General features: G+C 71.1%; 198 protein-coding genes, 2 tRNA genes and 1 pseudogene (2 of these 201 running past the window's edge). 117 read left to right on the top strand and 84 right to left on the bottom strand.

Translation table 11 applies throughout. The features are described from left to right. The 9 genes from K244_RS0117515 to K244_RS0117480 form a co-directional block, all read left to right on the top strand. Positions 1-185: the 3' end of an MFS transporter gene (locus K244_RS0117515; protein ID WP_024816579.1), read on the top strand. Its footprint begins 1,141 nt before the window's first position; only the last 185 of its 1,326 coding nucleotides appear in the window; its start codon lies beyond the left edge, outside the window; its stop codon occupies positions 183-185. 190 nt (positions 186-375) lie between these two features. After that, entirely contained in the window at positions 376-933 is a 558-nt protein-coding gene (locus tag K244_RS0117510; RefSeq protein WP_051460159.1) for an MOSC domain-containing protein, read from the top strand. Further along, positions 930-1,874 (top strand): PDR/VanB family oxidoreductase, encoded by a 945-nt coding sequence (locus K244_RS0117505; protein WP_020187591.1) that lies wholly within the window; start codon positions 930-932, stop codon positions 1,872-1,874. Before K244_RS0117510 ends, K244_RS0117505 begins: the two co-directional genes overlap by 4 nt. A 186-nt stretch (positions 1,875-2,060) precedes the next feature. After that, on the top strand, positions 2,061-2,555 hold the full coding sequence (locus tag K244_RS0117500; protein ID WP_245259826.1) for a 2,4'-dihydroxyacetophenone dioxygenase family protein: 495 nt from the start codon (positions 2,061-2,063) through the stop codon (positions 2,553-2,555). Continuing rightward, a complete protein-coding gene (locus tag K244_RS0117495) occupies positions 2,533-3,276 on the top strand; it encodes an SDR family NAD(P)-dependent oxidoreductase (protein ID WP_245259788.1) in 744 nt (247 codons plus the stop codon). The genes K244_RS0117500 and K244_RS0117495 overlap by 23 nt, the downstream gene beginning before the upstream one ends. A 41-nt stretch (positions 3,277-3,317) precedes the next feature. Then, positions 3,318-3,737 (top strand): MFS transporter, encoded by a 420-nt coding sequence (locus K244_RS24410; RefSeq protein WP_081761498.1) that lies wholly within the window; start codon positions 3,318-3,320, stop codon positions 3,735-3,737. Continuing rightward, the gene (locus K244_RS22180) at positions 3,638-4,648 is read left to right on the top strand and encodes an MFS transporter (RefSeq protein WP_346430355.1); all 1,011 of its coding nucleotides are present in this window, start codon (positions 3,638-3,640) and stop codon (positions 4,646-4,648) included. Before K244_RS24410 ends, K244_RS22180 begins: the two co-directional genes overlap by 100 nt. After that, on the top strand, positions 4,645-5,385 hold the full coding sequence (locus tag K244_RS0117485) for an SDR family oxidoreductase (RefSeq protein ID WP_020187586.1): 741 nt from the start codon (positions 4,645-4,647) through the stop codon (positions 5,383-5,385). The genes K244_RS22180 and K244_RS0117485 overlap by 4 nt, the downstream gene beginning before the upstream one ends. An 11-nt stretch (positions 5,386-5,396) precedes the next feature. Beyond that, the gene (locus K244_RS0117480; protein WP_020187585.1) at positions 5,397-6,185 is read left to right on the top strand and encodes an IclR family transcriptional regulator; all 789 of its coding nucleotides are present in this window, start codon (positions 5,397-5,399) and stop codon (positions 6,183-6,185) included. Positions 6,186-6,206: 21 nt separating this feature from the next. Here K244_RS0117480 and K244_RS22820 read toward each other — a convergent pair whose 3' ends face one another. Continuing rightward, positions 6,207-6,758, bottom strand: a complete 552-nt coding sequence (locus K244_RS22820; RefSeq protein WP_020187584.1) for a PepSY domain-containing protein — start codon at positions 6,756-6,758, stop codon at positions 6,207-6,209. A 174-nt stretch (positions 6,759-6,932) separates the two neighbouring features. Between K244_RS22820 and K244_RS0117470 the strand changes: the two genes are divergently transcribed. The 11 genes from K244_RS0117470 to K244_RS0117420 all read left to right on the top strand — a co-directional run bounded on the left by K244_RS0117470 (position 6,933) and on the right by K244_RS0117420 (position 15,896). Beyond that, positions 6,933-7,670, top strand: a complete 738-nt coding sequence (locus tag K244_RS0117470; protein WP_020187583.1) for a Crp/Fnr family transcriptional regulator — start codon at positions 6,933-6,935, stop codon at positions 7,668-7,670. Further along, positions 7,670-7,918 (top strand): hypothetical protein, encoded by a 249-nt coding sequence (locus K244_RS0117465; protein ID WP_020187582.1) that lies wholly within the window; start codon positions 7,670-7,672, stop codon positions 7,916-7,918. Before K244_RS0117470 ends, K244_RS0117465 begins: the two co-directional genes overlap by 1 nt. Before the next feature lie 117 nt (positions 7,919-8,035). Further along, positions 8,036-8,581: a ferritin-like domain-containing protein gene (locus K244_RS0117460; protein WP_020187581.1), complete on the top strand. Its 546-nt coding sequence runs from the start codon at positions 8,036-8,038 to the stop codon at positions 8,579-8,581. Between the two features lie 75 nt (positions 8,582-8,656). Beyond that, positions 8,657-9,571: a manganese catalase family protein gene (locus K244_RS0117455; RefSeq protein WP_020187580.1), complete on the top strand. Its 915-nt coding sequence runs from the start codon at positions 8,657-8,659 to the stop codon at positions 9,569-9,571. Between the two features lie 71 nt (positions 9,572-9,642). Then, positions 9,643-10,749 (top strand): glycosyltransferase family 4 protein, encoded by a 1,107-nt coding sequence (locus K244_RS0117450; protein WP_020187579.1) that lies wholly within the window; start codon positions 9,643-9,645, stop codon positions 10,747-10,749. A gap of 38 nt (positions 10,750-10,787) precedes the next feature. Next, complete coding sequence (locus K244_RS0117445) at positions 10,788-11,699, top strand: glycosyltransferase family A protein (RefSeq protein WP_020187578.1); 912 nt, start codon at positions 10,788-10,790, stop codon at positions 11,697-11,699. Next, entirely contained in the window at positions 11,696-12,727 is a 1,032-nt protein-coding gene (locus K244_RS0117440; protein ID WP_020187577.1) for a glycosyltransferase, read from the top strand. The genes K244_RS0117445 and K244_RS0117440 overlap by 4 nt, the downstream gene beginning before the upstream one ends. Continuing rightward, the gene (locus K244_RS0117435; RefSeq protein ID WP_020187576.1) at positions 12,724-13,830 is read left to right on the top strand and encodes an acyl-CoA dehydrogenase family protein; all 1,107 of its coding nucleotides are present in this window, start codon (positions 12,724-12,726) and stop codon (positions 13,828-13,830) included. Before K244_RS0117440 ends, K244_RS0117435 begins: the two co-directional genes overlap by 4 nt. Beyond that, positions 13,827-14,519, top strand: a complete 693-nt coding sequence (locus tag K244_RS22170) for a PIG-L family deacetylase (protein ID WP_197027183.1) — start codon at positions 13,827-13,829, stop codon at positions 14,517-14,519. Before K244_RS0117435 ends, K244_RS22170 begins: the two co-directional genes overlap by 4 nt. Further along, positions 14,509-15,093 carry an SAM-dependent methyltransferase gene (locus tag K244_RS0117425; RefSeq protein WP_020187574.1) on the top strand — a complete coding sequence of 195 codons (585 nt, stop codon included), beginning with the start codon at positions 14,509-14,511 and terminating at the stop codon, positions 15,091-15,093. Before K244_RS22170 ends, K244_RS0117425 begins: the two co-directional genes overlap by 11 nt. Beyond that, a complete protein-coding gene (locus tag K244_RS0117420) occupies positions 15,090-15,896 on the top strand; it encodes a glycosyltransferase (protein WP_020187573.1) in 807 nt (268 codons plus the stop codon). The genes K244_RS0117425 and K244_RS0117420 overlap by 4 nt, the downstream gene beginning before the upstream one ends. Positions 15,897-15,918: 22 nt before the next feature. Here the strand turns inward: K244_RS0117420 and K244_RS0117415 are convergent, their stop codons facing one another. Both K244_RS0117415 and K244_RS0117410 read right to left on the bottom strand, forming a co-directional pair. Beyond that, the gene (locus K244_RS0117415) at positions 15,919-16,566 is read right to left on the bottom strand and encodes an alpha/beta hydrolase (protein WP_020187572.1); all 648 of its coding nucleotides are present in this window, start codon (positions 16,564-16,566) and stop codon (positions 15,919-15,921) included. Between the two features lie 225 nt (positions 16,567-16,791). Beyond that, positions 16,792-17,721, bottom strand: a complete 930-nt coding sequence (locus tag K244_RS0117410; RefSeq protein ID WP_020187571.1) for a ring-cleaving dioxygenase — start codon at positions 17,719-17,721, stop codon at positions 16,792-16,794. A 103-nt stretch (positions 17,722-17,824) separates the two neighbouring features. Here K244_RS0117410 and K244_RS0117405 point away from each other — a divergent pair, with 103 nt between their 5' ends. Further along, positions 17,825-18,748 (top strand): LysR family transcriptional regulator, encoded by a 924-nt coding sequence (locus tag K244_RS0117405; protein ID WP_020187570.1) that lies wholly within the window; start codon positions 17,825-17,827, stop codon positions 18,746-18,748. A gap of 23 nt (positions 18,749-18,771) precedes the next feature. On the opposite strand, the gene K244_RS0117400 is transcribed toward K244_RS0117405, so the two are convergent. Then, positions 18,772-19,767, bottom strand: a complete 996-nt coding sequence (locus K244_RS0117400) for a cation diffusion facilitator family transporter (protein ID WP_020187569.1) — start codon at positions 19,765-19,767, stop codon at positions 18,772-18,774. A 217-nt stretch (positions 19,768-19,984) separates the two neighbouring features. Here K244_RS0117400 and K244_RS0117395 point away from each other — a divergent pair, with 217 nt between their 5' ends. Both K244_RS0117395 and putA read left to right on the top strand, forming a co-directional pair. Beyond that, positions 19,985-20,914 (top strand): dihydrodipicolinate synthase family protein, encoded by a 930-nt coding sequence (locus K244_RS0117395; protein WP_020187568.1) that lies wholly within the window; start codon positions 19,985-19,987, stop codon positions 20,912-20,914. Between the two features lie 73 nt (positions 20,915-20,987). Further along, positions 20,988-24,665, top strand: coding sequence for a bifunctional proline dehydrogenase/L-glutamate gamma-semialdehyde dehydrogenase PutA (putA, locus tag K244_RS0117390; RefSeq protein ID WP_024816577.1), 3,678 nt, complete (start codon positions 20,988-20,990; stop codon positions 24,663-24,665). 161 nt (positions 24,666-24,826) lie between these two features. Here putA and hydA read toward each other — a convergent pair whose 3' ends face one another. Then, a complete protein-coding gene (gene hydA, locus K244_RS0117385; protein ID WP_020187566.1) occupies positions 24,827-26,236 on the bottom strand; it encodes a dihydropyrimidinase in 1,410 nt (469 codons plus the stop codon). Between the two features lie 280 nt (positions 26,237-26,516). Here hydA and K244_RS0117380 point away from each other — a divergent pair, with 280 nt between their 5' ends. Continuing rightward, the gene (locus K244_RS0117380) at positions 26,517-28,379 is read left to right on the top strand and encodes a DEAD/DEAH box helicase (protein WP_020187565.1); all 1,863 of its coding nucleotides are present in this window, start codon (positions 26,517-26,519) and stop codon (positions 28,377-28,379) included. Positions 28,380-28,454: 75 nt separating this feature from the next. On the opposite strand, the gene K244_RS0117375 is transcribed toward K244_RS0117380, so the two are convergent. Further along, positions 28,455-28,940 carry a MarR family transcriptional regulator gene (locus K244_RS0117375; RefSeq protein WP_051460034.1) on the bottom strand — a complete coding sequence of 162 codons (486 nt, stop codon included), beginning with the start codon at positions 28,938-28,940 and terminating at the stop codon, positions 28,455-28,457. Positions 28,941-29,083: 143 nt separating this feature from the next. On the opposite strand from K244_RS0117375, the gene K244_RS0117370 reads away from it, so the two are divergent. The 10 genes from K244_RS0117370 (at position 29,084) to K244_RS0117325 (ending at position 40,466) form a co-directional block, all read left to right on the top strand. Next, on the top strand, positions 29,084-30,370 hold the full coding sequence (locus K244_RS0117370) for an amidohydrolase/deacetylase family metallohydrolase (RefSeq protein ID WP_020187563.1): 1,287 nt from the start codon (positions 29,084-29,086) through the stop codon (positions 30,368-30,370). Further along, positions 30,367-31,224 (top strand): alpha/beta hydrolase, encoded by an 858-nt coding sequence (locus tag K244_RS0117365; protein WP_020187562.1) that lies wholly within the window; start codon positions 30,367-30,369, stop codon positions 31,222-31,224. The genes K244_RS0117370 and K244_RS0117365 overlap by 4 nt, the downstream gene beginning before the upstream one ends. Positions 31,225-31,292: 68 nt before the next feature. Beyond that, on the top strand, positions 31,293-33,593 hold the full coding sequence (locus K244_RS0117360) for a xanthine dehydrogenase family protein molybdopterin-binding subunit (RefSeq protein WP_081761574.1): 2,301 nt from the start codon (positions 31,293-31,295) through the stop codon (positions 33,591-33,593). Next, the gene (locus K244_RS0117355) at positions 33,590-34,468 is read left to right on the top strand and encodes an FAD binding domain-containing protein (RefSeq protein ID WP_020187560.1); all 879 of its coding nucleotides are present in this window, start codon (positions 33,590-33,592) and stop codon (positions 34,466-34,468) included. The genes K244_RS0117360 and K244_RS0117355 overlap by 4 nt, the downstream gene beginning before the upstream one ends. Next, on the top strand, positions 34,465-35,688 hold the full coding sequence (locus K244_RS0117350; RefSeq protein ID WP_020187559.1) for a 2Fe-2S iron-sulfur cluster-binding protein: 1,224 nt from the start codon (positions 34,465-34,467) through the stop codon (positions 35,686-35,688). The genes K244_RS0117355 and K244_RS0117350 overlap by 4 nt, the downstream gene beginning before the upstream one ends. A 63-nt stretch (positions 35,689-35,751) precedes the next feature. Continuing rightward, complete coding sequence (locus tag K244_RS0117345; protein ID WP_245259825.1) at positions 35,752-36,858, top strand: ABC transporter substrate-binding protein; 1,107 nt, start codon at positions 35,752-35,754, stop codon at positions 36,856-36,858. 209 nt (positions 36,859-37,067) lie between these two features. Next, positions 37,068-37,940, top strand: a complete 873-nt coding sequence (locus K244_RS0117340) for a branched-chain amino acid ABC transporter permease (RefSeq protein ID WP_020187557.1) — start codon at positions 37,068-37,070, stop codon at positions 37,938-37,940. After that, the gene (locus K244_RS0117335; protein ID WP_020187556.1) at positions 37,937-38,965 is read left to right on the top strand and encodes a branched-chain amino acid ABC transporter permease; all 1,029 of its coding nucleotides are present in this window, start codon (positions 37,937-37,939) and stop codon (positions 38,963-38,965) included. Before K244_RS0117340 ends, K244_RS0117335 begins: the two co-directional genes overlap by 4 nt. Continuing rightward, positions 38,962-39,762 carry an ABC transporter ATP-binding protein gene (locus tag K244_RS0117330; RefSeq protein WP_020187555.1) on the top strand — a complete coding sequence of 267 codons (801 nt, stop codon included), beginning with the start codon at positions 38,962-38,964 and terminating at the stop codon, positions 39,760-39,762. The genes K244_RS0117335 and K244_RS0117330 overlap by 4 nt, the downstream gene beginning before the upstream one ends. After that, a complete protein-coding gene (locus tag K244_RS0117325; RefSeq protein WP_020187554.1) occupies positions 39,762-40,466 on the top strand; it encodes an ABC transporter ATP-binding protein in 705 nt (234 codons plus the stop codon). Before K244_RS0117330 ends, K244_RS0117325 begins: the two co-directional genes overlap by 1 nt. 204 nt (positions 40,467-40,670) lie before the next feature. On the opposite strand, the gene K244_RS0117320 is transcribed toward K244_RS0117325, so the two are convergent. Beyond that, positions 40,671-41,123, bottom strand: coding sequence for a GtrA family protein (locus K244_RS0117320; protein ID WP_020187553.1), 453 nt, complete (start codon positions 41,121-41,123; stop codon positions 40,671-40,673). 7 nt (positions 41,124-41,130) lie between these two features. Next, positions 41,131-42,621 (bottom strand): UbiA family prenyltransferase, encoded by a 1,491-nt coding sequence (locus K244_RS0117315; RefSeq protein ID WP_020187552.1) that lies wholly within the window; start codon positions 42,619-42,621, stop codon positions 41,131-41,133. Positions 42,622-42,832: 211 nt separating this feature from the next. Here K244_RS0117315 and mprF point away from each other — a divergent pair, with 211 nt between their 5' ends. The 5 genes from mprF (at position 42,833) to K244_RS0117290 (ending at position 50,771) form a co-directional block, all read left to right on the top strand. Continuing rightward, positions 42,833-45,493, top strand: a complete 2,661-nt coding sequence (gene mprF, locus K244_RS0117310; RefSeq protein WP_020187551.1) for a bifunctional lysylphosphatidylglycerol flippase/synthetase MprF — start codon at positions 42,833-42,835, stop codon at positions 45,491-45,493. Then, positions 45,490-46,893, top strand: coding sequence for an AcvB/VirJ family lysyl-phosphatidylglycerol hydrolase (locus K244_RS22165; protein WP_020187550.1), 1,404 nt, complete (start codon positions 45,490-45,492; stop codon positions 46,891-46,893). The genes mprF and K244_RS22165 overlap by 4 nt, the downstream gene beginning before the upstream one ends. 163 nt (positions 46,894-47,056) lie before the next feature. After that, positions 47,057-48,142, top strand: a complete 1,086-nt coding sequence (locus K244_RS0117300; protein WP_020187549.1) for an alpha/beta hydrolase — start codon at positions 47,057-47,059, stop codon at positions 48,140-48,142. A gap of 225 nt (positions 48,143-48,367) precedes the next feature. Beyond that, the gene (gene sfnG / locus K244_RS0117295; protein WP_020187548.1) at positions 48,368-49,489 is read left to right on the top strand and encodes a dimethylsulfone monooxygenase SfnG; all 1,122 of its coding nucleotides are present in this window, start codon (positions 48,368-48,370) and stop codon (positions 49,487-49,489) included. Between the two features lie 13 nt (positions 49,490-49,502). After that, entirely contained in the window at positions 49,503-50,771 is a 1,269-nt protein-coding gene (locus tag K244_RS0117290; protein WP_020187547.1) for an SfnB family sulfur acquisition oxidoreductase, read from the top strand. A 452-nt stretch (positions 50,772-51,223) separates the two neighbouring features. Here K244_RS0117290 and K244_RS0117285 read toward each other — a convergent pair whose 3' ends face one another. Further along, entirely contained in the window at positions 51,224-53,698 is a 2,475-nt protein-coding gene (locus K244_RS0117285) for a DNA translocase FtsK (RefSeq protein ID WP_020187546.1), read from the bottom strand. Between the two features lie 307 nt (positions 53,699-54,005). Between K244_RS0117285 and K244_RS0117280 the strand changes: the two genes are divergently transcribed. Then, positions 54,006-54,671 carry a response regulator transcription factor gene (locus tag K244_RS0117280; RefSeq protein WP_020187545.1) on the top strand — a complete coding sequence of 222 codons (666 nt, stop codon included), beginning with the start codon at positions 54,006-54,008 and terminating at the stop codon, positions 54,669-54,671. Here the strand turns inward: K244_RS0117280 and K244_RS0117275 are convergent. The 6 genes from K244_RS0117275 to K244_RS0117250 all read right to left on the bottom strand — a co-directional run bounded on the left by K244_RS0117275 (position 54,629) and on the right by K244_RS0117250 (position 61,464). Further along, positions 54,629-57,304, bottom strand: coding sequence for an HWE histidine kinase domain-containing protein (locus tag K244_RS0117275; RefSeq protein ID WP_197027182.1), 2,676 nt, complete (start codon positions 57,302-57,304; stop codon positions 54,629-54,631). The genes K244_RS0117280 and K244_RS0117275 overlap by 43 nt on opposite strands. A 108-nt stretch (positions 57,305-57,412) precedes the next feature. Then, positions 57,413-58,162, bottom strand: a complete 750-nt coding sequence (locus K244_RS0117270; RefSeq protein WP_020187543.1) for an FAD-binding oxidoreductase — start codon at positions 58,160-58,162, stop codon at positions 57,413-57,415. After that, on the bottom strand, positions 58,159-58,767 hold the full coding sequence (locus K244_RS0117265) for a sulfite oxidase-like oxidoreductase (protein WP_020187542.1): 609 nt from the start codon (positions 58,765-58,767) through the stop codon (positions 58,159-58,161). Before K244_RS0117265 ends, K244_RS0117270 begins: the two co-directional genes overlap by 4 nt. Positions 58,768-58,835: 68 nt before the next feature. Continuing rightward, positions 58,836-59,474 carry a response regulator transcription factor gene (locus tag K244_RS0117260; RefSeq protein WP_020187541.1) on the bottom strand — a complete coding sequence of 213 codons (639 nt, stop codon included), beginning with the start codon at positions 59,472-59,474 and terminating at the stop codon, positions 58,836-58,838. Then, complete coding sequence (locus K244_RS0117255) at positions 59,471-60,919, bottom strand: ATP-binding protein (protein ID WP_020187540.1); 1,449 nt, start codon at positions 60,917-60,919, stop codon at positions 59,471-59,473. The genes K244_RS0117260 and K244_RS0117255 overlap by 4 nt, the downstream gene beginning before the upstream one ends. Beyond that, on the bottom strand, positions 60,916-61,464 hold the full coding sequence (locus tag K244_RS0117250; protein ID WP_245259787.1) for a hypothetical protein: 549 nt from the start codon (positions 61,462-61,464) through the stop codon (positions 60,916-60,918). The genes K244_RS0117255 and K244_RS0117250 overlap by 4 nt, the downstream gene beginning before the upstream one ends. Before the next feature lie 422 nt (positions 61,465-61,886). Here K244_RS0117250 and K244_RS0117245 point away from each other — a divergent pair, with 422 nt between their 5' ends. The 13 genes from K244_RS0117245 (at position 61,887) to K244_RS0117185 (ending at position 74,271) form a co-directional block, all read left to right on the top strand. Continuing rightward, positions 61,887-63,779, top strand: a complete 1,893-nt coding sequence (locus K244_RS0117245) for a methanol/ethanol family PQQ-dependent dehydrogenase (RefSeq protein ID WP_020187538.1) — start codon at positions 61,887-61,889, stop codon at positions 63,777-63,779. Positions 63,780-63,939: 160 nt separating this feature from the next. Then, positions 63,940-64,785, top strand: a complete 846-nt coding sequence (moxJ, locus tag K244_RS0117240) for a methanol oxidation system protein MoxJ (protein WP_020187537.1) — start codon at positions 63,940-63,942, stop codon at positions 64,783-64,785. Positions 64,786-64,827: 42 nt separating this feature from the next. Beyond that, complete coding sequence (gene moxG / locus K244_RS0117235; protein WP_020187536.1) at positions 64,828-65,406, top strand: cytochrome c(L), periplasmic; 579 nt, start codon at positions 64,828-64,830, stop codon at positions 65,404-65,406. A gap of 109 nt (positions 65,407-65,515) precedes the next feature. Continuing rightward, complete coding sequence (locus K244_RS0117230) at positions 65,516-65,821, top strand: methanol dehydrogenase [cytochrome c] subunit (RefSeq protein ID WP_020187535.1); 306 nt, start codon at positions 65,516-65,518, stop codon at positions 65,819-65,821. Positions 65,822-66,029: 208 nt separating this feature from the next. After that, complete coding sequence (locus K244_RS0117225; RefSeq protein ID WP_020187534.1) at positions 66,030-67,085, top strand: MoxR family ATPase; 1,056 nt, start codon at positions 66,030-66,032, stop codon at positions 67,083-67,085. Next, positions 67,082-67,960: a DUF58 domain-containing protein gene (locus K244_RS0117220; RefSeq protein WP_051460033.1), complete on the top strand. Its 879-nt coding sequence runs from the start codon at positions 67,082-67,084 to the stop codon at positions 67,958-67,960. Before K244_RS0117225 ends, K244_RS0117220 begins: the two co-directional genes overlap by 4 nt. Before the next feature lie 176 nt (positions 67,961-68,136). Next, the gene (locus K244_RS0117215) at positions 68,137-69,045 is read left to right on the top strand and encodes a hypothetical protein (protein ID WP_020187532.1); all 909 of its coding nucleotides are present in this window, start codon (positions 68,137-68,139) and stop codon (positions 69,043-69,045) included. Then, positions 69,042-70,229: a vWA domain-containing protein gene (locus K244_RS0117210; protein ID WP_020187531.1), complete on the top strand. Its 1,188-nt coding sequence runs from the start codon at positions 69,042-69,044 to the stop codon at positions 70,227-70,229. Before K244_RS0117215 ends, K244_RS0117210 begins: the two co-directional genes overlap by 4 nt. Continuing rightward, positions 70,226-70,786, top strand: a complete 561-nt coding sequence (locus tag K244_RS0117205) for a hypothetical protein (RefSeq protein WP_020187530.1) — start codon at positions 70,226-70,228, stop codon at positions 70,784-70,786. Before K244_RS0117210 ends, K244_RS0117205 begins: the two co-directional genes overlap by 4 nt. Then, positions 70,783-71,763, top strand: a complete 981-nt coding sequence (locus K244_RS0117200; RefSeq protein ID WP_020187529.1) for a vWA domain-containing protein — start codon at positions 70,783-70,785, stop codon at positions 71,761-71,763. The genes K244_RS0117205 and K244_RS0117200 overlap by 4 nt, the downstream gene beginning before the upstream one ends. Beyond that, on the top strand, positions 71,763-72,296 hold the full coding sequence (locus K244_RS0117195) for an SRPBCC family protein (RefSeq protein WP_020187528.1): 534 nt from the start codon (positions 71,763-71,765) through the stop codon (positions 72,294-72,296). The genes K244_RS0117200 and K244_RS0117195 overlap by 1 nt, the downstream gene beginning before the upstream one ends. Beyond that, positions 72,293-73,258 (top strand): beta-propeller fold lactonase family protein, encoded by a 966-nt coding sequence (locus tag K244_RS0117190; RefSeq protein WP_020187527.1) that lies wholly within the window; start codon positions 72,293-72,295, stop codon positions 73,256-73,258. The genes K244_RS0117195 and K244_RS0117190 overlap by 4 nt, the downstream gene beginning before the upstream one ends. Then, positions 73,255-74,271 (top strand): TraB/GumN family protein, encoded by a 1,017-nt coding sequence (locus K244_RS0117185; protein WP_020187526.1) that lies wholly within the window; start codon positions 73,255-73,257, stop codon positions 74,269-74,271. Before K244_RS0117190 ends, K244_RS0117185 begins: the two co-directional genes overlap by 4 nt. On the opposite strand, the gene K244_RS24350 is transcribed toward K244_RS0117185, so the two are convergent. From K244_RS24350 to K244_RS0117170, 3 genes are all read right to left on the bottom strand, one after another. Continuing rightward, positions 74,255-74,836, bottom strand: a complete 582-nt coding sequence (locus tag K244_RS24350; RefSeq protein ID WP_020187525.1) for a TetR/AcrR family transcriptional regulator — start codon at positions 74,834-74,836, stop codon at positions 74,255-74,257. The genes K244_RS0117185 and K244_RS24350 overlap by 17 nt on opposite strands. After that, positions 74,833-78,216 (bottom strand): acyl-[ACP]--phospholipid O-acyltransferase, encoded by a 3,384-nt coding sequence (locus K244_RS0117175; RefSeq protein WP_020187524.1) that lies wholly within the window; start codon positions 78,214-78,216, stop codon positions 74,833-74,835. Before K244_RS0117175 ends, K244_RS24350 begins: the two co-directional genes overlap by 4 nt. Before the next feature lie 266 nt (positions 78,217-78,482). After that, entirely contained in the window at positions 78,483-79,625 is a 1,143-nt protein-coding gene (locus K244_RS0117170) for a putative zinc-binding peptidase (protein WP_020187523.1), read from the bottom strand. A 203-nt stretch (positions 79,626-79,828) separates the two neighbouring features. Between K244_RS0117170 and K244_RS0117165 the strand changes: the two genes are divergently transcribed. The 4 genes from K244_RS0117165 (at position 79,829) to K244_RS0117150 (ending at position 87,155) form a co-directional block, all read left to right on the top strand. Next, on the top strand, positions 79,829-83,146 hold the full coding sequence (locus K244_RS0117165) for a transglutaminase family protein (RefSeq protein ID WP_020187522.1): 3,318 nt from the start codon (positions 79,829-79,831) through the stop codon (positions 83,144-83,146). A gap of 96 nt (positions 83,147-83,242) precedes the next feature. After that, on the top strand, positions 83,243-85,690 hold the full coding sequence (locus tag K244_RS0117160) for a circularly permuted type 2 ATP-grasp protein (RefSeq protein ID WP_051460156.1): 2,448 nt from the start codon (positions 83,243-83,245) through the stop codon (positions 85,688-85,690). Next, entirely contained in the window at positions 85,687-86,565 is an 879-nt protein-coding gene (locus K244_RS0117155; RefSeq protein ID WP_020187520.1) for a transglutaminase family protein, read from the top strand. The genes K244_RS0117160 and K244_RS0117155 overlap by 4 nt, the downstream gene beginning before the upstream one ends. Then, the gene (locus K244_RS0117150; protein WP_020187519.1) at positions 86,562-87,155 is read left to right on the top strand and encodes a cytochrome b; all 594 of its coding nucleotides are present in this window, start codon (positions 86,562-86,564) and stop codon (positions 87,153-87,155) included. The genes K244_RS0117155 and K244_RS0117150 overlap by 4 nt, the downstream gene beginning before the upstream one ends. Before the next feature lie 32 nt (positions 87,156-87,187). Here K244_RS0117150 and K244_RS0117145 read toward each other — a convergent pair. Continuing rightward, positions 87,188-87,264, bottom strand: a tRNA-Arg gene (locus tag K244_RS0117145). A gap of 154 nt (positions 87,265-87,418) precedes the next feature. Here K244_RS0117145 and K244_RS0117140 point away from each other — a divergent pair. From K244_RS0117140 to K244_RS0117130, 3 genes are read left to right on the top strand one after another with little or no spacing between them, the layout of a single operon-like run. Next, positions 87,419-88,306 carry a cation diffusion facilitator family transporter gene (locus K244_RS0117140; RefSeq protein WP_020187518.1) on the top strand — a complete coding sequence of 296 codons (888 nt, stop codon included), beginning with the start codon at positions 87,419-87,421 and terminating at the stop codon, positions 88,304-88,306. Between the two features lie 46 nt (positions 88,307-88,352). Beyond that, a complete protein-coding gene (locus K244_RS0117135) occupies positions 88,353-89,198 on the top strand; it encodes a thermonuclease family protein (RefSeq protein ID WP_020187517.1) in 846 nt (281 codons plus the stop codon). 17 nt (positions 89,199-89,215) lie between these two features. Continuing rightward, the gene (locus K244_RS0117130; protein ID WP_020187516.1) at positions 89,216-90,703 is read left to right on the top strand and encodes a M48 family metalloprotease; all 1,488 of its coding nucleotides are present in this window, start codon (positions 89,216-89,218) and stop codon (positions 90,701-90,703) included. 18 nt (positions 90,704-90,721) lie between these two features. Here the strand turns inward: K244_RS0117130 and K244_RS0117125 are convergent, their stop codons facing one another. Then, the gene (locus tag K244_RS0117125; RefSeq protein ID WP_020187515.1) at positions 90,722-91,000 is read right to left on the bottom strand and encodes a BolA family protein; all 279 of its coding nucleotides are present in this window, start codon (positions 90,998-91,000) and stop codon (positions 90,722-90,724) included. A gap of 141 nt (positions 91,001-91,141) precedes the next feature. On the opposite strand from K244_RS0117125, the gene K244_RS0117120 reads away from it, so the two are divergent. The 5 genes from K244_RS0117120 (at position 91,142) to K244_RS0117100 (ending at position 96,171) form a co-directional block, all read left to right on the top strand. Further along, positions 91,142-91,783, top strand: coding sequence for a DnaJ domain-containing protein (locus K244_RS0117120; protein WP_020187514.1), 642 nt, complete (start codon positions 91,142-91,144; stop codon positions 91,781-91,783). Between the two features lie 88 nt (positions 91,784-91,871). Next, complete coding sequence (gene cobS, locus K244_RS0117115; RefSeq protein ID WP_020187513.1) at positions 91,872-92,867, top strand: cobaltochelatase subunit CobS; 996 nt, start codon at positions 91,872-91,874, stop codon at positions 92,865-92,867. A gap of 26 nt (positions 92,868-92,893) precedes the next feature. Further along, the gene (locus K244_RS0117110) at positions 92,894-93,283 is read left to right on the top strand and encodes a hypothetical protein (protein ID WP_020187512.1); all 390 of its coding nucleotides are present in this window, start codon (positions 92,894-92,896) and stop codon (positions 93,281-93,283) included. A gap of 12 nt (positions 93,284-93,295) precedes the next feature. After that, positions 93,296-95,185, top strand: coding sequence for a cobaltochelatase subunit CobT (cobT, locus tag K244_RS0117105; protein ID WP_020187511.1), 1,890 nt, complete (start codon positions 93,296-93,298; stop codon positions 95,183-95,185). Then, positions 95,182-96,171 (top strand): esterase-like activity of phytase family protein, encoded by a 990-nt coding sequence (locus K244_RS0117100; RefSeq protein ID WP_020187510.1) that lies wholly within the window; start codon positions 95,182-95,184, stop codon positions 96,169-96,171. Before cobT ends, K244_RS0117100 begins: the two co-directional genes overlap by 4 nt. 130 nt (positions 96,172-96,301) lie before the next feature. On the opposite strand, the gene K244_RS0117095 is transcribed toward K244_RS0117100, so the two are convergent. From K244_RS0117095 to K244_RS0117080, 4 genes are all read right to left on the bottom strand, one after another. Beyond that, positions 96,302-96,378: transfer RNA gene (locus K244_RS0117095), tRNA-Arg, on the bottom strand. Positions 96,379-96,475: 97 nt separating this feature from the next. Then, positions 96,476-97,933: a HAMP domain-containing sensor histidine kinase gene (locus K244_RS0117090; protein ID WP_020187509.1), complete on the bottom strand. Its 1,458-nt coding sequence runs from the start codon at positions 97,931-97,933 to the stop codon at positions 96,476-96,478. Positions 97,934-97,956: 23 nt separating this feature from the next. Beyond that, the gene (locus tag K244_RS0117085) at positions 97,957-99,381 is read right to left on the bottom strand and encodes an FAD-dependent oxidoreductase (protein ID WP_020187508.1); all 1,425 of its coding nucleotides are present in this window, start codon (positions 99,379-99,381) and stop codon (positions 97,957-97,959) included. After that, complete coding sequence (locus tag K244_RS0117080; RefSeq protein ID WP_020187507.1) at positions 99,378-100,178, bottom strand: VTT domain-containing protein; 801 nt, start codon at positions 100,176-100,178, stop codon at positions 99,378-99,380. Before K244_RS0117080 ends, K244_RS0117085 begins: the two co-directional genes overlap by 4 nt. A gap of 277 nt (positions 100,179-100,455) precedes the next feature. Here K244_RS0117080 and rpmH point away from each other — a divergent pair, with 277 nt between their 5' ends. The 4 genes from rpmH to yihA are packed head-to-tail and all read left to right on the top strand — an operon-like array spanning position 100,456 to position 103,574. Then, a complete protein-coding gene (gene rpmH / locus K244_RS0117075; RefSeq protein WP_020187506.1) occupies positions 100,456-100,590 on the top strand; it encodes a 50S ribosomal protein L34 in 135 nt (44 codons plus the stop codon). Positions 100,591-100,630: 40 nt separating this feature from the next. Beyond that, positions 100,631-101,035, top strand: a complete 405-nt coding sequence (gene rnpA / locus K244_RS0117070) for a ribonuclease P protein component (protein ID WP_020187505.1) — start codon at positions 100,631-100,633, stop codon at positions 101,033-101,035. Between the two features lie 20 nt (positions 101,036-101,055). Further along, positions 101,056-102,900 (top strand): membrane protein insertase YidC, encoded by a 1,845-nt coding sequence (gene yidC, locus K244_RS0117065; RefSeq protein ID WP_020187504.1) that lies wholly within the window; start codon positions 101,056-101,058, stop codon positions 102,898-102,900. 26 nt (positions 102,901-102,926) lie between these two features. Then, complete coding sequence (gene yihA / locus K244_RS0117060) at positions 102,927-103,574, top strand: ribosome biogenesis GTP-binding protein YihA/YsxC (RefSeq protein ID WP_020187503.1); 648 nt, start codon at positions 102,927-102,929, stop codon at positions 103,572-103,574. A 6-nt stretch (positions 103,575-103,580) separates the two neighbouring features. Here the strand turns inward: yihA and K244_RS0117055 are convergent, their stop codons facing one another. From K244_RS0117055 to K244_RS22815, 5 genes are all read right to left on the bottom strand, one after another. Beyond that, entirely contained in the window at positions 103,581-104,633 is a 1,053-nt protein-coding gene (locus K244_RS0117055; RefSeq protein WP_020187502.1) for a histidine kinase dimerization/phosphoacceptor domain -containing protein, read from the bottom strand. Next, positions 104,630-105,058 carry a response regulator gene (locus K244_RS0117050; protein WP_020187501.1) on the bottom strand — a complete coding sequence of 143 codons (429 nt, stop codon included), beginning with the start codon at positions 105,056-105,058 and terminating at the stop codon, positions 104,630-104,632. Before K244_RS0117050 ends, K244_RS0117055 begins: the two co-directional genes overlap by 4 nt. Then, complete coding sequence (locus tag K244_RS0117045; RefSeq protein ID WP_036306978.1) at positions 105,055-106,557, bottom strand: CHASE3 domain-containing protein; 1,503 nt, start codon at positions 106,555-106,557, stop codon at positions 105,055-105,057. Before K244_RS0117045 ends, K244_RS0117050 begins: the two co-directional genes overlap by 4 nt. Positions 106,558-106,714: 157 nt before the next feature. After that, positions 106,715-107,407: a lytic transglycosylase domain-containing protein gene (locus tag K244_RS0117040; protein ID WP_155931786.1), complete on the bottom strand. Its 693-nt coding sequence runs from the start codon at positions 107,405-107,407 to the stop codon at positions 106,715-106,717. A gap of 54 nt (positions 107,408-107,461) precedes the next feature. Next, on the bottom strand, positions 107,462-108,574 hold the full coding sequence (locus tag K244_RS22815; protein WP_020187498.1) for a calcium-binding protein: 1,113 nt from the start codon (positions 108,572-108,574) through the stop codon (positions 107,462-107,464). Positions 108,575-108,790: 216 nt separating this feature from the next. Between K244_RS22815 and K244_RS0117030 the strand changes: the two genes are divergently transcribed. Further along, positions 108,791-110,071, top strand: coding sequence for a glycosyltransferase family 39 protein (locus K244_RS0117030; RefSeq protein ID WP_020187497.1), 1,281 nt, complete (start codon positions 108,791-108,793; stop codon positions 110,069-110,071). 797 nt (positions 110,072-110,868) lie between these two features. Here K244_RS0117030 and K244_RS0117025 read toward each other — a convergent pair. The 7 genes from K244_RS0117025 to K244_RS0116990 form a co-directional block, all read right to left on the bottom strand. After that, positions 110,869-111,981: an asparaginase gene (locus K244_RS0117025; protein ID WP_020187496.1), complete on the bottom strand. Its 1,113-nt coding sequence runs from the start codon at positions 111,979-111,981 to the stop codon at positions 110,869-110,871. Between the two features lie 108 nt (positions 111,982-112,089). Then, positions 112,090-112,311, bottom strand: a complete 222-nt coding sequence (locus K244_RS0117020) for a type II toxin-antitoxin system HicB family antitoxin (RefSeq protein ID WP_020187495.1) — start codon at positions 112,309-112,311, stop codon at positions 112,090-112,092. Positions 112,312-112,564: 253 nt separating this feature from the next. Beyond that, positions 112,565-115,585, bottom strand: coding sequence for a DNA polymerase I (gene polA / locus K244_RS0117010; protein WP_020187493.1), 3,021 nt, complete (start codon positions 115,583-115,585; stop codon positions 112,565-112,567). 201 nt (positions 115,586-115,786) lie between these two features. Then, on the bottom strand, positions 115,787-116,197 hold the full coding sequence (locus K244_RS0117005) for a cytochrome c (protein ID WP_020187492.1): 411 nt from the start codon (positions 116,195-116,197) through the stop codon (positions 115,787-115,789). A 150-nt stretch (positions 116,198-116,347) separates the two neighbouring features. Beyond that, on the bottom strand, positions 116,348-117,400 hold the full coding sequence (locus tag K244_RS0117000) for an acyltransferase family protein (RefSeq protein ID WP_020187491.1): 1,053 nt from the start codon (positions 117,398-117,400) through the stop codon (positions 116,348-116,350). A gap of 131 nt (positions 117,401-117,531) precedes the next feature. Continuing rightward, complete coding sequence (locus K244_RS0116995; RefSeq protein WP_020187490.1) at positions 117,532-120,744, bottom strand: multidrug efflux RND transporter permease subunit; 3,213 nt, start codon at positions 120,742-120,744, stop codon at positions 117,532-117,534. Between the two features lie 11 nt (positions 120,745-120,755). Beyond that, positions 120,756-121,964 carry an efflux RND transporter periplasmic adaptor subunit gene (locus tag K244_RS0116990; RefSeq protein ID WP_020187489.1) on the bottom strand — a complete coding sequence of 403 codons (1,209 nt, stop codon included), beginning with the start codon at positions 121,962-121,964 and terminating at the stop codon, positions 120,756-120,758. Between the two features lie 268 nt (positions 121,965-122,232). Between K244_RS0116990 and cysG the strand changes: the two genes are divergently transcribed. The 5 genes from cysG to K244_RS0116965 all read left to right on the top strand — a co-directional run bounded on the left by cysG (position 122,233) and on the right by K244_RS0116965 (position 127,133). Continuing rightward, the gene (cysG, locus tag K244_RS0116985) at positions 122,233-123,651 is read left to right on the top strand and encodes a siroheme synthase CysG (protein ID WP_020187488.1); all 1,419 of its coding nucleotides are present in this window, start codon (positions 122,233-122,235) and stop codon (positions 123,649-123,651) included. 16 nt (positions 123,652-123,667) lie between these two features. After that, complete coding sequence (locus K244_RS0116980) at positions 123,668-124,003, top strand: DUF2849 domain-containing protein (protein WP_020187487.1); 336 nt, start codon at positions 123,668-123,670, stop codon at positions 124,001-124,003. A 12-nt stretch (positions 124,004-124,015) separates the two neighbouring features. Next, positions 124,016-125,677: a nitrite/sulfite reductase gene (locus K244_RS0116975; protein ID WP_020187486.1), complete on the top strand. Its 1,662-nt coding sequence runs from the start codon at positions 124,016-124,018 to the stop codon at positions 125,675-125,677. Beyond that, the gene (locus K244_RS0116970) at positions 125,664-126,440 is read left to right on the top strand and encodes a phosphoadenylyl-sulfate reductase (RefSeq protein WP_020187485.1); all 777 of its coding nucleotides are present in this window, start codon (positions 125,664-125,666) and stop codon (positions 126,438-126,440) included. Before K244_RS0116975 ends, K244_RS0116970 begins: the two co-directional genes overlap by 14 nt. Before the next feature lie 156 nt (positions 126,441-126,596). After that, complete coding sequence (locus K244_RS0116965) at positions 126,597-127,133, top strand: DUF934 domain-containing protein (RefSeq protein ID WP_020187484.1); 537 nt, start codon at positions 126,597-126,599, stop codon at positions 127,131-127,133. 127 nt (positions 127,134-127,260) lie between these two features. On the opposite strand, the gene K244_RS0116960 is transcribed toward K244_RS0116965, so the two are convergent. Together K244_RS0116960 and K244_RS0116955 are read right to left on the bottom strand one after the other, a co-directional pair. Further along, a complete protein-coding gene (locus K244_RS0116960) occupies positions 127,261-128,334 on the bottom strand; it encodes a dipeptidase (protein WP_020187483.1) in 1,074 nt (357 codons plus the stop codon). Positions 128,335-128,600: 266 nt separating this feature from the next. Further along, complete coding sequence (locus K244_RS0116955) at positions 128,601-129,602, bottom strand: adenosine kinase (protein WP_020187482.1); 1,002 nt, start codon at positions 129,600-129,602, stop codon at positions 128,601-128,603. Between the two features lie 114 nt (positions 129,603-129,716). Here K244_RS0116955 and trpS point away from each other — a divergent pair, with 114 nt between their 5' ends. The 3 genes from trpS to K244_RS0116940 all read left to right on the top strand — a co-directional run bounded on the left by trpS (position 129,717) and on the right by K244_RS0116940 (position 131,966). Next, a complete protein-coding gene (trpS, locus tag K244_RS0116950; RefSeq protein WP_020187481.1) occupies positions 129,717-130,754 on the top strand; it encodes a tryptophan--tRNA ligase in 1,038 nt (345 codons plus the stop codon). A 40-nt stretch (positions 130,755-130,794) separates the two neighbouring features. After that, positions 130,795-131,289: a universal stress protein gene (locus K244_RS0116945; protein ID WP_020187480.1), complete on the top strand. Its 495-nt coding sequence runs from the start codon at positions 130,795-130,797 to the stop codon at positions 131,287-131,289. Between the two features lie 110 nt (positions 131,290-131,399). Then, positions 131,400-131,966, top strand: coding sequence for a NifU family protein (locus K244_RS0116940; protein ID WP_024816572.1), 567 nt, complete (start codon positions 131,400-131,402; stop codon positions 131,964-131,966). 15 nt (positions 131,967-131,981) lie between these two features. Here K244_RS0116940 and K244_RS0116935 read toward each other — a convergent pair whose 3' ends face one another. From K244_RS0116935 to K244_RS0116920, 4 genes are all read right to left on the bottom strand, one after another. Next, complete coding sequence (locus tag K244_RS0116935) at positions 131,982-132,176, bottom strand: Flp family type IVb pilin (protein ID WP_020187478.1); 195 nt, start codon at positions 132,174-132,176, stop codon at positions 131,982-131,984. A 51-nt stretch (positions 132,177-132,227) separates the two neighbouring features. Further along, the gene (locus K244_RS0116930) at positions 132,228-132,644 is read right to left on the bottom strand and encodes a (deoxy)nucleoside triphosphate pyrophosphohydrolase (RefSeq protein ID WP_036306969.1); all 417 of its coding nucleotides are present in this window, start codon (positions 132,642-132,644) and stop codon (positions 132,228-132,230) included. Positions 132,645-132,687: 43 nt separating this feature from the next. Then, positions 132,688-133,920: a bifunctional glutamate N-acetyltransferase/amino-acid acetyltransferase ArgJ gene (gene argJ / locus K244_RS0116925; protein ID WP_020187476.1), complete on the bottom strand. Its 1,233-nt coding sequence runs from the start codon at positions 133,918-133,920 to the stop codon at positions 132,688-132,690. A gap of 109 nt (positions 133,921-134,029) precedes the next feature. Further along, entirely contained in the window at positions 134,030-134,962 is a 933-nt protein-coding gene (locus tag K244_RS0116920; RefSeq protein ID WP_020187475.1) for a peptidylprolyl isomerase, read from the bottom strand. 231 nt (positions 134,963-135,193) lie between these two features. On the opposite strand from K244_RS0116920, the gene secA reads away from it, so the two are divergent. Beyond that, entirely contained in the window at positions 135,194-137,914 is a 2,721-nt protein-coding gene (gene secA, locus K244_RS0116915) for a preprotein translocase subunit SecA (RefSeq protein ID WP_020187474.1), read from the top strand. 241 nt (positions 137,915-138,155) lie between these two features. On the opposite strand, the gene K244_RS0116910 is transcribed toward secA, so the two are convergent. From K244_RS0116910 to K244_RS22810, 5 genes are all read right to left on the bottom strand, one after another. Continuing rightward, positions 138,156-140,372: a 3-hydroxyacyl-CoA dehydrogenase NAD-binding domain-containing protein gene (locus tag K244_RS0116910; protein WP_020187473.1), complete on the bottom strand. Its 2,217-nt coding sequence runs from the start codon at positions 140,370-140,372 to the stop codon at positions 138,156-138,158. Between the two features lie 119 nt (positions 140,373-140,491). Then, the gene (locus K244_RS0116905; protein WP_020187472.1) at positions 140,492-141,700 is read right to left on the bottom strand and encodes an acetyl-CoA C-acetyltransferase; all 1,209 of its coding nucleotides are present in this window, start codon (positions 141,698-141,700) and stop codon (positions 140,492-140,494) included. A gap of 123 nt (positions 141,701-141,823) precedes the next feature. After that, positions 141,824-143,623 (bottom strand): acyl-CoA dehydrogenase C-terminal domain-containing protein, encoded by a 1,800-nt coding sequence (locus tag K244_RS0116900; RefSeq protein ID WP_020187471.1) that lies wholly within the window; start codon positions 143,621-143,623, stop codon positions 141,824-141,826. A gap of 152 nt (positions 143,624-143,775) precedes the next feature. Continuing rightward, a complete protein-coding gene (locus K244_RS0116895) occupies positions 143,776-144,147 on the bottom strand; it encodes a response regulator (RefSeq protein ID WP_020187470.1) in 372 nt (123 codons plus the stop codon). A gap of 34 nt (positions 144,148-144,181) precedes the next feature. Further along, positions 144,182-146,125 (bottom strand): HWE histidine kinase domain-containing protein, encoded by a 1,944-nt coding sequence (locus tag K244_RS22810; protein ID WP_020187469.1) that lies wholly within the window; start codon positions 146,123-146,125, stop codon positions 144,182-144,184. Between the two features lie 199 nt (positions 146,126-146,324). Here K244_RS22810 and K244_RS0116885 point away from each other — a divergent pair, with 199 nt between their 5' ends. Further along, on the top strand, positions 146,325-148,853 hold the full coding sequence (locus tag K244_RS0116885; protein WP_020187468.1) for a DUF3772 domain-containing protein: 2,529 nt from the start codon (positions 146,325-146,327) through the stop codon (positions 148,851-148,853). A gap of 48 nt (positions 148,854-148,901) precedes the next feature. Further along, the gene (locus tag K244_RS22145; protein WP_020187467.1) at positions 148,902-149,516 is read left to right on the top strand and encodes a CAP domain-containing protein; all 615 of its coding nucleotides are present in this window, start codon (positions 148,902-148,904) and stop codon (positions 149,514-149,516) included. A 29-nt stretch (positions 149,517-149,545) separates the two neighbouring features. Here K244_RS22145 and K244_RS0116875 read toward each other — a convergent pair whose 3' ends face one another. The 3 genes from K244_RS0116875 to K244_RS0116865 all read right to left on the bottom strand — a co-directional run bounded on the left by K244_RS0116875 (position 149,546) and on the right by K244_RS0116865 (position 152,375). Beyond that, positions 149,546-150,430, bottom strand: coding sequence for a methyltransferase domain-containing protein (locus K244_RS0116875; RefSeq protein ID WP_020187466.1), 885 nt, complete (start codon positions 150,428-150,430; stop codon positions 149,546-149,548). A 203-nt stretch (positions 150,431-150,633) separates the two neighbouring features. Continuing rightward, positions 150,634-150,978 (bottom strand): DUF559 domain-containing protein, encoded by a 345-nt coding sequence (locus tag K244_RS0116870; RefSeq protein WP_020187465.1) that lies wholly within the window; start codon positions 150,976-150,978, stop codon positions 150,634-150,636. Positions 150,979-151,145: 167 nt separating this feature from the next. Next, positions 151,146-152,375, bottom strand: a complete 1,230-nt coding sequence (locus K244_RS0116865; protein WP_020187464.1) for a cyclopropane-fatty-acyl-phospholipid synthase family protein — start codon at positions 152,373-152,375, stop codon at positions 151,146-151,148. A 317-nt stretch (positions 152,376-152,692) separates the two neighbouring features. On the opposite strand from K244_RS0116865, the gene K244_RS0116860 reads away from it, so the two are divergent. From K244_RS0116860 to K244_RS0116840, 5 genes are all read left to right on the top strand, one after another. After that, positions 152,693-153,472 carry a ComF family protein gene (locus K244_RS0116860; RefSeq protein ID WP_020187463.1) on the top strand — a complete coding sequence of 260 codons (780 nt, stop codon included), beginning with the start codon at positions 152,693-152,695 and terminating at the stop codon, positions 153,470-153,472. A gap of 52 nt (positions 153,473-153,524) precedes the next feature. Beyond that, positions 153,525-153,782 (top strand): glutaredoxin 3, encoded by a 258-nt coding sequence (gene grxC / locus K244_RS0116855; RefSeq protein WP_020187462.1) that lies wholly within the window; start codon positions 153,525-153,527, stop codon positions 153,780-153,782. Positions 153,783-153,787: 5 nt separating this feature from the next. After that, entirely contained in the window at positions 153,788-154,666 is an 879-nt protein-coding gene (locus K244_RS0116850) for a carbon-nitrogen hydrolase family protein (protein WP_024816571.1), read from the top strand. 40 nt (positions 154,667-154,706) lie between these two features. Next, positions 154,707-155,162 carry a DUF1178 family protein gene (locus K244_RS0116845; protein WP_020187460.1) on the top strand — a complete coding sequence of 152 codons (456 nt, stop codon included), beginning with the start codon at positions 154,707-154,709 and terminating at the stop codon, positions 155,160-155,162. A 228-nt stretch (positions 155,163-155,390) separates the two neighbouring features. Then, on the top strand, positions 155,391-155,594 hold the full coding sequence (locus K244_RS0116840) for a hypothetical protein (protein ID WP_020187459.1): 204 nt from the start codon (positions 155,391-155,393) through the stop codon (positions 155,592-155,594). Here the strand turns inward: K244_RS0116840 and K244_RS0116835 are convergent. From K244_RS0116835 to K244_RS0116810, 6 genes are all read right to left on the bottom strand, one after another. Then, complete coding sequence (locus K244_RS0116835; RefSeq protein WP_020187458.1) at positions 155,591-156,340, bottom strand: rhomboid family intramembrane serine protease; 750 nt, start codon at positions 156,338-156,340, stop codon at positions 155,591-155,593. The genes K244_RS0116840 and K244_RS0116835 overlap by 4 nt on opposite strands. 118 nt (positions 156,341-156,458) lie before the next feature. After that, complete coding sequence (locus K244_RS0116830) at positions 156,459-157,022, bottom strand: cob(I)yrinic acid a,c-diamide adenosyltransferase (protein WP_020187457.1); 564 nt, start codon at positions 157,020-157,022, stop codon at positions 156,459-156,461. A gap of 7 nt (positions 157,023-157,029) precedes the next feature. Continuing rightward, positions 157,030-157,224, bottom strand: a complete 195-nt coding sequence (locus K244_RS0116825) for a twin transmembrane helix small protein (RefSeq protein ID WP_020187456.1) — start codon at positions 157,222-157,224, stop codon at positions 157,030-157,032. 9 nt (positions 157,225-157,233) lie between these two features. Next, on the bottom strand, positions 157,234-157,731 hold the full coding sequence (locus tag K244_RS0116820; protein ID WP_024816570.1) for a TspO/MBR family protein: 498 nt from the start codon (positions 157,729-157,731) through the stop codon (positions 157,234-157,236). Positions 157,732-157,785: 54 nt separating this feature from the next. Then, positions 157,786-159,051 (bottom strand): peptide antibiotic transporter SbmA, encoded by a 1,266-nt coding sequence (sbmA, locus tag K244_RS0116815; RefSeq protein ID WP_020187454.1) that lies wholly within the window; start codon positions 159,049-159,051, stop codon positions 157,786-157,788. Positions 159,052-159,176: 125 nt separating this feature from the next. Then, the gene (locus tag K244_RS0116810) at positions 159,177-160,034 is read right to left on the bottom strand and encodes a PfkB family carbohydrate kinase (protein WP_020187453.1); all 858 of its coding nucleotides are present in this window, start codon (positions 160,032-160,034) and stop codon (positions 159,177-159,179) included. Between the two features lie 224 nt (positions 160,035-160,258). On the opposite strand from K244_RS0116810, the gene K244_RS0116805 reads away from it, so the two are divergent. The 3 genes from K244_RS0116805 to K244_RS0116795 all read left to right on the top strand — a co-directional run bounded on the left by K244_RS0116805 (position 160,259) and on the right by K244_RS0116795 (position 163,404). Continuing rightward, a complete protein-coding gene (locus K244_RS0116805; protein ID WP_020187452.1) occupies positions 160,259-160,957 on the top strand; it encodes a GntR family transcriptional regulator in 699 nt (232 codons plus the stop codon). Between the two features lie 66 nt (positions 160,958-161,023). Beyond that, a complete protein-coding gene (locus K244_RS0116800) occupies positions 161,024-162,022 on the top strand; it encodes a tripartite tricarboxylate transporter substrate binding protein (protein ID WP_020187451.1) in 999 nt (332 codons plus the stop codon). Between the two features lie 368 nt (positions 162,023-162,390). Next, positions 162,391-163,404: an LLM class flavin-dependent oxidoreductase gene (locus K244_RS0116795; RefSeq protein WP_024816566.1), complete on the top strand. Its 1,014-nt coding sequence runs from the start codon at positions 162,391-162,393 to the stop codon at positions 163,402-163,404. Between the two features lie 11 nt (positions 163,405-163,415). Here the strand turns inward: K244_RS0116795 and K244_RS0116790 are convergent, their stop codons facing one another. Next, the gene (locus tag K244_RS0116790) at positions 163,416-164,936 is read right to left on the bottom strand and encodes a HAMP domain-containing sensor histidine kinase (RefSeq protein WP_020187449.1); all 1,521 of its coding nucleotides are present in this window, start codon (positions 164,934-164,936) and stop codon (positions 163,416-163,418) included. 101 nt (positions 164,937-165,037) lie between these two features. Here K244_RS0116790 and K244_RS0116785 point away from each other — a divergent pair, with 101 nt between their 5' ends. From K244_RS0116785 to K244_RS0116765, 5 genes are all read left to right on the top strand, one after another. Continuing rightward, complete coding sequence (locus K244_RS0116785) at positions 165,038-165,673, top strand: uracil-DNA glycosylase family protein (RefSeq protein WP_020187448.1); 636 nt, start codon at positions 165,038-165,040, stop codon at positions 165,671-165,673. An 81-nt stretch (positions 165,674-165,754) separates the two neighbouring features. Then, on the top strand, positions 165,755-166,267 hold the full coding sequence (locus tag K244_RS22805) for an EF-hand domain-containing protein (protein ID WP_020187447.1): 513 nt from the start codon (positions 165,755-165,757) through the stop codon (positions 166,265-166,267). A gap of 44 nt (positions 166,268-166,311) precedes the next feature. Then, a complete protein-coding gene (locus tag K244_RS0116775) occupies positions 166,312-166,929 on the top strand; it encodes a sigma-70 family RNA polymerase sigma factor (RefSeq protein ID WP_051460152.1) in 618 nt (205 codons plus the stop codon). Position 166,930: 1 nt separating this feature from the next. Then, a complete protein-coding gene (locus K244_RS22135; RefSeq protein WP_020187445.1) occupies positions 166,931-167,347 on the top strand; it encodes a hypothetical protein in 417 nt (138 codons plus the stop codon). Then, positions 167,347-167,769, top strand: a complete 423-nt coding sequence (locus tag K244_RS0116765; protein WP_020187444.1) for a periplasmic heavy metal sensor — start codon at positions 167,347-167,349, stop codon at positions 167,767-167,769. The genes K244_RS22135 and K244_RS0116765 overlap by 1 nt, the downstream gene beginning before the upstream one ends. A 15-nt stretch (positions 167,770-167,784) precedes the next feature. Here the strand turns inward: K244_RS0116765 and fae are convergent, their stop codons facing one another. Next, positions 167,785-168,324, bottom strand: coding sequence for a formaldehyde-activating enzyme (fae, locus tag K244_RS0116760; protein WP_020187443.1), 540 nt, complete (start codon positions 168,322-168,324; stop codon positions 167,785-167,787). Between the two features lie 25 nt (positions 168,325-168,349). Further along, the gene (locus tag K244_RS0116755) at positions 168,350-169,015 is read right to left on the bottom strand and encodes a carbonic anhydrase (RefSeq protein ID WP_020187442.1); all 666 of its coding nucleotides are present in this window, start codon (positions 169,013-169,015) and stop codon (positions 168,350-168,352) included. A gap of 198 nt (positions 169,016-169,213) precedes the next feature. On the opposite strand from K244_RS0116755, the gene K244_RS0116750 reads away from it, so the two are divergent. After that, the gene (locus K244_RS0116750) at positions 169,214-170,095 is read left to right on the top strand and encodes a RibD family protein (RefSeq protein ID WP_020187441.1); all 882 of its coding nucleotides are present in this window, start codon (positions 169,214-169,216) and stop codon (positions 170,093-170,095) included. After that, on the top strand, positions 170,037-170,588 hold the full coding sequence (locus K244_RS0116745) for a cytochrome b (RefSeq protein WP_036305826.1): 552 nt from the start codon (positions 170,037-170,039) through the stop codon (positions 170,586-170,588). The genes K244_RS0116750 and K244_RS0116745 overlap by 59 nt, the downstream gene beginning before the upstream one ends. A 163-nt stretch (positions 170,589-170,751) precedes the next feature. Here the strand turns inward: K244_RS0116745 and K244_RS0116740 are convergent, their stop codons facing one another. After that, positions 170,752-171,177 carry an OsmC family protein gene (locus K244_RS0116740; protein WP_020187439.1) on the bottom strand — a complete coding sequence of 142 codons (426 nt, stop codon included), beginning with the start codon at positions 171,175-171,177 and terminating at the stop codon, positions 170,752-170,754. Between the two features lie 122 nt (positions 171,178-171,299). After that, positions 171,300-172,190, bottom strand: coding sequence for a YihY/virulence factor BrkB family protein (locus tag K244_RS0116735; RefSeq protein ID WP_245259786.1), 891 nt, complete (start codon positions 172,188-172,190; stop codon positions 171,300-171,302). Positions 172,191-172,375: 185 nt separating this feature from the next. On the opposite strand from K244_RS0116735, the gene K244_RS0116730 reads away from it, so the two are divergent. Together K244_RS0116730 and K244_RS0116725 are read left to right on the top strand one after the other, a co-directional pair. Then, positions 172,376-173,335 (top strand): EamA family transporter, encoded by a 960-nt coding sequence (locus K244_RS0116730; protein WP_020187437.1) that lies wholly within the window; start codon positions 172,376-172,378, stop codon positions 173,333-173,335. A 38-nt stretch (positions 173,336-173,373) separates the two neighbouring features. After that, on the top strand, positions 173,374-175,056 hold the full coding sequence (locus K244_RS0116725; protein WP_020187436.1) for an acyl-CoA dehydrogenase family protein: 1,683 nt from the start codon (positions 173,374-173,376) through the stop codon (positions 175,054-175,056). An 863-nt stretch (positions 175,057-175,919) separates the two neighbouring features. Here the strand turns inward: K244_RS0116725 and upp are convergent. The 4 genes from upp to K244_RS0116705 are packed head-to-tail and all read right to left on the bottom strand — an operon-like array spanning position 175,920 to position 179,110. Continuing rightward, positions 175,920-176,549 (bottom strand): uracil phosphoribosyltransferase, encoded by a 630-nt coding sequence (upp, locus tag K244_RS0116720; RefSeq protein ID WP_020187435.1) that lies wholly within the window; start codon positions 176,547-176,549, stop codon positions 175,920-175,922. Positions 176,550-176,581: 32 nt separating this feature from the next. Next, positions 176,582-177,904: a thymidine phosphorylase gene (deoA, locus tag K244_RS0116715; protein WP_020187434.1), complete on the bottom strand. Its 1,323-nt coding sequence runs from the start codon at positions 177,902-177,904 to the stop codon at positions 176,582-176,584. Beyond that, a complete protein-coding gene (locus tag K244_RS0116710) occupies positions 177,894-178,697 on the bottom strand; it encodes a purine-nucleoside phosphorylase (protein WP_020187433.1) in 804 nt (267 codons plus the stop codon). The genes deoA and K244_RS0116710 overlap by 11 nt, the downstream gene beginning before the upstream one ends. Continuing rightward, positions 178,694-179,110, bottom strand: coding sequence for a cytidine deaminase (locus K244_RS0116705; protein WP_020187432.1), 417 nt, complete (start codon positions 179,108-179,110; stop codon positions 178,694-178,696). The genes K244_RS0116710 and K244_RS0116705 overlap by 4 nt, the downstream gene beginning before the upstream one ends. A gap of 153 nt (positions 179,111-179,263) precedes the next feature. Here K244_RS0116705 and K244_RS0116700 point away from each other — a divergent pair, with 153 nt between their 5' ends. From K244_RS0116700 to pgm, 3 genes are all read left to right on the top strand, one after another. Next, on the top strand, positions 179,264-180,109 hold the full coding sequence (locus K244_RS0116700; RefSeq protein ID WP_020187431.1) for a DUF1194 domain-containing protein: 846 nt from the start codon (positions 179,264-179,266) through the stop codon (positions 180,107-180,109). 126 nt (positions 180,110-180,235) lie between these two features. Continuing rightward, complete coding sequence (locus K244_RS0116695; RefSeq protein ID WP_020187430.1) at positions 180,236-180,739, top strand: TIGR02281 family clan AA aspartic protease; 504 nt, start codon at positions 180,236-180,238, stop codon at positions 180,737-180,739. A 140-nt stretch (positions 180,740-180,879) separates the two neighbouring features. Further along, positions 180,880-182,526: a phosphoglucomutase (alpha-D-glucose-1,6-bisphosphate-dependent) gene (gene pgm, locus K244_RS0116690; RefSeq protein ID WP_020187429.1), complete on the top strand. Its 1,647-nt coding sequence runs from the start codon at positions 180,880-180,882 to the stop codon at positions 182,524-182,526. Between the two features lie 344 nt (positions 182,527-182,870). Here the strand turns inward: pgm and K244_RS0116685 are convergent, their stop codons facing one another. Together K244_RS0116685 and K244_RS0116680 are read right to left on the bottom strand one after the other, a co-directional pair. Continuing rightward, on the bottom strand, positions 182,871-183,857 hold the full coding sequence (locus tag K244_RS0116685) for an NADPH:quinone oxidoreductase family protein (RefSeq protein WP_020187428.1): 987 nt from the start codon (positions 183,855-183,857) through the stop codon (positions 182,871-182,873). 45 nt (positions 183,858-183,902) lie between these two features. Then, the gene (locus K244_RS0116680) at positions 183,903-184,451 is read right to left on the bottom strand and encodes a sigma-70 family RNA polymerase sigma factor (RefSeq protein ID WP_020187427.1); all 549 of its coding nucleotides are present in this window, start codon (positions 184,449-184,451) and stop codon (positions 183,903-183,905) included. 287 nt (positions 184,452-184,738) lie between these two features. Between K244_RS0116680 and K244_RS0116675 the strand changes: the two genes are divergently transcribed. Next, positions 184,739-185,272, top strand: a complete 534-nt coding sequence (locus K244_RS0116675; RefSeq protein WP_020187426.1) for an invasion associated locus B family protein — start codon at positions 184,739-184,741, stop codon at positions 185,270-185,272. Between the two features lie 54 nt (positions 185,273-185,326). Further along, positions 185,327-187,801, top strand: coding sequence for an ATP-dependent helicase HrpB (gene hrpB / locus K244_RS0116670; RefSeq protein ID WP_020187425.1), 2,475 nt, complete (start codon positions 185,327-185,329; stop codon positions 187,799-187,801). A gap of 215 nt (positions 187,802-188,016) precedes the next feature. Here the strand turns inward: hrpB and aroB are convergent, their stop codons facing one another. Then, positions 188,017-189,150, bottom strand: a complete 1,134-nt coding sequence (gene aroB / locus K244_RS0116665; protein WP_020187424.1) for a 3-dehydroquinate synthase — start codon at positions 189,148-189,150, stop codon at positions 188,017-188,019. Then, complete coding sequence (locus K244_RS0116660) at positions 189,150-189,785, bottom strand: shikimate kinase (RefSeq protein ID WP_245259785.1); 636 nt, start codon at positions 189,783-189,785, stop codon at positions 189,150-189,152. Before K244_RS0116660 ends, aroB begins: the two co-directional genes overlap by 1 nt. 156 nt (positions 189,786-189,941) lie before the next feature. Here K244_RS0116660 and K244_RS0116655 point away from each other — a divergent pair, with 156 nt between their 5' ends. From K244_RS0116655 to K244_RS0116640, 4 genes are all read left to right on the top strand, one after another. Next, positions 189,942-190,160, top strand: a complete 219-nt coding sequence (locus K244_RS0116655; RefSeq protein ID WP_024816563.1) for a hypothetical protein — start codon at positions 189,942-189,944, stop codon at positions 190,158-190,160. Continuing rightward, positions 190,157-191,095, top strand: coding sequence for a site-specific tyrosine recombinase XerD (locus K244_RS0116650; RefSeq protein WP_020187421.1), 939 nt, complete (start codon positions 190,157-190,159; stop codon positions 191,093-191,095). The genes K244_RS0116655 and K244_RS0116650 overlap by 4 nt, the downstream gene beginning before the upstream one ends. Positions 191,096-191,198: 103 nt before the next feature. Beyond that, positions 191,199-192,152, top strand: coding sequence for an acetyl-CoA carboxylase carboxyltransferase subunit alpha (locus K244_RS0116645; protein WP_020187420.1), 954 nt, complete (start codon positions 191,199-191,201; stop codon positions 192,150-192,152). Between the two features lie 117 nt (positions 192,153-192,269). Continuing rightward, positions 192,270-193,814 carry a hypothetical protein gene (locus K244_RS0116640; protein WP_024816562.1) on the top strand — a complete coding sequence of 515 codons (1,545 nt, stop codon included), beginning with the start codon at positions 192,270-192,272 and terminating at the stop codon, positions 193,812-193,814. 133 nt (positions 193,815-193,947) lie between these two features. Here the strand turns inward: K244_RS0116640 and K244_RS0116635 are convergent, their stop codons facing one another. The 5 genes from K244_RS0116635 to dnaN form a co-directional block, all read right to left on the bottom strand. Further along, complete coding sequence (locus K244_RS0116635) at positions 193,948-195,705, bottom strand: metallophosphoesterase (protein WP_020187419.1); 1,758 nt, start codon at positions 195,703-195,705, stop codon at positions 193,948-193,950. Between the two features lie 54 nt (positions 195,706-195,759). Beyond that, a complete protein-coding gene (gene gyrB, locus K244_RS0116630; RefSeq protein WP_020187418.1) occupies positions 195,760-198,189 on the bottom strand; it encodes a DNA topoisomerase (ATP-hydrolyzing) subunit B in 2,430 nt (809 codons plus the stop codon). 248 nt (positions 198,190-198,437) lie between these two features. Beyond that, complete coding sequence (locus tag K244_RS0116625; protein ID WP_020187417.1) at positions 198,438-199,052, bottom strand: LysE family translocator; 615 nt, start codon at positions 199,050-199,052, stop codon at positions 198,438-198,440. A gap of 54 nt (positions 199,053-199,106) precedes the next feature. Beyond that, complete coding sequence (gene recF / locus K244_RS0116620; protein WP_024816561.1) at positions 199,107-200,252, bottom strand: DNA replication/repair protein RecF; 1,146 nt, start codon at positions 200,250-200,252, stop codon at positions 199,107-199,109. A 170-nt stretch (positions 200,253-200,422) separates the two neighbouring features. Further along, positions 200,423-201,541, bottom strand: coding sequence for a DNA polymerase III subunit beta (gene dnaN, locus K244_RS0116615; protein ID WP_020187414.1), 1,119 nt, complete (start codon positions 201,539-201,541; stop codon positions 200,423-200,425). Between the two features lie 273 nt (positions 201,542-201,814). Here dnaN and K244_RS0116610 point away from each other — a divergent pair, with 273 nt between their 5' ends. Continuing rightward, positions 201,815-202,609: a mechanosensitive ion channel domain-containing protein gene (locus K244_RS0116610; protein ID WP_020187413.1), complete on the top strand. Its 795-nt coding sequence runs from the start codon at positions 201,815-201,817 to the stop codon at positions 202,607-202,609. Positions 202,610-202,621: 12 nt separating this feature from the next. Here K244_RS0116610 and ftsY read toward each other — a convergent pair. Together ftsY and mtaB are read right to left on the bottom strand one after the other, a co-directional pair. Then, a pseudogene (gene ftsY, locus K244_RS0116605) lies at positions 202,622-203,572 on the bottom strand (signal recognition particle-docking protein FtsY); the annotation flags it as partial. A gap of 167 nt (positions 203,573-203,739) precedes the next feature. Continuing rightward, positions 203,740-204,963: a tRNA (N(6)-L-threonylcarbamoyladenosine(37)-C(2))-methylthiotransferase MtaB gene (gene mtaB / locus K244_RS0116600; protein WP_020187411.1), complete on the bottom strand. Its 1,224-nt coding sequence runs from the start codon at positions 204,961-204,963 to the stop codon at positions 203,740-203,742. Positions 204,964-205,131: 168 nt separating this feature from the next. On the opposite strand from mtaB, the gene K244_RS0116595 reads away from it, so the two are divergent. Both K244_RS0116595 and K244_RS0116590 read left to right on the top strand, forming a co-directional pair. After that, the gene (locus tag K244_RS0116595; protein WP_020187410.1) at positions 205,132-205,992 is read left to right on the top strand and encodes a hypothetical protein; all 861 of its coding nucleotides are present in this window, start codon (positions 205,132-205,134) and stop codon (positions 205,990-205,992) included. 107 nt (positions 205,993-206,099) lie between these two features. After that, positions 206,100-207,359 (top strand): MFS transporter, encoded by a 1,260-nt coding sequence (locus tag K244_RS0116590; RefSeq protein ID WP_020187409.1) that lies wholly within the window; start codon positions 206,100-206,102, stop codon positions 207,357-207,359. A gap of 45 nt (positions 207,360-207,404) precedes the next feature. On the opposite strand, the gene K244_RS0116585 is transcribed toward K244_RS0116590, so the two are convergent. The 4 genes from K244_RS0116585 to ilvD all read right to left on the bottom strand — a co-directional run bounded on the left by K244_RS0116585 (position 207,405) and on the right by ilvD (position 214,510). After that, on the bottom strand, positions 207,405-210,533 hold the full coding sequence (locus tag K244_RS0116585; RefSeq protein ID WP_020187408.1) for an efflux RND transporter permease subunit: 3,129 nt from the start codon (positions 210,531-210,533) through the stop codon (positions 207,405-207,407). A gap of 2 nt (positions 210,534-210,535) precedes the next feature. After that, positions 210,536-211,837: an efflux RND transporter periplasmic adaptor subunit gene (locus tag K244_RS0116580; RefSeq protein ID WP_020187407.1), complete on the bottom strand. Its 1,302-nt coding sequence runs from the start codon at positions 211,835-211,837 to the stop codon at positions 210,536-210,538. Further along, positions 211,834-212,481, bottom strand: coding sequence for a TetR/AcrR family transcriptional regulator (locus tag K244_RS0116575; protein ID WP_020187406.1), 648 nt, complete (start codon positions 212,479-212,481; stop codon positions 211,834-211,836). The genes K244_RS0116580 and K244_RS0116575 overlap by 4 nt, the downstream gene beginning before the upstream one ends. Positions 212,482-212,662: 181 nt before the next feature. Next, complete coding sequence (gene ilvD, locus K244_RS0116570) at positions 212,663-214,510, bottom strand: dihydroxy-acid dehydratase (RefSeq protein WP_020187405.1); 1,848 nt, start codon at positions 214,508-214,510, stop codon at positions 212,663-212,665. A gap of 176 nt (positions 214,511-214,686) precedes the next feature. On the opposite strand from ilvD, the gene K244_RS0116565 reads away from it, so the two are divergent. From K244_RS0116565 to K244_RS0116540, 6 genes are all read left to right on the top strand, one after another. Continuing rightward, positions 214,687-215,589: a LysR family transcriptional regulator gene (locus K244_RS0116565; protein WP_020187404.1), complete on the top strand. Its 903-nt coding sequence runs from the start codon at positions 214,687-214,689 to the stop codon at positions 215,587-215,589. Positions 215,590-215,737: 148 nt separating this feature from the next. Then, positions 215,738-216,487: an allophanate hydrolase subunit 1 gene (locus tag K244_RS0116560; protein WP_020187403.1), complete on the top strand. Its 750-nt coding sequence runs from the start codon at positions 215,738-215,740 to the stop codon at positions 216,485-216,487. Next, a complete protein-coding gene (locus K244_RS0116555) occupies positions 216,484-217,491 on the top strand; it encodes a biotin-dependent carboxyltransferase family protein (RefSeq protein ID WP_020187402.1) in 1,008 nt (335 codons plus the stop codon). Before K244_RS0116560 ends, K244_RS0116555 begins: the two co-directional genes overlap by 4 nt. 16 nt (positions 217,492-217,507) lie before the next feature. Then, positions 217,508-218,329, top strand: a complete 822-nt coding sequence (locus K244_RS0116550; protein ID WP_020187401.1) for a putative hydro-lyase — start codon at positions 217,508-217,510, stop codon at positions 218,327-218,329. A gap of 52 nt (positions 218,330-218,381) precedes the next feature. Continuing rightward, positions 218,382-219,665: an MFS transporter gene (locus tag K244_RS0116545; RefSeq protein WP_020187400.1), complete on the top strand. Its 1,284-nt coding sequence runs from the start codon at positions 218,382-218,384 to the stop codon at positions 219,663-219,665. A gap of 16 nt (positions 219,666-219,681) precedes the next feature. Continuing rightward, entirely contained in the window at positions 219,682-220,446 is a 765-nt protein-coding gene (locus K244_RS0116540; RefSeq protein WP_020187399.1) for a 5-oxoprolinase subunit PxpA, read from the top strand. A 37-nt stretch (positions 220,447-220,483) separates the two neighbouring features. Here the strand turns inward: K244_RS0116540 and K244_RS0116535 are convergent, their stop codons facing one another. Then, positions 220,484-221,194 (bottom strand): tetratricopeptide repeat protein, encoded by a 711-nt coding sequence (locus K244_RS0116535; RefSeq protein ID WP_020187398.1) that lies wholly within the window; start codon positions 221,192-221,194, stop codon positions 220,484-220,486. A gap of 127 nt (positions 221,195-221,321) precedes the next feature. On the opposite strand from K244_RS0116535, the gene ggt reads away from it, so the two are divergent. Next, positions 221,322-223,070 (top strand): gamma-glutamyltransferase, encoded by a 1,749-nt coding sequence (gene ggt, locus K244_RS0116530; protein WP_020187397.1) that lies wholly within the window; start codon positions 221,322-221,324, stop codon positions 223,068-223,070. Between the two features lie 184 nt (positions 223,071-223,254). Here ggt and K244_RS0116525 read toward each other — a convergent pair whose 3' ends face one another. The 3 genes from K244_RS0116525 to lysA all read right to left on the bottom strand — a co-directional run. After that, positions 223,255-223,608, bottom strand: coding sequence for a cupin domain-containing protein (locus K244_RS0116525; protein WP_020187396.1), 354 nt, complete (start codon positions 223,606-223,608; stop codon positions 223,255-223,257). A gap of 70 nt (positions 223,609-223,678) precedes the next feature. Then, positions 223,679-226,411, bottom strand: a complete 2,733-nt coding sequence (locus K244_RS0116520; RefSeq protein ID WP_020187395.1) for a TIGR02302 family protein — start codon at positions 226,409-226,411, stop codon at positions 223,679-223,681. Between the two features lie 120 nt (positions 226,412-226,531). Further along, positions 226,532-226,684: the end of a diaminopimelate decarboxylase gene (gene lysA / locus K244_RS0116515; protein ID WP_020187394.1), read on the bottom strand. The gene runs 1,119 nt beyond the window's last position; the window shows 153 of its 1,272 coding nt (coding positions 1,120-1,272); its start codon lies off the right edge, out of view; its stop codon occupies positions 226,532-226,534.

Here is a 226,684-nt window from a genome sequence, read left to right as displayed (position 1 = left end):
GCGCATCGCTCGGCTTCCAGGTCGGCGCGGCGTTGAGCGGCGGCTTCACGCCGATGATCGCGGCCGCGCTCCTCGCCTGGAGCGGCGCGACCTGGCCGATCTCCGTCTACCTGATCGTGCTCGCGCTGATCACGTTGACGGCCACGCTGCGCGCGCCAGAAACCGCGGGCGCGAAGATCGACTGACGCCACGATCGAAGCGCGGCCGCCGCGATGGCGCGCGGCCGCGCTTCGACGCTAAGCGGCTCCCGCACGTCCGCGGAAGCGGGGCGCCCGAGGCCAAGGACCGCACGACGGTCTCCGGAGGAAATCTATCATGAACGACAGTCACCACAGCGCGCCGCCGGACGCAGGCTTTGCGGAGCCCGGACCGGCGATGGTCGAGGCCTTCGCGCATGCGGCCGGATCGATCGCCCGCCACGTGCCCGGAGGCGCGGTCGGCTTCAAGGGTGTGCTGCTGCACATCCACGTCGCGCCGGCCGCGAGCTTCGAGATGGAGGAGCTTGCGGAGGCCCAATGCGTGGCCGGCCGCGGGATCGTCGGCGACCGCTACTACGAGGGCTCCGGCACCTATTCGCCCAAGCCCGACACCCGCGAGGTGACGCTGATCGAGCAGGAGGCGCTCGACGCGCTGGCGCGCAACGACCCGCCGCTTCAGGCCGGGCCGATCGCTCTCGCGCCCGGTGACCACCGCCGCAACCTCACGGTCCGCGGCGTGCCGCTCAATCACCTCGTCGGCCGTCGGTTCCGGGTGGGCGACGTGATCCTGCGCGGGGGCCGGCTGAACTTTCCCTGCAAGTATCTCGAGGAGCTGCTGGGGCTGCCGGTCTATCTCCCGCTCTACAACCGCTCCGGCCTGAACTGCGGGATCGAGCGCGGCGGCGTGATCCGTCCCGGCGACGCGATCGAGCTGCTGGACGACGACGGCGCATGACAGCCCGCGTCGTCATGAAGCTCCGGGTCGAGGCCGCGCGGCTCGCGACCCCGGGGGTCCTGCATCTCACGCTCGTCCATGCGAGCCGCCCCGAGCTGCCGGCCTGGGAGCCGGGCGCGCACGTCGACCTCCGGCTCCCCGACGGCAGGATCCGGCAGTACTCGCTCTGCGGCGACCCACAGGATCGGCGGACGTACCAGATCGCGATCAAGCGCGAGGACGCCGGTCGGGGAGCCTCCCGATGGGCCCATGACGCGCTGGTCGAGGGCGCGGTCGCGCATGTCTCCGCCCCTCGCAACAACTTCCCGATCCGCGAGGCCGCGCGTCATGTGTTCGTGCTCGGCGGCATCGGCGTGACGCCGGGGCTTCCCATGGCCCGTAGCCTTGCGGCCGAAGGCGCGGACGTCGCCGTGCATTTCTGCGCGCGAAGCGCGGCCGACGCGCCGCTGCTTGCGGAGCTGTCGGCGGCCTGCGGCGACCGCCTGTCGACATGGTTCTCGGCCGAGGGCCGGCGTTTCGATCCGCGCGCGATCGGCCCCTATTCCGAGGGCGCCTGCCTCTACGTCTGCGGCCCGCAGCGGCTGCTCGACGCCGTGCGCGACGCCGCGGACGCGCTCGGCTGGCCCGAGACCTCCATCCGCGCCGAGGCCTTCCAGGCGACGCTCGACGAGAACTTCAAGCCGGAGCCGTTCGAGGCGAAACTCGCCTCGACGGGCGCGACGCTGCACGTCCCGGCCGACCGCTCCCTGCTCGAGGTCCTGCGCGACCACGGCGTGACGATGCCGTCCTCGTGCGAGCTCGGCGTCTGCGGGTCCTGCGTCTGCGGCTATCGGGACGGGGTGGTGATCCACCGCGACGCGGTGATCTCCGTCGCGGACCGCCAGGACAGGATCGCGCCCTGCGTGTCGCGCGCGCGCGTCTCGGTCACGCTCGACCTCTAGGGTCCGGACGCCGCAAGCGGCGGTCCGGCGACGGCGCTCAGAAACGAAGCAATTGACAACCGGTGCGGGCGCGCAAAGTATTCACATAATGGACTATTTGTCCACATTGTGAACAATGAGCCGCGCATGACCAACCTCAACGCCGCCGCCGCGTCGCAGCCGATCGATCCGGAGACGCTGCGGCGGATGCCGTTCCAGAAGCCGCAGCCGCTCGGCATGATCCCGGACCTCGTGGTGCCGAGCGCCATTCCGGACGACGAGCGCATCTGGGTGCCGCAGGGCGTGAACGTCTGGTTCCGCCCGCTCTGCCTCAACCGCTCGCAGGGCTACTGGGTCAATCTCCTCCGCGTCCGCAAGTCGGGCGTGCTCAGCCGCCACCGCCATCCCGGTCCCGTCCACGGCTTCGTGCTGAAAGGCCGCTGGCGCTACCTCGAGCACGACTGGGAGGCGACCGAGGGCGGCTACGTGTTCGAGCCGCCGGGAGAGACCCACACTCTGGTGGTCGACGAAGGCGTCGAGGAGATGATCACCCTGTTCCAGGTGACCGGCTCGATGAACTACGTCGATCCCTGGGGCGCGACCACCGGCTACGAGGACGTCTTCACCAAGATCGATCTGTGCCGGAAGCACTACGGTGAGGTCGGGCTCGGCGCGGACTATGTCGACCAGTTCATCCGGTGAGATGACCTCCCGCGCGGCCTACGACTTCGCCGGCCGCGTCGCGGTCGTCACCGGCGGCGCGCAGGGCATCGGGGCGGCGATCGCCGAGACGTTCCGGGCCGCCGGCGCGACGACGGTCGTCTGGGACCGGACGCCCACGCCTGACGGCGTCGCCGTCGACGTGACCGACGCCGCGGCCGTCGCGCAGGCGGCGGACGAGACGCTCTCGCGGTGCGGGCGGATCGACGTCCTCGTGAACAACGCAGGCTACGCCGGCGTGACGGTTCCGCTGGTCGACTATCCCCTCGAGGAGTGGCGGCGGATCCTGGACGTCAACCTGCACGGCGCGTTCCACGCCTGCCGCGCGGTGGTCCCTGGCATTGTCGAGGCCGGCTATGGGCGCATCGTCGCGATCGGCTCGCTCGCCGGCAAGGAGGGCACGCCGAACGCTTCGGCCTACAGCGCGGCGAAGGCGGGCGTGCTCGCGCTCGTCAAGTCGCTCGGCAAGGAGCTTGCGGGCTCGGGCGTCCTCGTCAACGCGATCGCGCCCGCCGCGGTAAGGACGCCGCTGCTCGACCAGATGAGCCCGGCGCACGTCGAGACGATGATCGGCAAGAGCCCGCTGAAGCGGCTCGGGGAACCGGAGGAGGTCGCGGCGCTCGCGCTCTGGCTCGCCTCGGACAGCTGCAGCTTCAACACCGGAGCGGTGTTCGACCTCTCCGGCGGACGAGCGACCTACTGACGTCCCGTCTTCAATCAACAAGAACCTGAGGAAACGCCGACATGACCGAGGCCACGATCTCGTCCGGGGGCAAAGCGTCGCCCGCCGGAAAAACCGCCCGGCTCGTTCGCATCCAGTGGATCGCCGTGGCGTTCCTGACGGTCGCGGGCGTCATCAACTACCTCGACCGCAGCTCGCTCTCGATCGCGAACACCGCGATCCGCGAGGAGATGGGCCTGACGCCGACCGAGATGGGGCTGCTGCTGTCGGCCTTTTCGCTGTCCTACGCCTTCGCGCAATTGCCGATCGGCGCGCTGCTCGACCGCTTCGGATCGGCATCATGCTGGGGGCCGGCATGTTCTTCTGGTCGCTGGCGCAGATCGTGTGCGGCCTCGTCGGCAGCTTCCACCAGTTCCTCGTCGCCCGCGCCGTCCTCGGCGTCGGCGAGGCGCCGCAGTTCCCGGCGGGCGCGAAGGTGGTGAGCGAGTGGTTCAACGTGCGCGACCGCGGCACGCCGACTGGAATCTTCGTCGGCGCCTCCACCATCGGGCCCTGCATCGCGCCGCCGGTGCTCACCGCGATGATGCTCGCCTTCGGCTGGCGCTGGATGTTCATCATCACCGGCCTCGTGGGCGTCGTCGTCGCCGTCGGCTGGTATCTGCTCTACCGCAACCGAGCCGAGGTGGAGCTCACCCGGGAAGAGACCGCGCATCTCGAAGAGGGCGTGGACATGGGCGGCGTCAACCGCTCGCTCACGTTCCGGGAATGGCGCGGCCTGTTCGGACACGCCGCCACCTGGGGCATGATCTTCGGGTTCATGGGCGTGATCTACATGGTCTGGCTCTACCTCACCTGGCTGCCGAGCTACCTCGAGCACGAGCGCGGCCTGTCGGTGGCGCGCACCGGCTGGGTGGTGGCGATCCCCTACCTGTTCGGCACGGTCGGCATGCTCTGCGCCGGCCAGATCGCCGACCGGCTCTACCGCGCCGGCGCGGGCCTGATCGCGAGCCGCAAGTGGCCGGTCTGCGTCGGCCTGCTCGGCGGCGCCGCCTTCACCGTGCCCGCGGCCTTCACGCCGAGCGTCGCCATGGCGGTCGTGTTCCTGTGCTTCGCGATGTTCTTCATCAACATGGCGAGCGCGGCCTGCTGGATGATGGTGAGCGTGATCTCGCCCCAGCGGCAGGTGGCGTCGCTCGGGAGCATCCAGAACTTCGGCGGTTACTTCGCCGGCTCGTTCGCGCCTGTGATCACCGGCTGGATCGTCCAGACCACCGACAGCTACGTCAACGCCCTGCTGGCGAGCGCCGTCGTCGCGGGCGTCGCGGCCGTGGCCTACCTCGTGTTGGTGCGGAAGCCCCTGCCCGGCGTCGCTGCCGCGGAGGCGTCGGCATGACCGCGCCGCGGAGCGCCTGGGCGCCGGACCTGTTCGCCGGCAAGGTCGCCGTCGTCACCGGCGGAACGTCCGGGATCGGCCTCGGCGTGGCGGAGGCGCTGGCCGCGCTCGGCGCGAGCGTCCGCGTCGTCGGCTTCGGCGCGAGCGCTGTCGCGGCGAGCCCCGGCCTCGACCTGACCGCGCAGGAGCTCGACGTCACCGACGCCGCGGGCGTGGCGGCCTTCGTGGACGGGCTCGACCGGCTCGATGTGCTGGTCAACTGCGCCGGCGTGATCCGCCGCGCGGCCGAGCACGATCCGGAGGTGTTCGAGCAGGTGATCGCGATCAACCTGACGGGGACGATGCGGTTCTGCGCGCTGGCCCGGCCCCGGCTCGCGGCGAGCAGGGGGTCGATCGTCAACATGGCCTCGATGCTGAGCTTCTTCGGGGCGGGGCTCGCCCCCGCCTACAGCGCCAGCAAGGGCGGCGTGATGCAGCTGACCAAGTCGCTGGCGATCGCCTACGCCCCCGAGGGGATCCGCGTGAATGCGGTCGCGCCCGGCTGGATCGCGACGCCGCTGACGCAGGCGTTGCAGGACGACACGGCCCGCGCCGGCGCGATCCTCTCCCGGACGCCGCTCGGCCGCTGGGGCGCCCCCGCCGACGTGGCGGAAGGCGTCGTGTTCCTCGCAAGTCCCGCCGCGGCCTTCGTCACCGGCGTCATTCTGCCGGTGGATGGCGGCTACCTCACCGCTTAAGAGACGAGGCCATGGAGACCGCGCCGCAGACGCCCGCCCCGCACGACCGGACCGACGTGCCCGGCGCCGCCGCGTTCGGTAAGTTCATGCGGGCGGTGCAGGCGATCGCGGACGCGCCGGGCGAGCTGACCGTGGCCTCGCTCGCCAGACAGACAGGCTTTCCCCGTCCGACCGCGCACCGCATCGTCGCCGCGCTGGTGGCGGAGGGGCTTGCGATCGAGGAGCCCCGCACCGGCCGCCTCGCTTTGGGGCCCCGACTGATCAGCCTGGCGTTCCGAAGCTGGGACCGCTCGGACCTGCGCCGGGCCGCCCAGGAGCATCTGGTCGCCTTGCGCGACGCTCTGGACGAGACCGTGCACCTTGCGATCCCGAGCGGCTCCGAGATGGTCTACATCGAAAAGCTCGAGTCCCGCCGCAACGTGCGGATGGCGTCTCGGATCGGAACGCGCGTCGCGCTGCATTCGAGTTCGGTCGGCAAGGCCTGGCTTGCGGCCCTGTCCCCCGAGGATTGCGCGACGGCGCGCCTGACGCTGACGGCGCGCACCGCCCACACCTTCACGGAGCGCGCCGCCCTGATGGCGGACGTCGAGGCGACGCGGGCGCGCGGCTATGCGCTGGACCTGCAGGAGAACGAACTCGACATCTGCTGCTACGGCGCCGCGATCGCCGGACGCGACGGCAGACCGGCGGGCTGCGTCAGCGTCAGCCTGCCGCGGTACCGCTTCGAAGAGCAGCCCCCGCAGCCGATCGTCGCCGCGCTCCTCGACTGCGTCCGGAACATCGCGGACGAGATCGCCTGAAGCCTCGCGCCGTGCGCGTCCTCAGTCCGCGGCGACCTTTCCGTCGGGGGTGACGGTGAAGGCCTTGGTCTCGCCGTCCTTCACGACGCTGACCTCGTAGGCGAGGCCGTCGCCCTCGGTCTGCACCTCGGCGCCCACGACCGCGCCGCCGTCCGCCTGGCCTTCCGTCGCCGTGACGGCCTGGACCATCGAAAACGTCAGGCCGGCCAGCGCCGCGGGATCGATCGACGAGACGTAGCTTTCGATCGTCTGCTCGGAGACATTGATTACAGAGCCGTTGTTGGCGTCCACGCGGTACTTCACGACCGTCTTGTCCGGCCGCATGACCGTCACTTCGAGAGCGCCGCCGCCCGCCGCGAAGGGCGTGAAGACGGCGCTGATCGCCTTGCCGCGCCCCTCCCGCTCCGCAATCCCGATGGCGTGCGGAAGCTTGAAGCGCACGTCCACGTTTCCGGACGCCGCGCCCTGGACGCGGCTCGGGCCTGGGCTCTGCGCCAGCCCCGGAGCCGGGGCGAGAACCACGCTCGCGCAGATCGCGACGCAACGAAGGTAGCGCTGGGGATTGGTCATCATGCTCTGGGGTCGTGGGTGTCTTCGCCCCAGCAACCCGCCAGCGGGCGGGGTCGTTCCATGCCGCAACCGCGACGGCGGCCTGTGGGACGTTCGTTCCGCCAACGGCTACCGACGCGTTGGCGGTGCCCTATGTCGCGGCGACGTGTGACGACCGCCGCGTTCAGGAGGCACTGCATGTCCGCCGCTATCCTCGGCAAGCTCGAGGCGCTACATCCCCTTCCCGACGACGACAGAGCGCTGCTGCACGCCGTGGTGGGGCGTGGGCGGCCGCTGAAGGCCGGCGACGACATCGTCCGCGAGGGCGAGCGGACCGACGTCGTGCACGTCATCCTTGAGGGTCACGGCTACCGCTACAAGACCCTGGCGGACGGGAAGCGGCAGATCCTCGGCTATCTCGTGCCGGGCGACTTCTGCGACCTCTACGGCTTCCTGCTCGATCGGATGGACCATGGCATGGCGGCGCGGACCGCCTGCCGGATCGCGGAGCTGAGCGAGGAGCACATCCTCATGCTGACCTCGCGGCCGGCGCTCGCGCGCGCGCTGTGGTGGTCGGAGCTCGTGAACGCCTCGATCCTGCGCGAGTGGCTCGTCAACATGGGCCGCCGCACCCCGAGCGTCCGCGTGGCGCACATTCTGTGCGAGCTGCTCGTCCGGCTGCAGGTGGTGGGCGAAGCCACGAGCGACAGCTTCCGGCTGGAGCTGTCGCAGGCGGAGCTCGGGGACACGGTCGGCCTCACCACCGTGTCGGTCAACCGCGCGCTCCAGAAGCTGCGCAGCTCGGGTCTGATCCAGCAGACCAACCGCGAGATCGCGATCCCGGACGTCGGGGCGCTCAAGTCCTTCGCCGACTTTGATCCCTCTTATCTCCACTTCCGTAAAGACCGTGACGAGTCATCCGAAGGGCGCGCTTGATGGAGTTCCAAGAGATTAGGGTTGCGACGGACTCCGCCGACGAAGAGGGACGGCTCGTGCTGCATGAGGGTCGGCTCGTCGCCGTCATCGTCAGGCTCGACGATCCGAGCCACGGACCCGCCAAGGGCCAGTGGAGCCTCGAGGCCGGCTTCAACGGCGTGGAGAGCACGAAGCCTCCGTTGTTCGCCAACTTGCAGGCGGCCGAACGTTGGATCGAGCTGCAGATCGCTGATCGTATACGCGTATAACGGAATCTGGTCCCAGGATCGGTTTATTCCGCCCCTCTCCAGCCGGGGCGCGATTCCGGCGGAACGAGGGTCCACCTGAGACGTCTTCCGAGTCCACGACAGACACGGGAGCCTCATTTGGCCAAGGAAAAGACCCTCGCGGACGCCTTTCACGAGACGCTCAAGGATGTGTACTACGCCGAGAAGCAGTCCGTCCGCGCGCTCAAGAAATCCGCCAAGGCCGCGCAGTCTTCGGAGCTGAAGACCGCTTTCGAAAACCATCTCGAGGAAAGCCAGGAGCAGGTCGAACGCCTGACTCAGGTGTTCGAGATCATCGGAAAGCCGGCCCGCGCGAAGACCTGCGAAGCGATGTCCGGAATCACCTCCGAAATGGAGGAAGATCTCGAGGACTTCGGCGGCACCGAAGCCTCGGACGATGTCCTGATCGGCTGCGCGCAGGCGGTGGAGCATTACGAGATCGCACGCTACGGCCTGCTGAAGACCTGGGCCGGCAAGCTCGGCTACGACGAAGCCGTGCCGCTGCTCGAGCAGACGCTCGCGGAAGAAAAGAAGGCGGACGAACTGCTGTCCAAGATCGCGCTCGGCCTCGATGTCACGGGCGAGACCACGGACAAGCCGACCGGCGCCAAGGCTTCGACGAAGGCGCCCTCCAAGGCCGCCTGATCGCCTCTGTCAATTTTATTTTCCCTCGCCGCCGATCCGGCGGCGAGGCGCCCGTACATATTCGAAAGTCCCAACATGTTCATGCGAATCGACAAGCTTCAGGCTGAACTTCCGAAGCCGAAAAGGGCCGATCCCAACGCTGCAGCGGCGTTGCAGGAGCTGCTCGGCGGCAAGTTTGGTGAAATGTCCACTCTGAATAACTATATGTATCAGAGCTTTAATTTTCGTAACAAATCGAAGGTGATGCCGTTCTACAGCCTCGTGGCCAGCATTACGGCCGAAGAGCTTGGTCACGTCGAGCTGGTCGCGAACGGAATCACGATGCTCGCGAACGGCCCTTCGCCGGAGAAGGAGCATAAGGGAGATATCTCGCAGGCGCCGTTCGAGGACATGAAGGACATCCGCTCGGCGGCCTCCTTCCTGCACGCGGGCGGCGGCGCCATGCCGGTCGATTCCAACGGACTGCCGTGGAACGGCACGTTCGTGTTCTCGACCGGAAATCTCGTGCTCGATCTGCTGCACAACTTCTTCCTCGAGTGCGGCGCGCGGATGCACAAGCTTCGCGTCTACGAGACCCTGTCGGATCCGACCGGCCGTGAGGTCTGCGGTTATCTGCTGGTGCGCGGCTCCGTCCATGCGCATGCCTACGCTCTCGCGCTGAAGAAGCTCACGGGCGTCGAGATGGAGAAGATGCTGCCGACGCCGAACATCGACCTGTCCAAGATCCCCGAGGCGCAGAAGTACCTCGACGAGGGCAGTCACCGGCGCCTCTACACTTGGGGCGAGGAGACCTACCGCGAGATGGAAGCGGTCTGGGGCGGCGGCGAGAAGGCTCTCCCGGGCGACCCGCCCGGCGATCTGGAAGTCGTTTCGGGCCATCCCGACGGCGGCAAGATCGACGAACTGAAGGGGGCGTCCTCCGCCTTCACGACGGACTACGACCCGTCCGAGATTTTCGAGATCGCGTCGAAGCTGCACGCGAAGCTCTGACATCTCGGCTCATGGGAGGGCGCCCGTTCCGGGGCGCCCTTTCGTCTTTCCTCAAGAGCCAGGACCCCAGTTTGCGCATCGCCATCATCGCCCACTTGAAGCATCCGATCAGCGAGCCCTTCGCAGGCGGATTGGAGACGCACACCCATCTCCTGGCGAGAGGGCTTCGCGAGCGCGATCATGATGTGACGGTGTTCGCCTCGACGCGCTCGGACAAGGCGCTCGGGCTTGAGGCGATCTGCGACGAGACCGCGCTCGAGGAAGTCGGCGTCGCGGAAGCGACCGACGTCGCCTTCTTCCGCGAGCACCACGCCTATCTGAGGCTGATGACGGACCTCGCCTCGCGGGACTTCGACGTCATCCACAACAACGCCCTGCACTACCTGCCGGTCGCGATGGCCGACACCGTCGCGACGCCGATGGTGACGACGTTGCACACGCCGCCGTTCTGTTGGCTCGAAAGCGGCGTTCGGCTCTGCCGGTCGCAGCGCGCGACCTTCGTCGCGGTGTCGGAGGCGCTGCGCCAGCTGTGGAATCCGATCGCGCCGATCGAAGGCGTTGTGCTGAACGGCATCGACCTCGACCGGTTCGCCTTCCAGGCGGAGCCCGACCCCGAGCCCTATCTGGTCTGGTCCGGACGGATCGTCCCGGAAAAGGGGCTTCATTTCGCCATGGACGCGGCCCGCATTGCGGGCGCGCAGCTGCGGATCGCCGGGCCGATCTCAAATCCTGATTATTTCGCCGCCGAGATCGTCCCTCGGCTCGGTCCCAACGCCATCCATCTCGGGCATCTCGAGCACGGCCGGCTCGCCGCGGTGATCGGCGGGGCGCGCGCGCTGCTGTTCACACCCTGCTGGGAGGAGCCCTACGGTCTTGTCGCCGCCGAGTCGCTCGCCTGCGGGACGCCGGTCGCGGCCTTCGCACGCGGCGCGATCGCCGAGATCGTCGACCAGACGTGTGGCGTGCTGGCGCGTCCGGACGACGCCGAGAGCCTTGCGGCGGCCGCGATTGCGGCCCAGCGGCTCGACCGACGCGCCTGCCGCGACCGCGCCGAACAGCATTGCGACGTGGATGTGATGATCGACAGTTATGAGGACCTGTACCGTCGGCTCGCCACTCAGGGCGGCGCTGAGCTCAGGGGCCCGATCGCCCAGTCCGATCTGGCCCTCGCGGTATGAGCGCGCGCGGGCCTGAGCCTCGGCGAGTCGTCGTCTGCGTGCCGGCCCGTGATGAGGCGGAACGCCTGCCACGGCTGATCGCGGCGCTCGCCTCGCAGGACTGGCCGTCTCCGCTGCCCGTGGTCGTCGCGCTCAACAACACGACCGACGCCTCGCGCGAGGTCCTGGACGGGCTGTCCTCGCGGCGCCACGACCAACTGGTTCTTCACATCGACGAAGCTGTTTTCCCTCCCGAACTCGCCCATGCGGGATCCGCCCGCCGCCGGGCGATGGACCTCGCGCTCGAGTTGCTTGACGGCGACGGCGGCGGGGTCCTGCTCACCACCGACGCCGACGCGTGTCCGCCGCCGCACTGGGTCTCCGCGAACGTGGCGGCGATCGATCGCGGCGCCGACCTCGTGGGCGGCGCGCTTGTGCTCGACGAGGCCGAGCCTGCGCCGGCGCTCGTGCGCGCGCGCTGGGCGGCGCTCGCCGCTTATTGGGCGGAGGTTCGACGGATCGAGGACGAACTCGACCCGCGGCCGTGGGACCTGCCCCCGCGGCATGGCGACAACACCGGCGGGAGCCTCGCGGTCACGGCCGCCGCCTATCGCGCGGCGGGCGGCGTGCCGCTGCGCCCAACCGGCGAGGACTGTGCCTTCGTGATGGCGGCGCAGGCGGCGGGAGCCCGGTTGTCGCACCCGCTGGACGTCTGGGTGCGGGTCTCGCCGCGGACCGCGGGCCGCGCGAGCGGCGGCATGGCCGCGGCGATGGCGCGGCTTGGCGACCCGACGTCCGACGCCCTGCTGCTGCCCTCCTTCGAACTCTGGCGCGAGCGCGCGCTGTGGCGCCGCGATCTGCGCAGCCGCGCCGGCGGCGACGCGCTGATCGCGAGCCTCGAGCCCGAGCTCCCTCCCATGCCGTGCGACTTCCGACTGGACGCGCCGGCGGCGACGGAGGTCGCGGCGTGAGCCGAGCTCCGATCGGCTATTACGTTCATCACCAGGGCGAAGGCCACCGGCGCCGCGCGGCCGCCATCGCCGCCTTGGCGCCCGGTCGCTTCACGCTCATCGGCACGGGGGTCGCCGGCATGCACGGCCCGTTCGAAACGCTCGACATCCCCGACGACCGCCCGCAGGCTGACGGCTTCGATGGCCGCGACGACGCCGCCGAGCGCCCGGAGGCGCTGCATTACGCGCCCTATAATCATGATGGAGTCCGCGCGCGGGCGCTCGCGATCGCAGGCTGGATCGCGGAACGGCGCCCCGCGCTTCTCGTGGTCGACGTCTCCGTGGAGGTCGCCATGCTCGCCCGCCTGTGCGCCACGCCCACCGTCTACGTCCGGCTGGCCGGCGACCGGTCCGATCCCGCCCATCTCGACGCCTTCCGCGGCGCGCAGGCTCTGCTCGCGCCGTTCGACGAACGGCTGGAGGACCCGCGCACGCCCGACTGGGTGCGCGCCAAGACGCGTTACGTCAGCGGGCTGGCCGTCGCCCCGAAGCCGGCGGCGCCGGACGACAACGTCGTCATGGTCGCGTTCGGGCGGGGGGGATCGCGCGTCACCGGCGCCGACCTCGCCGCGGCGGCCGGCGCGACTCCGGGGCGGGAGTGGCGCGTCATCGGCCCGGGCGAGCCCCCGACGCCGTGCCCCGACAACCTCAACGTCCTCGGCTGGACCGACGATCCGGAGCGTGCGATCGCCGCCGCGGGCGTCGTGGTCGGCGGCGCCGGCGACGGCGTCCTGGGCGCGGTCGCGGCCGCCGGCCGTCCCTTCGTCTGCGTGCCCGAAGACCGGGCCTATGGCGAGCAGGCGGCCAAGGCCGCGGCGCTCGAGGCCCTGGGCGCTGCGGTCGTCCGGCCGCGCTGGCCGAACGCCGCGGACTGGCCAGCGACCCTCGACGCGGCCGGGCGGCTGGACACCCGGCGGATCGCCGGCCTGCACGACCCCGCGGGCCTCGCGAAAGCGGCGGCCTTCATCCTGGATCAGGCGACCTCATGACCAACCTTCCCGCCACCGCGTTACGCTTCGCCCTGCTCGACGGGGCGCTCGCCGAACTCGGCGCGGCCTACGACGCGAAGGGCGTCTATCCGGCCGAGAGCGCCGCGCTCCTGGTTCGGTCCCGGATGCACCAGACCTTCGCGCCGCCGGCCGCCGGCGGCGAGGTCTTCCGATCGCCGCAGGAGGAGAACCGGGCGCTGTTCGATTGCCTCAGGATGGTGGGGCGCGCGGACCTCAGCCTCGGCCGCATCTTCGAGGGCCACGTCAACGCGTTGAAGCTGTTCGCCTGGTACGGCTCGGACCGTCAGCACAAGCGCTTGGCCCGGGATCTCGCCGCCGGCCGGCTGTTCGGCGTCTGGGCGACCGAGCCGACCCCCGGCGTCGCCCTCGCCAGGGACCCGTTCGGCTGGCGGCTCGACGGCGCCAAGCGGTTCGCGACCGGCGCCGGCAGCCTCGACTACGCCATCGTCACCGCTCGGCCGGACGACGGGCCGCGCCGGCTGGTCGTCGTCGCGGCGAACATCGCCGACCGCACGGATTTGTCCGCCTGGACCATGCGCGGCATGCGCGCCACCGCGAGCGGCTCCTACGACGTCACCGGGGTGCGCCCCGCCGACGACGACCTGCTGGGCGATCCCGGCGTCTACGACATCGAACCGCGCTTCACGGCCGGGGCGTGGCGGTTTCTCGCCGTGCAGCTCGGCGGCGTGGAAGCGCTGCTGGCCGAGACCCGCGCGGCGCTGTCCGAAGCCGCCCGCGCGGACCCGCTGCAGCGCGCGAAGTTCGGCGAGGCCGTGGCCGCGACCCGCGGGGCGGGCCTCTGGGTGCGCGAGGCGGCGGACCGCGCCGCCGCCGACCATCCCGACGCCAAGCCCTTCGTGCAGATGACCCGCGGCGTGGTCGAGCGCGCGGCGCTCGACGTGATGGAGCTCTCCGCGCGCCTCGTCGGCACGCGCAGCGCGGTCGAGGGCACGCGGATCGACAAGATCATCCGCGATCTCAGCCTCTACCTCCGCCAGGCCGGCCCGGACCACGCCCGCGACGAGGCCGCCAAGGCATGGCTCGACCACGACGTCTGGGGCGAGGGCGACGAGCTGTGGTGACCGCGCCTCGGTCCGCCGCCCGGCTCAACCAAAGCGCCTGGGCCAGGGCCCGCTGGCTGGTGCTCGCGCCGCACGCCGACGACGAGACCATCGGCGCCGGCGCGCTGATCCGCGAGGCGGCGGCCGACGACCGGCTCGCCGGCGTCGCGTTTCTCACCGACGGCGCGGCCTCCCACGGCGACCGCGGCCCGCGCGATCTGGCCGCCATCAGGCGCGCCGAGGCGCGCCGCGCGCTCCGGCGGCTGACGCCCTTCGCGCCGCCGCCGACCTTTCTCGACTGGCCCGACGCCGCGCCGCCCGAGGCGGGCGACCCGCGCTGGGCGCGCGCGCTCGCCACGCTCGCCGCGCTCTGCCGCAGGGGTCAGGTCGACGCCGTCGCCGTCACCAGCGGGCGCGATCCCCATTGCGATCACAAGGCCGCCTGCGCGCTGGCCTATGCCCTGGCCGCCGCCGCCCCCCGGCCGTTCCGCGTGTTCGAATACGTCGTCTGGGCGGAGGAAGCGATGCCGGCGAGCTACCGCGCGTTCCGCACCGAGCCCGCGCCGGCCGGCCCGCGCGGCCTCGCGCTCGCCGCCCACCGCAGCCAGATGACCCCGCTCCACGGCGACGGCTTCCGCGTGCCCGAGCGTCTGCGCCGCATGGCCCCCGCCGACGTGCTGTACCTCCGGAGCTTCCGCCATGCGTCCTGACCAGTCCCTGCCGCCGGACTATTTCGAGGGCATGTTCAAGGCCGACCCCGACCCCTGGCGCTTCGAGACCAGCGCCTACGAACAGGCGAAGTACGACCGCACGATCGCGGCGCTCGCCGGCCGCCGCTACGACCGCGCGCTCGAGGTCGGCTGCGCCAACGGCGTGCTGACCCGCCGGGTGGCGGACCACGCCGGCGACCTCGTCGCGCTGGACGTCAGCGACAGCGCGCTGGCCAGAGCCCGCGCGCGCTGCGCGGGCCTCGAAACCGTGAGCTTCAGCCGCGCGTCTTTCCCCGCGGAGGCGCCCGCGGGGGCGTTCGACCTGATCCTGCTGTCCGAGGTCGTCTACTACTGGAGCGACGCGGACATCGTCTTGGCCGGCCAGCGGATCGACGCGGCCCTCGCCCCCGGCGGCGACGTGCTGCTGGTGCACTGGATCGGCGAGACCGACTACCCGCAGACCGGCGACGAGGCGGTGGCGAAGCTCGCCGACGCGATCTCGGCGCCGTTCCAGGCGGCCCGGAGCGAGCGGACCGACCGCTACCGCCTCGACCTCTGGCGGCGGGCGCCGTGAGCGACCTCAGCGTCCTGACGCTCGCGCGCAACCGCACGGCTCACCTGCTCAACCTGCTGGAAGGGCTTCGGCGCTCGGATCGCCTCCCGCGCGAACTGGTCGTCGTCGACATGAACGACAGCGCCCTCGCCTTGCCGCCTGCGCCGTTCCCGGTCAGCGTGGCGCGCCTGCCCGACAGGACCCTACCGCTCGCCGCGGCGCGCAACCGCGCGGCGCGGCTGGCGACCGGCGGCCGCCTGCTGTTCCTCGACGCCGACTGCATCCCCTCCGCCGGACTCATCGACGCGATCGAGACCGCGCTCGACGAGGCCGACGCGCTGATCTGCCCCGAGGCGCTCTACCTCGGCCCCGACGACGCCCGCGGCCCCTGGACGGAGGACGCGCTCCGCGCCGCCGGTCGCCCCCATCCGGTGCGCCCCTTCCCCGCGGAGGGACTGCGGCCGGAGCCGAACCCCGGCCTGTTCTGGTCGCTCGCCTTCGGCGTCCGCCGCGCGACCTTCGAGGCGCTCGGCGGCTTCGACGAGACCTTCGTCGGCTACGGCGGCGAGGACACCGACTTCGGCCTCACGGCGCAGGCGACGGGGACGCCGCTGCTGTTTCTCGGCGGCGCGCCGGCATTCCACCAGCACCACCCCGTGAGCGACCCGCCGATCGAGCACCTCGCCGACATCGTCCGCAACGCGGAGCTGTTCCACGCGAAATGGAGGCGCTGGCCGATGGAGGGCTGGCTCGCCGCCTTCGAGGCGATGGGCCTCGTCGCACGCCAGGGCGACAGGATCGTCGCGCGGCCGTCCGCCGGCTGAGTCGGGGCGGACGGCCCTCCGTTCAGGACGCCGCCTCGACCCGCCCCTCGGCGGCGAGGCGCGCGTACCAGCGGGTCGCCGCCTCGAGGTCCATCCGGGTGAGCCCATGGCTCGCCGGCAAGGTCTCGAGCGTCACCGCCGCGCCCGCCGCGCGCAGCTGCCGTTCCAGCAGGGCCGCGTGCGCGCCCGAGGCGATGGGGTCGAGCGCGCCCGACAGCATCAGGACGGGAGCCGCGTCAAGCTCCGCGGCGGGCGGCGTCGTCAGCGGCGGCATGGCCCGCAGCAGCGCGGCGCCCGCGAGCGTGCCGGGATGCAGCAGCATCAGGGCCGCGGCGATGTTGGCGCCGTTGGAGTAGCCGAGCGCGACCGGAGCGGCGATCCCGTAGGCCGTGCGCGCCTCGGCGACGAAGCGGGCGAGGTCGCCCGCCCGGCGGTGAACGTCGTCCTCGTCGAACACGCCTTCGGCCAGCCTGCGGAAGAACCGCGGCGCGCCGCGCTCCAGCACCTGTCCACGAGGCGACAGCAGCGCCGCGCCCGGCGCGATCGCCTCCCCGAAGGGCAAGAGATCGGTCTCGTCGCCGCCGGTGCCGTGCAGCAGCAGCAGCGGGGGAAGCGCGGGCCGCGTCGCGGGCCGGTGGACATGCACGAACGAGAGGTCCTGCGCGCTCATGGGCGTCACTCCTTCGGTTCGGGGAATTTGACGTTTCAGGCTGCGTCCTCCCTTGCAGGGAGGGCCGGCGTTCGGTGGCTTTAGATCGAGCCCCCGACCGTCCCATGGCCGGCGGGGGGAGCACGCCGTGGCGGCGGAGCTTGATTCTGGGCCACCCCCACCCCTAACCCCTCCCCGCAAGGGGGAGGGGGACCAAGGGGCGCGTCGAGCTTAAAGGCCGCCCTCTCACGCGAGCGCGGGGAGCCGTTCTTCGATCTTCGGCCGCAGCGCCTCGAGGAAGGGCGGCAGCTTCAGCGCCTGGCCGAGCGTCTCCGCCGGCTCGTCGATCGCGAAGCCCGGCGCGTCGGTGGCGATCTCGAACAGCACGCCGCCCGGCTCCCGGAAGTAGATCGAGCGGAAGTAGTTGCGGTCCTTCTGCTCGGTCACGCCGAGGCCATGCTCGGTCACCAGCTTGCGGGCCATCTCGGCCTGCGCCACGTCGTCCGCCGCCCGGAAGGCGACATGGTGGACGCCGCCGCGACCGGGGCGGCCGGGCAGGAAGTCGCCCGCCGCGTGCAGGTCGACGAAGCGGCCGTAGCCCTCGCCGCCGGCGTCGAAGCGGGTGACGCTTCCCTCGCGCCCGACCTCCGTCTGGCCGAACACGTTGGTCAGGATCGCGGCCGTGGGCGCGGCGTCCCGAAGCAGCAGCGTCACGCCGTGGAAGCCGCGGATGGCGTGCCCGGCCGGGATCTTCGCCCCGCCCCAGCCCGGCTCGTTTTCGGCGCCTTCGACGCCGACGAGGGCAAGCGAGAGCCCGTCGTGATCCTTGAACGCCAGGGTGGTTTCGCCGAAGCGGACCACCGGCGCCTCATGGGAGACGGCGGCCTCGACGAAGCGCTGGGTCCAGAAGCCGATCGAGGCGCGCGGCACGCGGAAGGCGGTGCGCGAGGTCTCGCCGACGCCCACCCGGCCGACGGCCGCATGCTCCCACGGGAAGAAGGTGAGGATCGAGCCCGGACGACCGGCGTCGTCGCCGTAGTACAGGTGATAGGCGCCGGGATCGTCGAAGTTGACGGTCTTCTTGACGAGGCGAAGGCCGAGCACGTCCGTGTAGAACCGGACGTTGCGGGCGGCGGGACCGCTCACGGCGGTCACATGGTGCAGGGCGGAGGTCATCGGGTGAGCCTTTCGGGTCCGGCGGTTTGCGTTGGAACGAAAGTACGCACTTCTGTTAGGATCTAAATAGAAACAATCGAAACTGACTGTTTCCAGGTTGATCATGACGACCCTGCCGGATTTCGAAGCCTGGGCGATCTTCGCCCGCGTCGCGGCCCGCGGCTCCTTCGCCCGCGCGGCCGAGGAGCTGGCGCTCTCCAAGGCCACGGTGTCGAAGGCCGTGGCGCGGCTGGAGGCGCGGCTCGCCACGCCCCTGCTCCACCGCACCACGCGCCGGCTGTCGCTGACGGAGGCCGGGCGGGCCGCCGCCGACAGCGCCGAGCGCATCCTGAAGGCGGGCGAGGCCGCGGAGGCCGAGGCGGTCGCCGGCTCCGCCACGCCGCGCGGGCGGGTGCGGCTCGCGGTCCCGATGTCGTTCGGGATCGCCCATGTCGCGCCGCTGCTGCCGGCGTTCCTCGCGGCGCACCCCCAGGTCTCCGTCGACCTTCACCTCGCCGACGCTCAGGTGGACCTGATCGGCGAGGGCTTCGACGTGGCGCTCCGGATCGCCGCGCTGGCGGATTCCCGGCTCAGGGCCCGGCGGCTGTGCGAGGTGCGACGGCTCGTCGTCGGCGCGCCGGCCTACTTCGCGCGGGCGGGGCGCCCGGAGCATCCGCGCGACCTCGAGGCCCACGCCTGCCTCGGCTACGCCTACCTGCCGGGGTGGGACCGCTGGCGGTTCGTCGACGCCTCCGGCGCGGAGGAGGCGGTAAATGTCTCCGGCCCCCTGCGCGCCAACAACGCCGACGCCCTGACCGCGAGCCTGCGCGCCGGCCTCGGCCTCGCGGTGCAGCCGGAGTTCATCGTCTACGACGACCTGGCGTCCGGCCGGCTGGAGGCCGCGCTGCCCGGCTGGTCGCCGCCGCCGATCGCCCTCCATGTGGTGACGCCGCCGGGCGCGTTCCGGCCGGCGCGGGTGACGGCCCTGATCGAGTTTCTGAGCCGCCGGCTGACGGCCGCGCCATGGGCGCAGGCGGTCGCCGCATGACGATCGGCTGAACGCCCCAAGGCTCACACCGCGTGATCAGGCGCGAAGGCGCAGCGGCCCTGTTCGAGCTCGATCTGGATCGTGGGATGGGCGATCTGGAAGCGTTCGCGCAACTCGGCGGCGATCGTCCGCATCGGCGCGTCGCCGGGGTGCCCGCCGGGCATGACGAGGTGCGCCGTCAGCGCCGTCTCGGTCGTGCTCATGGCCCAGATGTGGAGGTCGTGCACCTCCACGACGCCCGGCCGGGCGGCGAGGAAGACGCGCACCTGCTCGGGGTCGACGTGCGGGGGCGCGGCGTCGAGCGACATGGTGACGCTGTCGCGCAGCAGGCCCCAGGTCCCGATCAGGATCACGACGGCGACCCCGAGGCTGACCATGGGGTCGATCCGCTCCCAGCCGGTGGCCAGCACCGCGAGGCCCGCGACGATGACGGCCGCGGAGACCGCGGCGTCGGCCACCATGTGGAGGTAGGCGCCCTTGATGTTGATGTCGCCCTTGCGGCCCGACAGGAACAGCAGCGCCGTGCCGCCGTTCACGGCGACGCCGATCGCGGCGACGATGGTCACGGTGAGGCCCGCGACCGGCCGGGGCTCGGCGAAGCGGTCGGCCGCCTCCCACACGATGAAGCCGACGGCGAACAGCAGGAACAGCGCGTTGAACAGCGCGGCGAGGATCGAGCTCGCCCGGAGCCCGTAGCTGAAGCGCGCGGACGGCGGCCTCTGCGAGAGCACGGACGCGATCCAGGCGACGATCAGCCCCGCGACGTCGAACAGGTTGTGCGCGGCGTCCGCGACCAGCGCGAGCGAGCCGCTGGCGTAGCCGTAGAACGCCTCCACCGCGACGAAGGCGGTGTTGAGCCCGATCCCGAGCGCGAAGGCGCGGCCGAAGGAGGCCGGAGCATGGGTGTGGCCGCCGGGACCATGGGCGTGGCCGGCGTGGGAGTCGGACCGCTCCTGGTGACCGCCGTCATGAGACGCGTGGTCGTGGGCGGCGTGGTCGTGGGAGTGAGGATCGGTCATGGCTCTGAGCTCTGCGGCGCCCGGATGCCGGCGCGATGTCAGGCCCTCGCTTAGCGCCTGACGCCGACGTAACGCTAGAACGGCCGATGTCGGCCCGCGTCGCCGAACGGGGCGGCGCTCCGGGCGTCGGAGCGTGGCGCGGACGGCCGCGGCTTCCCGCCCCGCCGCGTCCGGGGTATCTCCCACCCTCCGCACGCATCCGCAGACAGGTCTCCCCATGCGCCTCACGTCCTCCGCCGCCGGCCTCTTCCCGATCGCGCCGACGCCCTTCACGGCCGACGGAGCGATCGACCACGGCTCGGTGGAGACGCTGATCGCGGCCTACCTCGCAGCGGGGGCGACCGGCGTCACGGTGCTCGGCATCATGGGCGAAGCGCCGAAGCTCGAGCCGGACGAGGCGCTCGACCTCACCAGCCGGTTCATCGACGGCATGCCGGGCCTGCCCGTGATCGTCGGGGTGTCGGCCCCCGGCTTCGCCGCCATGCGCTCGCTCGCCCGCGCGGTGATGGACCGCGGCGCGGCCGGCGTGATGATCGCGCCGCCGCCGTCGCTCCGCACCGACGACCAGATCGTCGGCTACTACGCCCAGGCGGTGGAGGCGGTCGGCGCCGACGTCCCCTTCGTCATCCAGGACTATCCCCTGACCCTGACGGTGCAGATGACGCCGATGGTCATCCGCCGCATCGTCGAGGACAATCCCTCCTGCGTGATGCTGAAGCACGAGGACTGGCCGGGCCTCGAGAAGATCTCGACCCTGCGCGGCTTCCAGGCCGAGGGCTCGATGCGGCCGATCTCGATCCTCACCGGCAACGGCGGCCTGTTCCTCGATTTCGAGATGGAGCGCGGCGCCGACGGCGCGATGACCGGCTACGCCTTCCCCGAGATGCTGGCCGACGTCGTGCGCCTGCAAGGCGAGGGACGCCGGGACGCGGCGCACGACCTGTTCGACGCCCACCTGCCGCTGCTGCGCTACGAGCAGCAGCAGGGCGTGGGCCTGGCCGTGCGGAAGTACGTGATGATGCGGCGCGGCTTCATCGCCTCCGACGCCCAGCGCAAGCCGGGCGCGGCGCTCTCCGCCAAGGCGAAGGCGGAGGTGGACTATCTCCTGGCCCGCCTCGCCGCGAAGGACCCGCGCGCCGCGGTCTGAGCCCAGCGCGGCTGGACCCGGCGCCGTGGCGGCCTACCATGGCGGGGGACGATCCCCTCCGCCGGAGGCCGCCATGGCCGGGACCATCACGACCGAGACGCCGGCCGGCGCGGAAGGCGACGCGCGGCCCTTCGCGGCGTTCACCTCAGGACCGTGGCCGTTAACCCCGCTGCGCGCCGCGGTTAACCGGAATGTTAACCTTCCAGAAACCCGCTGTTTACCCGCGTTGCTCGCCGCGGCCGCATCGCCCGCGCCGCAGGCGGCCGCCGCGCAGCGCCTCGCGCGGACGCTGGTGGAGGCGCTGCGGGCCAAGGGGCCCGGCGGCGGCGTGGCCGGTCTCGTGCAGGAGTACGACCTGTCGAGCCCCGAAGGCGTCGCCCTGATGTGCCTCGCCGAGGCGCTGCTGCGCACTCCCGACGCCGCAACCCGCGACGCGCTGATCCGCGACAAGATCGCTCCGGGCGACTGGCGCGCCCACCTCGGCCACAGCCCCTCGCTGTTCGTGAACGCGGCGACCTGGGGGCTGGTGGTCACCGGTGGGCTCGCGGCGCCTTCGACCGCGGAGGGTCTGGGCTCCGCGCTGACGCGGCTCGTCGCGCGCGGCGGAGAGCCCCTGATCCGGAAGGGCGTCGACCTCGCGATGCGGATGATGGGCGAGCGCTACGTCACCGGCGAGACCATCGAGCGGGCGCTCTCCAACAGCCGCCGCATGGAGGCTAACGGATTCCGCTACTCCTTCGACATGTTGGGCGAGGCGGCGATGACGGCGGCGGACGCCGACCGCTACTTCGCGGACTATCGCGGCGCGATCGACGCGATCGGCGCCGCCGCCAAGGGGCGCGGCGTCTACGACGGCCCCGGCGTGTCGATCAAGCTCTCCGCGCTGCACCCGCGCTACGCCCGCAGCCAGCGGGACCGCGTGCTGTCGGAACTTCTCCCGCGCGTTCAGGAGCTTGCGGTCCGCGCCCGCGGCTTCGACGTCGGCCTCAACATCGACGCCGAGGAGGCGGACCGGCTCGACCTGTCGCTCGACGTGCTGGAGGCGCTCGCCCGAGACCCCGCGCTTCAGGGCTGGGACGGTCTCGGCTTCGTCGTCCAGGCCTACCAGAAGCGCGCGCCGTTCGTGCTCGACCTCATCATCGATCTCGCCCGCCGCACGGGGCGGCGGTTGATGGTGCGGCTAGTGAAGGGCGCCTACTGGGACAGCGAGATCAAGCGCGCCCAGGTCGACGGCCTCGACGACTTTCCCGTCTTCACCCGCAAGGTTCACACCGACGTCTCCTACCTCGCCTGCGCCGCCAAGTTGCTCGAGGCGAGGGACGCGGTGTTCCCGCAGTTCGCCACCCACAACGCCCAGACGGTCGCCGCCATCCACGCCATGGCCGGGCCGAAGTTCCGCGTCGGCGACTACGAGTTCCAGTGCCTGCACGGCATGGGCGAGCCGCTCTACGAGGAGGTGGTGGGCCCCGACAAGCTCGGCCGCCCCTGCCGGATCTACGCCCCCGTCGGCGCCCACGAGACGCTGCTCGCCTATCTCGTCCGCCGCCTGCTGGAGAACGGCGCGAACTCCTCCTTCGTGCATCAGGTGGCCGATCCGGAGACGCCCGTCGATGCGCTGATCGCCGATCCGGTCGCGGAGGCGCAGCGCCTCTCGCCGCTCGGCGCGCCGCATCCGGCGATCCGACGGCCCCGGGCGCTCACTCCCGACCGCCTGAACAGCGCCGGGCTGGATCTGGCGGACGAACGCGTCCTGGCCGAGCTCTCGAACTCCCTCAGCGCCGGCGCCGGCCATCGCTGGCGCACGGCGCCGCTGCTTGCAGGCGGCGAGGCCGAGGGAATCGGCGTTCCCGTGACCAACCCGGCCGACCGGCGCGACGTCGTCGGCCATGTGGTCGAGGCCGGCCCGGACGTCGTCGCCGAAGCCCTCGCCCAGGCGGAGGGCGGCGCCGCCGCGTGGGACGAGACTCCCGGCTCGGAGCGCGCGGCGCGTCTCGTCCGCGCGGCGGAGATGCTGGAAAGCCGGCGCGACGCGCTGATCGGCCTGCTCATCCGCGAGGCCGGGAAGACGGCGGCGAACGCGGTCTCGGAGATCCGCGAGGCGGCGGACTTCCTGCGCTACTACGCAGGGCAGGCGGAGGCGTTCGATCCGGCGACCCATGTCCCGCTTGGCCCTGTCGCCTGCATCAGCCCGTGGAACTTTCCTCTCGCGATTTTCCTCGGGCAGGTCGCTGCCGCCCTCGCCGCCGGAAACGTGGTGCTGGCGAAGCCGGCCGAAGAGACGCCGCTGGTGGCCGCCGAGGCGGTTCGCATCCTGCGGCAGGCGGGCGTCCCCGCCGCCGCGGTGCAGCTTCTGCCGGGCCGGGGCGAGGTCGGCGCGGCGCTCGTCGGCGACCCGCGGGTGCGCGGCGTGCTGTTCACCGGCTCGACCGCGGTCGCGACATCGATCGCCAAGACGCTGGCCGAGCGGCTCAACCCGGACGGATCGCCGGTCCCCTTGGTCGCCGAGACCGGTGGCCAGAACGCGCTGGTCGCGGATTCCTCCGCCCTGCTGGAGCAGCTCACCGCCGACGTGCTCGCCTCCGCCTTCGACAGCGCCGGCCAGCGCTGCTCGGCGCTGCGCCTGCTGTGCCTGCAGGAGGAGATCGCCGACCGCGCGCTCGCCATGCTGAAGGGCGCCATGGCGGAGCTGCGGGTCGGTCCGCCCGACCGGCTCGCGACCGACGTCGGACCGGTGATCTCGGCGGAGGCGCGGGAGCGGATCGAGGCCCATGTGGCGGAGATGCGCGCGGCGGGGCGGCCGGTCCACCGGCTCGCGTTGCCGGAGGTCTGCGCCCCCGGAGACTTCGTCGCGCCGACGCTGATCGAAATCGAAAACGTCGGAGAGTTGACGAATGAGGTGTTCGGCCCCGTCCTGCACGTCATCCGCTTCGCGCCGGGCGACCTCAAGCGAACGATCGAGGCCGTGAACGCCACCGGCTACGCGCTCACCTTCGGCGTCCACACGCGGATCGACGAACGGGCGGCGGACGCGGCGGCCTTGAGCGCCGCCGGCAACGTCTACGTCAACCGCAACATCATCGGCGCCGTCGTCGGGGTGCAGCCCTTCGGCGGACACGGGCTTTCGGGCACGGGGCCGAAAGCCGGCGGCCCCCTCATCCTGCGGCGCCTTCTTGCGGCCTGCCCCGCGGAAACGAGCCTGCCGCAGGGCGCGCCGGACCCCGCCGCCGTCGCCTATGCAACGTGGCTGCGCGCCTCGGGCTGGGATGACGCCGCGGCCGAGGTGGAGGACGCGATCGCACGGAGCCCCCGCGGGGTGGAGATCGAGCTTCCCGGTCCGGTCGGCGAGCGGAACGTCTACAGCTTGAAGGGCCGCGGCGGTGTGATCTGCGCCGGGCTCCACCCGAGCGCCGAGCTCGTCCAGATCGGCGTGGCGCTGGCCGCCGGCGCCCGCGCGGTCTTGCGGGAGTCACTTCCGTCTGGTTTGCCCGGCACGCTCGGGGCGCGCATCGTGGGCGGAGCCAGTCTCGACGCCGTCTTCGCCGCCCTGTTCGACGGCGGCCCGGACGAGCTTGCGGAGCTGAACCGGTCGCTCTCGCAGCGTCCGGGTCCGATCGTCCAGGTCCACGTTCCCCGGCTCGACTCGACCACCGGCCGCCGGGCCTACCCCATCGAATTTCTCGTCGCCGAGCGCAGCCTCAGCGTCAACACCGCGGCGGCCGGCGGCAACGCCAGCCTGATGGCGCTGGAGTGAGCAACACTCGCTCGTGTCCCGGTCTCGAGCCGGGACCCAGAGCCGCCGAGTCGGAAGGAAAAGACGCGACGCGGCCGGCACCTGTCTGGACACGTCGGGGGTCTGGGTCTGGGTCCGGCTCAAGGCCGGGACATGCTGTCGGCGTTTCCGAGTTTAACCCCTCACTTCACGCGCGGCGTCGCATAGGCCGAGCGCTCGCGGGCCACGTGACGGCCATGCGCCTTCGCGCCAACCAGCTCGCCGTCCTTCACCACAGGGCGTCCGCGGACGATGGTCGTCACCGGCCAGCCCTTCACGGCGATCCCCTCGTAGGGCGTGTAGTCCGAGCCGTGGTGCAGCACGCTCTGGCGGATCGTGACCTCGCGCTTCGGGTCCCAGATCGCGATGTCGGCGTCCATGCCGATCGCGATCGAACCCTTCGTCGTTAGGCCGTACATGCGAGCGTGGTTCGTGGCCGACAGCGCCACAAACTGCTGCAGCGTGATGCGCCCCTTGCCCACACCCTCCGAGAACAGGATCGGCAGCCGGGTCTCGACGCCCGGAATGCCGTTCGGCACCCAGCGGAAGCTGGTGCGGCCCTTCGGGTTCAGCTTGCCGGCGGGGTCGTCGTAGCGGAAGGGGCAGTGGTCGGAGGAGAACACGTCGAACACGCCCTGCTGCAGCCCCTCCCAGCACGCCTGCTGGTGCGCCTCGTCGCGCGGCGGCGGGCTGCAGACGTATTTCGCGCCCTCCATGTTGAGCCCGTCCATGTCCTTCTCGGTCAGCACCAAGTACTGCGGGCAGGTCTCGCCATAGACCTTCAGCCCGCGCCGGCGGGCCCGCGAAATCTCCTCCATCGCCTCGCGGTTCGAGACGTGGACGATGACGACCGGAACGTCCACGATCTCGGCCAGGCTGATCGCGCGATGGGTCGCTTCGCGCTCCACAGGGATCGGCCGCGAGGGGCCGTGGAAGAACGGCGCGGTCTTGCCCGCCCGCTCCAGCCGGTCGGCGAGGAAGCGGATCGCGTCGTAGTTCTCGGCGTGGACCATGACGAGCGCGCCGGTCTCGCGCGCGGTCGCCATCACCTCCAGCATCTCGCGGTCGTTCAGGGCGAGGCCCTCGTAGGTCATGAAAACCTTGAACGAGGTGTAGCCGTCCGCGATCAGCGCCGGCAGGTCCTGGCCCAGGGTCTGCGCGTTCGGTTCCGAGACGATCAGGTGGAAGCTGACGTCGACGTAGGACTGGCCTTCCGCCTTCGCGTGGTAGGCGGCGAGCGTGGTCCGCAGCGGCGTGCCGCGCTCCTGCAGCACGAAGGGCATCACCGCGGTGTTGCCGCCGAAGGCCGCGGATCGGGTCGCGCTCTCGAAGTCGTCGGCCATCACGATGCCCTCGCCACTCGGCTGGGCGATGTGGACGTGGCTGTCGATGCCGCCCGGCAGCACGAGCTTGTTCGAAGCGTCGATCACATCCTTCGCCTCGCCGAGCGCGAGCCCGAGCGCGACAATCGTTCCGTCGCGCACGCCGACGTCGGCGCGGAACGTGTCCGCCGCCGTCGCGACCACGCCGCCCTTGATGATGAGATCGAGCATGGACTCTCCTGTTTCGGCTTCGAACGTTGCGGTTCGGACCGACGCCCAAAGGTCGTGCTAAGCGGACGCAAGCTTCGTGCTCGGATCGGTCCGAGGCCCTGCGTCCGCCGAGCGTGGCGACGCCATTGCCCGGCGAGGATCTGACCTGCGGCGGGGGCCATGGCGTTTCAAGTAAAAAAAGGCTATGAGGGTTCCAATCCCATCATCGTCCACGGACGCTGCGGGCCGTGACGTGCGGCCCCTTCCGCCGCGCGCCCATCGAAAGCGATCCCCCTTGACCATGCCGTTCGCCGCCTCCCCGCTCGCGCAGGCTCTTGCCGAGCGCGGCTATGTCGACCTCACCCCCGTGCAGCACGCGGTGCTGGCCGACGCGGTGCGCGGTCGCGATCTTCTGGTTTCGGCGCAGACGGGTTCGGGCAAGACGGTGGCCTACGGCCTCGCGCTGGGCGACACGCTGCTGGATGACGCGGGCGCCATCAGCGCCGCGGGCGCGCCGGTCGCCCTGGTCGTCGCCCCCACCCGCGAACTCGCCCTGCAGGTCGAGCGCGAGCTGCGCTGGCTCTACGCCAAGACCGGCGCCCGCGTCGTCGCCTGCGTCGGCGGCATGGACCCGCGCGCCGAGCGCAAGCGTCTCGAGATGGGCTGCCACATCGTCGTCGGCACTCCCGGCCGCCTGCTCGACCACATCCAGCGCCGCGCGCTGGTGCTCGACGGTCTGAAGGCGGTCGTGCTCGACGAGGCCGACGAGATGCTCGACCTCGGCTTCCGCGAGGACCTCGAGGCGATCCTCGAGTCGGCGCCGGCCGACCGCCGCACGCTGCTGTTCTCGGCGACGATCCCCTCCGACATCGTGGCGATCGCCCGCCGCTTCCAGCGCGACGCCGCCCGGGTCGAGACCGCGGGTCCCGAACGCGGCCACGCCGACATCGAGCACCGCGCCGTGCGCGTGCTGCCGCGCGAGATCGGCGCTGCCGTCGTCAACCTGCTGCGCCAGGCCGACGCGCCCGCCGCGATCGTGTTCTGCGCCACCCGCGAGGCGGTGCGCCGCCTGCACGCCACGCTGTCCGAGCGGGGCTTCCCCGCCGTGCTGATGTCGGGCGAGCTCAGCCAGAACGAGCGCAACCGCGCCCTGCAGGAGCTGCGCGACGGCCGCGCCCGCGTCTGCGTCGCGACCGACGTCGCCGCCCGCGGCATCGACCTGCCCAGCATCACGCTCGTGATCCACGCCGACCTGCCGCACGACGCCGAAGTGTTCCAGCACCGCTCCGGCCGCACCGGCCGCGCGGGCCGCAAGGGCGTCAGCGTCCTGCTGGTGCCGCCGTCGCGCCGCCGCAAGGCCGAGACCATGATGGTCGACGCCGGCGTGGTCCCGACCTGGAGCGCGGCGCCCACCGCCGAGGAGATTCACGCCCTCGACCAGAAGCGCCTGCTCGCCGACCCGGCGCTGACCGAGCAGCCGACCCCCGAGGACATCGCCCTCGCGCACATGCTGATGGCGCACAAGTCGCAGGAGGAGATCGCAGTGGCGCTCGCCCGCCTGCACCGCGCCCGCCTGCCCGCCCCCGAGGACGTCACCGATCCCGGCGAGCGCCAGGCGCCGCGCGAGCGCGTGCGCGACAACGGCCGGCCGGCCTACGATCCCGTGCGCTCCGACCGCGAGCCGGCGGCCGAGCGTCGCGGCCCGTTCGGCGAAGGCGTGTGGTTCCGGCTCGCGGTCGGCCGTCGCCAGAACGCCGATCCGAAGTGGCTGCTGCCGCTGATCTGCCGCCGCGGCGGCGTGACCCGCGAGGACATCGGGGCGATCCGCATCTTCGACGCCGAGACCAAGGTCGAGATCGCGGTCGGCGCCGCCGAGAGCTTCGCGGCCTCGGCCCTTGGGGCCGAGAAGAACGACGTGGCGATCACGCGCGCTCAGCTGTCAGGCCCCCGCCCCGACGTCGAGACCCCGCGCGAGCCGCGCCCGGCGAAGCCCTACGGGCATGCGCCGAAGCACGCCGCGCCGCGCCCCCGCGGCGCCTCCGACCATCCGCGCGGGCCCTCCGACCACCGTCGCGCCGAGGCGCCGACCGGCGCCGGCAAGCCGCAGAAGCGCTTCGCGAAGGGCAACCGCGCCGGCGCGCCGGGCGGCCACGGCCTGCGCTGAACGCAGTCAAGACGAGAGGCGGCGCGCCAAGCGCCGCCCGCCGGCGCCCTGATTTAGATCAATGCGCGCTCAAAATCAGAGCACGACAGCGTCGCGACGCCCGCCATGCGCGTCGACGATGCGCTTGAGGTAGCCGACGAAGGCGTCCCGCTCGTCGGCGTCCAGCGCGGCCACCGTCTCCTCGTGCGCGCGCCTCGCGGCGTCCTCCATCTCCGCCAGCAGCCGCTCCCCCTCCGGCGTCATCCGGCAGACCTGCGCGCGCCGGTCCGAGGACGACGTCACGCGCTGTACGAGCCCTCGCGCCTCCAAGCGTTTCAACGCTCCGGTGGTCGTGGTGCGGTCGAGCGCGACGGCGCGCGCGAGCGTCGTCTGGTCCGCGGTGTCGCAGTCCGCCAGCGCGCACAGCAGGCTGTACTGCAGCGGCGTCAGCCGCGACGCGGCGCAACGCTCGCTGAACAGGCTCACGTGAATCTGATGCAGCCGACGCGCCAGGAAGCCCGGACGCTCCATCAGCGGCCAATTTTCATTGGACGTATTTGATTCCACGTCGTTTTCCGTCATTCCGCCCTCGACTTGCGGCTTCAGGCCGCCGGACCGTCTCCGCGGACGTCCCTGCATCTGGCATGCCGCGTGCATGAGATTGCGAAGCATACTTCGCTTTTTCAGGCGCGCCATCGCCGGCGCGAGCGTTCGAGGAGGACACCATGGTCGAACCGACGGGATACGATCTGCTGCTGAAGGGCGGCCGGGTCATCTGCCCGGCGACCGGCGTCGACGGGATCCGCGACGTGGGCGTCCGCGGCGGCCGCATCGCGGCGGTGGCGGACGCCATCCTGCCGACGAGCGCCGCGCAGACCGTCGACGTCTCCGGCAAGCTCGTGCTCCCGGGCCTGATCGACACCCACGGCCACATCTACCAGTACGTCACCGGCCGCTTCGGCCTCGACCCTGACATGGTCGGCGTGCGCTCAGGCGTCACGACCGTCGTCGACCAGGGCGGCCCGTCCTGCATGACGCTGCCGGGCTTCCGCCACTTCATCGCGGAGCGCTCAGAGACCAACGTGCTCTGCTTCCTGTCCGCCTATCTCGTCGGCGGCCTCGAAGGCCACTTCTATCCCAACCTCTACAGCCCCGACGGCGTCGACATCGACGCGACGGTGCGCTCGGCGGTCGCCAACCGGGACCTGGTGCGCGGCATCAAGGGCCACGCCGAGATCGGCGGCTTCGCCCGCTGGGGCATCAAGGTCATGGAGATGGCGGCCGAGATCGCCCGCCGCGCCGAGGTTCCGCTCTACGTGCACTTCGGCCAGCTCTGGGGCCTGCCGGAAAGCGGCGCCAACGGCGAGGACGCCGACACCATCCTCGAGCGCGTCATTCCGCTGCTGAAGGAAGGCGACGTGCTCGCCCATCCCTTCACCCGCCACCCCGGCGGCTTCGTGAACGCGGAAGGCGAACTGCACCACGTGCTGCAGGCGGCGATCGACCGCGGGCTGACGGTCGACGTCGGCCACGGCAGCCACTTCTCCTACCGCCTCGCCAAGATGGCGCTCGCCGCCGGCGTCGTGCCGCACACGCTCGGCGCCGACATGCACGGCTACAACACGCAGGTGCCCGAGATTCCCGCCCCCGCCGGCACGCCGGAGGAGCACGCGGACGACGAGAACCATCCGTTCAAGGGCCAGGCGCGCTTCAGCCTCACTCAGGCGATGAGCTCGATGATGACGCTCGGCCTGCCGCTCGATTACGTGGTGAAGATGGTCACGACCCATCCCGCGAAGATGCTCGGGATGGAGGACAGCCTCGGTTCGCTCGCCGTCGGGCGCGTCGCCGACGTGTCGGTGCTGGACGACGTCCGCGGCCGGTTCGTGCTGCGCGACAACGAGGATTACCGCGTCATCGCCGAGCGCCTGCTGCAGCCGGCCTTCTGCCTCCGCGCCGGCAAGCGTTTCGACGCCGACAGCCCGATCCTCCCGCAGGCGATCGCGGCGTGATCGCCGCCCCGGCTCCCGCGCCGCAGGAGGTCTGGGACACGCTGTCCCAGGACCAGCGCGACGCCGCCTACAACAACAACGCGGCCGTGCCGACCAGCGCGGCCTGGGTCGCGGCGCGCGACGTCGCGGCGCCGGCGTTCCGGGCGGCGCATGCGGCCAAGCTCGACGTGGCCTACGGCCCGAAGCCCCGCCAGGCCTTCGACCTCTACCCCGCGGCCGACCCCGACGCCCCCTGCCTCGTCTTCATCCACGGCGGCTACTGGCAGAAGAACTCGCGCGAGGTCTTCGCGCATTACGCCCAGGGCGCGCTCGACGCCGGCTGGGCGGTCGCGATGCCGAGCCACACGCTGGCGCCCGACGCGAGCCTCACCGAGATCGTCGCCGAGCTCGGCGCCGCGCTCGACTGGCTCGCCCGCGACGGCCGCACCCACGGGGTCGGCGGCCGCATCGTGCTCTCCGGCTGGTCGGCGGGCGGGCACCTCGTCGCCATGCTGCTCGGTCATTCCGCGGTCGCCGCCGGCCTCGCCATCTCCGGCGTCTACGAACTGGCGCCGATCCGCGACACCTTCCTCAACGCCGCGCTGAAGCTCACCGACGACGAGATCGCGACGCTGTCGCCGCTCCGCCTGCCGGTGACGCGAAAGCCGCTCGCGATCGCTTACGGCACGGCCGAGGTGCCGGCGCTGATCCATGACTCGCTGGCGCTGCACGCCAAGCGGGCCGAGGCCGACGCGCCGGGCGCGCTGATCCCGATCGAGGGCGCCGACCACTTCTCCATCCTCGACGGCCTGCTGAGCGCCGACGGCGTTCTGGTGAAGGCCGCGCAGGACGTGTTCGCCGAGGCCACGCCGTGAGCGGCGGCCGCGCGCCTCTGGCCGAAGGCGTCGGCGCGCGGCTGCCGCGCAAGGAAGACGACCGCCTGATGCGCGGGCGCGGCGAATATGTCGGCGACATCCGCATGGCCGGGATGCAGGACGTCGCCTTCGTCCGCAGCCCGCTGGCGCACGCCCGCATCCGCGCGATCCACGTGCCGGAGGACTGCCGCGGCCGGGTGTTCACCGCGGCCGACCTCGACGGCGTGAAGCCGATCCGCGCCGTGTCGGGACTGCCCGGCTTCAAGGTCTCCGAGCAGCCGCCGCTCGCCGTCGATAAGGTCCGGCAGGTCGGCGAGCTGCTCGCGATCTGCGTCGCGCCCACGCGCGCCGAGGCCGAGGATCTCGCCGCGCGGGTCACGCTCGATCTCGAGGAGCTGCCGGCGCTGCACGACATGCTGGCCGCTCGCGAGCCCGGCGCCGCGCTCGTCCACGAGCACTGGGGCGACAACGTCTACCTCGAGACCAACGTGAACATCGGGATCGAGGCCGCGTTCGACGCGCCGATCAAGGTCTCGCGCACGATCTCGACCGGCCGCCAGTGCATGGCGCCGATCGAAGGCCGCGGCGCCGTGGTCCACCTCGACCACAGGCTCGACCAGCTCGTGGTCCATACCGCAAGCCAGATGCCGCACATCGTGCGCACCGGCCTGTCGGAATGCCTGGGGCTCGAGCAGGGCCGCGTCCGCATCGTCTCGCCCGACGTCGGCGGCGGCTTCGGCTACAAGGCGATCCTGCTCGCGGAAGAGGTCTGCCTCGGCTGGCTAGCGCTGCGCTGCGGCCATCCCGTGCGCTGGCTGGAGGACCGCCGCGAGCATCTGACGGCCAACGCGAACTGCCGCGAGCATCACTACGAAATCACGGTCTACGCCGAGCGCGACGGGACCATCTGCGGCGTCGACTGCGAAGCGACGGTCGATAGCGGCGCCTACTCCGCCTATCCCTTCTCTGCCTGTCTTGAGGCCGCGCAGGTCGCGAGCATCCTGCCCGGCCCCTACGACTTCCCGGCCTACCGCTGCCGCACCTGGTCGGTCGCCACCAACAAATGCCCGATCCTGCCCTACCGCGGGGTGGCGCGCACCGGCGTCTGCTTCGCGCTGGAGCTCGCGCTCGACGCCGTCGCGGCCGAAACGGGGCTCGCGCCCGAGGTCGTGCGACTGAAGAACCTCGTGCGGCCCGAGCGGATGCCGTTCGACAACATCACCAACAAGCACTTCGACAGCGGCGACTATCCCGAGGCCTTGACCCGCGCGGTGGCGGCGATCGACGCCGTCGGCGTGCGCGCGCGGCAGGCCGCGGGCGAGGCGGACGGCCGGCGCATCGGCCTCGGGCTCTCGATCTACTGCGAGCAGGCCGCCCACGGCACCTCGGTCTACTCCGGCTGGGGCATTCCGATGGTTCCGGGCCACGAGCAGGCCGGCGCCCGCCTGACGCCCGACGGCGGGCTGGAGCTGCGGATCGGCGCGCACTCGCACGGCCAGGGGCTCGAGACCACGCTCGCGCAGGTGGCGCACGAGGTGCTGGGCGTGCCGGTCGCGCGCACCCGGCTCGTTCACGGCGACACCGCGCTGACGCCCTACTCCACCGGCAGCTGGGGCTCCCGGGTCATGGTGATGGCCGGCGGCGCGGTCGCGACCGCCTGCGCGGAGCTCGCCGAGCGCGCCCGCCTGATCGGCGCCCACCTGCTGCAGGCCGACCCTGCGGACGTGCGCTTCGAGGCCGGCCGCGTCGTCGGGCCCGCGGGCGACGTGGGCCTGCCCGAGATCGCCCGGGTCTGGTACCTGCGGCCGCAGGACCTGCCCTCCGACGTGAACCCCGGAGGCCTCGAGGTCACCGCCGGCTACAAGCCGCAGCGCGACAGCGGCACCTTCAGCTACGCGGCGCACGCCGTCGTGCTCGCGGTCGACCCCATGCTCGGCGAGGTCGAGATCCTCGACTACGTCATCGTCGAGGACGGCGGCGTGCTCGTGAATCCGATGGTCGTGGACGGCCAGATCTTCGGCGGCCTCGCGCAGGGGATCGGCACCGCGCTGCTGGAGGAGATGCCGTTCGACGAGGCGGGGCAGCCGCTCGCCTCAACGCTCGCGGACTATCTGCTGCCGGGCGCGTGCGAGGTTCCGGCCCCGCGCGTGGACCACATGGAGACCCCCTCCCCCTACACCCGCTTCGGCGTAAAGGGCATCGGCGAAGGCGGGGCGATCGCCCCGCCGGCCGCGATCGTCAACGCCATCAACGACGCGCTCCGTCCTCTGAACGCCCGGGTTCTGCGTTCGCCCGCCACGCCGCGGCGCATCGTCGAGGCGGTGCTCGCCGCCCGCGGCGCGCCCGCAATGACGAGGGACGCGGCATGAAGCCCGCCCGCTTCGCCCTCGAGCGGCCGCGCGATCTCGCCGCAGCGCTCGCTCTGCTCGCTCAGGCTAAGGGCGCCGCCAAGGTGATGGCCGGCGGCCAGTCGCTCGGTCCCATGCTGAACCTGCGGCTCGCGGAACCTGAGCTGATCGTCGACGTCTCGGGCGTGGCGGAGCTGCGCCACGCCGGCCGCGACGGCGACGCCATCGTCTACGGCGCCTGCGTCACCCACGCCGACATCGAGGACGGCCGCGCGCCGGACGTCGGGCCGAACGTCATGGCGCGCGTCGCCTCCGGCATCGCCTACCGCGCCGTGCGGAACCGCGGCACCCTCGGCGGGAGCCTCGCCCACGCCGACCCCGCCGCCGACTGGCTGTCGTCGCTCTCCGCGCTCGGCGCGGAGGTGGAGATCGCAGGCCCCGCCGGCCGCCGCCGGCTGGCGCTGCCGGCGTTCGTGACCGGCGCGCTGTCGACCGCGCTCGAAGCCGACGAGATTCTTATCGCCGTGCGCGTGCCCGTCATGAACCCGTCGTCGCGGTTCGGATACGTGAAGCACTGCCGCAAGGTCGGCGAGTTCGCTCACGCGATCGGCGCTGTGCTGATCGACCCTGAGACCGCAACAGGACGCGCCGTCTTCGGCGCCGTCGAGGCGCCCCCCGTCGTCGTCGACGACGCGCGCGTCCTGTTCGGCGGCCGCATCCGCCCCGGCTTCGCCGACGATTTCGACGTCCCCGCCGCCGATGGCGTGCTGGCCCGCGCCGGGATGGCCGACGCCGTCGACCGCCACATCCACGTTGAAGTGCTGCGCCGCGCCGCGCTTCAGGCCCACGCGCTCTTGGCCTCGCCCCTCCGTCCCGACGTCAGGAGCGCCGCGTGAACGCGCCCGTCCGCCCGCCGCGCGTCAACGTCGCGCTCGCCGTCAACGGCCGCGCGGTCGCGGTCGAGGTCGAGCCGCGCACGCATCTGGCCGACGCGCTGCGCGAGGAGCTCAACCTTGCCGGGACCCACCTCGGCTGCGAGCACGGCGTCTGCGGCGCCTGCACGGTGCTGCTCGACGGCGAGCCCGCACGGGCCTGCCTGAGCTTCGCCGCCGCCTGCGCGGGCGCCGAGGTCACCACCATCGAGGGCCTCGACGACGATGAGATCGCGACGGAGCTGCGCGCCGCCTTCAACCGCGAGCACGCCCTGCAGTGCGGCTTCTGCACGCCGGGAATGATCGTCGCCGCGCGGGACCTCGTGCTGCGCCTGCCCGAGCCGGACGAGCGACGCATCCGGCTGGGCCTCGCCGGAAATCTCTGCCGCTGCACCGGCTACGTCGGCATCGTGCGGGCCGTCCAGAGCGTCATTTCCGACCGCCGCGCCAAGGGCTTGGGCCCAACCACCGGCGAGCGCGGGCTCGGTCCCGTCGGGGCCCGGACGGGATCGTCGGGCGCGAGCGCCCAGCGCGCTACGGCGGCCGAAACGACGGCCGCCGTGACGCCGGCGTCCGCCGGAATCCCCGCAGACTTCCGGCCCGCGCACAGCTTCGACCAGAGCTTCGAGGTCGGTTTTCCGCCCGAGCAGGTGTTCGCCTTCTTCGGGCGCGTCCAGGAGGTCGCGGCCTGCCTGCCGGGCGCCGTGGTGACCGCCGTGCCCTCGCCGGAACGGGTCGAGGGCGGCATGCGGGTCAAGCTCGGGCCGATCTCCGCCACCTTCCGGGGCGCGGCCGACGTGCGCCGCGACGAGGCCGCGCGCGAGGGCCGGATCAGAGGCGCGGGCGCCGACGGCCGCTCCGGCGCGCAGGGCGAAGTGCGCTACCGGGTTAACGACGGGGCAACGCCGGGTTCATCGCAGGTGAACCTGACCGTCGGCTACGCGCTCAAGGGCCCGCTCGCGCAGTTCGGCCGCCCCGGCCTCGTGCGCGACGTCGCCGCCCGCCTCGTCGCCGAGTTCGCGGCGAACCTCGAAGCCCGGCTCGCCGGGCGCGCCCCCGCGGCCGACGCCAAGGCGCCCGGCCTCAATCCCCTGCGGCTCGCCTTCGACCTCGCCCGAGGCCGGATCGCCGCATGGTTCCGCCGCGTGGCCCGCAAGGGCGACGAATCCACCCCCCGTTCCTGACAGGAGACGGCGATGTCGACGACCACACGCCTTGCCTCGCTTGCCGCATTGACCCTCGCGCTGATGGCGGGCCCGGCCTTCGCCGCCGACACCATCAAGATCGGCGTCAACGAGCCGCTGACGGGCGCCTTCGCCGCCTCCGGCACCTACGTCGTCAACGGCGCCAAGATCGCGGCGGACGAGATCAACGCCAAGGGCGGCGTGCTCGGCAAGAAGATCGAGCTCGTGATCGAGGACAACAAGTCGAACCCGACCGAAGCGGCCGCGGTCGCGGAGAAGCTCATCACCAGCGACAAGACGCCGGTGCTGATGGGCGCCTGGGGCTCCAGCCTGACGCTCGCCGTCATGCCGAAGCTCGAGGAGTACGAGGTGCCGATGCTGGTGGAGACCTCCTCCTCCGGCAAGATCACCACGTCGGGCAACCCCTTCGTGTTCCGCATCTCGCCGCCGTCGGCGCTCGAGGCCGCGTCCTTCGCGCCGATGGTCAAGAAGATCGGGCTGAAGAAGGTCGACTTCCTCGTCATCAACAACGACTGGGGCCGCGGCGCGGCCGGCGACTTCTCGAAGATGCTGAAGGCGGAAGGCGTCGAGGTCGGGCTGACGGAGACCATGGACCAGGCGGCGCAGGACATGAGCGCCCAGCTCTCCAAGCTGAAGAGCTCCGACGCCGACACCATCATGATGACGACCTCGGTCGACCAGCTGACGCTGCTGTTCAAGCAGATGGCGGCGCTCGGCATCAAGAAGCGCGTCATCACCACCGGCGGCTCGCAGAACCCCGACCAGATCATCGCGCAGGCGGGCGCGGCGGCGGAGGGCACCATGCACCTCACCACCTTCCTGCCCTGGGCGCCCGAGAAGACCCCGGACCCGGCGGCGACGAAATACTTCCTCGGCGAATGGAAGGCCCGCGGACATCAGTTCGCCGGCGCGACCGAGAGCTTCCGCGGCTACGACGGCATCCGCTCCATCGCCGCCGCCATCGAGAAGGCCGGTTCGGCCGAGCCCGCCGCGATCACCAAGGCCTTCTGGGACGTGAAGATGACCGGCCTCAACGGCCCGATCGCCTTCGCCAAGTCCGGCCCCGAGGGCAAGGAGAGCGGCCAGAGCAAGCCCACCGTCTACCTCATCAAGATCGCCGACGGCGCGGTCAGCGAAGTCACGCTGTAGCTGGAAGCCCCGGCCGGGCGCCCCCTCACCCGGAGGACTGACGCCCCCGACCCTTCCCGCCGGGGAGAGGTGAAGGCCCGCGCCCGGCTCCAAGCGCCTGAACGGCGTCGCAGCGCACCTCTCCCCGTCCGGGGAGAGGTCGACGCGAAGCGCCGGGTGAGGGGCCTCGCCCCCCGCATGCCCCAAAGCCTCCCGACCGGAGACGCCCCGTGGACCAACTGCTGCAACACCTCGTCAACGCGCTCGTGCTCGGCGGCACCTACGCGCTGCTGGGGATCGGCCTCACGCTGATCTTCGGCATCATGAACGTGGTGAACTTCACCCACGGCGCGCTCTACACCGTCGGCGCCTACGCCATGTACATCGCGGCCGTCGGCCTCGGGATGAACTTCTTCGTGGCGCTGCCGGTCGCTGTGGTCGCCGGCCTCGCGCTCGGCGCGCTGATCGAGTTCACGCTGCTGCGGCCGCTCCGGGGCGCGGACATCGACACCACCATGCTGGTCATGATCGGCGCGGGCATCGTGCTGCAGTCCGGCGCGCTCTGGACCTTCGGCGGCGTCGCCAAGGCGGTGCCCTCGCCGTTCCCCGACGCGCCGCTGCAGATCCTCGGCGCCTCGGTGTCGTGGCTGCGCATCTTCGTCTTCCTGGCCGCGCTGACGCTGATCGTCTCGGCCTACGCGCTGATCAACGGCACCCGGCTCGGCCGCGCCATGCGCGCTACCTTCCAGGACCACGACACCGCGGCGCTGATGGGCGTCAACGTCTCGCTGATCTACACCGCGACCTTCGCGCTGGGCTCGAGCCTCGCCGCCGCCGCCGGCGCTCTGCTGGGGCCGGTCTACGTGGTGTTCCCGCAGATGGGCGACCTCGCGGCCGTGAAGGCCTTCGCCATCGTCATCCTCGGCGGCCTCGGCTCGATCACGGGCGCCACCATCGGCGGCTTCGCGCTGGCGCTCGCGGAGGAGTTCGGCGCCGGCTACGTCTCCTCCGGCTACCGCGACGCGATGGGCTTCCTGATCATCATCGCGGTGCTGCTGGTGAAGCCGACCGGCCTGTTCGCCCGCGCGGAGCGCATCGGATGACCCGGATTCTCCCGCTCGCCCTGCTCGTCGTCCTCGCCCTGCTGCCGCTCGGGCTCAAGGACCCCTATCTCCTCAACGCGCTGATCACGACCGGCATCTTCACCATCGGCGCCATGAGCCTGAACCTGCTGCTCGGCTACACCGGCCAGCTCAGCCTCGGCCACATCGCCTTCTTCGGCATCGGCGCCTACGTCAGCGCGCTGACCTCGCTCGGCTTCGACGTCGGCCTGCCCTTCGGCCTGCGCGTCACCCACGAGGGCTGGCCGCCGGCGGCCGGCTTCCTGCTCGCCGTGCTGATCGCCGGGCTCTGCGGCTACGTCGTGGGCCGGCTCTCGTTCCGGGTGCGCGGGGCCTACTTCGTGATCGTGACGATCTCGTTCGCGGAGGTCGTCCGGCTGGTCGCGCTGAACTGGATCGAGCTGACGCAAGGCCCGCTTGCGCTGACCTCAATCCCGTTCATGACGCTGGGCCTCCCCGGCCTCGGCGAGATGACCTTCAGGACGAAGATCCAGAACTACTACCTGGTGCTTGGCGTCGCGACGCTGAGCTACCTGCTGATCGCGCGCCTCGTCGGCTCCCGCTTCGGCCGCGCCATGCGCGGGCTGAAGGAGAACGAGCCGCTGGCGCTCTCCGTCGGTGTCGACGCCACCCGCACGCTCACCATCGCCGCCACCGTCTCCGCCGCGATGGCGGGCGCCGCCGGCAGCCTCTACGCCCACTACATCCGCATCATCGACCCCGACGTGTTCCTGTTCTCCTACACGGTGACCATGGTCATCATGGTGGTGGCGGGCGGCAAGGGCACGCTGATCGGCCCCGTGATCGGCGGCCTGATCTTCGGCCTGCTGCCGGTGGCGCTCAGGCCCGTGATGGCGCCCGAGGCGCAGTGGATCGTCTACGGCGCGACGCTGATCGTCATCCTGTTCGTCATGCCGCGCGGCATCGCCCCGGCGCTCGCCGCGCTGGCGCTTCCGAAGCGCGCGCCCGCGGCGCCCAAGCCCGAAACCGCGAGGGCCTCGTCATGAGCGCAGGCCCCATCCTCCGGATCGACCATGTCGGCGTGCGCTTCGGCGGCCTCGTCGCCATCGCCGACCTGCACTTCGACGTGGCCGAGGGCGAGATCGTCAGCCTGATCGGGCCGAACGGCGCGGGCAAGACCACGGCGTTCAATGTCATGACGGGCTTCCTCAAGCCCTCGCAGGGGCGGGTGCTGTTCAAGGGCGAGGACCTGTCGCGGCTGAAGCCCCACGAGATTTCGCGCGCCGGCCTCGCCCGGACGTTCCAGCGCACCAGCGTGTTCGCCGCCGACACCGTGTTCGACAACGTGCTGATCGGCCTGCACCGCCACGCCGAGCCTCCGCTGCTCGACCGCGTCGCGCCGGCGCGGCGCCGCGCCGACGAGGCCCGCCTGCGGGTCCGGGCGCGCGAGATCCTTGATCTGGTGGGCCTGGCCTCCCGCGCGGACGAGCTCGCCGGCTCGCTCGCCTATGGCGAACAGCGGCTCGTGGGCGTCGCGCTCGCGCTCGCGACCGAGCCGACCATGCTGCTGCTGGACGAGCCGGTCTCCGGCATGAACGCCTCGGAGACGCAGGTCTTCGTGCGCCTCATCCGCCGCATCCGCGACGAGGGCGTCACCATCCTGCTGGTGGAGCACGACATGCCGATGGTCATGGAGGTCTCCGACCGCATCGTCTGCCTGAACTACGGGCGGCTGATCGCCGAAGGCGGGCCTGCTGCGATCCGCGCCGACCCGGCGGTGATCGAGGCCTATCTCGGCAAGGGCGGCGCGGCCCGGGAACTGGCGGGGGAGGCGCAGGGCTGATGCTCGAGATTGAGGACCTCGTCTGCGGCTACGGCCAGGTCTCCGCGCTGAAGGGCGTGTCCTTCACCGTGGGCCAGGGCCAGCTGGTCGCGCTTGTCGGCGCGAACGGCGCCGGCAAGTCCACCACGCTGCGCGCGATCTCGGGGCTCGTCCCGGCGCGCGCGGGCGCGATCCGCCTCGACGGCGAGGACGTGACCAGGGCCGACCCGCGCGCGATGCTGCGGCTCGGGGTGTCGCACTGCCCGGAGGGGCGGCGGGTGTTCGCGCACATGACGGTCGCGGACAACCTCGCGATGGGGGCCTACCTCCGCCGCGACGCGGCCGGCGTGCGCGCCGACCTCGACCGCATCTACGGCGACTTTCCGCGCCTACACGATCGGCGCGCGCAGATGGCGGGCACGCTGTCGGGCGGCGAGCAGCAGATGCTCGCCATTGGCCGCGCGCTGATGGCGAAGCCGCGCTTGGTGCTGTTCGACGAGCCCTCGCTCGGGCTCGCGCCCAACATCGTGGAGCAGATGTTCTCGATCATCGGCGCGGTGCGGAACGCCGGCGTGACGGTGCTGCTCGTCGAGCAGAACGCCTTCGCGGCGCTTGAGCTCTGCGACCACGCCTACCTGCTGGAGGCCGGCCGCATCGCCATGTCCGGCAAAGGCGCCGACCTCATCGCCGACCCGCATGTGCGGGCGGCCTATCTCGGCGGGTGACGCTTTCGAGCGCGAGCCGTTCAGGCGCGCGGGCGCCTCTGTCCCCCTCCCCCTTGCGGGGAGGGGTTAGGGGTGGCGCAGACCACAACGCGCCGGCTGACGCGCGTGAGGCGCCTCGAACGCGATGGCGCCTTCGGCGATCCACCCGGGACCACCCCCACCCCCGCCCCCCCCCGCAAGGGGGAGGGGGGAAGGCCCAAGCCCTCACCCGATGCCGCGGAACGTCAGCAGGCGGTGGCCGACGTAGCTGGTCGCGGCGCCGATGCCGATGGCGGCGGCGTGGGCGATGGGCTCGACCCAAAGCGTCCAGCCGACCGCGGGCGCCAGCCAGTGCACGAAGGCGAGCGCCAGCAGCCACACCTCGACCGCGCCGACGGCGTTGACGAGGATGAACTTCCAGAGCTGGGAGCGGGCGTCGCCGCCGTGGGCCTCGAACACGAACAGGCGGTAGAGGAAGAAGCCGACCACCATGCCGACGCCGTAGGCGACGAGCACCGCGGCGGAGAACGGCATGATCTCGTTCAGCGGGAAACGGGCCGCCCAGTTCACGAAGGCCGCGAAGCCGCCCGCGAGCAGGAAGCGGCCGATGCGGCGGAGCTCCGCGGGGCTCATGCGGGCGCGGAGGGCGGGAGGAAGCGCGGCGACGAGGCTGTCCATGGCGCCCTCACCACAGCCGGCCGTGGGGCGCGACCGCGGCGACGAAGGCGAGCGCCATGATGGCCCCGAGCGCTATGCTCGCCTTGTCCCTGACCGCGAAGGCGACGGGGTCGTCGTGCAGTTCGTCGCGGCCGGACAGCACCCAGATCCGCCCGAGCCACAGGAACAGCACGCTTGGGAACACCCAGAGCGCCGCCGGGGTCTTGTACATGCCGGCCGGGAACGCCTCGTTGAAGATGTAGAGCACCATGACGAGCACCGCGGACATGCCGGTGGCGGTGCCCATGGCGATCAGGAAGGGCACGTCGGCGGCGACGTAACCGCGACCGCTCGCCTTGGCCGCGCCCGCCTGCGCCACGCGCGCCATCTCGGTGTGGCGCTTGGCGAAGGACAGCGAGGCGAAGATGAACATCGAGAACACCAGGAGCCACGGCGACGGCGGCACCGCGACCAGCGCGACGCCGATGACGAGCCGCAGCGTGAACAGCGCGGCCAGGGTGAACACGTCCACCACCGCGAGCCGCTTCAGCCGGAACGAGTAGGCGAGCGTCACCACGAGGTAGGCCGCGAGGCTCGCAAACACGGCGCCGCCCATCAACGCGCCGCCGACGAGCGCCGCGACGATCGCGAGCGGCGCCGCGACGAGGCCCGCCGCGATCGGCAGGCGGCCGCTGGCGAAGGCGCGGTTTTTCTTCGACCAGTGCTTGCGGTCGTCCTCGATGTCCCAGAGGTCGTTCAGCAGGTAGGTGCCGGAGGCGAGCACGCCGAGCAGCACGAAGCCGATCAGCGCCTCGCTCCAGGCGACCAGGTCGAGCGCCTTGCCGCCGAGCACCAGCGGCACGAAGACGAGCGCGTTCTTGGCCCATTGATGGACCCGGGCGGCCTTGAGCACGGTCCTGGCTCCGAGCTTGGGGCGGGGCAGCACGGCGAGCGGCGGGCGGATCGCCTCGGCGGCCTTCCGCACGCCGGGCTTCGCCTCGACGATGACGCTCTCGGCGGCGGCGCGCCAGACCGCGAGATCCGCGCGGTGGTCGCCGGCGTAGGCGAAGCCGCCGGGGAAGCGGCTCGCGAGCACGCGCGCCTTGGCCTCGCCCTTGAGGTTGGTGGCGCCGTCGCTCGCGATCACGCCGTCGACGAAGCGGAAGCGGCGGGCGAGCTTGGCCGCCACCATGGCGTCGGAGGCGGTGGCGAGATGGATCTGGCGGCCGCGGGCGTGCTCGGCCTCGATGAAGGCGAGCAGCTCCTCGTTCAGCGGCAGGCCGTCGACGTCGAGGTCGACGCGTTCGGCGAGCCGCCGCTTGAGCACCGCGCGGCCCTGCGCGAGCCACAGCACGAGAAAGACGATGCGGAGCGGATTGCCGCGCAGATAGGCGAGCGCCGACTCCGCCAGCAGGTCGCCGCGCACCAGCGTGCCGTCGACGTCCACGGCGAGCGGCGGCAGATCGCCGGCCGGAGCCCGTCTTGCGCCATCGGACCGAGGCATGCTGGCGAGCGTCATGCGCATCCTCCGCGTTGCGGCTCCGGCGCCACGGCGGCCGGAGATTTTGCACGGCTTTCGCCGCCCCTCGGCGGCATCCGCAATCTCTCGTATCGCAATCGGGTTAAGAACCGCCCTATGTCCGCCGTGTTCGAGGGCTTGTCTCCCGCGCGTTTCCGAACGCGTCCGACTTGCGTCTCGCGGCGCCCAATGACATCTGCTCACGGCTGATATGTCCCGACCCAACGAGACGGCCCCCGCTCCCGAGACGCCCCCGCTCGGCTTCCCCAAGCTGCGCGCCTGGGCGGCCACCGTGCCGTGGCGCACGGTCGGCGCGATCGCCTCGGTCGTGCTGTTCAGCATCGTGCTCTATGTCCTGCACGGCCTCGTGGAGGAGGTGAAGCTTGACGACGTGCGCGCGGCCATCGCCGCGAAGCCCTGGAGCACGCTTGGGATCGCCCTCGCGGCCACCGCGGCGAGCTATGTCGCGCTCACCGGCTACGACTGGTTCGGCATCGTCCACATCAAGCGGCGGGACGTCGGCTACCCCGTGGCGGCGCTCGCCTCCTTCACCGGCTACGCGCTGAGCTACACCATCGGCTTCCAGATCGTGGTCGCGGGCGCCGTGCGCTACCGGATCTACGCCGGGGCGGGGCTCGGGGCGGCGGAGGTCGCGGCGATCACCGCGATCTCGGCGCTGACGCTCTGGCTCGGGATCTTCTTCACGCTCGCGCTCGGCCTCGTCACCGAGGCGCAGGACGTCGCCCGGCTCGACGGCATGTCGCCCAGCCTGAATATGGCGATCGGGATCGCGATCATCCTCGCGCTCGTCGCCTATCTCATCTGGATCGGCCGCCGCGAGCGCGCCGTCACCGTCGAGGGCTACCGCCTCGCGCTGCCGGGCGTGAAGTCGACCGCGGCGCAGATCGTGATCGGCCTCGTCGACCTGCTCGGCGCCGCCTTCGCCCTCTGGGTGCTGCTGCCGGCCGACGCGGTCATCGCCTTCCCCACCTTCGCCGCCCTGTTCGTGGTGGCGATGACGCTCGGCATGCTGAGCCATGCGCCCGGCGGCGCCGGCGTCATCGAGGCGACCGTGCTGCTGGCGCTGCCCAACCTGCCGGCCGACGCCGTGCTGGCGAGCCTGCTGCTCTGGCGCGTCGTCTACTACCTCATCCCCTTCACCATCGCGCTCTGCCTGCTCGGCGCCTCGGAGCTCGCCCGCCGCAAGGGCCATTTCCAGCGCGCGGGCGCCATGCTCGCGGTGGTCATGCGGCCGGTTGCGCCGATCGTGCTGGGCGCCGCGGTGTTCCTCGGCGGCATCGTCCTGCTGGTCTCCGGCGCGCTGCCGGCCGAGACCGACCGCCTCCACCTGATCCGCGGGATCGTGCCCCTGCCCTTCGTCGAGGGCTCGCATCTGCTCGCGAGCGTGGTCGGCGTGGTGCTGCTCGTGGTGGCGCGCGGGCTGCTGCGACGGCTCGACAGCGCCTACCGCGTCGCGCAGGTGCTGCTCTCGGCGGGCCTCGTGTTCTCCCTGATCAAGGGCGTGGACGTGGAGGAGGCGCTGGTGCTCGGCGGCGTGCTGGCGCTGCTCACCGTCAACCGCCGCGCCTTCTACCGCCGCGCCTCGCTCTGGAGCCAGGATCTCGCCCCCGCATGGCTCGCGGCGGTCGCGATCGTGCTGGCGGGCTCGATCTGGCTCGGCTTCTTCGCCTACCGCAACGTCGAGTACTCGAACGACCTCTGGTGGGATTTCGCCTACCGCGGCGACGCCCCGCGCTTCCTCCGGGCCTCGCTCGCCGCCTGCGTGGCGGCGCTCGCGATCGGCCTGCACGCGCTGCTCCATCGCCAATCGACGCCGAAGGCGGGCGCGGGCGAACCGGCGGAGCGCCTCGCGGCGATCGTCGCGACGAGCGCCCGCGCCGACGCCAACCTCGCCTTCCTCGGCGACAAGCGGTTCCTGTTCTCCGACACCGGCGACGCCTTCATCATGTACCAGGTGCAGGGCCGGAGCTGGGTCGCCATGGGCGATCCGGTCGGCCCCGCCGAGCGCGTTTCGGAGCTGGTCTGGGCGTTCCGGGAGCTCGCGGACCAGCACAGCGGCTGGCCGGTGTTCTACCAGGCGAGCGTGGCGCGCCTGCCGAGCTACCTCGATCTCGGCCTCTCCCTGCTGAAGCTCGGCGAGGAGGCGCGGGTCGATCTCGCCGCCTTCACGCTCGAAGGCAAGGCGGGCTACGAATGGCGCTACGTCGACCGCAAGGCGACCAAGGACGGCATCGACGTCGTGATCGTCCCGCGGGACGAGGCGCGCGCGCTCTACCCCGAGTTCAAGGCGGTGTCGGACGCCTGGATGACCTCGAAGAAGGCGGGCGAAAAGGGCTTTTCGCTCGGCTTCTGGTCGGAGGACTACCTCAGCCACTTCGACATGGCGGTGGTGCGCCACGAGGGCCGGATCGTGGCCTTCGCCAACATGTGGTACGGCGCGAACAAGGAGGAGGCGACCGTCGACCTGATGCGCTACGCCCCCGACGCGCCGAAGGGCGTGATGGACGCGCTGTTCGTGCGGCTGATGCTGCGCGCCAAGGCCGACGGCTACCGCTGGTTCAACCTCGGCATGGCGCCGCTGTCCGGACTGACGGACCACCCGCTCGGACCGACCTGGAACCGCGTCGGCGCCTTCCTGTTCCGCTACGGCGACAACTTCTACAATTTCGAGGGCCTAAGGACCTACAAGTCCAAGTTCAACCCGGTGTGGGAGCCGCGCTACCTTGCCTGCCCCGGCGGCTGGGTGTTGCCCCAGATTCTGATCGACGTCACCGCCCTGATCGGAGGCGCGCCCAAGCGCGCCGCCGCGACGACCGCCCCGCGGCCCGCAGCCAAGGAAACCGCGGCGTGACGCGTCTCGCGACCCTCCTCGCCCTCGCGCTGGCCTGCCTCGCCGTCGTCGGCCCCGCCCGCGCCGACGATCTCCGGCGCGCGACGGTGAAGAACGAGACGCTCGACGCCATTCCGGTCGTCGGCCCCGCCGACGAGCCCTCGGCGATCGTGGTGATGATCTCCGACCTCGACGGCTGGACGCCGAAGCTCCAGTCGGACGCCGACGCGCTCGCGACCCAGGGCGCGCTCGTCGTCGGCGTCGACCTGAAGCGCTACCTCGCCGGCCTCGCCAAGGAGACCGACGACTGCTTCTACATGCCGGGCGACATCGAGGAGTACACCCGCCTCGCCGGCAAGGAGCTCGGGATCAAGACCTACCGCTTCCCCGTCCTGCTGGGGTCCGGCCGCGGCGCGGATATTGTCTACGCCATGCTGGTCCAGGCCCCGCCCAACATGTTCGCCGGCGGCGTCTCGATCGGATTCTCGGGCTCCGCGCCGCTGACCAAGCCGCTCTGCGACGGGCCGAAGACCGAAACGCTTGCGAACGGCGAGTTCATGATCGGCGAGCCGGACTCGACGGACGGCCTGCAGGGCGAGTGGCGGGTGCTCACCGCAGGACCGGCGCCCCAGAAGATCAAGGATTTCGTCGAGCCGTTGCCGAACGGCGACGTGGTGGAGGCGCCCGCCGGCTCCGACCTGACCCAGGCGGCGTTCGACGCGGCGCTCGACATCGGCGGCGGCGACCCCGACGCCGTCAACGCGCTGCCGCTGGTGCTTTATCCGCCGACCCAGCCGACCGTGAAGGGCCTCGTGGTGATTTACGCCGGCGACGGCGGCTGGCGGGACCTCGACAAGACCATCGCCGGCTTCTTCCAGAACGAGGGCTACGGGGTCGTCGGCGTCGACACCCTGCGCTACTTCTGGAACGAGAAGACCCCGCGCGAGCTTGGCGACGACCTCGAGGCGATCCTCGGGCGCTACGCCCCGGAGTGGAAGGCGAAGAACGTCCTCCTCGCGGGCTACTCCTTCGGCGCCGACGTGCTGCCCTTCGCCTGGCAGAGACTGTCCAAGCAGGTGCGCGACAGCGTTCGCCTGATCGCGCTGCTCGGCCTCTCCAAGACGGCGGACTTCGAGGTCAGCGTCTCCGGCTGGCTCGGCGTCGGGACCGGCGCCCACGACGTGGTGAAGGCCTCGGCCGGCCTTCCAATGGACCGCGTCCTCTGCGTCTACGGCAAGGAGGAGCTCGAGGAGGCCGACAACGACGTCGCCTGCGCGACCGACGTGTTCCCGAAGGCCTCGCGCATCGAGGAGCCCGGCGGCCACCACTTCGACGAGAACTACGACGTGCTCGCCAAGCGCCTCGACGCCGAATTCGCCAAGCGCGTCGCCGCCCAACCCGCCGCCGCGCCGGGGCGGTAGACATCAGTCCGGAACGGACCTTACGACAACCGTTCCAGGCCGCACGCTTAATCGTGTCTTTTCATCGAAGGCCAAGCGCGTAAGCTCTGCCCGCACGACCGCGGCCCTCAGACGCGTCGAGAAGGCGTCGCCGCCGTCGCAAGACATGCGAGGAGAGAACGCCATGTCGATTTTCGAAAGCGGACAGTCGCTCGATGGGCCGAGCGTCGGAGAGAAGGTCGCGCGTTTCCTCGGCTCGGTGCGCGGCGATCCCGTCGCGCGCGCCGACCTCGACATGAGCCGCGTGCTGGAGGAGCTTCGCGCGCTGGCGCCGGAGCCGATCGAAGACCTGACGCCCGAAGCCGCGCGTCGGCAGCCGACGCCGTCGGACGCCGTCAAGGCGCTGATCGAAAAGACCGGGCTCGAAACCGCGCACGACGGCGTCGTCTCCAGCGACGTGCGCTACCCCGGCGCCGAGGGCGACCTGCCGGCCCGGATCTACCGGACCTTCGGCGACGGGACGCCCCGCCCGATCGTGCTGTATTTCCACGGCGGCGGCTGGGTGTTCGCCGACCTCGACGCCTACGACGCGACGCCGCGCGCGATCGCGGCGCGCACCGGCGCGGTCGTGGTCTCCGCGCACTACCGCCTCGCGCCGGAGCACAAATTCCCCGCCGCCCACGACGACGCGATCGAAGCCTATCGCTGGGTGATCGAGGAGGCGGAGGCGCTCGGCGGCGACCCGTCGCGGATCGCCGTCATGGGCGAGAGCGCCGGCGGCAACCTCGCGATCAACGTCGCGATCGCCGCCCGCGACCAGGGGCTGCCGCTCCCGACGCACCAGGTGCTGATCACCCCCGTCGCGGGCGTCGACATGGAGACGCCGTCCTACCAGATCAACGAGCACGCGCGCCCGCTCAACAAGGCGATGATGGGCTGGTGCGTCGGCCACGCCCTGGCGGACGCGCTGGCGCAGGAGGATCCGCGGCTCGACCTCGTCGGCCGGGCGGACCTCCGCGGACTGCCGCCGACGACGCTGATCACCGCCGAGATCGACCCGCTGCGCTGGGAGGGGCAGGCGCTGGCGGAGAAGCTTCGCGCCGCCGGGGTCGCCGTCAACGCCGTCGATTTCGAGGGCGTCACCCACGAGTTCTTCGGCATGAGCGAGGTGGTGCGCGACGCCCGCCTCGCCCAGGAAGCCGTCGCCCGCGACCTCGTCGCCGCGTTTGCGCCGGACGAGCGCGGGGCCCGCGTAGGTCGAGCGCTGTAGCCCCCGTCAGTCTCTCCGACCTTCGTCGAACGGCGCGTCGCCCAGGCGGGAGACGCGCCGTTTGCGTTCAGGCTTTTGCGGGGACCGGCGCGCGGATTGGAACGGCGGCTTCCATCGCGCTTCCGCAGCGCGCACTGATCGCCGGTTGACATTCTTCGGCTCCTAAATTCTATTCAAATAGTAGATTGACTTAGGTAACGATGATCCCGCCGTGAAGGAGCCCTCATGTCCGCATCCGACGACCGCAACGCCGAGCCGTTGAAATTCGCCTACTGGGTCCCGAACGTCTCAGGCGGCCTGGTGATTTCAGACATCGAGCAGCGCACGAGCTGGGACATCGGCTACAACCGCAAGCTCGCGCTGATCGCGGAAGCCGCCGGCTTCGAGTACGGCCTGACGCAGATCCGCTTCACCGCGGGCTACGGCGCGGAAAACCAGCACGAGTCGGTCGCCTTCAGCCACGCGCTGCTGGCCGCGACGGAGAAGCTCAAGATCATCGCCGCCCTGCTGCCGGGCCCGTGGAACCCGACGCTGGCCGCCAAGCAGATCGCGACCATCAACAACCTCACCGGGGGCCGGATCGCGATCAACCTCGTCTCCGGCTGGTTCAGCGGCGAGTTCCGGGCGATCGGCGAGCCCTGGCTTGACCACGACGAGCGGTACCGCCGCTCCGAGGAGTTCATTCGCGCCTTGCGCGGCATCTGGACCGAGGACAGCTTCACCTTCGCCGGCGACTTCTACCGCTACCGCGACTACTCGCTGAAGCCGAAGCCGATCGACCCGCAGCCGGAGATCTTCCAGGGCGGCTCGTCCCGCGCCGCGCGCGACATGGCGGCCCGGGTGTCGGACTGGTACTTCACCAACGGAAACACGCCGGAGAACGTCGCGAGGCAGGTCGAGGACGTGCAGGCCAAGGCCGCGGCGCTCGGCCGGCGGGTGAAGATCGGCGTCAACGCCTTCGCGGTCGCCCGCGCGACCGAGGCCGAGGCCCGCGCGGTGGTCGACGAGATCGTCGCCAAGGCCAATCCCGACGCCGTCAACGCCTTCGGCCACGAGGTGAAGAACGCCGGCAAGGCCTCGCCCGAGGGCGAAGGCAACTGGGCCAAGTCCACCTTCGAGGACCTCGTCCAGTACAACGACGGCTTCAAGTCGAACCTGATCGGCACGCCGCGCCAGATCGCCGAGCGCATCCTCGACCTCAAGGACGCGGGCGTGGACCTGGTGCTGCTCGGCTTCCTGCACTTCCAGGAGGAGGTGGAGTTCTTCGGGCGCGAGGTGATCCCACTCGTGCGCGAACTCGAGGCGAAACGCGCGCCCGGGCGCCAGCCTGTGTCCGCGGCCGCCTGAAAGGAGACGCGTTATGAACGCCCAGACCCCCGTCCGCCTCGCCGCCGTGGGCGAGGCGCTCTCCGAGCCCGCCGGCGCGGCCGCCCTGCCCCGCCCGACCCGGCCGGCCCACGTCATCCGCAGCGACGCGGAGGCGCTCGACGTTGCAGGCCATCTCGCCGAGGAGTTCGCCAAGGGCGCCTCCGAGCGCGATCGGACGCGGCGGCTTCCCGTGGCGGAGCTCGACCTGTTCTCCCAGAGCGGTTTGTGGTCGATCAACGTGCCGAAGGACTACGGCGGGCCGGAGGTCTCCTACGTCACCCTCGCCGAGGTGATCGCGCGGATCTCGACGGCCGACCCCTCGCTCGGACAGATCCCGCAGAACCACCTCGGCGTGGTCGCCGCGATCCGCACCGTCTCCGACCACCGGCAGAAGCAGCTGCTGTTCGGCGAGGTGCTGCGCGGCGCCCGCTTCGGCAACGCCTTCTCGGAGTTCGGCTCCAAGCGCGCGGCGGAGTTCGAGACACGCTTCTCCGACGAAGGCGACCACGTGGTGGTGACCGGCCGCAAGTTCTACGCGACCGGCGCCCTGCTCGCCCATCTCGTGCCGATCGTCGCGCTCGACGACGAGGGCCGCGCGTTCTACGCCATCGCCGCGCGCGACGCGCTTGGCCTCACAGTGATCGACGACTGGTCCGGCTTCGGCCAGCGCACGACTGCGAGCGGCACTGTGATCCTCGACCATGTGCGGGTGCCCAAGACGCACCTCGTGCCCGGTTATCTCGGCTACGCCCGGCCCACGGCGGACGGCGCGGTCTTCCAGATCATCCAGGCTGCGGTCGACGCCGGCATCGCTCGCGCCGCGCTCGCCGACGCGATCGCCTTCCTGCGCACGCGCTCGCGGCCCTGGGTCGACAGCGGCTTGGACCGCGCGTCCAACGACCCCTACGTGGTCCATGAGATTGGCGACCTCAGCCTGCGCCTGCACGCGGCCGAGGCGCTGCTGGAGAAGGCCGGCCTCGCCGTCGACCGCGCGGTGGCGGACGCGACGGCGGAGACCGTCGCCGAGGCGCAGATCGCGGTGGCGGAGGCGAAGGTGCTCACCACCGAGGCGGCGCTCGCGACATCCTCGAAGCTGTTCGAGCTCGCCGGCGCGCGCTCGACGCTCGGCGAGCACAACCTCGACCGCCACTGGCGCAACGCCCGCACGCACACGCTGCATGACCCGGTGCGCTGGAAGTACAAGATCCTCGGCGACTACGCCCTGAACGGCGTCAAGCCGCCGCTGCACGCCTGGAGCTGAGGCGCAAAACGCTTCCGGATAGACCGCGGGCCTCCCTCCCCGCGCCGCAGCCGTGGGGAGGGTGGCCTCGGCGCGAGCCGAGGTCGGGTGGGGTCTTGGCATAGGGCGCGACGGCGTGGAGCTTGGTTCTGAGCCCCACCCCACCCGGCCGGCCTCCGGCCGTCCACCCTCCCCTGTCCCAGGGGAGGGATCCCCGCGCTTCAATTTCAGCGGCGCAGAATGAGGCGCAGGCGATCCCTCCTCGCGCCGGAGGCGTGGGGAGGGTGGCCTCGGCGATAGCCGAGGTCGGGTGGGGCCTTGGGCGTGGGGCGCGACGACCGGGAGCTTCATCCCGAGGCCCACCCCACCCGGCCGGCCTGCGGCCGTCCACCCTCCCCTGTCCAGGGGAGGGATCCCCGCGTCCCACATGGCGGCGGCGCGGCTTATGGCTGTGGCGGGCCGGCGCCGGCTCCTCACTGACCCCGGAAGATCTCGCGCTTGCCGGCGTGGTTGGCCGGGCCGACGATGCCCTCGTTCTCCATCCGCTCCATGATCGAGGCGGCGCGGTTGTAGCCGATCTGCAGGCGGCGCTGGATGTAGCTGGTCGAGGCCTTGCGGTCGCGCAGCACGACGGCCACCGCCTGCTCGTAGGCGTCGCCGCCCTCTTCGCCGAACTCGCCCGCGTCGAACACCGCGACGTCCTCGGAGACGCCCTCGCCGTCCTCGGCGCCCGCCTCCTCCTCGTCGTCCGCGGTGACGGCGTCGAGATATTCCGGCCGGCCCTGCAGCTTGAGATGGTCGACGACCTTCTCGACCTCGGCGTCGGAGACGAAGGGGCCGTGGACGCGCAGGATGCGGCCGCCGCCGGCCATGTGCAGCATGTCGCCCTGGCCGAGCAGCTGCTCCGCGCCCATCTCGCCGAGGATCGTGCGGCTGTCGATCTTCGACGTCACCTGGAACGAGATCCGGGTCGGGAAGTTCGCCTTGATCGTGCCGGTGATCACGTCGACCGAGGGCCGCTGCGTCGCCATCACGATGTGGATGCCGGCCGCGCGCGCCATTTGCGCGAGACGCTGAATCGCGCCTTCGATCTCCTTGCCGGCCACCATCATCAGGTCGGCCATCTCGTCGACGATGACGACGATGTAGGGCAGCTGCGTGAGGTCCATGACCTCGTCTTCGTAGGTCGGCTGGCCGGTCTCGCGGTCGAAGCCGGTCTGCACCGTGCGCACCACCGTCTCGCCCTTCGCCGTCGCCTCCGCCGCGCGGGCGTTGAAGCCGTCGATGTTGCGGACGCCGAGCTTCGACATCTTGCGGTAGCGGTCCTCCATCTCCCGAACCGCCCACTTCAGCGCGATCACCGCCTTCTTCGGGTCGGTCACGACGGGCGTCAGCAGGTGCGGGATGCCCTCGTAGACCGAGAGCTCCAGCATTTTCGGGTCCACCATGATCAGCCGGCACTTCTCCGGCGGATGCATGTAGAGCAGGCTCAGGATCATCGTGTTGATGGCGACCGACTTGCCCGAGCCGGTGGTGCCGGCGACGAGCAGGTGGGGCATCTTGGCGAGGTCGGCGATGACGGGCTCGCCGCCGATGGTCTTCCCCAGGCACATGGCGAGCTTCTGCTTGGTCTCGCCGAAGTCCGGCGTCTCCAGCAGCTCGCGCAGGTAGACGGTCTCGCGCTTGGCGTTCGGCAGCTCGATGCCGATGACGTTGCGGCCCTCGACCACCGCGACGCGGGCGGACACAGCGCTCATGGAGCGGGCGATGTCGGAGGCGAGCGCGATGACGCGGCTCGACTTCACGCCGGGCGCCGGCTCGAACTCGTAGAGCGTGACCACCGGCCCGGGGTTGGCGTCGATGATCTCGCCGCGCACGCCGAAGTCCTGCAGCGTCTGCTGCAGCTTCAGCGAGTTCTTGTTCAGGAACTCCTCGGAGTGCTCGAAGCAGGGCTCGCTCGCGGCGGCTTCCGCCAACAGCTCGAGCGGCGGCAGCTCGTAGACGTCGGAGGCCGGCGACGGCGTGGCCGCGCGACGCGGCGCGGGCGGTGCGGCGATCGGCGCCATCGGAGCGACCATTGGCTGCGGCGCCGGGACGGGCGCCTTGGCGCGCACGGGCGCCTCGGCGACAGGCGCCGCAGGGGCGGGGGTCGCGGGGGCGGGCGTCGCGACCCGGGCCGCCGGCGCGACGGCCTCCGCCGCGGCCGGGATCGCAGCCGGCTCAGGCGCGCTTGCGGCCGGTTCGGGCGCGGGCGCAGCGGGCGCCACCGGCGCCCAGGCGAAGGACGCGGAGTAGCTGACCGGCGCGAAGGAGCCGAAGGGGCTTCCGAGCGAACCGGTGATGAAGGCGGCGGGCGCCTCCGCGACCGGCTCCGGCGCGGCGTCGTCCGCCGGGGCCGCAGGCCGCGCGTTGTCCTGCTCGCCCGGCGTCTCGGGCGCGTCGTCGTCGAGGCGGATCACCTCGGCGAGGCGGCGCAGGCGCGCGGGCTGCAGCGGCCGCGCGGGCGGAGCGCCGACGTCGGTGAAGGCCATGGCGGCGATCGCGTCGGCCGCGGCTTCCGGATCGATCGTGGCGGCGTCGGACGGCGCGTTCGCGCTCTGCGTCGGCCCGCGGAGGATGCTGTCGGGCGTGCGGGTGAAGCGCGCGTTCGGGCCGATCGCGAACGGCCGCAGCCAGCTCGGCACGGCGGAGGGCGCCGGCGCGAGCCCCTCGACGATGAACTCGATCCGCGGCGTCTGCAGGGCCTGCTCGAGACCGGCGAGCAGGCTCGGGTCGACCGAGACGGAGCTGTCCAAGGTCTCGTCGCGGGCGGCGCGCCGTTCGCGTAGGACGCGGTCGGGCGTGCGGCTGGTGCGGACCTCGCCGGGCGCGGCGCCGCGGCGCGGGTCCGCAGGCTGGCGACGGCCGTCGGCGTCGAAGGAAGCGGGCGGTCGGCCGGAAGAGCGCATGAGTCGCTGACCCCGTCTTGAAGGGCGCTGGCGCGCCGGATTTCGCTGTGCCTCCAGTTAGGAAGGCCAGGGTTAACGAAGGGTGGAGCGAACGACGTATCCCGCCCGCCGTCGCCCGCGATCCACAGCCGCAGGGGGCGGTCTCCCGCACGAGGCCGAAAGCCGCATCGCCTTGGCGCTACAGCATAGGTAGCGCTTCACCTCGTCGAAGCGGACAGGCATCGTGTCGCGAGACATGCATTTCCGCAGGCAGATGAAACTTATCATAATAAAAAAATCAGAAGATCTTGCGCATAGGCTGTCGGATGTGGCGGAGGCGGAAGGCTATACCTTCGAACTTGTCCCGGACGCGCCCGAGGAAGGCGCGCCGAACGTCGCCGTCGGCCGCGACGTCGCGGTGATCGCGGCGGCGACGGCGGGTCCGGCCGTCGCCGACGAGGTGGCGATGCTGCGGGCGCGGCACCCCAAGCTCTACGTCATCGTCGCCGCCGCGGCCGACGATCTCGAGGACCGGCTGGCCTGCTACGAGGCGGGCGCCGACGATTGCCTGGCGCCGCCGTTCGCGCCGCGCGAATTTGCCGCGAAGCTCGCGGCGCTCCGCCGCCGCCGGGCGGCCGGCGACCCGATTCCGCTACTGGCCGGTTGCGTCGCGCGGCTCGACGTCGGCGCTCTCCTGTTGCGTGCGGAGGGCCGCAGCCGCAGCGTCACCAAGCGCGAGGCGGACCTGCTCGTGCTGCTGGCCCGATCCGCGGGCACGCCGGTCGCGCGCGAGGACGTGCTGCGCAAAGCCTGGGGGGCTGCGGCGCGGATGACCCCGAACTCGGTGGACGTCTACGTCGGCTACGCCCGGCGCAAGCTCGAGCTGCTCGGCGCCGACGTCACCATCGAGACCGTGCGCGGCGTCGGCTTCCGCCTCGCAGCGCGCACGGCTCACGCGACGGGAAGCGTCTCGCGGAGCGACCGCTCCTCATAGGGCTTCGGGATGATCGCCACGTCCGCGAACCGGTCGGGAATGACGACGCCTTCGCCGTAGCCGGTCGCGAAGATGAACGGCATGCCGAGCTGCTTCAGGTGGTCGGCCAGCTCGAAGCTGGTCTCGCCGAACAGGTTCACGTCGAGGATCGCCGCGTCGAAGGCCATCAGCGACAGCGAGCGTCGCGCGTCGAGCACGCTCGCCGCGACCTCGACCGTCGCGCCAGCGCCCTCCAGCGTGGTCTGCGCGTCGAGCGCGATCATCATGCTGTCTTCGACCAGCAGGAGCCGCTTGCCCCGGAGGTTTGCGGCCGCCCGCACGGGCGGCGGGGCCTCCTCGCGCCAGCCGATCTCGGTCGCGTGGCCCGGCGGCAGCCGGAAGGTGGCCCGCAGGCCCTCGGCGTTGAGCGCGAGGTGCGCCTCGCCCTTCAGCTCGAACGGAATCGTCTGCTCGATCACCGTGGAGCCGAAGCCGCGGCGCGTGGGCTTCTCGACCCGCGGCCCGTCCCGCTCCGTCCAGCTCAGCTCGAGCGCGCCCGAAGGCGGCATGGACCATGCAATGGCGATGCGGCCCGCCGGCATGCTCAGCGCGCCGTACTTCGCCGCGTTGGTCATCAGCTCGTGGACAACGAGCGCGAGCGCCTGGTACGCGCGCGCATCGAGCTTCACCTCGGGGCCGCTCAGGATCACCCGCTCGCGCACGTTGGAGGTCCAGGCCAGCGCCTCGGCCTCCAGCAATTGCCGCAGCGGCGCGGAGCGCCAGCCGGACTGGATGAGCTGGTCGTGCGCGTAGCTGAGCGCGCGCACCCGTCGCTCGATGTCGATCGTGAAGCTCTCGACCGAGGTCGCGCTCGACCGGCTCTGGCGCACGAGCGAGCTGATCACCGCCAGGATGTTCTTCACGCGGTGGTTCAGCTCGGCGATCAGGAACGCCTGCTTCTCCTGCGCCGCCACCCGCTCGCGGTGGATCATGTCGGCGCGCCGCAGGATCACCTCCAGCAGCGAGATCCGCAGAGCGTCCGCGATCTGCCGTTCGCCCCGCAGCCACGGCGCGGAGCGACCGCGCACCAGCTCGCTCCAGGCCTCGAAGCTCTTGCGCGGGCTGATGCGGCCGCCCGCGGCGTTGGGCTCGACCGGCTTGTTCGGATTTCCGCCCCAGGTCACGGTCCGCACCAGCTCACGCCGGAACAGCAGCACGAAATCGGCCGGCAGCCGGGAGAACGGGATCGCGAGCACGCCGGCGGCCGTCTCGGCGTGCTTGTGGGCGTTCGGCAGAAAGTCGGCCAGATGGTCGGTCACGAAGGCCGAGCCGTCGCCGCGGGCCGCGAGGAAGCGGATGATCTCGACGAGGCCCTCCTCCGGCGGCACGTCGCCGACCGTCTGGAGCTTGCCGTCGGACCACACCGCGAGGCCGTCGCAGGGGATCATGGCGCGCAGCTGGTCGCTGAACTTCGCCAGGTTGTCGAAGATGGTGTCTTCCGGCGCCATGGTCGCGAGCAGCTTGTCGAGCTGCTCGCGCGAGCGGGCCATGTAGCGGAGGGTCTCCTCCTGCTCGCGGGCCTCGAGCTGGATCGACAGCACCTGCCCGAACAGCTCGATCGCGGCGCAGACCGACCCGCTGAGGCGCCGCGGCGCGTCGTGGTGGCAGGCGATCAGGCCCCAGAGCTCGTCCCCGCGCATGATCGACACCGTCAGGGTGCCGAGCGTGCCCATGTTGCGCAGGTACTCGATGTGGACCGGCGAGACGCTCCGCAACGTCGTGAGGCCGAGGTCCACGGGCCGGCCGTCCGGCCGGAGCGCCGGCACGAGCGGGGTCGGGACATAGTCGATGTCGGGAATGAGCCGCAGGAACTGGCGCTTGTAGAGCGCGCGCGCCTGGGCGGGGATGTCGGATTCGGGGTAGCGCAGGCCGAGATAGGGCGAGAGATCGCCGCGCAGCGCCTCGGCCGCCACCTCGCCGGAGCCGTCCTCCAGGAACTTGTAGACCATCACCCGGTCGTAGCCCGTCACGCTGCGGACCTGCTGTGCGGCGAGGGCGAGAAACCGTGGAATGCTCGGCGAACGCTTCAGGCTGCCGATCATCGCGCGCACGAGCGTGCTCGGATCGACGGCGCCGGTGTCGGCGTCGTCGCTGGAGGTGATCTCGATGAAGGCGAGGTTGTCGTGCGCGTGGACGGCGACGTCGCAGCGGCCGAGCGCCGCTATGCCGGTCTCGCGCGGCGGCAGCCGCTCGGGCGTGCCGGAGATCATCGCGACCTGAAGCGCGTTGCGGGCGTCATGGATCAGCTGCGCGGGGAGGACGGCGGCCAGAGGCTGACCGATCAGCTCTCCGGTCCCGCTCCGCCCCAGCGCGGCCGGCGTGTTGGCCGAGACATGGCTCACGATCCACGCCGGAAGCGCGCAGGCGACCAGAATCCCATGCGGCTGAATCGATCCCGGAATGTGGATCGGTTCGCTTGAGCAGGTCGACAGATCGACGGAGCTGGGGTCGACGGCGTTCAGGATCGCCGCCTGCGAAGCAAGAGAGCCACGCGTTGCTCTTTCCGGGCGCTCGACGCGCCTTCTGATTGCGGGATGTCGCGGAGGCGCGAAGGCTCGAAGCTCGCCGCCCGTGTTAGGACGACAATCTGCCACCGTGAGCGCCAAGGCCCTATGTCAAATGACATGGACTGTTCGGAACCGTTTTCCCCCTGCCCCGCCCCGATTTCTGTCAGGTCCTGAGGTCGTCCGCAACGGTCGAGATCATCCGCCGTAACGCTCCGTTCGGATGGACGCCGACGACGCGCCTCCCGAGAGCGTCGCCTCCGCCGCGGCGTTCACGAACGCGTTCGAGCCGCAGACGAACACATGCCGGGCCGGCCCCGCCCATCCCGCGGTCGCCGCCCGCACGGACGCCGCGCCCACCCGCCCGGCGCGATCGAACGGCCCGTGGGCGGCTTCGCGCGACAGGAGAAAAAGGATCCCAAGCGAGGGATCGGCGGCGGCCAGCGCGAGCAACTCCTCGCGGTAGGGCGCGTCGGCAGCGGTGCGGGCGCCGAGCAGCAGCGCCGTGGGCGTGCGGTCGTCGCGCGCGGCGCGGTGGCGGACCATGGACATCAGCGGCGCGACGCCGGAGCCCGCGCCGAGCAGCAGCAGCGGTCCGCCGTCCTCGACCGACCAGACGAAATGGCCGCCGATCGGCCCGCGCAGATCGATCGCGTCGCCGACCTCCGCCACCTCGTGGAAGAAGGGCGAGACCTCGCCGTCGTCGAGCTTCTCGATCGCGAGCTCGAGCCGGTCCGGCGTCTCCGGCGCGGAGGCGATGGAATAGCTGCGCCGGGCCTGGTAGCCGTCGGGCGCGGTCAGGCGCAGATCGACGTGCTGGCCTGCGCGGAACCGCAGCGGCGGATCGAGGCCCAGCACGATGCGCTTCACCCGCGGCGTCAGCGGCGCGGCCTCGACGATGACGGCGGAGCGCCAGCCGGAGATCCGAGGCGCGTCGGCGAGGCTCACGCGTCGTCGTCGTAGCGCTGCTCACGCCACGGGTCGCCGTACATGTGGTAGCCGCGGAGCTCCCAGAAGCCGGCCTCGTCGCGCTCGGTGAACTGAAGCCCGCTCAACCACTTGGCCGACTTCCAGAAATAGAGGTGCGGCACCAGCAGCCGCGCCGGGCCGCCGTGGTCCGGCGTGAGCGGCGCGCCGTCGTAGGCGGTCGCGATCATCGCCTTGCCGCCGACGAGGTCCGCGGTCGGAACGTTGGTGGTGTAGTCATCGAACCCGTGGGCGAGGGTGAAGCCGGTCGGCGGCGCGAGGCCCGCGGCCGCGAGGACGTCGTCGACCAGCACGCCCTCCCAGGCGGTGTCGAGCTTCGACCAGGTCGTGACGCAGTGGATGTCGCGGACGTAGGACGTCCGGGGAAGCGCGGAGAACTCCTCCCAGCTCCACCTGGCGACCGGCCGCGGACCGACCTTCAGCGTGAACGACCAGTCCGCCAGCGCGATCTTCGGCGTCGGCCCGGCCGAGAGCACGGGAAAGTCCGTGGTCAGCGCCTGCCCCGGCGGGGTGCGCGCCGCATGATCGTCCGGCGTTCTCCGCCCCGTGAAGCCGCGCGTCGCCATGAGGTCCGCTCCCGCTGTTGCGGCCTCATTCTGGTCCGCGCGCCCAGCGCGGCGCAAGACGCGGGGCGTCAGCGCGCCTCGAACCCGGCCCCGCTCAGCACCGCCTTGCGGACGAGGTCCTGCAGAGTGGTGACCTTCAGCTTTTCCTTGAGGCTGGAGCAGGTGTTGGCGACCGTCTTGTAGCTGACGCCGAGCGCGTCCGCGATCTGGGCGTAGGACTTGCCCTCGCCGAGCAACGCCAGCGTCTGAAGCTCGCGCGCCGTGAGGTCGCTGCGCTCCGCGCGCGCGCGCGATCCCAAAAGAGCGACCTGCACCGCCATGTCGTGGGCGATGTAGGGCTGGCCACGGCGGACCTTCTCGATCGCCTCGAGGAAGGTCCGCGGGCCGGTGTCCTTGGCGAGGAAGCCGGTCGCGCCGGCCTTCAGCGCGCGGCTCGCGATCACGGGATCGCCATGCATGGAGAACACCAGGATCGGCGTGTGGTCGTCGTGGACCCTGAGGCGCTTGATCAACGACAGGCCCGCGAGGCCGGCGCCCCGGATGGCGAGGTCGAGGATGATGAGTTCGGGCTTAGCGCGGCGGTAGAGCTGAAACCCGGCGAGCGCGGTCCCGGCTTCCAGCACCTCGCCGAACCCCGCGTCGAGCAGCACGCGCCGGCAGCCCTCCAGCACGATCGGATGATCGTCGATGACAAGGGCGGAACTCATGACGGGCATCCTTGCGGGCGGGGAGAAGCGACGGGAACGAGCGGCAGCGCGACCTCGAGCGCCGCGCCGCCGAACCGGGAGTGCAGGCGGAAGCGGCCACCGAGCGCCTGGACGCGCTCGCCGAGGCCGACCAGACCGAAGCCTTCGCGCGCGCCGTCGGCGACGCCGGCACCGTCGTCGCGGACCGAGATCAGCACAGCGGGCTCGCCGTCGGCGTCAGGTCCCTCGCTCAGCCGCACGTCGACCCGCGAGCAGGCGGCGTGACGCAGCGCGTTGGTCACGCCCTCCTGGACGCAGCGGTAGACGGTGAGGTCGACCACCTCGCCGTAGCCGGCTTTCAGACCTTCGGCGTCGAGCGCGAAGGCGCGATCGGGGTGCAGCCGCTCGAAATCGGCGATCAGCCCGCGGACGACGTCGGCCAGCGGAGCCTCCCCGAGAGCGATCGGGCGCAGGCTCCGCAGCAGCCGCACGTTCGCCCCCGAAAGCCGCTCGGACAGCTCGATCACGGTCGCGATCCGCTCGCCCGCCTCCGGCTTGAGGGCGCCCGCCGCCACCCCCGGCGCGACCGCGCGCTCGAGCGAGGCGAGGTTGGCGCGCAGGCCGAACAGGCCGGGGCCGAGCTCGTCGTGCAGCTCCTTGGCGATCCGCCGGCGCTCGTCATCCTGCAGCGTGATCATGCGCCAGGACAGCCGCGCGTTGGTGGCGCGTTCGGCGCCCAACGCCTCGGCGAGCCGGTTGAAGCGCTCGGTCAGCGCCGCGAGCTCCCGGCTCGCCGGCGTCGGCAGCGGGCGGTCGAGCCTGCGCCGCTCAAGATCCGACAGCCCCTGGGCCAGCGCGCCGAGCGGCGCGAGCACGCGGGCGAGGGCGGCGGCGAACACCGCGAGGCCGAGCGCGTTGAGCGTGACGAACAGGGCGGCGAGCGACAGCAGGTCCTCCCAGACCTCGGCGATCTCGTCCGCCGCCTCGCCGTGGATGACGACCTCGCCCTCGCGCTCGCCGTCGATCAGCACGGGCACGACGCGCCGTTCCGGCGGCGGGGCGATCAGCGCCGCGAACCACGCCGGCGGCTCCTCGCCCTCGCCATGCGCGCTCTGGGCCGGACGGGTCGCGACCTCGCGGCCGGCCTCGTCGTAGACCACGATGCGCACGTGTCGGACGCCGGGCAGGGCGACCTGCACGTCCGCGATCGAACGCAGCCGGCCGAGATCGCGCTGCAGCCGGATCAGCGTCTCCCGCACGAAGGGCTCGGCGATCTCGAGCGAGGCCGCGATCTCCACCCGCGTCGCCTCGCGCGCGTTGATCACCGTGACGACGCCCGCGGCGAGGCAGCAGGCGACGTCGATCGCCGCGACGACGCCGAGGATCCGGAGACGGAGCGAGCGCGCGGCCGGCGCCGGGCGCGCGAAGGCGGCGAGGCGGGCGAAACGGACGGTCTGCTCGCTCACGGCGCGCCGTCGCCCTCCCGCGCCGTCGGCAGCGGCTGGCGGCGCAGCGCCGCGACCGCCTGCTCGCGGCTCGCGCCGCCGAGGCGGGAGGTGACGTAGTGCTGGCAGGTCTCGCCGAAGCCGGCGCGCTCCTGCTCCGCCCCTTCCGCCACCGCCACCATGTCCTCGATCACGGCGCGCGGCGAGATCGTCACGCCGCGCTCGCCGAGCATCTCCTGCACCTGCACCGCGCGGTTCGCGATCATCCGGGGCGCTTCGGTGAAGCGGTGGTCGGCCTCCGCGATCAGCCCGCCGATGGCGGCGACCTCCGGCGCGTCGGGCGCCACGTCGCGCCTGGCCTCGCGGCTCGCGAGCCAGCGCGCCGGCGACACCTTGTCCTTCACCTCGATCCAGCGCCGTTCGTGCAGCGGCTGCTCGCGCGTCAGCGCCGCCACCACGTCGCGCGGCGGCGCCTCGGAGGCGGGCTCGTCGCAGCCGGTGAGGCAGATGATCGCACCGCTCCACGCGACGAGACCTATTCTCTTAATAAGTGAATATTGAGACATGATGCGATTTACTGCCGTTTCGCCTCAGAATTGCGGCTAAACGTTGGTCTAATGCACGCTTATCAGCGTCGCCACCCCGACGAAAGCCGCGCGGTGGTCGCACCACGCGGAACGCCCCGCTTCCCTTAGAGAACTGAGGTTCCTTGGGTTTTGAAGGCTTTCCAGGGGCGGGACGGGACTTGCCGCCTCGCGGCAGGCGTCAGGGCAAAACTTCCCGTCTGATTTTTCCATATTCGCCAAAGACAGTCGTCGCGTCTTCGGAAAGAGTTGCGCCGCTGCAGAACGCAAGAAGCGCTCCAGGCGCCAAGTAAAAGGCGGCGAACTCCAGGGATCGCCGGCCTTATGCGCGTCGCAGCGCGCCGCGGAGACCGCCCGGATCAGGGCGGCCCGCACCTCAGAACGGGAAACGCAAGGGGTTTCACATGATCAACCTTCGAACGTCCGTGTCGGCGTTCACGCTCGCGGCGACCGCCGCGGTCGGACTGGCTGCGACGACGCTTCCCGCGTTCGCCAACGACAAGCTCGTCGAGCTGTCGAAGAGCGATGCGAACTGGCCCATGACGGGCAAGAACTACAGCGCGCAGAACTACTCGCCCGCCAAGCAGATCACGACCGAGAACGTCAAGCAGCTGAAGCCGGCGTGGGCGTTCTCCACCGGCGTGCTGCACGGCCATGAGGGCACGCCGCTCGTCATCGGCGACAAGATGTTCGTGCACACGCCGTTCCCGAACACCACCTTCGCGCTCGACCTCAACGAGCCGGGCAAGATCGACTGGCAGCACAAGCCCAAGCAGGCCCCGACGGCCCGCGCGGTGGCCTGTTGCGACGTCGTGAACCGCGGCCTCGCCTACTGGCCGGGCACCGGCTCCGGCGACGCGCTGATCCTCAAGACCCAGCTCGACGGCCACATCGTGGCGCTGAACGCCGAGACGGGCGCCGAGGTCTGGAAGATGGAGAACTCCGACATCAAGGTCGGCTCCACCCTCACGATCGCGCCTTACGTGGTGAAGGACGTCGTCCTGGTCGGCTCCTCGGGCGCCGAGCTCGGCGTGCGCGGCTACGTCACCGCCTACGACGTGAAGACCGGCGCCCAGAAGTGGCGCGCCTACGCCACCGGTCCGGACGAGGACATCAAGCTCGCCAAGGACTTCAACGGCAAGAACCCGCACTATGGCCAGTTCGGCCTCGGCACGAACAAGACCTGGGAAGGCGACGCCTGGAAGATCGGCGGCGGCACCAACTGGGGCTGGTACGCCTTCGACCCGGACACCAACCTGTTCTACTACGGCTCGGGCAACCCGGCGCCGTGGAACGAGACCATGCGTCCGGGCGACAACAAGTGGACGATGACCATCTGGGGTCGTGACATCGACACCGGCGAGGCCAAGTTCGGCTACCAGAAGACGCCGCACGACGAGTGGGACTACGCCGGCGTCAACGTGATGATGCTGTCGGAGCAGAAGGACAAGCAGGGCAAGCTGCGCAAGCTGCTGACCCATCCCGACCGCAACGGCATCGTCTACACGCTCGACCGCGAGGACGGCACGCTCATCTCGGCCGACAAGCTCGACGACACGGTCAACTGGGTGAAGCAGGTCGATCTGAAGACCGGCATCCCGGTCCGTGATCCCGAGTTCGCGACCCGGATGGACCACAAGGCGACCGAGATTTGCCCGTCCGCCATGGGCTACCACAACCAGGGCCACGACTCGTACGATCCCGAGAAGCAGCTGTTCTTCATGGGCATCAACCACATCTGCATGGACTGGGAGCCCTTCATGCTCCCGTACCGCGCCGGTCAGTTCTTCGTCGGCGCGACCCTGTGGATGTACCCCGGCCCGAAGGGCGATCGTCAGGGCTTCGAAGGCCTCGGCCAGATCAAGGCGTACAACGCCATCTCCGGCAAGTACGCCTGGGAGAAGATGGAGCGCTTCGCGGTGTGGGGCGGCACGCTCGCGACCGCCGGCGACCTGGTGTTCTACGGAACGCTCGACGGCTTCATCAAGGCCCGCAACTCGAAGACCGGCGAGCTGCTCTGGAAGTACCGCCTGCCTTCCGGCGTGATCGGTCACCCGATGACCTACACGCATGACGGCAACCAGTACGTCGCCATCTACTACGGCGTCGGCGGCTGGGCGGGCGTCGGCCTGGTGTTCGACCTGACCGATCCGACCGCCGGTCTCGGCGCGGTGGGCGCGTTCAAGAACCTGCAGAAGTACACCCAGATGGGCGGCGGCGTGCAGGTCTTCTCGCTCAACGGCAAGAACCCCTACGACGACGTCAACGTCGGCGAGTGGGTCGGCAAGGGCGGCTGATCCAGCCCTCGCCTGAACGACGCAAGGCTCCGCCGGCGAGACATCCCGCCGGCGGACGCCGCCCGAAAGACCCTACACCGCACGATCGACGGCTCGAAGAGGACGCCCCGGCCCGCACGGCCGGAGGACAACACCGTCCCGGCCGCTGGGAGAGACGATCATGAGCCACCGCTTCGCCGGACGCGTCCGCACCGCGCTGTTGTCCGCCGCCGCCCTTCTCGCACCCCTTTCCGCGGCCTCCGCCGCCGAGCCTCCGCTCCGCATCTGCGCGTCGAGCGTCGAGGCTCCCTACTCGATCGCCAAGGCCCAGGGCTTCGAGAACAAGATCGCCGTCGTCCTCGCCAAGGCCATGGGCCGCGAGGCGCAGTTCGTCTGGTCGGACAAGCCGGCTATCTATCTCGTGCGCGACTTCCTCGACAAAAACGCCTGCGACCTTGTGTTCGGCGTCGATTCCGAGGACGAGCGGGTGCTGGCCACCAAGCCCTACTTCCGCACCGGCTACGTGTTCGTGACCCCCGCCGACAAGCCGGAGATCGGCTCGAGCTGGGAGGACGCGGCGAAGCCCGACTACAAGACCTTCGCGGTCCGCTTCTCCAGCCCCGGCGAGCTCATCGTGAAGCAGGCGGGCAAGTACGAGGACAACCTCTCGTACAATCTCTCGCTGGTGAACTTCGAGGACAAGCGGAACCGCTACACCCAGGTCCCGGCCGACAAGCTGGTGAACGAGGTGGTGAACGGCGACGCGGACGTCGCCATCGCCTTCGCCTCCGACGTGGCGCGCTACGTCAAGGCGTCGTCGAAGCCGCTGCGCATGACCATGATCCGGGACGACTTCAAGCGCTCGGACGGGCTCAAGATTCCCCTGCACTTCGACCAGGCGATCGGCGTCCGCAAGGACGATGCGGGGCTCCTCAAGGAGCTCAACGCCGCGATCGACAAGGCGAAGCCCGAGATTGACGCCGTCCTGAACGACGAGGGCATTCCCACGCTGCAGCCCAACGGCTGAGGCGACGTCGATCGCCGACTTCAAAAGGTGAGTGAGTTTCTGATGATCAAACGCAACCTGCTGATGGCGGGGCTCGCCGCCGCCGCGCTGGGCTTCGGCGCGCTCGGCGCCCAGGCCGCCATCGAGCTGCACAACACCGTGACCGGCGAGCCGCTGAACCTCGACGACGCCGGCCCCGAGGGCCGCGACACCGAGGCGTTCAAGGCGTTCCTCGAGACCGGCAAGAACCCGTACAACAAGGAGCCGAACTGCCTCGCCAACGGCGAGCAGCTGTTCCTCAGCATGTGCTCGGGCTGCCATGGCCATGTCGCCGAAGGCAAGATCGGGCCCGGCCTCAACGACAACTACTGGACCTATCCGGACAACAACACCGACAAGGGCCTGTTCGAGACCATCTTCGGCGGCGCGTCCGGCCAGATGGGGCCGATGTACGGCGCGGTGAACCCGGACCAGATGCTCCAGATCATGTCCTGGGTGCGCCACCTCTACAAGGACGGTCCCGAGGACGCGAAGTGGCTCGAGGAGGCCGAGAAGGCGAACTTCAAGCCCTACGACGGCCATTCGCCCGCGCCCAAGCCGGACCTGGCGAAGACGCCCGAGGCCTGCAAGCCCAGCGAATGACAGAAATCTCCGCCGGCGGGCCGGCGCGGGACGGGGCGCGCACGCGGCCATAAGCGAGCCGCCCCTCGGTTGGAAAAACTGCCTGCAACACCTCAAGGAGGATCAGCTCATGAAGATCGCCGCTCTCGGACGGGTCGCCGTCGCCGCCGCCATCGCTTCCGCCGCGCTCGCCGTTCCGGCGCTCGCCTACGACGGGACCAACTGCAAGGAGCCCGGCGTGTGCTGGGAGCCGAAGCCGGGCTATCCCGCGAAGAACGAGATCAAGGGCTCGAAGTACGACCCGAAGCACGACCCGAAGGAAATCAACAAGCAGTCGGCCTCGATCCAGGCGATGGAGGAGCGCAACAAGAAGCGCGCCGACAACTTCGCGAAGACCGGCAAGTTCGAATACGACGTCTCCAAGATCGGCAACTGACCGGCTGGACGTCTGATCGACGCCAATCCCGTGCGGTTCGAGCGCGTTCGGACCGCTCCCTCTCGTCGTCGGGACGGGTCTCTTCCGGCCGTCCCTTCGGGATGACGACAAACCTGACGGCCGCCGGCGGCGGGGCGAGGCCTTGACCGGCTTCTCCCCGCGCGGCGGCCGCCTTTTCCCGGACGCGAACCCGTAAGGTCCGACCCGCATGGCGCACCCCTCGATCGCCGGCCTCCGCAACGATCCCGCCGGCGCCGCCTCGCTCGAGCGCTGGCGCGAACAGGCCCTCGCCTTCGAGGCGGAGGTCGGCCGCGCGGTCGTCGGCCAGCCGCATGTGGTGCGCCTGCTGACCATCGCGATCTTCGCCCGCGGCCACGTTCTGCTCGAGGGCGACGTCGGCGTCGGCAAGACCACCATCCTGCGGGCGGTCGCCCGCGCGCTCGGCGGCCCGTTCGAGCGCATCGAGGGCACGGTCGACCTGATGCCGACCGACATGCTCTACACCGCCTTCGTGGACGACGCCGGCAAGCCGCGCGTGGAGCCCGGCCCGGTGCTGCACCATGGCGAAAACCTCGCCGTGTTCTTCTTCAACGAGATCAACCGCGCCCGCCCCCAGGTGCACTCGTTGCTGCTGCGGCTGATGGCCGAGCGCAGCGTGACCGCCTTCGGCAAGGAGTGGTCCTTCCCCCACCTGCAGGTCTTCGCCGACCGCAACCGGGTGGAGAAGGAGGAGACCTTCGAACTGCCGGCCGCGGCGCGCGATCGCTTCCTGATGGAGATCGGCGTCGAGACGCCGACGGACGTCGAGACCCGGCGCGAGCTGGTGTTCGACCCGCGCTTCCACGACGTCGACCGGCTGATCGGCGGCCTGAGGGAGGGCGTGCTCGACCACCGCGGGCTTGGCGAGGCCGGACGCGCGATTCAGGAGACGATCACCACCAGCCGGACGCTCGAGGCCTACGTGCTCGCGCTGTGGGACGCGATCCGCGCGCCGTCCAGCGTCGGGATCGCGATCGACGGCGTCGACATGGCGCGGCTGATCCAGGGCGGCGGGTCCCCACGCGGCGTCGGGGCGCTGGTGCGTGCGGCGCGGGTGCGCGCCTGGCTCGAGGGCCGCGCGATGGTGCTGCCGGAGGACGTGCGCGCGGTGTTCACGCCCGTCATGGCGCACCGCATCTTCCTCGACCCGATCTACGAGGCGCGGCGCGACCGCATCGTGGCGGCGCTCTGCGCGCAGGTGTTCGAGCGGACGCCGGCGCCGTGAGCCCCGCGCCGGCCCGCGACGGCCCTCCACGATTCGACCTGCCGTACCGGTTGTTCGGCCGCGCGCGGGGCGTCGCGCCGGGCGGCCACAAGGCGTTGGGCCAGGGCGCGAACGGCGCCTTCCTGCGCCACGCCTCGCTGCTGGAGCAGCCCGACGCCCGGCGCATCGACATGCGCGCCTCGCTGCTCGACCCGTTCGGCGGCCTCAAGGTCCGACGCTTCGAACATCGCGCCCGCATCGATGTGTTCGTGGTGCTCGACCTCTCGGGCTCGATGTCCTTTCGCCGCGACGGAGAGGGCGAGGACCCCGTCGCCAACCTCTGCGCCGCGATCGCCCACGCCGCGATCCGCAGCCATGACCGCTTCGGCCTGATCGCCGCAGGCCCGGAGCCTCGCGCGGAGCTCGCGCTGAGGGCGACCGCCCGGCGCGGCGTGCCGGACGAGCTCTGGCGGCGGCTGAGCGCGGAGCCCGGCGCGGGCCGGGGCTCCCGCGGGCTGCTCGCCGCGGTCGAGGAGCTGCCGCAGCGGCGCGCGCTGGTCTTCGTCGTGTCGGACTTCCTCATGCCGCAGGCCGAGATCGAAGAGTTGCTCGGCGCGCTGTGGCGCCACGACGTCGCGCCCGTCGTGGTGCGCTCCAGCGCGGTCGAGGCCCCGCCGCCGCGGTTCGGCCTGGTGGAGACCCGCGACCTCGAAACCGGCCGCCGCCGCCTGCTGGTGATGCGCCCCTCGCTCCGCGACAAGTGGATCGCCCACGCCCGCGCTCGGCGCGCGGCGCTCGACGAGTCGTTCCGCCGCTTCGGCCGGCCGGCCTTCGACATGGTCGATCGCTTCGACGCCGACGCCTTCGCCGACCATTTGCTGACGGGGGGCGCGTGATGGACGAGCCATACACGTCAGAAACGCGAGGCCCCCTCACCCGGCCCTGCGGGCCGACCTCTCCCCGCTGGGGAGAGGTGAAGGCAAGGCTTCGCCACGATCGCAGTGGGCGCGCTGCGGCGGCCGCCGCGCACCTCTCCCCAGTGGGGAGAGGTCGGAGGGCGCCAGCCCTCTGGGTGAGGGGGCTCACGGCGTCCGCCGCTTTCGTCTCCCTCCTCATGGCCGGCCCGGCGAGCGCCCAGGTACGGGGCGCCGAGACCTTCGGGCCACGGCCGTTCGGCGTGCTGCTGGGCGACGTGTTCACGCTGAAGACCTACGTCGACGTCGACGCCGGGTTCCGGCTCGACCCGTCGTCGCTGCCGAAGGTCGGCCCGGTCTCCTACTCGCTCGACCTGCGCAGGATCGACGTCACCGACGGCCCCGCGCCGAACAGCGGCGTGCGCTACCAGATCACGGCCGAGTACCAGACCTTCTACTCCGCGCTCGAGACCAAAGAAGAGAAGGTCCCGCCCTTCACGCTCGCCTTCGCCGACAGCGCGGGGAAACGCGCGGAGATCCAGGCCGGGCGCTGGAGCTACCTGACGTCCCCGCTCCGGCCGATCGCGAGCGTCTCGGGCGAGCAGCAGTACGGGCTCCGGCCCGACGCGGCGCCCAGGTCTCCCAGCCTGCGCCGCGCCGAGATCGTCGCGGCGCTCGCCGGCGGCGCGACGCTGCTCGCGCTGGCGCTGCTGGCCTGGAGCCGGGCGTGGCCGCCGTTCCACCGCAGGCCCGCGCGTCCCTTCGCGGCCGCCGCCCGCGCCGTGCGCAAGGCGGCGGGCGCGGGCGAAGCCGGCTGGCGGGCCGCCGCGCTCGCGCTCCACCGCGCCTTCGACGCGGCCGCCGGCAAGCGGCTGTTCGGCGACGACGTCGCGGCTTTTCTCCAGACGCGGCCGGCTTTCGCGCGCCACGAGGCGGCGATCGCCGCCTTCTTCGACGCCTCGCGCCGCGCCTTCTTCGGCGACGGGGCGAACGCCGCCGCGGCGCTGCCGCCGGAAGAACTGAACAGGCTCGCCCGCGACCTCGCCAGCGCCGAGCGCGCCACATGACGGGGCTGGGCTTCGACCACCCCTGGGCGCTTGCGCTGCTGCCGCTCGCGCTGCTGCCGTTCCTGGTCTCGCCGCTGCGGCTCTCGGGCGTGCCCTCCGACGACGTGGCGCCGGAGGACACGCTGTCGCGCGCGGTCGGCGCCGGGCTCGTCGCCCTCGGGGCGCTGTCGATCGTGCTGCTCGTCCTCGGCCTGTCGGGCCTCCACCGCCGCGACCACGTGGTCGAGCGCACCGGCGTCGGCGCCAACATCGTGCTGCTGATCGACCGCTCGTCGAGCATGGACTCGACCTTCGCCAACCGGCGCCCGGACGGGGCTGAGGAATCGAAGTCGGTGGCCGCGCGCCGCCTGCTGACCGACTTCGCCGCCCGCCGCCCCGCCGACCGGGTCGCCGTCGCGGCCTTCTCGACCGCGCCGATGCTGGTCATCCCGATGACCGACAAGCACGACGCGGTGCGCGCCGCGATCGGCGCCATCGACCGCCCCGGCCTCGCCCACACCGACGTCGGCCGCGGGCTCTCGCTCGCCTTCTCAATGTTCGACGAGACCTCGACCGAGACCTCGCGCGCAATCGTGCTGGTGTCCGACGGCGCGGCGGTGATCGACCGCCGCGTGCAGGACGCGCTGCGCGCCGCCGCCGCCCGCGATCCGGTGCGGCTCTACTGGCTGTTCCTGCGCACGGCGGGCGCGCGCGGCATCACCGATCGCCCGCCGCCCGGCGACCCGGACAGCCCGCAGACCTATCCCGAGCGCCACCTCGACATCTTCTTCAAGACGCTCGGCCTGCCCTACCGCTCGTTCGAGGCGCGCAGCGCCGCCGAGGTCTCCGACGCCATCCGCGAAATCGACCAGCTCGAGCAGCGTCCGACGCTCTACTCCGAGACCATCCCGCGGCAGGACCTTGACTGGCTGTGCTACTGGGCCGCCGCCGGCGCGCTGCTGCTGCTGCTCGGCGCCAAGCTCAGCGAGCGCCGGCTGGAGGACTGGGAGGGGGAGGCGGCGCGTGCGGCGCCTTCCTTCACCTCTCCCCAGCGGGGAGAGGTCGCGCGGCGAAGCCGGGCGGGTGAGGGGGACGCACGCTCTCCTTCGCGCTCAAGACCCCCTCACCCGGCCTTTCGGGCCGACCTCTCCCCGCTGGGGAGAGGTGAAGGAAGGCGCACCGAATCCGGGAGGGCGGCGTCGTGACGCTCGGAACGCTCAAGAGCGCGCTGCCGCCCGTTCTGCTGCTCGCAGCGCTCGTCGCGCTCGGGGTCGCCGGCTGGCGGCTCTATGAGCTGCGGCAGGAGCGCGCGGTCATCCAGGCGCTGGCTGAGAATCACGACGTGCAGCCGGCGGACGACGCCAGCGGCGCGGTGCTGTTCGCGCGCGCCCATTACCTGCTGATCCGCAACCGAATCGACGAGGCGCAGGGGTTTTCGGGCCGCATCGCCGAGCGCGGCGGGCCGGAGCTTGCGGCGCGGTTCCACTACGACGTCGGCAACGCCCGGGTCCGCCGGGCGCTCGCCGCCATGGACGCCAGCAAGATCGACCAGGCGATCCCGGAGGTGCGCCTCGCCAAGGACGCCTACCGCGAAGCCCTGCACGCCGACCCCGAGCTCTGGGACGCCCGCTACAACCTCGACGTCGCCATGCGGCTGGTGCGCGACTTCCCCGAGCTGGAGAGCGGCGAGGAGGAAGAGGTCAAGGCCCAGCCGAAGAAGCTCTGGACCGACCTGCCGGGCCTGCCGCGGGGGCTACCGTGAGGCGGCCGGACTGGCGCACGGTCGCGCTCGGCGCCGCGCTCGCGCTCGGCGTCGTCGCGGCGCTGCAGCCGGAGACGGAGGCGGAGCGGCCGACCTACGACGTGGTCGCCTTCGTCGACATCACCGGCAGCATGAACGCGCGCGACTACCGCGACGCCAGCGGCCGGCCGCAGAGCCGGCTCGAGGCGGTGAAGACCCGGCTCTCGACCGCGGTCGGCCGGTTGCCCTGCGGCTCCAAAATGGGGCTCGGCGTGTTCACTGAGCGGCGCGTCTTCCTGCTGTTCGAGCCCATGGACGTCTGCCGGAACTACGGCGCCGTCGCCGGCGCGATCGCGGGGCTCGACTGGCGCATGGGGTGGGAGGGCGACAGCCGGGTGGCCTCCGCCGTGTTCGCGGCGCTCGACATGCTCGCGCCGATGAACGTCGACATCGTGTTCCTGACCGACGGCCAGGAGGCGCCGCCGATGCGCGCCGACATGCCCCTCGAGTATTCCGGCGACAAGGACAAGGTGAAGGGCCTGCTCGTCGGCGTCGGCGGGACCGAGCTCGTGCCGATCCCGAAGCACGACGATTTCGGCCGCGAAACCGGATTCTACGCCATGGAGGACGTGCCGCAGGCCTCGCGCCTCGGGCCGCCGCCGACCGGGGCCGAGAACCTGCCCGGCTACAACGCCCGCAACGCCCCGTTCGGCGAGATGCCGGCCGGCGAGGAGCATCTCACCTCCGTGCGCGAGAGCTACCTCGGCGATCTCGGCCGGATAACGGGGCTCGGCTACGCCCGGCTCGACCAGCCCGACGCGCTGGCCCAGGCGATCGCCGCCAACGCCCGGCCGCGGCCGGTCGCGGTCGCCGTCGATCTCTCGCCTCTTCCCGCCGCGGCGGCGCTTCTCGCGCTCGTCGCGCTCTACGGCGTTCCGACGCTCGCCCGCCTCGGGCGGCGGCGCGCGCCAACCCATGCCTCCAGGAGTTTCAACTGATGCTGTCACGCAGGACCGCCGTCGCCGCCCTCGCCCTGGTTCTGGCGGCGCCCGCCTATGCGCATGGTCCGACCCCGCAGAAAGTCGACCAGAGCGTCACGGTGAAGGCCGATCCGGCGAAGGTGTGGGCGCTGGTCAAGGACTTCGGCGCCATCCAGTCCTGGCACCCGGAGGTCGAGAAGAGCTCGGCCACGGGCGCCGCCGCCGGCGCCGAGCGCACGCTCGCGCTCAAGGGCAAGCCCGGCCAGATCGTGGAGGGCCTCGACGAGGTCGACGAGGCCAAGAGGAGCATCTCCTACCGCCTGTCCGGCGAGGCCGGCGAGACCCTGCCCGTGAGCTCCTACTCCGCCGCGATGATCGTGACGGCGAAGGACGGCGGCGCCGAGGTGAAGTGGGAGGGCCGGTTCTACCGCGCCGACACCTCGAACGAGCCGCCGGAGGGCAAGGACGACCAGTCCGCGGTCGACGCCATGACCGCCTTCTTCAAGACCGGCCTCGAGGGCTTGAAGGCCAAGGTCGAGGCCGGCGGATGATCGCTCCTCGCGCCCTGCTCCGCGCCGCCGCCGTCGCGCTCGCCCTTGCGGGCGGGGCGGCGGGGGCCGCCGCGGCGGACGTCCCCGTGCTCGCGGTCGTCTCCCAGACCGCCGCGACGGTGACCTTCCTGCCGATGGCGACGGGCGGCGAGACGGGCGAGGAGGTCAAGATCGGCGAGGCGCCCGCCGCGATCGGCGTCGGGCCGGACGGCCGCTCGCTCTACGTCACGCATCCCGACCTCGGCCGCGTGACCCTGCTGGACGCCGTCACCCGGCGGATCACCTCGATCTTCCAGGTGAAGGGCCAGCCCTTCGGCGTCGCCGCCACCGACGAGCACCTCTACGTCTCCGACTGGAGCCGCAACCGGGTCCACCGGCTCGACGTCGCCACCGGCGCCTCGACCGGAGAGGTCGAGGTCGGCAAGTCGCCGGCGGCGCTCGTGATGACCAGGTCGGGCGCCCGCGCCTACGTGGCGAACCGTGAGAGCGACTCGGTCAGCATCGTCGATCTCAAGACCATGACCGCGACCGGCGAGATCAAGGTCGGCCGCGCGCCCTTCGCGCTGGCGCTGTCGCCGGACGAGCGCCGGCTCTACGTGGCGAACGTCCAGAGCGGCGATCTCTCGGTGATCGACCTCGAAAGCGGGCAGGAGCTGAAGCGGATCGCGGTCGGCCGCATGCCCTACGGCGTCGCGCCGACGCCGGACGGGACGCAGGTGGCGGTGACGAACCAGCAGGACGGCGCCGTCGCGCTGGTCGACGCCAAGACCTTCGAGGTGACGGCCAAGGTGAAGGTCGGCCAGTACCCGGAAGGAATCTGGCTCGCGCCGGACGGGAAGACCGCGGCGGTCGCGAACTGGTTCGACGACTCGGTCTCGCTGATCGACCTCGCGAGCGCCAAGGAGCTCGGCCGGCTGACGGTTCCCGCCGGCCCGCGCTACCTCGCGGTGCTCGCCCCATGAGCCGCGCCGCTTCGCGCCTTGCGAAGCGGCTCTGCGCGATCCTTGCCGCGTCGCTTTTCGGACTGGCCGCCGCGGCGTCGGCCCCGCTCGTCTGCCAGGGGACCGATCTCGTCGGAAAGATGCGCGACGAGGACCCCGCGGCCTTTGCGCGCTTCGAGGCGGCGGGCCGGAAGACGCGCGACGCCGAGGGCCTGCTGTGGCGGATCGAGAGGGACGGCGCCGCGCCGTCCCACCTGTTCGGCACCATCCACCTCTCCGACGAACGCCTGAAGCCTTTGGCCGCGCCGGTGACGGCCGCGCTGGCTTCGGCGAACCTCGTGCTGATCGAGCCCCGCGAGATCGCCGACCCGCAGGCCGCGGCCATGGCCCGCGAGATCGCCGGGCGGAGGGCGGTGCGCCCCGGCGGCAATGCGCTGTTCCAGGTCCGGGCGGGCGACCGCCTCGCGGTCATCAACCTGCTCGCCGCCCGCGGCGTGCCGGAAGGCGCCGCGCAGAAGCTGGAGCCGTGGTTCCTCGCCATGCTCGCCACCGCTCCGAGCTGCGGGATCGCCCGCATCGACGAGGGGATGCTGAACGTCGACCAACTCGTGGTCGAGGCCGCGCGGGCGAAGGGCATCCGGGTCGAGGGGCTCGAGGACGTCGACGAACAGATGGCGACGCTCGCCTCTGTGCCCGAGGAGCTCGCGGTGCGGGTGCTGGTGGACGCCGCGCGGCTTGGCCCCGGGTTCGCCGACTGGGTCGAGACCATGGTCAACCTCTACCGCGACCGCCGCATGGGCTTCCTCGCCGCGGCGGTGCGCGACGCCGACCTCGGCGGCCCGCGCATGCGCACGCAGTACGACTACCTCGAGGCGCTGCTCGGCGAGCGCAACGCCCGGATGCACGCGCGCTCCCGCTCCGCCTTCGCCGCCGGCGGCGCCTTCATGGCGGTCGGCGCGCTGCATCTTGCGGGCGACGACGGCCTCGTCGAGCGCCTCCGCCGAGACGGCTACCGCGTTACGCGGGTGTGGTGAAGCGCACCGCCGCGAGCACCGCCCGGGTCACCTCCTCGGCGTAGGCCGAGGGCGGCTGGGGCAATCGCCCATAGAGGCGGAAGATCGCGGGCTGCACCACGAGGCCGAGCGCCAGGGCGCTCACGAGCGCCACGTCGCCCTGCGCGATCTCGCCCCGCGCCATGGCGTCGGCGAGCGTGCGGGCGAGCGCCGCCACCACGTTCTCCGGCGCATCGCGGTCCATCCCGCCGAGGTGGTCGTGCTGGGTCACCAGCACATAGGCGAAGGCGTCGGGGTCGGCGTCGAAGGCCGCGTAGAAAAACCGCACCAGCGCCGCGGCCGTCGCGGGGAACGGCTCGGCCTTCGCCCGGATCTGCTCGACGCCCGCCGCGAAGCCGCCGTAGCGCGACAGGAACAGCGCGCGGGCGAGCTCGTCCTTGGAGGCGAAGTGCCGGTAGAGCGCGCCCTCGGTCACGCCCACGGCCTTCGCGATGTCGCGGGTCGAGGTCCCGTCGACCCCCTTCTCCGCGAACAGCGCGAGCGCCGCCGCCTCGATGCGGGCTCTGGTGTCCGGCGCGCGGCTCACGCCGCGTCCTCCGCGGGCTCCGCGGCCAGCGCCTTCACCGCCACGTAGTCGGTCTTGCCGGAGCCGAGCAGCGGCAGCTTGTCGAGCGCGCGGATCTCGGCCGGCGCCGCCAGGTCCGGCAGGCCGGCTTCGCGGACCGCGGCCTGCAGGGCGCGGCGGTCCGCGCCTCCTTGCGTCGTGAACAGCACCACCCGCTCGCCCTTGCGCGGGTCCGGCGCGGTGACGGCGGCGTGGGCCGCCTCCGGCCAGAGCGCGCGCGCGACCTCCTCGACCGCGCCGAGCGAGACCATCTCGCCTGCGATCTTGGCGAAGCGCTTGGCGCGGCCCTTGATCGCGACGAAGCCGTCGGCGTCGATCGCGACGATGTCGCCGGTGTCGTGCCAGCCGCCCTCGGGCGCCTCCAGCACGCCGGGGGTCTCGGCGCGGAGGTAGCCCGCCATGACGTTCGGCCCGCGCACGTGCAGCCGGCCGCCTTCGGTCACGCCCTCGACGCTCTCCAGCCGGTGCTCGACGCCCGGAAGCAGCCGGCCCACCGTGCCGGCGCGGTTGAACATCGGCGTGTTGACCGCGACCACCGGAGAGCACTCGGTGACGCCATAGCCCTCGAGGATGCGCAGGCCGAACTTCTCGCCCCAGACCTTGCGGGTCTCGGGCTTCACGGCTTCCGCGCCCGCCACCACGAAGCGCAGCGAGCGGAAGTCGTAGGGGTGGGCGGTTCGGGCGTAGCCGGCGAGGAAGGTGTCGGTGCCGAACAGCACGGTCGCGTTCGACGCGTAGACCATCTCCGGCACGATCCGGTAGTGCAGCGGCGAGGGGTAGAGATAGGTGCGCACGCCCGAGACCAGCGGCAGCAGCAGGCCGCCCGTGAGCCCGAAGGCGTGGAACACCGGAAGCACGTTGAACACGGTGTCGGCCGGGCCGAAGTCGATGCTGGCCGCGACCTGCGCCACGTTCGAGAGCAGGTTGCGGTGGGTCAGGACGACGCCCTTCGGCGTCCCCTCGGAGCCCGAGGTGAACAGCACCGCGGCGGGCGCGCCGGGCTTCCCAGCGGGCGCCTTGCCGCTCGCGAGCAAGCCCTTCAGCCGGTCGAGCGCGCCGATGGTCGACCGCACGTCCTCGAGATAGACGAGCCGCGCCGCCTCGCCCAGCGCCGCCTCCTCCTTCTGCAGCCGCCCCTTCTCGATGAAGGCGCGCGAGGTCAGCACGAGCTTCACCTCAGCGGCCGCGCAGGCGGAGACCAGGTTCTTCGGGCCGGCGGAGTAGTTCAGCATCGCCGGCACGCGGCCGGAGCGCGACAGGGCCAGCAGTGTGACCGCGACGCCCGCCGTGTTCGGCAGCAGCACGCCGACCGCCTCCCCCGCCGTCGTCTGCGCGTCGAGCTTGGCGCCCAGCGCCGCGGCGCCGGCGAGCAGCTTGCGGTAGCTGAGCTTCGTCCCGAGCGCGTCCTCGACCGCGCGGCGGCCGAAACCCTCCAAGCGGGCGGCGGCGACCACGGCTTCCGTCAGCGTGCGGTCGGCCGGCGTAGTGTCGAGGGCGGTCTTGGCCATCACGTCGGTCAGGGCGGCTCCGGCGGCGCGCCGGCGCTTGCGGCCGACGAGGCTCTTGTCCACGTCCAGCATGACGGGCGGAAGAATGGTCACGACCACCTTGGGGAACAGCCGCTTCCGGATCTGCCGCGAGGTGAGATAGGAGGCCGGCGAGCGGTCGAGGCCCTCGATCCGCACCGGGATCACCGGCGCCTCGGCCTTGTCGGCGATCAGCGCCGAGCCGTCATAGACCTTCATCAGCGAGCCGGTGACGGTGATGCGCCCCTCGGGGAAGATCACCAGCCGGTTTCCCTCCTTCACGAGGTTGATCAGCGCGCGGGTGGCGAGCGGCTTGGTCGGGTCCATCGGGAAGGCGCGGACCATCTTGAGCAGCGGCCGCACCCACCAGCGCGTGGCGATGCCGCTGTCGATGGCGAAGACCGGGTCGTCGGTCAGCAGCGACATCACCATGGGCGCGTCGAGCAGGCTGGTGTGGTTCACGGCGATGACCGCCTTGGGGCCCGCCGTCTCGAGGTTCTTCATGCCCCGGACCTCGACGCGGAACAGCAGCCCGAACAGCAGATGCACCGCGTCGCGCAGCAGCGAGCCGGGCAGCGTGCGCCCGAGCAGGACGGCGGCGACGAGGTTCGCAACGCCGAGTGCGGCGAGGATCGCCGGCGTCGTCAGCCCGGCGGCCTGAAGGCCGAGCACCACGAGCGACGCCGCCACGATGAAGGCTGAGTTCAGCACGTTGTTGGCGGCGACCACCCGGGCGCGGCGCTCCTCGCCCGCCTCCGCCTGCAGGAAGGCGAAGGCCGGCACCACGAACAGGCCGCCAGCGGCGGCGAACAGCACGAGGTCGGCCATGATCCGCCAGTTCGCCGGGGTTTCGAGAAAGGCGAGCCAGCCAAGGTCCGCCGCTGTCGCGCCGGAGGTCGCGAGCGACAGGTCGAGCGCCGCGAGGCCGATCAGCACGCCGGCGACGGGCGTCAGCGCGAGCAGGATGCGCCGGCCGCTCAAGCGCGCCGCGACGAGCGATCCCGCGGCGATGCCGACCGTGAACAACACCAGGAACAGCGTGACGACGCTCTCCTGTCCGCCCACCACGTCCTTCACCAGCGGCGGGATCAGCGCGAGCGTGACCGCGCCGACCGCCCAGAACCAGCTGACCGCGACTGACGCGATCCAGGCCCGCGGCTGCCGCTTCAGCTCGCCCAGCAGCCGGAAGGTGCTCTTGAAGACGTTGCGCTCGATCGCGAGATCCGGCGCGCGCTCGCCGGTGGGCGGGATCAGCCGGGCGCAGCCGTAGGCCGCGACCGAGACCGCGAGCGTCGTCGCGGCGATCGCCCAGGGGCTCGCCTCCGCGATCATGATCCCGCCGCCAACCGTGCCGGCGAGGATTGCGAGGAAGGTCGCGGTCTCGATCAGCGCGTTGCCGGAGACCAGCTCCTCGCGCTTCAGGTGGTCCGGCAGCACGCCGTACTTCACCGGGCCGAACAGGGCGGAGAGCACGCCGGTTAGGAACAGCGCGACGAACAGCAGGGGAGTCGAGGCGAGGATGAAGCCGAGGCCCGCGATCGCGGCGACGACGATCTCCGCGAGCTTGGTGCGCCGGGCGACCAGCGCCTTGTCGTAGCGGTCCGCGAGCTCGCCGCCGAGCGCGGAGACGAGGAAGAACGGCAGGATGAACAGCGCGCCGGCGAGCGTGACCAGCATCGGCCCGCCCGCGCCGCCGACGTAGAACAGCAGCAGGATGGCGAGCGCGTTCTTGACGAAATTGTCGTTGAACGCCGCGAACAGCTGGCACCAGAACAGCGGCGCGAAACGGCGGGTGCGGAGCAGCGAGAGAAGCATGGGACGCCTCTTGCAAGGAATGTATGTAAACATTCACTCACGTTTGGAGGCGCGTCAAGAGGCTGGAAGCGGGGTTCCTAAAAGCCCGCAGGCGCGCAGGCCGAAAGGTCAAGCTCCCGCTCGTGTCCCGGCCTTGAGCCGGGCCCCCGAGCCCCGGCGATAGAAAGAACGCTGAACGCCGCGGCCTCTTCGGGAAGACCGCGGTTCTGGGTCCCGGCTCAAGGCAGGGACCCGAGGGCGCTATCCGGCGCCTCGCCTCCGCCGCCTCAGGCGACCTGGCGGTCGTCCGGGGTCGGGGCCGGCTCGATGTCCGGCGTTTCCGGCAGGTCGGAGCCGGTCGCGCCGCGAGCGACGCGGCCGTGCACCAGCTCGTGGATGAACGACAGCTTGCTGACGACCGACTCCGACAGCACGAAGGGATAGGGGTCCAACGCGCCCATCGAGCGGTTCAGCGCGTTCAGGGCGCCCGAGAGGGCCAGCCACGACTCCACGATCTCCTCGATCGTCGTGTTCGGCGAGAACACGTCGAAATCGATCTTCGCGGTCAGCAGGTCCTCGCGGTCGACGCGGGGATCCACGCGGAAGCCCCACGAGCGGCCGGTGTCGAGCGTGTCGGTGATATGGAGGTAGTGCGCCCAGGTCTCGGCGAAGTCCTCCCAAGGGTGGGCGGCTGCGTAGTGCGAGACGAACTCGTTCTGCCAGCCCGGCTTCGGGCCGTTGGCGTAGTGGTTCTGCAGCGCCTGCGCGTAGTCCTGGCTGTCGTCGCCGAACACCGAACGGCACGCCTCCAGCGCGCCGCCGTCGCGCACCAGCCGATCCCAGTACCAGTGGCCGATCTCGTGGCGGAAGTGGCCGAGCAGCGTGCGGTAGGGCTCGCCCATGGCCGTGCGGCGGCTTTCGCGCTCGGCGTCGTCGGCCTCGGCCAGAGCGATGGTGATGAGGCCGTCGTCATGGCCCGTCAGCACATGCTGCCCGGAGGCGTCGTCGTTGCTCAGGAACTCGAACCCGAGGCCTTCGGGATGCTCGGCGCGGGTCTGCAGCGGGAGCCTGAGGCGGAGCAGGCTGTAGAACAGCCGACGCTTCGCGATCTCCATCTTCTGCCACAGCGCCACATTGGTCGCGTCGGCCAGGTTCGGCACCACGAGGTTGTGGCGGCAGGCGAGGCAGAAGGTCTCGTCCTGGTCGGCCGGGACCATCCAGTTGCAGACGCCGTGGTCGTAGTTCGCGCAGTAGCGCCACGGGCGATCGTCGGACTTCGCGCCCACCGCGGTCCACCCGCCGTCCAACGGCTCGAGCGCCAGCATCGTGTTCGACGCCGGCTCGTAGCCGAGCGCGTGATTGCAGCGCTCGCACACCACGTTCTCGAAGAACACCACGTGGCTGCAAGAGGGGCAGGAGAAGAGCTTCATAGTCGTCGAATCCTTTTGGCGCCCGCGCGCCACGATTGGTCGTCGCTGCAATGCGCGCCGCGGCGAAACAGTTCCGTGCTGCGCGAAATTACTGTTGCGGTATCTGGGCGCCCCGCCCTGTCGGGAATGGACAACGGCCCTTGCTGCGGCGCCGCAGGCGGTTAAGCTCACGCCCAACCAACCGGAGCGCCGACCCCCGCCACATGTCGATCCTAGCCGCCCTGCGTCATGTCACGCATTACAAGTACGACCGTCCCGTCCAGCTCGGGCCCCAGGTGATCCGGCTGCGCCCAGCCCCGCACTCCCGGACGAAGGTCCCGTCGTTCTCGTTGAAGGTGAGCCCGGCGAACCACTTCATCAACTGGCAGCAGGACCCCTTCGGCAACTACCTCGCGCGCTTCGTGTTCCCGGAGCCGACGACCGAGTTCAAGATCGAGGTCGACCTGCTGGCCGACATGACGGTCTACAACCCGTTCGACTTCTTCGTGGAGGACTACGCCTCGGAGTGGCCCTTCGCCTATGAGGAGTCGCTCGCCGTCGATCTTGCGCCCTATCTCGAGACCGAGCCGGCCGGACCGCTGCTTCAGGACTTCCTCGCGACGCTCGACCGCAGCGAGACCCGCACGGTCGATTTCCTGGTCGGCCTCAACCGCGTCCTCCAGCAGCAGACCGCCTATCTCATCCGTATGGAGCCCGGCGTGCAGACGCCGGAGGAGACGCTGACCAAGCGCTCCGGCTCCTGCCGCGACACCACCTGGCTGCTGGTGCAGACGCTGCGGCACCTGGGCTTCGCCGCCCGCTTCGTGTCGGGCTACCTCATTCAGCTGAAGCCCGACCTGGTCTCGCTCGACGGCCCCGCCGGCACCGACCACGACTTCACGGACCTCCACGCCTGGACCGAGGTCTACCTGCCGGGCGCCGGCTGGATCGGCCTCGACGCCACCTCCGGCCTGCTGACCGGCGAAAGCCATGTGCCGCTGGCCGCCACGCCGCACTACCGCACCGCGGCCCCGATCTCGGGCCTCGCCAGCTACGCCGAGGTCGAGTTCGACTTCGAGATGAAGGTCGACCGCATCGCCGAGCGGCCGCGGGTGTCCTTCCCCTTCTCCGACGACAGCTGGGCGGCGCTCGACGCGCTCGGCGAAAAGGTCGACGCCGAGCTCGTCGCCAACGACGTGCGCCTCACCATGGGCGGCGAGCCGACCTTCGTCTCGATCGACGACTTCCAGTCGGCCGAATGGAACGCCGACGCCACCGGCCCGCAGAAGCGGGCGCTGGCCGACGACCTCATCCGCCGCCTGCGCGACCGCTTCGCCCCCGGCGGCTTCCTGCACTACGGCCAGGGCAAGTGGTATCCCGGCGAGACCCTGCCGCGCTGGACCTTCTCGCTCTACTGGCGCAAGGACGGCAAGCCGATCTGGAAGAACCCGGACCTCATCGCCCGCGAGAAGACCTCCGAGGAGGCCGACGTCGCCGGCGCGGAGGTTCTAGCGCGCGGCGTGGCCGAGCGGCTCGGCGTCGCGCCCGACAACGCCCAGGCCGCCTATGAGGACCCGTCCTACTGGCTGGTGCGCGAGGCGCAGTTGCCGGCGAACGTCGACCCCTCGAACCCGAAGCTCGAGGACGCGGAGGAGCGCGCGCGCCTCGCCCGCGTGTTCGACCGCGGGCTGAACAACCCCACCGGCTTCGTGCTGCCGATCCAGGCCTGGCAGGCGCAGGGGGTGCGCTGGGTCTCGGAGCGCTGGGGCACCCGGCGCGGCAAGCTGTTCCTGTCGCCGGGCGACAGCGCGCTCGGCTACCGCCTGCCGCTGGGCGCCCTGCCCCATCTCAGCAAGAGCGAGTTCCCCTACTTCTTCCCCGCCGATCCGGTGCGGGAGATGGAGCCGCTGCCGGACCCGGACACGATCGCGCTCGGCCACGAGCAACGCCGCATCTCGACGCCGGACCAGCCCGTCTGGCAGGCGCCGGCGACGATGCAGAACGAGATCGTCGGCTACGTCCGCACCGCCCTCTCGGTTGAGCCGCGCGACGGCAAGCTCTGCGTCTTCATCCCGCCGATGGAGTCGATCGAGGCCTATCTCGACCTGCTCGCGGCGATCGAGGACACAGCGGAGGAGAGCGGCCTGCCCGTCCAGATCGAAGGCTACGCGCCGCCGTTCGACCCGCGGGTCAACGTGGTCCGCGTCGCGCCCGATCCCGGCGTGATCGAGGTCAACGTCCACCCCGCCGCCTCATGGCGGGAGGCGGTCGCGATCACCACCGGGGTCTACGACGACGCGCGCCAGTCGCGCCTCGGCGCCGACAAGTTCATGATCGACGGCAAGCACGTCGGCACCGGCGGCGGCAACCACGTGGTGGTCGGCGGCGCGACGCCGCTCGACAGCCCGTTCCTGCGCCGGCCCGACCTGCTGAAGTCGCTCGTGCTGCAGTGGCAGCGCCACCCCTCGCTCAGCTACCTGTTCTCGGGCCTGTTCATCGGCCCCACGAGCCAGGCGCCTCGCATCGACGAGGCCCGGCACGACCAGCTCTACGAGCTCGAGATCGCGATGGCGAACGTGCCGGCGCCGGGCGAAGGCCTGGCTCCGCCGCCGTGGCTGGTCGACCGCCTGTTCCGCAACCTGCTGATCGACGTCACCGGCAACACCCACCGCTCCGAGATCTGCATCGACAAGCTGTACTCGCCGGACGGCCCGACCGGCCGGCTGGGGCTCGTCGAGTTCCGCGGCTTCGAGATGCCGCCGGACGCGCGCATGAGCCTCGCCCAGCAGCTGCTGATCCGCGCGATGATCGCGAAGTTCTGGAAGGAGCCGGCGCAGGGCGGCTTCGTGCGCTGGGGCGCCCGCCTGGCCGACCGCTTCATGCTGCCGGCCTTCGTCTGGGAAGACTTCCTCGACGTGATCGACGAGCTGAAGCGCGCCGGCTACCCGCTGCGCGCCGAGTGGTTCGAGGCCCAGGCCGAGTTCCGCTTCCCGTTCTGCGGGCGGATCGAGCGCGAGGGCGTCTCGCTCGAGCTGCGCCAGGCGCTGGAGCCCTGGCACGTCATGGGCGAGACCGGCGCGATCGGCGGCACCGTCCGCTTCGTGGACTCCTCCGTCGAGCGCCTGCAGGTGAAGCTGACCAACGCCGACCCGGCCCACCATGTCGTCACCTGCAACGGGCGCCCCGTGCCGCTGACGCCGACGCGCGTCTCCGGCGAGCAGGTCGCTGGCGTGCGCTTCAAGGCGTGGCAGCCGGCTTCCGGCCTGCACCCGACCATCCCGGTGCACGCGCCGCTCACCTTCGACATCTACGACAAGTGGTCGAAGCGTTCGCTCGGCGGCTGCGTCTACCACGTCGCCCACCCCGGCGGCCGGAACTACGACACCTTCCCCGTGAACTCCTACGAGGCCGAGGCCCGCCGGCTCGCGCGCTTCGAGGACATCGGCCACACCGGCGGATCGTTCGAGCCGACGCGCGAGACCCCGAACCCGTCCTTCCCGCATACGCTCGACCTGCGTCGTCCCGCCTGGCTTGGAGAGTGACGCGCCGATCTGTCCATCGCCAAACGCGGCATGAGGCGCCATCGTCGCGCGGCGACGATCGACGAGTCGCCCCCTCCGCCCGAAGAGCCTGGTGACGTGCCCACCGCGAAAGTCCTGACCCCGGCCGCGCCCGAACGCGCGGCCAAAGGCGCGCTCCTCGCCGGCTATCGTCCTCCCGTCGGAACCCACGACGAGATGATGACGGCCGACGGGCAGGTGCGGCCGCATTACCGCGAGATGATCGCCTCGCTCGCCCGCATGGACGAGGCCGAGCGCGGCCGCCGCTTCGCCACCGCCGCGCAGTATCTGCGCGAGGCGGGCGTGTTCTACCGCGTCTACGGCGCCGTCGATCAGAGCGACCGGCCGCGATCCTGGCCGCTGGCGCACCCGCCGCTGATCATCAGCCGGGAGGAATGGGCGACGCTCGAGGCGGGGCTGGTCCAGCGCGCGGACTTCCTCGAGAAGCTGCTCGGCGACCTCTACGGCGAGCGAGCGCTGGTGCGCGACGGGGTGCTGCCGCCGGCGATCCTCGGCCGCAATCCCGAATTCCTGCGGCCCGTGGCCGACCAGGGCAAGTCCGGCCAGCCGCTCATCCGGTTCATCGCCGTCGACCTCGGCCGCGGGCCGGACGGCCAGTGGTGGGTGCTGGGCGACCGCACCCAGGCGGCCTCCGGCGCCGGCTTCGCGCTGGAGAACCGCGTCGCCACCTCCCGCGCGTTCCCCGACCTGATCCGCGACCTCAAGATCCAGCGTCTCGCGCGCTTCTTCCGCGACTTCCGCGAGACGCTCTATTCGCTCGACGACGGCAAGGGCGTGCGCGCCGGCCTGCTCTCGCCCGGGCCCCACAACGAGACCTACTTCGAGCACGCCTATCTCGCCCGCTACCTCGGCCTGCTGCTGCTCGAAGGCGGCGACCTCGCGGTGCACGGCTCATCGGTGGAGGTGCGCACCGTCGACGGCGCGAAGCCGATCCGCGTGCTGTGGCGCCGGCTCGATTCGGACTTCGCCGACCCGCTGGAGCTTTACGCGCGCTCGCGCATCGGCACGCCGGGCCTCGCCCGCGCGGTCCGCGCCGGCGGGGTTGAGCTCGTCAACGCGCTCGGCTCCGGCATCCTCGAGACCCGGGCGCTGCTCGCCTTCCAGCCGGCGCTCGCCAAGGCGTTGCTGGGCGAGGAGCTGAAGCTGCCGACGGTCGCCACCTGGTGGTGCGGGCAGGAGAAGGAGCGCGCCTTCGTCGCCAAGAACCGCGACCGCCTGTCGCTCGCCCACGCCTTTCCGCAGTCCGCGGAGGCCGGCGAGCGCCGCAGGCCGCTCGACCTCGGCATCCGCGCCGCGGACTCAGAGGGCTTCGCCGACATGCTGGAGACGAACGGTCTCGACGTGGTGGCGCAGGAGATCGTCGGGCTCTCGACAGCGCCGGTGTTCGTGGACGGCAAGCTGGTCGCGCGGCCGGTCACGATGCGGGTGTTCCTGGCGCGCGGCGCCGACGGCTGGCGGGTGATGCCCGGCGGCTTCGCGCGCACCTCGAGCTCGACCGATCCCAACGCCGTCTCGATGCAGTCCGGCGGCCATTCGGTGGACGTCTGGGTGCCGGGCGACCATGTGGAGCGCCAGGTCTCACTGCTGGAGAAGCCCGGCGGCGGCTTCGCCCGCCGGCTGCCGAGCGCGCCGCCCGCGCGCGCCGCCGACAACCTCTACTGGCTCGGACGCTACGTCGAGCGCGCCGAGGCCGCGACCCGGCTGGTGCGCCTGCACGCCGCCCGGCTCGCGGAAGGCGAGCGCGTGGGCGCGCTGGAGCAGGTGGTCGGCGAGCGGCTTGCGGCGATCGGCGTCGACGCCGCGGTGGGCGATCCGACCGAGGGGCTGCTCGACCTCGCCGGCCAGGCTTTCGCCACCGCCTCGCGCATCCGCGACCGGTTCTCGCCGGACGGCTGGCGGGTGCTGGGCGAGATCGTCGACATGATCGAGGCCTTCCGCGAGGAGCCCGGCGACGTCGCGGCGCTTGCGAGCGGCGTGCTCACCCGGCTGTCCGGCTTCGCGGGTCTCGTGCACGAGAGCATGTACCAGCACACCGCCTGGCGCTTCCTGCAGTCCGGCCGGCTGATCGAGCGCGGGCGGGTCACCGCGCTGGTCGCCGCCGCGCTTGCGGGCGAAAAGACGCTCGAAGGCGGGCTGGAGGCGCTGCTGGAGTTCACCGACAGCCGCGTCACCTACCGCAGGCGCTATTCGGTGGACCTCACCCGCGAGACAGCGCTCGACCTCTCCGTGCTTGACCCGCTCAACCCGCGGTCCGTGGCCTTCCAGGTCAACGGCTTCAAGACGATCCTCGACGCGCTCCCCGGCCGCAGGCACGGCGAGACGCTGGACATGCTGTCGCGGCGCGCGGTGCGGCTGCAGTCGCGGCTCACCACGGGCCACCCCTCCGAGATCGACGAGGCCTTCCTGAAGCGGATCGCGGACGATCTGGCCGGGCTGTCCGATCTGCTGTCGCGGCGGTACTTCGGCGCCGGGCCGGCGCTGGCCGAACGGTTGGAAAGCGAATGATCTACGACCTCGTCCTCAAGATCGGCTACGACTACCCCTCGGAAGTGAAGGACGCGCGCCACATCCTGCGGGTGCGGCCGCGGGCGGGACGCGGCCAGGAGGTCGGCGCGACGCAGGTGACGATCGTGCCCCGGCCGGACGAGCAGACCGCGGAACGCGATTTCTTCGGCAACGCGCTCGACCACCTCCTGCTGCTGCCGCCGCACGCGGCGCTCTCCGTCACCATGAAGACCCGGGTGACGGTCGCGCGCGCGGCCCCCGATCTCGCGAAGACGCCGACGGTCGTCGCCGTCCGCGCAACCGCGGCCCGCCTGCGCGATCCCGGCCCGGGCGGAGCGATGCACTTCCTCGGGCCGAGCCGTCTCGTGCGGCTGGGCGAGACCTTCACCGCCTATGGCGAAGAGGCGATGGACGACGACGCGCCGATCGGCGAGGCGCTGCTCGCCTTCTCCAAGCGCATCAAGGCCGATTTCAAATACGCGCCCGGCGCGACCACGGTCGACACCCCGGCGGAGGAGGCCTTCGCCCGCCGCGAGGGCGTGTGCCAGGACTTCGCGCATGTGATGATCGCGAGCCTCCGGGGGATCGGGATTCCCGCGGCCTACGTCAGCGGCTTCCTGCGGACCGAGCCGCCCAAGGGCCGCCCGCGGCTGGAGGGCGCCGACGCGATGCACGCCTGGGTCGACGTCTGGCTGGGCGAGGAGATCGGCTGGATGGGGTTCGATCCCACCAACGCCATGGTCACCCTCGACGACCACATCGTGGCCGCGGTCGGACGGGACTACTCCGACGTCGCCCCCATCGACGGCGTCCTGATCACCGCCGGCCCCCAGAAGACGCGCCACAGCGTGGACGTCGTTCCCGTCAAGGCATGAGCGCCCAAACGCAGGAGAGCGCCGCCGCAGGGCGGCCGGACGGCGTCGCGCTGGACACGCCACGCCGCTACGGGCTCGTCACCCGGCTGTTCCACGGGACGCTGGCCGCGCTCGTGCTGTGGCAGTTCGCGATCGTCGCGCTCTACAAGATCTTCGGCGAGACGCCATGGCTGAACGGGATCGCCCGCTTCGGCCCCCACGGCTATGTCGGCCTCGCGGTGCTCGCGATCGCCGTGCCGCGGTCGCTCTGGCGCCTGAGCCAGCTCCGCCGCCAGCCGGCGCTGGAGACCGGCGCGCTCGGCCGCCTCGCCCGGCTCAGCCACCTCGCGCTGCACGGGCTGATGATCATCGTGCCGGCGCTCGCGCTCGTGCGCATCTACGGCAAGGGCAAGGGCTGGGAGATCGGCGGGGTCACGCTCATTCCCGCCACCGGCCGCGAGGAGCCCTGGCTGATCGCGGCGCCGGACGCGCTGCACGAGCCGCTGTCCTGGGCGCTGCTGGCGCTGATCGCGGGCCATGTCGGCATGGCGCTGACGCACGCGCTGCTCTGGCGCGACGGGACCCTCAGGCGGATGTTCGGGCGTCTCTGAGGGTCGCCCGCCGGCGCGGATCGGCTGAAAACTGGCGATCCCGGGAGGGCTCGAACCTCCGACCTACGGTTTAGGAAACCGTCGCTCTGTCCAGCTGAGCTACGGGACCGGCCGGCCGCGGTCGTAGCATGGCCGATCGCGTTTTGCACGGGGGCGCGCGCCCGGTTTCGCGACCGCCTCGCAGTTGCGAACTCAGCGGTTGAACGCTTGTCGCCGGTCCGCTAAGCGCTCCGCTTCCGAACACGCGCGAACGGCGGGCGAGCATGGACCAGACGGCGAAGATCGCCTTCGGAAGCATCGTTGTCGGCGTCGCGGTGCTGGCGCTGAAGACGGTCGCCTATCTGCTGACCGGTTCCGTCGCGCTGTACTCGGACGCCGCCGAGAGCGTCGTGAACGTGGCGGCGGCGGTCGCGGCCTTCGTCGCCGTGCGCCTCTCCGCGGCGCCGCCCGACAGCAACCACCCCTACGGCCACCACAAGGCGGAGTACCTCTCGGCCGTGACCGAGGGCGTGCTGATCGTCGTGGCGGCGGCCACGATCTTCAACGAGGCCTACCGCGCCTTTCTCGATCCGCGGCCGCTGGAGCTGACCCCGCTCGGCATCGGGGCGAACCTCGCCGCGAGCGCGATCAACGCCGCATGGTGCCTTCTGCTGCTGCGCCGCGGCCGGACGCTGCGCTCACCGGCGCTGGTCGCCGACGGCAAGCACCTGATGACCGACGTCGTCTCCTCGATCGGCGTGCTGATCGGCATCGGCGCTGCGGTGTGGACCGGCAAGGCCTGGCTCGACCCCGCCATCGCCTGCCTCGTCGCCGTGAACGTGCTGTGGTCCGGCTTCCAGCTGGTGCGCGCCTCGGTCGGCGGGCTGATGGACGAGGCGGCCGACGACGCCACAGTCGCCCGGATCAAGGGCGTGATCGCGGCCAACGCCGACGGCGCGATCGAGGCCCACGACCTGCGCACCCGGCAGGCGGGGCGGCTGACCTTCGTCGACTTCCACCTGGTGGTGCCGCGCGACCTGCGCGTGGCCGAAGCGCACGACATCTGCGACCGCATCGAGCGCGCGCTGCACGACGACGACGCGGACACGATCGTGACCATCCACGTCGAGCCCGACGAGAAGGCGAAGCACGCCGGAATCATCGTGCTGTAACCCCCGCGTTAACCCGTCGTCCACCACGCGAAACCTACCGTCTGGCGTGTTCCAGAGTGCGCCCGCGTTCCTGACAGGCCCCGCCATCGCCCTGCCGGCGACGACCGCGCTCGCCCTGCTTCTCGCAATCCATCCCTCCCTCGCCGCGCCCTGCGTCCTCTCCGCCAAGGCCGAGAGCGTGCGGGTGGAGCGGGCGCTCGACGGCGACACCGCGGCGCTCGCGGACGGACGGACGCTGCGGCTCGCCGGGATCCTCGCGCCCAAGGCGCCGCTCGGGACCCGGGAGGCCGACTGGCCGCTGGCGGACGCCGCTGCGACCACCCTCCGCGCCCTCGTCGCGGGCCGCCCTCTCGTTCTTCGGCCGGCGCTTGCGAGCCCCGACCGGCACGGCCGGATCGTCGGCTATCTCGCCCCCGAGGGAGCCGCCGATCCCGCGGGGCTTTCGGCCGAGCTGCTCGCCCGCGGCGTCGCCCGCGCGGCCGCCGACCGGGCGGGGCGTGACTGCCGCGCCACGCTCCTCGCCGCGGAGGACGGCGCCCGCCGCGCGAGCCTTGGTTTGTGGACAAATACGTACTACGAGGTCCGAGACGCCGCCGACGGCGACGCCTTCGCGGGCTCCGTCGGCCGTTTCGAGATCGCCGAAGGACGCGTGGCGAGCGTCCGCACCGTGAACGGACGGCTTTACGTGAATTTCGGACGCCGCTGGCGCGACGCTCTCGCACTGGTCCTGAGCGAGGCCGCCGCGAAGCGGCTCGGCGGCGCCGAGGCTCTCGGCCTGTCGCCCGGCGCGCGCCTGAGGGTTCGCGGCATGATCGAACGGCGGCTCGGCCCGACGATCGCCGTGACCGAGGCCGCCCAGATCGAAAAGCTCGGCCTGGCGAGCGCGAGATGACGGGAGGGGCTTGCGGCATGACGGGCCTCGGCGGGCAGCATCGGGACAGGCGGACCTTCGCCCTGCGTCTCGCAGCGCTTGCGAGCGCCGCGGCGTTGCTGGCCGGCTGCGGCAGCTTCGGCGGCGAGAAGCCGACGCCGCAGCCGATCGTTCCCGCCTCCGCCCCCAAGGTCGCCCCGGCCCCCACCGCCGTCAGCCAGGAGCAGGCGCGCATCGCCGCGGCCTATGGCGGCGTCTATCCCAAGCCCGACCTGGTGACGCTGCTCAACTCGGTCGCCGACCGGCTGGCCGCGGCCTCCGAACGGCCCGACCTGCGCTACAAGGTGACGCTGCTCAACTCGCCGCTGATCAACGCCTTCGCGCTGCCGAACGGCAACCTCTACGTCACCCGCGGCCTGCTCGCCGTCGCCAACGACACCTCCGAGGTCGCGGCGGTGCTTGCCCACGAGATGGCGCACGTCACCGCCCGTCACGCCTTCCAGCGCGCCGACGAGGAGCGCAAGGCGGTGCTGGTCAGCCGCGTCGTCTCCGACGTGCTGGAGGACCGCGAGGCCGGGGCTGTCGCGCTCGCCAAGAGCAAGCTGTCGCTCGCGAGCTTCTCCCGCGCGCAGGAGCTGGAGGCCGACCGCATCGGCGTGCAGAACATCGCGCGGGCCGGCTTCGACCCCTACGGCGCCTCGCGCTTCCTCCTCTCCATGGGCCGGCAGTCCGAACTCCGCAGCGCGGCGCTCGGGCAGAAGCCCTCGCAGCCCGGCCTCGACTTCCTGTCGACGCATCCTTCTACCCCTGAGCGGGTGCAGCTCGCCGTCACCGCCGCCCGCCAGATCGGCGCGCCGGGCGTCGGCGAGCGCGACCGAGACGCCTATCTTGTCGCGCTGAACGGCACGACCTACGGCGACGACCCCGCGCAGGGCTTCGCCCGCGGCCGCCGCTTCCTGCATCCGCGGCTTGGGTTCACCTTCCTGGCGCCCGAAGGCTTCACCTTCGAGAACGGATCCGAGGCGCTGCTCGGCGTCGCCCCCGACGGCCGGGCGCTGCGCCTCGACGCGGCGCGGCTTGGATCCAGCCAGACGCTCGAAAGCTACATCGCCGAGAACTGGATCGACGGCGTCGAGCCGGGGCCGGTCGAAAAGCTCGAGGTCAACGGCATGGACGCGGTCACCGTCGTCGCGCGCGGCAAGGAGTGGACCTTCCGCTTCGCCGCCGTGAAGTTCGGCGCGGACGTCTACCGGCTGATCTTCGCGGCCCGCGAGCTGACGCCCGACATCGACGAGGGCTTCCGCGCCTCGCTCTCGACCTTCCGGCGCCTGACGCAGGCCGAATCGGAGCAGGCGCAGCCGCTGAAGATCGAGGTCGCGACGGTGCGTCCCGGCGACACCGAGGAGACGCTGGCGCGCCGCATGGCCGTGACAGACCGCGCGCTCGAGCGCTTCGCGGTCCTCAACGGCTTCGCCCCCGGCGACCCGCTGCAGGCGGGCCTGCGCGTCAAGGTGATCGGCGAGTAGGTCGCCCGCGGCTGGCGGCTACGGCCGCCCCGGCTCCTCGGGGGCGCGGGCGTCGATGGCGAGGGCGTGGACGGGGCCGGCGAGCTCCTCGGCCAGCAGGGCGTTGACCCGGCGGTGGCGGTCGACCCGGCCAAGGCCGGAGAACGCCGCGGAGGTCACCTTCACCCGGAAGTGGGTTTCGCCCTCGGGCCGGGCGCCGGCATGGCCGGCGTGCAGGTGGCTCTCGTCGATGACGTCGAGCCGCGTCGGCGCCAGCGCCTCCGTCAGCTTGGTCTCGATCCGCGCGCGCACGGTCATGGCGTCTCTCCCGTCGGGGTCGGCGAAGCAGCCGCGATGTGGGTCGCCCCGGTTCGCCGCGTCAAGCCCGCATCATGCCCCTCTCCGTTGCGGCCGCGCGTTCTTGTTCGCGCTCCCCCCGCCCCCCATAATGCCAGCGTCATGAAACTCGACAGCCCATGGTTCGACCGGATCCGCGTGGCGCGGGGCGAAAGCCGCCCGCAGCCGCAGGTGGCGAGGTGCGACCATCCCGGGTGCCGCGAGCCCGGCGTCCACCGGGCGCCGAAGGGCCGCGACCGGGAGAACGAGTACTGGCGGTTCTGCCTGGCGCATGTCCGCGCCTACAACCAGAACTACAATTTCTTCTCCGGCATGTCCGACGAAGCGGTGATGGCCTACCAGAAGGACAGCCAGACCGGGCATCGGCCGACCTGGACCATGGGCCAGAACGCCGCCGCCGGCGCGACGCCCGAGGCCCGCGCGAAGGCCGAGCGCGCCCGCGGCGGCAAGAACCGCGGCTGGGCGAGCGGCTTCGCCTTCGACGACGCGTTTCACATGTTCGACGAGGACGGCCCGAGCGGCGCGCCCCAGAAGCCCGAGCGCGAGCTCAAGAACGTCGAGCGCAAGTCGCTCGAGGCGCTCAACCTGGGCGCGAGCGCGAGCGGCGAGGAGATCAAGGCGCGCTACAAGGAACTGGTCAAACGGCTGCATCCGGACGCCAACGGCGGCGACCGGAGCACCGAGGACAAATTGCGCGAGATCATCCAAGCCTATAACTATCTCCGATCCGCCGGCTTCTGCTGACACGATCGCCCTTTTCAAGACGCGCGCTGAGCTGACGAAGCGCGCCCCCGGTTCCGCGCGACGCCGTCCGGGACCGCCTGGAGGCCCCATGACCGACGCCCTCGACGCTCCGCTCTCCTCCCCGACGCCCGACATGAAAGTGTCGGTGCGGCAGCTCTTCGGGATCGACAGCGACCTCGAGGTTCCCGCGTTCGGCGAGGCGCAGGGCGCCGTGCCGGACCTCGACCCGGACTACCTGTTCGACCACGACACCACGCTCGCGATCCTCGCCGGCTTCGCCCGCAACCGCCGCGTGATGGTCACCGGCTATCATGGCACCGGCAAGTCGACGCACATCGAGCAGGTGGCGGCCCGGCTGAACTGGCCCTGCGTGCGCGTGAACCTCGACAGCCACGTCAGCCGCATCGATCTGATCGGCAAGGACGCCATCGTGCTCAAGGACGGCATGCAGATCACCGAGTTCCGCGACGGCATCCTGCCCTGGGCGCTGCAGAACAACGTGGCGCTGGTGTTCGACGAGTACGACGCCGGCCGGCCGGACGTGATGTTCGTGATCCAGCGCGTGCTGGAGCAGTCGGGCAAGCTCACGCTGCTCGACCAGCGCCGCGTGCTGCGGCCGCACCCGGCGTTCCGCCTGTTCGCGACCGCCAACACGGTCGGCCTCGGCGACACCTCGGGCCTCTATCACGGCACCCAGCAGATCAACCAGGGCCAGATGGACCGCTGGTCGATCGTCACGACGCTGAACTACCTCGCGCACGACAAGGAGGTGGACATCGTCCTCGCCAAGTCGCCGCGCTACCAGAAGGAAAAGGGCGGGCGGGACACCGTGTCCAAGATGGTCCGGCTGGCCGACCTCACGCGCCAGGCCTTCATGAACGGCGACCTGTCGACCGTGATGAGCCCGCGCACCGTGATCACCTGGTCGGAAAACGCCGACATCTTCGGGGACATCGGCTTCGCGTTCCGGCTGACCTTCCTGAACAAGTGCGACGAGCTCGAGCGCAGCCTGGTGGCCGAGTTCTACCAGCGCTGCTTCGGCCGCGAGCTGCCGGAGAGCGCCGTCAACGTGGCGATGAGCTGACGCGCGGCTCGAGCGCTGGAGACCTCATGGCCACCGCGGCGGATCTCGCTCCCGGACAAGCGTGGAGCTATCGCGACGCCCAGCTTCCAAGCTCAAGGGTCGTGATCGGCCGGATCGACGTCGCCGGGGCGTCGAAGGTGGCGTCCGTCTCGATCGTGGACGCGCCGTTGCCGGACCCGGAGACGGGCGCGCTGGTCCCGCGGCTCGTGGAGCACGCGCCGATCGCGATCGACGCCCTGCTCGCGAGCCTGCTGCGGCGCGAGGGCGACGTGCCGATCCCCGAGGGCTTCGAGGGCGGCTATCGCATCTGGCGGAACGCCTTCGACACGGGCCAGGGCGGCTTCTTCACGCTCGGCGTCGAGGAGATCGTCCGCATGTTTCAAGCCGCGCTCGCCCCCCAGCGCGCGGCGCATTAGCGGAGGCGTCCCATGTCCGGATCCAACCGCAAGCCCGGCGACAAGGCCGCGGCGCCGTCCGAACCGTTCAAGCGGGCGGTCGCGGGCTGCCTGCGCGCGATCGCCGGCGATCCGGAGATGGAGGTCGCCTTCGCCTCTGAGCGCCCGGCGCTCACGCCCGGGAAGGCGCGGCTGCCGGAGCCGCCGCGCAAGCTGACGCCCCAGGACGTCGCGATCCTCCGGGGCCACGCCGACTCGATGGCGCTGCGCGTCGCCTGCCACGACGCCAAGACCCACGCCCGCCTCGCCCCGCAGGGCACGGAGGCGCGCGCCGTGTTCGACGCCGTCGAGCAGGCGCGCTGCGAGGCGATCGGCGCGCGGCGGATGGCGGGAACCGCCGGCAATCTCACCGCCATGCTCGAGGACCGCTACCACCGCGGCCCCTACGCCGAGGTCACCGACAAGGCCGACGCGCCGCTGCAGGACGCCGTCGCGCTGCTGGTGCGCGAGAAGCTCACCGGCCACAAGCCGCCGGAGGCGGCCGCGAAGCTCGTCGACCTGTGGCGGCCCTGGCTCGAGGAGCGGGCCGGCCCCGACTTCGCCCGACTCGACCGCGTGGTCGAGGACCAGGGCGCCTATGCGCGCGCGATCCGCGACCTGCTGACCTCGCTCGACATGGGCGAGGAGCTCGCCTCCGACCGCCAGGAGAGCGACGACGGCGAGGAGAGCGACGACGGCGATCCCCCGACGCAGGAAGGCGAAGCCGCCGACGCCCCCGAGGATTCGAGCGACGGCGCCGACCCCGCCGAGACCGACGCCTCCTCCGAGGCCGACGACGACGCGGAGCAGATGGAGGCGGCCGACGCGCCGCCGACCGACGCGCCCGACGACGACGAGCTCGGCGAGGCCGAGGAGGCCACCGAGCCGTGGCGGCCGCAGGACAGCCGCCACGCCGAGCGCGAGAAGCCGGACTACGTCGCCTACACCACCAAGTTCGACGAGGAGGCGCTGGCCGAGGAGCTTTGCGACCAGGAGGAGCTGACGCGGCTGAGGTCCTACCTCGACAAGCAGCTCGCCGCGCTTCAGGGCGTCGTGGGCCGGCTCGCGAACCGCCTGCAGCGCCGCCTGCTCGCCCAGCAGAACCGCGCCTGGGACTTCGACCTCGAGGAGGGCATGCTCGACCCGGCGCGCCTGTCCCGCGTGGTGGTCGACCCCATGAGCGCGCTGACCTTCATGCGCGAGCGCGACACCGAGTTCCGCGACACCGTGGTCTCGCTGCTGATCGACAACTCCGGCTCGATGCGCGGCCGGCCGATCACGGTCGCGGCCACCTGCGCCGACATTCTCGCGCGGACGCTGGAGCGCTGCGGCGTGAAGGTCGAGATCCTCGGCTTCACCACCCGCGCCTGGAAGGGCGGGCAGTCGCGCGAGGCCTGGCTCGCCGCCGGCAAGCCGATGGCGCCCGGCCGCCTCAACGACCTCCGCCACATCATCTACAAGGCCGCCGACGCGCCGTGGCGCCGCACGCGCAAGAACCTCGGGCTGATGATGCGCGAGGGGCTGCTGAAGGAGAACATCGACGGCGAGGCGCTGGCCTGGGCGCACGAGCGGCTGCAGCGCCGGCCGGAGCAGCGCCGCATCCTGATGGTGATCTCGGACGGCGCGCCGGTGGACGACTCGACGCTCTCGGTCAACGCCGGCAACTACCTCGAGAAGCACCTGCGCCGCGTCATCGAGGAGATCGAGATGCGGTCGACGGTGGAGCTGATCGCCATCGGCATCGGCCACGACGTGACGCGCTACTACCGCCGCGCCGTCACCATCGTCGACGCCGAGGAGCTCGGCGGCGTGATGACGGAGAAGCTCGCCGAACTGTTCGACGAGAAGGCTCCCGCCGCCCGCGGGCGACGGGGCCACGCGTGAGGCGTCCCGGCCGCGCGCTCGTCCGCCTTGTCGCGCTCGCCGGCTCCCTTGCGCTTGGCCTCGGCGCCGCCGCCGCGCAGGAAGCGCCGGTCGAGGTCACCGCCTCGCCGATCGAGCGGTTCGATTCCGCAACCCCCGTCGGCGGGGCCTACGGCAAACTGGTTTTTCTCGGCGGATTGACGCTGTCGTCGCGCGACAAGGACTTCGGCGGGCTTTCCGGCCTCAGGCTGTCCGACGACGGCCGCCGCTTCACCGCGATCAGCGACCGCGGCAACTGGTTCCGGGGGGCGATCGCCTACGACGGCGCGAAGCCGACCGGATTGAGCGGCGTCGTGCGGGAACCGATCGTCGGGCCGCGCGGCCCCCTGCCCGGCCGCCGCGGCGCGGACACCGAATCGCTCGACATCCGCGGGCGCGGCGCCTGGATCGCCTCGGAGCGCGTCCACGAGGTGCTGCGCTTCGCCCTCGACGCGGAGGGGCGCGCCGGCGCTGGCCGCCCGATCAAGCTCCCGAAGGCCGTCGGCGGCGCGCCGTCCAACGCCGGTTACGAGGCGATCGCGACCTTGTCGTCGGGCGCGCTGATGATGATCGGCGAGAAGTATCTCGACGCCGCGGGAAACAACCGCGCCTTCGTGGTCGGGAGCAAGACGCCGTTCGAGTTCGCGGTGAAGCGCACCGAGGACTTTTCCCCGACCGACGTCGCGCGGCTCCCGAGCGGCGGCTTCGTGCTTCTGGAGCGACGCTACGTGCCGCCGCTGTCGCTTTCGGTTCGCATGCGACGGCTGTCGGAAGCCGACGTGAAGGCCGGCGCGGTGGTCGACGGCCCCGTGCTGATGGAGGCCACGCTATCGCAGGCGATCGACAACCTCGAGGGCGTCGCGACCCACCGCGGCGCGGACGGCCGCGCGGTGATCACCGCGGTCTCCGACGACAACTTCTCCGGCTTCCAGCGCACCGTCCTGCTGCAGTTCGCCCTGCCGGAGTGAGCCCGCGGCGAGGCCGCCGGGGCGAGCCCTAGGCCACGGTCGCCATGCCGCGGCCGAACCCGCCAGGGGAGCAGGTCTGCGGCGCGCGTCGAGAGCGCCCACAAGCCGTCCGTTCGCTTTTGAAAAAGATTGGCGCGCCCGAAAGGATTCGAACCTCTGACCCCCAGATTCGTAGTCTGGTGCTCTATCCAGCTGAGCTACGGGCGCGCTGGCCGGGGGCGACGGAGCCCCTCGGCGGAGGCCGGTTTGTTAGCCGCTCGCCGCGGGGAATGCAAGCGGCCCGGCGCAGGAAAAACGACGGCCGTCACGCGCTCGCGCGCTGACGGGCGTGCGCCTGCAGGTCGATGGGGCGATCCGGCACGGTGATGCGGAAGGTCGCGCCGAGGGCGCCGTCCACGAGGCTGATGGAGCCGCCGTGGGCGCGCACGAGCTCGGCGGCGATGGCGAGGCCCAGCCCCGTGCCGCCGGTGCGGGTGGAGCCCTGGAAGGGCTCGAACAGGTGCTCGCGCGCCTTACGGGGCAGACCCGGGCCGGTGTCGGAGAACTCGAGCACCGCGACGGCGCCCTCCCGGCGGCCGGAGATCCGGATCTGGTCCCGGTCCGGGTCCGGGACGCCGCGGCCCTCGAAGGCCTGCAGCGCGTTGCGGCCGAGATTGAGCAGGATGCGGAACATCTGGTCGGGGTCGGCGTCGATCGTCAGCCCGCGCTCGACCGCGGCGGAGAACCGCACCGGACCGCCGGGCGCCACGCCGAGCGCCGTGCGGACGTCCTCGACCACGTCGGCGAAGGCCACCGGCCGCCGCTGCGGCGGGCGCTCCTGGGCGCGGCCGTAGGACAGCGTCGACTGGCAGAAGGCGATCGCCCGGTCGAGCGTGGCGATCAGCTTGGGCGCGAGCTTCTGCACCGTCGGGTCCGAGACCGTGCCGAGCCGGTCAGACATCAGCTGGGCGGAGGCCAGCAGGTTGCGCAGGTCGTGGTTGATCTTCGAGACCGCGAGGCCGAGCGCGGCGAGCCGGGACTTCTGCTGCAGCTGGCCGTGGATCTCGCTCTGCATGCGCTCGAGCTCGGCCTCGGCGATCCCGATCTCGTCGGCCCGGTCGGAGGCGACCACGATGCGGCTCGCGTCCTCCGGCGCCTCGGCGAATCGCACCATGGTCTCGGTCAGGCGGCGCACCGGACGCACGATCATCCGGTCGAGCGCGAGATAGACGAGGCCCGCGGTGGTCGCGGAGATCAGCAGCGAGAGCAGCAGCACGGTGCGCGAGAACGCCAGCATCGCCTGCCGCAGCTGCGTCTCGTCGACCACGATCTCGATGAAGTCGCCCTGGTTGGGAGCGACGTCGACCACGCGGGCGAGGCGCTTGTGGCCGTTCAGCAGCGTGTCGAAGGCGTCGAGGATCGCGGCGGCGTCGTCCGGATCGCGCCGGTCGATGGTGACCGCGACCTCGCTCGGCATCTCGGCGACGGCGAGCAGCCGGCGGGCGTCCCCGGTCTTCAGCACCAGGGCGAGCGCGTCGACGCTCTTCAGCAGACGGCGGGCGAGCGTCTCCTCGACCGCGCCCTCGGGCGCGGCGTCGAGGGCGAGCGCCGCCGTGCGCGCGCGGTTCACCTGGTCGTCGATGTAGTTCAGCCGGAAGTTCGCGATCGTCGGCACGTAGACGAGAATTTCCGCCATCATCACGAAGACGACGGTCAGCCCCAGCAGCTTGCCGGACAGGCCGAGATTGCGGCGGGCGTGGACGTTGGGGGGACTGAGCGTCATGACGATCGGTGGCGCGCGCTTCTTCAGGGCAGCTTCCGCACGAAGCGGATGATGCGGCCGACCCAGGGGTTCGTCAAACGGTCGGCCACGTGGAGGATCGCCGCCCGCCGCGAAATTTCGCCAAGCGTGGGGTAAGGCAGCGTCAGGGAGGCGATCTCCGTCAAGGCCCATTTCTTCTGGACCGCCGCCGCCCACAGGTGGATGAGCTCGCCGGCCTGCTCGCCGGCGAGGCTCGCGCCCACCACCCGGCCGCGGGCGTCGGTGATGACCTTGAGATGGCCCGCGACGCGGCCCTCGGCGCGCGCGCGGTCGTTCTCGTGGAACGGCCAGCGCCAGACGCCAATGGTCGTGTGCTTCGCCCGGGCCGCGTCCTCGTCGAGGCCGACGGAAGCGATCTCGGGATCGGTGAAGGTCACGCGCGGGATTGGGGTGGGGTCGAAGCCGGCCGGCAGGCCGAACAGCGCCGCCCGCACCACCAGCCCGCCCTGATGGCCCGCCACATGGGTGAAGTTCGGCCCGCCCGCCGCGTCGCCGGCCGCATAGACGCGACGGTTGGAGGTGCGCAGGCCGCGCGACACGACGAGGCCCGCCGGCGTGTGGCGGACGCCCGCCGCCTCGAGGCCGAGATCCGCCAGCGCGGGCTTGCGGCCCGCGGCGATCAGCAGGTGGGTGCCGGCGATCTCGCGCGGGCCGGCGCCCTCGTCGATCACCAGCGCCACGCCGTCCGCGACGCGCTTGGCGGCGACCACCGTCACCCGCGCGTGCAGCGTGATCCCTTCCCGCTTCAGGGCGCCCAGCGTGTGCGCCACGATCTCGGGGTCTTCGCGGGCGAGCGGCGGGCCGGAGTCGACGATCGTGACCTCGGAGCCGAGCCGGCGGAAGGCCTGTCCGAGCTCGAGCCCGATGGGGCCGGCGCCGAGCACCAGCAGCCGCTCCGGCAGCGCCGTTAGGCCGAACACGGTCTCGTTGGTCAGGTAGGGCACGGCGGCGAGGCCCGGCACCGGCGGGATCGCGGGGCGCGAGCCGGTGGCGATCACCGTGCGCCGGGCGCGGATGCGCAAGGCCCCCGCCTCCACCGTGCGCCTGTCGATGAAACGGGCGGCGTCCCGCACCACGCGGACGCCGAGCGCGGTGTAGCGGGCTTCGGAGTCCGTCGGCGCGATGGCGGCGACGACGCCGTGGACGTGGGCCATGACGGCGGCGAAGTCGACCGCCACCTCCCCGGCGCGCACGCCGAACGCGCCCGCGCAGCGGACCGCGTGGGCGCGCTTCGCCGCGGCGATCAGCGCCTTCGAGGGGACGCAGCCGACGTTCAGGCAGTCGCCGCCCATCTCGCCCTTCTCGATGAGCATAACGGAGGCGCCGAGGCCGGCGGCCGAGGAGGCGATCGTCAGGCCGGCGGAGCCCGCGCCGATGACGCAGAGATCGGGCGTCAGGATGTCGCTCACGCGGCGGGCCCTTTGCGTCGGCGCAGGCGCTTCGCGGCGACCGGCAGCAGCGCGACGACCGCGAGGCCGCCGAGCGCCAGCAGGATCGGCGTCGAGACGAGGGTGGAGGGATCGAGCCGCGCGGCGCAGTCCGCCCCGCCACGGGCGAGACAGGCGCCGCGGCGCTCCGCCTCCTGCGCCACCACGCCGCCAAGCCCGGCGCCGATGAAAGCGAAGGCGAAGGTTCCGGGCACGATCCCGAGCGCGGTCGCCGCGACGAAGGTCTTCAGCCGCACGCCGAGCGCGGCCGGCGCGAGGTTCACCACGAAGAACGGAAACACCGGCGCGAGCCGAAGAAAGAGAAGATAGGCGAAGGCGTCCTCGCGAAACCCGTCGGCGAGCCGGGCGATCGCCCCTTTGGCCCGGGCGACGAGCGCGTCGCCGATCGCCGTGCGCGCGATCAGGAAGACGACGGTCGCGCCCGCCGTGGCGGCGACGACGGCCAGCGCCCCGCCGACAAGCCCGCCGAACAGGAAGCCGCCCGTCAGCGTGGCGACGAGCGCGCCGGGCAGCGACAGGGCGACCAGCGCCGCATAGACCGCGACATAGGCCCCCGCGGCGACCGCGCCATTGCCCGCGACGAAGCCCTGCAGCGCGCCGGCGTGGGCGACCAGCGCGTCGAACGACAGCAGCCGATGGATCCCGCCGGCGATCGCGGCGGCGACGAGCGCGAGAAGAAGGATGACGGGCGCGAGCCGGCGCCACAGCGGGCGCCGGGGCGAAGGCGTGTCGTCCAGCGGCGGGTCGGATGCGTCCATACCGCCCTTATAGGCTGATCCGCCGTCCGCGCGAGAACCGTCGACAGGGTATCGCCCCATTCACTTCGACGTCAGCGGGCGGGTCGATCAGCGCCGCGCAGACCGAAGACGCGGTCCTGCTAACGCGCGACGCCGATTGACTTCGACGGGGCCGGACCCTTATAAGCCGCCCCGTGCCGCGCCCGCGTCTGACGCGGGCCGTTTTGTTTTGGCCGCGCCGCGCCAGCTTCACGCCGGAGGGCGGGGCGGAACGGTCGCGACGACCGGAGAGTGACCCGTGAAACGGACCTACCAGCCCAGCAAGCTCGTTCGCAAGCGCCGCCACGGCTTCCGCTCGCGGATGGCGACGGTCGGCGGCCGCAAGGTGATCGCAGCCCGCCGCGCCAAGGGCCGCAAGCGCCTCAGCGCCTGACGACGGCGGATGCGTCGCGCCGCCTCCGGCTGGGACGCCGATGCCTAAGGTCGCGGACGGGCTCGATGTGATGCGCCGCCGCGCGGATTTCGTCGCGGCCACCCGCGACGCTGTGAAGATCGGCGGACCGCTCGTCGGCCTGCAGATGCGCGACCGCGGCGATCCCGCCGCGCCGCCCCGCGTCGGCTTTACCGTGACGAAGCGCGTCGGCGGCGCCGTCGAGCGCAACCGCATGAAGCGGCGGCTCCGGGTCGCCGCGCGGCTGGCGATCGCGCCCTCGGCGCGGCCCGGCTGCGACTATGTGCTCGTCGCCCGGCGCGCGGTGCTGGACGCCGAGTTCGCCCGCATCGTACGAGACCTCGGCGACGCCCTGCGCCGCGCCCATGGACGGGCCGACCGCGGCCCATCGGACCGCGCGTCCGCCGCTCCTCCCCCGCCTGCCTGAGGACCGCCCCAAAGCGGACGATGATGGACAACCGCAACACAATCCTCGCGATCGCGCTTTCGGCGCTGGTTCTCATCGGCTGGCAGTTCTTCTTCGCGAAGCCGCAGATCGACGCTCAGCGCCAGCAGCAGGCGACCCAGCAGGCGTTGACCGCGGACAAGAGCGACGCCGCTCAGCCCGGCGCCGCCAACGCGCCGCAGCCCGGTGGCCAGGCCGCGCTCAACGCGCCGGCCAAGACCCGCGAAGGCGCGCTGCGCGACAGCCCGCGCATCCCGATCGACGCCGAGCGCCTGCATGGCTCCATCGCGCTGATCGGCGGCCGCGTCGACGACGTGACGCTCAAGGACTACCGCGAGACGGTGGACCCGAAGAGCCCCGAGATCGTGCTGTTCGCGCCGATCGGCAGCCCGCAGCCCTACTACGCCGAATTCGGCTTCGTGAACGCGCCGGGCGGCCAGATCCCCCTCCCCAACGCGCAGACGGAGTGGAAGGCCGAGAGCCAGGGTCCGCTCACCTCGCAGACGCCTGCCGTGCTGACCTGGGACAACGGCCAGGGCCTGACGTTCCGCCGCACCATCTCGGTCGACAAGGACTACCTGTTCACGGTGAAGGACGAGGTCGCGAACGCGGCCGGCGGCCAGCCCGCGACGCTCTATCCCTACGCGCTGATCTCCCGCCACGGCGAGCCGCACGTCTCCGGCTACTACGTGCTGTTCGAGGGCCTGATCGGCGTCATGGGCGAGCAGGGCCTGCAGGAGCTCGCCTACAAGAAGATCACCGACGACGGCCCGCGCACCTTCCGGCCCACCGGCGGCTGGCTCGGCATCACCGACAAGTACTGGGCGGCCGCCCTCGTGCCGCCGCAGGACAAGCCCTACAACGCCCGCTTCGCCGCGACGACCGACGGCGGCAAGACCTACCAGACCGACTACCTGCTCGATCCCCTGACGGTGCAGCCCGGCGCGACCGCCGCGGTCGCCGGCCAGCTCTTCGCCGGCGCCAAGCAGGTGTCGGTGATCGACTCCTACGAGAACAGCCCGAGCTGGTGGCAGAAGGCGCTCGGCGCCCAGACCGCCGACCGGCCCGGCATCCAGCGCTTCGAGCTGATGATCGACTGGGGCTGGTTCCACTTCATCACCAAGCCGATGTTCTATGCGCTCGACTTCTTCTACAAGATGGTCGGCAACTTCGGCGTCGCGATCCTGATCGTCACGGTGATCCTGAAGCTGTTCTTCTTCCCGCTGGCGAACAAGTCCTACGTCTCGATGTCGAAGATGAAGCTGGTGCAGCCCGAGATGGCCCGCATCCGCGAGCGCTTCAAGGACGACAAGGTCAAGCAGCAGCAGGAGCTGATGGAGCTCTACAAGAAGGAGAAGATCAACCCGCTGGCCGGCTGCCTGCCGGTGGTGGTGCAGATCCCCGTCTTCTTCGCGCTCTACAAGGTGCTGTTCATCACCATCGAGATGCGGCACGCGCCGTTCTTCGGCTGGATCCACGACCTCGCCGCGCCCGATCCGACGTCGCTGTTCAACTTGTTCGGCCTGCTCCCCTACGACGTGCCGCACTTCCTGATGATCGGCGTCTGGCCGCTGATCATGGGCGTCACGATGTTCCTGCAGATGCGCCTCAACCCGGCGCCCGCCGACCCGGCGCAGCAGATGGTGTTCACCTGGATGCCGGTGTTCTTCACCTTCCTGCTGGCCTCGTTCCCGGCCGGTCTGGTGATCTACTGGAGCTGGAACAACTTCCTGTCGATCGTGCAGCAGGCGCTGATCATGAAGCGGCAGGGGGTGAAGATCGATCTGCTGGGCAACGTGCTCGACACCTTCAAACGCAAGAAGCCAACGGACGCGGCGAAGGGCTGACGCCCCTCGCCCGCGCCCCGGATCCGATGACGGACGAGCCCGCCGAAGACCCCTTCCTCGACATCGGCCGGCGGCTGTTCGCCGGCCCGTGCGACTTCGTGATGGGGGCCGCCCGCCTCGAACAGCTGCCGGCGATGGACCGGCCCGAGATCGCCCTCGCCGGGCGGTCCAACGTCGGCAAGTCGAGCCTTGTCAACGCGCTCACCGGCCGCAAGACGCTGGCGAAGACCTCGAACACCCCCGGCCGCACCCAGCAGCTCAACTACTTCGACCTCGGCGGCCAGGCCTACCTCGTCGACATGCCGGGCTACGGCTACGCCCAGGCGCCGGTCGATCAGGTGCGGAAGTGGACCGGCCTGGTGAAGTCCTACCTGCGCGGCCGCGCGAGCCTCGCTCGGGTTCTGCTGCTGATCGACGGCCGCCATGGGCTGAAGACGGTTGACGGCGACGTGCTCGACCTGCTCGACCAAAGCGCGACCTCCTACCAGATCGTGCTGACCAAGCTCGACCAGGTGAAGCTCGGCGAGCGCGAGGCGCGCATGGCGGAGACGCTCGACGCGCTCAAGCGCCGGCCGGCGGCCTATCCCGAGATCCTGGTCACCTCGAGCCGCGAAGGCCTCGGCCTCGCGGAGACCCGCGCCACCATGGCCCGGCTGATCTCGGAACGCCGCTGAACCGCCTCAGGCTGGAAACGCGAGCATCACGCGCGTGCCCTTGTGGGCGGCGTCGCGCTCCAGGCGGGACTGGATGCCCTGCGCCATGGTCCGAATGATCTTCTGGCCGAGGCCGGTGCCGCGGGGCGCGGCGTCCTCGCTCATGCCGACGCCGTCGTCCTCGACCACCAGCGTCAGCATCGCGCCATCCTGGAGGAGCTGCACGCGCACCTCGCCCTCCTCGCCCGGCGCGTAGGCGTATTTGAACGCGTTGGTGACGAGTTCCGTGACGATGACGCCGAGCGAAACCGCGCGGTCTGTCGCGACCTTCACCGGCGCGACCGCGAGCGAGATGCGGTGCGGCCGCTCGACCGTCCGCAGCGTGCTGGCGAGCTCCTCCGCGAGCCCTACGAGGTAGTCCGACATGTTGACGACCCGTACGTCGTCGGAGGTGTAGAGCCGCCGGTGGATCTGGGCGATCGCCATGATCCGCGCCTCGGTTTCGCGCATCATGTCGCGCGCCGGCCCGTCCGGGATCGAGCCCGCCTGCAGATGCACGAAGGCGGAGACCAGTTGCAGGCTGTTGCCGACGCGGTGATTGACCTCGCGCAGCAGCGTCTCGGCGCGGTCGCGGGCCTCGATGACCGCCCGTTCCGCCGCTTCCTTCAGGCGCCGCATCTCGACCTGTTCGATCGCCTGGGCGATCGAGGCGCGCAGCAGGTCCAGGAACTCGCCGCCGACGTCCTTGATGACGTAGTCGACCGCACCGGCCTTCAGCGCGGCGATCGCGACTCGGCCCTCGTCCGTGCCGGTCACGTAGATCACCGGCGGCGAGTCCGGCAGCGTCTTGATGGCGGGCAGAAGGTCGAGCCCCGTCTCGCCGGCGAGGAAATGGTCGAGAGCGATCACGTCGAACCGCTCGGCCGTCAGCAGCGTCAGCCCTTCCGCGCAGGTCGCGACGGCCCGGACCTCGTAGCCGGCGCGCGCGAGGTCGCGGCTGACGAGACGGGCGAGCCCCGCGTCGTCCTCGATGTAGAGGATGCGCCGCGCCCCCGGACGGGACGCGCTGTCTGGGCTCATGCGTCGGGAACCTGCATCACGGAGAGGAACAGGCCGAGCTGGCGGATCGCCGTGGCGAAGGTCTCGTAGTCGACCGGCTTGGTGATGTAGACGTTGCAGCCGAGGTCGTAGCAGCGCTGGATCTCGACCTTGTCGTCCGTCGTGGTGAGCACGATCACCGGCGCGCGCTTCAGCCGGTCGTGGGCCTTCAGCACGGTCAGGATGTCGATCCCGGTCATGTCCGGGAGGTTGAGATCGAGCAGGATCAGCATCGGCCCGTTGGCGGCGGCCTCCTGCGACTGCAGGAAGGCGAGCGCCGAGGTGCCGTCGGCGAAGTGGCGAATCTCGTTGTTCACGCCCGCGCGGCGGACGTTCTTCTCGATCAGCCGGGCGTGACCCCCGTCATCCTCGATCATCACGATGGTCACGGGGCGCTGCGTGTTCATGCTGCCTGGCTTTCAGACTGGGGCCGATAGACGGCCGGGAAGGTCAGATGGAAGGTCGAGCCGCGGCCCGGCTCGGAGTCCAGACGGATCGAGCCGCCGAGGCGGCGCACCGTGGCGCGCACGAAGGCGAGGCCGAGCCCTTCGCCCGGCTGGTCCTGGGCCCCCGCGCGGCGGAACAGCTCGAACACGCGCTCATGGTCCTTGGCGTCGATGCCGCGCCCGTTGTCCTCGATCGAAAAGTCCACAAACGCCCCCCGGCGCCGGCCCGAGACCACGATGCGGCCCGGGCGCGAACGATCGAGGTACTTTACCGCGTTTTCGATCAGGTTCTGCATGATCTGCTCGACGGCAAGCCGATCCGACACGAGAACCGGCAGGCCGGCGGCGGCCACGATCTCGGCGTTCGCCGCGGCGGTCTGCTGGTGCATCGTCGAGGCGATGGCCGTCACCATGTCGGCGATGGAGATCGTCTCCGGCGTGACCACGCGGCGTCCCTCGCGCGACAGCTTGAGGATGGCGTTGATCAGCCGGTCCATCTTGGACGTCGAGGTGCGGATGAAGCCGATCGCCTCCGGCAGGTCCTCCTCCACCGCGAGCCTGGCGTCCGGCCTCAGCAGTTCGGGCGCGCCCTCCGCGATCGCGTCGAACTGCTCCTTGAGCTGCTTGCGGGCCGCGTCCAGCTCGCTGGTGAAGCCCATCACGTTCACAAGCGGCGCGCGCAGGTCGTGGCTCACGATGTAGGCGAAGCGCTGGATTTCCTGGTTGGCGCTGACGAGCTCGGACGTGCGTTCGACGACCGCCGCCTCGAGCCCTTCGTTGGCCGCCTTGAGCTCGGCCTGCGCGGCCGTGATCTCCTTGGCCTGCCGGCGCACCAGCAGCTGGGCGCCGTAGGCGAGGCCCGCCGCGAGCAGAAGGCCGAGCAGCACCACCGCGAGCTGCCACCGGGCGCTCAGTTCGGACGCGGCGGAGCGCTCGGCGAACTGCGCGTCCTCGTGCGCGACCATCTCATCCGCGATCCGGCGCACGGCGATCATCGCCTCGCGGCCGCGGTCGGTCTTCACGAGCGCCAGCGCCTCATCCCGCCGCCCCTGCCGCTGAAGCGCCACCGTTTCCGCGAGCTCATCGAGCTTCGCCGTAATGGCCTTCAGCAAGGCGTCCGCACGCTCGCGTTGCACGCCCTTGGCCGGGCCGGCGAGCGCCAGAAGCCGTTCGGTCCGCTTGGCGCGATCCGCGAGCGCCGCCTCGTAGGGCGCGAGGTAGGCGACGTCGTCCGTCAGCAGATAGCCGCGCTGGCCGGTCTCCGCGTTCTGGGCGAGCACCAGCATGCGGCGGACCTCGGAGCGGAACTCGAGCGTCTGCGCGATCTGATCGGTGAAAGCTGCGTTTCGTTGGGCGAGCCAGATCGAGGACCCGCCCACGGCGACGAGAGCCGCGAAGCCAAGGAGCAGGAGGAGGACCTCCTTGCGGCCGGTCAGAGCGCCCGAATGCGCAGTCGCCATGTTCGCCTTGGGACGCGGTCCCCGCGTCATTTCACGCGCATCGGACCGGCTCGCCGTCGACGTCGCGTTCATTGCCCCGACGTCACATGCCTTGCACAGCGCGTGACGTCCAGACCGCCGGAGGCCGTCTGGGCCTTTTTTCGGCTGAGGGGTGCGTTCATCGCGCAATCAGTCCCAGGCTCGCGCTCCCGGCGCGGTCGAGCGCCTTCCGCCGGCTGTCGACCGTGCGCCAGTTGAAGCGCATCCGGACCCGTCCGTTGGCGAGCCGCCGCACGCCGGCCGAGGACGCGCCCGCCGTCGCGCCGAAGGTCGCGACAGGCACCACGCCCGTGACGGCGAAGCCGCGGGCCGCGAGGATCGCGCGCACCCGTATGCAGTACGCCACGGACAGGTGCGAGAACCGCGTTTCGCCATGGCCGGCGCGGTACTTCATGACGGTCCCGCAAATGTCGTTGCCGGTTTTCCGCCAGGCCTCTCCAAGATAACGCACGCCGTAGCGGACGTTGGTTTCTGGATCAAACAGCTCCGGCAACGCCGCGCGAAAGCCGAGCATCCGCGCGGTCGAGGGCAGCACCTGCATCAGCCCGATTTCGCCGACGCCGCCGACGGCCTTCGGATTGAACCCGCTTTCGACCTCGGCCACCGCCTCCGCCAGCTCCGACGGCACGCCGTTCGCAGCCGCGGCCTCGCGGATCAGCCCTCGGAGCGTCTGCTCCGCCGGCGCGGGGGCCTCGATCGCGGCGCTTCCGCGAGGCGGGGCCTCGGCCATGGCCGGCGAGCCGGCGGCGAGCGCCGCGCCCAGAGCGATCGGAACCAGACCCATCGGCACGCGCGGCACGGACGTCCTCATGAGAAACGAGGCGCCGCGGCGCCTCGTCGATCGACGGTCGGGGTCCCGCGCACCTCAGACGATGTCGAAGTCGCTGCGGGACAGCGTGCTGACCCCGTCCAGCGTCGCGATGTAGAGCGAGCCGGCCGATCCGCCGCCGTCCCGGTCGTAGTAGAGCTTGTGGGAATCGGTGTCGAACAGGAAGCTCCCGACCGATCCGGCGGCGTCGGGATCGGCGTTGACCACGAGTCCGAAGTCCGCCGTCAGCCCGCTGAAGCCCGACGCCTTGAACTCGAGCTGATCCTCGCCGCGGGTGAAATCGAAGATCACGTCGCCGCGGTCGGCGATCGAGTCGTAGCGGAAGGTGTCGTCGCCCGAGCCGCCCGTGAGCCGGTCCGCGCCGACGCCGCCGACCAGGAAGTCCGCGCCGCTGTCGCCGTACAGGCGGTCCACGCCGTCCTGGCCGAACAGCACGTCGTTGCCGGAGCCGCCGCCGACCGTGTCGTTTCCAACGCCGCCCACCAACCGATCGGCGTCGTTTCCGCCTTCCAGCCGGTCGTTCCCGGCCCCGCCGTCGAGGGTGTCGGCGCCGTCGCCGCCATAGAGCTCGTCCGCGCCGTCCTGCCCGACGAGCCGGTCATTGCCGCGCTCGCCATAGAGCTCGTCGTCCCCGGTCCCGCCGACGAGAACGTCGGTTCCGTCATAGCCGTAGAGCTGGTCGTTCCCCGAGCCGCCGTCGAGGCGGTCGTTGCCGGTTCCGCCGTCGAGGATGTCGTCGCCGCCGAGACCTGCGATCGTGTCGTTCCCGCCGTAGCCCTCGAGGTAGTCGTCGCTGGACCCGCCGGTCGCGGAGTCCGCGCCCGACAGCAGGTCCGCGACGAAGCCGGAGGGGCGCCCGTCGACCGCCACGCGGTCGTAATACTCTTCGAGCGAATAGGACACCTGATCGAACCGGCCGACGAGATCGCCCGATGGGTCGTAGAGGAAGATGTCGGTGATCGTGCCGTCGGTCGGCTCGTCGAAGCGGTTGAACTCGAAGCCGGTCCCCTGAAGCACCAGCTGGTATCCGTCGTCGCTGACGAGCGACACTTCGGTCGAGGTTCCGAAATCGAAGGCCGCGTTCGGATCGAACATCTGCACGAAGCGCAGATCGTCGATCGCATCGTTCGTCACTGTTGCGATGGCCATTGCGTCGTCACTCCCATCGTCGCGGCTGCGTTCGAGGCGCCGCGATCGCTCCAAACGGAAAGGTATCGCCCCACCGCAACCGTGCCCCGCCTTCTCGCCCAAACCATGGCGAGATTGCGGCCGCGAAGGTCGAACTCGTTAAGCGTGTCCATTGACCTTTCGCACAACAGTCCATGGCACCCTGCGACCGTCCGAGACTGAGGGAGCGCTGACGCCATGACCGCAACCGACGCCGCGCAGATCGCGGCCGAACGCCGTCGGTTCGATCGCTGGACGGTCGTGACCGCGGTCGCGGGCGCGCTCGCCTTCGCGCTGGTCTTCGCCCTGGCCTACCGCGCGCTGCGCGAGACCGGCGGATCGAACTCCTACGCGCTGCTGGCCCACGCCTATCTCCACGGCCGGTTCTTCAGCCCGTCCTGCTTCGACAGCGACTGCGCCGTCTTCATGGACCGCATCTACGTCATCTTCCCGCCGGTCCCTGCGCTCGTCGCGGCGCCGCTCGTCGCCGTGTTCGGCCCGAACGCCTCCGGCTTCGTGGTGATCTCGACGCTGCTCTGCGCCGTCACCGGCTGGAGCTGGTGGTCGATCGCCGGCCGGCTGGGGCTGACCACCGAGGCGCGGGCCTGGGCCACCCTCGCCTTCGTGTTCGGCACTCCCGCGATCTACGTCGCGCTGCGCGGCGACGCGGTGTGGTTCTTCGCCCAGGCGGTCGCGCTGACGCTGGTCAGCCTGTCGATCCTCGCCGCGCTCGACCGCCGGATCGCGCTCGCGGGGGCGCTGATCGGCCTCGCCTTCCTGTCGCGCCAGATGGCGCTGTTCCTGGCGCCGTTCCTGTTCGCGCTGTCCCGGCCGAAGGGCGCGAAGCTGATCGCCTTCGACCGCGCCACCATCGCCGACGCGCTTCGCCTCGGCCTTCCCGTGCTCGCGGCGATCGGGATCTACTGCCTCTACAATTGGGTCCGCTTCGGCGCGCCGCTCGAGACCGGCTACCAGTACATCGCCTTCTACCCGAACGAGGCCGACCGCAACTTCATCACCTGGCGCATCCTCGACATTGGCTTGTTTTCCAAGGACTACCTCGTCTTCAACGTCGCGCACATGTTCCTGCAGGGCTTCCACATGGAGTTCGGCGGCAAGTACATGACCGACATCGTGAAGATGGACCAGATGGGGACCTCGCTGCTGGCCGCGAGCCCCTTCGTGCTCTACCTGCTCTACGCCCGCGCCGACGCCAAGCTGCTGGTGGGGCTGCTCGTGGCGGCGATGGTGTGCGGGATCACCCTGTTCTACCACTCCAACGGCTTCTCCCAGCACAACGTGCAGCGCTACGCGCTCGACTGGCTGCCGGCGCTCTACGTCCTCCTCCTCGCAGGCGCCTTCACCGGCGATCCGGCGAAGGTCGCCGAGCGGCTGAAGCCGTTCAAGCTGCTGACCACCTACGCCATCGCCCTCAACGTCGCGGCCTTCGGAGTCGTGGCGATCACCAAGGGGGCTTGACCCGAGGGCGAGCGAAATCGACCGCACAGCGAAACGATCTCATGGAAGGCGCGTTGTCTTTCCAATAGCTCCTTGAAACACAAATCTACGGAGCCGGAGATGAACGCTACCGATCCTTCGAGCCTAGCCTTGAATCGGGACGTTCAAGATGCGATCGGCCAAGAATTAAAGGCGAGCTACAGGACTCTTGTCCGTACGCCGCTCGATGGACGCATTGAGCGTCTGCTCGAAGAGCTTGGTCGTAGCGAGCGCGCGGGCGCTCGCCCGGGCGACGCGTCTGAACGCTCCGATCGGTGAACACGTCGCGGCCGCTGGAGCTTGCCTCCGGCGGCCGCGGGCGTTTGGCCCTCGAGGTTCATGCCTCGTCCACGATCTCTCCCGGAACCGTTTGGAATTTTAAGGGCGTGGTCCTACATTGGTGCACAGACAGGACGATCCACGCTGAACCGCCCTTGAGGAGCGATCGCCGTGACGAGTATCGAACTATTTGCGTATGTCGCTCTCGCCGCTGTCAGCGGCGGCTTTGGGTGGGCGGCTCTCGCCGCGTCCCGCCCGCAGCCGGTCCCCGTGCGTGTGAAGGCGCGGCGCGACCACCGGCGCTGAGGGCTTTCGCGCCCTCCCGCGTTGCATCGCGATGGCTGCCTAAGCTCCTCATCCGCGCATCTTCGAATAGCGACGAGCCCTTCACGCCTGCGCCGCACGGCGGGCAGCCTGTGCGGCGCATCGATCCTTATCGTGAATGTCGTGCCGCGGGAGGCGGCCCTCCCGCGCCAGATGAAGCGGCGCGGGGCTGACGCTCAGTATTTCCAGAACATCTCCTGCAGCACCTTCGGGTCGCTGGTCTTCGTCAGCGCCAGCGACGTGAGAAGACGCGCTTTCTGGGGCGACTGGTCCGCGGCCGTGACCCAATCCTGCTCGTCGTCCCTCTCCTCGCCGTTTCGAACCACCATCCCGGAGCCCGTGCGCGTCGCGCGCACCACCAGCGCGGACTTCCGCACCTCGGTCAGCGGCGCCTCCATGTAATCCGCCACGCTGCCGTTGCCGGTGCCCGCGTAAATCAGCGCCTTGCCGCCGAGGCCCGCAAGCGCGCCGAGCGCCTTCGGGTCCATGCTGACGTGGGCGTAGAACACGTCGACCTTCGGCAGGCTGTCGATCCCGTCGATGTCGAACTCGGTCGCCGTCGTGTGCGGCCGGGCGGGCAGGCGGTAGAAGTAGGGCTTGCTCTCCACCACCACGCCGAGGGGGCCGTAGAGCGACTCGAAGGTCTCAACCTTAAGCGCGTTCGACTTGGTCACGTCGCGCGCCGAATGGATCTCGTCGTTCATCACGACCAGCACCCCTTTGCCCTTCGCCTCCGGGCTCGCGGCCACCACCGCCGCGTTGTAGAGGTTCAGCGGCCCGTCGGCCGACAGCGCCGTGCCCGGGCGCATCGCGCCGATCACCACCACCGGCTTCTCGGTCTTCAGCGTCAGGTTGAGGAAGTAGGCGGTCTCCTCGATCGTGTCCGTGCCGTGGGTGATCATCACCGCATCGACGTCCGGCTGCTTTGCGAGTTCCGACACGCGCTTGGCGAGCTTCAGCAGGCGTTCGTCGTTGAAGCTCTCGGAGCCGATCTGGAAGATCTGCTCGCCCTTGACGTCAGCGACCTGTTTGATCTCCGGCACCGCCGCGATGATCTTGTCGACCGCGACCTTGGCGCTGTCGTAGTCGCCCGTGTTGACGCTCGACGCGCCTGCGCCGGCGATGGTGCCGCCGGTGCCGATGATGACGATGCGCGGCTTCGCCGCGGCCTGCGTCTGCGCCGCAGGCGCTGCTGCGTCCTGCGCGGCCGCCGGAGCGCTCAGCCCGAGGCCGAGGAGCGCTGCGGCCGCAAGGCCGGCGGTTGTGGAACGGACAATGGCGACGGTCATGGACACGGCTCCCCTAATGTCGGCCGCGACCCTTTCGCGCCCTTACAAGGTTTAGGTCCCGAAGCCGCGGAGACCAGACTTTAGGCTGATAATGGGGCCGTTCGGCCCTCAGACGAGCGCGAGGTGCCGCGACGGCTCCGGGATCGCGCGGTCGAGCTCCCGCGCCTCCTCGATCCACGCCGCGATGGCGTCCCGCACATTGGCGAGCGCGGCCTCCGGCGTCTCACCGTCGCTCATGCAGCCCGGCAGGTCCGGAACGATCGCCGCAAAGCCGCCGCCGTCTTCCTCGGACAGTGGCTCGATGGCGATCGGGTACTCGAGACGGGTCATAGCGAGGACCTCACGGCGTCGATGAGCGCGACCAGTTTCCGAACATACACCGGCTTGATCGGTCGTTTGAAGGGAACCGTGAGGATCTCGGAGACCGCCGGGTGGGACACCTTGTAATGCGATCCTCCCGCCCGAGGCGGCTGGCAACGAACGCCGTGCTGCCTGCAAACCGTTTCGACATCCCGGATCAGCCAGTCGCCTTGCGGGTTTCGCCGCATCCGGTCGAGAAGTTCCGCCGACACATCTCGCCCCCTCAGTGCGCCTCGTCCCAGTTCGTCGCCGCCCGCGCGTCGACCTTGAGGGGCACGCTGAGCGACAGCGCCGGCAGGGGGGCCTGCTCCATCACGCGCACGACTACGGGGACGGTCGCCTCGATCTCGGCGTCGGGGACCTCGAACACCAGCTCGTCGTGCACCTGCAGCAGCATCTTCGCGCTGAGGCCCGCGTCCGCCAGCGTGGCCTCCATGCGGACCATGGCGCGGCGGATGATGTCGGCGGCGGAGCCCTGGATCGGAGCGTTGATCGCCGCGCGCTCGTAGTTCGCGCGCTCCGCCGGGTTCTTGGCGTTGATCAGCGGGTAGTGGCACTTGCGGCCGAAGATGGTGGTGACGAAGCCGTCCGCCCGCGCCGCCGCCTTGGTCGCCTCCATGTAGTCGCGGATGCCGGGGAAGCGTTCGAAGTAGGTCTTGATGTAGAGCCCCGCCTCCTCGCGCCCGATCGAGAGCTGGTTCGCGAGGCCGAAGGCCGAGATGCCGTAGATGATGCCGAAGTTGATCGCCTTCGCCCGCCGGCGCACGTCGGAGGGCATGCCCTCCACCGGCACGCCGAACATCTCGGAGGCCGTCATGGCGTGAATGTCCAGCCCGTCCGCAAAAGCCTGGCGCAGCTGCGGGATGTCGGCCATGTGGGCGAGCACGCGCAGCTCGATCTGGCTGTAGTCCGCCGAGATCAGCTTGGTCCCCTCCTCCGCCACGAAGGCGCGGCGGATCTTTCGCCCCTCCTCGGTGCGGATCGGGATGTTCTGGATGTTCGGTTCGGTCGAGGACAACCGGCCCGTCGTGGTCGCCGCGAGCTGGAAGTTGGTGTGCACCCGGCGCGTCTCCGGATGCAGGTAGGTCGGCAGCGCGTCGGCGTAGGTGGACTTGAGCTTCGACAGCTGGCGCCAGTCGAGAATCCGGCGCGGCAGGTCGTGGCCGCCGGCCGCAAGCTCCTCCAGCACGTTGGCCGCCGTGCCCCAGGCCCCGGTCTTGGTCTTCTTCGCGCCGGGCAGGCCCATCTTGCCGAACAGGATGTCGCCGAGCTGCTTCGGGCTCCCAAGGTTGAACGGCTCGCCGGCCAGCGCGTGGATGTCGGCCTCGAGCGCCCCCATGCGCTGGGCAAGCTCGCCGGACAGCCGCGAGAGCATGGCCCGGTCGATCGCGATTCCGCGCCGCTCCATGATCGAGAGCGTCGCGGGCATCGGCCGCTCCAGCGTCTCGTAGACCGTGGTCATGCGCTCGGCGACGAGGCGTTGCTTGAACAGCCGCCACAGCCGCAGCGCGACGTCCGCGCGCTCGGCCGCATAGGGGGCGACCTTGTCGATCGCGGCCTGTTCCAGAGGCAGCCGCCCGCGGCCCGTCCCCGTCACCTCGTCGGCCGTGATCAGCGCGTGGCCGAGGTGCCGGCGGGCGAGTTCGTCGAGTCCTTGGCCGCCCAACCCGCTGTCCAGCACGTAGGACATCAGCAGCACGTCGTCATAAGGAGCCGCGCGATGGCCGCGCTCGGCCAGCAGCGTCAGCGCCTGCTTCAGGTTGTGGCCGATCTTGAGGATGGAGTCGTCAGCCAGAAGGTCGCTCAGCAGCGTCAGCGCCTCGGCCGTCGGGATCTGCCCCTCCACCGGTCCCGCGCCGCCCTCCGACAGCAGGTCGCCGCCCGCGGAGAGATGGCCGAGGGGCACGTAGCCCGCGACCCCCGGCGCGACGGCCAGCGCCACGCCGACGATCTCGGCGCGCATGGGGTCGATCGAGGTGGTCTCGAAGCCGAAGGCGACGTGACCCTGTTCCCGGGCCGCCGCGATCCACTCCGCGAGGCCTGCCGGGCTGCGCACCACCTCGTAGGTCGAGCGATCGACCGGAGCCGCGGCCGCCTCGGCCCGCAGCTTTTCGGCGAGCGCTTGCGGGGTCGCGCCCTCGCCCCCACCCCCTTTGCGGGAGAGGGTCGAGGCGGGGGGCGGCGCAGAATCGAGCGCGTCGATGTCCACCTGCGCTGCGTCGAGGGCTGCGTCCAGGGCGGCGTCCTCTTCGGAACCACTCCCGGCCCCTCCCCGCGGGGTGGAGGGGGAAGAGCTGGTGGTCCGCTTGGCCGACATCATCTCGGCGTCGGGCGTCACGGTCGCGATGTCGACGCCGGTCGCCTCCGCCACGCGGCGGGTGAGGGTGTTGAACTCCATCGCCTTGAGGAAGGCGACAAGCCGCGTCGGGTTGGGGTCCTCGACCGCGAGGTCGGCCAGCGGCACGTCCAGCGTCATATGCTGGTCGAGCGTCACCAGGCGCTTGGAGATCCGCGCGAGCTCGGCGTTCGCGATCAGACTCTCGCGGCGCTTGGGCTGCTTGATCTCGTGGGCGCGCTCCAGCAGCGTCTCGAGGTCGCCGTACTCCTCCAGCAGTTGCGCCGCGGTCTTGGCGCCGATGCCCGGCACGCCCGGCACGTTGTCGACGCTGTCGCCGGCCAGCGCCTGCAGGTCGATCATCTTCTCCGGTCCCACGCCGAACTTCTCGAACACCTCGTCCGGCCCGATGCGCTTGTCCTTCATCGGGTCGAGCATGGTCACGCCGCCGCCGATGAGCTGGAACAGGTCCTTGTCGGAGCCGACGATGGTCGTCTCCGCGCCGGCCTCGGAGGCGAGCCGCGCGTAGGTCGCGATCAGGTCGTCCGCCTCGTACCCGCCCTGCTCCAGCGCCGGGATCGAGAACGCCCGGGTCGCGTTCCGGATCAGCGGGAACTGCGGGATCAGGTCGTCCGGCGGCTCGGAGCGGTTGGCCTTGTAGTCGGCGTAGACCTCCTTGCGGAAGGTGGTCTCGGACTTGTCGAAGATCACCGCGAGATGAGTGGGATCGACCCAGCCGGCGTCGCGCAGCAGCTTCCACAGCATGTTGCAGAAGCCGGAGACCGCGCCGACCGGCAGCCCGTCGGAGGGGCGCGTCAGCGGCGGCAGCGCGTGGAACGCCCGGAAGATGTAGGACGAGCCGTCCACGAGGACGACGTGATCGCCTTTGGCGACAGGACGGCTTGGCATGCGGCGGAAGTCCCGGTCGAGGTTCGGCCGGGACTATAAGCGTCGAGAGGGCGAAGGGAACCCGAAACGGCGGGGAGCGCGCCTCACGGGCTTAAGCGCACTCCCGACGCGAGCCGCAAAAAACCCCGCCGCCCGGAGGCGACGAGGTTCTCAAAATCCACGCCGGGCGAGGCCGGCGCGACGAACGTCAAGGCGTCCGGATCACTCCGGGATCTTGAGCGTCGCGCCCGACTGGGCGGAGAACGCGGTCGAGCCCGCCGTGTAGCCATTGAGCGAAAGGATATAGGCCATCAGCGGGTCGAGCTGCTCGTCCTTGAGCGACTTCGGCGCCGTCTGCGGCATGTTCTCGTAGACCCAGGTGCGGACGTCCGCCGCCGTCTGGCCGCCGAAGCGGCCCTTGAAGGTGTCGCCGTGCAGCTCGGGCCCGAGGGCGCCGTTGCCGTCCTTGGCGTGGCAGGTGCGGCAATGGGTGTTGTACTCGGACTTGCCCTTGGTGAGCTGGTCCTGCGTGAACGGGCCTTCGTCAGCCGCAGCCGCTCCAGCGGCGAGGGCGAGGCCGGCGGCGACGGTCGCGTATGCAAAGACACGAGCGATCGGACGACGGAAGGTCATACGGCTAACTCCTTGGACATAGCGCCTTCGCGGCGGCGTTATGGAGGCGTTATAGAACGATTGGAGTTCGCCTGCAGGCCCCGGCTCTTATACTTTATTCTTAACTTAATGTGACGTAGCGACGCGGGGGCTCGGCCGCGCTTTGCCGGCTCAGGCCGCGGCCGGCGCCACGCCCGGGCGCCGCCTGCGATCGATCCAGAACGCCTTGGGCCGGACGAACAGGAACGTCCCCCATCCCGTGCGCATGACGACCCATTCCAGGACGAGCGGAAGGATGACCCCGGCGGCGGTGACGATCGCCGAGATCGTCCCGATGTCCGGAATGACGCCGAGCTTCAGCAGGATCATGCGGGTCGCCGCCATCGGCAGGAAGAACGCGAGGTAGATGACGATCGAGCGCTCGCCGGCGTAGCGCAGCGGCTCGCCGGCGGCGGTCCCCGCGACGAGCGCGGCCACCGTGATGATCGCGAAAGCGCCCGCGACGCCGAGCGCCAGACTGACGCCGATCCACTCAGAGACGCCGCCCTGCACCGCGGCGCCGTTCGCCAGCGCCCACGCCAGGAGGCCGCCCGTGGCGAGCCCCCGGCGCGTCCGGGCGAACTCCGCGAAACGGAAGATCAGGGGCGCGGCGTACCAGCCGAGCATCACGTAGAACAGCCGGGCGCAGAACTCGTCCGGCACGGTCCAGCCGGTGTGCACCCGCAGGCTTTCGAGCAGGGCGGCGAAGGCGAGGACCAGCAGCGGCGGAACCCGGCGGACCAGCTTGGCGAAGACGAAGAAGATCGGCAGCAGGTAGATGAACCACAGCGTGCCGAAGGGGTCGACGAGCGACAAGGCGAACTGGTGCGCGACGGCGCCGAGGCCGTCGCTCAGCGCCAGCCCCGGCCATTTCACCGCGCCCTGGATCAGCAGCCAGAGCAGGTAGAAATAGGCGAAATGCACGACCTTGCGGTCGATGTAGGTGCGCCAGTCCCGGTCGATCACCACGGCGAGGAACAGGCCGGAGATGAGGAAGAAGTCCGGCATGCGGAAGGGGCGGGCGAAAGCCACCACGTGGTGCATCCAGCCGACCTCGCCGGCCGCCTTCTCCACGCCGAGCGTCGAGTGCATCATCACCACGAGGACGATGCAGACGCCCTTCGCGACGTCGACCCAGTCGACCCGCGGCGCGCCGCCTCCAGCCCCGATCCCTGTTCCGCTCATGACCGATCCTCACGGGGCCCTCCTCCGGGCCCGCCGCGCAGCATCATGACGCAGAACATCTGAGGATCCGTGAACGGGAACGCATCCAAACCGAGGCGTTCCCGTAACCCGTCGTTAACCCAGGCGTACGCTCAGGCCGGCCGAGGCGCGGCGTCGTGGGGCGCCTCATGCGCCTTGTCGCCGCCGCCGGAGGGCTCGGCGCCGCCCGCCTTGGGCTTCCCGCCGCGGAAGCGATCCACCAGCAGGCGGATCGCGACGTAGAACACCGGCGTAAGGAACAGGCCGAGGATCGTGACGCCGACCATGCCCGCGAGCACCGCCGTGCCGATGGCCTGGCGAAGCTCCGCCGCGGCGCCGGTCGCGAAGGCCAGCGGCACCACGCCGAGCGAGAAGGCGAGCGACGTCATGATGATCGGCCGCAAGCGGTCGCGGCACGCGTCGACCGCCGCCTGGATCACGCTCTCGCCTTCGTCCTCGCGTTGCCGGGCGAACTCCACGATCAGGATCGCGTTCTTCGCCGCGAGGCCGATCAGCACGATGAAGCCGATCTGGGTGAGGATGTTGTTGTCCGAGCCCCTCGCGGCCACGCCGAGCAGCGCCGCCAGCAGAGACAGCGGCGTGATCAGGATGATGGCGAGCGGCAGCGCCCAGCTCTCGTACTGGGCGGCGAGGAACAGGAACACGAACAGGATGGCGAGGGCGAACACGAAGACGGCGGTGTTGCCTGCGAGTTTCTCCTGATAGGCGAGGTCCACCCACTCGAACGCGGCCCCGGGGGGCAGCGTCTCCGCCGTCAGCTTCTCCATCAGGGCGATGGCCTCGCCGGTGGAGACGCCCGGCGCGGCGTCGCCTTGGATCGAGATCGCGTTGTAGATGTTCTCGCGCTCGACCGTGTAGGGACCGGTCTGGTTGCGCTCCGTCACCAAGGTCCCGAGCGGGACCAGCGCGCCGTTCGTCGAGCGGATCTTGAACTGGTAGACGTCCGCCAGCCGAACGCGGAATTCCGCGTCCGCCTGAGCGTTCACCTGGAACGTGCGTCCCAGCGCCGTGAAGTCGTTCACATAGGCCGTGCCCAGGAGCGTCTGCAGCGCCTCGAAGATGCTCTGGATTGGCACGTTCAGCTGCTGAGCCTTGACGCGGTCGATGTCGAGATAGACCTGCGGCGCGCGGGTGTTGAAGGACGTGAACACGCGGCTCAGCCGTCCGGACGCGTTCGCCTTCGCGATCAGCTCGTTCACGGAGCCTTCGAGCGCGACGAAGCCGATGTTCGTGCGGTCCTGCACGTACATCTTGAAGCCGCCGCCGTTGCCGATGCCCCGCACCGTCGGCGGCAGAATGGCGAGCACGAAGGCTTCTTCAATCGCGAACAAGCGCTTCTGGGCTTCCGCCAGGATCGCAGGCGCGCGTTGACTCGCGCCGTGCTGGGTTCGATCGGCGAACGAATCGAAGATGATGAAGCTCGTCGCGGCGTTCGAGGCGGCCGAGAAGGTCGCGCCCGAGAAGCCGGCGATGGTCACCGCGTTCTTCACGCCCGGCACCTGGCGGACGATCTCCGCGGCGCGGCGCGCCACTTCGTCGGTGCGCTGGAGGTTCGCGCCCTCGGGCAGCTGCGCGATCAGGATCGCGTAGCCCTGGTCGGCCTGCGGGATGAAGCCGCGGGAGACGCTCGAGAACATGTAGATCGCGCCGCCGATCAGCACGACGTAGACCAACAGGAAGATCGCCCTGTGACGGACCATCCAGCCGACGGAGCGGCTGTAGCCGTGCGCGCCGCGATCGAAGTTGCGGTTGAACAGGTCCGCCGCCTTCTGGCCGAGATTGCGCCGCCCCCCATGCGCATGCGGCCTCAGCAGGATGGCGCAGAGCGCGGGCGAGAGCGTCAGCGAGACGAGCGCCGAGAGAACCGTCGAAGCGGCGATCGTCAACGCGAACTGCTGGTAGAAGATGCCGGAGATGCCGGGGATGAACGCCGTCGGCACGAACACCGCGCACAGCACCAGCGCGATCGCGATGACGGCGGTGCCGACCTCGTCCATCGTGGCGTGGGCGGCCTCGCGCGGCGTCTTGCCCATGGCGATGTTGCGTTCGACGTTCTCCACCACGACGATGGCGTCGTCGACCACGATGCCGATGGCGAGGATCAGGCCGAACAGCGTCAGCATGTTCAGCGAGAAGCCGAACGCCGACATGACCGCGAAGGTCGCCACCAGCGACACCGGGATCGCGACGACCGGGATGATCGCGGCGCGCCACGACTGAAGGAAGATGAACACGACCAGCACGACGAGCGCGACCGCCTCGTAGATGGTGTGCTCGACCGCCTCGATCGACTCGTTGATGAATTCGGTCGGATTGTACTCGATCCGGTACTCGAGCCCGGGCGGGAAAGCGCCTTTCAGCGTCTCCATCGCGGACTTGATCTGCTCCGCGGCGTCGGTGGCGTTGGTGCCGGGGCGCTGGAAGATGCCCATGCCCACCGTGGGATCGGCGCCGAGGTAGGAGTTCGACGAGTACTGGCGCGCCGCGAGCTCCACGCGCGCCACGTCGCCCACACGCAGCAGACGGCCGTCGTCCGTGGCGCGGACGATGATCTGCTTGAACTGCTCGGGGGTCTGGAAGCGCCCCTGGGTCGTGACGGTGATCTGGGAGGCGGTGCCGGGCGGCGAGGGCGGCGCGCCGAGCGAGCCGCCGGACACCTGCACGTTCTGCGCCGAGATCGCCGAGACCACGTCGCCGGCGGCGAGGCCATAGGCCGCGAGCCGGTTGGGGTCGAGCCAGACGCGCAGCGACAGCTCACGCTCGCCGAAGATCCGGATGTCGCCGACGCCCTCGATGCGCTTCAGCGCGTCGATCACGTTCACCGACGCGTAGTTCGACATGTAGACGGTGTCGAGCGACTTGTTCGGCGAGATCAGGTTGACGACCATCAGGAAGTCCGACGACCGCTTGTTCACCTGCACGCCGTTGCGGCGCACCGCCTCCGGCAGGCGCGGATCCGCCTGGCTGACGCGGTTCTGCACCTGGACCTGCGCGATGTCCTGGTCGGTGCCCGGCTGGAAGGTGACCGTCAGCTGAAGCTGGCCGTCGCCCGTCGCCAGGGAGTTCATGTAGATCATGCCCTCCACGCCGTTGATCTGCTGCTCCAGTGGGGCGGCGACGGTCTCGGCGATGGTCTCGGCGTTGGCGCCGGGGTACTGCGCGGTGACGCTGATGGTCGGCGGCGCGATCTCGGGATACTGCGCGATCGGCAGGCCGAGCAGCGCGACGCCGCCCACGATCATGAGGACGATGGAGACGACCGACGCGAAAATCGGCCGGTCGACGAAGAAATGTCCGATGCCCATGGCGCGCGCCCTTACTTGGCTTCGCCGGGCTTCGCAGCGCCCTGTTGCCCCGGAGTCGCCTTAGGCTTGGTGGGATCCACCATCTCGGGCTTCACCTCCGCGCCGGGGCGCGCGCGCATCAGGCCGTTCACGATCACCTTGTCGTCCGGCGCGAGGCCGGATTTGATCACCCGCAGCCCGCCGTTGAGCTGCCCGGGCTCCACGACCTTCGGAACCACCTTGTTGTCGGGTCCGACCGTCATCACGATCTTGCGGGTCTGGTCGGACAGGATGGCGTCGTCCGGCACCAGCAGGGCCTCGTATTCGGGGCTGGACGTCAGCTGGACGCGACCGAAGACGCCAGGGGTCAGGAAGCGATCCGCGTTCGGCACGGTCGCGCGCAGGCGCAGAGTGCCGGTCTGCTGGTCGAGCTGGTTGTCGGTGAAGTCGATGCGGCCTTCGATGTTGAACTCGGTCGAGTTCGGCAGCGCGATCTTCACCGGCGCGCCGTTCTCGTCCGGCTTCAGCGCGCCGGAGCGGACGAAGCCGATGTAGCGGAGGAAGCTCTGCTCATCGACGTCGAAGTAGAAATAGATCGGCTGGACGCCCACGATCGTGGTCAGCACGGTCGAACTCGCGCCCGACGCGATCAGGTTGCCCTCGGTCACCAGCTTGCGGCCGATGCGGCCGTCGATCGGCGAGCGGACGTCGGTCCATTCCAGGTTGAGCCGGGCGGTGTCGGCCTGGGCGCGCGCGGACTGCAGGTTGGCCTGCGCCGCGGCGTAGGCCTGCTGGCGCTGCTGGGCGACCTGATCGGTGATGTTGCCGGTCCGGATCAGGTCCTTGGCGCGGTCGACGTCGGACTTGGTCAGGTCGACGCTGCTCTGGGCGGTGATGATCGCCGCCTCGGCCTGGGCGAGCGACGCCGCGTAGGGCCGCGGGTCGATCTTGAAGAGCAGGTCGCCCTTCTTGACGTAGGATCCGTCCTTGAACGCCACCTGCATCAGCTGGCCGCTGACCTGCGCCCGGACTTCGACAAGGCTGGACGCCTGGAACCGGCCGGTGAACTCGGCGGTGTCCGACACGCGGCGCTGAATGGGCGTCGCCGCAGAGACGGGAAGCGGTCCGGGCGCGCCTTGGGCGTGCGCCGCCCCGGACAGCGCGAGAAGCGCGGCGGCGGAAACGAACGCGAGGCGACGCCGGGCGAGAACCAAGCGCGAAAACGCGGCGATGCGGGACATTGGGGTCACCTGCACGAAACAAAGAGATGGCACGCGGCGGAGCGCGCCGCGCGTGCGTAAAAGTCCGGACGTCCCCGACACGGTTCTTAGGATGCGGCGCGGCGAAGGGCAACCGGCGCGCGCTCTGAGAAGCGGAACGTGACTTTGCCGCAACGCATCAAACGCCGCCGCTATTTAATACGTTCTAATTTTGTTATATATGGTGATCTTGCCATTTTCGATGTGTAATACCATTGTGTGGACGTCTCTCGGAGCGCCCCGACATCCAATGCCGCGCCTGACCTCTTTTCCGGCCTTCGTCCGCGTCGCGGACCGCGTCGTCGCGATCGTCGGCGACGGCGCCGCTGCGGCCGCGAAGGTGCGCCTGCTCGCCGAGACGCAGGCGAAGCTCCGCGTCGTCGCGGCGCATGCGGAGGACGAGCTGCGCGCAGACGTCGCCCGGCTTGGCGCGACGCTGGTCGAAGAGCCGTTCGCGCCACGCCATCTCGACGGCGCCGTGCTGGTGTTCGCCGCGACAGAAGACGAGGCCGCCGACACGGCGATCGCAGCGGCCGCCCGGACCGCGCGCATTCCGGTCAACGTGGTCGACCGCCCCGCGCTCTGCGACTTCACCACCCCCGCGCTCGTCAACCGCGCTCCGCTCGCGATCGCGATCGGCACCGAGGGCGCGGCCCCGGTGCTTGCGCGCCACGTCCGCGCGAAGATCGAAGCCATGCTCGCGCCGGATCTCGGCCGCCTCGTCGCCTTCGCCGACGGGCTCAGGGCGACGGTGGCGCGGATGCTTCCCGCGGGCGAGGCGCGACGCCGGTTCTGGGCGCGCGCCTTCGAGGGCGCCGTCGCGGCCCGCGCGCTGGCCGGCGATCTCGAAGGCGCGCGCGACGAGGCGCTGCGCGAGCTGTCCGCCGGCGCGGACGTCGCCGGCTATGTCTGGCTGATCGGCGCCGGGCCCGGCGCGACAGACCTGCTCACTTTGCGCGCGCAGCGCGTTCTCCAGGAAGTCGACGTCATCGTCCACGACGCGCTGGTCCCCTCCGAGGTCATCGCCATGGGCCGGCGCGACGCCGAGCGGATCTCCGTCGGCAAGCGCAAGGGCCACCACGAGGCCACCCAGTCCGAGATCGAGGCCATCCTGGTCCGCGAGGCCAAGGCCGGCCGCCGTGTCGCGCGGCTCAAAAGCGGCGACCCGATGGTGTTCGGCCGTGTCGGCGAGGAGATGGCCGCCCTGTCGCGGGCGGGCGTTCCGTTCGAGGTGGTGCCGGGCGTCACCGCCGCCTTCGCCGCGGCCGCCTCCGCCAAGGTTCCGCTCACCCTGCGCGGCGTGGCCTCCAGCCTCGTGTTCGCCACCGGTCACGACCTCGACGGCCGCACGCTGCCCGACTGGTCGGGGCTCGCTCTTGGCGGCGCGACCGTTGCGGTTTACATGGGCCGCTCGGTCGCCGGAGCGGTCGCCGAACGGCTGATGGAGGCGGGCCTGTCCGGGCGCACCCCCGTCGCCGCCGTGGAGAACGCCGCCCGCCCGGGCGAGCGCGTCTTCGCAGGCCGCCTCGCCGACCTGCCGGCGCTGGCCCACGAAGCCGACGCCGGCGCTCCCGTCCTGATTCTCATCGGTGAGGCGCTGGCGCAGGCCGACATCGGCGACGCCCGCCCCCTCGCCGCCGCGGCCGTCGGCACGACCGCCGCCGCCTGAAGGTTCAAGCTCGAACATGTCCGCGCCCATTCAGAAGTCGGCCGCCAAGACCAAGGCCGCCACGCAGATCGTCACAGCGAACCGGCTGTCCGACGGCGTCGTCGTATACCTCGCGCCCAACGGCGGCTGGATCGACCGCATCGACTCCGCGTTGGTGGCGGAAGGCGACGACGCCCTGGCCGAGGCCGTTGCGGCCGGCAAGCGCGCCGAGGCCGCCCAGGTGGTGGTCGAGTCCTATCCGATCGACGTCACGCGCGATGGCGGCCGGCTGAAGCCGCTGCGGCTGCGCGAGGAAATCCGCGCCGTCGGCCCCACGGTCCGTCCGGACCTGCTTCGGCCGACCGGCGTCTGAGGAGTTCGCCCCATGTACCGCTATGACGAGTTCGACCATGGCTTCGTCGCCGCCCGCGTCGACCAGTTCCGCGATCAGGTCGCCCGCCGCCTGACCGGCGAACTGACGGAAGACCAGTTCAAGCCGCTGCGGCTGATGAACGGCGTCTACCTGCAGCTTCACGCCTACATGCTGCGGATCGCGATCCCCTACGGCACCCTGTCGTCCAAGCAGCTCCGGATGCTGGGCCACATCGCCCGCACCTACGACCGCGGCTACGGCCACTTCACGACCCGCCAGAACCTGCAGTTCAATTGGCCGGCGCTGAAGGACATTCCGGCGGTGCTGGACGACCTCGCCAAGGTCGAGATGCACGCGCTGCAGACCAGCGGCAACTGCATCCGCAACGTCACCACCGACCACTTCGCCGGCGCGGCCGCCGACGAGATTGCGGACCCGCGCCCCTACGCCGAGATCCTGCGGCAGTGGTCGTCGATCCATCCGGAGTTCTCGTTCCTGCCGCGCAAGTTCAAGATCGCGGTGACGGGCGCGCCGAAGGACCGGGCCGCCATCCAGGTGCACGACATCGGGCTGGAGCTGAAGCGCGGACCGGACGGCGGGATCGGCTTTGCGGTCTACGTCGGCGGCGGCCAGGGCCGCACCCCGATGATCGCCCACAAGGTGCGCGACTATCTCGACGAGGAGGACCTGCTCGCCTACGTCGAGGCCATCATGCGCGTTTACAACCTGCACGGGCGTCGCGACAACAAGTACAAGGCGCGCATCAAGATCCTCGTCCACGAGACCGGCGCGGAGGAGATCACGCGCCAGATCGAGGCCGAGTTCGTCGAGGTGAAGAAGACCGAGCTTCTGCGCCTGCCCGACTCCGAGATTGAGCGCATCACGGCCTATTTCGCGCCGCCCGTGCTGGCGGAGAAGCCGTCGCGGTCGAGCGCCTTCGAGGCCGCCAAGGCCGACAGCGCGGCCTTCGCGGACTTCGCGGCCTACAACGTCACGCCGCACAAGGCGGCGGGCTACGGCGTGGTGACGATCTCGCTGAAGCCGATCGGCGGCATCCCGGGCGACGCGACCGACGTCCAGATGGAGGCGATCGCCGACCTCGCCGACGCCTACTCGCAGGGCGAGATCCGGGTCAGCCACGAACAGAACCTCGTGCTGCCCCACGTGGCGCTCGACGACATGCCGGCGCTCTACGCCAAGCTCGCCGAGCACGGCCTCGCGACCGGCAACGCCGGGCTCGTCACCGACATCATCGCCTGTCCCGGCCTCGACTACTGCGCGCTCGCCAACGCCCGCTCGATCCCGCTGGCGCAGGATCTTTCGAACCGCTTCGGGTCGCCCGAGCGGCAGAAGGAGATCGGCGAGCTCAAGATCAAGATTTCGGGCTGCATCAACGCCTGCGGCCACCACCACGTCGGCCACATCGGTCTGCTGGGCGTCGATCGGCGCGGCGAGGAGGTCTACCAGATCACCCTCGGCGGCTCCGGCGACGAGACCGCCTCGGTCGGCACTCTGGTCGGCCCCGGCTTCAAGACGGAAGACGTCGTCGACGCGGTCGAGACCGTGGTGGACACTTATCTCAAGTTGCGTGAGGGCCCCGATGAACCTTTCCTCGCGGCTGTCCGAAGGCTCGGCCAGCAGCCTTTCAAGGAAGCGCTCTATGGAACGGCCTAACAACGTTCCGCTGCCGAGCGTCAGCGCCGCCCGCGCCGCGGAGCGCGCGACGTCGCTCGCGGCGCATCTCGACGCCCGCCATCGCGGCCAGGACGCGCAGGCGCTGATCCGTGCGGCGGTGAAGGACCTGTTCCGCGGCCGCATCGCTCTGGTCTCGAGCTTCGGCGCGGACTCCGCGGTGCTGCTGCACCTTGTGGCGCAGGTGGACCCGACGACGCCCGTCATCTTCGTCGACACCGGCCAGCTGTTCGAGGAGACGCTGCAGTACCGCGACCAGCTCGTCGCGCTGCTCGGCCTCACCGACGTGCGCTCCGTCGGTCCCAAGACCGATCGACTGGCGCGGCTCGATCCCGAGAACTTCCTCTGGCAGTCGAACCCCGACCTCTGCTGCCGCATCCGCAAGGTCGAGCCGCTCGCCGACGCGATCGGCGACTTCCCCGCGTGGATCTCCGGCCGCAAGCGGTTCCAGAACGCCTTCCGCGCCGAACTCCCGGTGTTCGAGGGCGACGGCGCGCGCATCAAGGTGAACCCGCTCGCCGAGTGGACCGGGAAGGACGTCGAGGCCTATCGGCTGGAGCACGGCCTGCCCGAGCATCCGCTCGTGAAGTTCGGCTACCTCTCGATCGGCTGCGCGCCCTGCACGGACCGCGTGAAGCCGGGCGAGGACCCCCGCGCCGGCCGCTGGCGCGGCCGCGCCAAGACCGAGTGCGGCATCCACATCGCCGGCTCGATGACGCCCGAGAACGAAGGCAGCGGAATCTAACGCCCGCGCGCCCTTGCGTCTCAGCCGCGGTATCATCATCCCGAACGCGGGCCGCAAGGCCGCGCTCCGGGATCGCCATTTGCGGCCAGCGCTTTATTCTAACGACGACCCCGGCTCGTCGCGGCTCCGCCGCCTGGCCGGGATGACGAGGATTCGATGACGACCGAGACCAACGACGCCGAGCTGACGATCTGGCGCGACGGCCGCTTCCAGGCGGACGAATGGACCCGCGCGGCGGAGGACGAGGCGGTTTCCGACGGTCCGGCCATCCTGCCGTTGGAGCGCTTTCTCGCGGAGCGCGACGCGCTCGTCTCCCGCAACGCGCCGCTCGGCGTCTCGGTGGAGCCGAACGAGGCGATCGAGGAGCTTGCGCCGCATCTCGACCGCGTGGCCCTCGTCACGCTGAACTTCCCCAAGTATTCGGACGGCCGCAGTTCGTCGTCCGCCCGGCTGCTGCGCGAGCGCTACGGCTACGCCGGCGAGATCCGCGCGGTCGGCGACGTGCTGATCGACCAGATGCCGCTGATGCGCCGCTGCGGCTTCGACTCGTTCGCGGTCACGAACCCCGTGACGCGCAAGCAGCTCGCCGAGGGCCAGTGGCCCGACGTGCCGTTCTACTACCAGCCGACCGGCTCCACGCAGCAGGCGGAGGTCCCCGCCGGCACGCGGCCCTGGGCGCGCAAGCCGGGGTGAACCCACGCGTCATCCCGGCCGTAGCGAAGCGAAGAGCCGGGACCGTGATCCGAACAGGTCGTTGGCCCGGGCCTCCAACGGGCGATCCCGGCTCGCGGCTCCGCCGCGTCCGGGATGACGGCCGACGTCACTCCCCCCAGACGCGCTCCAGCAGCGCCAGCCAGTTCCGCCAGGCGATCTTCTCCAGCGTCGCGTCGTCGTAGCCGTGCGCCTTGAGATGCGCGAGCAGGCGCGGCAGGCCGCTCGCGTCGCCGAGCGCGTCCGGGACGATCGCGCCGTCGAAGTCCGAACCGAAGCCGACGTGGTCGACCCCGAGCGCCGCGATCAGGTGGTCGAGGTGCCGCGCCATGGCGTCGAGCGCGGTGTCGCCGCGCATGCGGCCGTCCTCGCGCAGGAAGCAGGTCGCGAAGTTCAGCCCGACGAGGCCGCCCGTCTCCCGGATGGCGGCGAGCTGCGCGTCGGTCAGGTTGCGGGCGTGCGGCGTCAGCGCGTGGGCGTTGGAATGCGTCGCGACCAGCGGGCGGGCGGACAGCTTCGCGACGTCCCAGAATCCGGCCTCGTTGAGGTGGCTGAGGTCGAACACGATGCGGAGCTCGTCGCAGGCCCTGACCAGGCGCTTGCCCGTTTCGGTGAGGCCCGGCCCGATGTCGGGCGAGGCCGGGAACCGGAACGGCACGCCGTGGCCGAAGATCGTCGGCCGGCTCCAGACCGGCCCGAGCGACCGCAGGCCCGCGGCGTGCAGCGCGTAGAGCGCGTCGAGATCGGCGTCGATCGCCTCGGCGCCCTCGATGTGGAGCACGGTCGCGAGCGCGTCCCCCGCCATCGCCGCGCGGATGTCGGCGACGCTGCGGCAGACCGCGACGGCGCCCTCCGACGCGCGCTCGATCCGCAGGAGCAGCGCGGCCATCGCGAGCACGGCCTTCTGCGCGTCGCCGAGCGGCAGGCGGTCGGGCAGCGGCACGTCGTAGGTCGCGGCCCGCATCAGCTCAAGGTAGTCGACCCCGAGCTGTGGCGACGGCGTGAAGATCGCGAACATGCCGCCGGCGAGGCCGCCCTCGCGCGCTTTCGCCAGGTCGATGTGCCCGCCGACGCCGCCCTGCAGGAACGCCCCCACGCCCCGGTCGTCGTCGCCGCTCATGTGAAGACGCAGGAGGGTGTCGTTGTGGCCGTCGAAGACGGGAATGGTCGGCGCGTCGGTCATCGCGCGAGGAGATCAGGCGCAGGCCGGCGGCGCAACGGGACGAGCGCCTCAGGAACGGGCGCGGGGATCCCTCCTCGCGCCGAAGGCGTGGGGAGGGTGGCCTCGGCGCAGCCGAGGTCGGGTGGGGTCTCGGGCGTCGAGCGCTGCGGCGGCGCGCCTCTTTCTGACTCCACCCCACCCGGCCGGGCTTCGCCCGTCCACCCTCCCCTCTGTCGAGGGAGGGATGCCCGCGCTTTCTGCGGATCGGTGAGGACGCCGTGAAGGGCTCAGATCAGGCCGCGGCTCTCCGCAAGCGTCTTGAGGCTGACGAGCGGCCTTGCGCCGACATGCGAGATCACCTCCGCCGCGGCGAGCGAACCGAGCTCGCCCGAGCGCTGGAGCCCGAGGCCGCGGACGTGGGCGAACAGGAAGCCGGCCGCGAACAGATCGCCCGCGCCGGTCTTGTCCACGATCGCGCCGTCGACGGGAGCCGCCGGCACAGAGACCCGCTCGCCGCCCTGGAGGACCACGCAGCCGTCCGCGCCCAGCGTCACCGCCGCAAGCTTGGCGTCGGCCGCGACCGCCTGCAGCGCGGCCTCGATGTCGCCGGTCTCGTAGAGCGCCTTCAGCTCGCTGTCGTTCGCGAACAGGATGTCGACCACGCCGGCGCGGATCAGTTCCAGGAACTCCGCCCGGTAGCGATCGACGCAGAACGAGTCCGACAGCGACAGCGCGACCTGCCGGCCGGCGCCGTGGGCGATGTCGGCCGCCTTGCGGAAGGCCTCCTTGGCCGCGGGCGGGTCCCATAGGTAACCCTCGAGATAGGTGACATGCGCGGCTTCCACCGTCGCGGCGTCGATGTCGTCGGGCCCGAGCGCCTGCGCGGCGCCGAGGTAGGTGCTCATGGTGCGCTCGCCGTCCGGCGTCACCAGCACGAAGCAGCGGGCGGTGGCGGCGCCTTCGGTCGCGGGGGCGGACGGGAAGTGGACGCCGATCGCCGTGATGTCATGGGCGAAGACGCCGCCCAGCGTGTCCGCCTTCACCTTGCCGAGGAAGGCGGCGCGCCCGCCCAGCGAGCCAAGGCCCGCGAGCGTGTTGGCGGCCGAGCCGCCGGAGGCCTCGATCGCGGGGCCCATGCGGCCGTAGAGCGCCTCGGCGCGCTCCTCGTCGATCAGCGTCATGGAGCCCTTAGCCAGCCCTTCGGCGGTCAGGAAATCCTCTTCGGCGACGGCGATCACGTCGACGATGGCGTTGCCGATGCCGAGGACGTCGTAGTTCGCGTGCGACATGGTGGATAAACGCTCCGAAAGGCGGGGTCGGCGGGCGGCGTGAGGGGCGGCGAGGCCTTGCATGGCCGCCGGGCGGAGGCCATAACGCGCCCTCGTTCAGAGGGCAAATCCAAGATGACGAGCGCGTCCCAGCGGGTCTTCTCCGGCGTCCAGCCGACCGGCAACCTCCACCTCGGCAACTACCTCGGCGCGATCAAGCGCTTCGTGGAGCTGCAGGAAGGCTACGACTGCATCTACTGCGTGGTCGACATGCACGCGATCACCGTCTGGCAGGACCCGGTCGAGCTCAAGAAGTCGATCCGCGAGGTCGCCGCCGCGTTTCTCGCCGCCGGCGTCGACGGCTCGAAGCAGATCGTCTTCAACCAGAGCCAGGTCCCCCAGCACGCCGAGCTCGCCTGGGTGCTGAACTGCGTCGCCCGCCTCGGCTGGCTGAACCGCATGACCCAGTTCAAGGAGAAGGCCGGCAAGGACCGGGAGAACGCCTCTGTCGGGCTCTACGCCTACCCCAACCTGATGGCGGCCGACATCCTGGTCTACCGCGCCACCCACGTGCCGGTCGGCGAGGACCAGAAGCAGCACCTCGAGTTGGCACGCGACATCGCGCAGAAGTTCAACAACGATTTCGCGGCGTCGATCGCGGCGAACGGCCTTTCCGAGAAGTTCTTCCCGCAGCCCCAGCCGCTGATCGCGGGGCCTGCCACCCGGGTGATGAGCCTGCGCGACGGCGCCAAGAAGATGTCGAAGTCGGATCCCTCGGACGCCAGCCGCATCAATCTCACCGACAGCGCCGACCAGATCGCCAACAAGATCCGCCGCGCCAAGACCGATCCGCTGCCCCTGCCGGAGAGCGTGGACGGGCTGAAGGAGCGTCCGGAGGCCGACAATCTCATCGGCATCTACGCAGCGCTCGCCGACACCGACGCTCAGGGCGTCATTGACGAGTTCGGCGGCGGCCAGTTCTCGCAGTTCAAACAGGCGCTGGTCGATCTGACGGTGGCGAAGCTCGGCCCGATCAACGCCGAGATGACGCGCCTCGTCGCCGATCCCGGCCACATCGACCGCGTGCTGGGCGACGGCGCCGCGCGCGCCGAAGCGATCGCGGCGGAGACCATGACGTCGGTGAAGGACATCGTCGGCTTCGTCCGCCGGTGACGGCGTTGCGCGGCCACCGCGCCGCGCGCATCCTCCCGTCATGATCGCGCAGCGCCGCTCCTACGAGGCCGGGCACCGGCCGAAGTTCCTCGTCGTCGTGGACGACAGCGAGGAATGCGACCGCGCCGTGCGCTTCGCCGCGCGCCGGGCGGCGCGCGTCGGGGCGGACCTCGCCCTGCTCACGGTGATCACGCCGGGGGAGTTCCAGCACTGGTTCGGCGTCGGCGACGTGATGCGGGAGGAGGCCGCGGCGGCGGCCAGGGCGCATCTGGCGCGGGTGGCCGCCAAGGCGCGCGACGCCGCGGGCGTCGAGGCCGAACTGCTGGTGCGCGAGGGCGCGAAGTCCGAGGAGCTGGTCGCGGCGATCGAGGAGGACGAGGACGTCGCCCTGCTCGTGCTCGCGGCCGGCGTCAGCGCGGAAGGGCCAGGCCCGCTCGTCACGCAGATCGCGGGCCGCTCCGCCGGCACCTTCCCGATCCCGGTCGCGATCGTTCCCGGCCATCTGACGGACGACCAGATCGACTCGCTGGCCTGACGCCCGGCCCCAGCATTTGACCGAGCGGTTGAAAACCACCATCTGTCTGACGACAGGCGCCGCGACCGGCGCGAAGGCTCCGCGCCTTGAACCCGGAGGCTGACCTCAAGATGTTCATCCAGACCGAAGCGACCCCCAATCCCGCGACGCTCAAGTTCCTGCCCGGCCGCGACGTGCTGCCCGGCGACACGCTGGAGATGCGCAACGCCGACGAGGCCGCGCGCTCGCCCCTCGCCCAGACCCTGTTCGCGATCGACGGCGTGTCCGGCGTGTTCTACGGCTCGGACTTCATCACCGTGACCAAGGCCGGCGGCGAGTGGCCGCACCTGAAGCCCGCGATCCTCGGGGCCATCATGGAGCACTACCTCGCGGGCGGGCCGCTGGTCGCCGAAGGCGGCGCGCAGGCGGCGACGGGGGGCGACGAGTTCTTCGACGAGGCCGACGCCGAGACGGTCGACACCATCAAGGACCTGCTGGAGACCCGGGTGCGCCCCGCGGTGGCGCAGGACGGCGGCGACATCACGTTCCGCGGATTCCGCGAAGGCGTCGTCTATCTCGACATGAAGGGCTCATGCTCCGGCTGCCCGTCGTCGACGGCCACGCTCAAACAGGGCATCGAGAACCTGCTTCGCCATTTCGTGCCGGAAGTCGAGGAAGTCCGGCCCGTCGCGACCTGAGGCGCAGACGGCGCCTCAGCCGCCCGACAGCGCCCTGAACTCATTCGCGATCCGCTCGAAGTACCGGACCCGCACGACGTCGCCCAGGACGAAGACGGTGGCGACCAAAGCGACCGCCATGACGCTTGCGATCAGCGCGTACTCGATCGCGGTCGCCCCGCGCTCGTCGCGCGCGAACCGCCGAAGCGCCGCCTGAACCTGCCCCGCCATGCCAATTCCCCCGTCCGCGCGTCCTGCGCGTGTCGATCGGCGGAACGGGCGTCAGAGCAGGGCGACGAGGTGCGCGATCAGCGGCTCGTCGGCCGGCGGCATCGGATAGTCGCGGAGCGCCTGCGGGCGGACCCAGCGCGTCGCCTGTCCCTCCCGGCCCGTTACGATCCCCGTCCACCGCCGGCACACGTAGAGCGGCATCAGCAGGTGGAAGGTCTCGTAGGCGTAGCTTGCGAAGGTGAGCGGCGCGAGGCATGGCTCCTCGACCGTGACGCCGAGCTCTTCGGCAAGTTCCCGGATCAAGGTTTCTTCCGGCCGCTCGCCCGCCTCGACCTTGCCGCCGGGAAACTCCCAGAGCCCCGCGAGGGTCTTGCCTTCCGGCCGCTGCGCGAGAAGCACGCGGCCGTCGGCGTCGACCAATGCGCAGGCGACGACTAGGACGAGCTTGGGCTTTACGTCCGCGGACATGATGGCGACCACACGTTAAAGGGGAGTTGTGCGGACGCCGCGATTACGACCGATAGTCCGCATTGATCGCGATGTAGCCCTCGGTCAGGTCGCAGGTCCAGACGCGGGCGGTCCCTGCGCCGAGCCCCAGCTCGACGCCGATCGTGATCTCCTGGTTCTTCATGTAGGCCGAGGTCTCGGCCTCGTCGTAGTCCGGGTCGCGCTCGCCTTCGAAGGCCACGCGAATAGGGCCGAAGCGGATCGTCAGCCGGTCGCGGTCCGCGGGCTCGCCGGCCTTTCCGACCGCCATCACCACGCGGCCCCAGTTGGCGTCCTCGCCGGCCGCCGCGGTCTTGACCAGCGGCGAATTGGCGATCGACAGCCCGATCCGCCGGGCCGAAAGGTCGCTCTCCGCGCCCTCCACCTCGACGGTGATGAACTTGCGCGCGCCCTCGCCGTCGCGGGCGACGAGCTGCGCGAGTTCGACCAGCAGCTCCTCGAAGGCCGCGGCGAAGTCGGCGAGCGCTGGCCCGCCGGCCTCGGTGACGAGCGGGTTGCCGGCCGTGCCGGTCGCGAAGGCGAGCAGCGTGTCGGAGGTCGAGGTGTCGCCGTCGATCGTCACGCAGTTGAACGAGCGGTCGACCGCCGCCGACAGGATCGCCTGCAGCGCGGCGGGGGCGATCGCGGCGTCGGTCGCCACGAAGGCGAGCATCGTCGCCATGTCGGGCGCGATCATGCCGGCGCCCTTGGCGATGCCGTTGATCGTCACCGTGACGCCGCCGATCTCGGCCGTGCGGGTCGCGAGCTTCGGGAAGGTGTCGGTGGTCATGATGGCGCGGGCCGCCGCGTCCCAGCCCTCGCCGACGCCCGAGGCGACCAGTTCGCCCATCACGCCCGCGAAGCGGGTGGCGTCGAGCGGCTCGCCGATCACGCCGGTGGAGGCCAGGAAAATCTCGGCCTCGGGGCAGCCGACCGCCTGCGCCGTGATCTCCGCCGTCAGACCTGTCGCAGCCCGGCCCTTCTTGCCCGTGAAGGCGTTGGCGTTGCCTGAGTTGACCACCAGCGCGCGGATGCGCCCGCCGGAGACGCGCTCGCGGCACCAGTCGACCGCGGCCGAGGGGCAGCGCGAGCGGGTGAACACCCCCGCGACGCTGGTCCCTTCCGCGAAGGTCGCGAGCAGCACGTCGGTGCGGCCCTTGTACCGGATGCCCGCGGCGGCGGTCGACAGCGTCACGCCCGGGATCGGGGGGAGCGCCGGAAAGGACGTCGGGGCGAGCGGGGAGACGGCGGTCGACATGGGACAGGTCCGAAAGCAGGAGGCGCTAAGTTCGAAGCCAAGCTCCGGCCTCTGGTCCCGGCCTCGAGCCGAGACAAGAGGCCGGGACAAGAAGCAGCGAACGCGAACCCTACTTCGGCGCCGGCGCGTCCGCGGGCGGCGTCGGCTCGGACGGCTCGCCGGCCTTGGTGCGTTCGACCTTGGCCTCGCCGCGCAGCTTCAGCACCAGGTCCTGCTGCGCGGTGCGCACGACGTACTGCTCGATCTGCGGCTTGACCTGCTCGAACGGCGGGATCGGGCGTTCGCGCTTCTCCGTCACCTTGATGACGTGGAAGCCGAACTGGGTCTTCACCGGCTGGGAAACCTTGTTCGGCTCCAACTTAAAGACCACTTCGTCGAACGCCGGGACCATCTGGCCCTTGCCGAAGAAGCCGAGATCGCCGCCCTGCTTGGCGGAGCCGGGATCGGTCGAGACCTCCTTCGCGACGGCCGCGAAATCCTCGCCCTTGGCGAGACGGTCCTCGACCTTCTTGGCCTCGTCCTCGGTCTTGACGAGGATGTGGCTCGCGCGGACCTCCTGCTCGGGCTTCAGGTTCTTCGCGGTCTCGTCGTAGAGCTTCCGCATCGCCTCGTCGGTGACGGCGGCCTTCGAGGTCTTCTGGAGCAGCTCCTCCATCAGCGCGCGGTCGTGCAGATAGGCGATGCGCTGCTTGAACTCGGGCGTCTCCGAGAGCTTGTCCTTCTCGGCTGCGTTCGCCGCAATCTTCAGATCGATCAGATAGTTGAGCGTGTAGTCGCGGCGCTGCGGCTCGGTCATGGAGGCGAGCGACTGCTGCAGGTCCTCGGCGGCGATCTCGACGTCGGCGGCGGTGATCTCCTCGCCGTCGACGGTCGCGAGCACGGTCTTGGGATCGAGCGGCTTGGCCTCGGCGGCCGCGGCCGGCGCGGGGGCGGCAGCGGGCGGCGGGGTCTGCGCGAGGGCCGGCAGGGCGGCGCCGAGCGCGACGGTCAACGCGGCGCCGAGCACGGCCGACCGCCGGGCCCGAAGAAGCGAAAATGTCATGAGAACCTTCCATTTTGAGCGTCTTGGCGCCCCGATCGCGCGGGAGAGTGTCCGAAAGGGCTCACATTGACAACCCTCGGGGTCCCTCTTATCTCGACCTCTGCCGCAAGCCGCGCGCGAGGCGGCTCCAATTCGAGGGGATTGCCGGGGGTCCGAAGGCCGCGAGCCGCGGCGTCGCCCCTCCGACCGAGCGCTCCGACACGGTCCGCGCCAGTCTTGAAAGGTTCGCCCATGTTCGGCGGTCTCGCCCGACGCCTGTTCGGCTCATCGAACGACCGACGCATCAAGGCCTTCCGCACGAAGGTCGCCCAGATCAACGCGCTGGAGCCCGAACTCTCGGCGCTCAGCGACGAGCAGCTCCGCGCCAAGACCTCCGAGTTCCGCGACCAGCTCGCGAACGGCGCGAACCTCGACGACCTGCTGGTCCCGGCCTTCGCCGTGGTCCGCGAGGCGAGCAAGCGCGTGCTCGGCCAGCGCCACTTCGACGTCCAGATGATGGGCGGCATGACGCTCCACGAGGGCCGCATCGCCGAGATGCGGACGGGCGAAGGCAAGACGCTGGTCGCGACGCTCGCGACCTACCTCAACGCCCTCACCGGCAAGGGCGTCCACGTCGTCACCGTCAACGACTACCTCGCCAAGCGCGACAGCAGCTGGATGGGCCGCATCCACGGCTTCCTCGGCCTGTCGGTCGGCGTCATCGTGCACGGCATGGACGACGAGGAGCGGCGCGAGGCCTACGCCTGCGACGTGACCTACGCCACCAACAACGAGCTCGGCTTCGACTATCTGCGCGACAACATGAAGTACGACGTCCGCGCCATGGTCCAGCGCGGGCACCATTTCGCGATCGTCGACGAGGTCGACTCGATCCTGGTGGACGAGGCGCGCACGCCGCTCATCATCTCCGGTCCGATGGAGGACCGCTCGGACCTCTACATCGCGATCGACGCCTTCATCCCGCGTCTCGACCCGGACGACTACGAGATCGACGAGAAGCAGCGCACCACGACGCTGACCGAGAAGGGCAACGAGCACATCGAGGCCATGCTCGCCGAAGCCGGCATGCTCAAGGGCGAGAACCTCTACGACGTCGAGAACGTCACCGTCGTCCATCACGTCACGCAGGCGCTCCGCGCCCACAAGCTGTTCTCGAAGGACAAGGACTACATCGTCCGCGGCGACGAGGTCGTCATCATCGACGAGTTCACCGGCCGCATGATGCCGGGCCGGCGCTTCTCGGAGGGCCTCCACCAGGCCCTCGAGGCCAAGGAAGGCGCCAAGATCCAGCCCGAGAACCAGACGCTCGCCTCGATCACCTTCCAGAACTACTTCCGCATGTACCACAAGCTCGGCGGCATGACGGGCACGGCCCAGACCGAGGCCGAGGAGTTCCTGGACATCTACGGCCTTGAGGTCGTCGACATCCCGACCAACCTGCCGGTGCAGCGCAAGGACGACCACGACGAGGTCTACCGCACCGCCCGGGAGAAGGAGGCCGCGATCATCGAGCTGATCCGCGACTGCGCGGAGCGCGGCCAGCCCATCCTCGTCGGCACCACCTCGATCGAAAAGTCCGAGACGCTGTCCGAGGCGCTGAAGCGCGCCAAGGTCGAGCATCAGGTGCTGAACGCGCGCTACCACGAGCAGGAGGCCTTCATCGTGGCCGACGCCGGCGTGCCGGGCGCGGTGACGATCGCCACCAACATGGCGGGCCGCGGCACCGACATCCAGCTCGGCGGCAACCTCGAGATGCGCATCGAGCGCGAGCTCGAAGGCGTCGAGGAAGGTCCTGAGCGGGAGGCGCGGATCGCGATCATCAAGGCCGAGATCGCCGAGAAGAAGCAGAAGGCGCTCGCCGCTGGCGGCCTGTTCGTGGTCGGCACCGAGCGGCACGAGAGCCGCCGCATCGACAACCAGCTCCGCGGCCGCTCCGGCCGCCAGGGCGACCCCGGCCGCAGCCACTTCTTCCTGTCGCTGGAAGATGACCTGATGCGCATCTTCGGCTCCGGCCGCATCGACGGCATGCTGCAGAAGCTCGGCATCCAGGAGGGCGAGGCCATCATCCACCCCTGGGTGAACAAGGCGCTGGAGAAGGCCCAGAAGAAGGTGGAGGCGCGGAACTTCGACATCCGCAAGAACCTCCTCAAGTACGACAACGTCATGAACGACCAGCGCAAAGCGGTGTTCGAGCAGCGGCTCGAGTTCCTCTCCGCCGAGTCGATCTCCGGGCCGATCGCGGAGATGCGCCACGACGTCATCGACGACATCGTCTCGAAGCACATCCCGGCCAACGCCTATCCCGAGCAGTGGAGCTCGAAGGAGCTCGAGGAGGAGGTTCGCGAGGTCCTGAACCTCGACCTTCCCATCGTGGCCTGGGCCGCCGAGGAAGGCATCGCCGACGAGGAGATCCGCGACCGGATCACCAAGGCGGCGGACGCCGCCGCGACCGACCGCGCCGAACGCTTCGGCCCGGACATCACCGGCCAGATCGAAAAGGCGGTGCTGCTGCAGACGCTCGACCACCTCTGGCGCGAGCACCTCGCGACGCTCGACCACCTGCGCCAGGTGATCGGCCTCCGCGGCTACGCCCAGCGAGACCCGCTGAACGAGTACAAGTCCGAGGCGTTCGAGCTGTTCGAGGCCATGCTGGCGCGCCTGCGCGAGACGGTCACCGCTCAGCTCATGCGCGTCGAGCTGGTGCAGTCGCCGCCGCCGCTCGCCGACGAGGACCTGCCCGAGATGCATGCGATCCATCAGGATCCGCATACCGGCGAGAACGAGATGGCGCTGGCCGACCAGTCCTACGCCTCCGCCGCGGACGAGAACGGCGCCTGGCCCCAGAGCGTGAACCCGAACGACCCGACCACCTGGTCCGCCGTCGGCCGCAACGCCCCCTGCCCCTGCGGCTCCGGCAAGAAGTTCAAGCACTGCCACGGCGCCTACGCCTGAGGCTGGCGAAGCGCGGAAACGAAAAAAGGCCGGACGCTCTGTCCGGCCTTTTTTGTTTGGGCGAGCGGCGCCGCCCTTCTCCCCTCCCCCCTGTGGGGAGGGGTCGGGGGTGGGGGTGGTTCCGGACGAGCCTCCGCCCGCGAAACCGCGCCCGAGCCCGCCTCGACCCGCGAGGTTGATTCTGCGCCACCCCCACCCCTGACCCCTCCCCGCAAGGGGAGGGGGACCATGCCGCCTCGCTCTACGCCGCTTCGGCGGGCGCCTTCGTCGGCGCGAAGCGGCCGTAGAAGGTGTCGTCCTTGGCGGCGAGGTCCTTGAGCAGGGCGTTAGGCGCGAAGCGGGGGCCGTGCTTGGCCGCAAGCCCTTCCGCCAGCGCCACGAAGGCCTTGGCGCCCATGCCGTCGATCCAGCTCAGCGGTCCGCCGGTGTAGGGCGCGAAGCCGAAGCCGAGGATGGCGCCCACGTCCGCCTCCCGCACGTCGGTGATCACGCCCTCCTCCACCGTCCGCGCCGCCTCCAGCGCCTGCGTCACCAGCAGGCGGTGGCGGATCTCGGTCACATCAAGCGCGTCCGGGTCGAGCTTGGTCTCCTGCAGGTCGGCGAGGCCGGGCCACAGGCTCTTCTTGCCGCCCTCGGGATAGTCGTAGAAGCCCTTGCGGTTCTTGCGCCCGAGCCGGCCTTCGGTCTCGACCAGCGTGCGGAGCAACTTCTCCTGCGCCGGGTTCACGGCGTCCGGCCCGAGCTGGGCCTTGGTGGCGTTGACGATCTTCAGGCCGAGGTCGAGCGCCACCTCGTCGTTCAGCGAGAGCGGACCGACCGGCATGCCGGCCTGCTTTGCGACGTTCTCCACCATCGCGGCGGGCACGCCCTCGGTCAGCAGCAGGTGGCCTTCAAGCATGTAGGCGATGACGCAGCGGTTGGCGAAGAAGCCGCGCGAGTCCTTCACCACGATCGGCGTCTTCCTGATGGCGCGGACGTAGTCCAGCGCGGTCGCGAGCGCCTTGTCCCCGGTCTGCTCGCCCTCGATCACCTCGACCAGAAGCATCTTCTCGACGGGGGAAAAGAAGTGGATGCCGACGAAATTCTCCGGGCGCTTCGAGGCCTTGGCGAGGCCGGAGATCGGCAGCGTCGAGGTGTTGGAGGCGAAGGTCGCGCCGTCCTTCAGCACGGCCTCCACTTTGGCGATGACCTCGGCCTTGACCTTGGGGTCTTCGAACACCGCCTCGATCACGAGGTCGCAGTCCGACAGCGCGGCGTAGTCCGGCGTCGCGGTGATGCGGCCGAGCAGGGCGTCGCGGTCAGCGCCCGAGGCGCGGCCCTTGGCGACCTGGTCGGAGATCAGCTTGCGGGCGAACTCCTTGCCCTTGTCGGCGGCCTCCTGGTCCCGGTCGACCAGCACCACCTCGAGGCCGGCCTGCGCGCTGACATAGCCGACGCCGGCGCCCATGAAGCCCGCACCGACGACGCCGACCTTCCGGATCGCGGCTTCGGGAACGCCGGCCGGGCGGCGCGCGCCCTTGTTCAGCTCCTGCATGGAGACGAACAGCGTGCGGATCATCGCCGCGGCCTCCGGCGAGCGCAGCACCTTGGCGAAGTGCCGGCTCTCGACGGTGAGCGCCAGGTCCATCGGCAGCTGCAGCCCGTCGAACACCACCTGCAGCATGGCGCGGATGGCGGGGTAGTTGTCCTGCGTCTCGCGGCGGTAGATGGCGTTCGCGGGCGGGAAGGTCATGAAGCCGGGCTTCGACCACACCGGGCCGCCGGGAAGCTTGAAGCCCTTTTCGTCCCAGGGCTTCACGGCCTTCGGCGTTCCCTTCAGCCAGGCCTTGGCGCGGTCGACGATCTCGTCCCTGGGCGCGACCTCGTCGACGAGGCGCATGGCGCGCGCCTTGTCGGGGCGGATCTGCTCGCCCTTCATCAGCATCTGCAGCGCGTCCTGCGGAGGCAGCATGCGCGCCACGCGGGTGGTGCCGCCAGCGCCCGGGAATAGGCCGACCTTCACCTCGGGCAGGCCCACGCGGGTGGAACCGTCGTTCGCCGCGACGCGCCAGTGGCAGGCGAGCGCCAGCTCGAACGCGCCGCCGAGGCATACGCCGTGGAGCGCGATCGCCCAGGGCTTTCCGGAGGTTTCGATCCGCCGGTAGAGCTGGCTGAGCTTGCGGCTCTCCTCGAACACCACGCCGGCCGCCGCGACCTCGCCGTTCTGCGCCTTCTCCCGGGCGTAGAGCCGGCCGATGCCCTCCAGCATCGTCAGGTCCGCGCCGCCGGAGAACGCCTTCTTGCCGGACGAGATCACCACGCCCTTCACGGCCTCCTCCGCGATCACCCGGTCGACGAGCGCCGACAGCTCGAGGATGGCGTCCGCGGAGAGCACGTTCATCGAGCGGCCGGGCATGTCCCAGACGATCGTGAGGATGCCGTCGCCGTCGAGCTCGGTCTTGAAGTTGGTCTCGGTCATCTGTCGTCTCCGTCATCCCGGACGGCCGAAGGCCGATCCGGGATCGTCAGCCGAAAAAGCGCTTCATGTTCCAGACGATCCCGGCTCTCGCTTGCGCTCGGTCGGGACGACGCAACGGCTCACACCCGCTCGATGATCGTCGCGGTGCCCATGCCGGCGCCAATGCACAGCGTGACCAGCGCGGTCGACTTGCCCGACCGCTCCAGCTCGTCGATCGCCGCGCCCAGGATCATCGCGCCGGTGGCGCCCAGCGGGTGACCGAGGGCGATCGCGCCGCCGTTGGGATTCACTCTGGCCGGGTCGAGATCGAAGGCCTGGAGGTAGCGCAGCACGACCGCCGCGAAGGCCTCGTTGACCTCGAACAGGTCGATGTCGGCGAGGCTCATGCCGGAGCGCGCCAGCACCTTCTTCGTCACGTCGATCGGCCCCGTCAGCATCAGCGCCGGGTCCGAGCCGATGTTGGCGAAGGCCCTTATGCGCGCGCGCGGCTTCAGGCCCGCGGCGTCGCCGGCCTCCTTCGAGCCGACCAGCACGGCGGCGGCGCCGTCGACGATGCCGGAGGAGTTGCCGGCGTGGTGCACATGGTTGACGCGCTCCACGTCCGGGTGGGCGTAGACCGCGACCGCGTCGAAGCCGCCGAGTTCGCCCATCTCCGCGAACGAGGGCTTGAGGCTTCCAAGCGATTGCATCGTGGCGTCGGGCCGCATGTGCTCGTCGCGGTCGAGCAGGATCTGCTCGTTGACGTCCTTCACCGGCACGACGGAGCCCGCGAAGCGGCCCTCCCCCCAAGCCGCCGCCGCGCGTTTCTGGCTCTCGACCGCATAGGCGTCGACGGCGTCGCGGGAGAAGCCGTACTTGGTGGCGATCAGGTCGGCCGAGACGCCCTGCGGCATGAAGTAGGACTTGATCGCGATCGCAGGGTCCATCGGCCAGGCGCCGCCGGAGGCGCCGAGCCCGACCCGGCTCATGCTCTCGACGCCGCCGCCGACCACGAGGTCGTGCTGACCGGACATCACCTGCGCCGCCGCGAAGTTCACCGCGTCGAGCCCCGAGGCGCAGAAGCGGTTGATCTGCACGCCGGGAACCTGGATGCCATAATCCGCGGCGAGCGCCGCCGCGCGGGCGATGTCGCCGCCGGCCTCGCCGACCGGATCGACGCAGCCCAGCACGACGTCGTCGATCCGGCCGGTGTCGAGCCCGTTGCGATCGGCCAACGCCTGCAACGCGGTGACGGCGAGGCCGAGCGTGGAGACCTCGTGCAGCGCCCCGTCCGGCTTGCCGCGCCCCCGGGGGGTGCGCACGGCGTCGTAGATGTAGGCGTCCGTCATGTTTGTCTCCCGTCATCCCGGCCGCAGCGAAGCGGAGAGCCGGGATCGTCATCCGGATGAGAATTCCAGCTCGTCATACGATCCCGGCTCGGCCTTATGGCCGTCCGGGATGACGCTTGCTCGTCAGAACGCCTCCGCCGGCAGCGCCATCACCGTGTCGGCGCCGGCCGAGATCGCGGCCAAGCGGGCGCCGGTTTCCGGCAGGCAGCGCTCCATGAAGAAGCGGCCGGTCGTCAGCTTCACGTCCATCGCCGCGGCGTCGACGGCGCCGCTTGCCTTCCTGTCGAGCGCGGCGCGGGCGATCTTCGCCCACATGTAGCCGAGCGCGGTCAGGCCCATCAGGTGCATGAAGTCGGTCGCGCCGGCGCCCGCGTTGTCCGGCTTCGCCATGGCGTTGGCCATGAACCACATGGTCGCGGACTGCAGGTCGCCACGCGCCTTCTTCAGCGGATCGAGGAAGGGCTTCATGCCGTCGTCGTCGTCGGCGGCGTTGGCGGCAAGGAAGCCGTCGATCTCCTTGAACAGCGCCATGATGGCGCGGCCGCCGTCGCGGCCGAGCTTGCGGCCGACGAGGTCCATGGCCTGCACGCCGTTCGCGCCCTCGTAGATCATGGCGATCCGGGCGTCGCGGACGAACTGCTCCATGCCCCATTCGGCGACGTAGCCATGCCCGCCGAACATCTGCTGCGCCTTCACCGCGTTGTCGAAGCCGACGTCGGTGATCACGCCCTTGATGACGGGGGTGAGCAGGCCCATCAGGTCGTCGCCGGTCTGTTTGTCCTTCGGGTCGTCGCTGGCGTGGCCGACGTCGCCCTTGAGCGAGGTCCACAGGATCAGGGCGCGGGCGGCCTCGTTGAAGGCCTTGATCGACAGCAGGGTGCGGCGGACGTCGGGGTGGACGATGATGGGGTCGGCGGGCTTCGTCGCGTCCTGAGGCCCGGTGAGCGCGCGACCCTGCCGGCGATCCTTCGCGTAGGCCGCGGCGTTCTGGTAGGCGACCTCGGACTGGGCGAGGCCCTGGATTCCGACGCCAAGCCGCGCCTCGTTCATCATGGTGAACATGGCCGGCAGCCCGCGGTGCTCGACGCCCACCAGCCAGCCGATCGCGCCGTCGTAGTTCATCACGCAGGTGGCGTTGCCGTGGATGCCCATCTTGTGCTCGAGCGACCCGCAGGAAACGGGGTTGCGCGCGCCGAGCGAGCCGTCGGGGTTGACGAGCAGCTTCGGCACGACGAACAGCGAGATGCCCTTTGTGCCCTCGGGCGCGCCCTCAATGCGCGCCAGCACCAGGTGGACGATGTTCTCGGTCAGGTCGTGCTCGCCCGCCGAGATGAAGATCTTGGTTCCGGTGATGCGGTAGGAGCCGTCGCCGTTCGGGACCGCCTTGGTCTTGATCAGCCCGAGGTCGGTGCCGCAGTGCGGCTCCGTCAGGTTCATGGTGCCGGTCCATTCCCCGGCGATCATCTTCGGCAGGTAGGTGCGCTTCAGCGCGTCCGCGCCGTGCAGCGTCAGCGCCGCGATCGCGCCCTGGGTCAGCCCCGGATACATCGCGAGCGCCATGTTAGCGGCGGAGACGTATTCGTTGACGATGGCGGCGAGCGTGTGCGGCAGGCCCTGGCCGCCGTACTCGGGATCGGCCGAGAGCCCGATCCATCCGCCCTCGGCGAAGGCGTCGTAGGCGGCCTTGAAGCCGTTCGGGGTGGCGACCGAGCTGTCGTCGGCGCGCACGCAGCCCTGGAGGTCGCCGGTCCGGTTCACCGGCTGGAACGCGTCCTCCGCGAGCTTCGCCGTCTCCCGCAGCACCGCTTCGACAACGTCGCGCGAGGCGTCCGCGAAGCCGGGCAGGTTGGCGTGCCGTTCGAAGCCCAGCACGTCGTAGAGCAGGAAGAGCGTGTCCTCGACGGGCGCCTTGTAGCTCGGCATAGCGTCTCTCGGTCCGAGATGTGTGTATGCACTATAGCGACAGTGCGCCGCAGCTGGCCAGCCCCCTCCAAGCAGGGAAACACCGACGCGCACCGCAGTCTCGGCTGCGGCCGGCGGGTCGTCAAAGCCTACGACGCCGCCACATCCCAGAGCTACCGTTCCGGGGCGAGATGGGCGAGCGCGCGCTCGAGATCGGCCGGCATGAACGGCTTCTGCAACGTCCGCGCGTTGGGGTAGCGGTCGATCACGCCGGCTTCGCCGTAGCCGGTCGAAAACACGAATTTGACGCCGCGTTCGGTGAGGGCGTCGGCGATGGGAAAGCTCTTCTCGCCACCGAGGTTGACGTCGAGCAGCGCGCCGTCGATGTCCTGACCCTCCAGCGCCTTCATCGCCTGCGCGACGCTGCCGGCCGGGCCGACGACCGTCGCGCCGCAATCAAGCAGCATGTCTTCGATCAGCATGGAGATCATGGCCTCGTCTTCGACGACGAGAATGCGGAGGCCGGAAAGGGACTGGTCTGTCATCGATCGACGCAAGCTCGGGGCGACGGCGCGACAATCATGGGGCCATCACCTTTTGTGACAAGGGAATGCGAAAGGCGCACGTAACGCCGCCCGGAGCAAAGGAAAGCGTCACGGCGCCGCCAAGTTCCTGCGTGGCGCCGCGCTCGATCAGGCGGCGGCCGAATCCGCGGCGCTGCGGGGGCGCGACGGCCGGGCCGCCGGACTCGCGCCAGACCAGGTCGATCGCGGACTGTTTGACGCTCCAGGACACGTTCACGCGGCCTTCTTCGTTCGACAGCGCGCCGAACTTGGCGGCGTTGGTCGCGAGTTCGTGCAGGGCCATGTTCAGCGTCACGGCGGCGGTGGGCGCGAGCAGGATCGTCGGTCCCTGCGAGCGCACGCGGCCCTCGCGTCCGAGGGCGTAGGGCGCGAGCGTGTCCACCACGAGCTCGCCCAGGGACGCCGCCGTCCAGGTCTCGCGCATCAGCAGATCGTGCGCCCGGGCGAGCGCTGCCAGCCGCGCGTCGAGCGCGGTCTCGAACTCCTGCGGCGTGACCGCGTTCATCCGGCTGTGCCGCACCAGCGACTGCACCGTGACGATGTTGTTGCGGACGCGATGGTTCAGCTCCGCGACGAGAAGGCCGCGGAGCCGCTCGGCCTCGCGGCGTTCGCTGACGTCGATCGTGACAATGAAAAACTCGCCGGGCGCGCCGCCCTCGCCCATGAGGCGCGTGACCGTCGAGACCGCCCACACCTCCGAGCCGTCCGGCCGCAGATAGCGCTTCTCGATCCCGAAGGACTCGCCGTCGCGCGCGTTCTGCGCCAGCAGCCGGCGCCACTTCTCCCGATCGAGCGGATGCAGCAGTTGCTCGATCGGGAGGCCCTGCACCTCGTCGCCGCGGCCGAGAAGACGGCGCATGCTCTCGTTCACGCGCATCACGCGGCCTTCGAGATCGATCTCGGTGAAACCGACCGCGGTCTGGCTGAACAGCGTCGCGAAACGGCGTTCGCTCTGCTCCATCCGGTGCGTCGCGAGCGCCCGTTCGTAGGCGAGCGACATCCGGTCCACGGCGTCTCGCAGCGTCGCAATCTCGCGGCTGCGCCAGCGGCGCGGGCGATCCGCGTGCACGAAGACAAGCGCGAAGGCCCGGCCTTCGCGCGCGATGGGAACCACGAGGTTGGCCGCGACGCCGATGCTGCGGAAGCGCTCGCGCTCCTCGTCCGAAAGGTCGGGATCGGCGCCGAGGTCGTCGCGGATGATCACCTTGCCGGCCGCGGTCGCGACGGCCATGGCGCCGCCGTAGTCCCTCAGGTCATGGCTGCCCGCCAGAACGCTGACGACGCCGTCGTCCCGGCGCCATTCGGCGCGGACGGTGCAGACCCTCCCGTCCTCGATCTCGCAGTAGCCGCAGCGCGCCGCGTTGAAGTAGCCGCCGAGGGCGGCAACTGTCGTATCCAGCACGTCCGTCGGCGGACGGCCCCCCTCCGTCGCGGAGCGAAGCCGGTCGCTGATCTGAATCAAGAAGTCCTGCGCGCGCGCATGAAGCACACGGTCGGTCGTCTCGTGCCCCTGATTGAACACGCCCCAGACCCGGCCGTCGTCGCCGAGGATCGGGGTGAAGCTGTAGTTCCAATGGGTGTCTTCGACCACGCCCTGGCGGCGCATCCGCAGCATCTGGTCGTAGGCGACGAACCCCTTGCTGGCGTCCACCACGTCCTGGAGCTGCTGGCCGACCACGCCCCAGATGTCGCTCCAGACTTCGGCGCCGGGTCGACCCAACGCCCAGGGGTGCCGCTCGGCCGGGATGGGCGACCAGGCGTCGTTGTAGATCAGCCTGAGATCGTCCCCCCAGTAGATCGCCGCCGGAAAACTGGATTGCAGACAGATGCCGACCGCCACCTTGAGCGACGTCGGCCAGGAATGGATGGGTCCGAGCGGGGTCGAGGACCAATCGTGCGCCTCGATGCGTCCCGCCATCTCGCCGCCGCCGCTGAGCACTTCCAATCTCCTCCCCCATTGCGCGATCGCCGGCGGCCGGTCGGCGATCCATTCGCTCAATCGGTTATAAGCAAGCGATCAGCCTTCGACAGGGGACGCGCCTGACAAGCCTCGCGAATCTTGCGTTCGCCCGGCCTTGGCCTCATTCGTGCGAGATGGAACCGGCTGTTCGGCAACCTGCAGAGGCGGCGCCCTCCCCATGATTCGCACGTCTTCCGGCCTCCGGCCCGCCGCGCGGCTCCTGGCGGCCCTCGCCCTCCTGCTCGGGCTCGCGGCCGGCGCCCTGGCGCAGGACCAGACCGCGCCCGGCGCCGCGCTCGACCAGGCGCGCGCGCAGCTCGACCAGATCGAAGCGACGCTGAAGCGCGACAATCTGGACGACCGCACGCTGAGCGACATGCGCGACCAGATCGAGCCGCTCTCGCTCGCGATCAGTCAGGCGGTCACGGCGCTCGCGCCGCAGCTCACATCGGCCGACGCGCGGTTGGAGCAGATCGGGCCGAAGCCCGCGGACGGCGCGCCCGCGGAAAGCCCCGACGTCGTGAAGGAGCGCGACGCGCAGACGGCCGCGCGGCAGAAGATCGACGAGCAGATCAAGCGCGGACGGCTGCTCCAGGTCGAGGCGAGCCAGGTCTCGGACGAGATCACCCAGCGCCGGCGCGCCCTTCTGGCCCAGCGCCTGTTCGAGCGCAGCCGCTCGCTGCTCGATCCCGGCCTCTACATGGACATGATCGCGCAGGCCCCGCGCGACATCCGCAGCATCCAGCTGTTCGCCTCGGACGTCGTCGGCGTCGTCGGGCGCAGCCTGTCGGCGGCCTCGGTCGCGCTCGCGCTCGCCTCCGCGGCGCTCGCCCTCGTCCTCCTGATCCCAGGACGCCGGCTGATCGCGACCTTGGGGCACCGGCTCGTGGTCGAACAGATGCCGAAGACGCGCATCCGGCGGTCAGCGACCGGCGTGCTGTTCGTGCTGGCCTCGACGCTCGGTCCGGTCCTGGGCGTCCTCGTGCTCTATTGGGGCCTGAAGGGCGCAGGCTGGCTGCCCGCGCGCGCGGAGACGCTGGCGGTCGCTCTGATCTGGGCGGCGGGCTTCCTGGGGCTCGCCTACGGGCTGATGCGCGCGTTCCTGACGCCGGATCGCCCGTCGTGGCGGCTGGTCGATCTGTCGGACGCCGCCGTCGCCGAGATCAAGAACCAGCCGATGTGGTGCGCGCTGATCTTCGTGATCGGCCGGCTGCTCGACCACTTCAACGAGATGATCGTCGCGAGCCTGTCGGCCTCGATCGTCGTGAACGGCGTCTTCGCGGTGCTGAACGGCGGAGCCTTCGCGCTCGCGCTCCGGCGCATCCGCGCGGCCGAAAAGATCGAGGCGGCCAGCGGCGCCGAGAAGGACGAGCGGCTCGGCAGCGTGTTTCTGTCGCTTCTCAGGATCGTGGCCTGGGTCGCCGTCGCCGTGATCCTCGCCGCCGCGGCGACCGGCTACGTCTCGCTCGCCCAGTTCCTGGCGAACCAAGTGATCTGGAGCGCGACGGTGATGTCGCTGCTCACGCTGCTGCTGATCTTCGTCGACGACCTCTTCACCTCCGGCCTGTCGGCCGAGACCCCGTTCGGCCGCTCGACCAGCGAGGCGGTTGGCATTCGACCGGAGTCGCTGGAGCAGATCGGCGTGCTGCTGTCGGGGCTGGTGCGGGTGATCCTGATCGGCGTCGCGGCGCTGTTCGTGCTCGCGCCCTGGGGGCTCGAGACGACGGACGTGTTCGCCTGGCTGCGGCTCGCGGTGACAGGCTTCCAGGTCGGCGGGATCACGATCTCGCTCTCCGGCATCCTGAGCGCCATCCTGCTGGTCGTGATCGGCTTTGCGCTGACCAAGGCGGTGCAACGCTGGCTCGACCGCGACCTGCTGCCGAAGACCCGGATGGACGCCGGCCTCAAGGCCTCGATCAACACCGGCGTCGGTTACATCGGCGGCCTCGGCGTGATCGTGTTCGCGGTCTCGTACCTCGGCTTCAGCCTCGACCGGCTGGCGATCGTCGCCGGCGCGCTCTCGGTCGGCATCGGCTTCGGCCTGCAGGCGGTGATCTCGAACTTCGTCTCGGGCGTGATCCTGCTAGCGGAGCGTCCCATCAAGGCCGGCGACTGGATCGTGATCGGCTCCGATCAGGGCAACGTCCGCCGCATCTCGGTGCGCTCCACCGAGATCGAGCTGTTCGACCGCTCCACGCTGATCGTGCCGAACTCGGACTTCATCACCAAGAGCGTGAAGAACGTGACGCACGGCGCCCCGATCGGGCGCGTGCAGATCGAGCTGACGATCGCAGCCGACGTCGACCCCGCGGAGGTCAAGCGCGTCCTGCTCGAGGTCGCGAAGAAGCACAGCTCGGTGCTCGCGTTCCCCGAGCCTCAGGTGTTCTTCAACCTGCTCGGCAAGGCCGACAACACTTACGCCCTTTTCGTCAACGTCGCGAGCCCGCGGCAGGCGGCGAGCGTGAAGAGCGACCTGAACTTCGCGCTGGTGAAGGCCTTCAAGGAGCAAGGCGTCGCGATCGGCGGCGCGGCTGGCCCGAGCATGGTCGACGCCGTCGACCGGCTCGGCGAGGCGCTGCGGTCGGGGCTGAGCCCCGTCGCGCGCACGTCTCAGCCCGAGGCGCCCCGCCGCCACGACGCCTCGGACGCGCCGCTCGCGGACGCCCCGCCGGCGGAGCCGCAATCGCCGCCGTCAACCAAGGCTTAAGCCGCGGCGCCGCTCATCCTGTCCCCCCGCATGTCCGGAACGCCGCCCATGGCCCCCACCGTCTCACGCGCCACGGCGCTTGCTCTCATCGCGGCGCTCGCCGGCTGCTCGACGGCGCCCGTCGCCCCTCCGCCGCCTTCGACGCCGAGCGTCTACCAGAGCATGTCGAAGCCGGGCGCCAGCCTCGACCGCCGCGCCGCCGCCGAAATGATCTCGGAGTTCCGCCGCGGGAACGGGCTGCCGCCGGTCGCGCTCGACCCCGCGCTCAACCGTATGGCGCAGGAGCAGGCCGACGCCATGGCGCGCAACGACAAGCTCAGCCACTCCGTCGGCGGCACGCTGAAGGAGCGCATCGCGCGTTCCGGCTACCGCAACGCGCTTGTGGTGGAGAACATCGGCGCGGGGCACGACACGCTGGCCGACGCCTTCACCGGCTGGCGGCACTCCCCGCCGCACATGAAGAACATGCTGGCCCCGAAGGTCACACGGATCGGCATCGCCTCCGCCCGCGCCCCGTCGAGCCGCTTCGAGGTGTTCTGGGCCATGGTCCTGGCCGACCCGAACGACCCGCGCCCGCTGCCCGGCGCCATGGCCGCCGCCCGCCCCGTCCCGGCGCGTTCGGGCGATTCGCTGACGATCAACGGGGTTTCGATCGCTCGCTGAGAAACTTGGCGCGTGCTTCGAGACGCCCGTCACCCCTTCCCCGGAAATTCCCCCTCGGGCACGCCGAGCGCGTCGGCAAGGCGCGCGCGGGCGGAGCCGGGCTTGAGCGGCTTCTGCTGCTCCGGATGCGGCGCCCAGCCGGACAGCCAGGCGATGTCGAACGTCGCGCGCACCCGGCCGTCGGCGTCGGCGAAGCGTTCGGCGTAGATCGTGAGCGCGCGGGCGAGCGTCGCCCGCCGCAGCGGCCCGCGCCGCCGCTCCAGCAGCACGTTGGTCGCGCCCCAGGCGCGCAGGTCCGCCATCAGCGCAAGCGCATGCGGGTAGCGCACCGTCACGCGGTCGACGTCCGCGACCGGCAGCGCGAAACCCGCCCGCTGCAGCAGCGCGCCCAGCGCCCTCACGTCGGCGAAGGGCAGCACCCGCGGACTGAGCCCGCCCTCGACCTCGCCCTCGGCCGCCGCGAAGGCCTGCCGCAGCTCCGTCAGCGTCTCGCCGCCGAACAGGGCCGCGAGGAACAGCCCATCCGGCCGCAGCATGCGCCGCACTTGGGCCAGCGCCCCCGGAAGGTCGTCGACCAACTGCAGCGCCAGCGACGAGACCACGAGATCGAAGCTCTCGGGCGCGAACGGCGAGGCCGCCGGATCGCAGACAAGGTCCGCCCCGGCATCGGCCCGCGCCGCCGCCCGGACGACGCGCCCGGCGCCCGGCCGCGCGCGCAGCACGGCGGCGGCCTCCGCGCCGGCCGAGACGAGGTCGAGCGCGTGGGCGAACGGCCGGAGCGTCGCGGCCAGCCGGTCCGCGAGATCCTCGGCCACGCGCCGCCGCAGGAAGTTGGGCCCGCCGCCCGCTGTCGCCGCGCGCGCAAGCCGCAGCCCGAGCGCCCGGCGGTCGATGAGGAGGGGAACGGCGGTCATGGGCGAGAGATAAGCCGCTGCGCCGTTCAGGTCATCCCCCGTGGGAGAGCCCCGCCACCCGGCTCTTGCGGGCCGACCTCTTTCCACCGGAGGCGCCCCACGGCGTCATCCGCGATGAATGGCGCGATCGGCGGGAGGGAGGCGCAAGCCTTCACCTCTCCCCGGCGGGGAGAGGTCGCCGCGCAGCGGCGGGTGAGGGGGCTCTAACGGCCTGTCAACTGCGCATGGATCGCCTCGCACACGCCGTCGAGGTTTTCAAACACGTCGACGTTCCCAACCCGCATGACAAGGAAGCCCAGGCGCTCAAGGTGAGCGGTCCGCCGCTCGTCGCGCGCGATCTCGTCCAAGGTCCCATGGGTCGCGCCGTCGACCTCGACCACGAGCTGTCCCGCAAGGGTGACGAAGTCGACGACGTAACGGTCGATCGGATGCTGCCGACGGAACTTCCAAGCCGCGAGGCGGCGGCCGCGCAGCGCCTGCCACAGGCGGGCCTCTGCCCTCGTCTCGTTTTCGCGCAGGGCTTTTGCACGCGTCCCGAAGCGGTTCATCCCCCTCACCCGGATGACTGCGTCATCCGACCTCTCCCCACCGGGGAGAGGTCCAGACCCGCGCTTCTATTCAACGGGGGATCATTTTGGCGCGAAGTCGTCGTTCCGTCACCCAATCTCCTCGCACGCTCAGTCGCGGCGAGGTAGCGGATGAGTCTTACGCCCCCTCAATCCGGCCGCCGTTCCCCCGCCTGCAGCCGCGCCTCGGCCTCGGCCATGTAGTCGCGCGTCATCGGCGTGGCGGCGACGTCCTTGGTGAGCTGGATCTGGAAGACCATGTGCTTGCCGTGGCGGAACGAGAACTCCGCGGTGATGAGGTAGAACTCCCACATCCGGCAGAACCGCTCGCCGAGCAGCGCCGCGGCCTGGGCGCGGTTCTCCTGGAACCGGCGCTCCCAATGCACGAGGGTCTCGGCGTAGTGCATCCGCCAGATCTCGATGTCGGTCGCCCAGAGCTTCGCGCCCTCGATCGCGGTCAGGGTCTCCGAGAGCGCGGGCGAGTAGCCGCCGGGGAAGATGTACTTCTTCACCCAAGCCCCGGTGACCCCCGGGCCGCCCTTGCGCCCGATCGAATGCAGCAGCGCCACGCCGTCCGGCTTCAGCAGCTTCGAGACCTTGGCGAAGAACGCCGGGAAGTTCTTGACGCCCACGTGCTCGAACATGCCGACGGAGACGATGCGGTCGAACGGGCCCTCCACGTCGCGGTAGTCCATCAGCTCGAACCGCACCCGGTCGGAGAGGCCGCGCGCCGCGGCGCGTTCGATCGCGAGCGCCCGCTGCTCCTTCGACAGCGTGACGCCGACCACCTCGACCCCGCAGTTCTCGGCGAGATAGATCGCCATCGAGCCCCAGCCGGAGCCGATGTCGAGCACGCGCTGGCCGGGCTTGAGGTCGAGCTTCGCCGCGATGTGGCGGAGCTTGGCGACCTGCGCCTCCTCCAGCGTGTCGTCGGGCGACCGGAAATAGCCGCAGGAGTAGTTCAGCCCCTCGTCGAGGAAGAGCCGGTACATCTCGTTCGAGAGGTCGTAGTGCGCCTCGACGTTCTTCTTCGACAGCGCCGTCGTGTTCGAGCGCGCCCAGCGCTTCAGCGTCTTCAGGCCGCGGCGCAACGCCTTCTGGATCGGCTGGGCGCGCAGGTTCGTGCGGTTCAGCGCATAGATCGTCAGGAAGTCGCGCAGCGTCCCCTGCTCGATGGTGAGCCGGCCGTCCATGTAAGCCTCGCCCGCCTTCAGCTCCGGATTGAGCAGCAGGTCGCGCGCGACCTTGGCGTCGTGGAACTTGAGCGTGACCGCGGGGCCGGGTTCGCCCGAATGGCTGTGGCGGACGCCCTTATGGTCGATGATCGTGAGCGAGCCGCGGCCGACGAAACGGCGTAGCATGGCTTGGAACAGATCCATCGGCGGCTCCGGACGTGAAGGGCTGGGCGCTTGATTAGAACAGGGAGCGCGATCCCGCACCGTCTTTGTGCATGCGCAAGCCGCGCTTCGAACCGGCGCGCCTGCGCGACAGTCGTGCGAGGCTCAGCCCTCGGATGCCGAAACGCGCCGTTGTCGTCCCCCTCTCCCCTTGCGGGAGAGGGTAGGGGTGAGGGGTCGTCCGGGACGCCCTCTTCGATGGCCAGAATGTCCCGAACGACCCCTCATCCGGCGCTCCACGCCACCTTCTCCCGCAAGGGGAGACGGGACGGCGGCCGCCGCGCTTCCGGAGCGGGCGCATGAGCGCCGTAGACGAGGCCGCGCCTCCCCTCCTCGCCCGCGTCCGCGCGCCCCTTGCCCGGCTCGGCCGGCGCGCGCTCGATCTTGCGCTGCCGCCCCAGTGCCTCGCCTGCGCGACGCCGGTCGCGGACATGGGCGGGCTCTGCGTCGCCTGCTGGAGCGGGCTGAAAGCGATCGAGCGGCCGTTCTGCGAGCGGCTGGGGACGCCGTTCCCCGCCGACTTCGGTCCCGGCCTCGTGTCGCCCAAGGCGCTCGCGACCCCGCCGGCCTGGGACCGGGCGCGCGCGGTGGCGCGGTTCGACGGCACGGCCCGCACGCTGGTCCACCGCCTGAAGTACGGTGACGGGACCCATCTCGCCGACGCGCTCGGCGGCATGATGGCGCGGGCCGGCCACGAACTGCTGGCGCCCGAGACGCTTCTGCTGCCCGTGCCGCTGCACCGAGGGAGGCTGTGGCGCCGGCGGTTCAACCAGTCGGCGCTTCTCGCCCGGAAGGTCGCGGCGCTCTCCGGCGCGGAGCTTGCGCTCGATCTCCTCGTGCGCGCCAAGGCCACCCGGCCCCAGGTCGGCCTCAGCGGCCGCGAACGGGCCGAAAACCTCGCCGGAGCCTTCCGCCTCGGCGCGGAGGGGAAGGCGCGGATCGCCGGGCGGCCGGTCGTTCTGGTCGACGACGTGATGACGACCGGGGCCACCGTCGACCGCCTCGCCCGGCTCGTGCGGCGCGCGGGCGCAGCCTCCGTGGACGCGCTGGTGTTCGCGCTGGTTGTGAACGACGGCTGACAGCCTATATCGTGGCGCTTTCGCCCTTTCGCTCCTTTGCGTCGAGGTTTCGATGCCCACGGTGACGATCTACTCCCGCGTCGGCTGTCCCTATTGCGACATGGCCAAGAGCCTGCTGCGCCGGAAGGGCGTGGCCTTCGACGAGATCGACGTCGGCCGCGCGCCGGACAGGAGACCCGACATGATCGCGAAATCCGGAGGCCGCACCACGGTGCCGCAGATCTTCATCGACGGACGCCACGTGGGCGGCTGCGACGATCTCTACGCCCTCGACGAAGGCGGCGGTCTCGACCCGCTGCTGGCGGCGTGACGGCGATGGCGGAGGTCTCCAGGAGCTTCGTCGCCGCCTGCGCGCAGATGCGCTCGGGCAAGGACACGACAGCGAACGTCGACGCCGCGGCCAAGCTGATCCGCGAGGCGGCGGAGAGCGGCGCGGCCTACGTCCAGACGCCGGAGATGACCAACATCCTGGTGCGGTCGCGCGACGAACTGTTCGCCGCGATCATGCCGGAGAACGTCTGCCCGGCGCTCGCCGCGTTCCAGGAGCTCGCGCGCGGCCTCGAGGTCTATGTCCATCTCGGCTCGCTCGCGGTGAAGCTCGACGGCCACCGGGCGGCGAACCGCAGCTTCGTGATCGATCCCGAGGGCGAGATCGTCGCTCGCTACGACAAGATCCACATGTTCGACGTGGACCTGCCGAACGGCGAGAGCTGGCGCGAGAGCGCGACCTACCGGCCGGGCGAATCGGCCGTCGGCGTCGATCTGCCCTGGGGGCGGCTCGGCCTCACCGTCTGCTACGACGTCCGCTTCCCCACGCTGCACCGGGCGCTGGCCGAGACCGGCGCCGAGGCGATCGCCTCCCCCGCGGCCTTCACCCGGCAGACCGGCGAGGCGCACTGGCACGTGCTGCTGCGCTCGCGCGCGATCGAGACCGGCTCCTTCGTCATTGCGGCCGCCCAGGGCGGCAAGCACGACGACGGCCGCGAGACCTATGGCCACAGCCTGATCATCGACCCCTGGGGCCGCGTCCTGGCGGAAGCCGACCACGACCGCCCCGGCGTGATCCTGGCGGAGATCGACCTCGCGCAGTCCGCCGAGGCCCGCCGCCGCATCCCGGCGCTCGAGAACGGGCGGCGCTTCGGCGTTCTGCCCCAGGCCTCGGACCCGACCCCGCTGCGCGACGTCGGCACGTGACGCCCGACGCCGGCCCAGCCGTCCAAACCCTCGCTCGCCCATGATCCGCTACCAACTGACCTGCGCCGCGGGCCACGGCTTCGACGGCTGGTTCCGCTCCTCCGCCGATTTCGACGGCCAGGCGGAACGCGGCCTTTTGTCCTGCCCCTCCTGCGGTTCGGCCGAGGTGCGCAAGGCGCTGATGGCGCCGGCGGTGACGACCTCGTCCGAGGTCGCAAGGCCCGCCGTCGAGTCCGCCTCTCCGACCGAGCCGGTCACGCTCGTCTCCGAGAAGGACAAGGCGTTGCGCGCGATGCTTCGGGAGCTCCGCGAGCACGTGACGCGCAACTCCGAAGACGTCGGCGATCGGTTTCCGGAGGTCGCCCGGCAGATCCACGCCGAGGAGATCGAGCCCCACTCGGTCTACGGGAGGGCCACCTTCGAAGAGGCGAAGGCGCTCGCCGAGGAGGGCGTCGCCGTCCATCCGCTGCCGCGGTTTCCCGACGACGGAAACTGACCGCCAGCCATGCGGTTCGGGGCTTGACACAGCCTCCGATCGGCGTATTTCAGCGCGCATCCGCAGCGGCTTACGCCGTTCGCGGCTCCACAGGAATTCGACCCTTTATGCCAAGCGACAGTAGTCGATGGACCGCGCCGTACGCGGCCGTTCGCGAGCGCCTCGCCTGATCGCTTGATCGGGCTCGCCCGCGACCGGCCCGTGCGGCCGGTCGGACGAGGTGAGCCAATGACCTTCCCCAAGCGCGCCCCCGGGCGCATCGCAGCCGAGTTCGAGGCCGCCCCGCGTGAGCGCGGCGGCGATCTCGCCATGATCATCCTGCTCGCGCTGGTGTTCGCGCCGATCGTCGCGATGCACGTGGCCTTCGCGTCGGACCACGGCGCCCCGCAGGCGTCGCCCGCGGCGCAGGCGATGGCGGCCGGCGCGCGCTAGGCCGACCGCTCTTCCAGCGTCGGCGCCGGCTGGCGGCGACGCTCGATGCGCTCCGCGAGGCCGCGGTCGAACAGGTGCACGTCGCGCCGCTTGAGCGCGACCACCAAGGCGCCGCCGGTGAGGAAACCGCCGACGTGCGCCCACCACGCGATCTGGGCGCCTTCGCCCGCGAGCAGGGCGTTGCCGGCCTGGAACACGACCCAGGCGCCGATGATCCAGAAGGCGCGAAGCCGCAGCGGGACACGGTAGAACACCAGCACCCAGACCTTCACCTGCGGGTGCAGCATCACATAGGCCGCGACCACGCCGGCGACGACGCCGGAGCCCCCGACCAGGGGCGCGTCGGCGTTGGACGCGCCGGCGGCGTGGGCGAGGCCCGAGCCGACGCCGCAGAGCACCAGGAACAGAAGGTAGCGGGCGCGGCCGAGGTCGTCCTCGACGTTGTCGCCGAAGACCCACAGGAACATCATGTTTCCAATGAGGTGCAGCCAGCCGCCGTGCAGCACGATCGAGGTCACGAGCGTGGCCCAGGCCGGCACCCGCTCATAGCCCGCCGGCAAGACCGCCTCGCCGAACAGCACGCTGGGGATGAGCCCGAACGAGACCACCGAAGCCTGGCGCGCGTCGATCACGAGGCCGGACTGGAACACGACGAAGATCGCGATCGAGACGCCCATGAAGGCATAGGTCACCCACGGCCGCCCGATGTGGCGGTGGGGAGCGTCGTCCAGGAAGGGGACGAACATGGCGGTCTCGACCCGTCTAGCGCGGCTGCGACCTCCTGCGGGCCGGCGCGCTTCCGCAAATATGGCGGCGTGGGCGACCGTCACAAGCGCTCGGGCGCGACGCCCGGCGATTGGCGCGTCAGCGTGTCTTTCCGGGCGCCCAGAGCACGTCGCCCTGACCGAGGTTCGCGACCCGCGCGGCGACGAACAGGAAGTCCGACAGCCGGTTGACATAGGCGAGCGCCGGCTTCGACACCGCCTCACGCTCCGCAAGCGCCGTCATCAACCGCTCGGCGCGGCGGGCGATGGTGCGGGCGAGATGCAGGTTCGCGGCGAGCGCGGTTCCCGCCGGCAGCACGAAGGACTTCAACGGCTCCAGCCGCGCGTTGAGCGCGTCGATGTCGGCCTCGAGCCGGTCGACCTGGCTCTGCACGATCCGCAGCGGCTCGTAGCCCAGGTCCTCACCGGTGTCGGGCGTCGCGAGATCGGCGCCGAGGTCGAACATCTCGTTCTGGACGCGCGACAGGATGGCGTCGAGCTCCGGTTCGGCGTGCAGCCGGGCGAGCCCGATCGCGGCGTTGGCCTCGTCGACGGCACCGTAGGCGTCCACGCGCAGGTCGTGCTTCGGACGTCTGGGGCCGGACGCGAGCCCCGTGGCGCCGTCGTCGCCGGTGCGCGTGTAGATCTTGTTGAGCTTGACCATTTCGGCCTCAGGACCCCATCGCCCAGACCGTCGCCATGATGACGACGATCGCCAGGAACTGCAGCCCGACGCGCCAGCGCATCAGCTTCTGCGACCGATTGGGATCGCCGCCCCGCATCATGTTGAAGAGACCGAGGATCAGCACGATCGCGACCGCGCCGACGGCGAGCGGCACGGCGTAGCCCGAGAGAAGATCGGCCATGGGGGACCCTCAGTTCAGGAACAGGATCGACGCGTTCAGCGCCGTGGCGAAGGCGACCCACGCCAGATAGGGGTGCAGCAGCCCGGCCGCGAGCCCGTCGATCGTTCGAAACGTCAGGATCGTCCAGACGATCGCGGCGAGCAGCGCGAGGATGACGCCGAGCCCCAGCCCCGGGTTCTGCGCGCCGAAGAAGGCGAAGGACCAGGCGACGTTGAGCGCGAACTGCACGGCGTAGGCGGTCAGCGCGCGCCGCCGCTCCGCGCCCTCTCCGATGACCGCGACGCGCCAGAGCGACACCGCCATGAGCGCGTAGAGGATCGTCCAGGCGATCGGGAACGCGAGCTTCGGCGGATTGAACGAAGGCTTCGTCAGCCCGTCGTACCAGGGAAGATTCGGAACGGTCGCCGCGGAGCCGAGTTGGGACGCGGCGAAGCTCAGGGCGAGCGCGCCGGCCAGGATCAGCAACGAGCGCGGCGAACGCCAGGCGGGACGGGATGCTGTCGTCATGAGGCTCACATACCGCGGTTGGGCGCGGCCCGCGAGGGGCCGCGCATCCCATCCTCAGACCCGGACGCCCGCGGCGTCCACCTCGGCCTCGGGAGCCTCCAGGTCCTGCGCCGGCGGCGTGCCGCCGTGGATCTGCGCCTCGAAGCCGCGGAGACGCTTGTAGATCGACAGCAGCTCGATGATCTGCGGCCAGGAGTTCACGAGGTACTGGAACGAGGTCCGGACCTGCTCGAACGCGCTCAGGATCTGCTGCATCGGCCCGAGCGTGATCTTGCCGGCCACGATGGTCGGCGCGAGCACCAGATAGGGGAAGATGTTGTCGATCTGCACGTAGGACATGCGGGCGACGTTGAAATAGAGATAGTGGAAATACAATCGGAAGTAGTTCGTCCGGACATTGGAGAACAGCTCCTTCACCGTCGGCGGCTGGGCGCGGCCGGCGTCGTCCTCGCCGTAGACCAGCTCCTTGCGGTAGGCCGCTTCGACGCGCTGGTTGCGGAACTCAAGGCCCGGCAGCTTGACCCCGACGAGCGCGAGGAACGTCGTTCCGAACGCGGCCCACAGGATCGCGGCCGTCACCAGCGGATGAGGGATGGCGCCGACGATCGGCAACTCGCTGATCGGGCCCGAGAGCCGCAGCAGCACGGGCAGGAAGGCGATCAGCGTCATCACCGCGTCGATCAGACTGACGCCCAGCGTCTCCATCTGGGTGGAGAACCGCATGGTGTCCTCCTGCACGCGCTGCGAAGCGCCTTCCACATGCCGCAGCTTCGGCCAGAACGACATGTAGTAGTCGTTCATCGCGGTGCGCCACCGGAAGATGTAGTGCTGCACGAAGAAGCGCGTGAAGACGTAGATGATCACCGAGACCATCGCGATGCCGGTGAACTCGAACGTGCCCCCGTAGAACTCGGCCAGCGTCACCGGACGGCTCTTTGACAGCGCCGCCTGCACGAGGTCGTAGAACGGCCCGTACCAGTTGTTGATCGCGACCGACACCTGCACCTGGAAGTAGGTGACGAAGATGATGAGGGCCGAGCCGAGGATGGACCACGGCGCCCACGGATGCTTGGAGGTGACCAACCAGTAGGCCGAGAATAGGCCGACCGCGATCGCATAGTAGATGTAGAACCACAGGAACGGCGCGGAGATGAAGACGGCCGGCCCGACGATCGGCGGCGCGTCCGGCGCGGCGGGCGGCAGGCCGATCCATTCCCCGGCGGCCCAGCCGCCCGCGTACCACAGGCCGATCGCGAGCAGCGACCAGACCACGGCCGAGACGAAGAACGGTTTCGGGTTCGGGAAAAACGATACGAACATGCCCGACGGCCTCCACGTGCGCCCCCGGGGGCGGGGCGGCGACAAGGCATACGCCGGAAGCGGCGAGACGATGTCTTAAAAGTTGGAAGGGTCCCGGCCGCGACGACCGCGCCGTTCGCGTCGCATCACCAGACCGCGGCGAGCAGCGCGTCGCGTTCCGCACGGGTCGGGAAGGCTCCGAAGCCGCCTTCGGCGCGCACCGCGAGCGCTCCGCAGGCGGCGGCGTGTCGCAGGCTTTTCGGCCAGTCGCCGGTTTCCGCGAAGGTGGTCGCGAACCCCGCGGCGAAGGCGTCGCCCGCGCCGATGGTGTCGACCGTCTCCACCTCGAAGGCCGGCTGCGTCAGGATCGCGCCGTCCGCCAGCCGGGCGATCGCCCCGGCTGCGCCGCGGGTCGCCACCAGCGCGTTGACGCCGCGGGCGAAGAGCGCCGCCGCGACCGACTCGGCGTCGAGATCGACCGCGACGCCAAGCGCAAGGGCGAGCGCCTCCGTCTCGACCGCGTTTGCGACGACGATGGAGCAGGTCGCGAGAATCTCGGGCGCCACGGGGCGGAACGGCGAGGGGTTGAGCACGGTGATTCGGTCCGCGCCGCGGGCGATCGCGAAGGCCTCGGCGATCGCGGCGTCGCCGATCTCGAACTGGGCGAGCGTCACCGCGGCCGCCTCGAGCGCCGGCCGTGCGTCCTCCGCGTCCTGCGCCGACAGCGACGCATTCGCGCCGGAGAACACCGCGATGGCGGTCTCGCCGTCTTCGGCGATGAAGCCGACGCCCGCGCCGGTCGCTCCCGGCCGGCGACGCAGCATGGCGGGGTCGAGATCGGCGTGCGCGAAGGCCGGCGTCGCGAGCGCGCCGAGCGCGTCGTCTCCGACCGCGAACAGGCCGTCGACCTCCGCGCCGAGCCGGCGCGCGGCGACCGCCTGGTTGAATCCCTTGCCGCCGGGCTCCAGCCGGAACCCCGACGCCGCGAGCGATTCGCCCGCCATGGGCAGCCGTGCAACACGTGTCGTGCACGCCGTCACGAAGCTCCCCATAATGAAAAGCTTCGCGCGCGCGCCGTTCTGGTTCATCATAAGTCACGCCCCCCCGACGCGACGTCGTTCCCGCCACCTGCGCCGAGGGCGCTTTAGCCGCTCCGCACACGATGCTGAAAGCGTTGCACGACACTCCGAGCTTACACAGTCGTCTGCGTTTGCGCGACGACACTGCGATGCCGCTGTACCGGCAACTGGAGCTGCAGATCGCCGCACTGATCGAGGGCGGCGAGATCGGCCCGGGAGCGACGCTGCCGGCCGAGCGGCAGCTCGCCTCCGAGCTGGGGGTCAGCCGCACCACGGTGCAGCACTGCTACGGCGCCCTGCGCCGGCGGCGGCTGGTGAGCGCGCACGGCCGCCTGGGATTCATCGTCGAAGGCCCCACGGAGAAGCTCCACCCCGGCATGGAGCGCCTCAAGGGCTTCACCGAGGAGATGCGCGAGCTCGGCCGCGCCGCGTCGTCGAAGGTGATCGAGCGCGTGATCACCCACGACCGCTCGCTCGCCTCGCTGTTCCAGCAGCCCTCGACCGCGCCGTTCCTGAAGCTCGTCCGGATTCGCTTCGGCGACGACGTGCCGCTGTCGCGGGAGGTCGCCTGGTACGACCTCGGCGTCGCGCCGGAGCTCGCCGACGCCGACCTGTCGGGGTCGGTTTACGACCGGCTGCGGGAGATCGGCTGCGCGCTGACGCGCTGCGAACAGACGATCGAGGCCGCGACCCCGGACGAGGACGAATGCGCCGTGTTCGGCTTCGAGGAGCCGCTGCCCTGCCTGCTGATCAAGCGCCGCTCCTTCGCGGGCGAACGCATGGTGGAGTACGTCGAGGGCCTGTTCCGCGGCGACGCCTACGCCTACCGGCTCACTCTCGGCGCGTGACCGCCTGACTTTCGGCGCGGGCGCGCTAGCTCGGCAGTGATGCCCCTCGCCGAGGAGACGCCGTCCATGCCGATGCGACTGACCCGCCGCGCCGCGATCGCCGGAGCCGCGGCCGCGATCGCGGCCGTCGGCCTGACGTTCCCCGCCCAGGCCGCGACCGTCACGCTGATCGTGCCGTTCCCCGCCGGCGGCGCCGTCGACATTCTGGGGCGGCTCGTCGCCGAGCGCCTGCAGGCGAAGCTCGGGGAGACCGTGATCGTCGACAACCGCGGCGGGGCCGGCGGCATGATCGGCACGGCGGCGGTGGCGAAGGCGGAGCCCGACGGCGCGACCCTCGGCGTCGCCTCGACGTCCCAGCTGATCGCGAACAAGTACCTTTACGGCTCCAGTCCCTACGATCCCGACGCCGATCTCGTTCCCATCAGCCGCGTCGCGACCGGCACCGTGCTGTGCGTGGCGAACGCGAAGATCGCGCAAGAACGGGGCTGGACGACCTTCCGGGACCTGATCGCCTGGTCCAAGGCCCATCCGGACGAGACCCGCATGGGCTCCTCCGGCCTCGGCCAGGTCTCGCACCTGATGATCGAGCTGGTGAAGGCGCGCACCGGGGCCAAGATCCTGCACGTGCCCTACAAGGGCGGCGGCCCGGCCATCCTCGACCTACTCGGCGGCACGATCGACATGATGTTCGACGTCATCCCCGCGCTGATGCCGCATGTGAAGGAGAAGGCCTTCCTTCCGCTCGCCGTCGGCAGCCGCGAGCGCATCCCGGCGCTGCCGGACACGCCCAGCATGAAGGACTTTTCGGACCTCAACCTCGCCGACGTCGACCTGCAGACCTGGTACGCGGTGATCGCGCCCAAGGGATATCCCGCCGACAAGCAGGCGGCCCTGTCCAAGGTCCTCGCGGAGATCATGGCGGACCCCGCCGTGAAGGCGAGGCTGGAGCCGATCGGCTTCTCGCCCGTGACAGACGCCTCGCCTGATGCGCTGAAGACGCGGATCGCCGAAGAGAATCCGATGTGGAAGGACATGGTGCGGTTGTCAGGCGCGAAACTCGATTAGCCGGCTTTGGCGCCGTTTGCAGATGTGCTGGCTCCCTCCCCGCGCCGGGCCGCCCCCAGGCGAAGTCCCTGCGCCCATCATCAGCCCCACGCGCGGATAGATATAAGCGCCGTGGTTATGGTTTCGGGAGACGCCCTTCCCCGCCGCCGGCTGGGGGTCGGAGCGTCCCCGGTCCTCCGCTCTGACGTCCGCGAAGGGGCGCTCCGCGCGGGGCGCCCCTTCCGTTTTGGGCCGAGGACCCCGATCTTGGGAGTAACGCGAGGCCCGGCGCGCGACGCGCGACGGCCTCTTTCTCCTGCGCGTCACGCGCGGGGGCCCGCCGGGCGACGCCGGCGCTCCCGGCCGCGGCGCCCGATCGGATGATCTTGATGATCCCGTTTTCCGTCCTCGATCTCGCGCCGATAGCCGAAGGCTCAACCGCGGCCGACGCCCTGCGCAACTCCGCGTCCTACGCGCAGGCCGCCGAACGGCTCGGCTTCCAACGGTTCTGGCTGGCGGAGCACCACAACATGACCGGCATCGCCAGCGCCGCCACGGCGGTGGTGATCGCCCATGTGGCAGCCGCGACCTCCTCGATCCGGGTCGGCTCCGGCGGGATCATGCTGCCGAACCATTCGCCGCTGGTGATCGCTGAGCAATTCGGCACGCTGGCCTCGCTCCATCCGGGCCGCATCGACCTCGGCCTCGGCCGCGCGCCGGGCACCGACATGCTGACCGCCCGCGCGCTCCGGCGCGACGTCAACGCGGCGGCCGAGCGCTTTCCCCAGGACGTGATCGAACTGCAGGCCTACTTCGCGCCGGCCGTCGAAGGACAGGCGATCCGCGCGGTGCCGGGCGCGGGCCTCGACGTGCCGCTCTGGCTGCTGGGCTCCAGCACCTTCTCCGCCCAGCTCGCGGCGATGCTCGGGCTGCCCTTCGCCTTCGCCGCCCACTTCGCGCCGGCGGACCTCGAAGCCGCCTTCGCGGTCTACCGCGAGCGCTTCCAGCCCTCGGAGACGCTTTCGAAGCCGCACGCGATGGTCGCGGTGAACGTGCTGACCGCGGAGACCGACGCCGAGGCCCAGCGGCTGTTCACCTCGCAGCAGCAGGCGTTCCTGAACCTGCGCCGCGGCCGTCCCGGCCCGCTGCCGCCGCCGGTAGACGACATCGGAACCGTCGCGTCGCCCGGCGAAGTGGCGAGCCTCGAGCAGATGCTGCGCTACGCCTTCGTGGGCTCGGTCGAGACGGTCGAGCGGGAGCTGGCGCGCTTCATCGCGCGGCTGCAGCCGGACGAGCTGATGGCGACCGGCCACATGTTCGATCCCGCGGCGCGCATCGCCTCGCTCGAGGGCGTCGCGCTCGTGCGCGACCGTCTCGCTGCGGCGGAACGCGTCGCGGCGTGACGCCGATGGCGTCAGACCACCCGGCGCAGGTCGTCGGCGTACTGCTTGATCGGCGCGAGCGCGCTCATCACGCGCGCCGCGGGGAAGGCGACGATGACCTCTGTGCCTTCCCGCAGCCGGCTCTTCAGCGAGAAGTGGCCGCCGTGGAGATCGACGAGCCCCTTCACGATCGGCAGGCCGAGCCCGGCGCCCTGCTCCGCGGTTTTGATGGCGAGGCTGCCCTGACCGAAGGAGGCGAGCACGGTCGGGATCTCGTTCTCAGGGATTCCGGGTCCCGAATCCGAGACCGACAGGTACTGGCCGCCGGAGGCCATCCAGCCCACCTTCAGCCGGATCTCGCCGCCCTGCGGGGTGAACTTGATCGCGTTCGACAGCAGGTTGAGCGTGATCTGGCGGAGCGCGCGCTCGTCCGCCCAGAGCGGCGGAAGGTTGGCCTCGTAGACCTCCCGGATCGCGATGCCGCGGTTCTTGGCGCGGAGCTTCAGCAGGCGGTGGCAGTCCTCCACCACATAAGGCAGGCTGACGCTCTCCTCGTGCAGCTCGTAGCGGCCGGCCTCGATCCGCGAAAGGTCGAGGATCTCGTTGATGAGCTGGAGCAGGTGCTGGCCGCTCTGGTGGATGTCGCCGGCGTACTCCTTGTAGGTCGGCACGGCGTGGGCGCCGAAGACCTCCGACTTCATCACCTCGGAGAAGCCGAGGATGGCGTTGAGGGGAGTGCGCAACTCGTGGCTCATGGTGGCGAGGAACCGCGACTTGGCGAGGTTCGCCTCCTCCGCCCGGCGGCGCGCCTCGTCGGAGTTGGCCTTGGCCTGCTCCAGCTCGCCGATCAGGGCGTCCTTCTCCGCCTGAAACTCCAGCGCGCCGAGCGCGTTGCGGTAGAGCTTGCGGGCGAGGAGCAGGAAATAGATCTCGACGCCCGCCGTCATGCCCGCGACCGCCGCGGAGCCTATGCCGCCCTTGGCGAGATAGGCGCTCACGACGACCACGGCGATCGGGATCGTCCCGGCGTAGACCGCCGCCGGCACGCTCGCGGCGAGCATGACCGGGACCGCGACGCCGACGAGCATCACGAACAGCGAGATCAGCTCGGCGGAGTCCTCGCCGCCGCTGAGCAAAGCGACGATCGATCCCCAGGCGAGGCCGTTGAGGCTTTCGGCGAAGACGAAGCGGGTCGTCCAGCGGCGCACGTCCAGCCCTTCGGACGGCTGGCGCATGAAACGCTTCACGAACAGCCCGATCAGGGCGTGGCCGGCGAACACCGTCGCGAACCAGGCGATCGCGAACTGCGGTTCGGCCCAGAGGGTCGCCACGCCCGCGATGACGGCGGCGAGCGTCAGGACCACGGCGAGGGCGGACAGGCGGTTCTGGGCGTAGATGCGCGCGAGTTCGACGTCGAACTCCGGACGGGTGCCCGTGGTGGAGGTCAGCCGCTCGCGTTCGGCGCGCACCTTCGCCGTCACCGTGCGCCGACGCTCGGTCGTCGTTTCGCCCGACCGGCCCTCGGCGTCCCGCATGGCCGGAAGATCGAACATGTCCACGTGGAGATCGCGTCCCGCCTCGCCCGGAGATCGTTTGGGGCGAGGATGACCGTCAAAGGCTTAAAAGGGTGCTGACGCGACCGATCAATTGCAGAATGAGCGCCGTGCAATCGAGACCCGACCTCGACGCCCTGCTGGCCGAGATCCGGCGCTGCCGGATCTGCCGCGACGCGCCGCGCGGGGCGCCGCTGCCGCACGAGCCGCGCCCGGTCATCCGGGCGCGGGCCTCGGCGCGCCTCGTCGTCAGCGGCCAGGCGCCGGGCACGCGGGTGCACGCCAGCGGGATGCCTTTCACGGACCCCTCGGGCGTGCGGCTGCGCGGCTGGATGGGCGTGACGGACGAGGAGTTCTACGACGAGACCCGGATCGCGGTGGCGCCCATGGGCTTCTGCTTCCCCGGCCAGGACGCCAAGGGCGGCGATCTGCCGCCGCGCAAGGAGTGCGCGCCAGCGTGGCGGGCCTCGGTGTTCGCCGCCCTGCCCGACGTCGAGCTGGTGCTCGCGGTCGGCCGCCCGGCGCAGCGCTGGCATCTGGGGGAAGACGCCGGAAGTTCGCTGACCGAAGCGGTGATGGACTGGCGCCGCGTCCTGAACCGCGCGGCAGCCCCGCGCGTTCTGCCGCTGCCGCACCCTTCGTGGCGCAACAACGCCTGGCTGAGGCGCAATCCCTGGTTCGACGCCGAGCTGGTTCCCGAACTGCGCCGGCTGGTCCGCAGCGCGCTCGCGACGTGAAAAGGCGCGCAGGGAGCGGTCCCGTCCCGCGTATCAGCCTTCGAAGGGGCCGTTGCTTTCACCCCCATTAAGGAGATCGCCATGATCCGCATCGCCGCCGCAGCTCTCGCCGCGACCGTCGCCCTCGCTCCGCTCGCAGCCTCCGCCGCCGCCGGCGACGGCGACGCCCGCCAGGACCGCCTGCAAAAGCGCGCCGAGATGATGTCGAAGCGCTTCGACAAGCTCGACAAGAACAAGGACGGCGCGGTCGACAAGGCCGAGATTGAGGCGACCTCCAAGCGCGCCTTCGACAAGGCCGACTCCAACAAGGACGGCGTGATCGACGAGGCCGAGGCCAAGGCGATCCGCGACCGCCTGGCGGAACGCCGCGGCGACCGTCCGGCGAAGGCCAACCGCAAGGACCGCCTCGCCCGGGCCGACGTCGACAAGGACGGCAAGATCACCCGCGACGAGTTCGCCGCGAGCGCGGCCCCCTGGCTCCTGCGCGCCGACTCCGACAAGGATGGCAAGGTGACGAAGACGGAGCTCGACGACTACGTCGGCACGCTGCAGAAGCGGGCGGAGAAGGCGGACGCCAAGCGCGTCGCCCAGTAAGGGAGGCTCGAGGCGGGGCTTGAGGGGTGGCGGGCGTCGGCCGCATGGCGAGCCTCGAACGCGTCGGGCGCGCCGTGTCCGAGCCTGAGCCCCCGCGGCCCGGCCCCGCCGAGGCGGACGAGGACGACGATCTGGTCGCCCGCGCCGCGGGCGGCGACCAGCGGGCCTTCGCCCGGCTCGTCGCCCGCCACGGCCCCCGCGCCCAGGCGCTCGCGCACCGCTTCACCGGCTCCGCCAGTGAGGCCGAGGACATCGTCCAGGAGGCGTTCTGGCGGGTCTGGCGGGCCGCCCACCGCTGGACGCCGGGCGTCGCCCGGTTCTCCACCTGGTTGCACCGCATCGTGGTCAACCTCTGCGTCGACCGCGCGCGGCGCGAGCGGCTGCGGCGGATGCTGCCGTTCGCGGACCATTTCGACCCGCCGTCCGAGGACCCCAGCCCTGAGCGCTCGCTCGGGGACCGCCATGCGGTCGACGCCGTCCGCCGCGACATCCTCGACCTGCCGGCCCGCCAGAGGGCCGCGATCCTGCTGGCCGCCGACGGCGAGCGCTCCAACGCCGAGATCGCCGCGGTGCTGGAGACGACGGAGAAGGCGGTGGAATCGATGCTCGTGCGCGCCCGGCGCACGTTGCGCGCCCGCCATCGCGGGCGTGAGGAGGCCTGAGATGACCAAAGGATCCGAGATCGACCTCTTCGCCGACCGGCTCGACGCCTACGGCCCGGACCTCGCGCGCTGGCCGGCGGACTTCGCCGGGTCGGCCGAGGCGCTGCTGGCGTGCTCGGCGGAGGCGCGGGCGCTCCAGAGCGATTCGCAGCGCTTCGCGCGGCTGCTCGCCTCCGCCGCAGAGGCGCCCGCGCCCAACGGTTTCGCGTTCCGGGTCGTCGGCGAGATTGCGGCGCGGCGCGAGGACCGCTGGTTCCGGCTGTTCGGCTCGCCCGGCCGCTTCGGCCTCGCAAGCGCCGGACTCTGCGCCGCGGCGGTCGTCATCGGCGTCAGCCTCGGCCTCGCCACCAGCCCGACCGGCGCGAGCTACGATCCCGGCGACGCCATCGACGTCGCGTTCAACGACGTGGACCTGTGATGGCGCGACGGCCCCACTGGGCGCTCTACGCCGCGCTCGCGCTCTCGGTCGCGCTCAACCTCGGCGGCGCCGGCTATCTGTTCGCGACCGCCGAGCGCGGACGCGGCCCCCGCACGATCGAAAACACGATCGAGACCGTCTCCGGCCGCTACCCCGGGGCCACCGGCGGGGCGATCCGCGCGGCGCTGGAGAAACGGCGCGACGAGCTGAAGGCGGCCTTCGACGACATCCGCACCGCCCGTCGCGCCACCCGCGTCGCGATGAAGGCCCAGCCCTACGATCCGGAGCGGCTCGAAGCCGCCTTCGCTGAGGCGCGCGCGAAGAGCTCCGCCCTTCAGGCGATCGTCCATGAGGCGATCGCCTCCGCCATTCCCGGCGCGCCGCCGGACGACCGCGCGAAGATCACCGACGACAAGGACTGAGCCGCGAGGCGCCGCTCAGTACTCGACGACGCCGTCGAGCGCGTAATGCTTGATCGTCTTGCGGTTCGCGATCAGCTCGTCGATCGTCGGCTCGTTGTTCATCGCGCGCTTGATGGCGAGCTTCATCGCCTCGTAGTTCGTGCGGTAGAGGTCGGGCTTGTCGAGGTTCGGGTCCTCCGCGCAGCGGAGATCGAGCCAGACGGTCACGATGATGCAGATGTCGTTGACGACGTCCTTGGGGATCACCCCGTCGATGACGCTGTCGAGCACCGCGTCCGCGATCGCGCCCTGGACGACGCCGCCGAGCAGGTCGACGTACTCCGCGCCCGGGATCGTCACCTTCGACGTCATCAGCGTGGCGGGCCGGACCAGCTGGTTGAGGTCGCGCACCGCGAACATGCGGGTGTGCCCGACGCTCTGGCCGAGCATCGAGGCGAAGGCCTGGCCGACCGGGCCGTTGACCGCCCCGATCAGAACCTCCGGCATCGCGTCGGTCGCCTGGCCCTCGACGGCCAGAACGGTCGCCTCGCCGGCGCGGAAGATGATGTCGGTCATCAGAAAGCTCCTATGAAGGTCGTCGTCATTCCGTCGGCACGTCGCACCACACGCCTCGGGCGTCGTCGCGACACCGGAGGCAGCCGTTGGCGACGCCGAAATGCATGGCGGAGATGGCGAGCGACCCGTCCTCGACCCGCTCGCGCACCCAGGGGAAGGTCATCAGGTTCGCGACGGTCACCTCGGCGCAGGCCTGCTCGGCCAGCCGCTCGCGCGCGTCCCAGTCGAGCGACGGGTCGACCTTGGCGCGCGCCTCCTCCGCGATGTCCATCCAGCTGACCACGAAGTCCGAGGCCTCGGCCGGCGCGCCCTGGAACAGCGCCTTCACGCCGCCGCAGCCGGCGTGGCCCAGCACGACGATGCGGTGAACCTGAAGCACCCGCACCGCGAACTCGACCGCGGCGCTCGCGCCGTGATGCGCCTGGTCGGGCGCGTAGGGCGGGACCAGCGCCGCGACGTTGCGCAGCACGAACAGCTGTCCCGGCGCCGCGCCCAGGATCTGCTGCGGATCCACGCGGCTGTCCGAGCAGCCGATCACCATCACCTTCGGCGACTGGCCTTGGGCGAGGCGCTCGAAACGGCGCTGCAGCTCGGGCCAAGCTTCGGCGCGAAACCGCCGGTAGCCGTCGAAAAGAGCGTCCAGCGACCCCGCCCGCCCGGGCGTCGTCGCGGGGCTGTGACCGTCGTTCATGAACCGCTGCCCCCTGTCGCCGCGTAAGGTCGAAACCGTGATTGCTGTGGCCGCACGGACCATGCCGGTCGGGCGCTCGTCAATCGCGCAGAGGGTCGCGGCCTCATCTTCGCGCGAGCCGTCTGGCCGAACGCCGCGGCGGGTCTATCTGGAACCGTTCGAGGGCGTGAGCAACGCCGCCTTTAGGATCGGACGCCGATGACCGCATCCGCCTCGCCCGAGGCTCTCGAGCCGAAGGACGACGCGCTGGACGCCGCAGCCTGGGCGGCCGTTCGGGCCGTGCGCCAGGGCGCGACGCCGCCCGCGCATCTTCGCGCCCACCCCCTGCTGCGGATGCTGGGGCCGGTCGCGCTGCCACGCGCCGCGGTGATCGCCCAGATCGGGCAGTCGCTCGACGGCCGCGTCGCCACCGTCACCGGCGCCTCGCACTACATCAACGGCCCCGGCGGCCTCGATCACCTGCACCGGCTGCGGGCGCTGGTCGACGCGGTCGTGGTCGGCGTCGGAACGGTCTGCGCCGACGACTGCCAGCTCACGGTGCGAAGGGTCGAGGGCGTCTCGCCGGCGCGCGTCGTGATCGACCCCGCGGGTCGCCTGCCGGCCGCCGCGCGCATGCTCGCGGACGACGGGACGCGGCGCATCGTGATCCGCGCGGAGGGCGCGCCCCATTGCGACGCGCCGGGCGTCGAGACGGTTCATCTCCCGGCCGCCGCGGGCCGCATCGAGCCGCGCGACGTCGTCGCCGCGCTCGGACGCCGCGGGCTGCGCCGGGTGCTGATCGAAGGCGGCGCCTCCACGGTGTCCGCCTTCATCGGGGCGGACATGGTCGACAGGCTGCATGTGATGGTCGCGCCGCTGCTGGTCGGCTCGGGGCGCGCGGGCCTCGCGCTTGCGCCGATCGACCGGCTCGACCTCGCGCGCCGGCCGGCCGCCGCGGCGTTTTCGCTCGGCGAAGACATCCTGTTTGACTGCGACATGCGGCGCTCGGCGGAGAACCGGCGCGCAGAGGGAGGGGTAAGCGATGACGTTGACGGCATCGACGATGACGCCCGCGGCCGGCGGCTACACGCCGACGGCTAAGGTTCTGCACTGGGTGGTGGCGATCTTCGTCATCTCGGAGATCATCGTCGGCCTGTCGCTGGACAGCATCCCCGACGGCCCGACCAAGGACACGATCTACGACCTGCACAAGTCGACCGGGATCGTCATCCTCACGCTGATGATCGTCCGGCTGGCGTGGCGCCTGACCAACCCGCCGCCGCCGTCGGAGCCCACGCTGGCGCGCTGGCAGATCGGCCTGTCGCACGCGGTGCACTGGACGCTCTACCTGATCCTGCTGGTGATGCCGATCCTGGGCTGGGCCGGCTCCAACGCCTTCGGCGCGCCGGTTCCGGTGTTCTGGCTGTTCGAAATGCCGAGGATCATGTCGGAGAACAAGGACCTGTCGAAGCAGATCCTGGCGGTGCACGGCACGCTGGGCTTCGTCGCCGGCGGCCTGATCCTGCTCCACGTCGCCGCGGCGCTCTATCACCGGTTCTTCCTGAAGGACGCGGTGCTGGCCCGCATGACCTGAGGCGGCCTAATCTACGCCCGCCGTCGCCCCGGGACTTCGCCCGGAATGACGGCGGGGTTCGCTGCGCCAACGAGACCCGAAACCCCATCACGTCCCGGCTCAAGGTGGGGGCACGGGGCGCGAACCCGTTCGGCTCGCGCCCACGCCGTCGTCCACGTCGAGCTCAGCCCGCGAGCGAGGCCTCGAAGTTGATCTTGGCGTTCAGCACCTTGGAGACCGGGCAGCCGTCCTTGGCCTTGGTCGCGATCTCCTTGAACTGCGCCTCGTCGATGCCCGGCACCTTGGCCGTGACCGAGAGGTCGATGAAGGTGATCTGGAAGCCGCCGCCTTGGCTCTCGATCGAGACCGCCGAGGAGGCGTTGATCTCGTCCGGCGTGAAGCCGGCTTCGCCCAGCATCAGCGACAGCGCCATCGAGAAGCACGAGGCGTGGGCCGCGCCGATCAGCTCTTCCGGGTTGGTGCCCTTCTCGTCGCCAAAGCGCTTCTTGAACGAATAGTTGAGGTCGGACAGGGCTCCGCTCTCGGTCGAGACCTTGCCCGAGCCTTCCTTGACGGAGCCGTTCCAAACGGCGCTACCGGTGCGCTTCATGCGTCGCTCTCCTTGGGTTCAGCCGCCGTTTCGGCGGCGTTGAGTGACGAACTAGGGCGCGGGCGGGGATCGTCAGGGGCGGACGCGCGCACGGCTCGCGTGCGAAGACGTGCGGGAACCCGTCATTCGGCGGGCTGCGCCGCGGCCGGGCCGCTCAGCTGCTTTCCCGCGAACTGCGCCTTGCGGCGGGCCGCGAGCGCGGCGTTGAACTCGGCCCCGAGGATGAACAGCGCGGCCGAGACGTTGAGGAACACGATCGCCGTCATGATGCCGGCGAGCCCGGCGTAGGTGGAGGCGTAGTTCGCGAAGCGCGCGAGGTAGATCGAGAAGCCGGTCGCGCCAGCGATCCAGAGCGCGACCGTGATGGCGACGCCCGGCAGCACGTCCCTGACCTTCCGGCGGCCGCCGGGGAGCCAGAGGTGGGTGAGGACGAGCCCGGTCGTCACCACCACGATCGTGAGCCCGTAGCGCGCGAGATTGCTGATGAACTCGAGGTTCACCAAAGCGACGGCGTACTCCGGGAAATAGTTCGAGACGTAGGTGAGCGCGAAGCCCCAGAGGATCGGCCACAGCACGATGAAGATCGCGACCACGACCAGCCCGAAGGCGCCCAGCAGCACGAACCAGATGCTCTGCAGCCGCGCGAGCCACACCGGCTTCGACGTGGGCGACGCGTAGGCGCGGCCGAGCGCGATCCTGAGCGACTCGACCGCGGAGGACGACACCCACAGCGTCAGCAGCACGCCGATGGTGAGGATGCCGCCGCGCGGCGTGGTCAGGACCTTCTGAACCTCGGTCGCAAGCGGCATGGCGACGCCCGACGGCCAGGTGTCGAAGATCAGGTGGACGATCGTCGAGGTCTCGGCGCCCGCGCCCAGAAACGCCGCGAGCGCGGTCACGAAAATCAGGAACGGAAAGATCGCCAGCAGGCCCGACAGCGCGACGTGGCTGGCGATCGCCCAGCCGTCGTCGCGCTCGAAACGCTGGAGCGCGTCCCAAACCAGCCAAACCACCGAAGCCGACGCGTCCCGCAGACCTTTGCGCATGTGGCGGGAATGTAGCGCCGCCGCGGCGGAAATGGAGTCCGTGCGGCCATGGCCGCCTGCGCGCCATCGCCGCGCGCGATGCAGCCATCAAGGATTTGCGCTTGAGCGCGGCGGCGAAGCGGTCGAGGAGACAGGGTCGCCCGGAGCTGGTCATGATTGCGCGCCTGACGCCCCTCGTCTTCATCCTGATCTGGTCGACCGGCTGGATCGTCGCCAAGCTCGCGGCCCCGCACGCCGATCCGTTCGCGTTCCTGATTGTCCGGTACGTCGGCGCGGCGGCGCTGCTCGCGCCGCTCGCCTTCGTGCTCGGCGCCCGCTGGCCGGCGACGTGGGGCGAATGGGGCCACGCGCTGCTGAACGGCGTGCTGCTCCACGCAGTCTATCTCGGCGGCGTGTGGTGGGCGGTGTCGCAGGGCGTGCCGGCCGGGGTCTCGGCGCTCATCGCGGCGCTGCAGCCGCTGTTCACGGCGCTCGCGGCCGGGCCGCTGCTCGGCGAACGGCTGGGGCCCCGTCGCTGGCTCGGCGTCGCGCTTGGCTTCGCCGGCGTCGCCGCCGTGGTCGCGCCGAAGCTCGCCGGCGGCGCGACGGAGGGCCTCGGCGGGCTCGGCCTGCCGATCGCCGCCAACGTGCTCGGCATGGCCGCCGTCGCCGCCGCGACCCTGCACCAGAAGCGCGCCCTCGCCGGCGCCGACCTGCGGACGCTCGCCCCGGCGCAGTACCTCGGCGCCCTCGCTGTCACCGCCCCTGTGGTCTGGGCGACCGGCGGCACCCGCATCGACTGGACCGGCGAGACGCTGTTCGCGATGGCGTGGTCGGTCCTGGTGCTCTCGATCGCGGCGATCATGCTGATGCTGGTGATGATCAAGCGCGGCGAGGTCTCGCGCGTCGCGGCGCTGATCTACCTGGTGCCCCCGACCGCCGCGGTTCAGGCCTATCTCTTGTTCGGCGAGACGCTCTCCCCGCTGCAGCTTGCGGGCATGGCGCTCGCCGCCGTCGGGGTCGGGCTTGCGGCGGGCGCGGCCTCCGGCGCGCCTGCGTCCGCCGAAGGGTGCATTGCGGCGAACGTTCCCGCCGGGGAGGATGCGGCCAAGAGATCGCGACCGCCGGCCTGATCGGCTGAGACGTCGTGCGCGCCATCGGAGCCTCCTGCATGACCGCCGTAGCAAAGCCCCTCGCCGCCGAGGCCGAAAGCCCCGCGGCCCGACTCGCGTCCGTCCTGCCGGCGCTCGACACGCTGCTTTCGGAAGCGACTCAGGCGGTCCGGGCGAAGGTTCTGAAGGGCGATCGGCTCGACGCGGGGCTGCTCGAGCGCGAGCAGCGGGCGACCCACGGCCTCGCCTGGCTCGCGACCTACCGCATGGCGCTGCGCGAGCTGCACCACTGGAGCGAGCGTCTCGCCCAGGAGGGCCGCTACGGCGCGATCGAGGAGGCGATCCTGCGGATCGGCGCGGCGGAGTACGTCGCGCAGCTCATCGGCGGCATCCCGATGAACCAGGGCGAGATCCTGCGCGCGACCGATCTCGGCCTCGACGCCGGCCGCCCGGCCGAGCTGCTGGGCGACGCCGGGCGCGAGCTGATCGCCGACGGCGGGACCGCGGAAGCGCGCGCCGTGCTGATCGACCTGATGCGCGAGGCCGACGGCCGCGCCGGCTTCGGCGACTCCGGCCTCGACGAGACCCACGGCCAGTTCCGCGACGAGATGCGCCGCTTCGCCGAGGCCGAAGTCGCCCCTTACGCCCACGCCTGGCACCTCGCCAACGCCTACATCCCGCTCGAGACCATCTCCAAGCTGTCCGAACTCGGGGTGTTCGGCCTGACGATCCCCGAGGAGTACGGCGGGCTCGGTCTCGGTAAGGAGGCCATGTGCGTGGTCTCCGAAGAGCTCAGCCGCGCCTACATCGGCGTCGGCTCGCTCGGCACCCGCTCCGAGATCGCGGCCGAGCTGATCATGGGCGGCGGCACCGAGGAGCAGAAGGCGCACTTCCTGCCGAAGCTCGCCGACGGCTCGATACTGCCGACCGCAGTGTTCACCGAGCCCAACACCGGCTCGGACCTCGCGAGCCTCAAGACCCGCGCCACCCGGGACGGCGAGGTCTACAAGGTCAACGGCGCCAAGACCTGGATCACCCATCCCGTCCGCGCCGACCTGATGACGCTGCTGGTGCGCACGGACCCGAACGAGCGCGGCCATCGCGGCCTCTCCATGCTGCTGGCCGAAAAGCCGCGCGGCACCGACGGCGACCCGTTCCCGGCGCCCGGCATGTCCGGCGGCGAGATCGAGGTGCTGGGCTATCGCGGCATGAAGGAGTTCGAGATCGGCTTCGACGGTTTTGAAGTCCCGGTCGCGAACCTGCTCGGCGGCGTCGAGGGCGAGGGCTTCAAGCAGCTCATGAAGACCTTCGAGAGCGCCCGTATCCAGACCGCGGCGCGCGCCGTGGGCGTGGCGCAGTCGGCGCTCGACATCGGCCTGCGCTACGCCGAGGAGCGCGCGCAGTTCGGCAAGGCGATCGTCGCCTTCCCGCGGGTCGCCGACAAGCTCGCGATGATGGCGGTCGAAGTCCAGATCGCGCGCCAGATCACCTATTTCGCGGCGCGCGAGAAGGACAAGGACCACCGCTGCGACCTCGAGGCCGGCATGGCGAAGCTGCTCGCCGCCCGCATCGCCTGGGCCGCCGCCGACAACGCCCTGCAGATCCACGGGGGCAACGGCTTCGCGCTCGAGTACCAGATCTCCCGCGTGCTCTGCGACGCCCGCATCCTCAACATCTTCGAGGGCGCGGCCGAGATCCAGGCCCAGGTCATCGCCCGCCGCCTGCTGGAGCAGGGGGCCTGAGGGCTCGAACCTGTGAGCCTGTCGGGTGAGTCCTAGAGCCTGATCCGCCCACGCCTTTGCGCGCGCCTTACGCGGAGCGCGTCGCTGGCGATCGCGCCGCAGGCATGGGAGGGTGGCCCTTCGCGACAAGCGAAGGGTCGGGTGGGGTCTCGGGCGTTGGATGCGCCCGCTGCCGCGACCCACCCCACCCGGCCGGGCTTCGCCCGTCCACCCTCCCCTGTCCCAGGGGAGGATCGCCCGCGTCTCGATTTCCAGCCGTGAGAAGCGGCGCGCGGGGATCCCTCCTCGCGCCGGAGGCGTGGGGAGGGTGGCCCCGGCGCAGCCGGGGTCGGGTGGGGCCTTGGGAACGCTTCGCCGGCGGTCCATCTGCTTCGGTCCCGGCGGCGGTGCGACCTTGCTGGAAAGCGTAGATGGCGGGCTTCTGGTCTACAAGATAAATCTGTGGATTAGGACAGGACTGCATCCCTGACTGGCGGACGCCATGCCGATCGCCGTTCGACTTGCCCTCGAGATCGAGACGAGAATTCTTTCCTATAAACAACAATAACCTAGACGCGCTTCACCCCACGCTTGAGATGGCGCATCTTGATCCCGAAGATTGCATTCGTGTGTCTAAATCGCGCAAAAATTGTCTAGGCGACTCCCTATCTCAGCGATTGACGCGGCTTAATTTTGGCATCATTCTGGTCATAAGCAGGCGATGATATGTCGAAGGCAAGCCCTTTGACGCAACAATTGGTCGCCTAAGGAGGTCCCGTCAGGGACGTGTCGGCGGAACGCGACGGCCAATCGGGGGATAGCCGTTGTGTTCCGCCACACATCGTTTCGCGCGTCGTCGACCCGCTCTTTCCGATCTGCAGATCCTATTTCGTGCCGTAGAGCCGATCGCCGGCGTCGCCAAGGCCCGGGACAATGTAGCCGAGCTCGTTCAGCCGCTCGTCGATCGCGGCGGTGAACAGCGGCACCCCCGGGCAGGCCTCGACGAACCGTTTCACGCCCTCGGGCGCGGCCAGCAGGCATAGCGCCCGGATGTCGCGCGCGCCCTTGCGGCGCATCAGCTCCACCGCCTCGACCATGGAGTTGCCGGTCGCGAGCATGGGGTCGACCACGATCACGAGCCGGTCCTGGAGGCCGGCGGGCGCCTTGAAGAAGTACTGGACAGGCTCGAGCGTGTCGTGGTCGCGGTAGAGGCCGACATGGGCGACGCGGGCCGCCGGCACGAGGTCGAGCATGCCGTCCACCAGCCCGTTGCCCGCGCGCAGCACCGAGGCGAACACCAGCTTCTTGCCGGAGATCTTCGGCGCGCGCATCGGCGCGACCGGCGTCTCGATGTCGACCAGCTCAATCGGCAGGTCGCGGGTCACCTCATAGGCGAGCAGCAGCGAGATCTCCCGCAGCAGCATGCGGAAGTCCGCGGTCGAGCGCTCCCTGTCCCGCATCAGGGTCAGCTTGTGCTGCACCAGCGGATGGTCGATCACCGTCACCTGCGCCATCGTCGCCCCCAAGCTCCCCGCATCTGGACTGTTCACGCGATCCGCTCCTGGATCAGCGGCCGTTCCGCGACCGCGCCGGCGCCGATCTCGTAGGCGCGCCGAACGGCGGCGGCGGCGCGGTCGGCCGCAGCCTCGTCACGCGCATGAACCCGCGCGAGCGGCCGCCCGGGCCCCACCTCGGCGCCCAGGGGCGCAAGCTGGTCGAGCCCGACCGCGGGATCGATCGTCTGGTCCGGCCGGGTGCGGCCGCCGCCGAGACCCACGACCGCGAGGCCGAGCGCCCGGACCTCGATCCGCACGACCCGCCCCGGGGTCTCCGGCGCGACCTCGACCACCACAGGGGCGGCCGCGAGATGCGCGTCCGGGCGCTCCATCAGGTCGGCCGGTCCGCCGAGCGCCGCGACCATCCGGGCGAAGCGTTCGGCCGCCGCGCCCGAGGCGAAGGCGCGCTCCAGCGTCGCGCGGCCGGCCTCGGCGTCGTCGGTCAGGCCCGCGAGCAGCAGCGCCTCGGCGCCGAGCGCCAAGGTCACCTCCATCAGCCGCGCGTCGCTGCGGCGGCCGGCGAGGATCGCGACGGCGTGCGCGGCCTCCAGCGCGTTGCCGGCGACGTGCGCCAGCGGCTGGTCCATGTCGGTGAGCAGCGCGACCGTGGGCAACCCCGCGCCCCGCGCCACCTCGACGAGGCTGACCGCCAGCCGCCGGGCGTCGTCGTGGTCCGGCAGGAAGGCGCCCGAGCCGGTCTTCACGTCCATGGCGAGGCCGCCGAGGCCCGCCGCGAGCTTCTTCGACAGGATCGACGAGGTCAGCAGCGGGATCGCCTCGACCGTGCCGGTCACGTCGCGGACGGCGTAAAGCCGGCCGTCGGCGGGCGCGAGGTCCGGGGTCTGGCCGACGATGGCGCAGCCGACGTCGCGCACCGTCGCGCAGAGGGCGTCGAGGCCGGGCCGCACGGCGTAGCCCGGGATGGCCTCCAGCTTGTCGACGGTGCCGCCGGTGTGGCCGAGGCCGCGGCCGGCGATCATCGGCACATAGGCGCCGCAGGCCGCGAGCGCCGGCGCCAGCAGCAGGCTCACCGTGTCGCCCACGCCGCCGGTCGAATGCTTGTCGACCACGGGGCCCGGCAGGTCGTCCCAGGTCAGGGTCCGGCCCGAGGCGGTCATGGCGCGCGTCAGCGCCACGGTCTCGTCGCGGTCGAGCCCGCGGAGAAAGGCCGCCATCGCGAAGGCGCCGACCTGCGCGTCGCTCAAGTCGCCCGAGGCGACGCCGGCGACCAGCGCGCCGATCTCCCCGGCCGAGAGCCGCGCGCCGTCGCGCTTGCGGCGCAGGATCTCCTGCGGCGGAAGGTCAGAGGCCATCCAGCCCCTCCACGAACCGCGTCAGCACGCGCGTCAGCGCCTCCGCGCCGCCGGCGGCCGCCGTCTTGGTCTCGGCGTGGCTCAGCCCCTGCGCGCCGAGCCCGGCCGCGAGGTTGGTGACGACCGAGATCGCGGCGAGCTCGAAGCCGAACCAGCGCGCCAGCACCGCCTCGGGCGCGAGCGACATCCCGACGAGGTCGGCGCCCAGCACCCGCGCCGCGCGGATCTCCGCCGGCGTTTCGAAGCTCGGGCCGGGGAAGAACATGTAGACCCCCTCCCCGAGCGGAACGCCCTCCGTGGCGGCGGCCGCCGCCAGCGCGCTGCGGAGCGGCGGCGAATAGGCGTCGACCATGTCGACGAAGCGCTCGTCGCCGGCCAGGCCGACCAGAGGGTTGAGGCCCGTCAGGTTGATGTGGTCGGAGATCGCGACCAGCGCGCCCGCTGGCGTCGCGGGGTCCAGCGAGCCGGCGGCGTTGGTCAGCACGATCCGGCGGACCCCAAGCGCTTTCAGAGTGGCGAAGGCCGGCCGCATCGCGGCGGCGTCGCCGGTCTCGTAGGGGTGCGCGCGACCCTCCAGCGCGACGACCCTTCTGCCAGCGAACGTCCCGATGACGACGCGCTTGGCGTGGCCGGAGACGGCGGTCGCGGGAAAGCCCTCAAGGTCGGCGAAGGCGATGCGGTGGGCGTCCTCGAACCGCTCGGTCACGACGCCGAGGCCCGTGCCGAGCACCAGCGCGGTCTCGACGGCGGCGTCGCCGATGAGCCCGCGGATCCGGTCGGCGGCGGAGGTCATGGCTGCGTCCCGAGGTTCGCGGGGCCGAAGGAGGCCGGCAGCAGCTCGCCCAAGGTGAAGCGGGCGCGCACGCCCTCGGGGCCCGCGACCAGCACGTACGTCTCGTCGGCCGCGAACTCGCGGAGGCGCTGGCGGCAGGCGCCGCAGGGCGCGCAGAGCGCGGGGCCGTCGCCGAGCACCAGGATCGCCGCGATCCGCCGGCCGCCGGCCGCGACCATCGCCGCGATCGCGCCGGCTTCGGCGCAGGTCCCCACGGGATAGGCGGCGTTCTCGACATTGCAGCCGGCGTGGATCGCGCCCTCGGGCGTCGCGAGCGCCGCGCCCACGCGGAACCGCGAGTAGGGCGCATAGGCCGCGGCCCGGGCCGCGACCGCGGCGTCGAACAGGGCGGCCACGGGCGGCGCGTCGGTCATGCGGTCGTTCGGTCCTGCGGCGGGGCGGGCAGCATAGACCGCCCCCGCGCGCCGGGGCCAGCCGGCCGCGCCGCTTATCCGCTGGCGCTGCTCGGACAGCGGTGGCACCTTGGTAGGTATCCGCCATGACGGGCTTCAGGGAGGCTTGGCTGCATGGGTGCGATCGCGGCGCATGCGCTCCGGGCGTCGATCCGGATAGTCCTTCCGCTTGCGGCGCTCGCGGGCTCCGCCGCGTTCGCCGCGCAGCCCGCGGAGACCGACGTCGACCTTGAGCTGGTGCTCGCCGTCGACATCTCCTACTCGATGGACACCGAAGAGCAGCAGGTGCAGCGCGAGGGCTACGGCGCGGCCATCGTGTCGAAGCCGGTGCTGGACGCCATCCGGGACGGCATGCTCGGCCGCATCGCGGTCACCTACGTCGAATGGGCCGGCTCCGAGGAGCAGGCGACGATCGTTCCCTGGCGCATCATCGACGGCCCCGAAAGCGCGCAGGCCTTCGCCGCGGCGCTCGCGGCGCAGCCGCTGCGGCGGGCCTACCGCACCTCGATCTCGGGCGCCCTCGCCTACGCCGCCCGCGCCTTCGAGGCGAGCGGCGCACGCGGCCTGCGCAAGGTGATCGACGTCTCCGGCGACGGGCCGAACAACCAGGGCGAGATGGTCGAGCGCGTGCGCGACGAGGTGCTGGAGCGCGGGGTGGTCATCAACGGCCTGCCGCTGATGCTCAAGCGGCCGAGCGCCGCCATGATGGATCTCGGCGACCTCGACGCCTACTACCGCGACTGCGTCATTGGCGGCCCCGGCGCCTTCGTGCTGCCGGTGCGCTCGGTCGACCAGTTTCCGGACGCGGTGCGCACGAAGCTGGTGATGGAGATCGCGGGGCTCCCGCCCGCGACGCCCGAACTCCCCGCGGAGCCGCGGCCGACGCCCGCCGCGGGGCTCGCCGGCCCGTCGTCCTGCACCGTCGGCGAGCAGCTCTGGCGCGACCGCTTCGGGAACTGAGGCGCGCGTCTTGACCTCCGGTTCACCATCCCGCGAGAGGACGCGCGCCGCTTAACCCCGCCCTCATCCCGGCGCCGGAGGCTCGATCGAGAGCCGCCGGTCCGGGAGAGGTTGCGCGTGATAAAGATGCTGGTCGTGACCGCCGGTCTGGTGGCCGGCGCCGCGTTCGTCGCGCCGCAGCTGCTGGAGCGCGCCCAGACGACGCCAACGGCGGCTTCCGCGCGCCCGGCGACGGCCAAGGCGCCCGACGTGGCGGACGGCGGCGTCCTCACGCTGCGCGCCGGCCCCGACGGGCACTACCGCACGGAGGCGCTGATCTCCGGCCGTCGCGTGCCCGTGCTGGTCGACACCGGGGCCAGCGTCGTCGCGCTGTCCTACGAGCAGGGCCAGGCGCTCGGGCTGGTGGCCGGCGGCGACCGGTTCGACGTGACCGCCTCGACCGCCAACGGCCAGGTCGGCGCCAAGCGCGTGGTGCTGCGCGACGTCCGGCTGGGGTCGATCATCGTGCGCGACGTGGCCGCGCTGGTGCTGACCCGCGGCGCCATGGACGGCGCCCTGCTGGGCATGAGCTTCCTCAGTCGCCTCCGCCGCATGGAGGCCAACGCCGGACGCCTGACGCTGGAGCGGTAGTCCGCGCGCGCCGGGAGCCGGCTGCGAGCAGCCTCGCCTCATCCCGCCCCGCCGGACTTTTTTCGCCGCCGCCGCGCCCGCGGCCCATTCGGTCCTATAACTCCCGCGCAACGAGAGCCCCGAACGACGCGGAGACGACGATGGCCGAGATCAGCGAACGCGCAGGCAAGCCGGCGGAGCCGTCCTGGCTGGTGAACGTCCCCAAGCTGATGACGGACTACTTCACCGGCGAACCGGACCTCGCCGTTCCGGCGCAGCGCATCGCCTTCGGCACCTCCGGCCACCGCGGCTCCTCGCTCGACGCGATCTTCACCGAGACCCACCTGCTGGCCGTCGCCCAGGCCATCTGCCTGTGGCGCGCCAAGGCCGGGATCGACGGCCCGCTCTACGTCGGCAAGGACACCCACGCGCTGTCCGAGGCGGCCTTCGCAAGCGCGGTCGAGGTTTTCGCCGCGAACGGCGTCGAGACCGTGGTGGACGAGGCGCTCGGCTACACCCCGACGCCCGTCGTGAGCCACGCCATCCTCGCCTACAACCGCGGGCGGACGGGAGGGCTCGCCGACGGCGTGGTGATCACGCCCTCGCACAATCCGCCGGAGGACGGCGGCTTCAAGTACAATCCGCCGAACGGGGGGCCGGCCGGCGGCGAGATCACCGGTTGGATCGAAAAGACCGCGAACGAGTTGATCGCCGGCGGCCTCAGGGACGTGAAGCGCATTCCGCTGCAGCGCGCGCTGCGCCTGCCGAACGTCTCCCGCCACGACTTCATCAGCCCTTACGTCGCCGACCTCCCGAACGTGGTCGACCTCGACGCCATCCGGGCGGCGGGCGTACGCATCGGCGTCGATCCGCTCGGCGGCGCGGGGCTGCCCTACTGGGCGCCGATCGCCGAGCGCCACCGGCTCGACCTCACCGTGGTCAACGACCGCGTCGACCCGACCTTCGGCTTCATGACGGCGGACTGGGACGGCAAGATCCGCATGGACTGCTCCAGCCCCTACGCCATGGCGTCGCTGATCGCGCTGAAGGACCGGTTCGACGTCGCCTTCGCCAACGACCCCGACGCCGACCGGCATGGGATCGTGACGCCCTCCGCCGGGCTGATGAACCCGAACCACTATCTCGCGACCTCGATCGCCTACCTCTACCGCCACCGGCCGGACTGGAAGGGCTCGCCCGCCATCGGCAAGACCCTGGTGTCGAGCTCGATCATCGACCGGGTCGCCGCCTCGCTCGGCCTGAAGCTCGTGGAGGTGCCGGTCGGCTTCAAATGGTTCGTGGACGGCCTGACCGACGGCTCGCTCGGCTTCGTCGGCGAGGAGAGCGCGGGCGGCACCTTCCTGAAGCGCGACGGCTCGGTCTGGACCACGGACAAGGACGGGCTGATCCTCGGCCTGCTCGCCGCCGAGATGACCGCGGTGACGGGCAAGGACCCCGGCGCGCTCTACGAGGACCTGACGCGCGAACTCGGCGCGCCGGTCTACGCCCGCGTCGACGCCGCCGCGACGCCCGAGCAGAAGGCGGTGCTGAAGAAGCTCTCGCCCGAGCAGATTCCGGGCGAAGAGCTCGCCGGCGAGCCGATCCTCGCCCGGCTGACGAACGCCCCCGGCAACGGCGAGGCTTTTGGGGGCGTGAAGGTGACGACCGAGAACGGCTGGTTCGCCGCGCGGCCTTCGGGCACGGAGAACGTCTACAAGATCTATGCGGAAAGCTTCATCGGCCCGGAGCATCTCGCCCGCATCCAGACCGAGGCGCGCGAGATCGTGACCAAGGTGCTGGGGGGCTGAGGGCGCGCGACTCGAACTCGCGCCCTGCGGCCGAGGCCACCCTCCCCACGCCTGCGGCGCGAGGAGGGATTCCCGCGCCGCGCTCCCCGCCGCTGGAAATCGAAACGCGGGCGGTCCCTCCCCTGGGACAGGGGAGGGTGGACGGGCGAAGCCCGGCCGGGTGGGGTGCGCTTCCGCAAAAGCCAATTCGTTCCGATGCGCCTGACGACCAAAGGGCCCCACCCGACCCCGGCCTGCGGCCGGGGCCACCCTCCCCACGCCTGCGGCGCGAGGAGGGATCCCCGCGTCCCATCGACAGGCCTTGCAGACCTTCGAGCTTCCTCAGGCGTCTGGGCGTTTCGCCCTCACCCCGCTCCGCTCGCGCGCACCAGGACCTTGCCCTTGGCCTCGCGGCGGGCGATGCGGCCGATGGCCTCGATCGTCTGGTCCAGCGGCAGGACGGCGTCCACCGGAGCCGAGATCTCGCCGTCGGCCGCCCACGCGAACAGGCGGGCGAGCTCCGCCCGGTGCGCCTCGGGCTCGCGCTCGACATGCGCGCCCCAGAACACGCCGCGGACGTCCGCGCCCTTCAGCATCGGCAGGTTGAGCGGCAGCTTGGGGATTTCGCCCGCCGCGAAGCCAATGACGAGCAGTCGCCCCCGCCAGGCGAGCGCCCGGACGGCGGCCTCGGTCGAGGCGCCGCCGACCGGATCGTAGACGACGTCGACGCCCTTGCCCCCGGTCAGCTCCTTCAGCCGCGTCTTCAGGTCCTCCGCCGCGTAGTCCAGCGTCTCGTCCGCGCCCCTCTCCCGCGCGAAGGCGAGCTTGTCGGCCGAGGAGGCGCAGGCGATCACCCGCGCGCCAAGCAGCTTGCCAATCTCGACCGCCGCGATCCCGACGCCGCCGCTCGCGCCCAGGACCGCGAGCGTCTCGCCGCGGCGGAGCTGCCCGCGGTCGGCCAGCGCGTGCAGCGTGGTGCCGTAGGTGATGATGAGACCGGCGGCCTTGGCGAGGTCGAGCTCGTCCGGGACCAGCGTCAGCGCGTCGGCTTGGACCGCGACCTGCTCCCGGCAGGCGCCGTAGCCAAGGTAGCCCGCGACCCGGTCGCCGACCGCAAGACCCTCCACCCGGTCGCCCACCGCCGCCACGACGCCCGCCATCTCGCCGCCGGGCGAGAACGGCAGAGCCGGCTTGGTCTGGTAGGCGCCCTTGGTGATGAGCGTGTCGAAGAAGTTGAGCGCGGCGTAGGCGACGTCGACCACGACCTCCTCGGGGCCGGGCGCGGGCGCGGGCAGGTCGACGAGGCTCAGGGCCTCATAGCCGGCGAGCTCGGTGCAGAGCACGGCCTTCATGCGGTTGGCTCCGTTCTGGGATGAGAAATCGGGATGAGGCGCGCGCTACTTGGCGTCGACGAGGCCGTCGCCTTCGAGGCGGCGGCGCAGGCGGCTGAACGCGAGCCGGATGCGCGACTTGACGGTGCCGAGCGGCAGACCTTCGGATTCGGCGATCTCGCTGTGGGAGCGGCCTTCGAAGAAGGCCAGGCGCACCAGCGTCAGCTGCTCCGGCGGCAAGGTCTCCATCGCCCGGCGCACGATGCCGTCGCGCTCGTTCGCCGCCATCGCAACGTCGGCCTGAGGCGCGTCGTCGATCGGGACGATCGCATCGTCAAGCTCGACTGTCGCGCCATGCGCCCGGCGCAGCAGGTCGATCCGCCGGTTGCGGGCGATTCGGTAGACCCAGGTCCCGACGGAGGATTTCGCGGGGTCGAACAGCGCGGCCTTGCGCCACAACGCCACCATCGCGTCCTGCGCGACCTCCTCGGCCAGCGCCGGGTCCGCGCCGAGACGTTGCAGGTAGGCGGCCAGGCGCGGCGCGTAATGGTCATAGAGCGCCGCGAAGGCCTCGCGGTCGCGGTCCTGCGCGACGCGAGCGACAAGATTCGCCATCGCCGTTGAGAGGTCGCCCGCCGAAGTCACCCGTCCGTCCGCCCGCTTCCTCGCCGCCGCATGGCGGCGCGCGCCGCCGAAACCGACGTCAACTCACTAAAGCATGACTTCTCGTAACCGGATAAGCGGCGGGGTTGGTCAAATTTTCTAAACTTTTGACGTAGCTTCATGGCAGTCACCACGAGCCGACGGCCGTGGGCGCGCGTTCGCGCGCTCCGCCGCCCTCTCCCGGGCCGCCCCGCAGCGCATCTTCCCCAGCGCCGCGGACCAGACTGAAAGACACGCCTATGCCTGTTCGCACCCGCCTCTCCCTCGCTTTTGCTCTCGGCGCCGCCGCGCTCGCGCCGGCCGCCCCGGCCTCAGCGCAGGGCGCGCCGGGCGCGCAGCCGATCGAACTCGGGAAGTACAACGCCTGGGGAGCCTATTCGGCCGCCGTGAAGGCGGGGAAAGTCTGCTACGCGTTGGCGCAGCCCGGCTCCCGCAAGCCGGGCGGGCTGACGCGCGACCCCGCCTACTTCTTCATCTCGAACCGGCCGAAGGACAGCGTGAGGAACGAGGTCAGCATCGTGGTCGGGTTCTCCACCAAGCCCGAGAGCGCGGTGCAGCTCGGCGTCGGCGGCCAGAACTTCTCGCTCTACACCCGCGCGGACGGCGCCTTCATGCAGTCGGCCGAGGAGGAGGCGAAGCTCATCCAGGCGATGAAGGGCGGCTCCGACATGACGGTGAAGGCGACCTCGCTCCGCGGCAACGTGACCACCGACACGTATTCGCTCGCCGGCATCTCCGCCGCGCTCGACCGCATCGACAAGGAATGCCGCTGAGCGTCTGAGCGGAGCCCTTGCCACGCGCCGGGCAGTGATGCTTCCTCCGCGGCCATGGCTGACCTTGCCCCGCTCCCGATCGACGAGGCGCTGCCGCGCCTGACGGCGGCGCTGGCCGAGCGGTCGTCGGCCGTGCTCGTGGCGCCGCCCGGCGCCGGCAAGACCACCCGCGTGCCGCTCGCCCTGCTCGCCGCCCCCTGGCGCGGCGACGGCAAGATCATCGTGCTGGAGCCCCGCCGCCTCGCCGCCCGCGCCGCCGCGGACCGCATGGCCTCGACGCTCGGCGAGCGCGTCGGCGAGACGGTCGGCCTGCGCGTCCGGCTCGGCTCCAAGATCGGGCCCCGCACCCGGATCGAGGTGGTGACCGAGGGGGTGTTCGCGCGGATGATCGTCGACGACCCGGAGCTGAAAGGCGTCGCCGCGGTCCTGTTCGACGAGTTCCACGAACGCTCGCTCGACGCCGACCTCGGCCTCGCCCTCGCGCTCGACGCCCAGTCCGGGCTGCGGGAGGACCTGCGGCTCGTGGTGATGTCGGCGACGCTCGACGGCGCGCGCGTCGCGGCGCTGATGGGTCGACCCGAGATCATCGAAAGCGCGGGCCGGGTTCACCCCGTGTTAACCCGCTATTCACCTCGCGACGCCCGGACGCGCGTCGAAGACGCCGCAGCCTCCGCCATCCGGCGCGCGCTCGCCGAAGAGCGCGGCGGCGCGCTGGTGTTCCTCCCCGGCCGCGCCGAGATCCGCCGCGTCGCCGAGCGCCTGGCCCAGGCGGACCTTGGGCCCGACGTCGACGTGGTCGAACTCCACGGCGGCCTCGACCCGCGGGAGCAGGACCGGGCGGTCGCGCCCGCCCCGCCCGGTCGCCGCAAGGTCGTGCTCGCGACCTCGATCGCCGAGACCTCCCTCACCCTGGAAGGCGTGCGGATCGTGATCGACAGCGGCCTCGCCCGCGTGCCCCGGCACGAAGCGGTTCTTGGGATCACGCGGCTCGAGACCACCCGCGTCTCGCGCGCCGCCGCCGACCAGCGCCGCGGCCGCGCCGGGCGCACCGAGCCCGGAGTCTGCTACCGGCTGTGGGAGGAGGCTGCGACCCAGAGCCTGCCCGCCTTCGCCGAGCCTGAGATATTGGCGAGCGATCTCACCGGCTTGATGCTGGACCTCGCAGCCTGGGGCGTGAGCGACCCGGCCGCGCTCGCCTTCCTCGACCCGCCGCCGAAGGCCGCCGTCGCCGAAGCGCGGGCGCTGCTCGCGGGCCTCGGCGCGCTCGACGCCGATGGCCGGCTGACCGCGCGCGGCCGAAGGCTCCGCGACATCCCGCTGCCGCCCCGGCTCGCGGCGCTGGTGGTGGACGCGGTCGCGGCCGGCGACGGGCCGACCGGCGCCGGCGTGGCCTTGCTTGCGGTCGAGCGCGGCCTCGCCGGCGACGGCGTCGACCTCGGCCGGCGGCTGGAGCGGCTGCCCCGCGAGCGCGGACCGCGGGCGGAGGGCGCGCGGCGCCTCGCCGACGGCTGGCTGAGGGCCGCCGGCGGCAAGCCGGGCGTCATCGACCCGGCGCGCGCCGGCCTTGTCGTCGCCCGCGCCTTCCCCGACCGCATCGCCAAGGCGCGCGGCGGCGGAAAGCCGGGCGCCTTCCTGCTGGCGAACGGCCGCGGCGCGGCGCTCGATCCGGCGGATTCGCTGTCGCGGGAAGGGTTTATCGCGGTCGTCGACCTCACCGGCCTGGCGCAGGAAGGCCGTATCCTGCTCGCAGCCAGCCTGAGCGAGGCCGAGGTGATCGAGGCCGCGGGCGGACGGATCGAGGAGCGCGTCGAAGTCGCCTTCGACGCCGAGGCCATGGCGGTGCGCGGCCGCGTCCGCCGCAAGCTCGGCGCTTTGACCCTCACCGAGCGCCCGACCTCGGTGCGTCCCGGACCCGCTACGGCGCAGGCGCTGGCGCAGGGGATCGCCGCGGCCGGCATCGACCGGCTGCCGTTGAGTCGAGGTCAGGCCGCTCTGCTGGAGCGCGTGCGCTTCGTCCGCCGGGCCGAGCCGGACGGCGACTGGCCGGATCTTTCGGACGAGATGCTGGCGGCGACCGCGGTCGATTGGCTCGCGCCCTTCCTCGGCCACGCCACCGCGCTGCGCGACATCCGCGACGACGATCTCGCCGCAGCGTTGGACGCCCTGCTGCCCTACGCGCTGCGCCGCCGGCTCGACGCCGAGGCGCCCACCCATTTCGACGCGCCGTCCGGCTCGCGCCTGCCGATCGACTACGCGGCGGAGGAGGGGCCTGCGCTCGACGTGCGCGTCCAGGAGCTGTTCGGGCTGACGCGCCATCCGGCGATCGCGGGCGGCCGCACGCCGTTGCTGCTTCGCCTGCTGTCGCCGGCGCACCGGCCGATCCAGGTGACGCGCGACCTTCCGGGCTTCTGGGCCGGCTCCTGGCGGGACGTCCGGATCGAGATGCGCGGCCGCTACCCGCGCCATGTCTGGCCGGAAGATCCGGCGAGCGCGGCGGCGACAAGCCGCGCGAAGCCGCGGGGAACGTGAGACACCTCAACGCAGCGGGCTCGGCGCGGGGATCCCTCCTCTAGCGAAGCTTGGGGAGGGTGGCCTCGGCGAAGCCGAGGTCGGGTGGGGTCTTGGGCGTAGGGCGTAGGGCGTTGCGGTCGCGTTGAACCTTATCCGGCGGCCACCCCACCCGGCCGGGCTTCGCCCGTCCACCCTCCCCTTCCGGGGGAGGGATATCGCGCGCTTGGCCGCCCTCAGGCCAGCTCGCTCTCGAGGAAGGCCAGCACCTTCTCGGGGTCGACGTCGCGCGCGACAAAGCTTTTGCCGACGCCGCGGGCGAGAATGAAAGTGAGCTTCCCACCCTCGACCTTCTTGTCCTGCCGCATGTGGCCGAGCAGCGTCGCGGCGTCGCTCACGCCGCCCGGGATGGCCTTCGGGCTGGTGGGCAGGCCCACCGTCGCGAGATGCGCGCCGACCCGCGCGGCGTCCTCCTGAGGCGCAAGCCCGAGCGCGGCGGAGAACCGGAAGGCCATCGCCATGCCGATCGCGACGCCCTCGCCATGCACCAGCCGCGCGCCGTCGTAGGCGACGTCCGCCTCGAGCGCGTGGCCGAAGGTGTGGCCGAGGTTGAGCAGCGCGCGGTCGCCGTGCTCGTGCTCGTCGCGCGCCACAACCGCGGCCTTGGCGCGACAGCTGGTGGCGATCGCGTGGGTGCGCTCGGGCCCCCCGGCGAACACCTGGCGCCAGCTTCGCTCCAGCCGGGCGAAGAACGCCGGGTCGTCGATCAGGCCGTACTTCGCGACCTCGGCGTAGCCGGCGCGGAACTCGCGTTCCGGCAGCGTGTCGAGCGCGTCGGCGTCGGCCAGCACCAGGCTCGGCTGGTGGAAGGCCCCGATCAGGTTCTTGCCGTGGCGCGAGTTCACGCCGGTCTTGCCGCCGACGGAGCTGTCGACCTGCGCCAGCAGGCTGGTCGGCGCCTGCAGGCAGCGCACGCCGCGGCGGAGCACGGCGGCGGCGAACCCGGCGAGATCGCCGACCACGCCGCCGCCGAGCGCCAGCACCAGATCCTTGCGCTCGATCCGAGCGGCCAGCAGCCCGTCGACCACGGTCGCCAGCCTGTCGAGGCTCTTGGAGCCTTCGCCCGCCGGCACGATGACGGAGGAGGCGTCGAGGCCTGCGGCTTCAAGCGACTTCAACACGCGCGGGAGATGGGCGACGGCGACGTTCTCGTCCGTCACCACGCCGACCTTGCGGGCGCCGAGCGCCTTGGCGCGGACGCCCGACTGCTCCAGCAGGCCGCGGCCGATCAGGATCTCGTAGGACCGGTCGCCGAGCGACACCGGGACCACTTCGGCCTCGTCGGCCAGGGCGCGGGCGGCGTCGGCCATCACATCTGCTCCTCGTTCGGGCGCGCGAGGTCCAGACGCCCGGACAGCGCCTGCACCACGTCCGCGATCACATGCTCATGCGGCGCGTCGCGCGAAATCACCGTGAGGTCGGCGGAGGCGTAGACGGGGTAGCGCGCCTCGACCAGCGCGCGAAGCGTCCCCTCAGGATCGGCGGAGGCGAGCAGCGGCCGATTCGAGCGCTTGCGCACCCGCTTCATCAGCACGTCGACCTCGGCCTTGAGCCAGATCGAGACGCCGGCCTCGCCGATGCGGGCCCGGGTCTCGGGGTTCAGCCAGGCGCCGCCGCCCGTGGCGATGACCTTCGGCCCCTCCTCCAGCAGACGCGCGACCACCCGCGCCTCACCGGCGCGGAAGTACGGCTCGCCGTGGGCGGCGAAGATCTCGGGAATGGTCATGCCCGCCGCCGCCTCGATCTCCGTGTCGGCGTCCACGAACGGCAGCTCCAGCGCCTGAGCCAGCCGGCGGCCGACGGAGGATTTGCCCGCGCCCATCATCCCGACAAGCACGATCGAACGGCGGCCGAGAGCGGAGCGGAGAGCGGCCGCATCCGTGGAGGCGCGCGGGCGCGCGCCACATCCCGATGCCGTCTCTTCCGCCGCGGTGGGCATGCTCACGTCGTCGTTTCCCTGCCGGCGGCCGAAGGCCGAAACGATCGCAACCTATTCCTAAAGGTCGCGCGCGCACAACTGAGGCTGTTGCGGTCGCCGAGGCCGCGTGCGACCGTTCCGCAGAGGGGCGTCGACGTCTGTGACCGGACGAGGCGGACAGTCATGCCAAGCTTGATGCGCTTTCTGACCGTGATCGCCGCGATGGCGGCGTTGGGTTTCGGCGCGGTCTTTGCGCTCGCGACGTTCGTCACGCCTCGCACCCGGGAAATCGTCGTCAACATCCCGACGACCAAGCTTCGTCCGCCCGCCGTCGCGCAGGACGGCGCCGATCGCTCCGCCGGCGCCCGCGCCGCCGCGACCGACGCCGTCGAGACGCGATGACCGCCCGGGACCGCCGCCACGTCGAGGCGTTCCTGGAAATGGCGAGCGCCGAGCGCGGCGCGGCGAAGAACACGCTCGAGGCCTATCGCCGCGATCTCGACGATTACAGCGAATTCCTCGGCGCCCGGGGCCGGGCCGTGACGACCGCGACCGCCGACGACGTCCGCGCCTATCTCGCCGATCTCTCGGATCGCGGCTTCAAGGCCTCGTCCGCCGCGCGCCGGCTCTCGGCGGTGCGCCAGCTGCACAAGTTTCTCTATGGCGACGCCCTCCGTGGCGACGACCCGACAGCGGCGCTCGAAGGCCCGCGGCGCGGCCGGCCGCTGCCCAAGATCCTCTCGGTCGACGAGATGGAGCGTCTGATCGTCGCCGCGGGCGACGCCGGCCCCGAGCCGACGCCGCGCGCGCGACTGGCCGCCGCCCGACTCGCCTGCCTGCTCGAGCTCGCCTACGCCACCGGCCTTCGCGTCTCGGAACTGGTCGGCCTGCCGCGCTCCGCCGCGCGTCCGGCGGCGCAGGCGATCGCGGTCAAGGGCAAGGGCGGCCGCGAGCGCCTCGTGCCGCTGACGCCGCTCGCGAAGGAGGCGATGACGTCCTATCTCGCCGCGCTTGGGGACATGGGCCGCGACGCCGGCGGTCCCTGGCTCTTCCCAGCGCCCGGCGAAAGCGGCCACCTCACCCGCCAGGTCTTCGCGCGCGAGCTCAAGGCCGCCGCCGCCAAGGCGGGGCTGTCCCCCGCCAAGGTCAGCCCGCACGTGCTGCGGCACGCCTTCGCGAGCCATCTCGTGCAGAACGGCGCGGATCTGCGCGCCGTGCAGCAGATGCTCGGCCACGCCGACATCGCGACGACCCAAATCTACACGCACGTTCTCGACGAACGCGCCCGCGCCATGGTGCGCGACCTGCACCCGCTGGGAGACGCCGAGGCCGTTTGACCGCCACGCCTTGACTTTCGTAGGCCTCGCAAACCAAGTTGCGCCCGCTCCGCAAGGACCAGCGCCCCCTTTGCCCCGGCGCCTGCGGCGCGGAGCGGAGCCTATGAAAAGCTATCTCGATTTCGAAAAGCCGGTCGCCGAGCTGCAGGCCAAGATCGCTGAACTCCGAACCCTCGGCGAGGGCGGCGACGCAGTCGCGATCGACGAGGAGATTTCCCGCCTCGAGGCCAAGTCGGTCGCGGCGCTGAAGGAGCTCTACGCGAACCTGACGCCATGGCAGAAGACCTTGGTGGCCCGGCATCCGAACCGGCCGCACTTCGTCGACTTCGTCCAGGGCCTCGTCGAGGACTTCACCCCGCTCGCGGGCGACCGGAAGTTCTCCGAGGACGAGGCGATCGTCGGCGGCGTCGGACGCTTCCGCGGCGAGGCCGTCATGGTCATCGGCCAGGAGAAGGGCGCGGACACGACCTCCCGCCTCAAGCACAACTTCGGCATGGCGAAGCCCGAAGGCTACCGCAAGGCTGTGCGTCTGATGGAGACGGCGGATCGCTTCGGCCTGCCCGTCATTGCCCTTGTGGACACCGCAGGGGCCTTCCCCGGCATCGAGGCGGAGGAGCGCGGCCAGGCCGAGGCGATTGCCCGCTCGACGGAGGCCTGCCTCAACCTGACCGTCCCGAACGTCGCGGTCGTCATCGGCGAAGGCGGCTCCGGCGGCGCGATCGCGATCGCCACCGCCAACGCCGTGCTGATGCTGGAGCATTCGATCTACAGCGTGATCTCGCCCGAGGGCGCGGCCTCGATCCTGTGGCGCGACGCGGCGAAGGCGCAGGACGCCGCGACCAACATGAAGATCACCTCGGCGGACCTGCTCCGGCTGGGCGTGATCGACGGCGTGGTGGCCGAGCCGCTCGGCGGCGCGCATCGGGCGCCGGACGTGGTGATCAAGGCCGCCGGCGACGCCATCGCCGACGCGCTGGCGCGCTTCTCCAACATGGCGCCCGAGCAGATCCGGAACGAGCGACGCCGGAAGTTCCTGGCGATCGGCCGCTCCCTCTGAGCGTCATTCGGGCGCCGTCAACGATTCGGTAAGCTTGCGGTAACCAGCGGGTAAGGGTATCGATCGTTAAGTTCGGGAACGCGTAAGCCGTCGTCCGCCGTCCTCGGGGCCCTCTCAATGTCCGTCGTTCGCTCAGCGTTCGCCGCCGTCGCAGCACTCGCCGCGTTCATCGTGGCGGGCTGCAAGGACGAGCAGGCGACCACCGCCCGCAGCATCCAATCCATCCCCGCGGCGACCGTGGCGTTGATGTCCGAAAAGGGCATGAAGCGCACGGACCCGATGCTCCTCCGCATCTACAAGGAGGAGTCGAAGGCCGAGGTCTGGAAGAAGCGCAGCGACGGCCGTTACGCGCTGTTGAAGAGCTACGACATCTGCCGCTGGTCGGGGACGCTTGGGCCCAAGATCAAGGAAGGCGACAAGCAGGCGCCCGAGGGCTTCTACTCCGTCAGCCCGGCGCAGATGAACCCGCGCTCGAACTACTATCTCTCGTTCAACATCGGCTTTCCCAACAAGTACGATCAGGCGCTGGGCCGCTCCGGCCGCCATCTGATGGTGCACGGCGACTGCCTCTCGGCGGGCTGCTACGCCATGACCGACGCCCAGATCGCCGAGATCTACGCCCTCGCCCGCGAGTCCTTCGCCGGCGGGCAGAAGGCGTTCCAGGTGCAGGCGCTGCCGTTCCGCATGACGGCCGAGAACATGGCGCGCCGCCGCAACAACCCGAACATCGCGTTCTGGCGGAACCTGAAGGAAGGCTCGGACAACTTCGAGGTGACGAAGCTCGAGCCGAAGGTGGACGCCTGCGGCAAGAAGTACGTCTTCAACGCCTCGGCGGGTCCGCTCTCGAGCTTCGAGCCGACCGCGGCCTGCCCGACCTACACGGTGCAGCCGGAGATCGCGAAGGCGGTCGCCGCCAAGAAGCGCGCCGACGACGCCGTGATCGCCGCCTTGACCAAGTCGATGGAGCCCGCGCCGGAGTATGTGGCGCAGAACGGCCGCATGCGCCGCTCGCTCGACCAGCCCATCATCCAAATCGCCGCCGTGACGCCGTCGGCCACGACCCCCGCCTCGTCGGCGCAGGCCTTCGGGCCCGACGCCGGGACGGCCCGCGCCCTCGGAACGCCGCTCGGCGCCACGGGCCCCGCCACGCAGCAGATCGCGACCGTCGCGCTCCACACGCCCGTGCCGCCGGCGAATCCTGACCGTGCGCCGGCGCCGCAGGCTGTCGCCGCGGCCGAGAAGCCCGGGCTCTTCACCCGTATGTTCCGCGGCGACGAACCCGCGACGACGGCGACCGTCGAGCCGGCCGCTGTTGCGCAGCCCCTGCCCGGCGCGGCGCCGGCCGCCGTCGCCCGGAAGCCTGCGCCGGGCCGCCGTGAGATCGCCGTCGAGCCCCCGGTGATGGCCTCGGCCGTGTCCCCGGCTCCCGCGCCCCGCGCCGAAGAGCCGCGCGGGTCCGGCATCGGCGGATGGGTGCGCAGCGTCGGCGGCCTGTTCGGCCGCGCCGAGGAGCCCGCGCCGCAGCCGGCTCAGGTCGTTCCGACCTCCGCGCCCGAGGCCGCGCCGAAGCCGCGCGAGCGTTCGGCCCGCGCCACGGACGCGTTCCAGCCGGCGTCGAAGCCCGACCCGCGGGTCACCCCGGCCTTCGCCGCCTTCCAGTAAGCCCAGCCGCGACGATCGCGTCCTGACGGACGCGTCGCCTCAGACGCTCGAGGCGCGTGCTATCGGCGTCGCGCCGAAGCGCGGCGGACGGTCGACCACGATCTCCGCCGACTGTCGCCAAAGCGCAGCGACCTTACGTCTCGAATTCGCCGGCCTTCGCGACCGGCGGCGTCGCCACGTGGGGCGGCTGCCCGAGGTCGACCCTCTGCGGCTTGAGCAGCGTTAGACGTCCGTCGGCGACCCCGAAGCGCTGGATCCAGAAATACGGCCGTCCCATCACCGGCGACGGCGCGGAGACGATGCGGAGGTCGCCGCAGCGGCCGGTCCAGTCGACGTGGCGGTGTCCGTGCATCACCACCACGCGGCGCGCCGCGGGCTTCAGCTGCCGAAGAAACCAGCTGCCGTTGATCAGCGCCGTGCCGATGCGCTCCGACAGCGACCGCGTCGGTCGGGGGTACTCCACCAGATGGTGGTGCAACGCCACCAGCCAGCTGGCCTCGGGATGGGCGCGGATGACGGCGGTCGTCCGGCGCTCCTGCTCCGCGGGGAGCATGCCGAGCGCGTTGGTGAAGGAGAAATGCGTGTCGGCGTTGGAGTTGAGCAGGATCACGCCGAGCCCGTCGGGCGTTTCGGGGAGGCGCACCATGGGAAACGCCTCGTCCCACAGCGTGCTGACGTCGCGCCCGCGCTTGCCGCGGCCCGTGCGCACGAAGGTCGCAAGCGCCTGCCCATGGGGCGCGAGCCACTCCGACAGGGTCGCGTCGAACGTGGCCTTGGCGCCGGCGACGACCACCCGCTCCGCCTGAAGGTCCGCGAGCAGGCCGAGCGCGCGGAGCTCGCGGAGCCGCTTGCCCGGCGAGAACGGCAGGTCGAGCCGGGCGGGGTTCGAGCGGTCCACCACGTTGACGTCATGGTTGCCGGGGATGAACAGCATGCGCTCGCGCAGCGCGGGGTCGAGCGTGTCGAGCGCCTCCAGGAACTCCGCCCATTCCGACGAGCGCCCCGCGTCGGTCATGTCGCCGGTGACCAGCACGAGGTCGAGCGGCTCCGCGGCGTGGGCCCGCGCCAAGGCCTCGAACGTGGCCGCCAGCCGCGCGTTGCCCTGAGGCCCTGCGCGACCGCTCTCGATGCGGAAACCGAAGCGCTCGCCGACGGCGTGCAGGTCGGACAGGTGCGCGACCCGCCAGACCTTTCCGCCGGCCTCGGGGTCGTGGCTCTCCAGCGTCCTCGGCTGCCCCATCGCGGCGTCGGCCGCGCCCCAGGCGAGGGATCCGCAGGCCACATAGGCGCCGAACAATACGACGCTGTTCGCGAAGGACGCGCCAAGCAGGGTGAGCGGGGACGCCAGATCGCCCCAGGAGCCGATCCAGCGGGAATGCGGCCAGGCCAGCCAGGCGGCGGCGCCGGCGAGACACGACATCAGGACCGCCGCCGCGACCGCTGTGACCTGGCCCACCCGCGCGCCGTCGCGCCGGAACCACAGCGACAGCCGCCGCCCCACGAAGTGGCGCATGGCCTCCCGGCACAGCACGAAGCTCGGCTGCACCGCGAGGGCGTTCAGGGACCAGAAGCTTCGTTCGGCCAATCGGAAGGCCGGGCGACCGCCGACGCCCGCGACGATCAAGGCCGCCGCAAGCGCCACGAAGGGCGCGACCCCGCTGAAGGCCTCCAGAGCGGTGCGCGAGACCGTCGACATCCAGGCCGTCGCCGCGAGCGGCGCGACGCCCAGCAACAGGCAGGGCAGCCCGACCAGCAACAGCCAGGACAGGAGCAGCTTAGGCAGGCTGATCTCGACCAGCACCCACCCCGCCAGCGAGGCGAGGGACCAGACCTTGGTGCTCGACGCGTCGTCCTCGACGTCGCCGCGGCGCGGATCGATGAGGGGCGGCATGGGCTCCCGTCGGTGACGGACGCAGGTTGCGCCCTGGGCCGGCCCCCCCCGCCCTCAGACGTCGAGGTTCGCGACGGTGAGGGCGTTGTCCTGGATGAACTCCCGGCGCGGTTCGACGATGTCGCCCATCAGCTTGGTGAAGATGTCGTCCGCCTCGTCGACTTCCTTCACCTTCACCTGCAGCAGCGAGCGGACGTTGATGTCGAGCGTGGTCTCCCACAGCTGGCTCGGGTTCATCTCGCCGAGACCCTTGTAGCGCTGCAGCGTCAGGCCCTTGCGGCCCACCGCGAGCACGCCGTCGACGAGCTCGGACGGCCCGTGCACCGCGTTGACCGCGTCCTTGCGCAGCAGCTGCGGGGTCTCGCCGAAGATCTCCCGCAGCCCCACGGCATGCTCGTCGAGCTTGCGGGCGTCGGCGCTGGCGATCAGCGCGGCGTCGATGATCGCGGCCTCCCGCACGCCGCGCACGGTGCGCGCGAAGGTGAAGCCGTCGTCGCTGACGGTCCCGACCCAGCCGCGCTCGGTCTCCTCGGCCAGCACGTCGAGACGGCCGGCGACGTCCTCGGCCACGCGCTGCGCGGTCGCGGGATCGTTCAGCACGTCCGGCGTCAGCGCGCCGGCGATGGCGGCCTGTTCGACGACCGAGCGGCGGTAGCGCGAGTGGAGGCCGCCCAGCAGCGCGCGGATCTGGCGGGCCTCGGTGATGACGGCGCGGAGATCGGCGCCCGCGCGCACCTCGCCGCTCGCGAGCTTCAGCGACACGCCTTCGAGACCGGAGTCGATCAGGTAGTCCTCAAGCGCGCGCTCGTCCTTCAGGTACTGCTCGGACTTGCCGCGCGTCACCTTGTAGAGCGGCGGCTGGGCGATGAAAATGTGGCCGCGGTTCAGGAGGTCCGGCATCTGGCGGTAGAAGAACGTCAGCAGCAGGGTGCGGATGTGGCTGCCGTCGACGTCGGCGTCCGTCATGATGATGATCTTGTGGTAGCGCAGCTTGTCGGCGTTGAACTCCTCGCGCCCGATGCCGGTGCCGAGCGCGGTGATCAGCGTGCCGATCTCCTGGCTCGACAGCATCTTGTCAAAGCGCGCGCGCTCCACGTTGAGGATCTTGCCCCGCAGCGGCAGCACCGCCTGGAAGGCGCGGTCGCGGCCCTGCTTGGCGGAGCCGCCTGCCGAGTCGCCCTCGACCAGGAACAGCTCGGACTTCGCCGGATCGCGCTCCTGGCAATCGGCGAGCTTGCCCGGAAGCGAGGCGATGTCGAGCGCGCCCTTGCGGCGGGTCAGCTCGCGCGCCTTCTTCGCGGCCTCGCGGGCGGCCGCGGCCTCGACCACCTTCTGCACGACGGTCTTGGCGTCGGCCGGGTGTTCTTCGAACCAGGTGTGCAGCGCCTCGTTGACGAGGTTCTCGACGGCGGGCCGCACTTCGGAGGAGACCAGCTTGTCCTTGGTCTGCGACGAGAACTTTGGGTCCGGCACCTTGACGGAAAGCACGCAGGTCAGCCCCTCGCGCGCGTCGTCGCCGGTGAGCGAGACCTTCTCCTTCTTGGTGACGCCCGAGGTCTCGGCGTAGCCGTTGACCTGCCGCGTCAGAGCCGCGCGGAAGCCGGCGAGATGGGTGCCGCCGTCGCGTTGGGGAATGTTGTTCGTGAAGACCAGCACGTTCTCGTGGTAGCTGTCGTTCCACCACATCGCGACCTCAACGCCGATGCCGTCCCGCTCCGAGCGCAGCACGATCGGCGTCTCGATCAGCGGGTGCTTGGCGCGGTCGAGGTAGCGCACGAAGGCCTCGACGCCGCCCTCGTAATAAAGCTCCTCGCGCCGCACGTCGGCGGAGCGCGCGTCGGTCAGCACGATCTTCACGCCGGAATTCAGGAAGGCCAGCTCGCGCAGGCGGTGCTCGAGCGTGGCGTAGTCGAACTCGGTGACGCCCTTGAAGGTCTCGCCGCTCGGCGTGAAGGTCACTTCGGTGCCGCGCCGACCGTTCGCCGGGCCCACCACGGCGAGCGGCGCGTCGGCCACGCCGTGGGTGAACGACATCTCGTGCTCTTTGTCGTTCTGCCAGATGCGCAGCTTGAGCTTGACCGAGAGCGCGTTCACGACCGAGACGCCGACGCCGTGCAGGCCGCCGGAGACCTTGTAGGAGTTCTGATCGAACTTACCGCCGGCGTGCAGCTGGGTCATGATGACCTCGGCGGCCGAGATGCCCTCCTCGGTGTGGATGCCGGTCGGGATGCCGCGGCCGTTGTCGGTGACGGTGCAGGAGCCGTCCGAGTTCAGCGTGACGGTGACCTCGTTCGCCCAGCCGGCCAGCGCCTCGTCGATGCCGTTGTCGATCACCTCGTAGACCATGTGGTGCAGGCCGGAGCCGTCGTCAGTGTCGCCGATGTACATCCCCGGTCGCTTACGCACGGCGTCGAGTCCCTTCAGGACGCGGATCGAGTCTGCGCCGTAGTCTTCGGCGCCGCCGTTCGAAGCAGTATCGGACATGTCAGGTCTCCTCGCGGTGGGCGTCCGCCGTGGGGGCCGCGTGCGCGGCGGGGGTGGGCGGACAGCGCTGGCGAGCGTCGGTAAAACTCGGCAGGAATCAGGCGTTTCGCACTCCCTATTCCTACCCTTTCGGAGCTGGAAAGGCGAGTTTCGAAGAGGCCGGTCGGCGGGGCCTGTCGATAACCCCGAAGCCTGCTCCAACTAACTGATCAGGATGGCTTTTTTGGGGTCGACCCACCGGGCTCGCGTCAGCTCGCGGCGACGCCCGCGGCGGCTGCGCCCATGGTCGCGCCCGAGATGCGGTTCAGCAGGCGCCGCCCCCGGGGCGAGACCAGCCAGGCGCGGGCGCGCGAGGCGAGCGCCGCATAGCCGCCGATGACGGCGACGAGGACAAGCGCGGTGGCCAGCGCGAGTTCAGCGAAGCCGAGCGCGTCGACCTGGCCGAGGTCGACGATCGCCGGCAGCAGGGCGAGATAGAACACCATGGCCTTGGGATTGCCGATCGTGACCGCGAGGCCGGCGAGGAAGCTGCGCGCCGCCAACATCGGCCGCGCCTCGGCGGCGACCGCGTCGGCCGAGGCCGGAGCGCGCCAGAGCTTCACCGCGAGGTAGAGCAGATAGGCCGCGCCGACATACTTCACGACCAGGAAGACGGTCCCGAAGGTGGCGGCGAGCACGGCGAGCCCGAAGGCGGCGCAGGCGAGCCAGACGACGTCGCCCAGGATGAGCCCCGCGACCATCGGCAAGGTCGCGCGCAGGCCGACGCCCAGCGCCCGCGCGACAATGGCGGCTACCCCGGGGCCGGGCGTGGCGGCGGCGACGAACAGGGCGGCCGAAAAGGTGAGCAGCGCGGCGAAGGTCATGGCGGCGAGATGAGATGTCGGCGTGCGCGCGCCGTCAAGCCGCGCCTGGTGGTCTCACGCCCTGCGTCGGACCTCTCCGTCCGCCACCGCAAACACCGTCGCCCGGCCCCCGAGGTCGGCGAAGGCGGCGGGGTCGGCTCCGGTGAGCCAGACCTGTGCGCCGAGGGCGTCGAGCGCGCCGTAGAGCGCCTCCCGGCGGGCAGGGTCGAGATGGGCCGCGACCTCGTCGAGCAGCACCACGGGCGCCCGGCCGTCGAGACGGGCGACGAGGCGGGCGTGCGCCAGCACGAGGCCCACAAGAAGCGCCTTCTGCTCGCCGGTGGAGCACTTCTCCGCCGGCATGTCCTTGGCGGCGTGGCGCACCAGAAGGTCGCTCAGATGCGGGCCTTCGAGGGTTCGCCCGGCTGCGCGATCGCGGGGACGACCGCGGCCCAGCCGCTCGCGGTAGGCGTCTTCGGCGGCGGTCGCGGAGAGATGGACGAGTTCGGCCTCCACCGACCCTTCGAGCGCGACGTCGGCGGTCGGGAATGGCGACGCCGGGTCTGCGGTCTCGGCGACGAGCGCCGCCAGCCGGGCGACGGTCTCCACCCGCGCGGCCGCCACGGCGACGGCGAGTTCCGCCAGTTCGCGTTCGACGGCGTCCACCCAGCGGGCGTCCGCGCGCGGATCCTCGAGCAGGCGGTTGCGGGAACGCAGCGCCCGCTCGAGCCCCGAGGCGCGGGCGGCGTGCGCGGGGTCCGCGGCGTTGACCAGCCGGTCGAGGAAGCGCCTGCGATCGCCGGCCGGCCCGCGGAACAGGCCGTCGAGGTCCGGCGTCAGCCAGACGAGGCGGAGATGCTCGGAGAACGCCCCGGCGCCCGAGACCGGCGCGCCGTCGATCCGGCAGCGGCGGCCGGGCGCGTCCTGCGCGGGCTCGACGCCCGTGCCGAGCCGGGTCGGGCCGTCCCCGTCGCTGGAGATTTCGGCCGCGACGGCCCAGGAACCGTCGCCCGGCGTGCGCGCGAACTCGCCGTGCGGCGCGCGGCGCAGGCCACGGCCGGGCGCGAGCAGCGAGATCGCCTCGAGGATGTTGGTCTTGCCGGCGCCGTTCGGCCCGACGAGCGCGACCGAGCCCTCGCCGCACGCCAGGTCGAGCGAGGGGTAGGAGCGGAAGTTGGTGAGGCGCAGGCGCGAGACGGCGGCGCGGCTGGGGGCGGTCATGAGAGCGACGGCGCGATAGGCGTTATGGGTCTGGACGCTCGCCACATGAAGCGCGTCATCCTCCGCCTTGATCGGAGGATCCATCTCGGGCGCAGAGCGCCACGTCGGACATGGGTCCTCCGGTCAAGCCGGAGGACGACGAAGCGCTTGAGAAACCGAACGATCGCCCCTCACACCCGCATGGGCATGAGCACGTAGAGCGCCGGGGCGTCGTCGCGGTCCTGCACCAGCGTCGGCGAGCCGGGATCGGCGAGCCGGATGAGCGCGGTGTCGCCTTCGAGCTGGTCGGCGATGTCGAGCAGATAACGGGAGTTGAAGCCGATATCGAGCGGCTCGGCCTCGTAGTCGACCTCGATCTCCTCCGTCGCGTTGCCCGAGTCCGGGTTGGTGACGGTGAGCACCAGCTTGCGGTCGGTGAGCGAGAGCTTCACGGCGCGGCCGCGCTCGGACGAGATGGTGGAGACGCGGTCGACCGCGCTCTTGAACTCGAGCCGATCGACCGTGAGGCGCTTGTCGTTTCCGGCGGGGATGACGCGACCGTAGTCCGGGAAGGTGCCGTCGATCAGCTTGGAGGTCAGCACCACCTGGCCGAAGGACACGCGGATCTTGGTGGGCGAGAGCTCGACCTTGACCTCGCCTTCCGGGTCCTCGACGAGGCGCTGGATCTCGGAGACGGTCTTGCGCGGCACGATCACGCCCGGCATCCCGACGGCGCCCGCCGGGGCCGGCATCTCGACCCGAGCGAGGCGATGGCCGTCGGTCGCGACCGCGCGCAGCAGCGACACGCCCGCGCTGTCGACCGCGTGCAGGTAGATGCCGTTGAGATAGTAGCGCGTCTCTTCGTTCGAGATCGCGAACTGGGTCTTGTCGATCAGGCGCTTCAGGTCGGCCGCGCCGATCGTGAAGCCGGTCGGAAGCTCGCCTGCGGCGAGGTCCGGGAAGTCGCTGTCCGGCAGGGTCTGCAGCGTAAAGCGCGAGCGCCCGGCGCGGATGACCAGCGTGCCGCGCTCGCCGCCCATCTCCAGCGAGACCTGGCTGCCGTCCGGCAGCTTGCGGACGATGTCGTAGAAGGTGTGCGCCGGCACCGTGGTCGCGCCGGGCTGCGCCACCTCGGCGGCCACCGTCTCCACCACCTCGAGGTCGAGGTCGGTCGCCTGAAGCCTGAGGCCGTCGGCTCCGGCGCGAAGCAGGACGTTCGCGAGGATCGGGATGGTGTTCCGCCGCTCGACGACGCGGTGGACATGGGCAAGGGCCTTCAGGAGGGCCGCTCGCTCGAGGGTCGCGCGCATGTGGGTCGTCCCGCTCCGGTGTCGTCGGTGGAGATCGCGCGACGGTCGCAGCGGGGGCGGCGTCGGCGATCGGGAGGCGGCGCGGCGTGGGGCCGCGCAGGGACTGGCGACATTGCCCATGGCCGCGCCTGAAGGCAAGAGCCTGCGCCTGCGACACGGGCCCGGGGGTTGCGCGAACAGGCGGCCGCGCTACGTCGGGGAAACGCCCGATAACCCGAGAACGGCCGACGCTGGCGTTGACGCGCGTCGCCCGCCGAAGACGTGAGGGGCCCGATGCCCAACGTGCCGATCGACTTCACCTTCCTGACCAACCTCGTAGTGGTCTACGGCTTCAACGTCGTGGGCGCGCTGGCGCTGGCGGTCGCCGGCTTCTGGATCGCCGGCGTGATCCACAACGGCGTCCACCGCGGGCTGCTCGCCTCCAAGCGGATGGACGTGACGGTCGCCTCCTTCCTCGCGAGCCTCGCGCAATACGCCACGCTCGCCGTGGCGCTGGTGGCGATCCTGCAGCTCGTCGGCATCCAGGCGACGAGCCTCATCGCGGTCCTGGGCGCCGCCTCCCTCGCCATCGGCCTCGCGCTGCAGGGCACGCTGTCGAACATGGCGGCGGGCGTGATGCTGCTGCTGTTCCGCCCGTTCAAGGTCGGCGACGCCATCGAGGTCGCCGGCAAGGCGGGGACGGTGCGCGACCTCAACCTGTTCTTCACGGAGCTCGCGAGCGGCGACAACGTGCAGGTGCTGATCCCGAACGCGCAGGTCTGGGGCACGGCGCTGACCAACAAGTCGAAATATCCGACCCGCCGCGTGGAGACGACGCTGACCGCGCCGGCCGACCAGGATTTCGAATCCGCCCGCGCTGAGATCGCCGCTTTCCTCCGTGACAACCCGCACACGCTGGCCTCGCCGGAGCCGATCGTGACGCCGACGAGCTACAGCGACGGCGGCGTCGAATACGCTGTGAAGGTCTGGACGCCGGCGAAGGACCTACAGGCGCTGCAGGCGGATCTGGTGCAGTACACCCGCGATCGGGCGCGCGCGCAAACGACCTTCGGCCAGGCCGCCGAGTAAGGCGAGCGTCGGTTAGAACTCGTAGGTCTTCTCGACCCGAGACAACCCTACGAGCGCCCGGGCGAAATCGTCAGGGTCGAACGGCTCGAGGTCGTCGAGGCCTTCGCCTACGCCGATGAAGTGCACCGGCAGACGGTACTTCTCCGCGACCGCGACCAGGATGCCGCCCCGGGCGGTGCCGTCGAGCTTGGTCATGACGAGGCCGGTGACGCCCGCGGTTTTGGCGAAAGCCTCCACCTGGCCGAGCGCGTTCTGGCCGGTGGTGGCGTCCAGCACCAGCAGGCAGGCGTGCGGCGCGTCGGCGTCGAACTTCTTCAGCACGCGCACGATCTTCTCGAGCTCCGCCATCAGCCCGGCCTTGTTCTGCAGCCGGCCGGCGGTGTCGACGATCAGCAGGTCCGCGTCGTCCGCCCGCGCCTTGGCGTAGGCCTCGTAGGCGAGCGCGGCGGCGTCGGCCCCGGTCTCCTTGGAGACGAAGGCGGCGCCGGTGCGCTGCGCCCAGACGGCGAGCTGCTCGACCGCCGCGGCGCGGAACGTGTCGCCCGCCGCCAGCACGACCTTCAAGCCTGCGGTGCGGTATGTCTCGGCCAACTTGCCGATGGTGGTGGTCTTGCCCGAGCCGTTGACCCCCACGACGAGGATCACCGCCGGGCGTGCGCTCTCGGGCGGATCGAGCGGCACGGCGACCGGCGCCAGCACGCGCGCTACCTCCTGCGCCACGATCGCGCGCACGCTCTCGCCGTCGAGCTGCCTGGCGTGCCGCGCCCGGCCCACGGCGGCCGTGACGCGCTCGGCCGTCGCGACGCCGAGGTCGGACTGGATCAGCAGGTCCTCGAGCTCGTCCAGCGTCGCCGCGTCCAGTTTCTCCTTGGTGAAGATCTCTGTGATGCCGCGGGTGAGCTGCGTCGAGGTCTTGGAGAGACCGTCGCGCAGGCGCGTGAACCAGCCTTTGGCCTCGGGAGCGTCGGTCATCGGCGCGAGACCCTGGAGACTGCGGAGACGCCATAGATGCTTCGAGACGCCCACTGAAGCGGGCTCCTCAGCATGAGGGACGACCAGGATGTCAAAACCAAAACCTCCTCATGCTGAGGAGCCATCCGCAGGATGGCGTCTCGAAGCACGCACCCATATCACTCGACCGCCGCAAGCAGCGCGCGGCCGTCGTGGCCCGCGACCGTCACATCCACAAACGCGCCCTTGGGCGCGTCCGTGGCTAGGCGAACCAGCGCGAAGTCCGCGGCGCGGGCGAGGCCCCGGCCCTCCGACAGCGCGGTGAGCCGCCGCCCCACATGGCCCGCGAGGTGGCGGGCGAGCAAGGCCTCTCCCGTCGCGCGCAGGGCCGCGGCGCGGATCTTGATGATTTCGCCGGCCACCTGCGGCATGCGGGCGGCGGGAACGCCGGGGCGCACGGAGTAGGGAAACACGTGCGCGTAGGCGATTCCGCAGTCCTCAAGCGCCGAGCGGGTGTTCTCGAACATCGCGTCAGTCTCGGTCGGGAATCCCGCGATCACGTCGCAGCCGAAGGCGACGTCGGGCCGCGCCCGCCGCATCCCGTCGCAGAACCGCACGGCGTCGGCGCGAGAATGCCGACGCCTCATGCGCTTCAGGATCATGTCGTCGCCGGACTGGAGTGAAAGGTGGAGATGCGGCGCGAGCCGATCCTCCTCCGCAAACGCCCGCACCAGCGCGTCGTCGATCTCGACCGCGTCAAGCGAGGACAGCCGCAGCCGCGGCAGCTCGGGCACGGCGGCGAGCACCGCGCGGACGAGATCGCCCAGCCGCTCGCCGGCGCCGAGATCGAGCCCCCAAGAGGTGAGGTCGACGCCCGTCAGCACCGCCTCTTGCGCCCCGCGGTCCAGCACCCGACGCACCTCTGCGATCACCTGCGCCGCCGGCGTGGAGCGCGAGGCGCCGCGGCCGAAGGGGATGACGCAAAAGGTGCAGCGATGGTCGCACCCGGTCTGGACCTGCACGAAGGCCCGCGGCGCGAGGATGGCGGCGTCCGCCGGCGGCGCGAGGAGCGCCGCGTCCGCGACCGGCGCCACGCGCTCATGTCCTGGAGCCCAGGTCTCGGGCCGGAGCTTGTCGGCCGCGCCGACCACCCGGACGACCTCGGGCATGCTTGAAAACGCCTGCGGCTCGATCTCGGCGCCGCAGCCGGTCACCACGATCTCCGCCCGGGGGTTGGCGCGCGCGGCGCGGCGCACCGCCTGGCGCGCCTGCCGGGTGGCTTCGGCGGTGACGGCGCAGGCGTTGACCACGACGAGATCGTCCCGCCCGCGCGCATGGGCGCGGATGGTCTCGCTGTCCACGGCGTTGAGCCGGCAGCCGAAGGTGATGACGTCGAGGCTCATGGCCCGCGATATGCCGCAGCCGGAGGCAAAAGGCCACCGCCGGGACACGGCTGCGTGCGGCGGACGCAGTCAATCCGCGCGAGCGCCCCATATGACGCAGGGAACACGCGCGCGGAACCACGCGCGCCAGAGCGCGGCGAACGCGCTTCGTCCCGAGGAGACGCTCCTATGTCCGTCCGCCCCATCGCCCTGGCCCTGTCGCTCGCCGTCCTGGCCAGCCCTGTCGCCGCCGCCGAGCCGCGGAAGCTTTGGGAGATCGGCGACCTCCGCCAGCCGGAGTCCGTGCTGCCGGCCAGCGACGGTTTCGTCTACGTCAGCCTTGTCGCCGGTTCGATGACGGAGAAGGACGGCGTCGGCTTCATCGCCAAGACGACGGTCGACGGGCGCATGATCGAGCCCGAATGGGTCAGCGGCCTGAACGCCCCGAAGGGCATGGCGCTGGTCGGGGGCAAGCTCTACGTGGCCGACATCGACGAACTCGTCGAGATCGACGTCGCTTCCGCCAAGGTGGCGAAGCGCTACCCGGCGGAGGGCGCCGGCTTCCTGAACGACGTGGTCGCGACCCCCGACGGCCGCGTCTTGGTTTCGGACACCGCGAAGAACGTCATCTTCGCACTGAAGGACGGCGCCATGACGCGGTTCGCGGAAGGCCTGGAGCTGAACGGACCCAACGGCCTCGCGATCGAAGGCGACCGGCTGATCATCGCCGGCTTCGGACCCTTCGTCGATGGCAAGCCCACCGGCGAGGGCCATCTCGTCGAGCTTCCGCTGGCCGGCGGAAAGGCGCAGCCGCTGGGGAGCGGAGCGCCGATCGGCGCCCTCGACGGCCTGGTCGTGCTGGGCGGCGGCGGGTACCTCGCGACCGACTACCTCAAGGGCCCGCTCTACCTGATCGATGCGAGCGGCAAGCACGAGCAGCTCCTGGCGCTCAGCCCCGGCTCGGCCGACCTCTCCTACGACGCGGCGTCCAAGACCGCCGTCCTGCCGCTGAACCACGAGGGCAAGCTCGTGGCCTACCGCCTCGACTAAAGAACCAGGGCGACCCACGGGAGGCAGCGTCCCGCCGCGTGCGCCTCGACATGTGAGCGTCTGAGCGCTTTAAGCGGCGGACCGCACGTGCACAGGTGGCCCGCCCCATGACCGTCATCGGACCCGACGCGCCCTCGCCCGCGAGCGGCGCGCCCGTCTCTCCGATCGCTTTCCGCCACCGCAATTACACGCTGTTCTGGATCGCCCGGCTCTGCGCCACCTTCGCCATCCAGATCGTGTCGGTCGCGGTCGGCTGGCAGGTCTATGACCTCACGCGCGACCCCTTCGACCTCGGGCTCGTCGGCCTCGTCCAGTTCCTCCCCGCCTTCGCGCTCGTGCTGGTGACGGGGCCCGCCGCCGACCGGTTCTCGCGGCGTCTGATCATGGGGATCTGCGTCGCGGTGGAGGCCGCAGGCGCGCTCGCGCTCGTCGCGCTCACCTTCGCCCACGAGATCTCGGTCGTCTCGATCTTCGCCGTGCTGTTCGTGTTCGGGGTCGCCCGGGCCTTCTTCGGCGCGGCCAGCACCTCGATCGTGCCGAACCTCGTGCCGAAAGAGGCGCTCGCCAACGCGATCACGTGGACCTCCTCCGCCTGGCAGTTCGCGAGCATCGTCGGCCCGGTCGCGGGCGGCCTGCTCTACGGGCTCGGCGGCGCGGTCGCCTACGCCGTGGCGGCGGCGCTGCTGGTCCTCGCGCTCGTTCTCGTCGCCGCGATCCGCGTGGTCCAGCCGCGCCGCGCCTTCCAGGCGAACTGGAGCACGCTGGTCGCGGGCTTCGACTATGTGTTCCGCGAGAAGGTCGTGCTGGGGGCCATCACGCTCGACCTCTTCGCCGTGCTTCTCGGCGGCGCCATGGCGCTGATGCCGGCGGTCGCCCGCGACGTGCTGGACGTCGGCCCCTGGGGCCTCGGCCTCCTGCGGGCCGCGCCCGGCGTCGGCGCGATCGCGGTCGCGGCCCTGCTTTCCGTCGTCCCGATCCGCGACCATGCCGGCCGCATCATGTTCGCCTGCGTCGGCCTGTTCGGCCTCGCGACCGTGGTCTTCGGCCTGTCGACGACGGTCTGGCTCTCGGTTGCGGCGCTTGCGGTGATGGGCGGCGCCGACATGGTGAGCGTCACGATCCGCGAGACGCTGCTGCAGCTCTGGACGCCCGACGAGGTGCGCGGCCGGGTCAACGCGGTCAACATGATGTTCGTCGGCGCCTCGAACGAGCTCGGCGAGTTCCGGGCGGGCGTCACCGCCACGTTCATCGGCGTGATGCCGGCGATCGTCGTCGGCGGCGCGGGCGCGATGGCGGTCGCGGCGATCTGGGCGTGGCGATTCCCGCAGCTCCGCACCGCCCGCGGGCTGGAGCGGCGGGAGGAGTGAGGCCAGCGCGTTTTTGCACGCCCTAAAGCCGCGTGACGAGCGTGGTCACTCCGCTGCGCGGAGCGTCTCGCGCGGCAGGGCGCGCGGGCCCGTCTCAGGTTCATCCTTCGGGCCGACGAAACGTCCGAAGATCCAGCCGAACAGGCGGCTGAGGTCGTCCATGATCGTGAAGACCGCCGGCACGAAGACCAGGCTGAGCAGGGTCGAGGCCAGCAGGCCGCCGATCACTGCGATCGCCATCGGCGCGCGGAAGGAGCCGCCCTCGCCGAGCGCAAGCGCCGAGGGGACCATGCCCGCCGCCATGGCGACGGTCGTCATCACGATCGGCCGGGCGCGCTTGCGGCCCGCGTCGATCAGCGCCGTCGTGCGATCGACGCCGCGGGCCACCTCCTCGATCGCGAAGTCGACGAGCAGGATCGCGTTCTTGGTCACGATGCCCATCAGCATCAGAAATCCGATGACGACCGGCAGGCTGACCGAGTTGTCGGTCAGCAGCAGCGCGACGAAGGCCCCGCCGATCGACAATGGGAGCGACATCAGGATGGTGATGGGCTGGGCGACGTCGGCGAACAGCAGCACGAGCACCGCGAACACCAGAAGCACGCCGGCGCCCATGGCGATCGCAAAGCCCGAGAACACCTCGTTCATGATCTCGACGTCGCCGAACTCCTTCAACGTCACCCCCTCGGGCAGGTTCTTCGCCGCGGGCAGCGCCTTGACCGCTTCGAGAGCCGTGCCGAGCGCGACGCCCGGAGCGAGGTCGCCCTCGATCGCGACGCGGCGGTCGCGGTCGTAGCGGTCGAGGCTCGTGGGACCCTTGCCGAAACTCACGTCGGCGACGGCGGATAGCGGCACGCTTCCGCCGGCGTCACGGCGCACGCGCAGGTTCTCGAAGGTCGCGACGTCGGCGCGCGCGGCCTCGTCCAGCTGGACGCGGATCGGCACCTGCCTGTCGCCCGCCGAAAACTTGGCGAGGTTCTGCTCGACGTCCCCGATGGTCGCGACGCGCACGGTCTCCGCGATCTGCGCGACCGAGACGCCGAGCTGGGCCGCCTCGTCGAGCTTGGGGACGATGCGGATTTCCGGCCGGTCGATCGCGGCCGTGGAGACGACGTTGAGCAGGCCCGGCACGGAGGCGCGCGTCTCCTTTTCGAGCGCCACCGCCGCCTTCTCCACGGCCGCGCCGTCCGAGCCGGAGACGATCAAAGTGAACTCGCGCTGGCCGCCGTCGTTGCCGAAGTTGCTGCGAATGTCCGGGATCGCCGCGAGCTGGCCGCGCACCTCGCCCTCGAACTGCTTCTGGCTCAAGGTCCGCTCGGAGCGCGGCTTGAGATTGATGATCAGGACGCCCTTGCGGACCTCGCCCGACGCCGCCATCGGCCCCGCCTGCGCGCCCGAACCGACGGAGGCGTAGACCGAGGCGACCTCGGGCCGCGCCAGCAGCAACCGGGTGATGCGCTGGCCGACCTCCTCGGACTGGTCGAGCGTCGAACCCGGCGGCAGCTCGATCTTCAGGATCGAGCGCGAGGTGTCGTTCTCGGGCAGGAAGCCCGAGGGGAGCAGACCCGCCAGCATGACGGAGCCTACGAACAGCGCGACGCCCGCGCCGACCGTGACGAAACGCCAGCGCACAGACCAGGCGAGAACGCGCGTGTAGCCGCGCATGATGACGCCGTCCCGCTCCTCATGGGCGCCATGGTCGCGCAGGAAGTAGGCGGTCAGCAGGGGGGTGATGAGCCGCGCCACCAGCAGCGAGAAGGCGACGGCGACCGCCACCGTGATGCCGAACTGCTTGAAGTACTGTCCCGCGATCCCGCCCATGAAGCTCACGGGCATGAACACCGCGATGATCGTGGCGGTGGTCGCGACCACCGCCAGACCGATCTCGTCCGCCGCCTCGATCGAAGCGCGGTAGGCTGACTTTCCCATGCGCATGTGGCGCACGATGTTCTCGATCTCGACGATGGCGTCGTCGACCAGGATGCCCGTGACCAGCGTGATCGCGAGCAGGCTGACGCCGTTGAGCGAAAAGCCGAGCGTGTCCATCACCCAGAACGTCGGCAGGATCGATAGCGGGATCGCGAGCGCCGAGATCAGCGTCGCCCGCACGTCGCGCAGGAACAGAAAGACCACGATCACCGCGAGCACCGCGCCCTCGATCAGCGTGTGCATCGCGCTTTCGTAATCCGCCTTGGTGTAGCGGACCGTGGTGTCGATCGGCGTGATCGTCACGTCGGGATAGCTCGCGGCGAGCTCGTCGAGCTTCGCTTTCGCCGCCTCCGCGACCACGACGTCCGAAAACCCCTTGGCGCGGTAGACGCCGAAGGCGACGATCGGCTTGCCGTCGAGGCGGGCGGCGGCGCGGGGCTCCGCCGAGCCATCGCGCACCGTGCCGAGGTCGGAGAGGCGCACCTCGCGCCCGCCCGGCAGGGAAATGCGCGCCTCCGCAAGACGCTCCACGGTGAGCGCGCCGGCGAGCGTGCGCACGGTCTGCTCCTGCGCGCCGACCTCGCCGCGGCCGCCCGCCAGGTCGACGTTTGTGGCGCGCAGCTGCGCGTTGACGTCCGCCGCGGTGACGCCCAGCGCCTGCAAGCGGGCGGGGTCCAGCGCGACGCGGATCTCGCGGTCGACGCCGCCCTCGCGCTTGACCTGCGCGACGCCGCGTACGCCCTGCAGCGCCCGGACGATGCGGTCGTCCACGAACCAGCTCAGCTCCTCCGGCGTCATCGCCGGGGCCGAGGCTGCGTAGGTCGAGATCGCCATGCCCTCGATGTCGATGCGCTGGATCAGCGGCTCTTCGATCGATTGCGGCAGGTCGGTGCGGATGCCGGTGACGGCGTCGCGCACGTCGTTGACCGCACGGTCGACCTGGGTCTCGAGCTGGAACTCGATGCTGGTGACGGACACGCCGTCGCCGATCGAGGAGGTGATGTGCTTGACGCCCGCGAGCCCCGCGACCGCGGTCTCGACGCGCTTCGTCACTTGCAACTCGAGCTCGCTCGGCGCCGCGCCGGTCTGGTTGATGGTGACCGAAACGAGCGGCAGGTCGATGTTCGGCATCCGCGTCACCGGCAGCGAGGCGAACGAGAACAGACCGATCGCCGTCAGCACCACGAACAGCACCAGCGGCGGGATCGGCTTGCGGATCGACCAGGCGGAGACGTTCAGGGCCATCGTTATCGGTCCCTCGCCGAAGCCGACACCGTCGGCGTCGTCACCGGCGCCACGCGGTCGCCGTCGCGCAGGAATCCGCCGGCGCGGGCGACGACCGCCTCCCCCGCCGCTATCCCCTCGAGAATTTCGACGCCGTCGGCGTCCTGCAGCCCGAGCGTCACACGCCGTTCGGACACGACGCCGTCCCTCACCACCTGCACGGTGACGCCCTCGGCGCCATAGAGGATCGCCGACTGCGGGACCGTCAGGCCCTCGCGGCGGGCGGTCTCGATCTGACCGCGCGCGAACAGGCCCGGCCGCAGCGCGCCGTCAGCCGGCAGCGCGATCCGCACGACGCCAAGCCGGGTGGTCGCGTCCACGGTGGGCTCCACCAGCCGAACCTGACCGTCGAACGGCTTCGGCACGCCGGCCGCCGTCACCCGCGCCGGCTGGCCGGCGGCGATGGAGTGCAGCCGGGTCTCGGTCGCCTCCGCCTTCAGCTCGATCTCGCCGTCCCGCACCAGCTGGAACAGCGGCTCCCCGGACATGCCGACGATCTGGCCTACCCGCGCCGTGCGGCTTGCGACCACGCCGGCGGAGGGAGCCCGGACCTCGGTGCGCGCGAGACGCAGCGCGATCTCGCGGCCCTGCGCTTCGGCCAGCGCCTTTTCGGCCTGGGCCACCTTGACGTTTTGGCCTTGCGCCCTCACCCGCGCGGCGGCGACCTGGGCCGCCGTCTGGCGGGCCTGAAGGGTCTCGCCGGTGACGTTGCCAGAGCCCTTGAGCTGTTCGGCGCGCTTCAGCGACGCCACCGCTTCGACCTGCGAAGCCTCGGCTTCGGCGATCGCAGCCTCGACCTGCGCGATGGCGGCCTCGGCCTTGGCGACCGAGGAGGCGTTCTGCAGCGCCTGGGTCTCCAGCATGTCGCGGTCGAGACGCGCGAGCACCTGGCCCTGAGCCACCCGGTCGCCGACGTCGACGAGGTATTCGTCGAGCCGAAGCCCGTCGATCTGCGCGCCGACCAGCACTTCGTCGCGGGCGACCAGCGTTCCGGTGACCTGCTCGACCTGCGCGATCTCACGTCGCGTCGCCGTCGCGACCGTGACCGAAATGGGCTTCGCCGCCGGAGCGGCGGATTCCGCCGCCTGCGACGGCGCCTCGCGTTCGGCGGCGTATCGGGCGACGTTGTCCTTGAACAGGAACGCGCCGGCGCCGAGCGCGGCGAGCGCGCAAAGAACCCAGGGCCAGCGACGGCGGCGACGGACGGGCGGCGTGGTTTCGGCGGGAGCCGCCACGTCCGGGCGGGTGCGCAAGGGAGCGTTCATAAGCGGGCCTCAGTCTGCGCGGCGCGCGGCGACTGCGGGGCCAGGAAGGCGCGGATCGCCCTCTCGTACATCGGCATCAAGCCGTCGAGCTTGGCGCCGGGCTCGATCAGGAGCCGCATCAGCACGCCGTCGGTCATCGCCATCAGCAGCCGCACGGCGTCGAGCGCGTCGAGCGCCGGGTCGATCTTGCCGAGCCTCATGCCGCGCTCCAGCACGCGGACGAGGATGTCGCGCATCTCGTCCTCACAGCGCTCCGAGATCGCTCGGACGGCGGGATTTCGCACGACCTCGGCGTTCAGCTCGGGGAAGATCACGAGGCTCTCCGGCATCAGGTTGCCGGTCATGAAGGCGCGGGCCGTGTCGATCAGCGCGCCGACCACGTCGTCGACCTCGAGCAGCGGCAGGAGCTGCGGCGCGATGTCGGCGCGGTCGCGCTCGACGATCGCTTCGATGATCGCCTCCTTGGAGGGAAAGTAACGGTAGAGCCCGCCCGGGCTCATGCCGGCCTCCGCGCAGATCGCCTGCATGCCGGTGGCGTGAAAGCCGCCGCGGGCGAAACAGGCGATCGCGGCGTCGAGGATCCGCCGCCTCTGGTCTTCCTGGCGCTGGGCCCGCAGTCCGAGCGGCGGGGTCATGTCGTTCATATGGCGGCCCGGAAAAGAGCGAACGTTCGTTCGCACTTTTTGGCACAGACCGGCCAAGAGGTAAAGCTTGGCCATGCCCAGCGCCGCGACGCGCCGAGCGTGGAGAGGTCAGCGTTGACCTGCGGGATTCGCGATCAGAGACGGCCGCGCGTCACGCGGCCGACCTTTCGGGCGCTTCGGATCAGCGCGCCTGGTCGACGTCGCGCACGGCGCCGCGGGCGGCGCTGGTGGTGAAGGCGGCGTAGGCCTTCAGCGCGGCGGAGACCTTGCGCTTGCGCGCCTTCGGCTTCCAGGCGTCGGCGCCGCGGGCGATCTCGGCCGCGCGGCGGGCCGCGATCACAGACGGCTCGACCGCAAGCCGGATCGACCGGCCGGGGATGTCGATCTCGACCATGTCGCCGTCCTCGACGAGCGCGATCAGGCCGCCCTCCGCCGCTTCCGGCGAGACATGGCCGATCGAGAGGCCGGACGAGCCGCCGGAGAAGCGGCCGTCGGTGACGAGCGCGCAGGCTTTGCCAAGGCCCTTCGATTTCAGGTAGCTCGTGGGGTAGAGCATCTCCTGCATGCCGGGGCCGCCGCGGGGGCCTTCGTAGCGGATGACGACCACCTCGCCGGCCACCACCTTGCCGGTGAGGATGCCGCTCACGGCGTCGTCCTGGCTCTCGAACACTTTGGCCGGGCCGGAGAACTTCAGGATCGACTCGTCGACGCCCGCGGTCTTCACGATGCAGCCGTCAAGCGCGAGGTCGCCGGAGAGCACGGCGAGACCGCCGTCCTTGGAGAAGGCGTGGTCGGCGCTGCGAATGACGCCGTTCTCGCGGTCGAGGTCGAGATCGTCGTAGCGGCGGCTCTGGCTGAACGCGGTCTGCGTCGGCACGCCGCCGGGGGCCGCGCGGAAGAAGGTCTTGACCGCCTCGCTTGTAGAGACCGCGACGTCCCAGCGTGCGAGCGCGTCGCCCAGCGTCGCGCTGTGGATCGTCGGCTCGTCGAGATGCAGCAGCCCGGCGCGGCCAAGCTCGCCGAGAATGCTCATGACGCCGCCAGCGCGGTGGACGTCCTCCATGTGCACGTCAGCCTTCGCCGGCGCGACCTTGCAGAGCACCGGCACGCGGCGCGACAGCCGGTCGATGTCCTCCATGGTGAAGCCGACCTCGCCCTCGTGGGAGGCCGCGAGCAGATGGAGCACGGTGTTGGTCGAGCCGCCCATGGCGATGTCGAGGCTCATGGCGTTCTCGAACGCGTTGAAGCTCGCGACCGAGCGCGGCAGCACGCTGGCGTCGTCGCTCTCGTAGTAGCGCTTGGCGATGTCGACGATCAGGTGGCCGGCCTCCACGAACAGGCGCTCGCGGTCGGCGTGGGTGGCGAGGGTCGAGCCGTTGCCCGGCAGCGAAAGGCCGAGCGCCTCGGTCAGGCAGTTCATGGAGTTCGCGGTGAACATGCCCGAGCACGAGCCGCAGGTCGGGCAGGCGGACCGCTCGATTTTCGCGACGTCCTCCTCCGCGACGCGGTCGTCGGCGGCCGCGACCATGGCGTCGACGAGGTCGAGCGCGACCTCCTTGCCCTTCAGCACGACCTTGCCGGCCTCCATCGGGCCGCCGGACACGAACACGGTGGGGATGTTGAGGCGGAGCGACGCCAGCAGCATGCCGGGCGTGATCTTGTCGCAGTTCGAGATGCAGACCATGGCGTCCGCGCAATGCGCGTTGACCATGTACTCGGCGCTGTCGGCGATCAGTTCGCGCGACGGCAGGCTGTAGAGCATGCCGTCGTGGCCCATCGCGATGCCGTCGTCGACGGCGATGGTGTTGAACTCCTTCGCGACGCCGCCCGCCTTCTCGATCTCGCGCGCGACCAGCTGGCCCAGGTCCTTGAGGTGGACGTGGCCGGGCACGAACTGCGTGAACGAGTTCACCACCGCGATGATCGGCTTGCCGAAGTCGCTGTCCTTCATGCCGGTGGCGCGCCAGAGCCCGCGGGCGCCGGCCATGTTGCGGCCATGGGTGGTGGTGCGGGAGCGGTAGGCGGGCATCTCGGCTGTCCTCGGAGGTCCGGTTCTTCTGGATCGTTCTCTTGGGGCAGGGATTTACGACCTCCGCGCCCCGCCGTCGAGCGTGCGGGCCTTGGGCCCTGCGTCCCGCGCGGCGCATGACGGGCGGCGGCCGGCGGGGCATGCTGGCCGAACCCGCGTCCGGAGAGCCTCGCCCCATGGCGGACCTGCGCAGCCTCGAGATCTTCTACTGGGTGGCGACGCTCGCGAGCTTTCGCCGCGCGGCCGAGCAGGTGAACACCACCCAGCCGGCCGTCTCCCAGCGCATCGCGGCGCTCGAGCAGGAGTACGGGCCGCTGCTCGAGCGGCGCGCCCGGGACGTCGCGCTCACCGACGCCGGCCGGCGGGTGCTGGCCTACGCCGAGCGCTTCCTCGCGCTGCGCGCCGAGATGACCGCCGACCTTGCGAGCCCCGAGACCATGACCGGCGCGCTGCGGCTCGGCGTGTCGGAGACCATCGTGCACCTCTGGCTGATTCCGTTCGTGGAGCGGCTGCGCGCGGTCTATCCCGGCGTCACGGTCGACATTTCGGTCGACATCTCCACCAACATGCAGGGCGCGCTGCTCGCCAACGAGATCGATCTCGCGCTCCTCGTCGGCCCGATCACCCTGCCGGACTTCGTGAACCGCCCGCTGTTCAGCACGCCCGTGGCGTGGATCGCCTCGCCGCAGCTCCTGGACTGCGACCGCACGCTCGCTCTCGACGACCTGCTGCGCCACCCGCTGATCACCTACCCGAAGAACACCAGCCCCTACGTGGAGCTCCGCGACCTGATCCTGCGCGCGAGCGGGCCGCCGCCCCAGATCCACACCAGCGCCTCGCTCGCCACAATCGTAAAGATGACGATGGAGCGGCTCGGGATCTGCGTGATCCCGCCGGCGATCGTGCGCAAGGAGATCGCGGCCGGCGAACTCGTGGTGGCGCCGACCGAGGTGCGGCTGTCGCCGATCGGCTTCACGGCGACCTACGCCAATCGCCCCGGTCAGCATCTGGCGGAGCAGGCCGCGCGGATCGCCCAGGAGGTCGCCGGCGCCTTCGCGGCGGCGCCTCCCGCGCCATAATGAGGGCTTATCGCCGCTGATCCGCAATCACGATTGGCGAAAATCGGGGCAGGCGATCACGCTGCTGCAATCCTGGGCAAGCGACAGACGCACTGGCCTGATGGCCGATCGTCCCGCACTCGCCCGACCGCCGCTGGGGAGGCGCGCCATGACCGAGACGCCGTCATCGGACGCCAACACGCCTCGCTTTCTCGACGCCGGAGAGGCCGCGCTTGTGGTCGAGTTCGGCGCGACGGTCGACCCGGCGGTCAACGACCGCGTGCTGTCGCTCGACGCCGCGCTGCGCGCGCGGACGCCGGAGGGCGTCACCGAAACCGTCCCGACCTATCGCTCGCTGATGATCCACTACGACCCGCTGAGGCTTGACCGCAGCGCGCTGGTGGAGGCGGTGAAGGATCTGAGCCGGGCCGACGCCGCCGAACGTGCGCCCGGCCGCGCCTGGATCGTGCCCTGCTGCTACGACCCCGCCTTCGGCGAGGACCTGGCCGAAGTCGCCGAGAAAATCGGGCTCGCGTCGGACAAGGTCGTGGCGCTGCATTCCGGCGCCGACTACCGCGTCTACATGTACGGCTTCGCGCCCGGCTTCGCCTATCTGGGCGGGCTGCCGCAGGCCCTCGGCCTGCCGCGCCGACCGACGCCGCGCCCGCCCCACCCCGAGGGCGCGTTGATGATCGGCGGCGGCCTCGCCGCGGTCGCCTCCTTCCCGATGCCGACGGGGTGGTACGTGCTCGCGCGCACGCCCGAGCGGCTGTTCTCGGCCCGGCGCGACCCGACCTTTCTGTTCGAGGCCGGCGACACGCTCCGCTTCGAGGCGGTCGACGCCGCGACCTTCGCCGAACTCGACGGCCGGGCCGGCGCCGGCGAGGTCGTCGCCCGTCGTGCGGAGCCCCGGCCATGACGACGGCGCGGCTGAAGATCCTGTCCGGCGCCGGAGCGACGCTGCAGGACGCGGGACGCCACGGCTACATGCGCTATGGCGTGACGCCGGCGGGGCCCATGGACCCGCTGGCGTTCGCGACCGCCAACCGGGCGCTCGGAAACGACCTCGGGGCCACCGCGGTCGAGGTCTCGGTCGGCGGGCTTTCCGTCGCGGCCGAGGGCCCGCTCGACGTGGCGATCGCGGGCGGCGGCTTCCGAATCGAACACGACGGCCGGGCGCTGCCGTCGAACGTCGCTCTGACGCTGAAACCCGACAGCGTCCTGACGCTGAAGGCCGGCGCGAACGGCGCTTGGGGATATCTCGCCGTCGGCGGCGGGATCGACGTCGCCCCGACCCTCGGCTCGGCCGCCACCCACACCCGCTCCGGCTTCGGCGGGCTCGACGGTCGCGCCCTGCGGGCCGGCGACGCGCTCACTCTCAAGGACGCCCGCGCGAGCGTCGGCGAGCCCGCTGCGATGACCGTCCCCTGGCTCGACCGCCGTCCGGACCGCATCCGGGTCGTGCTCGGCCCCCAGGCGGACGCCTTCGCCCCGGACGACATCGAGGCCTTTCTCAACGAGGGCTGGACCGTGACGGCGCGCGGCGACCGCATGGCGTGCTTCCTCAAGGGACGGCCGCTGCGCCATGCGGCGGGCCACGACATCGTCTCGGACGGGATCGCCATGGGCGCGATCCAGGTTCCAGGCGACGGGCTACCGATCGTGCTGATGGCGGACCGCCAGCCCACCGGCGGCTACCCCAAGATCGCGACCGTGATCGGCGCCGACCTCGGCCGCCTCGCCCAGGTCCAGGCCGGCGGCGTCGTGCGCTTCGCGGCGGTCTCCATCGAGGAGGCCGTCGCCGCCCGCCGCGCGGAGCGCGACGCGCTGGAGCCCGCCATCCGCCTCGATCCGGTCGTTCGCACCGCCTTCAGCTCCGAATTCCTGCTCGGCCTGAACCTCATCGACGGCGTCACCGCGTGACGCAATGGAGAGCCTCATGAACCAGCCCGTCGCTCACGCCAGCCTCGCCCCTGCGACGCCGTTTCGCACAGCGGCCGACGCCCGCCGCGCCATCCGCAGCGGCACCTGGACCGGGCACACCGTCGGCCTCGCCCCCGCCCATGTGCAGGGCAACCTGATGATCCTCCCCGCGGACCTCGCGGGCGACTTCCTGCGCTTCTGCCAGGCGAATCCCAAGCCCTGCCCGCTGCTCGGGGTGTCCGAACCGGGATCGCGGCGGCTTCCCGCCCTCGGACTCGATCTCGACCTCGCCACCGACGCGCCCGGGTATCGCGTGTTCGAGCATGGCGAACTGACCGCCGAGGTCGCCGATCTGGAGGCGATCTGGCGCGACGACTTCGTCACCTTCGTCATCGGCTGCTCGTTCTCGTTCGAGGACGCGCTGCTGGCCGCCGGCGTGCCGCTGCGGCACGTCGCGGAGGGCCGCAACGTCGCGATGTATAAGACCTCGATCCCCACGACGGCGGCCGGCCCGTTCCATGGACCTCTGGTCGTCTCGATGCGGCCGATGAAGGCCGCGGACGCCATCCGCGCGATCCAGATCACCGGCCGCCTTCCGGCGGTGCACGGCGCGCCGGTGCACATCGGCGATCCCTCGCTGATCGGGATCGCCGACATCGCCGCCCCCGACTTCGGCGATCCCGTCGCGATCCTGCCGGACGAGATGCCGGTGTTCTGGGCCTGCGGCGTCACTCCGCAGGCCGTCGCGATGGCGGCCAAGCCCGCGCTGTGCGTCACCCATGCCCCCGGCCTGATGCTGATCACGGATCTTCTGAACCGGGACCTCGCCTTCGTCTGATCTCACGCCGCGGTCCGGAGCGCCCGGACGCGACCCTCAAGGGAGAGCTTCGATGTGGCTGAAAGACACGAACGCCAGCGAGAGGCGCGTCCTGACGGCGGCCTTCGCGGGCTACGGCGTCGACGCGTTCGACTACATGATCTACACCTTCATGATCTCGACGCTCGCTATTGTGTGGGGTCTTTCGAAGACCGAGGCCGGCAACATCGCGACCGCCGCCCTGATAACCTCCGCCATCGGCGGTTGGGCCGCAGGCGTGCTGGCGGACCGCTTCGGCCGGGTCCGCGTCCTCCAGCTCACCGTCGCCTGGTTCTCGGTGTTCACGGTGCTGAGCGGGTTCACCAACTCCTACGAGCAGCTGCTGTTCACCCGCGCCATGCAGGGCTTCGGCTTCGGCGGCGAATGGTCGGTCGGATCGGTGCTGATCGCTGAGTCGATCCAGGCGCGCTACCGCGGCAAGGCGGTCGGCCTGGTGCAGAGCAGCTGGGCGGTCGGCTGGGCCTGCGCCGCGATCGCCTACTGGGCGGTGTTCGCTTTCGTGGAGCCCGAGCTCGCCTGGCGCATCCTGTTCTGGATGGGGGCGCTGCCCGCCGTCATCATCTTCTACATCCGCCGCAAGGTGCAGGACCCGCAGGTCTACACCGACACCAAGGCCCGCATGCTGGAGCGCGGCGAGACGGGCAACTTCCTCGAGATCTTCTCGCGTCCGCTGATCGTCCGCACCATGCTCGCCAGCCTGCTCGCGACCGGCATGCAGGGCGGCTACTACGCCGTCACCACGTGGCTGCCGACCTACCTCAAGACCGAGCGCAACCTCTCGGTGCTCAACACCAGCAGCTACCTGCTCGTGCTGATCCTCGGCTCCTTCATCGGCTATCTCACCAGCGCCTGGCTGTCAGACCGGATCGGCCGGCGCAAGGGCTTCATCCTGTTCGGCGTCTGCGCCGGCGTGCTGGTGTCGAGCTACATGCTGATCCCGATCAACGACACCGCAATGCTGTTCCTCGGCTTCCCGCTGGGCTTCTTCCTGTCCGGCGTGTTCTCCGGCATGGGCGCCTTCCTGAGCGAGCTGTTCCCGAGCCGGGTGCGAGGCTCGGCGCAAGGCTTCTGCTACAACTTCGGCCGCGCCGTCGGCGCGATCTGCCCCGCGCTCGTCGGTTACCTGAGTGGTTCGCTCACACTCGGCGTGGCGATCGGGGTGATGGCGGTGGGCGCCTACACGCTCGTGGTGATCGCGGCGCTGCTGCTGCCGGAGACCGCCGGCCGGGAGCTCGAAGCCGACGAGACCGCGAGCGACTTGAAGACCGCCGCGGCCCCGGCGGCCGCCGCGAGCTGACGTAAGGAGCCAGCCGATGCCGACCATCGACCTCAACGCCGACCTCGGCGAGGGCTTCGGGGCCTACGTTTGCGGTGACGACGGCGCGATGCTCGACGTCGTCACCTCGGCCAATGTCGCCTGCGGCCTTCACGCCGGCGACCCGGAGATCATGGCGAGCACCTTCGCCATGGCCAAGGCCAAGAGCGTCGCCGTCGGCGCCCACCCCGGCTTCCCCGACCTCTGGGGGTTCGGCCGCCGGCGGATGCCGTTCACGGCCGCCGAGATCGAGCGGCTGGTCGCCTACCAGGTCGGCGCGGCGCAGGCGCTCGCGGCCTACGCCGGCCACCGGATCACCTACGTGAAGGCGCACGGCGCGCTCGCGAACCTCGCCGCCGCCGAACGCGAGGTGGCGGACGCCGTGGCGAAAGCGGTGAAGGCGGTCGACCCGACGCTCGCGCTGCTCGCGATCGCCCTGACCGCGCAGGTCCCGGCCGGAGAGGCGGCGGGGCTCGCCGTGCACCAGGAAATCTTCGCCGACCGCGGGTACGACGAGGCCGGCCAACTGATCGCGCGCGGCCAGCCGGGGGCCCTGCTGCAGGACGCCGACGAGGCCGCGGACCGCGCCATCGCCATGGTCGAGGAGGGCGCGATCGTCACGACGTCGGGCGCGCGGCTGAAAACCCCGATCCGCTCGATCTGCGTCCACGGCGATTCCGATCACGCCGTGGCGATGGCGAGGGCCGTCCGCGAACGCCTGCGCGCGGCGGGCGTCGACTTGGCGGCGTTCGCAGCGGCCTGAGCGTTTCGACGGCCGGCCGAAAATGCAGCCCTTGGACTCAGCCCGCGGGCGCCGCCCGCTTCATCGCGAGGCCTGGCTTGCCAGCCCTCAACCCCTGCACCATCGCGAGGTTGGCCCGCACTTTTTCGTCCGCCCGCGGGCTCGCCGCCGCCTGCAGAAGGACCTGCTCGGCCTTGGGCAGGTCGCGGTTCAGCGCGTAGGACAGTCCGAGGTTCGAAAGGATGGCGGGTTCGCCGGGCGCGATCTTCAGGGCCGCCTCATAGTAGCCCCGCGCCTCCCCGCTGCGGCCGAGCTGGTCGAGGATCGCCGCCTGCGCGTTCAGGATGCGCCAGTCCGGGTTTTCCGGCGCATGGGCGCGGCCGAGCACGTTCAGCGCGTCCTCCAGCCGGCCGGCGTCGGCCAGCGAACGGCCGTAGGCGCCGAGGATCTGCTTCTGCGAGGGGTTCTTGATGCTCGCGCTTTCCAGCACGGCCAGCGCCTGGGCCTTCTGGCCGAGCGCGCGGAGCGTCGCCCCGTAAGCGTAAGCCGTCGCCGCGTCGTTCGGGTTCTTGGCGTAGGACGCGCCGTAGGACGCGGCCATCTTGCGCAGCTGCGCGTCCTTCGCCTCGGGCGTCGCGATCTCGCGCGAGGCGCTGGTCTTGAAGATGGAGCCCGTGACGTCGCCGTCCGTCTTGCAGCCGGCGAGCCCTACGGCGAACAGCGCGACCGCCGCGAACCGGCCAAACGCGAGCGTGGCGCTGGAGAGCATGATCGAGCCTCGAACAGCCGCGCCGTCCCGGAGGCGCCCCGTTTGAGGTCATAATCCGTTAACCCTAATGGGCGGTTAACAGATTGATCCAGGTTATGATCTGAGCATGCCCTTCCGGACGGCCCGCATGCGTTCGCTCTTGCGCCTCGCGCCCCTTCTCGCCGTGATCGCTGTCGCCCCCGCTGCGGCTCGCGACGCGACGCACGCCTCCGAGGGCGCGCCGCCCGAGATCGCGACGGGCTTCGCGCCCAAGCCGCTCGTGCGCGCGCAGCGCTTCATGGCGGCGACCGCGAACGGCCACGCCACCGCCGCGGCCGTCGCCATGCTGCGCGCCGGCGGCTCGGCAGCGGACGCCGTGATCGCCGCGCAGCTGACGCTCGGCCTCGTCGAACCGCAGTCCTCAGGCCTCGGCGGCGGCGCTTTCGCCCTGGTGTGGAGCGCCGCGGAGAAACGCCTCTCCACATTCGACGGCCGCGAGACGGCCCCGGCGGCGGCCACGCCGACGCTGTTCCAGGACGAGCGCGGCGAGCCGCTGTCGCGGCTGGACGCCGTCATCGGCGGCCGCTCGGTCGGGACGCCGGGAACGCCGCGGCTGCTGGAGCGCCTGCACCAGCGCTCGGGCCGCCTGCCCTGGGCGGAGCTCTTCAGTCCGGCGCTGCGTCTCGCCGAGGAGGGCTTCGCCGTCTCGCCCCGGCTCGCGGCGCAGATCGCCGACGACGCGGAGCGCCTCGCCCGGATCCCGGCGACGGCGGCCTATTTCCTCCCCGGCGGCCGGCCGCTCCGGGCGGGCGAGACCCTCCGCAACCCCGCCTACGCCGAGACCCTCAAGGCGCTCCGCGACGGCGGCGCCGACGCCTTCTACGAAGGACCGATCGCCGTCGACCTCGTGCAGGCCGTGCGTTTCGCGCCTACGAATCCCGGCCTGCTCGCCGCCGGCGATCTCGCGCGCTACCAGGTCGTCGAGCGCGCGGCGGTCTGCGCGCCCTACCGTTCTTACGAGGTCTGCGGCATGGGCCCGCCCTCGTCCGGCGGGATCGCGGTCGCGCAGATTCTGGGGATGATCGCACCCGCCGACATCGCGGGGCTCGGGCCTGCGAGCGCCGAGGCCTGGCGGCTGATCGGCGACGCCTCCCGCCTCGCCTTCGCCGACCGCGAGCGTTACGTCGCGGACCCCGCCTTCGTGCCGCAGCCGACCCGCGGCCTGCTCGCCCGCGACTATCTCGCCGATCGCGCCCGGCTGCTCTCCGGCCCCCGCGCGCTCGACGAGGCGCCTCCGGGACGGCCGAAGTTCTCGCACGCCTTCGTCGACGGCGCGGCGTTGGACCTGCCGGCGACCAGCCATCTGTCGACCGTCGACGCTGAGGGAAACGTGGTCTCCATGACCACCACCATCGAGGCGGGATTCGGCTCCCGGCTGATGGCGCGGGGCTTCCTGCTGAACAACGAGCTGACCGACTTCTCCTTCCGCAGCCACCGCGACGGGACGCCGGTCGCGAATCGCGTCGAGCCTGGCAAGCGCCCGCGCTCCACCATGGCGCCGACGATCGTGCTGAAGGACGGCCGGCCCCTGCTCGCGCTCGGTTCGCCCGGCGGATCGCAGATCGCGGGCTATGTGGCGAAGACGCTGGTGGCGCGGCTGGACTGGGGAATGGACATCGCCCAGGCGATCGCCCTGCCCAACCTCGTGAACCGCTTCGGGCCCTTCGAGCTGGAGGCGGGCACCTCCGCGGAAGCGCTAGCGCCCGCGCTGCAGGCGCTCGGCTTCCGGACAGTCGCGACCGACCTGACCTCGGGGACCCAAGCGATCGAGATCACGCACGACGGCCTGCTCGGCGCCGCGGACCCCCGCCGCGAGGGCGTGGCGAGCGGGGACTGAGCGCCTTTGAGGGTTTCACGTCAGGTGAACGCGACGGCGCGTCACGCACCGCCGTCGCCCCGGGCCTGTCCCGGGGCCCATAAGCCCGCCGGTCGAGGCTGCTCTCAACCGGCGGGCTTTATGGATTCCGGGACTTCGCCCGGAATGACGGCGTGGTTCATTGGGTCGACAAACTCGGACGGCTTTAGGGAGCCGCGCGCGACGACGTTTCAGAGCGCTCGGCCTCGAAATGTACGGCGAGCCAGACGGTCGGTTGGTCGGGGTCGGTGAAGGTGACCCGGTGCGCGACGCCGGCCGGGATCAGCATGTGATCTCCGGGCGACAGCGCGGTCTCGCCCGCGGTCGTCTCGATCCGGGCGGCGCCCGCCAGCACCAGCACCCACTCGTCGTGGCTTTGCCCGTAGGGCCGGTCCGCCGGCGTGGTCTGGCCTTGCGACACGATCCGCTCGATCCGGCAGCCCGGCCGCGTCAGGACGTCCGCGAACTGCTCCTCGGCGGAGGCGTCGGGAAGCGGGGTCAGGAGATTGCCGGGCGCCATCGATCTGTCCGAAAGCCGCGCGGCGGGCGACTGCGTTCCGCCGCGGTCAAAGGAAACGGCGCAGTCGGCCTCACGGCGTCAGCAGGCGCTCCAGGTAGTCGAGCTCGTCGCGCGAGCGCTCGTTCTCGCCCAGCCGCCGGCGGAGCTCTTCGAGCACGCGACGGGCGCGCTGGGCCTCGATCTCGCCCGGCACCTTGGTCGTCGTTCCGTCGCTCTCGCGGCGGCGGACGGGGCGGCCGAGCGGATCGTCGTCGCGGCCGCCCTCGCCTTCCCGCATGCCCTGCGCGCCCTCGCCCGGCTGCTGGCCCGGCTCGCCGCCCTGTTGGCCTTCCTGCATCTGGTTCGCGAGGTTCTGCGCGCCCTTGCGCAGGTTCTCCAGCGCCTTGCCCTGGTCGTCGAGCGCCTGGCCGGTCTCGCCCTGGCCGAGCGAGCCGCGGGCGTCGCCCATGCTCCGGCCGGCTTCGCCCAGCGCGTTCTCGCCCTCGCCCTGCTCGCCTTGGCCCTGCTGGCCTTGCTGACCCTGACCGGGCTGCCGGCCCTGGCCCTGCTGCCCGGGCTGGCGCCCCTGCTGCCCCGGCTGTTGACCCTGCTGCTGGCCGGGCCGCCGCTGGCCCTGCCGCTGCTGCTGGCCGTCCTGCATCTCCTTCATCAGCTGGTCGAGCTTGTCGCGCAGCGCCTGCTGCTGCTCGGCGAGCGCGCCCATCTGGTCCTGCTCGCCTTTGTGGCCTTGCTGGCCCGGCTGACGGCGGCCCTGCTGGCCACGCTGGTTGCGGTCGGCCCGCTCATTCTGGCGGAATTGCTGGAAGGTCTTGTCGCGCAGCTTGCTCTGGTCGCGGATCATGTCCTGCAGCTTGTCGAGCTGCTGCTGCTGCGCCTGGCTGTTCGGATCCTGCTGCTGGCGCTGGGCGGTCTGCAGGTTGTCGAGCATCTGGCGGAGCTCGTTCAGCGCCTGTCGGGCCGCGTCGCGCGCGCCGGACTTCGCCATCTGCTCCATCCGGTCGATCATTTTCTGCAGGTCTTGCGGCGTCACGGCCTGCGCGCCGTTCGGGCTCTTCTGCGCCTGGCTGTTCGGCTGCTGGGCCTTCTGCGCCAGCTCCTTCATGAACTGGTCGAGCGCCTTGCGCAGGTCCTCGGTGAGCTTGGCGATCTCCTGCTCGGAGGCGCCGTTCTCAAGCGCCTTGCGCAACGCCTCCTCGGCGGCGCGCAGGTTCTTCTCGGCCTCAGGCAGATCGCCGTCCTCGATCCGCAGCGCCATCTGCCAGAGGTAGTCCGCGACTTCGCGCAGCTGATCGTCGGCGTGGGCGAGTTCGAGCCGGCGGTAGGCGGTGCGCAGGCCGAGATAGATCGAAGCCTGCGGCGTGAACTCCTCCGGAAGCAGCATCAGCGCCTGCAGCGCCTGCGCCACCTTGGGCTTTGCGTTGGCGTCGAGCGCGAGGTCCCGGCGCTGCTCGACCAGCGCGCGGGCGAGCGGATTGGTGAAGGGCCGCGCCGGCAGACGCAGCGGCGTCGCGGCGCTCGCGCCCTCCTGTCCGGCCTCGTCGCGGGCGTGCAGCGTCATGACGACGTCGGCGCCGGCCCAAGGGTGCTCCATCAGGTCGAGCGGCGTCTGGGCCTGGCCCTCCCGCGCCCGGGCGCGAGGCAGGCCAAGCGCGACCTTCGGCGCGTCGTAGAGCGGGCGCTTCGCCACAGGCTCCTCGGTCGAGGCCTTTTGCCCGAACAGCGGTTTGGGCGCGGGCGTCGGCCGGAGGGCGAAGCGCGCCTCGGCGCCGGCCACGCCGTAGTCGTCCTTGACGTCGTAGGCGACCGTCAGCGTGCCGCGGGCGTTGCGCTGGGGCGGGCTCGCGAGCGCGATCGTCGGCGGCTGGTCGGGGATCACCGCGAAGCGCCAGACGCGCGGCTCGGCGCCCGCGGTCTCCACCGTCGCCTCGGCTTCACCCGTGAGCTTAAAGCGGCGCTCGACCACTCCGTCCGGCGTCTTTCCCGGCAGTTCGACCGGTTCGACGCCTCCGGTCGCCCGTATGTCCGCCGACCCGCCTGCGGCGCGCACGACGAGGATGGACCCGGTCGGCGCGCGAACCGCCTCGGCGGCCTGCGGCGCGTCGGGGGCCGCGGCGGCGCGTGGATCAGGCGCGGAGGCGGGGCGGCCGGCCGTCAGGTAGATCGGCGGGCGTCCGGTGTAGGCCGGCGGGGCGACCCAGGCGTCGATGCGGGCGGGCGTCGCCTCCGCCGCCGGCGCGGTCCAGTCGAAAGCGGTCAACACCCGGGCCGCGCGATCGCCGCCGGCGACCGAGAAGGCCACGACCAGCACGAGGCCGACGAGAAACCGCAGCGCGTAGGGGTCACGCGCGGCGAGCCGCGGCGCGGGCGCGGGCGCTTTCAAGCGCCGGGCCTCGGCCTCGACGCGGTCGCGATGGGCCTGCCAGAGCGCGCGGGTGAGCGGATCGTCGCCGGTGGTCGGCGCCAGCCGGTCGTCGAGGCTGGTGGCGGGCCGGTGCGCGACGCCGCTCGCGCGGTCGATGCGGGCGAGGAGGTCGCCGCGGCCCGGCGCGGCGATGCGGATCAGGGGCGCGAAAGCGGCGAGGCCGGCGAGCGCGAACAGCGCCACGCCCGTCATGCGGCCGAGCGGCGGCAGCGCGTCCCACAGGCCGAACCACGACAGGCTGAGGAACAGCGCGACCACGGTGAGGGCTGCGGCCAGCGCCGGCCAGACGCCTTCCCACACGAGCGCAAGCCGGGCGCGCCGCACCAGCCGGTCGATCAGGGCCCCGCGCGCGCCGCGCGGGTCAGGCTGGGTCTCGTTCAAACGCCGGTCTCCCGTGCGCGCCCGTCCCCAAGGCGTTCCGCACTCGAAGTCCGGAGACTAGCACGGCGTACGCACGGCGCTACCCCGCGGACCGCAGCGCGCGTCACGCCGCCGTGAGGGTCAGCCTGCGAGCCACTCGGGCAGGCGGTCCAGCGCGATCAATTCCTCGACCGAGGGCCGCGGGCGCACGACGGCGTAGGCCGCGCCGTTCACCAGCGCCTCCGGCACGAGGGGCCGCGAATTGTAGGTGGACGCCTGCACCGCCCCGTAGGC

Source organism: Methylopila sp. 73B (assembly GCF_000526315.1).
Taxonomy (GTDB): Bacteria; Pseudomonadota; Alphaproteobacteria; order Rhizobiales; family Methylopilaceae; genus Methylopila.
Note: the sequence above shows the minus strand (reverse complement) of the source record. Positions and strands in the feature narration are given on the sequence as shown.

What these genes read in the sequence shown, in the direction of transcription:
- mtaB (WP_020187411.1), bottom strand. Translation starts at nt 204,963, where the DNA reads ATGAGCCTCGACGTCATCACCTTCGGCTGCCGGCTCAACGCCGTGGAC.
- K244_RS0117170 (WP_020187523.1), bottom strand. Translation starts at nt 79,625, where the DNA reads ATGAAGCTCTTCTCCTGCCCCTCTTGCAGCCACGTGGTGTTCTTCGAG.
- K244_RS0117395 (WP_020187568.1), top strand. Translation starts at nt 19,985, where the DNA reads ATGCGCCTCACGTCCTCCGCCGCCGGCCTCTTCCCGATCGCGCCGACG.
- K244_RS22135 (WP_020187445.1), top strand. Translation starts at nt 166,931, where the DNA reads ATGACCAAAGGATCCGAGATCGACCTCTTCGCCGACCGGCTCGACGCC.
- K244_RS0117155 (WP_020187520.1), top strand. Translation starts at nt 85,687, where the DNA reads ATGATCTACGACCTCGTCCTCAAGATCGGCTACGACTACCCCTCGGAA.
- cobT (WP_020187511.1), top strand. Translation starts at nt 93,296, where the DNA reads ATGTCCGGATCCAACCGCAAGCCCGGCGACAAGGCCGCGGCGCCGTCC.
- K244_RS0117425 (WP_020187574.1), top strand. Translation starts at nt 14,509, where the DNA reads ATGCGTCCTGACCAGTCCCTGCCGCCGGACTATTTCGAGGGCATGTTC.
- K244_RS0116900 (WP_020187471.1), bottom strand. Translation starts at nt 143,623, where the DNA reads ATGCCGAGCTACAAGGCGCCCGTCGAGGACACGCTCTTCCTGCTCTAC.
- K244_RS0116970 (WP_020187485.1), top strand. Translation starts at nt 125,664, where the DNA reads ATGGAACGGCCTAACAACGTTCCGCTGCCGAGCGTCAGCGCCGCCCGC.
- K244_RS0117030 (WP_020187497.1), top strand. Translation starts at nt 108,791, where the DNA reads ATGACCGCAACCGACGCCGCGCAGATCGCGGCCGAACGCCGTCGGTTC.
- K244_RS0117025 (WP_020187496.1), bottom strand. Translation starts at nt 111,981, where the DNA reads ATGACCGTCGCCATTGTCCGTTCCACAACCGCCGGCCTTGCGGCCGCA.
- argJ (WP_020187476.1), bottom strand. Translation starts at nt 133,920, where the DNA reads ATGTCGACCGCCGTCTCCCCGCTCGCCCCGACGTCCTTTCCGGCGCTC.
- K244_RS0117040 (WP_155931786.1), bottom strand. Translation starts at nt 107,407, where the DNA reads ATGAGGACGTCCGTGCCGCGCGTGCCGATGGGTCTGGTTCCGATCGCT.
- yihA (WP_020187503.1), top strand. Translation starts at nt 102,927, where the DNA reads ATGACGGACGAGCCCGCCGAAGACCCCTTCCTCGACATCGGCCGGCGG.
- K244_RS0116705 (WP_020187432.1), bottom strand. Translation starts at nt 179,110, where the DNA reads ATGACCGACGCGCCGCCCGTGGCCGCCCTGTTCGACGCCGCGGTCGCG.
- K244_RS0117370 (WP_020187563.1), top strand. Translation starts at nt 29,084, where the DNA reads ATGGTCGAACCGACGGGATACGATCTGCTGCTGAAGGGCGGCCGGGTC.
- K244_RS0116585 (WP_020187408.1), bottom strand. Translation starts at nt 210,533, where the DNA reads ATGGCCCTGAACGTCTCCGCCTGGTCGATCCGCAAGCCGATCCCGCCG.
- K244_RS0116875 (WP_020187466.1), bottom strand. Translation starts at nt 150,430, where the DNA reads ATGACCGCCGTTCCCCTCCTCATCGACCGCCGGGCGCTCGGGCTGCGG.
- K244_RS0117020 (WP_020187495.1), bottom strand. Translation starts at nt 112,311, where the DNA reads ATGACCCGTCTCGAGTACCCGATCGCCATCGAGCCACTGTCCGAGGAA.
- K244_RS24410 (WP_081761498.1), top strand. Translation starts at nt 3,318, where the DNA reads ATGACCGAGGCCACGATCTCGTCCGGGGGCAAAGCGTCGCCCGCCGGA.
- K244_RS0117090 (WP_020187509.1), bottom strand. Translation starts at nt 97,933, where the DNA reads ATGACGCTCAGTCCCCCCAACGTCCACGCCCGCCGCAATCTCGGCCTG.
- K244_RS0116940 (WP_024816572.1), top strand. Translation starts at nt 131,400, where the DNA reads ATGTTCATCCAGACCGAAGCGACCCCCAATCCCGCGACGCTCAAGTTC.
- sbmA (WP_020187454.1), bottom strand. Translation starts at nt 159,051, where the DNA reads ATGTTCGTATCGTTTTTCCCGAACCCGAAACCGTTCTTCGTCTCGGCC.
- K244_RS0116835 (WP_020187458.1), bottom strand. Translation starts at nt 156,340, where the DNA reads ATGTTCGTCCCCTTCCTGGACGACGCTCCCCACCGCCACATCGGGCGG.
- ilvD (WP_020187405.1), bottom strand. Translation starts at nt 214,510, where the DNA reads ATGCCCGCCTACCGCTCCCGCACCACCACCCATGGCCGCAACATGGCC.
- sfnG (WP_020187548.1), top strand. Translation starts at nt 48,368, where the DNA reads ATGTCCGCATCCGACGACCGCAACGCCGAGCCGTTGAAATTCGCCTAC.
- K244_RS0116755 (WP_020187442.1), bottom strand. Translation starts at nt 169,015, where the DNA reads ATGAACGACGGTCACAGCCCCGCGACGACGCCCGGGCGGGCGGGGTCG.
- K244_RS0116955 (WP_020187482.1), bottom strand. Translation starts at nt 129,602, where the DNA reads ATGTCGCACGCGAACTACGACGTCCTCGGCATCGGCAACGCCATCGTC.
- K244_RS0116725 (WP_020187436.1), top strand. Translation starts at nt 173,374, where the DNA reads ATGACCGCCGTAGCAAAGCCCCTCGCCGCCGAGGCCGAAAGCCCCGCG.
- K244_RS0117055 (WP_020187502.1), bottom strand. Translation starts at nt 104,633, where the DNA reads ATGAGCCCAGACAGCGCGTCCCGTCCGGGGGCGCGGCGCATCCTCTAC.
- K244_RS0117290 (WP_020187547.1), top strand. Translation starts at nt 49,503, where the DNA reads ATGAACGCCCAGACCCCCGTCCGCCTCGCCGCCGTGGGCGAGGCGCTC.
- deoA (WP_020187434.1), bottom strand. Translation starts at nt 177,904, where the DNA reads ATGGCCTCTGACCTTCCGCCGCAGGAGATCCTGCGCCGCAAGCGCGAC.
- K244_RS0116775 (WP_051460152.1), top strand. Translation starts at nt 166,312, where the DNA reads ATGGCGAGCCTCGAACGCGTCGGGCGCGCCGTGTCCGAGCCTGAGCCC.
- K244_RS0116655 (WP_024816563.1), top strand. Translation starts at nt 189,942, where the DNA reads ATGCCAAGCTTGATGCGCTTTCTGACCGTGATCGCCGCGATGGCGGCG.
- K244_RS0117185 (WP_020187526.1), top strand. Translation starts at nt 73,255, where the DNA reads ATGAGCCGCGCCGCTTCGCGCCTTGCGAAGCGGCTCTGCGCGATCCTT.
- K244_RS0116625 (WP_020187417.1), bottom strand. Translation starts at nt 199,052, where the DNA reads ATGACCTTCGCCGCGCTGCTCACCTTTTCGGCCGCCCTGTTCGTCGCC.
- K244_RS0117330 (WP_020187555.1), top strand. Translation starts at nt 38,962, where the DNA reads ATGAGCGCAGGCCCCATCCTCCGGATCGACCATGTCGGCGTGCGCTTC.
- K244_RS0117045 (WP_036306978.1), bottom strand. Translation starts at nt 106,557, where the DNA reads ATGGCGACTGCGCATTCGGGCGCTCTGACCGGCCGCAAGGAGGTCCTC.
- K244_RS0116635 (WP_020187419.1), bottom strand. Translation starts at nt 195,705, where the DNA reads ATGCCGCCCCTCATCGATCCGCGCCGCGGCGACGTCGAGGACGACGCG.
- K244_RS0117125 (WP_020187515.1), bottom strand. Translation starts at nt 91,000, where the DNA reads ATGACCGTGCGCGCGCGGATCGAGACCAAGCTGACGGAGGCGCTGGCG.
- K244_RS0116745 (WP_036305826.1), top strand. Translation starts at nt 170,037, where the DNA reads ATGACGTTGACGGCATCGACGATGACGCCCGCGGCCGGCGGCTACACG.
- polA (WP_020187493.1), bottom strand. Translation starts at nt 115,585, where the DNA reads ATGCCAAGCCGTCCTGTCGCCAAAGGCGATCACGTCGTCCTCGTGGAC.
- K244_RS0117285 (WP_020187546.1), bottom strand. Translation starts at nt 53,698, where the DNA reads ATGCGCTCTTCCGGCCGACCGCCCGCTTCCTTCGACGCCGACGGCCGT.
- K244_RS0117230 (WP_020187535.1), top strand. Translation starts at nt 65,516, where the DNA reads ATGAAGATCGCCGCTCTCGGACGGGTCGCCGTCGCCGCCGCCATCGCT.
- trpS (WP_020187481.1), top strand. Translation starts at nt 129,717, where the DNA reads ATGACGAGCGCGTCCCAGCGGGTCTTCTCCGGCGTCCAGCCGACCGGC.
- K244_RS0116555 (WP_020187402.1), top strand. Translation starts at nt 216,484, where the DNA reads ATGACGACGGCGCGGCTGAAGATCCTGTCCGGCGCCGGAGCGACGCTG.
- K244_RS0116590 (WP_020187409.1), top strand. Translation starts at nt 206,100, where the DNA reads ATGACCGTCATCGGACCCGACGCGCCCTCGCCCGCGAGCGGCGCGCCC.
- K244_RS0117190 (WP_020187527.1), top strand. Translation starts at nt 72,293, where the DNA reads ATGATCGCTCCTCGCGCCCTGCTCCGCGCCGCCGCCGTCGCGCTCGCC.
- K244_RS0117345 (WP_245259825.1), top strand. Translation starts at nt 35,752, where the DNA reads ATGGCGGGCCCGGCCTTCGCCGCCGACACCATCAAGATCGGCGTCAAC.
- K244_RS0116680 (WP_020187427.1), bottom strand. Translation starts at nt 184,451, where the DNA reads ATGGCGAATCTTGTCGCTCGCGTCGCGCAGGACCGCGACCGCGAGGCC.
- K244_RS0117175 (WP_020187524.1), bottom strand. Translation starts at nt 78,216, where the DNA reads ATGCTTCTCTCGCTGCTCCGCACCCGCCGTTTCGCGCCGCTGTTCTGG.
- cobS (WP_020187513.1), top strand. Translation starts at nt 91,872, where the DNA reads ATGACCGACGCCCTCGACGCTCCGCTCTCCTCCCCGACGCCCGACATG.
- K244_RS0116995 (WP_020187490.1), bottom strand. Translation starts at nt 120,744, where the DNA reads ATGGGCATCGGACATTTCTTCGTCGACCGGCCGATTTTCGCGTCGGTC.
- K244_RS0116545 (WP_020187400.1), top strand. Translation starts at nt 218,382, where the DNA reads ATGTGGCTGAAAGACACGAACGCCAGCGAGAGGCGCGTCCTGACGGCG.
- K244_RS0117375 (WP_051460034.1), bottom strand. Translation starts at nt 28,940, where the DNA reads ATGACGGAAAACGACGTGGAATCAAATACGTCCAATGAAAATTGGCCG.
- K244_RS0117405 (WP_020187570.1), top strand. Translation starts at nt 17,825, where the DNA reads ATGACGACCCTGCCGGATTTCGAAGCCTGGGCGATCTTCGCCCGCGTC.
- K244_RS0116610 (WP_020187413.1), top strand. Translation starts at nt 201,815, where the DNA reads ATGCCCAACGTGCCGATCGACTTCACCTTCCTGACCAACCTCGTAGTG.
- K244_RS0117325 (WP_020187554.1), top strand. Translation starts at nt 39,762, where the DNA reads ATGCTCGAGATTGAGGACCTCGTCTGCGGCTACGGCCAGGTCTCCGCG.
- K244_RS0117165 (WP_020187522.1), top strand. Translation starts at nt 79,829, where the DNA reads ATGTCGATCCTAGCCGCCCTGCGTCATGTCACGCATTACAAGTACGAC.
- cysG (WP_020187488.1), top strand. Translation starts at nt 122,233, where the DNA reads ATGCCGCGCCTGACCTCTTTTCCGGCCTTCGTCCGCGTCGCGGACCGC.
- K244_RS0116730 (WP_020187437.1), top strand. Translation starts at nt 172,376, where the DNA reads ATGATTGCGCGCCTGACGCCCCTCGTCTTCATCCTGATCTGGTCGACC.
- K244_RS0116960 (WP_020187483.1), bottom strand. Translation starts at nt 128,334, where the DNA reads ATGACCGACGCGCCGACCATTCCCGTCTTCGACGGCCACAACGACACC.
- K244_RS0116580 (WP_020187407.1), bottom strand. Translation starts at nt 211,837, where the DNA reads ATGAACGCTCCCTTGCGCACCCGCCCGGACGTGGCGGCTCCCGCCGAA.
- K244_RS0117195 (WP_020187528.1), top strand. Translation starts at nt 71,763, where the DNA reads ATGCTGTCACGCAGGACCGCCGTCGCCGCCCTCGCCCTGGTTCTGGCG.
- K244_RS0117400 (WP_020187569.1), bottom strand. Translation starts at nt 19,767, where the DNA reads ATGACCGATCCTCACTCCCACGACCACGCCGCCCACGACCACGCGTCT.
- K244_RS0117335 (WP_020187556.1), top strand. Translation starts at nt 37,937, where the DNA reads ATGACCCGGATTCTCCCGCTCGCCCTGCTCGTCGTCCTCGCCCTGCTG.
- mprF (WP_020187551.1), top strand. Translation starts at nt 42,833, where the DNA reads ATGTCCCGACCCAACGAGACGGCCCCCGCTCCCGAGACGCCCCCGCTC.
- K244_RS0117050 (WP_020187501.1), bottom strand. Translation starts at nt 105,058, where the DNA reads ATGAACACGCAGCGCCCCGTGACCATCGTGATGATCGAGGATGACGGG.
- moxG (WP_020187536.1), top strand. Translation starts at nt 64,828, where the DNA reads ATGATCAAACGCAACCTGCTGATGGCGGGGCTCGCCGCCGCCGCGCTG.
- K244_RS0117005 (WP_020187492.1), bottom strand. Translation starts at nt 116,197, where the DNA reads ATGACCTTCCGTCGTCCGATCGCTCGTGTCTTTGCATACGCGACCGTC.
- K244_RS0116975 (WP_020187486.1), top strand. Translation starts at nt 124,016, where the DNA reads ATGTACCGCTATGACGAGTTCGACCATGGCTTCGTCGCCGCCCGCGTC.
- K244_RS0116695 (WP_020187430.1), top strand. Translation starts at nt 180,236, where the DNA reads ATGCTGGTCGTGACCGCCGGTCTGGTGGCCGGCGCCGCGTTCGTCGCG.
- K244_RS22820 (WP_020187584.1), bottom strand. Translation starts at nt 6,758, where the DNA reads ATGATGACCAATCCCCAGCGCTACCTTCGTTGCGTCGCGATCTGCGCG.
- K244_RS0116840 (WP_020187459.1), top strand. Translation starts at nt 155,391, where the DNA reads ATGACCTTCCCCAAGCGCGCCCCCGGGCGCATCGCAGCCGAGTTCGAG.
- K244_RS0117355 (WP_020187560.1), top strand. Translation starts at nt 33,590, where the DNA reads ATGAAGCCCGCCCGCTTCGCCCTCGAGCGGCCGCGCGATCTCGCCGCA.
- K244_RS0116575 (WP_020187406.1), bottom strand. Translation starts at nt 212,481, where the DNA reads ATGAACGACATGACCCCGCCGCTCGGACTGCGGGCCCAGCGCCAGGAA.
- K244_RS0117260 (WP_020187541.1), bottom strand. Translation starts at nt 59,474, where the DNA reads ATGAGTTCCGCCCTTGTCATCGACGATCATCCGATCGTGCTGGAGGGC.
- K244_RS0116990 (WP_020187489.1), bottom strand. Translation starts at nt 121,964, where the DNA reads ATGTCCCGCATCGCCGCGTTTTCGCGCTTGGTTCTCGCCCGGCGTCGC.
- K244_RS0116930 (WP_036306969.1), bottom strand. Translation starts at nt 132,644, where the DNA reads ATGTCCGCGGACGTAAAGCCCAAGCTCGTCCTAGTCGTCGCCTGCGCA.
- K244_RS0116980 (WP_020187487.1), top strand. Translation starts at nt 123,668, where the DNA reads ATGTCCGCGCCCATTCAGAAGTCGGCCGCCAAGACCAAGGCCGCCACG.
- dnaN (WP_020187414.1), bottom strand. Translation starts at nt 201,541, where the DNA reads ATGCGCGCGACCCTCGAGCGAGCGGCCCTCCTGAAGGCCCTTGCCCAT.
- K244_RS0116895 (WP_020187470.1), bottom strand. Translation starts at nt 144,147, where the DNA reads ATGACAGACCAGTCCCTTTCCGGCCTCCGCATTCTCGTCGTCGAAGAC.
- K244_RS0116820 (WP_024816570.1), bottom strand. Translation starts at nt 157,731, where the DNA reads ATGACGACAGCATCCCGTCCCGCCTGGCGTTCGCCGCGCTCGTTGCTG.
- K244_RS0116870 (WP_020187465.1), bottom strand. Translation starts at nt 150,978, where the DNA reads ATGAACCGCTTCGGGACGCGTGCAAAAGCCCTGCGCGAAAACGAGACG.
- yidC (WP_020187504.1), top strand. Translation starts at nt 101,056, where the DNA reads ATGATGGACAACCGCAACACAATCCTCGCGATCGCGCTTTCGGCGCTG.
- K244_RS0117455 (WP_020187580.1), top strand. Translation starts at nt 8,657, where the DNA reads ATGTTCATGCGAATCGACAAGCTTCAGGCTGAACTTCCGAAGCCGAAA.
- K244_RS0116650 (WP_020187421.1), top strand. Translation starts at nt 190,157, where the DNA reads ATGACCGCCCGGGACCGCCGCCACGTCGAGGCGTTCCTGGAAATGGCG.
- K244_RS0116825 (WP_020187456.1), bottom strand. Translation starts at nt 157,224, where the DNA reads ATGGCCGATCTTCTCTCGGGCTACGCCGTGCCGCTCGCCGTCGGCGCG.
- K244_RS0116800 (WP_020187451.1), top strand. Translation starts at nt 161,024, where the DNA reads ATGCCGATGCGACTGACCCGCCGCGCCGCGATCGCCGGAGCCGCGGCC.
- K244_RS0116750 (WP_020187441.1), top strand. Translation starts at nt 169,214, where the DNA reads ATGACCGCATCCGCCTCGCCCGAGGCTCTCGAGCCGAAGGACGACGCG.
- K244_RS0117150 (WP_020187519.1), top strand. Translation starts at nt 86,562, where the DNA reads ATGAGCGCCCAAACGCAGGAGAGCGCCGCCGCAGGGCGGCCGGACGGC.
- K244_RS0116845 (WP_020187460.1), top strand. Translation starts at nt 154,707, where the DNA reads ATGATCCGCTACCAACTGACCTGCGCCGCGGGCCACGGCTTCGACGGC.
- K244_RS0116765 (WP_020187444.1), top strand. Translation starts at nt 167,347, where the DNA reads ATGGCGCGACGGCCCCACTGGGCGCTCTACGCCGCGCTCGCGCTCTCG.
- K244_RS0116945 (WP_020187480.1), top strand. Translation starts at nt 130,795, where the DNA reads ATGATCGCGCAGCGCCGCTCCTACGAGGCCGGGCACCGGCCGAAGTTC.
- K244_RS0117140 (WP_020187518.1), top strand. Translation starts at nt 87,419, where the DNA reads ATGGACCAGACGGCGAAGATCGCCTTCGGAAGCATCGTTGTCGGCGTC.
- K244_RS0117360 (WP_081761574.1), top strand. Translation starts at nt 31,293, where the DNA reads ATGCGCGGGCGCGGCGAATATGTCGGCGACATCCGCATGGCCGGGATG.
- K244_RS0117080 (WP_020187507.1), bottom strand. Translation starts at nt 100,178, where the DNA reads ATGGACGCATCCGACCCGCCGCTGGACGACACGCCTTCGCCCCGGCGC.
- moxJ (WP_020187537.1), top strand. Translation starts at nt 63,940, where the DNA reads ATGAGCCACCGCTTCGCCGGACGCGTCCGCACCGCGCTGTTGTCCGCC.
- K244_RS0116910 (WP_020187473.1), bottom strand. Translation starts at nt 140,372, where the DNA reads ATGACCGAGACCAACTTCAAGACCGAGCTCGACGGCGACGGCATCCTC.
- K244_RS0117225 (WP_020187534.1), top strand. Translation starts at nt 66,030, where the DNA reads ATGGCGCACCCCTCGATCGCCGGCCTCCGCAACGATCCCGCCGGCGCC.
- K244_RS0116885 (WP_020187468.1), top strand. Translation starts at nt 146,325, where the DNA reads ATGATTCGCACGTCTTCCGGCCTCCGGCCCGCCGCGCGGCTCCTGGCG.
- hrpB (WP_020187425.1), top strand. Translation starts at nt 185,327, where the DNA reads ATGGCTGACCTTGCCCCGCTCCCGATCGACGAGGCGCTGCCGCGCCTG.
- K244_RS0116525 (WP_020187396.1), bottom strand. Translation starts at nt 223,608, where the DNA reads ATGGCGCCCGGCAATCTCCTGACCCCGCTTCCCGACGCCTCCGCCGAG.
- hydA (WP_020187566.1), bottom strand. Translation starts at nt 26,236, where the DNA reads ATGCTCGATCTCATCATCAAGGGCGGCGTGGTCGCGACGGCGGCGGAC.
- K244_RS0117315 (WP_020187552.1), bottom strand. Translation starts at nt 42,621, where the DNA reads ATGACGCTCGCCAGCATGCCTCGGTCCGATGGCGCAAGACGGGCTCCG.
- K244_RS0116785 (WP_020187448.1), top strand. Translation starts at nt 165,038, where the DNA reads ATGAGCGCCGTGCAATCGAGACCCGACCTCGACGCCCTGCTGGCCGAG.
- K244_RS0116710 (WP_020187433.1), bottom strand. Translation starts at nt 178,697, where the DNA reads ATGACCTCCGCCGCCGACCGGATCCGCGGGCTCATCGGCGACGCCGCC.
- K244_RS0116675 (WP_020187426.1), top strand. Translation starts at nt 184,739, where the DNA reads ATGCCTGTTCGCACCCGCCTCTCCCTCGCTTTTGCTCTCGGCGCCGCC.
- K244_RS0116810 (WP_020187453.1), bottom strand. Translation starts at nt 160,034, where the DNA reads ATGGCGGGCGAATCGCTCGCGGCGTCGGGGTTCCGGCTGGAGCCCGGC.
- K244_RS0116565 (WP_020187404.1), top strand. Translation starts at nt 214,687, where the DNA reads ATGGCGGACCTGCGCAGCCTCGAGATCTTCTACTGGGTGGCGACGCTC.
- K244_RS0116560 (WP_020187403.1), top strand. Translation starts at nt 215,738, where the DNA reads ATGACCGAGACGCCGTCATCGGACGCCAACACGCCTCGCTTTCTCGAC.
- K244_RS0116550 (WP_020187401.1), top strand. Translation starts at nt 217,508, where the DNA reads ATGAACCAGCCCGTCGCTCACGCCAGCCTCGCCCCTGCGACGCCGTTT.
- K244_RS0117470 (WP_020187583.1), top strand. Translation starts at nt 6,933, where the DNA reads ATGTCCGCCGCTATCCTCGGCAAGCTCGAGGCGCTACATCCCCTTCCC.
- K244_RS0117485 (WP_020187586.1), top strand. Translation starts at nt 4,645, where the DNA reads ATGACCGCGCCGCGGAGCGCCTGGGCGCCGGACCTGTTCGCCGGCAAG.
- K244_RS0116920 (WP_020187475.1), bottom strand. Translation starts at nt 134,962, where the DNA reads ATGACATTTTCGCTTCTTCGGGCCCGGCGGTCGGCCGTGCTCGGCGCC.
- upp (WP_020187435.1), bottom strand. Translation starts at nt 176,549, where the DNA reads ATGGCGCAGGTGACGGTGATCGACCATCCGCTGGTGCAGCACAAGCTG.
- K244_RS0116535 (WP_020187398.1), bottom strand. Translation starts at nt 221,194, where the DNA reads ATGCTCTCCAGCGCCACGCTCGCGTTTGGCCGGTTCGCGGCGGTCGCG.
- K244_RS0116795 (WP_024816566.1), top strand. Translation starts at nt 162,391, where the DNA reads ATGATCCCGTTTTCCGTCCTCGATCTCGCGCCGATAGCCGAAGGCTCA.
- K244_RS0116865 (WP_020187464.1), bottom strand. Translation starts at nt 152,375, where the DNA reads ATGGATCTGTTCCAAGCCATGCTACGCCGTTTCGTCGGCCGCGGCTCG.
- ggt (WP_020187397.1), top strand. Translation starts at nt 221,322, where the DNA reads ATGCGTTCGCTCTTGCGCCTCGCGCCCCTTCTCGCCGTGATCGCTGTC.
- pgm (WP_020187429.1), top strand. Translation starts at nt 180,880, where the DNA reads ATGGCCGAGATCAGCGAACGCGCAGGCAAGCCGGCGGAGCCGTCCTGG.
- K244_RS22815 (WP_020187498.1), bottom strand. Translation starts at nt 108,574, where the DNA reads ATGGCCATCGCAACAGTGACGAACGATGCGATCGACGATCTGCGCTTC.
- K244_RS0116640 (WP_024816562.1), top strand. Translation starts at nt 192,270, where the DNA reads ATGTCCGTCGTTCGCTCAGCGTTCGCCGCCGTCGCAGCACTCGCCGCG.
- K244_RS0117250 (WP_245259787.1), bottom strand. Translation starts at nt 61,464, where the DNA reads ATGTCTCAATATTCACTTATTAAGAGAATAGGTCTCGTCGCGTGGAGC.
- K244_RS0116595 (WP_020187410.1), top strand. Translation starts at nt 205,132, where the DNA reads ATGTCCGTCCGCCCCATCGCCCTGGCCCTGTCGCTCGCCGTCCTGGCC.
- K244_RS0116830 (WP_020187457.1), bottom strand. Translation starts at nt 157,022, where the DNA reads ATGGTCAAGCTCAACAAGATCTACACGCGCACCGGCGACGACGGCGCC.
- K244_RS0117465 (WP_020187582.1), top strand. Translation starts at nt 7,670, where the DNA reads ATGGAGTTCCAAGAGATTAGGGTTGCGACGGACTCCGCCGACGAAGAG.
- grxC (WP_020187462.1), top strand. Translation starts at nt 153,525, where the DNA reads ATGCCCACGGTGACGATCTACTCCCGCGTCGGCTGTCCCTATTGCGAC.
- rnpA (WP_020187505.1), top strand. Translation starts at nt 100,631, where the DNA reads ATGCCTAAGGTCGCGGACGGGCTCGATGTGATGCGCCGCCGCGCGGAT.
- K244_RS0117245 (WP_020187538.1), top strand. Translation starts at nt 61,887, where the DNA reads ATGATCAACCTTCGAACGTCCGTGTCGGCGTTCACGCTCGCGGCGACC.
- K244_RS22805 (WP_020187447.1), top strand. Translation starts at nt 165,755, where the DNA reads ATGATCCGCATCGCCGCCGCAGCTCTCGCCGCGACCGTCGCCCTCGCT.
- K244_RS0117495 (WP_245259788.1), top strand. Translation starts at nt 2,533, where the DNA reads ATGTCGACCAGTTCATCCGGTGAGATGACCTCCCGCGCGGCCTACGAC.
- K244_RS0116740 (WP_020187439.1), bottom strand. Translation starts at nt 171,177, where the DNA reads ATGAAGCGCACCGGTAGCGCCGTTTGGAACGGCTCCGTCAAGGAAGGC.
- K244_RS0116860 (WP_020187463.1), top strand. Translation starts at nt 152,693, where the DNA reads ATGAGCGCCGTAGACGAGGCCGCGCCTCCCCTCCTCGCCCGCGTCCGC.
- K244_RS0117380 (WP_020187565.1), top strand. Translation starts at nt 26,517, where the DNA reads ATGCCGTTCGCCGCCTCCCCGCTCGCGCAGGCTCTTGCCGAGCGCGGC.
- K244_RS0117300 (WP_020187549.1), top strand. Translation starts at nt 47,057, where the DNA reads ATGTCGATTTTCGAAAGCGGACAGTCGCTCGATGGGCCGAGCGTCGGA.
- K244_RS0117415 (WP_020187572.1), bottom strand. Translation starts at nt 16,566, where the DNA reads ATGAGCGCGCAGGACCTCTCGTTCGTGCATGTCCACCGGCCCGCGACG.
- K244_RS0117510 (WP_051460159.1), top strand. Translation starts at nt 376, where the DNA reads ATGGTCGAGGCCTTCGCGCATGCGGCCGGATCGATCGCCCGCCACGTG.
- K244_RS0117505 (WP_020187591.1), top strand. Translation starts at nt 930, where the DNA reads ATGACAGCCCGCGTCGTCATGAAGCTCCGGGTCGAGGCCGCGCGGCTC.
- putA (WP_024816577.1), top strand. Translation starts at nt 20,988, where the DNA reads ATGGCCGGGACCATCACGACCGAGACGCCGGCCGGCGCGGAAGGCGAC.
- recF (WP_024816561.1), bottom strand. Translation starts at nt 200,252, where the DNA reads ATGACCGCCCCCAGCCGCGCCGCCGTCTCGCGCCTGCGCCTCACCAAC.
- K244_RS22145 (WP_020187467.1), top strand. Translation starts at nt 148,902, where the DNA reads ATGGCCCCCACCGTCTCACGCGCCACGGCGCTTGCTCTCATCGCGGCG.
- K244_RS0117110 (WP_020187512.1), top strand. Translation starts at nt 92,894, where the DNA reads ATGGCCACCGCGGCGGATCTCGCTCCCGGACAAGCGTGGAGCTATCGC.
- K244_RS0117480 (WP_020187585.1), top strand. Translation starts at nt 5,397, where the DNA reads ATGGAGACCGCGCCGCAGACGCCCGCCCCGCACGACCGGACCGACGTG.
- secA (WP_020187474.1), top strand. Translation starts at nt 135,194, where the DNA reads ATGTTCGGCGGTCTCGCCCGACGCCTGTTCGGCTCATCGAACGACCGA.
- K244_RS0117120 (WP_020187514.1), top strand. Translation starts at nt 91,142, where the DNA reads ATGAAACTCGACAGCCCATGGTTCGACCGGATCCGCGTGGCGCGGGGC.
- K244_RS0117435 (WP_020187576.1), top strand. Translation starts at nt 12,724, where the DNA reads ATGACCAACCTTCCCGCCACCGCGTTACGCTTCGCCCTGCTCGACGGG.
- K244_RS0116850 (WP_024816571.1), top strand. Translation starts at nt 153,788, where the DNA reads ATGGCGGAGGTCTCCAGGAGCTTCGTCGCCGCCTGCGCGCAGATGCGC.
- fae (WP_020187443.1), bottom strand. Translation starts at nt 168,324, where the DNA reads ATGACCGACATCATCTTCCGCGCCGGCGAGGCGACCGTTCTGGCCGTC.
- K244_RS0116685 (WP_020187428.1), bottom strand. Translation starts at nt 183,857, where the DNA reads ATGAAGGCCGTGCTCTGCACCGAGCTCGCCGGCTATGAGGCCCTGAGC.
- K244_RS0117500 (WP_245259826.1), top strand. Translation starts at nt 2,061, where the DNA reads ATGCCGTTCCAGAAGCCGCAGCCGCTCGGCATGATCCCGGACCTCGTG.
- K244_RS0117000 (WP_020187491.1), bottom strand. Translation starts at nt 117,400, where the DNA reads ATGAGCGGAACAGGGATCGGGGCTGGAGGCGGCGCGCCGCGGGTCGAC.
- K244_RS0116965 (WP_020187484.1), top strand. Translation starts at nt 126,597, where the DNA reads ATGACGACCGAGACCAACGACGCCGAGCTGACGATCTGGCGCGACGGC.
- K244_RS0117210 (WP_020187531.1), top strand. Translation starts at nt 69,042, where the DNA reads ATGACGGGGCTGGGCTTCGACCACCCCTGGGCGCTTGCGCTGCTGCCG.
- K244_RS0116805 (WP_020187452.1), top strand. Translation starts at nt 160,259, where the DNA reads ATGCCGCTGTACCGGCAACTGGAGCTGCAGATCGCCGCACTGATCGAG.
- K244_RS0117265 (WP_020187542.1), bottom strand. Translation starts at nt 58,767, where the DNA reads ATGGCGACGCGCGGCTTCACGGGGCGGAGAACGCCGGACGATCATGCG.
- K244_RS0117130 (WP_020187516.1), top strand. Translation starts at nt 89,216, where the DNA reads ATGACGGGCCTCGGCGGGCAGCATCGGGACAGGCGGACCTTCGCCCTG.
- K244_RS0116935 (WP_020187478.1), bottom strand. Translation starts at nt 132,176, where the DNA reads ATGGCGGGGCAGGTTCAGGCGGCGCTTCGGCGGTTCGCGCGCGACGAG.
- K244_RS0116790 (WP_020187449.1), bottom strand. Translation starts at nt 164,936, where the DNA reads ATGTTCGATCTTCCGGCCATGCGGGACGCCGAGGGCCGGTCGGGCGAA.
- K244_RS0117320 (WP_020187553.1), bottom strand. Translation starts at nt 41,123, where the DNA reads ATGGACAGCCTCGTCGCCGCGCTTCCTCCCGCCCTCCGCGCCCGCATG.
- K244_RS0117410 (WP_020187571.1), bottom strand. Translation starts at nt 17,721, where the DNA reads ATGACCTCCGCCCTGCACCATGTGACCGCCGTGAGCGGTCCCGCCGCC.
- K244_RS0116645 (WP_020187420.1), top strand. Translation starts at nt 191,199, where the DNA reads ATGAAAAGCTATCTCGATTTCGAAAAGCCGGTCGCCGAGCTGCAGGCC.
- K244_RS0116905 (WP_020187472.1), bottom strand. Translation starts at nt 141,700, where the DNA reads ATGACGGACGCCTACATCTACGACGCCGTGCGCACCCCCCGGGGGCGC.
- gyrB (WP_020187418.1), bottom strand. Translation starts at nt 198,189, where the DNA reads ATGTCCGATACTGCTTCGAACGGCGGCGCCGAAGACTACGGCGCAGAC.
- aroB (WP_020187424.1), bottom strand. Translation starts at nt 189,150, where the DNA reads ATGGCCGACGCCGCCCGCGCCCTGGCCGACGAGGCCGAAGTGGTCCCG.
- K244_RS0116700 (WP_020187431.1), top strand. Translation starts at nt 179,264, where the DNA reads ATGGGTGCGATCGCGGCGCATGCGCTCCGGGCGTCGATCCGGATAGTC.
- K244_RS0116540 (WP_020187399.1), top strand. Translation starts at nt 219,682, where the DNA reads ATGCCGACCATCGACCTCAACGCCGACCTCGGCGAGGGCTTCGGGGCC.